Here is a 226,415-nt window from a genome sequence, read left to right on the forward strand (position 1 = left end):
GTTGCCCGCGACCGCGTTCAGACCCCAGTTCGCCGCCGTGCGGAAGCGCGCGGTGAGGGTGCGCAGCGCGCCCAGGTGGTAGCCGCGCGCCACGATCTGCGCGGGCAGGCCCGTCAACTGCACGCCCAGCGGCTTCGACACGGCCTGGGTGCCGCCGAGGTCGACGACCAGGCCCATGTCCTTGTGCCGGTAGTCGGTCAGCGGGTCGCCGTGCAGCGCCGCGGTGATGTTCTTCGCGGCGGCCCACCCCTGCCGCATGGCGTGCTGCGCGGTCGGCGGGCAGATCGCGTCGCCGCCCTTGGCGAGGTCCGGCACGGCCGCCGCGTCGCCGAGCGCGAACACCCCGTCCAGGCCGGGCACTGTCAGATCCGGGCGCACCACCAGGCGGCCCCGGTCGGTCTCGGCGCCCAGCGTGGCGATGAGCGGGCTCGGCGCGACGCCCGCGGTCCAGATCAGCGTGCGGCACGGCAGCACGCGCCCGTCGGTGAGCGTGACGGAGTCCTCGGTCGCCTTGGCCACCGAGACCCCGAGGGACACGTTCAGGCCGCGCCGCCGCAGGATGGCGAGCGCCTTCTCGCCGAGCCGGTCGCCCAGTTCGGGCATCAACTTCGGTGCGATGTCCACCAGATGCCACTTGATCAGCGACGCGTCGAGCCCCGGATACCGCTTCACGGCGGCACTGGTGAGCCGCTGCAGACAGGCCGCCGTCTCCGTCCCCGCGTACCCGCCGCCGACGACCACGAACTGCAGCCGTGACGCGCGCTCCGCCCGGTCCGATGTCGTCGCCGCCAGGTCGAGCTGCGCGATCACGTGGTCGCGGATCCACGCGGCCTCGGCCAGCGTCTTGACGCCCACGGCGTGGGTGTCGACACCGGGGATGTCGAACTGCCGCGTCACACTGCCCGGCGTGAGCACCAGGTAGTCGTAACGCTCCACGACCTCCTCGCCGTTGATCTTCCGTACGATCACGGCCTTCGCGTGCGGGTCCACGCCGATCGCCCCGCCCGGCACGATCACCGTGCGCCGCAGCATCCGGCGCAGCGGCACCGCCACCGCCTGCGGGGTGAGCACGCCCGCCGCGACATGCGGAAGCAGCGGCAGATACAGCTGGCTGTCCTGCGGGCTGATGAGCCGCAGCTGGGCGTCGCTCGCCCTGAGCGTCCGCTCCAGCTTGTGCGCGCACTCCATACCGGCGAATCCGCCGCCGACGATCAGAATCCGGGGAGGTTGCATTCGAGGTCCCTCCAGGGGTGTGGGCTCAGGACGGCGTCGGCACCGTCGGCGGGGACATACGGGTCTCCTCGGAGAGGCGTCCGGTTCATCCTCCGCCGGGGCGCCCGGCGCCGCATGTCGGGTGCACCGGGCGGGTTCCCCCTACCCGGAAGTCAGCCGCCGGACCCACTGAGACGCAGGAAAGGCGCCTCAGATCCCCGGCCGGAAACGCATCGGATGGTCGCCCGGGACCTCGACGACGACGATCTTGACGCCGTCCGGGTCCGCGATCCACATCTCGATCAGACCCCAGGGCTCCTTCAGCGGCGGTCGTGTCACCTCCACGCCGCGCTCCACGAGCTCCGCGTGGGCCGCCTGCGCGTCCGGAACCTGGAGCCACAGCTGCAGGCCGGGCGATGGCGGGCTCTCGGAGCGGCCGGAGACTTCGATGAAGCCGCCGCCCAGGAAGTAGACCGTGCCGCGCTCGGGGCCCGTGCCGAACTCGCGGTAGACGGCCAGGCCGAGCGCCTCGCCGTAGAAAGCGCGCGAGCGCTCGGGGTCGGTGGGGTGGAGCAGGATCCTGCTGCTCAGTACGTGCACCATGCAGCCGCACCTTAGCGGCGGGTTACCCTCGGCGGTGCGCGGCCCGCGCCGCGCCCAGAGCCGCGTCCGAGAACGGAGCACCCGACCCATGGACACCGCACCGCGCCCCAGCACCAGTGACCTCGTCTTCCGGGACGCCACCGACGCGGATGTCGACACGCTCGTCGCGCTGATCGAATCGGCGTACCGCGGTGACACCAGCCGGACCGGCTGGACCACGGAGGCGGACATCCTGGAGGGGCAGCGGACCGACCCCCAGGGCGTCGTCGATGTCATCAAGTCGCCCACGAGCAAGCTGCTCACGGTGGAGCGCGACGGGCGGGTCGTCGCCTGCTGCCAGCTCGAACACCGCGGTACGCACGCCTACTTCGGGATGTTCGCGGTGAGCCCGGACCTCCAGGGCGCGGGCCTCGGCAAAGTCATCATCGCGGAGGCCGAGCGGACCGTCCGCGAGACGTGGGGCGCCCGTGAGATGCACATGACCGTGATCTCCGTACGCGACGACCTCATCGCCTGGTACGAGCGGCGCGGCTACCGCCGTACGGGAGAGATGACGCCCTTCCCGTACGGCGATGAGCGCTTCGGCATTCCGCAACGTGCCGACCTGCAGTTCGAGCTGCTGGTCAAGCCGCTGGCCTGAGGGTCAGGCCGTGAAGCGGCCCGTCCGCTTGATCTCCGGATAGTCCGTCGTCGCGCCGTCCAGCTGCAGCGCGCGCACCAGGCGCAGATCGTCCTGGGTGTTCACGACCCAGCCGATGATCCGCAGGTCGGCCTTCTTGGCACGCTCGACGATCTCCAGCGTCAGGCGCCGGATGTTCAGCACGAGGGTGGTGGCGCCGACCGCCGTGGCGCGCTCCACGACGTCGGTGCCGTAGCGGCTCGCGACGAGCGCGGTGCGTACGCCGGGGACCAGGCGCGCGATCTCGGCGATCGCGTCGTCGTGGAAGGAGATCACCTCCACCCGCGACACCAGATCGCGGCGGTGCATGACCTCGGCGAGGGCGCGCGCGGCCGCCACGTCCTTGATCTCGGCCTGCAGCGGGGCCTTCACGGCGTCCAGGACCTCTTCGAAGACGGGGATGCGCTCGCCGCGCCCCGCGTCGAGCTCCCGCAGCTCGGCCAGGGTCTTCTCGGCGATCGGTCCCTTGCCGTCGGTCGTACGGGCCACGTCGGCGTCGTGCATGACGACGAGGGCGCCGTCCTTGCTCAGATGCAGATCGAGCTCGATGAGATCGAGGCCCGCGGCTTGCGCGGCGATGAAGGAGCGGAGGGTGTTCTCGGGTTCGACACCCATGACCCCGCGATGACCGATGGTGAGGAAGTTCAAGGTTCACTCGCTTCCGTCGACGGCGGCTCGGCGGCCGCGGGGCTGAGGACGGAGGAAAGCCACGCGGCAAGGTCGCAGCCTAATGGCCCGCCTCCGCGATTGAACCGCCCGTACGCGGCCTGCCGGAAGAATCGGAGTCGTTCGCTCGGCTTCCCATGATGCCGAGGATGAGGCCGGTGATGACGGCGGCGACAAGGACTGCGCGGGTGCTCACAGGTGCACTGCTCCGTACGGCGGGGTCGGCTGACCCGCCCCGTCCTACCGGCCGGCGGCCCGTCGCCGCGAGCCGCTTCACCCGTGGGTGGGCGAGTCCTCCAGGGGTTGACCGGGCGCCGCGGGAGCGGTGTTCTCCGTGGGGCCAGCGAGGCCAGCGAGGCCTGCGAGGTCGTCGAGCATCGCCTCGGCCAGGCCGATCTCCGCCTCCAGGCGCCGCGCGCTCCAGCGCAGCGCGATCTGCGGATGCGACCAGGCCTCGACGCCATCGGCGCGGGCGAGCGCCTCGCGCACCTGCGCCAGCTCGCCCCTCGTACGGGCGATGTGCTCGCGCACCCGTGCCCGCAGCTCGTCCGGCTCTGCGAGATGCCCGAGCCAGACCCTCAGGAGCAGCGGATGCTTGAGCACCGGCGGCCCCACGTCCTCGGCGCCGCCCGCCCACCCGGCGAGCGCGGCACGGCCCGCATCGGTGATGGCGTACGTGCGCTTGGTGCGCGGTTCCTCGGGTCCCGAGCGCCGCGACGTGGCGTAGCCGAGGCCTTCGAGGCGGCGCAGCTCGGCGTAGATCTGACTGATGGCGGGCGACCAGTAGAAGAAACGGAGCGAGGCGTCCGCCCACTTCTTGAGCTCGTAGCCGGTGCGCTCGCCGGGGAAGGAGAGCAGGCCGAGCACGGCCCATGCGGTCGGCGGCAGCTCATCGGGCCGCTGGGGCGAGGGGGAACGAGGGACTGCCATATGACTGATTGAAGGGAACGCGGGGTCGTCGGCGCAAGACATGTGCGGTGCGGACCGCCCGCGGGGGTAGGAGAGGAGCATGAACGATCCATCGGGGCGGCGCGCCCGCCGGCTGCTGAGCGCCACCGACCACTTCGCGTTCCATCACGTGGCCGCCCGCTCCTGGCCGGCCGCGGAGCCCGTGCTGCCCCGGCTGAGCCGGAGCGCCGACCGCGGGCTGCTGTGGTGCGGGATCGCCGCCGGGATGTGGGCGTTCGGCGGCGCACGGGGCAGGCGTGCCGCGGTGCGCGGCATCACCTCGCTTGCGCTCGCCTCGGTCACGGTCAACACGCTGGGCAAGCGCGCGGTGCGCCGCAGCCGGCCCGTCCTCGACGCGGTGCCGGTGATACGGCATCTGGCCCGGCAGCCGGTCACCAGCTCCTTCCCGTCCGGGCACGCGGCATCGGCGGCGGCCTTCGCCACCGGCGTCGCGCTGGAGTCGCGGACCCTGGGCGCGGCCGTGGCGCCGGTCGCCTGGTCGGTGGCGTTCTCCCGCGTCTACACCGGCGTGCACTACCCCGGCGACGTCCTGGTCGGCGCCGCCCTCGGCGCGGGTGCCGCCTTCGCGGTGCGCGGCCTTGTGCCCTCCCGTGCGCAGCTGCCGCCGCCCGCGCGGCCCCGGACGGACGCGCCCGCGCTGCCGGACGGCGAGGGTCTGGTGGTCGTGGTCAACCCGTCGTCCGGCAGCCAGCCGCAACTCGTCGATCCCGTACGGCAGTTGAGGATCGCACTGCCCCGCGCCGATGTGGTCCTCTACGAGGACGAGGCCGGACCGCTCCCCAGCGTGATCGAGGAGGCCGCCAAAGACGCGGCCGGGCGCGGCGGCGTGCTCGGCGTGTGCGGGGGCGACGGCACGGTGAACGCCGCCGTCGCACCGGCGCTCCGGTACAAGGTGCCGCTGATGGTGCTGCCCGGCGGGACCTTCAACCACTTCGCGGCGGACCTGGGCGTCGACACCGTCGCGGACGCTTGCGCGGCCGTCGCCGAAGGCAGCGCCGTGCGGGCCGACGTCGGCCGGATCAGGCCGCAGGCCGGGGCGGAGCCGGACGACGGGACGTACTCCGACCCGGTGTACTTCCTCAACACGTTCAGCCTCGGCGCCTACCCCGATCTCGTACGCATCAGAGAGCGCTGGTCACCCAGGATCGGCGGCCCGCCCGCGACCCTGCTGGGCGTCGCCCGGATCGTGCGCGACGGCCGTCCGCTGCGCGCGGTGGTGAACGGACGGGGCCGCTCCCTGTGGCTGCTCTTCGCGGGCAACGGCGCCTACCGCAGCGCCGGCATCGCCCCTGTGCGCCGGCACGACCTGGCCGACGGCCTGCTCGACGTCCGCATCGCGCACGGCGGGCACTTCGCGCGCAGCCGCCTCCTTGTCGCCGCGCTGGCCGGACAGCTGGCGAGGACCCGCTTGTACGCCTCCGCACGGCCCCAGCGCCTTGTCGTCTCCGGCCTGCCGGCCGACACACCGATGGCGTACGACGGTGAAGTCGCCCCCGCTCCCAAGGCGCTGCTTGTCGACAAACTCCCCGAGGCGCTCACCGTGTACCGGCCGACGCCCGGCTGACACGGCGCGGCCGTTACGCCATGCGGCGCAGTCGGCGTGCGCGCGCGGCCCGCCGCCGTTGTGCTGTCGGGCATGGGTTACGACATAGAGAGCCCGCGTGAAGCGGGCACGACACGACGTGACGTACTGAGCGTCGCCGCGGTCCTCCTGGCCGGCGGCGCCCTCACGGTGGCGGGACCCGCGCCGCACGCGGCCGCGGAGTCCGACGGCGGCTGCGGCGCCGGCTACGACGAGGAGTTCGAGGAGGCCCTGGCCGAGGCGGACGAGGCGATCCCGGAGGCCCGCCCCCTCGCCCCGCAGGGCCCACCCGGACGATTCGCCCTGCCGCTGCGCAGACGGTTCCGCGTCAGCGCCCGCTACGGAGCGCGCGGCAACTGGATCGCGGGACACCACACCGGCATCGACCTCGCCGTGCCCCGGGGCACCCCGGTGCACGCGGTCGGCGCGGGCACCGTGGTCCTGGCGCGCTGGTCGGGTGCGTACGGCAAGGCGGTGACGGTGCGTCTGCGGGACGGCCACTACGCGGTGTACGCGCATCTCTCGCGCATCGCGGTCCGCCCAGGGGCCCGCATCGGCACCGGCGACCGCCTGGGCAGCAGCGGCGCCACCGGCCGCGCCACCGGACCACACCTCCACCTGGAGATCCGGGCCAGGCGCGGCTACGGCTCGGACGTCAACCCGGTCAGATATCTGGCGAGACGGGGCGCCCGGCTGCTGTGAGGCCGGGGCCGGAAGCCCGCCTTCCGGGGGTGCGGTCACAGGCCCGGTGACGTCGGAGTTACTGTCGAGTAAGGTCTGCCTCCTGTCACTTGAGGAGGCCGTATGTCGCTCGTGCCGCGTTCCCCTTTGCTCCTGGCCGGTCTGCTGGCCGGGTCCGGGGTCGCCCACTTCGCCGCACCGAAGCCGTTCGACGCGACCATTCCGCGCGCCCTGCCCGGCTCGCCGCGGGCCTGGACGTACGCGAGCGGCGCGGTCGAGTTGGCGCTCGCGGCCGGAGTGGCGCTGCCCCGCACCCGGCGCACCGCGGCGCTGGCCACGGCGGCCTTCTTCGTGGGCGTGTTCCCCGCCAACGTCCAGATGGCGGCCGACTGGCGCCACCGCCCCGCCCCGCTCAGGGCCGCCGCACTCGGCCGCCTCCCGCTCCAGGTCCCGCTCGTGCTCTGGGCCAGGAACGTGGCAGGGGCGGCGCGGGGCGACAGGGCCGCGTGACGGGGTCAGGCCGCCCGCTCCGAACCAGGCCGCTGCGCAAGTGACTTGAGCACAGCCGCGGCCCACGGGGCAGGCCCTACCGCACGCCGGTCAGACCCGCGGCCGCGGCGGAGGTCGCCGTGGTGTGGGCCAGGTGCGCGGTGCGGCTGGCGACGTCGACCGTGTAGACGTCCACGGTCATGGCCCGCTCGGAGACCTTGAGGATCATGAAGCCCACGTCGGAGAAGTTCTGCCAGGCGGCGGGGTGGTCGAAATGGGCCCTGCCGTCACCGGACTTGGCCGCCGCCCCGCAGACGATCTGGCGGGTGCCGGCCGTGCGGGTCGTGGGCTCAAGGACCTGGAGCGTGTGGTCGTGCCCGGACAGGATCAGATCGGCCCGGCCGCACACCACCTGCTCGTACAGCTCCTTGAGGTGGATGCCGCTCGTGTAGTTGCCGATGACGAATCCGTCGTACGAACCGGCGCTGCCGTGCTTGCCGTTGTTGAGGTAGGGGTGGTGGCCGAGCACCACCTTCCAGCGGGCCCGCGATGAGGTAAGCGCTGAGTCCAGCCACTGCCGCTGGGCGCGCATGTACGGGCCGTCCCACTTGTAGTGCGGGTCGGTCTGGGCGACGGTCGATGCGACGGGGTTGGTGTCGAGGGCGAAGAACTCCACCACCGGGTCGCCCCGGCCCTCGGGGGTCGGCAGGGTGACGTTGTAGTAGCGGCTCGGCATGTACCAGCGCGGTGAGGAGGCCGCGTAGGAGACCTCGCGGTCGCCGCGCGAAGGGTCGCCGCCGCTGCCCGGGATCAGGCCCGAGCAGTCGTGGTTGCCGAGCACCATCATCCAGGGGACGTCGATGCCGGCGTTGGGCGTCTCGAACTTGTCCCGGAACTCGGAGTCGTGGTCGGACTCGGGCCCGTTCTCGTAGATGTTGTCGCCCAGACCGACGGCCACCGAGACGCCCTCGTCACGGCAGACCCGCCGGGCGGCCTCGGTCACGGCCAGCTGCTCGTCGCCACCGGTGCCGGAGTCTCCGGTCACCAGGACGGCGAACTCCCCGTTCCTGTTCGGCCCGTCGGGGAAGGGGAACTTCGCGGCGCCCTCCGCCGCCGTGGCCTGTCGCCCGCCGAACGGCAGCACGGCGAGCGCGGCTCCGGCGGCGGCACCGCCGAGCAGCGTACGGCGGTGCAGCGTGAGGGCCCCCGGCCCCCACTTCTCGGCAAGGTCCCGGGCGAGCGGCGCGTCGGCACGCAGCCACTGCTTCTCGGTCAAGTCCGCCCGGGGTGGTATCAGTTCGTCATCGCACATCAGAGCGTTCTCTCATATCGGGGCGGACAGCGGAAGACGATCAGGCGAATTGCCGGTGTCGGTGTCCGCGCCGGTGTCCGGCTTCGGGTTTTTGGTGCTTTCGGCCGTGGGTCCGGACGGGGTGCGCCTCGGGCCCGGCCGGGTCAGCGTCGGTGCGCGCTGCTCAAGCCGCGCGGCGTGCCCGTCGCCCCCATCCGCACCCTCGACGAGGTCTACGACTGCCCGCAGACCGAGGCGCTCGGCATGGTCCAGAAGGTCGACCACCCGGACGTGGGCCCGCTCCAGCAGGTCGCCTTCCCCGTCAGCTTCGGCGGCGAGCGACCCGCCGTACGCACCGCACCGCCCACCCTCGGCCTGCACAGCAGGGACGTACTCGCCGAACTCGGCTATGACGACGCGGACATCGACCGGCTGCTCTCCGGGTCACTCGATCCGCCGTCCCGAGGGGCACCCCGGGCGGCTGAATGGTACGAATCGTGACCAGAAGGAGCGTGGTCACCGTGTCCCGGAACCGCCGCCTGATCCTCAGCTCGCCGTCCGAGGTCTGGAGTCTGCTGGCCGACGGCCGTCGGTACGGGGAGTGGGTGACAGGAACCCAGGAGGTCCTCGCCGCGGACCCGCACTGGCCGGAGGTGGGCGCCCGCCTGCGCGTCCGGGTCGGTGTGGGTCCGCTGGCCTTGGAGGACACCTGCGTCGTCCGCATCTGTGAGCCTCGGCGCCGCCTGGAACTGGAGGCGAAGGCCGAGCCCTTCGGCGCGGCCCGTATCGCCATGCACTTGGTCCCCTGGGCCGAGCACACCCTCTTCATCCTCGAATGGCACCCGCTCAGGGGCCCCGGCACGCGGATGCACGGTCTTCCCGTCGACTACGTGGTCGCGGTGCGCAACGGAATGATGCTGACGAAACTGGCTCGGATCGCGATGCGCGAGCACGGCGAGAGCACTTGATGCCAGTTTCAAGTTATAGCTGGTGGGGGCCCTTGCGGCAAGGCCCCGGTCATGACGCAGAATCATCGTCCTGGGCCGGAACCGGCCTGAATGCAACGTGCTGGATGGGGCTTTGATGATTGATGTGATCGTGGTCGGGGGCGGACCGACCGGCTTGATGCTGGCCTGTGAGCTGCGGTTGCACGACGTGCACGTGGTCGTACTGGAGAAGCTGGACAAGCAGACCGAGCAGTCCCGGGGGCAGGGCCTGCACGCGCGCAGCGTGGAGGTGATGGACCAGCGCGGGCTGCTCGACCGGTTCCTCGCGGTCAGCGAGAAGTTCCAGGTCGGTGGCCTCTTCGGCGGCATTGCGAAGCCGTGGCCCGACCGTCTTGACACGGCCCACCCGTTCGGCGTCGCCACCCCGCAGCCGGAGACCGAGCGGCTGCTCAACCAGCGTGCCATCGAACTCGGTGTCGAGATGCGGCGCGGCTGCGAAGTGGTCTCGGTGAGCCAGTCCGCGGACGGGGACGCGGACGGGGACGAGGCCGGGGTGAGCGTCGAGCTCGCGGACGGCACGCAGCTGAACTCGCGCTACCTCGTCGGAGCCGACGGCGGCCGCAGCACGGTGCGCAAGCTGATCGGCGTCGATTTCCCCGGCGAGGCGGCCACGGTCGAGACGCTGCTCGCCGAAATGGAGGTGACCGAGGACGCGGAGACGATCGCCGCCGCCGTCAAGGAAGTCAACAAGACCCAGCTGCGGTTCGGCATCACTCCTCCCGTGAACGGTCTTTGCCGCATTGTCGTGCCCGCCGACGGGGTCCTCGAGGACCGCGCGACCGAGCCGACCATCGAGGACTTCAAGAAGCAGCTGCGGGCGTTCGCGGGCACCGACTTCGGCGTGCACTCGCCGCGCTGGATGTCCCGGTTCGGCGATGCCACCCGGCAGGCCGAGCGCTACCGGGTCGGCCGGGTGTTCCTGGCCGGCGACTCGGCGCACATCCACCCGCCGACCGGCGGGCAGGGGCTCAACCTCGGCGTGCAGGACGCGTTCAACCTCGGCTGGAAGCTGGCCGCGGCGGTCAACGGCTGGGCCCCGGAAGGGCTGTTGGACAGCTACGAGACCGAACGGCACCCGGTGGCCGCCCGGGTCATCGACAACACCCGCGCGCAGATCACGCTGCTCGGGACCGAGCCGGGTCCGACCGCGCTGCGCGAACTGTTCGCGAAGCTGATGGACTTCGAGGAGGTGAACCGGTACGTGACCGGGATGATCACCGCGGTCGACGTCCGCTACGACTTCGGCGAGGGCCATGACCTGCTGGGCGGGCGGATGCGGGACCTGGAGCTGAAGCGGGGCCGGCTGTACGCGCAGATGCACGAGGGCCGCGGGCTGCTGCTCGACCAGACCGGCCGCCTTTCGGTGGGGGGCTGGGCGGACCGGGTCGACCACATCGTCGACGTGAGCGAGGAACTGGACGTGCCCGCGGTGCTGCTGCGGCCGGACGGGCACGTGGCGTGGGCCGGCGAGGACCAGCAGGACCTGCTCGACCGGCTGCCGAAGTGGTTCGGAACCGCCGCGGGCTGATACGGGCACGAACGAGGAGGGTCCTCGACCACGATCGTGGTCGAGGACCGTTCCCGGTCTCAGGAAGGCACTCAGATGGCCACGGACGCGGGCTCCAGCACGAAGACGGGGATCACGCGGCCGGCCTTCTCCTGGTACTCGGCGTACGGCGGATACGCGGCGACCGCGCGCTCCCACCACTCGGCCTTCTCGTCCCCGGTGATCTCACGGGCCGTCATGTCCTGGCGTACGGCGCCGTCCTGGAGCACCACGTGCGGCTCGGACTTGAGGTTGAAGTACCAGACCGGGTGACGCGGGAAGCCGCCGTTCGAGGCCACGGCCGCGTACCGGCCCGCGTGCTCCACGCGCATCAGCGGGCTCTTGCGGATCTTGCCGGTCTTCGCGCCGCGCGTCGTGAGAATGACGACAGGGAGGCCCGTGTCCCAGAGCGTCGCTCCCTGTACGCCGTCCGAACTCTCGTACAACTCGACCTGTTCACGCACCCATTGCACCGGATTCGGCACGTAGTCGCCCTCAAGAGGCATTGCCTTCACCCCGTCGTCGCGTACGGATTGTGTTGCTCAGTCCAGCACAAGCGCCGCGCGGAGTCATCATCGCCGTACCGGTGGTCAGGGTCGAGATGGGCGGGCGCTACGAGTCTGCGGCGGGTGGTGGGTCGAGCATCGGTACGAGGAACTGCCGGGCCACCGCGCGTACTTGCTCCTCGTCGTCGAGGTCGATGACGTGGCTGGGGATGACCAGGAAGGACGCCGAGACCCGGACCATCATCTCGGCCACGACGTCCACGTCTACGTCGCGGGAGACCTTGCCCGCCCGCTGCTCGCGGCGCAGCCGGCCCGCGACGAACTGCTGCACGACGGCCAGCGTGCGGCCCCCGTCGCTGGTCATGGACGGCACGACGGCGTCCGGCTCCACGTCCATCAGGCCGCCGATGAGGGGATTGCGGCGGATGGCCTGCAGTGAGCTCACGAAGCCGAGCACCACGCGGTCGGCGACGGTTTCTGCGCCCTGGACGTCGACGATGAACTGGTCGAAGTACCGCCGGAATTCACGCCTTACGACCTGTTCGACCAGCGCGTCCTTGGTGGCGAACCGGCGGTAGACGGTGATCCGGGAGACCCCCGCGCGGCGCGCCACATCCTCCATCGTGGACCGGCGAATGCCCATGCGGCGGAACTGCTCGAAGGCGGCGTCGAGCACGCGCGTGGTGACCTCGTCGTTCTCGTCGACCCGCTCGGCCGCCTCGGTGAACGCGCGGTCCAGTACGGAATCCGAGTCCTGGGGCGTGGCAAGGAAGGGAAATGCAGGTCGTTCCACGGTCGCCTTTCTGAGGGGGCGTTCCTCAACTCCCCATGCACTGAAGGCGAGTTGCAGAAGTCGTCCCCGGAGTCTGGTGCTCCGATCCGGGTTGTGCTTCTCTCGATGAAACGCCGATGAAACGCAGCTACGCAATCTGTATCAGGGTATCAGTCAGCGCTGAGGCGACTCAAGGAGGAGTTCCGGGCCATGGATGAACTCAGCAGACGCAAGATGCTGCTCACGGGCGGAGCCCTTGGCGCGGTCGGTGCGCTCGGTGTGGCGTCGCCGGCGAGCGCGCGGTCCGTCTGGTCCTGGGCGGCGAGCGGCTCGGTGGCCGGGTCGGGCGCCGGCACCGACCCTCAGTGGGTCTGGGACGACGAGGCCGACCAGCTCCTTGGTGCCGTCCTCGACCGCGGCGACGTACCCAAGGTCAACGAGCTGCTGCGCACCTGGACCCGCAATGACCAGCCGCTCCCGGCCGGACTGCCTCCGGATCTGCGGCAGTTCATGGACAAGGCCCGCCAACTGCCCTCCTGGGCCGACCGGAAGAAGCTCGAGACCGCCGCGCAGTTCAACGAGGCCAGGGGGCTCTACCTCAACATCCTCAACGGCATCGGCGGCGGCATGCTGAGCACCGCCATCCCCCGCGAGGCACGCGCCGTGTACTACTCCAAGGGCGGCGCGGACATGGAGGACCGGGTCGCCAAGACCAGCAAGCTGGGCTTCGCCGTGGGCGCTCTCGATGCGTACCGGCCCGACGGCACCTGCATCGTGGAAGCGGTCAAGACGCGGATGGTGCACGCGGCGGTACGCAACCTGCTGCCGAAGTCCCCGAGTTGGTCCGACACCAGCGGCGGCCAGAAGATCCCGATCAGCCTCGCGGACATGCTGGTCACCTGGCACACCCTGCCCACCTACGCGATGCGCAAGATGCGCGAGTGGAAGGTCCCGATCAGCTCCGCCGAGTCCGACGCCCATCTGCACGTGTGGCAGGTGACCGCGCACATGCTCGGCATCCGCGACGAATACATCCCCGCGAGCTGGGAGGCGGCCGAGGCCCAGTCCAAGCAGCTCCTCGACCCCGTACTCGGCCCCACGCGCGAAGGCGTCGAGCTGACCGACATCCTGCTGGGCCAGCTCGCCGAACAGACCAGCCCCGGAAGCGTCGACCGCCCGCTCGTCAACGCCTTCGCCCGGTACCTCGTGGGCGACAGGATCGCCGACTGGGACGGCATCCCCCGCGAGCCGTTCTGGGAATCGGCGGTCAAGACCGCATGGCCGCCGCTGGTGGCGTTCCGCGAGGGGCTGATCAAGCTGCCCCTGGTGCCGAAGATCGCCTGGACGATCGACGAAGCGGCCCGCAAGTACATCCTGTTCTACCTCTCCAAGGGACGCGTGATCCACCTCGACATCCCCGACGCCAACCGGCCCGCCTGACCCCCTGACTCAAGGAGGAGTTCCGAGCATGGATGAACTCAGCAGGCGCAAGATGCTGCTCACGGGCGGAGCCCTGGGCGCGGTCGGTGCGCTCGGCATGGCATCGCCGGCGAGCGCGCGGTCCGCGTGGACCTGGGCGGCGAGCGGCTCGGTGGCGAGGGCGGGCGAAGGCACCGACCCTCAGTGGGTGTGGGACGAGGAGGCCGACCAGATCCTTGGTGCCGTCCTCGACCGGGGCGACGTACCCAAGGTCAACGAACTGCTGCGGACCTGGACCCGCAATGACCAGCCGCTCCCGGCCGGGCTGCCTCCGGATCTACGGCAGTTCATGGACAAGGCCCGCCAACTGCCCTCCTGGGCCGACCGGAAGAAGCTCGACACCGCCGCGCGATTCAGCACGACGAAAGGGATCTACGTCGGTGCCCTGTACGGGCTCGGCAGTGGTCTGATGAGCACCGCCATCCCCAGGGAGGCCCGCGCCGTCTACTACTCCAAGGGCGGCGCGGACATGAAGGACCGCATCGCCAAGACCGCGAAGCTCGGGTACGACATCGGGGACCTGGACGCCTATCAGCCCCAGGGCTCCATGATCGTGACAGCGGTGCGGACCCGGCTCGTGCACGCGGCGGTGCGCAACCTGCTGCCGAAGTCTCCGGGTTGGTCCCAGACCAGCGAAGGACAGAAGATCCCCATCAGCCAGGCGGACCTGATGGTCACCTGGCACAGCCTGGCCACTCTCGTCATGCGCAAGCTGCTTGAGTGGAAGGTTCCGGTCTCCCGCGCCGAGTCCGAGGCCTATCTGCACGTCTGGCAGGTGACCGCGCACATGCTCGGCGTCCGCGACGAGTACATCCCGGCCACCTGGGACGCGGCGAACGCCCAGTCCGAGCAGCTCCTCGACCCCGTACTCGCCCGCTCGGACGAGGGCGTCAAGTTGACCGAGATGCTCCTCGACATCGTCGCCGAGCTCGACGCCGGTGTGTCACGGCCCCTGGTCAGCGCGTTCTCCCGGTACACGCTCGGCGACCGGATCGGCGACCTGATCGGTCTGTCCGAGGAACCGTTCTGGCAGCCGCTGATCTCGAAGTCCTGGCCGCTCCTTGTGGCCTACCGGGAAAAGCTGATCCCGTTGCCCCTGGTCCCGGAGGCCGCCTGGGCCATGGAGGAAGCCCTCCGCAAGTTCGTCCTGCTCTTCTTGTCGGAGGGCAGGCCCATCCACCTGGAGATCCCTGACGCGAACCGATCGCACTGATGGAGCCGGAGTCGGTGCCGGAGTCCGGTACCTCCGGGATCGGGCGGCGCCGCTTCCTCGGTTACGTGCTTGCCGCGCCGACCCTGCTGACCGCTGCCCAACTCGGGCCTGCACCAGGAGCCGTGGCCGGGATTCCGTCACCGGAGGTCACCGAACTTGTCGACCTCAACGACGTGATGACCGCGGCCGCCCTGCCGACGTCGAACCTGATCACGGTCGAGGTCGGCAGGGACGGCACCGTGTCGTTCGCACTGCCGCGGGCCGAGGTCGGCCAGGGCATCACGACGTCGACGGCCATGCTGATCGCCGAGGAGATGGACGTGCCGCTCGACCGGGTACGGGTGACGCTGGCCGACGCACGGCCGGAGCTGGTCTTCAACCAGCTCACCGGCGCGTCGAACACGACCGTCTCGACCTACACCCCGATCCGGGTCGCCGCAGCAGTCGCCCGCGGCCGGCTGCTGCGAGCCGCGGCCGTCGAACTCGGCGCGGCAGTCGGCGACCTCACTCTGAAGGGCGGAGTCATCACCGGCGGCGCGGGCGGAAACTGCGTCGGCATCGGCGCGCTCTCCGAGAAGGCCGCGAGCAGCGAGCCGCAGCGGGTGTCCGTGGAGCTCAAGGAGCGCCGCGAGTTCACCGTCATCGGCACGCCACAGAACCGCGTCGACGCGCTCGCCGCGGTCACCGGGCGCAAGAAGTTCGCGATGGACCTCGACGTACCAGGCGCCAGGCCGACGATGGTGTGCCGTCCGCCGACCATCAACGGCAAGGTCCGCTCCGTGGCCAACCTCGGAGAGGTCCGGGCCCTGCCCGGCGTCACCGATGTCGTGGCGGTCTCCACCGGTGTCGCGGTGCGCGCGGAGACCTTCGGCCAGTGCATCGACGCCGTACGCGCCCTGCGTGTGTCGTGGAAGCCCGGCAGCGCGGAAGGCAAGTCCGACGAGACGGTGCTCAGGGAGCTGCGAGCCGCCGAACTGCCGCTGGGGCTTCCGCCGGTGACACCGTCCGTGGAGGCCACCTTCACCTTCCACTTCCGCAGCAACAGCGCGCTGGAGCCCAACTGCGCGATAGCCGACGTGCGTTCGGACCGAGCCGAGATCTGGTCGGGCCTGAAGGCGCCGATCGTCGCCAAGCAGGCCATCGCCGCCCGGCTCGGCCTGCCGCAGAGCGCGGTCACCGTCCACGTCACCGAAGGCGGCGGCTCCTTCGGGCGGAAACTCTTCTTCGACGCCGCGCTGGAAGCCGCCGAGATCTCCAAGGAGTTCGGCAAGCCCGTCAAGCTCATGTGGCACCGCGCCGACGACGCCCGCCAAGGGCGCACCCACCCGATGGCCATCTCACGCGTACGCGCCGCCTACCTCGGCAAGACGGTGCTCAGCTACCGGCAGCGGCACACCAGCATCGCCACGGACCTCGGGCACGGCCTCGGCGAGGTTTTCACCGCCCTGGCCGCGAAGCTGCCCGTGGGCGACATCGGCTTCTCCGAGACGTTCTTCCAGCTCTCCCAGTCGATGCCCTACGACTTCGGCGTCAACAGCCGGCTGCTCAGCGAGACCGACAAGGGCTTCAACACCGGCAGCATGCGCAATGTCTACTCGCCCGACGTCACTTGCGCCCGCGAGCTCGTCGTCGACCGGCTCGCCGCGAAGATGGGCAAGGACCCCTTCGCGTTCCGCCGCGACCTCCTGCGCGACGACCGTGCCCGGGCGGCGCTCGACAAGGCCGCCGAGGTGGGGAAGTGGGGCCGGGCGATGCCTGACGGCACCGCGCAGGGCATTGCCCTGCACTCCGAATACCACTCCGTCAACGCGGTGTTGGTGGAGATCGACTGCCGGCCCGAGACCGTCGACCGCCCGATCCGTGACGGCGTGACAGGCCCGCGCGTCACCAAAGCCGTGATCGCTGTGGACGTCGGGCTCGCCGTCAACCCACGGGGCCTGGAAGCCCAGATGATGGGCTGCCTCATGGACGGCATCGCGCTGACCCTGACCTCCAGCCTGCACCTGCGCGACGGCCACTTCCTCGAAGCGAGCTGGGACAACTACTTCTACACCCGGCAGTGGAACACACCCCCCGAGCTGGAGATCATCGTCATGCCGACCACCACCGGGAAGCCGGGCGGCGCAGGGGAGTTGGGCGTCGCCGCGTCGATGGCGGCGGTCGCCTGCGCGTACGGCCGGGCGACCGGCACGATGCCGACCAGGTTCCCCATCAACCACGGCACGCTCTCCTTCGAGCCCAAGCCGACCGTCCCGCCGATCCCTCAGTCCCCGTCCGACGGCCGGAACCACGCCCGCTGAAACATCCGCCGAAGCAACACCGAACCGAAACAAGGAGATCCTGTGCCGGAGCACACCTTCCGCCTCAACGGCGAGCAGGTCACCGTCGACGTCGCCGACGACGTACGGCTGCTGTGGGTGCTGCGCGACATCCTCGGCGTGACCGGCCCGAAGTACGGCTGCGGCATCAACGTCTGCAAGGCCTGCACGAGCCACCTCAACGGCAAGGCCGCCAACCCCTGCGCGATCCCCATCAAGGAGCTACGGCCGACCGACGAGGTCACCACCATCGAAGGGCTCCCGGCCACGGTGGGCGCGGACCTGCACCCGATGCAGCAGGCCTGGCTCGACCAGGACGTGGCCCAGTGCGGCTACTGCCAGCCCGGCCAGATCATGGCAGCGGTCGCCCTGGTCAAACGTGTCGCAGAGGAAGGCCGCCAGATCACCGACGCCGACCTCGACGGCATCCGCAACATCTGCCGCTGCGGCACGTACGTCCGTATCCGCGACGCGGTCAAGGCCGGCGCCGAGAACATGTGAGGGTCAGCCGCCGGTGACGGTGGCGTGGGGGGATTCGTCGACGTGGAGGGTGAAGACGTCGGGCCGGGCGTAGTGGCCGGTGGGGTCGAAATCGAAACGGGCGCGGACGAGGTCGTCGAGGTCGAGTTCGGCGGTCAGGATGCCCTGGCCGTCCCGCAGCGGCCCGGCCAGGACCTCGCCGAGCGGGGAGACGATGACGGAGCCGCCACCGATCAGGACCGTGCCGGGCTCGTCGCTCTGAGTGGGGTGGAGGTCGTCCGGCAGGTCGTCGCGGCGCAGGTACTGGCAGGCGCCGAGGACGAAGCAGCGGCCCTCCAGGGCGATGTGCCGCATGGTGGCCTGCCAGGCGTCGCGGTCGTCGACGGTCGGTGCGCACCACAGGTCGACGCCCTTGGCGTACATCGCCGTACGGAACAGCGGCATGTAGTTCTCCCAGCAGATGGCCGCGCCGATGCGTGCGGTGCCGGTGTCGACGACGGGGAGCGTGGAGCCGTCGCCCTGGCCCCACAGGTAGCGCTCGGCGGCGGTCGGCATCAGCCTGCGGTGCAGGCCCAGGTACCCGTCGGGGCCGAAGAACAGCGCCACGCAGTACAGGGTGCCGCCCTGCCGCTCGACCGCGCCGACCACGGCGTGGCAGCCGAGTTCCCGCGTGACGGCGGCGAGGGCGACGACCTCGGGGCCGGGGACGTCGATGGCGGCGGCGTGATAGCGGCGGAACAGCTCGCGTCCTGCCGGGGTGCGGCCGCCCACCGTGATGCCGAAGTCAAGGCCCTTGGGGTAGCCGCCGAGAAACGCCTCGGGGAGGACGACGACCTCGGCGCCGTGGCCGGCGGCGGCCTCGCGGATCAGCTCCTCGGCGCGGGCCAGCGCGGTCGGCGTATCGAACAGCGGGGCGGACGCCTGAACGACGGCGGCGGTCACGGTGCGGCGGGGCGTGGCGGTCTCGGGGTTCATGGGTCGAAGCCTGGCAGGTCGCCCATCTGGGGTGCCGTGGACGTCCACAGGCGACGCTCGACCATGTCGACAGTAATGCCTGTCGCACACGCACCTCGACAGTTAAAGTTGTCGCATGGATGAAGCGGTAGAGATCCCGACCCCCGACAAGAACGACGAGAACTTCTGGGCCACCGTCATGACTCTGATGGAGCCCGCCTGGAGCGAGCCCACCGAGGACGACACGTTCACCATGGACGACCGGGTCCTCGACGCGGTCCGTGCGCTGGCCGAACGGATTTCGACGCGTGCGCTGGCCTATCGCGCCGCCGGCAAGCACTTCGACCCCGCGCTCATGGCCTCGCCCGATGTGCAACTGGCGCTGCTGCGGGCGCTGTACGAAGCAAAGCAGTCCGTCGACCGGCTGGCGGAGAGTGCCGCCACCGTCGCCGGTCGCAGCGGGGCGAGCTATGCCCAGCTGGGCGCGGCCTGGGGTGGCATCAAACGCCAGTCCGCCCGCCTCAAGTGGCCCCACGCGGTGGTCAAGAAGGCCGCCAGCGGGTCCATCCCGCTCCGCTACGCGGGCGGTTCCGCCGTGGTTCACCACGACCCGGACGCCGACTCCTGGTGGTACAGCGCCACCGCCGCGGACCAGCGGGAAGAGGAGTCCGAGGCCGTCCACGGCACCTATGCCGAGGCCATCGCGGCGGCGACCGAGTTCCTGTTGGCGCACGCCTTGCCTGCCGGGCAGGACCCCGCGTGACGACCTGAACGGTCGTCCCAGGGCTTTCCCGTGTGTACGGGGCCCTTGCTTCCTCGCTATCTGACGACTAGTCATATAGCTAATCGAAACAAGGGCTCCGCCACCACGGCGCTCAACTCCCTGGAGGGCAAGTGAAGTTCTCCGTCATATTCGAAGCGCAGCTCGCCGACCCCACCGTCGAGCGCGAGCACCAACTCTTCCGTGACAGCGTCGAACAGGCCGTGCTGGCCGAGCAGATGGGGTTCGACCGCATCTGGGCCGTCGAGCACCACTCCCTCAAGTGGTACGCGCACATGAGCGCCCCGGAGGTCTTCCTGGCCTGGGTCGCCGCGCGCACCAGCACCATCCGGATCGGGCACGGCGTGGTCTGCATGCCGTTCAACTTCAACCACCCGGCGCGGGTCGCCGAGCGTGCCGCGATGCTCGATCTGCTCTCCGGCGGCCGGCTCGACCTCGGGGCGGGGCGCGGTGGCACGCTGCAGGAGACCTCGCTGTGCGGCGTCGACAAGGAACGTACGGCGCAAGAGGTCGAGGAGGCGCTGCGGATCATCGGGAAGGCTTGGGCGAGTGAGGAGTTGGAGCATCACGGTGAGCTGCTCGACATCGATCCGCACCCGATCCTGCCCCGGCCGAAGCAGACCCCGCACCCGCCGCTCTTCCTCGCCTGCAGCAGGACAGAAACCCTGAAGCAGGCGGCCGAACTCGGCATCGGCGCCCTGGTGATGGGCTTCGCCGGGCCCGACTCGATCGCCGAAATGCGGGCCGCCTACGACGCGGCGATCGCGGACCGTACCGACGCGCGCTTCGTGTCGAGCGTCGTCAACGACCACTTCTCCGTGCTCTGTCCGACGATCGTGCTCGACGACCGGGACACCGCGCGGAGCGTCGGCATCCGGGGTCAGCGGTTCTTCGCGCAGTCCATCGGGCACTGGTACGGCGGCGCGGGCATCCCCGACGAGGCCGTGGTCGAAGGGGCCGACGAGGCGGCCGCGATGCGGGAGGCCGCCGAGCAGGTCGTCGCGCGGCTGCATGAGCACAACATCCCGGTGCGGCCCACCTCCACGGCCACCTTCAACGCCGATCACGCCTACGGGACGGCCGACGACGCCATCGCCTACGTGGAGCGGCTGCGCGACGCGGGCGCCGACGAGATCATGTGCCTCGTCCAGATGGGCACCGTCCCGCAGGAGGCCTGCATGGAGACGCTGCGGCAGTGGGGCGAGAAGGTCATCCCGTACTTCCGGGCCCAGGAAGTCTGAGCGTGGGCGCGGAGGGCGCACGCCCAGGAAGTCTGAGCATGCGAGCGGACAGCGATCGCCTCACCCCCGAGGCACGGCCCCTCGTCGACGCGCTGAGCGCGGCCTTCCCCGACCTCGGCGGCACCGTCACCGACGCGGCCGAGGCCCGCCGCATCCTCGCCGCGACACCGTCCACGGGCAAGGCCCCGCCGCCCGTGGGCGCCGTGGAGGACCGGACCGTCCCGGGGCCTGCCGGCGCCCCCGACCTGCCCGTGCGCGTCTACCGACCCGAGGGGGCCGGCCGCCACCGGCCCACCGTCGTCTTCTTCCACGGCGGGGGCTACACGATCTGCGGGCTCGACACCCACGACGCGACGGCCCGCCGACTGTGCGCGGAGTCCGATGCCGTCGTGGTCTCCGTCGCGTACCGCCTCGCCCCCGAGGACCGCTTCCCGGCGGCCGCCGAAGATGCGTACGCCGCCCTGTGCTGGGCCGCGGCCGAGGCCGGGGCGGGCGGGCTCGGCGGTGATCCCGGCGCGGTCGTGATGGCGGGGGACAGCAGCGGCGGCGGCCTCGCCACCGTCGCTGCCCTGATGGCGCGCGACCGCTCGGGCCCGGGCGTGGCGCTCCAGGTGCTGATCTACCCGGTCCTCGACGCGGGGCAGGACAGCGCCTCGTACACGTCGAACGCGAGCGGCTACTTCCTCACGGCCGCGCACATGCGCTGGTTCTGGGAGCAGTACCTCGGCCCGGACGGCGACGGTACGCATCCCTACGCATCGCCCCTGCGGGCCGGCCTCGCCGCGCTGCCGCCCGCGCACATCGTCACCGCGGGCTGCGATCCGCTGTGCGACGAGGGCCGGGCGTACGCGGCCCGGCTGCGCTCGGCGGGGGTGGCGGTGACCGAGGGGCACCATCCGGGGATGTTCCACGGATTCCTGGGCTTCCCGCAGCTCCTGGGAGAGGCGCGGTCGGCGCTGGCGGATGTGGCAGAAGCGGTCGCCCTGACGGTGTCGGACAGGAAAAACAGCGGTGATGTCGGGGGTAACACAGGATAATTTCCCGAGCCTCCCCTTGTGGTGGAGAACCTCGCCCGCATACGGTGTCCATACGCGAGGTTCTCCCGTGGAGGTTGACAAGTGACGGAAATTCTTGTGCAGAAGGCGACGGAAGGGGCTGTTCCTTCCGCGAGTGGGGGTGGCCCCACGGGAAGGGTTGTGGAGCACCCGGCTTGGCCGATGCTCAAGGACTCCGTGGAGGAGATCCGGCCGTGGCAGTCCGCCGACGGCTCGATCGACTTCGACGCGGAGGGCGCACCGGCGAAGTCCGTGGCCGAGTTCGCCGTCGACCGCGCGATATCCGCGATCGACCAGCTCGCCCCGCTGCTTCCGCACGACGCCGCGTACCACCAGGCGCTGGTCAAGGACCTGCGGCGCTGGGCGGACGACGGCTTCAAGGTGCCGGACTTCCTCGACTCGCTGCTGGCCTTCCAGCCCGCGGCGCACCGCGAGGACGGCCTGCAGCACCTCGTGGTCTTCCCCATGTACACGCAGAACGGCAACCCGGACCGCAATCTCGAAGCGGTCGTGCTGCGCATGGTCTGGCCCGACTGGCTGGCCGAGCTCGAGCGCACGCGCTACGACAACCCGCTGTTCTGCGGCATCACCTTCGAGGACTTCACCGCCGGGTACGACACGAACTCGGCCGTGCTCTTCCCGGAGACCATCGCGGTGCGCGAGGCCCCCGAGCGCTTCAGCTGGGGCGGCATCTTCTGTGACCGAGAGGCGGCCCGCTTCCGCCGCGTCACCGAGGCCTCCGTCGACATCCTCGGGATCGAACTGCCGGACGACATCCGCGAGATGATCGGCGACCAGGACCGCTGCGAGCAGGCATTCGTCCTGTGGGACATGGTCCACGACCGCACCCACAGCCACGGCGACCTGCCATTCGACCCCTTTATGATCAAGCAGCGCCAGCCGTTCTGGATGTACGGCCTCGAGGAGCTGCGCTGTGACCTCACCGCCTTCAAGGAGGCCGTGAAGCTGGAGGCCGAGGGCGTCCCGCAGGCCCGTGATGTGCAGTATGCCGTCCTCTTCGACCGGATGTTCCGCTTCCCGGTCACCGGCGACCGCGTCAAGAATTACGACGGGCTCGGCGGCCAGCTGCTCTTCGCGTACCTGCACAAGCACGACGTCGTCCGCTGGACGGACAACAAGCTCAAGATCGACTGGGAGCGTGCGCCGCAGGTCACCAATCAGCTGTGCGCCGAGATCGAGGAGCTTTACCGCGCGGGCATCGACCGCCCCAAGCTGGTGCACTGGTTCGCCGCGTACGACCTGGTGTCCCAGTACCTCGCCCCGCACCCGGGATCGCGCTGGGCCAAGGGCCCGGACGCCCTGGACACGCAGCTGCCGCCCCGGAAACTCGTCGACGACGTGCTTCCCGACGAGTTTCCGCTCAGCATGTTCTATGAGGCGCTCTCCAAGAAGCTCAAGCATGTGATCGCCTCCACCAAGGGGATCACCGCGGCGGGCGCCGAGCAGGTCGCCGCGTGAGCGGCCGCACCAAGGAGGCGAGGACGATGTCCGCACTCGATGGAGCCGTGGTCGCGGTCGCGGGGGCAGCAGGGCCTGCGGGCCGTGCCACGCTGCTGAGGCTGGCCGAGGCCGGAGCCACGGTCGTGGCGTCCGACGCCGACGCGGCGCGCCTGGCGGAGGCCGTGGACGCCGCGCGGTACGCGCACGGCGGGGCCACCGTCGTCGGTGACACGGTCGACCTCCTGGATCTGGACGCGACCCGCGAGTGGGCCGCGCGCACGGAGAAGGAGTTCGGGCGGATCGACGGCCTGGTGCATCTCGTCGGCGGCTGGCGCGGCAGCGCCACCTTCGCCGAGACCGACCTCGCCGACTGGGACCTGCTCGAAAAGCTCCTGATCCGTACGGTGCAGCACACCTCCCTGGCTTTCCAGGACGGCCTGCAGCGCAGCGACCGCGGCCGCTACCTCTTGATCAGCGCGGCCGGCGCCTCCAAGCCGACGGCCGGCAACGCGGCGTACGCGGCGTCGAAGGCCGCGGCCGAGGCCTGGACGCTCGCCCTCGGCGACGCCTTCCGCAAGGCGGGGGCCGAGCAGGGCCTGACGTCGGCGGCTGCCATCCTGGTGGTCAAGGCGCTGGTGCACGACGCGATGCGCGCGGAGCGGCCCAACGCGAAGTTCGCGGGCTTCACGGACGTCAAGGAGCTGGCCGAGGCCATCGCCGGCGTCTGGGAGCGGCCCGCCGGGGAAGTGAACGGAAACCGCCTGTGGCTGACCGAGAAGCCGTGACCGCTCGCGACACGCGTGAAGCTGTGAACCCTCCGAAGACCGACGCACGCCGTCATCACGACCCGGACGTAAGGGGTTTCGCGAGCGACAACTACGCGGGCGCCCACCCGGAGGTTCTCGCCGCCATCGCCCTTGCCAACGGCGGTCACCAGATCGCGTACGGCGAGGACGACTACACGGCCAACCTCCAGCAGGTGATCCGCGGCCACTTCGGCCCCACCGCCGAGGCGTTCCCGGTCTTCAACGGCACGGGTGCCAACATCGTCGCGCTCCAGGCGATCACCGACCGCTGGGGCGCGGTGATCTGCGCCGAGTCCGCGCACATCAACGTGGACGAGGGCGGCGCTCCCGAGCGCATGGGCGGTCTGAAGCTGCTCACGGTGCCCACGCCCGACGGCAAGCTCACCCCCGAGCTGATCGACAAGCAGGCGTTCGGCTGGGACGACGAGCACCGTGCGATGCCGCAGGTCGTCTCGATCGCGCAGAACACCGAACTGGGCACGCTCTACACGGTGGACGAGATCCGCGCCATCTGCGACCACGCGCACAAGCTCGGCATGAAGGTGCACCTCGACGGCTCGCGGATAGCCAACGCGGCGGCCGCGTTGGACGTCCCCATGCGGACGTTCACGAACGCGGTCGGCGTGGACATCCTGTCCCTGGGCGGCACGAAGAACGGCGCTCTGTTCGGCGAGGCCGTCGTGGTCATCAACCAGGACGCCGTCAGCCACATGAAGCATCTGCGCAAGATGTCCATGCAGCTCGCCTCCAAGATGCGCTTCGTTTCAGTGCAGTTGGAGGCCCTGCTCGCCAAGGACCTGTGGCTGCGCAACGCCCGGCACGCGAACGAGATGGCGCAGCGCCTGGCCGAGGGCGTGCGCGCCGTGCACGGCGTGGAGATTCTCTACCCGGTGCAGGCCAACGCGGTCTTCGCACGGCTGCCGCACGACGTGAGCGAGCGGCTGCAGAAGCAGTACCGCTTCTACTTCTGGGACGAGGCGGCCGGCGACGTCCGCTGGATGTGTGCCTTCGACACCCGCGAGGAGGACGTCGACGGCTTCGTCGCGGCGCTCAAGGAGGAGATGGCGAGGTAGTACCTCGCAGACTCTGGACCGTTGCATAGGTATGCGATCGACCGTAAAAGCATTGACTCACGGTCGGTCGCATTTCTATGCTCCCGGGTCATGCAGATGATCCAGGAAATCCCTGACCTGTCCGCCTACTTGGCCGCCGACGAGGTCATCGACCATCACCATCCGGTCGTACGCGAGACCGCCGCACGCCTCGCCGGGCAGGCCGCCGATTCATACGCATACGCCCAGGCGGCCTTCGAGTTCGTGCGCGACACCATCCCGCACTCCGCCGACAGCGGCGATCTGCGCGTGACCTGGCGCGCCTCCGACGTCATGGAGCAGGGCACGGGCATCTGCCATGCCAAGGCGCACGCGCTGGCCGCGCTGCTGCGCGCCGAGGACATCCCCACCGCGCTCTGCTATCAGCGCCTCGCGTACGACGCGGGCACGGGGTACTGCGTGCACGGCCTGGTCGCCGTCCGCTTCCAGGGCGCCTGGCATCGGCAGGACTGCCGGGGGAACAAGCCCGGCGTCGACGCCCAGTTCTCGCTCGGCGCCGAGAGGCTCGCCTTTGTGCCGGAAGCGGAGTCCACTGAGATGGACTATCCAGTACTCTATGCTGCACCGCATGCGACGGTCCTGCGCATCCTGCAGAGCGCCCCGGACCGTCCGTACCTGTGGGAGAACCTTCCCGACGCACTCTGAACAGCCGCACAGCCGCACAGCCGCACTCCGAACGCAAGGCAGCCGATGACCTTCCAGATCACCGTGACCGACGAAGTCCGCGCCCTCGCCCCCGACTTCACCCACGTCGCCATCGAGGCGTACGGACTCACCAACGGGCCGAGCACCGACGAGGCCTCGGCACTCCTCGACGAGGCCGCACGTCGGCTCACCGAGCGGCTCGGCGGCCGTGCCCCGCACGAGGACCCGCACATGGCGGCCTGGCGCGCGGCGTACACGGCCTTCGGCGCGAAGCCGTCCCGGACCCGCAACTCCGCCGAGGCGCTGGCCAAGCGGGCCCTCGCCGATGGCGGGCTGCCGCGGATCAACACCTTGGTGGACGTTTACAACGCGATCAGCGTCGCCCATCTCATCCCGGTCGGCGGCGAGGACCTGGACCACATCAAGGGCGGCATGCGACTGGTGCTGGCCACCGGCGCGGAGGACTTCGTGACCATGGCCGCGGGGGAGCAGGCGGTCGAGCATCCCGACGCGGGCGAGGTCGTCTGGTGCGACGACGAGGGCGTCACCTGCCGCCGCTGGAACTGGCGCCAGGGCCCGCGCACCCGCCTCACGGAGGAGTCGGTCAACGCCATCTTCCTGCTGGAGGGGATGGGGCCGGACTCCGGAGTCGAGGCGGCCGGTGCCGAACTGGCCGAGCTGCTCGAGAAGTTCAGCCCCGGCGCGCGGCTGACCGTCCACGCGCCGGAGTAATCGATTCAGCTCGCCTCGGCGGCCTTCACCTCGGCGGGAGTCGGCGCGGTGCCGCCGAGGTGCGCCGGCATCCACCAGGTGTCGTCCGGGCCCTTGGGGCGTACGGGATAGGCGCGCTGCGCGGCTTCGAGGAGCTCCTGGCAGCGCTCGCGCAGGCGCCGCGTGATCGCACCCGCGAACTGGTCCTTGGGCGCCTCGACCGGCTCGCCGACGCGGATCGTGATCGGGATGTGGCTGCGCTTGAAGTTGCGCGGGTGGCCCTTGGTCCACAGCCGCTGGGTGCCCCACAGGGCCATCGGGATCAGCGGGACCCCGGCCTCCTGTGCCATGCGTGCCGCACCCGACTTGAACGACTTCAGCGTGAACGACTGCGAGATCGTCGCCTCGGGGAAGACCCCGACGATCTCCCCGGCGCGCAGCGAGTCGAGCGCGTGCTGGTAGGCCGCCTCACCCTGCTTGCGGTCGACAGGGATGTGCTTCATGCCGCGCATCAGCGGACCGGAGATCTTGTGCCGGAACACCGACTCCTTGGCCATGAAGCGCACGAGCCGCTTCTGCGGCAGGGCGGCGAGACCGTCGAAGATGAAGTCCAGGTAGCTGATGTGGTTGCTGACAAGGACCGCACCGCCGGTCCGAGGGATGTTCTCCGACCCTTTGCAGTCGATCTTCAGGTCCCATGCCTTGAAAAGCGTTTTCGCGGCACCGACGACCGGACGGTAGACAAGCTCTGCCATGGGTGGGGAGGGCCCTTCGTTTCTGCCTTTGGGAGGGGGCTCCCGGCGGGAAGTTACGCAGCCGTAGGTTTTTCGGCGTTGCGCAGATCGTGCCCCATGAACGGACGGCTGGCCACCCATCGTGCCCCGCAGGCGCGAGATTCTCGTCACGTTCGCAAGCTTTCGGAATCTTTTCGGGCGTGCGGACGCTGAAGTCCGCGACAGTCGGATCATGGCGAAATGGCGGGAGAGCGAAGTGCGCGAGCTGGTCGGTCGGCTGGGGGAGCGGGCCACGCTCGTGCAGTTCTCCAGCGCCTTCTGCCAGCCCTGCAGGGCAACGCGCCGCGTCCTCGCGGAGGTGGCCGAAATGGTCCCCGGTGTCCGCCATGTGGAGATCGACGCCGAGGCGGAACTGGATCTCGTACGAGAACTGCGCATCCTCAAGACGCCGACGGTCCTGGTGCTCGACGCGCACGGGGACATCGTGCTGCGCAGGTCCGGGCAGCCGCGCAAGGCCGATGTGATCGCCGCGCTGGGCAAGGCCCTGTGAGGCGATGTGCGGGGGAGGGGAGTCGCGATGATGCACGGTCAGGGCGTCACAAGGGGTCTTTCACATCGCGGAACGGACTTGACTGCACCCGGCACCTATCGTCAGCCTGCTTCCATGCCTCCGGAGCTCCTTCTCTACGAGCGCGTCCACCTGGACCTCGCACGTCATGCGAGTGCGCGCTGTCCGGGCTGCTGAGCAGCCACGGAACCGCTCGTACCTCCGGCAGAAGGACAACTCCATGACGGCCACGCCCGATCTCCGTACGCCCCAACTCGCCTCGCCCGACCTGCTGCGCTCCGTCTTCCGGCAGCACGCGGCGGGCGTCGCGGTGATCACTGCCCAGGGCCCCGCGGGCCCCGTCGGCTTCACCGCCACCTCGCTCGTCTCGGTCTCCGCCGAACCTCCGATGCTCTCGTTCGGCATCGGTACAGGCGCCTCCAGCTGGCCCGCGATCTCCGAGGCCGAACACGTCGGCGTCCACATACTCGGCGAGCACCAGCTGGAGCTCGCCACGACGTTCGCACGCAGCGGCGCCGACCGCTTCGGCGCGCCCACGCGCTGGTACGAGGGGCCCGAGGGGGTCCCCGTGCTCGACGGCACGCTGGCCTGGCTCGTCTGCCGCGTCGCCGCGCGGGTGCCCGCGGGTGACCACCGCATCGTCCTCGCGGAGGCGGTCGTGGGGGACCCCGCGGGCGTGGGGCGGCCGCTGCTTTACCACCAGGGTCGCTTCAACGTGCTGCGCGACTGAGAGTTCCCGAATGCCCCGCTGTGTGCCTGATTACAGAGCGTTGGGAAGGTCACAGTTCAGAGCGCTTGCTTAGTGGGAATGTTCTGGGTGTACTGACGAGTAATATTCCGGTCGGAGCGCGGGCCGCCCCGACCGGGATCCGCCGCTCCAGGCGCCTATGCTGCCTGCAAGAAGGCAGTGGCCAGAGCAAGGCAGCAGCCCAGTAAAGACGATGCAGTAGGAGAGCCGGCGTGAGCTTGAGGATCGTTGTCACCGTGAAGTACGTGCCCGACGCCACTGGCGACCGGCACTTCGCCGATGACTTGACCGTGGACCGGGACGATGTCGATGGTCTGCTGTCGGAGCTCGATGAGTACGCGGTGGAGCAGGCGCTGCAGATCGCGGACGAGGCGGACGACGCGGAGATCACCGTGCTGACGGTGGGTCCGGAGGACGCGAAGGACGCGCTGCGCAAGGCGTTGTCGATGGGTGCGGACAAGGCCATCCACGTGGAGGATGACGACCTGCACGGCAGCGACATCATCGGTACGTCGCTGGTCCTTGCCAAGGCGATCGAGAAGGCCGGCTACGACCTGGTGATCTCCGGCATGGCCTCCACCGACGGCACGGCCGGTGTCATTCCCGCGCTGCTGGCCGAGCGGCTGGGTGTCCCGCAGGTGACGCTGCTCTCCGAGGTCAAGGTCGAGGACGGTGTGGTGACGGGCCGCCGGGACGGCGACTCCGCATCCGAGCAGCTGGAGGCGTCGTTGCCGGCGGTGGTGTCGGTGACCGACCAGTCGGGCGAGGCGCGTTACCCCTCGTTCAAGGGGATCATGGCGGCGAAGAAGAAGCCGGTCGAGTCCTGGGATCTGTCGGATCTGGACCTGGAGGCCGATCAGGTCGGTCTGGAGGGTGCGTTCACGACGGTGGACTCCGCGACCGAGCGTCCGGCCCGTACGGCGGGCACGATCGTCAAGGACGAGGGCGAGGGCGGCAAGCAGCTGGCCGAGTTCCTCGCGGGCCAGAAGTTCATCTAAGGCCCGCCAGGCCCTCTCACCCGCCCCCCTACTTCTTCGTAATCGCAGGAGATTGAAGTCCCATGGCTGAAGTTCTCGTCTATGTCGACCACGTGGACGGTGCCGTCCGCAAGCCCACCCTGGAGCTGCTGACGCTGGCCCGCCGCATCGGCGAGCCCGTCGCCCTCGCCCTCGGCGCGGGTGCCGCCGACACGGCCGCGGTGCTGGCCGAGCATGGCGCGGTGAAGGTCCTGACGGCCGATGTGCCGGAGTTCGCCGACTACCTCGTGGTGCCGAAGGTCGACGCGCTGCAGGCCGCCTACACGGCCGTGTCCCCGGCCGCGGTACTGGTTCCCTCCTCCGCGGAGGGCAAGGAGATCGCCGCGCGTCTGGCGGTCCGCATCAAGTCCGGCATCATCACCGACGCCGTCGACCTCGAGGCGGGCGATGAGGGGCCGGTGGCCACGCAGGCCGCGTTCGCCGCCTCCTACTCCACCAAGTCCCGCATCACCACCGGTACTCCGGTCATCACGGTCAAGCCCAACAGTGCGGCCGTGGAGGCCGCCCCGGCCGCGGGCGCGGTCGAGGCGCTTGCCGTGTCGTTCTCCGAGCAGGCCACGGGCACGAAGGTTGTCGCGCGGACGCCGCGTGAGTCGACGGGGCGTCCGGAGCTGACCGAGGCCGCGATCGTGGTCTCCGGTGGCCGTGGCGTCAACGGCGCCGAGAACTTCCACATCATCGAGGCGCTTGCCGACTCGCTGGGTGCGGCGGTGGGTGCCTCGCGTGCCGCGGTGGACGCCGGCTGGTACCCGCACTCCAACCAGGTCGGCCAGACCGGCAAGAGTGTCTCGCCGCAGCTGTACATCGCCTCGGGTATTTCCGGTGCGATCCAGCACCGGGCGGGCATGCAGACCTCGAAGACGATCGTGGCGATCAACAAGGACGCCGAGGCCCCGATCTTCGACCTCGTCGACTACGGCGTGGTCGGCGACCTCTTCGACGTCGTCCCCGCCCTCACCGAAGAGGTCAAGACCCGCAAGGGCTGACCTCGATCGACCGAAACACGAGGCCCCCGCTCCGCGCCCCGCGCGGTGGCGGGGGCCTCGTGCGTCACAGCGTCAGACTCGCCTGCACCGGCAGGTGATCGCTCGGGAACTGTCCGTCGAGGGCGAACGTGTTGATCGTCGCCGAGTGGACCCGGATCCCCGGTGTCGCCAGGATCCAGTCGATGCGGTCGCCGTCCGGGGTGAGCGGCTTGTAGCCGTGGAACGTGGCGTACGCCTTGCTGCGCTCGTCCGCCGCGTCCCAGGTGTCGACGAGACCGGCGCCCAGCATCGTGTCGTAAACCGGATTCTTGTGGGCGGCCACATTGAAGTCGCCCGTCACGAGGATCGGCAGGGACCGGTCGAGGCGGGCGATGCGTTCGGAAATCAAACTCGCGGCACGCGTGCGCGCGTACTGACTGGCGTTGTCGAGGTGGGTGTTGAGCACGTACAGCTCTGAGTCGGTGCGCAGGTCGTGGAAGCGGACCCAGGTGACCATGCGGATGGAACCGCCGCCCCAGGTGTTGGAGCCGATGACGTCCGGGGTGTCCGAGAGCCAATAGTGGTCGTACTCGACCGGGGCGAGCCTGCGGGTGTCGTAGTAGACGGTCATGAACTCGTTGCGGCTGCCGCCCGCACGGCCGGTGCCGATCCAGTCGTAGTGCGGGCCCAGGTCGGCGGCGATGTCGCGCACCTGCTGGTAGAGGCCTTCCTGGGTGCCGATGACATGCGGGCGCGCGCGGCGCAGCAGCTCCCGGGTCACCGGGCGGCGGTCGGCCCAGGTGTTGGGCGGCGTGGTGCTCGCGTAGCGGAGGTTGAACGACATGACCTCCAGACGGCGCCCGGCACGCTCCACCGCGTGCGCGGGGGACGCGGCAAGCGCCGTGGTGAACAGGGGGACCGCCGCGGCGGCGAGTACGGTCTGCAGGCCGAGGCGGCGGGTCACTCGGGAGTCGTGCGGCACGCGGTCTCCTTCGGTGGGTGGCGGTCAGCATGGGGTGCGCGCAGGGAAGTGCGGAAGCAGGATCTGAGACAGGAGTGAACGGCGGCGGTCCGGCAGACGAGAGGGTGTTGACCAGCGGGAAGGTCGACGGATAACTTCGCCATACGGATTGTTGATTCCGTGGAGCGGAAATGCCGGGCGCGGCACCGAGCGTGTGGAGGATGCAGGAATGGGTCAGCAAGAGCAGGTGGCAACGAGCCTCGCCGGTGCAGTCAGCGAGGGCATCAGCGCTTCCCTCGCCCCGGTGGACGCGGAGCTCGAGCGCGCCTATCCCGGAGACCCAGGCACCCGCCAGCCCGTCCACACCGTGTACGTCCCGGGCGAGGCCTTCGCCGCCGACACCATCCGCAGCTGGGGCGACCAGGCCTTGGCGGCGCTCGACGAGCACGCCCCGGACGCGGCCTCCTTCGCCGCCGTACTCGGCCTGACCGACGATCTCGCCGAGCCGGTCTACAGCCGCGTGCGTGCCAAGCTGGAGCGCGAGCCCATCGAGGACCTGCGCATCGACTTCGAGGACGGCTACAAGGGCAAGGACGAGGACCAGGACGCGGCCCGCGCCGCCCGCCTGGTGGCCGAGGCCTACAAGAACGGCACGGCGGCCCCGTACATGGGCATCCGTATGAAGTGCATGGAAGCGGCGGTCCGCGACCGTGGCATTCGCACCCTCGACATCTTCCTCTCCGGTCTCATGGAGGCCGGCGGTCTCCCCGACGGTCTCGTCCTGACCCTGCCCAAGGTGACGTACCCCGAGCAGGTCACCGCCATGGTGCGCCTTCTGGAGGAGTTCGAGAAGGCACGCGGCCTGGAGTCGGGCCGGATCGGCTTCGAGATCCAGATCGAGACCAGCCAGTCCATCCTCGCCACCGACGGCACCGCCGCCGTCGCCCGGATGATCCAGGCCGCCGAGGGCCGCGCCACCGGCCTGCACTACGGCACGTTCGACTACAGCGCCTGCCTCGGCGTCAGCGCCGCCTACCAGGCCAGCGACCACCCGGCCGCCGACCACGCCAAGGCGGTCATGCAGGTCGCCGCGGCAGGCACCGGCGTACGCGTCTCCGACGGCTCCACCAACGTGCTGCCGGTCGGCTCGACCGCGAACGTGCACGAGGCCTGGCGGCTGCACTTCGGCCTCACCCGGCGCGCCCTGGCCCGCGCCTACTACCAGGGCTGGGACATGCACCCCGGCCACATCCCGACGCGGTACGCGGCCGTGATCGCGTTCTACCGCGAGGGCTTCGAGCGGGCCGCCGCGCGCCTGTCCGCCTACGCGGGGCATCACGAGGGTGGCGCGGTCGCGGACGAGCCCGCCACCGCGAAGGCGCTCGCCGGATATCTGCTCCGCGGCCTGGACTGCGGCGCCCTCGACGCCGGCGAGGTCACCCGTGGCACCGGCCTCACGCTGGCAGGGCTGCAGTCCTTCGCGGGCCCCCGCCGCGGGGACCTCACGGCCAACGCCAAGTAACTCCGGCACGCGCTGTCACCCCTGCCCCGTACTCTGTAGCCCACGGAAGTGGTGTCGCAGGAACGGGGCAGCGGTGTCTTCGGGGGATCAGGAACAGACGGGCGGGGTCGGCAGACTCCTGGCCGGGCGCTATCGCGTCCTGGCGCAGCTCGGGCGCGGCGGCATGGGTGTCGTCTGGCGTGCCATGGACGAGGTGCTTCACCGTGAGGTCGCGGTCAAGGAGCTGCGCACGTACTCGGACGCGGCCGGGCCCGAGCTGGCCGACCTGCGCGTGCGGATGCAGCGCGAGGCCCGCGCGGCCGCCCGCGTGCGGCATCCCGGAGTCGTCGCCGTGCACGACGTGGCGGAGGTCGACGGCCGGCCCCTCATCGTCATGGAGCTCATCGAAGGGCCCTCCCTGGACGATGTCCTGCGCGAGCGCGGCACCCTCGACCCCCGCGAGGCTGCAGCCATCGGCGCCAAGGTCATGGAGGCGCTCGCCGCCGCCCACCGCGCCGGCGTCCTGCACCGCGACGTGAAGCCCGGCAACATCCTCCTGGAGTCCGGCGGCCGCGTCGTCCTCACCGACTTCGGCATCGCCACGATGGACGACCCCGCCGACGGCTCGTCCACCCACCTCACCCGCATCGGCGAGCTCGTCGGCTCCCTGGACTATCTGGCCCCCGAGCGCGCCCAGGGCCAGGACCCGGGCCCCGCATCCGACGTCTGGGCCCTCGGAGCCACCCTGTACGCGGCGGTCGAGGGATCGTCGCCCTTCCGCCGTACGTCGACGTGGTCCACGCTCACCGCGATCGTCACCGACCCGCTGCCCGAGCCGCAGCGCGCGGGCCCCCTGGCGCCCGTACTGCAGCAGCTGATGCACAAAGACCCGCAGGCGCGGCCGGACGCCGACCAGGCGGTGCTGCTGCTCGCCGACGCGGCCGGCAGCGGAGCCGCCACGACCGCGCTGCGCGAGCCCGCGCCGCAGCCGAGGCAGACCACCGAGCGGAGCATCCCGAGCGGTCCGCCGCCGGGCTTTGGGCCACCGCTCGCGGCATCGGCCGCCGCGCCGCACCCCGCGGCCCCGGTCCCGCAGCCGTCCCCCGCGTCTCCGCAGCAGCCCAAGCGCCCGCGCCGCGGCCGCGCCCTGCTCGCCGCGGCGGCCGTCACCGTCGTACTGGCCGCGACCGGCGTCACCGTCGCCCTCCTCAACAACGGGGGAGAGGACGGAAACCGGGCACAGAGTCCCGCGTCCTCCGGCGGCAACACTGCCGAGCCGGATGCGGACAACAGCCGTGGCTCGCTGGACGGCACGCGCGCCCCGAAGCCGTCGAAGCAGGGCGACGAGAAGTCCCGTGAGCCGGACGCGAAGCCGTCGGACAAGGACGACCCGAAGTCCACCGTCAAGCCGACGAGCCGCCCCAAGCCCTCGACCGAGCCGACCGAGGACGAGGGCACGACCGGCGGCGGCTCCGGCAGCTCAGGCAGCTCCGACGGCGGCACATCGGGCGGCGGCGACCCGGCCCCCGAGCCCGTCTGCCACGCCACGGGCGGCGGCAAGTACGACTGCTCGGTGTGGCGCACCGCCAAGTCGTACACCGCGTCGGGCACCGAGGCGGGCGTACTGAACGCGGGTACCAACTACTTCTACTGTCAGCAGAACCTCGGCCGCCGCGAGACGTACGGCGAGTGGACGAACGTCTGGTGGGCCAAGACGGACGACGACAGCGGCAATACGAACGTGTTCGTCAGCGACGTCTACATCAAGGGCGGCGACAACGACAAGCCGCTGCCGGGCCTCCCCGTCTGCTGACGAGCCGCTGCCCGGCCTCCCCGTCTGCTGACCGGAAGGCGCGGCAACGCTCAGCCCGCGGGCGGCAGTTCGCCCGACCCGCGGGTGATCAGCCGGGTGGGCAGCTCGATGCGCTCCGGAGCGTCGGACGCGCCGTCCAGCTGCCGGAACAGACGCTCCGCCGCGGTCCTGCCCAACTGCGCCGCGTCCTGGGCGACGACGGTCACGCCCGGCTGCAGCAGATCCGCCAGCTCGATGTCGTCGAAGCCGACGAGCGCCACCGGACGGGAGAGCCCGGCGAGGACACGGACGACCGTCACCGTCACACGGTTGTTGCCCGCGAAGATCGCCGTCACGGGGTCCGGGCCGCTCAGCATCGCCTCAGTGGCCGGTCCGACGCGCTCCGGGGCGGTCGCGCCGAGGGACACCCACTCCTCGTCGACGGGGATGCCCGCGTCCTCCATGGCGGCGCGATAGCCCCGCAGGCGTTCTATGGCCGTATGGATCCGCGGCTGGTCACCGATGAAGCCGATACGCCGGTGACCATGGGCGATGAGATGGGCGACGCCGTCCCGCGCGCCGCCGAAGCTGTCGGAGAGCACGACATCGGCGTCGATCTTCCCGGCGGGACGGTCGACGAAGACGGTGGCGACACCGGCGGCGATCTCCGGCTCCAGATAGCGGTGGTCGTCACCGGCCGGGATGACGACGAGCCCGTCGACCCGGCGCGCACACAGCGCGAGCACCAACTCCTGCTCCCGGTCCGGGTCCTCGGCGCTCGAACCGTTGATCAGGAGCGCGCCGTGGGCGCGGGCGACCTCCTCCACGGCGCGGCTGAGCGGGCCGTAGAAAGGGTCGGCGAGATCCTCCAGGACGAGGCCGATGCTGGCGGTGCGGCCCTTGCGCAGGACCCGTGCACTGTCGTTGCGGCGAAAGCCGAGGGCCTCGATGGCCTCCTGGACGCGGCGTTCGGTGTCCGGAGTGACGCCCGGTTCGCCGTTCACGACCCGGGAGACCGTCTTGAGGCCCACACCGGCGCGCGCGGCGACGTCCTTCATCGTCGGACGGGAGCCGTATCGGTTCTCGGGGCGGCGAGCGGTCTCGGCCACGGTGCGCTGTCCTGTCGTCGGCGTAAATGATGTGGCGTCGAGCATAGAACCTGGACAACGTTGTCAGATGCAAGAGAGACTGTCCATCGCACTCTCCGGCCTGCCCTTTCACCAGGAGATCTGACACTGATGCACACGGACCTCGTCGTCGCACTCGACATCGGCGGCACCAAGATCGCCGGCGCCCTGGTGGACGAGCACGGCCGGATCCTGCTGCGCGCCCAGCGGCCGACGCCCGCGCGCGAGGACGGCGACACCGTGATGCGGGCGGTCGAAGAGGTCGTCGCCGAGCTCAGAATCTCCCCGCTGTGGGGCCGCGCCCGTGCCGTGGGCATCGGCAGCGCGGGCCCCGTGGACGCGTCGGCGGGCACGGTCAGTCCCGTCAACGTCCCCGGCTGGCGCGGCTATCCCCTGGTCGAGCGGGTGCGGGCGGCGACCGATGGGCTGCCCGTCGAACTCGTCGGCGACGGCGTCGCGATGACGGCGGCCGAGCACTGGCAGGGCGCGGCCCGCGGCCACGACAACGCCCTGTGCATGGTGGTCTCCACCGGCGTCGGCGGCGGCCTCATCCTCGGCGGGCAACTGCACCCCGGCCCCACCGGCAACGCGGGCCACATCGGCCACATCAGCGTGGACCTCGACGGCGACCCCTGCCCCTGCGGTGCGCGCGGCTGCGTCGAGCGCATAGCGAGCGGCCCGAACATCGCGCGCCGCGCCCTGGACGGCGGCTGGCGTCCGGGCCCGGACGGCGACACCTCCGCCGCGGCGGTCGCCATCGCCGCCCGGGCCGGCGACCCGGTGGCCCTCGCCTCCTTCGCCCGAGCGGCCAGGGCGCTGGCCGCCGGGATCGCCGCGACGGCGACGCTCGTCGAGATCGACATCGCCGTCATCGGCGGCGGCGTGGCGAAGGCGGGCGACGTCCTCTTCACGCCCCTGCGCCGCGCGCTGCGGGACTACGCCACGTTGTCTTTTGTACGCCAACTGACCGTGGCCCCAGCGTTGATGAGTACGGATGCGGGGCTGGTGGGGGCGGCGGCGGCCGTGCTCGGCGGTAAGCGGCTGAGCGCGGCGCCGACGCAGCCCACGGCTTTGGAGAGCCGGACGGGCTGACGATTTCAGCCCGGCCGGAGACATCTCCAGCCCGTCCGGCGTTTGAGGACGAACTCGGCGGAGCCGGTGACAGACGGCAACCAAAGCGGCCCGCGGCTCAGCAGCTGAGCATTGGCTCCGCCCAGTCCGCGTGGTCGGAGTCGGTCCCGTCACCGCCGTCGGTGACGACGAGCCGTACCGTCTGCGCACCGCTCACGTCGGCCGACAGGCCCTGCGCGGCATGGACGTTGGTCAGGACGCCCGTCGACGCGGCCTTCTTGCCGTCGGCCCAGATCTCGAAGGCGACCGAACCCTTGAGGCCCTTCTCGTCGTCGACGCCCACCTTGGCCGTGACCTTCTCGCAGGCACCGCCGGTGTAGTACTCGATGCTGCTCGACGCGTGCGCGCCGAGCCCCTTGGCGAACACCACCCCGTTGATCGTCATCGGATTGCCGTCGCCGGCCGCGCTCTCGCCGTTGCTCGTGTCCTTCTCGACCGGGCCCCAGCCGTTGGCCGTGGAGAGCCATGGCAGATCACTCATCGCCGAGCTGCCCGCGGGCGGGGCCACGACGACATGTGCCGTCAGCGGCAGCGTGCTCTGGGCGCGGGCGCCGGAGGGGGAGCGATAGGCCGTCTTGACGGTCAGGTCGTACGCACCCGGGGACGCGCCCTGAGGCGCGGTCACCGACCACGACGTACTGAGGGACTTGCCGGTGCCCAGGGAGCTCGCGGTCGACGGCGACGTCGCCTTGATCTGCCAGCCGGACGGTCCGCTGATGGTGGCCGACACCTTCTGCGCGGGGGTGCGGCCGAGGTTGGTGACCTTCGACCTCAGCTTGGTCGGCTTGCCGGGCTCCATGAACGGGGCGCCGCCCAGGCCGAGTTCGACGGCGGGCGGCTGCTGTGCCCACTTGCCGTCCGCCGACACGCGCAGCAGTACGGTGCCGTGCGCGGGGACGGTCGCCGAGATCGTGCCCGCCGTGTTGTAGCTCTTGTGCTGCCACAGGTCGCGCAGCGTGTAGCCGTCCGCGTCCGGGAGGCCGACGGCCTTCGCCGTTGTGGCGATCGACTGGGCGCTGCCCGTCTCGTTGAAGAGCGCGACGGCCCGGCTGCCGTCCTTCATCTCCTTGGCGACGACCCACCGGCCGCCCTCGGAGGAGAGCACCTCGCCCTGCTTGCCCAGCGGATCCTGGTCGACGGCGATGACTTCCTTGTTGCCGATGATCTCGAAGGTCTCGGGCGTGGCCTTGCGCAGGTCCGAGCCGATGAGCAGCGGCGCGGCCATGACGGACCACATGGAGAAGTGCGTGCGGTACTCGGTGTCCGTCATCCCGCCGTTGCCGACCTCCAGCATGTCCGGGTCGTTCCAGTGCCCCGGACCCGCGTGCTCGGCGAGCGGCAGGTTCTGCTTCATGATCGACAGCATCGAGCTCCAGTTGTCGCTGATGTCGCCGGTGGTGCGCCAGAGATGGCCGACGTCGGAGGCCCACTCCCAGGGCTTGTTCTCGCCCCACTCGCAGATGCTGTAGACGATGGGGCGGCCGGTGGCCTTCAGCGCGTCGCGCATCGCGATGTAGCGCTTCTTGGCGTCGACGCCCTGGTTGTTGCAGTTGTCGTACTTGAGGTAGTCGACGCCCCAGTCGGCGAACTGCTGTGCGTCGCTGACCTCATGGCCGAGCGCTCCGGGGAAGCCGATGTCGCTGCAGGTCTTGGTGCCGGCGCTGGTGTAGATGCCGAGCTTCAGGCCCTTGGCGTGTACGTAGTCGGCAACTGCCTTGATCCCATTGGGGAATCGCTTGGGGTCGGGGACCAACTTGCCGTTCGCGTCCCGTTCGGGCAGCGCCCAGCAGTCGTCGAGGTTGACGTACTGATAGCCGGCGTCCTTGAGTCCCTTCTCGAGGAAGATGTCCGCGATCCCCTTGACCATCGACTCGTCGAACTCGGCCCTGCAGTGGGTGGAGTTCCAGTTGTTGAAGCCCATGGGCGGGGTGAGGGCGAGATCGCCGGGGAGCTTCGACTCGGCACCGGACGCAGGGGCTGCTCCGCCCCGGGCGTCCAGGTCCTGTGCCGCGGCCGGTACGGGTGCCGCGAGGCCCGCGCCGCACAGCAGCGCGGCGGCGATCGACCCGACGACTCTTCGGCGGATGGTGCGGGAGATGAGATGACGCATCGTTACATTCCTCCGTACTCGCAGGAGTTGGGGGCTGCATGTACGTGTCAGAGGTGCGCGCTTACGGTAGAGCGTGTTGGACTCTGTTGGAAGGGGAGTGGTAACGGTTCGGACAGTCGAACGCCGAAACCCTTGACTGTGGTGGCACTTGGGAGTGGTATCCCAACCCTCGCGTTCGGTTGTGTTCGGTTGCACCCCGAGGAGGGGGACATGGCACAGTCATCGTTCAGTGATCCTGCTGCGCGTCGAAGCATGTCAGGACATCGGATGTCCCGGCGGAATCTGCTACGGGGTGCCGCCGTCGGCACCGGAGCGGTCACCCTTCCGGCCCTGCTCACGGCCTGCGGCGAAGGCCCCGGCGGCAACAAGGACGAAGTCACGATGGGCTCCAATTCGTCGGACGCGGTGCCCAAGAAGGCGTTCGCCGCCGCCTTCGACGCGTACGAGAAGAAGTCCGGGAAGACCGTCAAGGTCAACACGACAGAGCACAACGAGTTCCAGCAGAACATCACGCGCTATCTGCAGGGATCACCCGACGACGTCTTCATGTGGTTCGCCGGATACCGCATGCAGTACTTCGCGGAGAAGGGCCTGCTGATCGATGTCAGCGATGTGTGGAAGGGATTCAGCGGCTTCTCGGACGCACTGAAGGCGCAGTCCACGCACGACGGCAAGCAGTACTTCGTGCCGTACTACTACTACCCATGGGCCGTGTTCCACCGGAAGAGCCTCTTCGAGAAGCAGGGCTACGAACAGGCCAAGACCTGGGACGACTTCATCGCGCTTGCCAAGAAGATGAGCAAGGACGGGATTCCGGTCGCCTTCTGCGACAAGGACGGCTGGCCCGCGATGGGCACCTTCGACTACATCAACATGCGCCTCAACGGATACGAGTTCCACAAGAACCTGATGGCCGGCGAGGAAGCCTGGACGGACACCAAGGTCAAGAAGGTCTTCGACCTGTGGCGCGAACTCATGCCGTACTACCAGAAGGGCGCGCTCGGCCGCACCTGGGAAGAGGCCGGACAAGGCCTTCAGCAGCGCAAGACGGGCATGGCCGTCTTCGGAATGCCGCACCCCGGCCAGCAGTTCCCGGCGAAGGAGCGCGACGACATCGACTTCTTCGCCTTCCCCGAGATCGACCCCGCGTACGGACAGGACGCCGTCGAGGCACCCATCGACGGATTCCTGGTCGCCAAGAAGTCGAAGAACGTCGACGGCGCCAAGGAGCTCCTGAAGTGGCTCGGGACGCCGAAGGCCGAGGACATCTATCTGTCCGGTGACCCCAACAACGTCGCGGTCAACGACGGGGCCGACACCAGCAAGTACAGCCCGCTGCAGAAGAAATCGGCCGAACTCGTCGCCGGCGCCAAGCAGATATCGCAGTTCCTCGACCGGGACACCCGGCCCGACTTCGCGCAGACCGTCATGATCAAGGCCCTCCAGGACTTCATCGACGATCCGAACGACGTCGACGGACTGGTCAAGAGCATCGAGCGGCAGAAGAACGACATCTTCTCGTCGGACGTCAGCTGAGTAGCGGGGATTGCGTTCCGTGCCGCAGAAGACCATCGCGCGGCGCGCCGGACGACGGGGACCACGGCGCTTCACACGCCGTGACATCGTCGTCCTCGGCGTGCTCCTGGGAATTCCCGTCCTGCTGGACATCGTCATCATCTGGGGCCCGACCCTGGCCTCCATCGGCCTGTCCTTCACCTCCTGGGACGGCATAGGCGACATCCAGTGGGTCGGCGGAAAAAACTACGAGAACCTCGTCGACAACTACCCGGCCTTCTGGCCGGCCGTCCGCCACAACCTGCTGTGGATAGCGTTCCTCGGCCTGGTGGCGACGCCGTTCGGCCTCCTCCTCGCGGTCGTCATCGACCGCGGAGTCCGCTTCAGCCGCTTCTACCAGTCCGTTTTCTATATGCCGGTGGTGCTCTCGCTCGCCGTCGTCGGATTCATGGCCCAGCTGATCCTCGGCACCGACCAGGGCGTGGTCAACACCCTCCTCAACGACCGCAACGACCCGGTCGACTGGCTCGGAAACTCCGACATCAACATCTGGATGATGATGCTCGCCGCGAGCTGGCGGCATACGGGCTACGTGATGATCCTCTATCTTGCAGGCCTGAAATCCGTCGATCCCGCCTTGAAGGAGGCGGCGCAGATCGACGGCGCCAACGCCCGCCAGACGTTCTTCCGCGTCGTCTTCCCGACCCTGCGCCCGGTGAATGTCATCGTCGGCGTCATCACGGTCATCGAGGCTTTGCGTGCCTTCGACATCGTGTACGCGGTGAACAAGGGCCGCAATGGCCTGGAACTGCTCTCCGTGCTCATCACCGACAACATCATCGGCGAGGCCAGCCGTATCGGATTCGGCTCGGCCATCGCGGTCGTCCTGCTGTCCGTCTCCCTGGGATTCATCGTGACGTTCCTGGTCCAAGAGCTGCGAGGTGCGCGCGACCGATGACCGCCGACATCCACACCACGGCTCCCGCCGCCGCGCCGGCGCCGCCCGTCCGGAAATCCCCCGGACGCGGGCGACGTCCGGGCCGGTTCGGCGTGCACATCTTCCTCGCGGCCGTCTCCCTGGCGTTCCTCGCGCCGCTCCTCCTCGCCGTCTACGCCTCCCTTCGTCCGTACGAAGAGACGGCTCAGCACGGCTACTTCTCCTTCCCCGACCGCCTCTCCTTCGACTACTACCGCCAGGCCTACAGTGATTCCGGCATGGGCAAGTACTTCACCAACACCTTGCTCATCGCGGTGCCCGCGGTCGTCATCACGCTCTTCCTCGCGGCGTTCGTCGCCTTCGCCGTGTCCCGGCTGCGCATTCGCGGCGGAATGCTCCTGCTGATGTTCTTCACCGCGGGCAATCTGCTGCCTCCGCAGGTCCTCGTCACCCCGCTGTACGTCCTTTTCCTGAAGATTCCGCTTCCCTGGTGGATGTCCGATTCCCTCACCCTGTACGACTCGTACTGGGCGATCATCATCGTCAACATCGGCTTCCAGGTTGGCTTCTGCGTCTTCGTCCTCTCGAATTTCATGCGGACGCTGCCGCAGGAGATCCTGGAGGCGGCGATCGTGGACGGCGCGGGCGTATGGACCCAGTTCTGGCGCATCACGCTGCCGCTGTGCCGCCCCGCGCTGGCGGCCCTCGGAACGCTCGAATTCACCTGGATCTACAACGACTTCCTCTGGGCCCTGATCTTCATCTCCGACCCCGACAAACTCCCGATCACGTCATCCCTGAACAACTTGCGCGGCCAATTCTTCACGGACTACAACCTGCTGGCCGCAGGCTCGGTCCTGGTGGCCCTCCCCACGGTCCTCGTCTTCCTGCTGCTGCAGCGGCACTTCATCGCGGGGCTGACGCTGGGGTCGAGCAAGGGGTGAGGGCGACCGGCGGCTGACGGGCCCCCGGCGTCATCGAAGATCATCGGGTGTGCAGAATGACCCGTATGCCTATGACGAACACCCCGAAAACGGCAACGGTCGATGACGCTCAGTTGGTGAGCCGGACCCTGGCCCGTGCCTTCGGAGACGACCCGATGATGCGCTGGTTCTTCCCGGAAGACGCCTCTCGCGAGGCGGGACTTGGCCGGTACTTCACCACGCTGTTCACCCGGCAGTACGCGCGGCACGGCGTCTGCGAGCGGACCGACGCGGCGGCCGCCTTCTGGGTGGCGCCGGAGGGGCAGGAGAAGGCCGTCCCCGACGCGGAGACCATCCAGGAGCTCCAGGACATCCTGGGCGACCGGGCAGGCCTGTTCCGTGACGCGGTCGAGGCAGCTGCCGAGCACGGCCCGAAGGAAGCCCACTGGTACCTGGCGGTCATCGGCGCCGACCCGGCAGCCCGGGGCCAGGGGCACGGGTCGGTGCTGCTGCGCTCAGGACTCGCCCAGGCCGACGCGTCAGGCCTGCCGGTCTACTTGGAGTCCTCCAAGCCGTCCAACATCCCCGTGTACGAACACTTCGGCTTCACGGTCCTCGGGGAGGCACAACTGCCGGGCGGTGGGCCTGTGTTGTGGTCGATGCGCCGCGAGCCGCGTTCCGGCGCGGGCGCCTGACGGGCAGCGGGCGGCGGGGAGCCGGACGCTCGGTCGGCCGGGAGTCCGAGAGGTTTCGCCTCGTCCCGAGAAGGCGCAACTGCCGGGCGGTGGGCTGGTGTTGTGTTCCATGCGTCGCGGGCCGCGTCCCGGCACGGGCGCCTGACGGACGTCGGGCGGCGGGGAGCGGGCCTCTCGGTCGGCCGGGGGTGATCTCTCGGTCGGCACGGGGCCGGCCTCTTGGTCGGCCGGGATTCCGCGAGGCTTCACCCCGTCCCCAAGGGGCGCAACTGTCGGGCGGTGGGCTGGTGTTGTGTTCCATGCGTCGCGAGCTGGGTCCTGGCGCGGGCGCCAGACGGACGTCGGGCGGCAGGGAGTCGGCCTCTCGGTCGGCCGGGATTCCGCGAGGCTTCACCCCGTCCCCAGGAGGTGCAACTGCCGGGCGGTGGGCTGGTGTTGTGGTCGATGCGTCGCGGGCCGCGTTCCGGCGCGGGCGGCTGACGGACGTCGGGCGGCCGGGGGTCGGCCGCTCGGTCAGTCGTAGGTGGTCAGCGGACTCGGGCTGCGATGGTCTGGGCGCACGCCAGGGACTCGGAGTGCGTCGTGTCCACCTCCAGGTCGTAGGTCACGCCCTTGTGCACCGCGTCCGCCTGCAACGCGGCCATGCCCTGGGCCCGGTCGCCGCGTGCGATCTCGCGTCCCGCGGCGACCCCGCTGTCGCAGCGCACGCCGACCCACAGCACGTCCAGCTCGCCCAGAGCTTGCTGCCAGCGTTCCTGTGAGGAGACTCCGCCGAGAAAGACGTCGTCGACGATGATCCTGGCGCCGGCGCGGGCCATCGCCACGATGCCCTCCGTCCAGGCCGCCTCAAGGGCACGGAACTCCGCCCCGACGCTCACCCCGCCGTCCGCCGCGATCTCGATCCCCTCGTCCGACGCCTGCATCCTCGCGGGCATCGCCTCGACGAAGGAATCGCAGCCGAACGCCAGCCACGGATCAGGAAGAACGGCCTGCAGGCACCGTACGATCCCGGACTTCCCCGAGCTGGACCCGCCGTTGACAATGATCATCTGAGTCGCCACGCCGCCAGGGTAGGAGTTCTCCCGAGCCGTACGAAACGGATTTCCGTGGACTGCGGCTACTGTGACGGCGGAATGAGGGGGGCGGCATGCTCGACGACTGGGACGACGACACCGACTACCACCGTGCAGTGGGCTGCACTTGGGTCACGGTCGCGGTTGCCGTGATCTGCTCGCTGGCGGTCGTGGGCCTCGGTGTTGTCGCCGTCTTCGGTACGGACTTCTTCCTTGACATGACCGAAGCGCTCGGCCAGTAGGCTTACCCCGCCGCGTCCAGCGCCGCCTGCAGCGTAGGCGCGGGAGACAGCATCGCCGTGAGGCCGGCGATGCTGAGGATGCGCAGCGTCAGGGCGTGGGTGCAGACCACGGACAGGTGGCCGCCTCTGGCCGTCGTATGGCGGTGTGCGCGGACCAGCAGCGAGATGCCGGAGCAGTCGAAGAAGGTGATCTCGCGCAGGTCGATGATCACGGTCTTGGCGGGGCCCGCGGTGATGGGGTCGATGAGCGGGTTGACCCGCTGATAGGCCAACAGGTCGATGTCGCCGTGGAGTTCGATCACGACCGCGCCATTGAGTCCGTATACGCGAGGCGGCGGATCGGAGTCCTCGAAGGCGAATTCGTCCAGTGCGTCGAGCTGCATGGGTCCCCCCAGTGCCGATGACGATCGGACCCTCGCGGGGGAACCGGACCGTGTCGGAGAAGCCGGAATCAAGAGGTCACCAGGGGCTGGGGCGCCTTGCGGATCACGCTAGCGGTGCAGGGCGCACCCTGGAGTGCGGGAACGATTCATGCAGTCTCACTGCCACCCAATAGAGTGAAATGGAAGCGAATCGCTTGACAATCCAAGTCGGCTTTCCGCCTGGGCATTGGCCGCCTCAACAGGGCCTGGTTTCCGTGGCAGGGTGTTGCGGGCAAGCCACAGGGGGCCAAGAGAAGAGGGGGAACCGTGATCGTCTGGATCAACGGCGCGTCCGGTGCGGGCAAGACCAGCGCCGCACGGGAACTGATCGAGCTGATCCCGAACAGCACACTCTTCGACCCCGAGGTCATCGGCGGCGGACTGCCCGATCTGCTGCCGCCCAAGCACCTCGCCGAGGTGGGCGACTTCCAGGATCTGCCCATCTGGCGCAGACTCGTCGTGGACACCGCCGCGGCGCTGCTCGCCGAGGTCGGCGGAGTACTCGTGGTGCCGATGACCCTGCTGCGCCAGGACCACCGCGACGAGATCTTCGGCGGCCTGGCCTCGCGCAGGATCGCCGTACGGCATGTCGTCCTGGCCCCGGACGAAACGATCCTGCGCGAGCGAATAGCCAAGGGAATGGCCATCGAGCCCTACCGTGCGGCCCTCGCGGGCTGGCTGGGTGTGGATGCCCTGCGCGTCGACACCAGCGGGCTCACCCCCTACGAGACCGCCGAGCGCGTCGCCGACGCCGTACGCACCGGTGCCGCGTCCGTCTGCGACATCGTGCAGACCCCGGAGCCCACCGCGGAGACGCTCGCCGCCGGAGTGCTGCTCTTCGACGAGCACGACCGGGTGCTGCTCGTCGACCCGACGTACAAGGCCGGTTGGGAGTTCCCCGGCGGCGTCGTCGAAACGGGCGAGGCTCCCGCGCGCGCGGGCGTGCGCGAAGTCGCCGAGGAGACGGGCATCCACCTCACCGAAGCCCCGCGGCTCCTCGTCGTCGACTGGGAGCCGCCCGTGCCGCCCGGCTATGGAGGGATGCGCTTCCTCTTCGACGGCGGGCACCTCGACGGCGATGAGGCACGGCGGATGCTGCTGCCGGGACCGGAGCTGCGCGACTGCCGGTTCGTCACCGAGGAGGAGGCGGCCCGGCTGCTGCCTCCTGTGCGCTACGAACGGCTGCGCTGGGCACTGCGGGCACGCGAGCGCGGGGTCCCGCTGTACCTGGAGGCGAGCGTTCCGGTCGGCCGGCGGGAAGTCCCCGGCGGTTCGGGGCCGGAGAGCCCCTAGCTTTGGGTCGGCCCGAGATACGTCGCCGTTACGCAGCAGATCGCGCGCGGTGTCGGCGTACCGCGTCGCGGTTGGCGCACCGCTGGGAGCAGTAGCGCTGGCGCCCGGTGCGGGAGGTGTCGGCGAAGATCGTGGTGCACTCCGTCACGTCGCACCGCCGCAGCCGGTGCATGCCACGCCCCGCCAGGTGCAGCGCCGTACCCACGGAGAACAGCGAGAACAGCACGGAGCCGAGCGGCTTGCGGTCGTCGCGGTAGTGCAGGTGCCAGCCGGTGTCCGCGTGGTCGGTCAGGCGTGGGTAGGCGGCGGCCTCCGCCAGCATCCGGTTGACCAGCTCGGCGCGCTCGTTCTCGTCGGAGGCGTCGACGACCTTCTCCCACGCCTCCAGTGCTGCCAGGGTCCGGTCCAGGTCCCGCGGCGTGACCGGGCGCTCCAGTGTCAGCCCGGCGGCCCGGCAGCGGTCCGCGAGTTCCTCGGGGCCGGCCGGGCGGCGGTTGGCCAGGTCCGCGGCCAGGTTCACGGCATCCTCGCCGTAAGGGTTGAGGTGCATAAGACCATTACACCACTGTGGGCGGCATGAGTCAGCAGACGGGACACCCTCACCGCCCGACCCGCTCCAGAGAGCACACCGGCGTACGGCAGGCGGCCGATGACGACATCGCGGAGCTCGTACGCCTGCGGGCGTCGCTCTTCGACGACCTCGGCGGCGACTTCTTCAACCCCGCTTCAGCGGGCGACGATTGGCGGGTAGTCCTGGTCGCCGTACTGAAGGAGAAGCTGGCATCGGAGGACACGCGGATCCTCGTCGTGGACGGCGACGGCGACGGCGACGGCGACGGCGGCAGCGGCGGCCGGCTCGCCGCCTGTGGCATCGGCACCGTCGACCAGTGGTTTCCCGGCCCGCACTCGCGCAACGGCCGGGTCGGCCATGTGATCGGCGTGGTCACCGACCCGGCGCACCGGCGGCGCGGCCACAGCCGCGCGATCATGCGAGGGCTGCTCGGCTGGTTCCGCGAGCGGGACGTCTCCCGTGTGGACCTGTCCGCGTCGGCCGAAGGAGAGCCGCTCTATCGCGAACTCGGCTTCGTCGACCACCCCGACCCGTCGCTGTACTGGCGCCCATGACTGCCCATCAGGCAACGGCAGTTGGCAGCGCATCGCGGTACCGGTGGACCGTCCTCGGCATCGCCACCTTCACCCAGGCCGCCGCGGCCTTCTTCGTCCAGGGCATCGGGGCGCTCGGCATCCACCTGCAGCGTGATCTGGGCCTGAGCACGGCCCAGTTGGGCCTGCTGCTCTCGGCGGCCCAACTGGTGCCGCTGGTAGGGCTGTTGGTGGCCGGGGAGCTGCTTGACCGCATCGGCGAGCGATGGGTCGTCGGGGCCGGCGCCTGTGTCGTCGGCGTGGGCCTGCTGCTCGGCAGTGCGGTGCCCGGATACGTACCCCTGCTCTGTGTCCTGATCGTCGTCGGCGCTGGATACAGCACGATCCAGCCCGGCGGGAGCAAATCGGTCGCGGCCTGGTTCGACGCCTCTCAGCGCGGCATGGCGATGGGCATCCGCCAGGCGGGCCTGCCGCTGGGCGCCGCCATCGCATCGGCCGTACTGCCCCTGGTCGCCGAGGAGTTCGGCTGGCGGGCGACGCTCGTGGCCGGTGGGCTGATCGCGCTCCTCGGGGCCGGCGTGTTCATGGGGTTCTACCGCCGGCCGCCCACCGGTGGCGGTCAGCATCAGCAGGACGATGGCGGCTCGCCTACCTCGCTCAGGGAGCAACTCGACGCCCGCCTCGGGATGCTCCGCGAACCGGCCATGGTGAAGATCATGCTGTCCGGCACCAGCCTGATCACGGTGCAGTACGCCGTCGGGGTCCTGTCCGTTCTGCACCTGCACCGGACCACGTCGTTGGCGGCGGGCACGGCGGCCCTCGTCCTCGTGGTGGCCCAGGGGGTCGGCGTCGCCGGTCGTGTGTGCCTGGCGGCCTGGAGCGACCGCAGCGGCTCCGGGCGCTACGCCTCCGTCATGTTCTGCATGATCGCCGTCATCGCGGGGATGGTCGCGCTCATGACGCCCGCGGGCAGGTCACCCGCCGTGGCGTGCGCCGTCTTCGTCTGGCTCGGGTTCTTCGGCTACGGCTGGTACGGCCCGTGGGTCGCCTACGTCGCCGAATCTGCGCCCCCGGGCAAGACGGGATTCGCCCTGGGCCTTGCCATGTCCGTCAACCAGATCGCCATCGTGCTCGCGCCGCCCGCCCTCGGCCTGCTCATCGACGTCACGGGCAGCTTCACACCGGCGTGGGGCGTTCTCGCCGCGATGACCGCCGTGGCCCTGACGGCCATGACGGTCGCGGCTCACGGGGAACGCCCACGCGCCGGTGCCTGACTCAGCTCGCCGCGTACTTCTGGAGGAACAGCGCCTCGGCGACCGACAGCCGCTCCAACTCCTCCGGCGACACGCTCTCGTTGACCGCGTGGATCTGCGCCTCGGGCTCGCTGAGGCCGATCAGCAGGATCTCCGCCTGCGGGTAGAGCGCGGCGAGGGTGTTGCACAGCGGGATCGATCCGCCCTGCCCCGCGTACTGCATCTCCTCGCCCGGGTACGCCTCGCCCATCGCCTCAGCCATCGCCGCGTACGCCGGGCTCGTGGTGTCCGCGCGGAACGCCTGGCCCTGCCCGATCTGCTCGGTGGTCACCTGCGCGCCCCACGGCGTGTGCGTCTCCACGTGCGCCTGCAGCAGCTTGGTGGCCTCGGCGGCGTCGACGCCCGGCGGCACCCGCAGGCTGATCAGCGCCCGCGCGCCCGCCTGCACGGACGGCGTCGCGCCGACCACCGGCGGGCAGTCGATGCCGAGCACGGTGACGGCCGGGCGGGCCCAGATGCGGTCGGCGACCGTGCCCGCGCCGATCAGCTGGACGCCGTCGAGGACCTTGGCGTCCTTGCGGAAGGCGTCCTCTTCGTACTGAAGGCCGTCCCACACCTCGTCACCGGTGAGCCCGTCGACCGTCGTCGAACCGTCCTCGGCGCGCAGCGAGTCGAGCACCCGCACCAGCGCCGCGAGCGCGTCCGGGGCCGCGCCGCCGAACTGCCCCGAGTGCAGATTGCCCCCCAGGGTGTCGACGCGGACGCGTACGAGAGTCATGCCGCGCAGGGTCGCGGTGACCGTAGGCAGACCGACCCGGAAGTTGCCGGCGTCGCCGATGACGATCGTGTCGGCCGTGAGCAGCTCCGGGTGCTGCTCGGCGTACCGCTCGAGACCGCCCGTGCCCATCTCCTCCGAACCCTCCGCGATCACCTTGACGGTCACCGGGACGCCGCCGTTCGCCTTCAGGGCGCGCAGCGCGAGCAGGTTCATGACCACGCCGCCCTTGCAGTCGGCGGTGCCGCGGCCGTACCAGCGTCCTTCGCGCTCCGTCAGCTCGAACGGCGGGGTCGTCCACGCCGCCTCGTCGAGCGGCGGCTGCACGTCGTAGTGCGCGTAGAGCAGGACGGTGGGCGCGCCCTCCGGGCCGGGCAGCACGCCGTACACGGACTGGGTGCCGTCGGGGGTGTCGAGCAGCGCCACGTCCTGGAACCCCTCGGCGCGCAGCGCGTCCGCCACCCAGTTCGCGGCGGCCTCGCTCTCGCTCCTGGGGAACTGGTCGAAGTCCGCCACCGACTTGAAGGCCACCAGTTCAGTGAGCTCCGCCTTCGCCTTCGGCATCAGTGAGGCGACGGTCTCGGCGATCGGATTCGGCGACATGGGCACGCTCCTCGTAGGTGCGACGTTGTACGTGTGTGGGTGCTGTGATCCTCCCACAGGAGGGGGTCAGGGGTGCCCGCCGTAGGATGCTTTGGAAAGCGCGGCCAACAGCTGGATCGGGAGCGGTAGACCAACGTGAGCAGCGAGAACTCAGCGGACGACGCGCAGTACGTGTGGGACGTCGTCGTGGTGGGAGCAGGGCCCGCGGGGGCGTCGGCGGCCTACGCGGCGGCGGTCGCGGGACGCAGCGTCCTCGTCCTGGAGAAGGCCGAACTGCCCCGCTACAAAACGTGTGGCGGCGGCATCATCGGCCCGTCGCGCGACGCACTGCCGCCCGGTTTCGAACTGCCCTTCAGGGACCGGGTGCACGCCGTGACGTTCTCCCTCGACGGCAAGTTCGCCCGCACCCGACGCTCGAAGCAGATGCTCTTCGGGCTCATCAACCGCGCCGAGTTCGACCAGCAACTGGTCGAGCACGCGCAGAAGGCGGGTGCCGAGGTGCGTACGGGGGTCACCGTCGCGCGCGTGGAGCAGCACGGCTCCGCGGTGCCCGACCGGCGCACCGTCGCGGTCGTGCTGCAGGACGGCGAGACGGTCCTCGCCCGCGCGGTCGTCGGCGCAGACGGCAGCGCGAGCCGCATAGGAGCGCATGTCGGGGTGAAGCTCGACCAGGTGGACCTCGGTCTTGAGGCCGAGATCCCCGTGCCGCCGAGCGTCGCCGAGGACTGGGCGGGCCGGGTGCTCATCGACTGGGGCCCCATGCCCGGCAGTTACGGATGGGTGTTCCCCAAGGGGGACACGCTCACCGTCGGCGTGATCTCCGCGCGCGGGGAAGGCGCCGCCACCAAGCGGTACTTGGAAGACTTCATCGCCCGCCTCGGCCTCGCGGGCTTCGAGCCGAGCATCTCCTCGGGCCATCTGACGCGCTGCCGCAGCGACGACTCGCCGCTCTCGCGCGGCCGGGTCGTGGTGTGCGGTGACGCGGCGGGGCTCCTGGAGCCGTGGACCCGCGAAGGCATCTCCTTCGCCCTGCGCTCGGGGCGTCTTGCGGGGGAGTGGGCGGTGCGGATCGGCGAGGCGCACGACGCGGTCGACGCCCGCCGCCAGGCCCTGAACTACGCCTTCGCCGTCAAGGCCGGCCTCGGCGTCGAGATGAGCGTCGGGCGGCGCATGCTGACCATCTTCGAGCGCCGCCCCGGCGTGCTGCACGCGGCGATCACCGGCTTCCGGCCCGCGTGGAACGCGTTCGCGAGGATCACCCGTGGCTCGACGACGCTCGGCGAGCTGGTGCGGAACCATCCGCTGGCGGGGCGGGCGCTTTCCGCCATAGACCGGTAGCGGGGGGCTCGTAGGGGGCTCGTAACCTCCGGACTTGGCAGGACTTGGGGCTCGGCCGCCTGTGGGTGGCCGGGCCTCATTTCGTGACGGTGATCCGGAAGACGGGGTGGTCCGCCGCGGCCGCCTCGATCTCCGCGTCCGTCGACTTGGCGGTGACGCCCTTGAAGTACTGGTTGACCTCCCAGCCCCACTTCTCCAGATAGCCGCGGAGCACCGGCAGCTTCTCGGCGTCGGGGATCTCCACGGCGGTGAACGCACGCACCTTGCGCCCGACCCGCAGCTCCCCGCCGCCCGCCGCCCGCATATTGCGCACCCACTGGGAGTGCCCGCGGGCCGAGACCAGGTACTGCCCGTCTTCGTACGTGAACGGGTTGACCGGTACGCGCTGCATCTGGCCGCTCTTGCGGCCGCGTACGGAGAGCTCGGCGGACCCCATCAGGCTGATGCCGCGCCGCGCCAGCCACCCGATCACGCCGTTGAGCCGGACGTTGAGGGGGCTGCCCTTGAGGTAGTAGGGGGAGGGCGAGGGGGAGGCGGGGGAGGGCGAAGACATGGTGACCACCTTGGTTGGTTGGAAGCGATTCCGAGAGCAGTGCTCTCGCTTTAGAGCAGTGTGCACGAGATCGGTGATCCAAAGCAAGAGCAGTGCTCTCGAAAGTGTTAAGTGCTCTTGTTTCGGCGCACTGCTCTGGATGCGTGGCACACTGCCTGCATGAGTAGTGCCACCAGCGGAGCCAGGGCCCGCGCCCGAGTCGAAGTCACCGCAGCCATCAAGGACGAGGCGCGCAGACAGCTGGCGGGCGATGGCGCGGCCAAACTGTCACTGCGGGCGGTGGCCCGCGAGCTCGGCATGGTGTCCTCCGCGCTCTACCGCTACTTCCCCAGCCGCGACGAGCTCCTGACCGCCCTCATCATCGATGCCTACGACTCCCTCGGCGCTGCCGCGGAGGCCGCGCACGCCGAGGTGGCGACAGCCGCGCCCGTGCGGCGGTGGACGGTGACCTGCGAGGCTGTCCGCACCTGGGCCCTGGCGCACCCCCACGAGTACGCCCTCATCTATGGCTCGCCCGTGCCGGGCTACAGCGCGCCCCAGTCCACCGTCGAAGCCGCCGCGCGCGTGGGTCTTCTGCTGATCGGGATTGTGCGCGACGCCCACCGGGCGCGTGGTGTCGCGGTGCGGAAGCTGCCCGCCGGGCTGCGCTCCGAGGCCGAGCGGATGGCCGCGGATCTCGCCCCCGATCTGCCGCCGGCGGTGATCGCGGCGATGGTCGCGGCGTGGGCGCAGCTCTTCGGGCTCGTGGGCTTCGAGGTGTTCGGGCAGTTCAACCGCGTCGTCGAGGACCGCTCGGAGTTCTTCTCGTATGCGGCCACGCAACTCGCCCATGGTGTGGGGCTGTTGGAGTAGGAGCAGGAGGAGCCCCGGCCAGGATGCGGGTCTCATTCCGCAGGCAGGGCGCGGGCAGCCGCGTCGCAGGCAGCTCCGGGTCCTGGCGCAGCATCCGCTCGTGCAGGGGCCGCAGTGTGGTCACCGGGCCGTTCCCATGGTCTCCGAGATCTGGTGCGGCGCGTCCTCGCAGTCGAGCAGCGAGTCCGTGGCCAACCTCGTACTCGGCCTGGTGCTCGGCATCGATTACAGCGTCTCTGGTCAGCTGAGTGTTCCCATGTCAGATGCTGGGTCTGGTAACGGGATTGCCCACCGTGGAGGGGTGGCGTGGGCGTGCAGGCGGAAGCCCGCGCCCAGTGCCGCTCCTCGTGGTTGGTGACCGGCTGCGGTGGGTGTGCTGATCGTCGTCACGTCCTGGTGCCGGTGGGCTGCGCGGGGCAGCCGGGGCCGGTCCGTGTGAGCGTGTCCCTCCGGACGCTTGCCCGCTGGGCCTTGTGGCCCGGTGGGGGAGGGCGCCCTGCGTCGCCTGGGCGCGGGGCGTGTTGTCTGTCGCCGGGTGGGGCGGGTCTTGGACCGGTCCGGGCTGGTCTTCGGTGTGGCCGGGGTGATGACCGCGCCCTCTTCAAGCTGGTCCACGACCGCGCGGATCACCATGCTGCCGGTGGTGCGGTCGGTGACGGTCTTGGCCTGGTGGGTCAGGCCACGGGCGGCGATGCGCCGCCACGCTCCGTTGTCGCGGTCTCCCTGCCAGCGGCAGGACGGGCACAGGGCCCATTTCCAGCCGGGTGTGGCGGGCCGGTCCGGGGCTTTGCGGTGCCACAGTGGCGTGAGGCACTGCGGGCAGTGCCGGGAGGTGTTGCGGGCAGGCACCATGACGACAGCGATCCCCACTTCGGCGGCAAGGTGTCGCATATGGTCCACGATCTGCCCGCGCACCTGCTGAGACATGCGCGCGTTAAGTCTGCGGCCCTTGTCCCGCGCTTCCATGGAGCGGAGGTCTTCGACGTAGATCACCGTGGCTCCGGCGGCGATGGCCTGGTCGACGGCCCAGCGGGCGGCAGCCCACGCCAGGGCGTCGTTGAGGTTCGAACGTCGGTCGGACACGCAGCGGATCTCATCGGCCAGAACGGTGCCCCTGGCCGTCAGGGGATGGCTTGTATCGCCGTCGGCAAGCCGCCGGTAGTGGTCGGCTTTGGCGTGCAGGTATTCGCTCTCGCGGCGCAGGCGGTGCTGCTTGGCCAGGACGCCGGCGGCCCGGAACATGCCTCCGGCTCCGAGGGCTGTGATCCGCCCGTCATCGTGCAGCCGGGCGGCCCCGGCGGACAGTAGGGTGTTCAGGCCCCAGTCCACACCGAGCGCGACCCTGTGACCGATGCGGGCGGCCCTCGGAACCGGGTGGCTGTACGCGAGATCGGCGTGGACGTGCCCCTGCCGGATATGCAGGGTGGGCAGGTGCAGCACGGCGCATGGGGGAATCGTCGGGGGCAGCCTGATGGGGCAGGCTACCCAGGTCCAGTCCCGGTACGAGCGCGGGTCGTGGCGGGTCGGGAGCTGAAGGCGCAGCAGTGCGCGGTCCGGCTCATCCGACCGTTCGATGGTGGCCTGCTGCCCGTCACATGCCGCAAGTAGCAGCATGCGTGCCGTGCGCGGCGCGGCCTCCACCTCGAACAGGTTGACCGGCATCCGGTGATGCTTCCTGACGAACGCGGTGATCTGCCGGGTCCGTGAGGCGATGACGCTGGAAGGCAAATACCGCCCGCCGGGCACCGCGTCACGCACCGCATCCCACTCGCCCGCAGTCCGCCTGGCCGGATCGGCGGGCCATGTGCCGAGGACTCCAGCGGTCAGGTCGGCACGCCACTTCGCCGCTCGCAAGGTCCGCCCGGCCTGTTCCTGTGCTATGCGCACGATCCGGTCATTGACCTTGACGCCCTGATCCGGAGCGGCGGTCCAGCCCAGGCGGCGCAGCGCCATCCACGCATTCGACGGCAACGTCCGCCCGCCCGCGTCCTCGCCCGAGGCCAGCAGATCCACATCAGTGGCGTTCCAATGTCCGGCCAGCAGGTCGGCGCTCATATCGGCCACCAGAGCGGCACACCAGCCGACCCGCTCCGCCAGCACACCAGCGGGCAGCAGTTCACCAGTCTCTTCGTCCACGCCGGTACGCAGCAGGCCACGGGCACAAGCGGTCCGGGCGATCTCGCCCGCGGCGAGCGGCACCTTACGACTCATTGGTCCCCTCCCCGCTCCGCCGATGCTGTCATCCGATCAACGACACCCCGCATGAAAGGTCACGTATTCGATCCACGAACTCAGATCCGTCACCACGGAGGCCTACCGGAGGCCGTCCCGCTCGTGGACCGCAAAGTCACAGAGGGAGCAAGTGCACCGGCCTACGCCGCCGAACTCTCCCGTATCCAGGGCGTGTTCCAGGTCGACGCGCCCACCGGCCGCTACCAGGACGGCCGTCGCACCGCCCCATCGGGCATCGCGCACCGCGACGGCGGCGCACGCCTGGCCGTCGTCCCGGCCCAAGCGGCGATGTACGGCGACGTCCCCGCGTTCGTCGAGCGGATCCGCGACACCCGGGCACCCGCTCCCGCCCTGGTCGGCGGCTATCCGGCGGAGACGACCGACTTCCGCGCCACCCTCCTGGAGCGGCTGCCGTACGCCGTCGCCCTGATCCTCCTGGCCACCTTCGGTGTCCTCTTCCTGATGACCGGAAGCGTGCTCCTGCCGGCCAAGGCGACCGTGCTCAATCTGCTCAGCCTGTCGGTGATGTTCGGCTGCCTGGTGTGGGTGTTCCAGGAGGGCCATCTGTCGGGGCTGCTCGGCTTCACGCCCACCGGGTCGATCGAGCCGAGCATCCCGGTGCTGATGTTCTGCGTGGCTTACGGCCTGTCGATGGACTACGAGGTGTTCATGCTGGCCCGCATCAAGGAGGAGTACGAGCGGGTCGGCGACACCGAGGCGGCGGTCGCCGCCGGGATCCGGCGCAGCGCTCCGCTGATCACCGCGGCGGCCGGGATCCTCGCGCTCTCCTTCCTTGCGTACGCGACCGGGGGCGTCGTCTTCCTCAAGGAACTCGGCGTGGGCACGGCCCTGACGATCCTCGTGGACGCCACGCTCATCCGCGTCGTGCTGCTGCCCGTCGCCATGCGGCTCGCGGGCCGCGCCAACTGGTGGGCGCCGGCCCCGCTGCGCAGACTGCACCGCCGCTTCGGCCCGCGGGAAGAGGCCCCCGCCCCCGAGGTACTCCAGCGGGAGTACGCGTGATCGCCACGCACGGCTGATGCCCGGCGGCCACCGTGCGGTCTAGCGTGGCCGACATGGATGAGCAGCGCGAACACAGGCGCGGCGGTCCGCCCCTGCCCTGGGGCGGACCGCCGATGTGGCGGCATGGCCCGCCCTGGTGGAACCAACGGGACGAGGCGGCGGAGGGCGGCAGGCTGCCGTGGCTGACGACGCTCTTCCTCACGGTGTTCGTGCAGGTCGGTTCGAAGTTCGCCGCGGAGGGCCAACTCGACCGTGAACCACTCGACTTCATCGCCCGGCTGATCCTGCTCGCCGGCACGGCCTCGCTCCTGCTGCGCCACCGCCACCCCGTCCCCGTGGCGCACTTCACGGCCGGGACCGCGCTGCTCTACCTGGGGGCCGGATACGCGTACGGCCCGGTCCTGATCACGGTGGCGGTCGGCTGCTTCGCGGCGGTGGTCTCGGGACACCGGCGGGCGGCATGGGGGGCCGTCGGCATGCTGTGGGCGGGGCATCTGCTGGTGGCGCACTGGCTGTACCGGTGGCTGCCACCGGACGGCGACAACGCGCGGACCTGGGGGGAAGAGACCGTCGTCGCCGTCTGGGTCGTCGCGATCATCGCGGTGTCCGAGCTGGCCCGCGTACGCCGTGAGCAGTGGATGAAGGAGCGCGCCGAGCGGGCGCAGGCCGCCAAGCGGCGGGCCGACGAGGAGCGTCTGCGCATGGCGCGCGAACTGCACGACGTCCTCGCGCACAGCATCTCCGTCATCAACGTCCAGGCGGGCATGGGTCTTGCCCTGCTCGACTCCGACCCCGAGCAGGCGCGCACCGCGCTGACCACCATCAAGGCCGCGAGCAAGGAGGCGCTCGGGGAGGTGCGCCAGGTCCTCGACACCTTGCGTGCGCCCGGTGACGCGCCGCGCGCCCCTGCGCCCGGCCTCGACCGGCTGCCCGAGCTGGTGCAGCAGGCGGCGAGTACGGGCCTCACGGTCGACGTCGACACCCGGGGGCGGGCGGTGAAGCTGCCGCCCGGTGCCGATCTGGCCGCCTTCCGGATCGTCCAGGAAGCCCTGACGAACGTCGTACGGCACTCCGGATCGCGGCACGCGCGCGTGCTTGTGCGCTACGAGAAGGCGGCGCTCACCCTGCGGGTGGACGACGACGGGCCCGCCACCGGCGCGGACGCGGGCGGCAGCGGCAACGGTCTTGCCGGGATGCGGGAGCGTGCCGCCGCCCTGGGTGGCACGATCGAGGCGGGCCCGCGCCCCGACGGAGGCTTCCGGGTCACCGCGGTACTGCCCACCCGCACGGAACCTCAGGAGAACGAGTGACGATCCGCGTACTGCTCGCCGACGACCAGTCCCTTGTCCGGGCCGGTTTCAAGGCGCTGCTCGATGCCCAGCGTGACATCGAGGTCGCGGGAGAGGCGGCGGACGGCGAGGAAGCGATCCGCATGGTGCGCGAACTGCGCCCCGACGTCGTCCTGATGGACATCCGCATGCCGCTGCTCGACGGGCTCGCCGCGACCCGCAGGATCACCGACGAGCCGGACCTGAACGGCGTCAAGGTGGTCATGCTGACCACCTTCGAGCTCGACGAGTACGTCTTCGAGGCGATCCGCGCGGGAGCCTCGGGCTTCCTGGTCAAGGACACCGAACCCGAGGAACTGCTGCGTGCCGTACGCGCGGTGGTCGACGGCGACGCGCTGCTCTCGCCGGGGGTGACGCGCCGCCTCATCGCCGAGTTCGCGGCGCGCTCCAAGGAGCCGGCGGCCGCCGAGCCGCTCGGCGAACTCACCGAGCGGGAGAGGGAGGTGATGGCGCTGGTCGGCATCGGCCTCTCGAACGAGGAGATCGCCCGCCGCCTGGTCGTCAGCCCGCTCACCGCCAAGACCCATGTGAGCCGCACGATGGTGAAGCTCGGCGCCCGTGACCGCGCCCAACTGGTGGTCCTGGCCTACGAGTCGGGCTTGGTACGGCCCGGCTGGCTGGGCTGAGCGGCTCTGGACTGGTCCATCCTGAGCTGCTCCGCCCTGCGCCGACCCGCCCGCCGGTGCCGCACGAGGATCGTCACCACGGACGCCACGAAGACCGTGGCCGCGACGACCGCGCCGACGCGGTTGAGGGTGTGCTCCGAGGGTGACGTCACACCGAAGAAGTGGACGGGCGCCGTCACCGCGATGAACGCGGCACCCGCGAGGCTCGTGGCGACGAACAGCGCGAAACCGATCTCGACGGTGGCCTCGTCCCGCTCGGCCTGTGTGCGTCGCCCCATACCCCGAGTGTCAGGGGTGTGCCTCCGGCGGGCAAGGAACTGCCCGCCGGAGGCCGGGAGTTGATGTCCCGCACGGTCAGTCGCGGGCGGCCACCGGCTCCCGCTCGTCCTCCTGGGAGGCTTCCTGGGTCGGCGACTTGGCGACGACGACCGACTCCGGCGTACGACGCGTCCGCAGCCCGGTGAGGGTGATCAGGAGTCCGGCGACCGCGATCGCGGTGACCACGATCAGGCCGGGCCGGTAGCTGTCGAGGACGGCCTGCGGCGAGGAGCCCGCCCCGTCGCCGGCCGCGGTGATCACGGCGGTCACGACGGCGAGGAAGATCGCGCCGCCCACCTGGATCGAGGTGTTCAGAAGCCCCGACACCATGCCCTGCTCGTCGTCGTCCACGCCGTTGGTGGCCTGGATGTTGAGCGACGGGAAGACCAGGGCGCAGGCGAAGCCGAGCAGGATCATCGACGGCAGGACCATGGACGCGTACGACGGGGTCAGGGTGACCCGCAGGAAGAGCACGTACGAGGCGACGAGCAGCGCGAAGCCCGCCACGATGACCCGCGGGGTGCCGAACCGGTCGATGACCGAGCCGACCTTCGTCGAGGAGAGGGCGACGAGCGCGCCGGCCGGCAGGAAGGCGAGCGCCGTCTCCAGGGCCGACCAGCCGAGCAGCGACTGGAAGTACTGCGTGGCGAGGAACTGGAAGGAGACATAGCCGCCGAAGAACGTCATCGCGCCGATCTGCGCCCGGAGTTGAGGTCCCGAGCGCAGCACGCCGAGGCGGATCAGCGGGCTCGGGGTGCGCAGTTCGATGCGTACGAAGACGGCGAGCAGCACGGCGGCGACGAGGAACGACAGGAGCGTGCGGGCCGAAGCCCAGCCGGCTTCCGGGGCCTCGACCACGGTGAAGACGAGCAGCAGCATCGTCGCCGTGCCGGTGACGGCGCCCGGCACGTCGTATCCGCCGGTGTTCTTCTCGCGGGCGCTGCGCGGGATCAGCTTGAGGCCGGCGACCAGCGCGATGACGGCGATGGGCGCGGGCAGCAGCATGGTCAGGCGCCAGCTGGCCTCGGTGAGCAGGCCGGAGAGGACAAGGCCCATGGAGAAGCCGGTGGCCGCGCAGGTGGTGTAGATGGTGAGCGCGCGGTTGCGGACCGGGCCCTCGGCGAAGGTCGTCGTGATGATGGAGAGGCCGGCGGGCGCGGTGAACGCGGCGCTCAGTCCCTTGATGAAGCGGCTCGCGATCAGCAGCGGGCCCGAGTCGACGAATCCGCCGAGCAGCGAGGCGAGCGCGAAGACGGCGAGCGCGATCAGGAAGACCCGGCGCCGTCCCAGCAGGTCGGCGGCGCGGCCGCCGAGCAGAAGCAGTCCTCCGTAGCCAAGGATGTAGCCGCTGACGACCCACTGCAGGGTCGAGGTGGAGAGGTTCAGTTCGGAGCCGATGGAGGGCAGGGCGACGCCGACCATCGATACGTCGAGTGCGTCGAGGAACATCGCGGCGCAGAGCACGAGGAGAGTGCCCCACAGGCGCGGGGACCAGCGCTCCGGGGACGCGGAGTCAGCTGTGAGCGGAGAAGTCATGCGCAGCACAGTACATGCGCATGCATTGACTGCAAGTGCATTTAATTCCGATGCAACAATGGGGGCCTTTTCTGCTACCGTGCGATGTCATGGCGGCGAAAACGGCCGAGCAGGCGCTCGTGGACCAATGGCGCGACATCCTCGCGGTGCACGCACGCACTCTGTGCGAACTCGACCGCGCCCTGCATGAGCACGGCCTCGGGGCGAGCGACTTCGAAGTCCTCGACGTGCTGTCCGAGAGCGCCGCGGAGGACGGCGGCGGCGCCTACCGCGTCCAGGAGATCGCGGGCCGGGTGCATCTGAGCCAGAGCGCGCTGTCCCGCCTCGTCGGCCGCCTGGAGAAGGACGGCCTGGTGGAGCGCGGGATGTGCAGCGAGGACCGGCGCGGAGTGCGGGTGTGCCTCACGGAGAAGGGGCGCGCGCTGCATACGCAGGTGCGGCCGCTGCAGCGCGAGGTTCTGGGCAGGATGCTGACGGAGCCCGGCTCCCAGTAGCCCTCCGGGGGGCTTTATACGCCGGACGTTTCCTGCCACAGCGCGGCGAGCGCGGAGTCACCGTCGATGTGCGGGAAGTTCGCGCGGTTCCACAGCGCCAGGTACAGCTGATCGGCGGCCCCGGACAGCTCGCAGTCGACGTCCTCGGTGCCGCCGCGCTCGGTGACGGGCGGCTCCGCAGAGAGCCGCACGGTCCATGAGGCGTCCGCGTCCGTGGCCCGTACGCGCAGTCGGCAGGGCTTCTCGACCCGCACCTGGCTGCGCGAGCGGGCGTGAAACCCGCGGAGCAACTCATCGATCCCGTCCACGGCGAACTCCGTACCGATCGGCGACGGTGTGCCCCCGAGCGCGGACTCGGCGTCCACGCGATGAACCGTCGTCTCGTTCGCCTGCCGCCGCGCCCAGAACGCGAGCGGCGATGGCGCGGGCAGAAACGCCCAGCACTGTACGTCGGGCGATGCGGCCCGGAGCGTGCCGACCAGGTCGGCGTGCGCCTGCCGGTACCAGTCGACCAGGGCGGGGCCGTCAAGGCCGGGCGGGTCGCCCATCGGCCGGGGCGAGCCGCACTCCTCGGCGACGAACGCCGCGGCCCAGCGGTGCACGACCCCCGTGTGCCGCAGCAGATCACGCACCTGCCAGCCGGGGCAGGTGGCCACCTCGGCATCCGTGCCCGCCGTTTCGGCGGCGCCTGCCAGCAACTTGCCCTCGGCGTCCAGAATCTGAAGGTGCTGGGAGATCTCCATGGGGGGATTGTGCCGGATGGAGTGCGCTCGACGGGTCAGGTCTTGCGGACGGCGCTGGTGAATCCGGCGACCCTCGCTCGTCCCCGGCACGGACGGCGGTTGGACCGCGCGGGGCGAGGCGCTGCACAGCGGGCACGGCTATGCGGACGAGGGCAGCTACTACTCGCAGAAGCGCACGACGGTGCGGGTGAGCGCGTACGTGGTCTCGCCCGACCGCCGCGTGCGCGCCGCGACGCTCAGGGTCGCGGGGGAGGCCGACCCGGACACGCGATACCGCGTCACGGTCGGCGTCCGCTCCCGCACCGTCTCCGGGGCCGACCTGATGAGCGAGGAACTCGGGCCCTTCCCGGTGGCGCGCGGCGAGGTCACCCCGATCACGCTCACACCGGCCGAACCCGCCCACGACGGCGAGGACCTGAAGGCGAAGGTGACGTCCCTGACCCTCACCCCACAGAACGACGGCCGCGCGGGTGTTGCCGTTCGGTGACATGAGGGACAGGGCTGTGACACGGGAGAGGGCAACGCACTTGGGGGGTAGCGGGTCGTATGGGGCAAAGGCGGCGCGGGCCGCCGCTGCCCTCAACGGGCAGGCCGACCAAGTGATCCGGGGAACCCCATGAGGATGAGTGTGCGCAGGAACAAGGGACTGATCGCCGCGGCCGCGGCGCTGGCCGCGTCAGGGGTCGCCATGGCGGCGGTGCCGGCCACCGCGGCCGACATGCCGCGCTTCCTGGCGCCCTCCGAGCTGCCGCCGCACGCGGCGTCGGAGTGGTTCGCGGGCCCGGTGACGGCCGGCCAGCCCGACCCGCTGCCGATGTGCGTCGGCGAGGCACTTCCGTCGACGTCCGTGCACCGCGCCTACCGCACCGACTACGACACCGGAGCGCTGCAGGTGACGGTCGTCGAGCGCAGCGAGCAGCGGGCGAAGGAGTTCGCTGCGCTCCTGCGCGGGAAGCTCGACGGGTGCGCGAAGAAGGTGATGAAGGAGGACCCCGGTACCACCGCGAAGCAGAAGTACTACGGCAAGGTGAACGCCGAAGAGGGAGCCCACGTCTACGGCGTCCACACCGTGACGTCATGGGGTGCCTCCGACATCAACCTGTTCTCGGTGGGCCGGGACGGCGCGACGGTGACACTCGTCACCTGGGGTCAGATGGGCGGCTTCGCGGACGCCCAGGTGGCCGACTTCAAATCCACGACGGCCACGGCCGTCAACAAGCTCTACTGACCTGTTCCGGCGGGACGCGCCGGCGTCCCGCTCTGGAACGGGGCAGCATTCCGGCCACGCATGGTTCGGCTGACCGCCTCCACCGACCGTAAGGGGAGACGCAAGCGCCCCGTCATAGGGTGCTGGCACTCCACCCGGCAGCGTGGCCGGGCTTTCGGAACGGGAAGGCCATATGACCATGGATACAAAGGCGTACATAGAGGATGTCTACGGCCAGATCTGCCGGCGCAGCGCGGGGGAGGGGGAGTTCCATCAGGCGGTGGACGAGGTGCTGCGCTCCCTCGAGCCGGTGCTCGAGCGGCATCCGGAGTACGTGGACGCGGGGATCGTGGAGAGGATGTCCGAGCCGGAGCGGCAGGTGATGTTCCGGGTTCCGTGGGTCGACGACCAGGGCGTTGTGCGCGTCAATCGCGGCTTCCGGGTGGAGTTCAACAGTGCGCTCGGGCCCTACAAGGGCGGCCTGCGGTTTCATCCGAGCGTCAATCTCGGCATCGTCAAGTTCCTTGGGTTCGAGCAGATCTTCAAGAACGCGCTGACGGGGATGGCGATCGGCGGCGGCAAGGGCGGAGCCGACTTCGATCCCAAGGGCCGCTCGGACGGCGAGGTGATGCGGTTCTGCCAGGCCTTCATGACCGAGCTGTACCGGCACCTGGGCGAGCACACCGACGTGCCCGCCGGGGACATAGGCGTCGGGGCCCGTGAGATCGGCTACCTCTTCGGCCAGTACAAGCGGATCACCAACCGTTACGAGTCAGGAGTCCTGACCGGCAAGCCGGTGGCCTGGGGCGGTTCGCACGCCCGTACCGAAGCCACCGGTTACGGCACCGTCTACTTCGCCCAGGAGATGCTCGCCACCCGCGGCCAGAGCTTCGAGGGGCGCCGGGTCGTGGTCTCGGGCTCCGGCAATGTCGCCGTCTACGCCATCGAGAAGGTGCACGCCCTCGGCGGCCGCGTGGTCGCCTGCTCCGACTCCTCCGGCTACCTCGTCGACGAGGAGGGCATCGACCTTGACCTTCTCAAGGAGATCAAGGAGGTGCGCCGGGAACGCATCTCCGCGTACGCCGATGCGAAGCCGACCGCACGCTTCTCCGCCCGCGGCACGGTGTACGACGTCCCCTGCGATCTCGCGCTGCCGTGCGCGACCCAGAACGAACTGCGGCGCGACGACGCCGCGGCTCTGGTCAAGAACGGTGTGATCGCCGTCGCAGAGGGAGCCAACATGCCCTGCACGCCCGAGGCCGTCGAGGTGTTCCGGGAGGGCGGGGTGCTCTTCGGCCCCGGCAAGGCGGCGAACGCGGGCGGCGTGGCCACCTCCGCCCTGGAGATGCAGCAGAACGCCGCCCGCGACACCTGGAGCTTCCAGCAGACCGAGTCCCGGCTCGCCGCGATCATGCGGGATGTCCACGCCCAGTGCCGCGAGACCGCCGAGACATACGGCGCCAACGCGGACGACTACGTCCTCGGCGCCAACATCACCGGCTTCCTCCGGGTCGCGGACGCGATGACCGCGCAGGGAGTGGTCTAGGTCGGCGCCTGGTCCTGCCGCTATCGGCCAGGACCTGAGGTGACGGGGGCACCTCGTGCGTGTCCCAGGCGGCCAGGTCGTCGACTTGGCCGCCCGGGAGCATTCATCGTCGGGTCGTATAGCCGATCACCGCGGTGAGCCCCGCATGCACCGCCATGCTGGTGCATGCCGACGGCGGCCAAGGTGCCGCCGGCCACGAGTCACCGCGGACACCACCCTGTTGCGCCAGGTGACCACCGAATCGCTGGTCGGTGGGGTCACCGGCGCTCTCACCCTGGCGGCGACCCTGGTGATGATGGGGCTGCTGGACGCCGTGCGCTCGCTCGGGGCGCTGCGCACCGTCAAGGCGTCGGGAGCCGAAGACCGCGAGGAGGAGCGCATCCACCAAGCCGCCGCCCAGGCGTGGCGGGCCGGCGTGCGGGCCGCGAAATGGACGGCGCCGGCCGGAAACACCGCCGGGCTCGCCGCACAGACGGCCTTCCTGCCGGTCCGACGTGCACCACGGCGTCAGCTTCACCATCCCCCCGCGCGGCATGACCGCTTTCGTCGGCCCCTCCGGCGCGGGCAAGACCACCGTGTTCTCCCTCATCGAAAGGTTCTACGAGGCCGACTCCGGCCGCATCCTCCTGGACGGCATGGACGTCAAGAGCTGGCCGATCGCGCAACTGCGCGCCGCGATGGGTTACGTAGAACAGGACGCGCCCGTGCTGTCCGGCACCCTGCGCGAGACCGTCGCCGAGGCGGCTCACGCCACCACGGTCCTCGTGGTGGCGCACAGACTGTCCACCGTGACCATGGCCGACCGCATCGTGGTGATGGACACCGGCCGCGTCAGGGCCGTGGGCACGCACGCCGAACTCCTCGTCGCCGACCCGTTGTACGGGGAGCTGGCCGCCACCCAGTTTTTGGCCACCGACTGAGCGCCGCACCAGGACGGCCGGCGGCCTGCCCTGTCCCAGGACCGCGGGACGGATGCCGGTCCGGGCAGGCCCCCACTGCACCGCCTGCCAGAGATGTGTGCCTCCAGGTGCTTGCGCAGGGCCGGATACGGCCTTCCGCGCGCCTTGCCGGGGCGGGACGGTGGAGGCCGAACACCCCCACTTGCGACGAGCAAGGAGATGGCCATGGAACATGACACGGGCAAGGAATCGATCACAAAACGGCCCTATGTGGAGCCTGAGGTCGAGGAGCTGGGCACGGTCGAGGAGCTGACGGCCATGGGTGGCCTGCTCGTGCACGACAACCCGGCCCACCGTGTGCTGCTGTGAGTCCATTTCCCTCCCCGGGCAGGCATGCCCGGGGAGGGAGCCGTAGCGACGGACAATGCTTCGCGCGTGCGGAGGGGAGCGTCCGGTGACGGGCACGGGGTCTGTTCTGGTCGGGGACTACACGGGTTGCCGCGGGCAGGTTCATTTCGGTGATCCCGACTCCCGCATCACCTACGTGGCCGCCCCCTTCGGACAACGCCCGGCACCTCCCGAGACGGGCCGCCTCGCCGTGCAGTGGCATGCAGCACCGGACGCTCCTCGGGTTCCGGCCCCTGCGGACCGGGAGCGGCTGCTGCTGTCCGGACCTGTCATGGGGCCGGTGACGCCTGACCGGGTACGGCAGATAGCCTCCGCCCTCAAGAACGCCCGCTACGCCGAACTTGCGCGGCTGCCCGGAGACCTGGCCGGCTGCCTGGTGACCGAGCACAGAGTCTTTCTCTTCCGGAGCGCCACCAGCCGGGAAGGTCTCCTCCATCGCAGGGACGGCGCACTGCTGCGGTGGTCAACCGATCCCACCGATCTGCTCGACGGCCCGGAGGAGTTCGACCACGAGGCGATCTGGCGCTCGTGCCGCGGCGACGAGGTGTTCATCTATGACAACCTCACGCCGGTCCTGCCCGGACAGGTGGTGGTCGTCGACCGCGACCGCGTAGACGTCGTGGAGTACGACCCCATCGTCCCGCTGGAACTGCCCCGGCACACCACGATGCCGGAATACGCCGAGATCGCCTACGACTTGATTCTGCAGGCGGTGCGCCCGTACACCGGCCGCGGCCGGATCGGCATCCTGCTCAGCGGCGGTCTTGACTCCGGGGCGGTGCTCACGGCCCTGGTGGACTCCGGAGCCGACGTGGTCGCCTACCACCAGGCCACCGATGACCCTCTCGCCGATGAGTCAGGCTACGCACGGGAGGTCTGTGACCACCTGGGCGTACCTTTCGTGCCGGTCATGATGGACCACGACGAGGGCTATCTGTCCGAGAAATGGGAGCTCCCGCATCCCTACAACAACATCGCCTTCCGGTGGCAGGAGCAGATCGCCGACCGCATCGAGCGCGACGGAATCACCTTCCTGACCTGGGGCCGCGATGGTGACATGGTCTTCGGCCCGACGCGCTACGGGCTGTACGAGGTACTGCACGGTGATCTCCGCCTGCGAGAGAAGGCGGCGCTGTGCCGGGGGCTGCTGTGCTCACGCTTCGAGTCCTCCCGCATCCTCCGAAGCGCCAGCGCGTCCTCATCCGTTCTGGGCGATCTGGTGCCGACCGGGGACAACGCACGAGCCACCGATTTCCTCACCCCGCTTCCCGGCGTGCCCGACGACCGGTTCAGCGACGCGTACTCGGCCCGGGACCACTGCGTGGACCTCAGTGTCTGGCGACCGCGGGGAATCCAACTGTGCAGTCCATTGGGCGACAAGGGCATCCGCCGCCTCGCGGCCCGTATGCCGGACGCCTACCGGCTCCTGCCCTACCAGGGGAGGCTGATCACCAAGCCGGTGCTCCGGCTGCTCCTGTCCACCCGGCTCCCGGAGAGGATCTGGCGCCGCTACGGACGGCTGTGGCTGGATTCGCCGCACAAGAACTATGCCCTCAACCACGGCCAGGTACTGGCAGACCTGATCGGGCGCCCGGACGCGCACCTCATTCGGATGGGCATCGTGGATCCGCGGCAGCTCGCCCGTGTGCTGGCCGAGCCGGCGAGCCTGCGCCGCAATGCCGAACAGCTGATCTGCGCCGCCATGACCGAGCTGTTCCTGCGCGGCGACGCGCGGCGGGCCTCCGTTACGCAGAAGGGTGTTCGCGATGCCTCTCGTACGGCTGGCTGAGCACGCAGTCTTCGACGACACCGACGGCGCGGGGGTCATTCTCGACACCGGCCGGGGTGTCTACCTGACTCTGAACTCGACGGCCACCCTCATGCTGCGGGCGGCCCTGCACGGCGACACCGTGGACGATGTGGTCGGCCGCCTCCGCGAGCAGATCGACGCCACGGACCAGACCCTCCAAGCCGGTCTCGCCAAGCTCACCGGCCAGCTCCGCGACCGTGCGTTGCTGGCCGCCACGCAAGAGGGCCCGCGATGAACAGAGCCGTCACCACACCGGACGGGGAGTTCTTCCTGTCCGACCTCGACCCGGCCACCACCCCGCCACGCATCCCTCTCCCGCTCCGCGCGTACGCCGTGGGGCGCACCTTCCGCGCGCTGTGGATCTACCGTCGGCACGGCTGGTCGGTGGCGCACCTGTATCTGCGGCGTCTACGCCCCGGCCCCGGATCGGCGGCACTGGCCGCCCTCCCGGCCGGCACCGCGCTCCGGCTGGCCCGCCGGGAGGTCTTCGCCTCCCAACTGGTCCATCGCACGGTGCTCCCTGACGGTCTCTGCCTGCCGCGCTCCCTCGCGCTGGCCACGTATCTGTCAGCTCTCGGACTGCCCGCTCAAGTGACCATCGCCCGCCTGCGCACCGTGGCCATGCCGAAGAACAGCTTCCACTCCTGGACCGAGCTGTACGGCGCCGTGCTCAACGACAATCCAGACGTCCAACTCGGCTACACCGTTCTGCAGCGCGTCGCCGCGTCCGAGGCACCCGCGGCGCCCCGCGCGCGGCTCCGTCCATGACCAAGGGGAGCCCGTGACCGAGGCGAACAACCACGTGCGGTGGTTCGAGGACCACGCGGGCCATTACGAGGAGTTGGCCATGTACGCGGCCGACTTCGGCCGGCGGCTGATCGACTTCGCGGATCCGGAACCGGCGACCCGGCTGCTGGACGTGGGAGCCGGGCGCGGCGCGGCCGCCAGGGCCGCCGTGGCCCGCGGCTGCGTCGTCACCGCGATCGATGTGACACCCGCAATGGTGCGTCGGCTCGCCGCGGACGTACCGGAGATCACCGTCCGGCAGATGGACGTGACACGACTCGATTTTCCCCGCGGCTCCTTCGACACGGTTGTCGCTGCCGACGTGCTGGAGATTCTTGAGGACCCCGCGGCAGCGGTGGCCGAAATGCGCCGGGTCCTGGCACCGGGCGGGACGGTCGCCTTGTCGGTAAACGGAGCCCGCGGCCGGTGGGAGTGGCTCACCCGGCTGGCCCAGGAGTTCTGGCCCGCCCCCGGCCCTGCCGCAGACGCCGCGACACCCGCGGATCCGGCCGCCCTGCTGGCCGAGGCAGGATTCATCGAGCTGACGCAACGACCGGTCGCGGCAGCCGTACAGGTGCCCAGGCCATCGGCGCTCTGGGAGCTGCTGGAGTCCCAGATGTCCATGGCCGTGGTCGAGACATTGCCGGCCCGACGCGCCGCCGAGTTCCGTCGCCGCTTCTGGGCCGGCGCCGAACACATGCACGCGCACGGCGGCATCATCCTCGACCACAACGCGATGCTTCACCGCGCGATCACCCCGGCATGAGCCGGGCAGGTTTCGGCGCGCAAGGAGACCGGCATGGAACTGATCCTGTTCCCCGGAGACGGAGATACCAGCAGCCCGGATGCCTGCTGGTCCTGCACCGGATTCAGCGCGTTCCGGCACCGACTGGCCCAGGCCGAGGGCTTCACACTCGATGCGATGGCAACGCGACGCAGCGCCGTCCTCGTGGCCCTGCGATCGGCCAAGCTCGCCGCCCCCGTTCCGTCATCGGCGGGCGGTGAGTCCGATGAGAGCGGCGAGGCCTGCCAGTGCCGCGACGCTGGTGAGGGCGATGGGCAGGGTGAACCAGTCGGCCATGAATCCGATGGCGGGCGGTCCCAGGAGCATGCCGCCGTAGCCGAGTGTGGAGGCGGTGGCTACGCCGCTGGGACCGGCCAGGGCGCCGGCGCGTTCGACGGCGACCGGGAAGATGTTGGCGAGTCCGAGTCCGGTGATGGCGAAGCCGATGAGCGCCACCCACACGGACGGGGCGAGTGCGCCCAGGAGCATGCCGAAGGCGGCCAAGGTGCCGCCGGCCACGAGTATCGGGGTCTGGCCGAGCCGTTCGAGCAGGGTCGTTCCGCTGAGTCGGCCTATCGTCATGGCGAGGGCGAAGCAGGAGTAGCCGGCGGCTGCGATGCCCGGGTGGGCGCTGAGGTCCTGTTCGAGGTGGAGTGCTCCCCAGTCGGCGAGTGCTCCCTCGCCGTAGGCCGTGCACAGGGCGATGAGGCCGAAGACGATCACCAGGCCGCGGGTCCGGCTGTCGAGCCGGCGAGGGGCGCTGTCCTCGCGGTGGACGCCGCTCGGCGGAGCGGGTGGTTCGAGGCGCAGCAGCGTACGTCCTGCCACGGCGGTGACGATCAGGCCGATCACGGTGAGGCCGAGCAAGTGGCGCGTGGGGGACAGGGAGCCGGCGATCAGCCCGCCGAGGCCCGCGCCGACCATGCCGCCCAGGCTGAAGGCGGCATGGAAGCTGGGCATGACCGGGCGGCGCAGAGCGGCCACCAGGTCTACGGCCGCGCTGTTCATCGCCACGTTGATCCCGCCGTACGCCGCCCCGAAGATCAGCAGTACCAGGCCGAGCGCCAGTGCCGAGTGTGTCAGCGGCGGCAGCGCGACGCTGAGCGGCATCAGCACTCCGCAGGCCACCGTCACCGGATGGCTGCCGAAGCGGCGGCAGAGGCGTCCGGTCAGGGTCATCGTGACGACGGCGCCCGCGGAGACGCCGAGCAGCGCGAGCCCGAGGTCGCTGGCCGAAGCGCCGGTCTGGTCCTTGATGGCGGGGATGCGGACGACCCATCCGGCGAAGATGAAGCCGTCGAGCGCGAAGAAGACGGTGAGGGCGACACGGAGCCTGCGAAGGCCCGGGGGAGTGGCCCGCGACGCTGCGGACGTGGTTTTGTTTAGTAGCGGCACAAAGTCAGAGTAGGGGTGCACCCCGGTCGCGTACAAGGCGGTTCTTTTTGTCGACTCGGTGTCCGCCGCCTCCTGTCGGAGATGCCGGCGAGGGCAGCGGAGATGTCAGGCGAGGGCGGCGGAGATGTCAGGGAATGGCGGTGGACGCGTCATGCAATGCCGGCGAAGGCGTCAGGGAATGGCAGGGGAAGGGCAGATGGCGACTGAACGGCGAGGCCGCGTACGGATCATGGGAGACTCGCCCTCATGAACGGCAAGGCTGCCCCCCGTGCCGAGGGGGATCTGTCCACGCGTACGCGCCTCGAGCGAGGGCGCGGCGCGCTCGGTCCCGCCCTTGAGCTCGTCCACACCGGACGGGCCCCGACGCGTGCCGTGCTCACCGCCGAGCTGGGCGTCACCCGCGCCACCGCGGGGGCCGTCGCCGCCGAGCTGGAGGCGCTCGGCCTGATCAGGATCGACGCACGGCCGAGCGCGCCCGCGGGCTCGCAGGGCCGGCCGTCGCACGGCCTTTCCATCGCGGACGACGGGCCGGTGGCGCTCGCCGCGCAGGTGCACTCCGACGGCTTCCGGGCGGCGCTCGTCGGGCTCGGCGGCCGGATCGTCGCCACCGCACCCGGCTGCGAGACGATCGACGCCGACCCGGCGCAGGTCCTCGGGTCCGTCATCGACGCGGGTGCCCAACTGCTGCGGGAGACCGGGCGGCGGTGCGTCGGCGCGGGCCTCGCGGTGCCGTCCGCCGTCGCCGAGCCGGAGGGCACCGCGCTCAACCCGCTGCACCTGGCATGGCCTGCGGGTTCGCAGGTCCGCCAGATCTTCGCCGACTGCGTACGCGACGCCGGGATCGCGGGACCGGCGTTCGCCGCCAACGATGTCAACCTCGCCGCACTCGCCGAGCACCGGCACGGCGCCGGGCGCGGCGCCCGCGACCTGCTGTGCGTGGCGACCGGCCACCGGGGCGTCGGCGGCGCGCTCGTTCTCGACGGCCGTCTGCACACCGGCAGTTCGGGTCTGGCCCTGGAGGTCGGCCACGTCACGGTCAACCCCGAGGGCCGTCCCTGCCACTGCGGAAGCCGCGGCTGCCTGGACGTCGAGACGGACCCGCTGGCCTTCCTGACGGCCGCCGGCCGCGAACCCGGGCCGGAGGGGCTGCTCCTGCAGGCCCGCGGTCTGCTCCGCGACGCGGCCGCGGATCCCTCGGTCCGCGCGGCGGCCGAAGAGCTGATCGACCGTCTGGGCCTGGGCCTCGCGGGCCTGGTGAACATCCTCAACCCGGACCGGATCATCCTCGGCGGCCTGCACCGCGCCCTCCTGGAGGCCGACCCCGAGCGGCTGCGCGCCGTCGTGGCCGACCGCAGCCTGTGGGGACGCAGCGGTGGCGTGCCGATCCTGGCCTGCACCCTGGACCACAACAGCCTGGTGGGGGCCGCCGAACTGGCCTGGCAGCCGGTGCTCGACGACCCCCTCGGGGCGCTCGGCTAGACCTTCACGGGTTCCGCCGCCTCAACTGCGGTCGTGGCAGCGGCGGTTGGCGCTTCTCGCCGCCGCCGCTTCAGGTCGGGCAGCAGGCTGACCAGGCCGAGTGCGGCGAGGGCGGCGCCGATCCACAGGGGCGCCCGCAGTCCGAACGTATCGATGGCGGGCCCGCCCACGGACGTCGCGATGATGATGCCCAGCGTGATGAACGAGGAGTGGACGGTGTTGACCAGCGGCCGGGCGTTGCCGACGCGCTGGACGCGGGTCACAAGGGCGGGGTTCATGGTGACTCCGACCAGACCGATGCCCATCATGAACACCACGGCGGGGACGGTGAGTTGGGCGAAGGCGGCGAAGCCGACGAGGAACGCCAGATTGAGTATCAGCCCGATGAGCAGGACCGGGATCGTGTGCTTGTCGGCGAACCGGCCCACGACGGTGTTGCCGATGACGGTGGCCGCGCCGTACGCGATGAGCAGCAGCGGAACGGTCCCCGTGGCGAAGCCGGTGACCTCCGTGAGGATCGGGTTGAGGTAGCTGAAGGCGGAGAACGTCGCGCCGATGATGAAGGTGCTGGTGGTGAGCGTCAGCCACAGCCGGGGATTCCGGAAGGCGCCCAGCTCCTGGCGGAGGTCGCCGCCGTCGTCGGCGCGTTCCATGTGCGGCACACCGACGAGGGTGGCGAGCGCGGCGAGGACGGTCAGCCCCGTGATCGCCCAGAACGCGGCGCGCCAGCCCAGGTGTTCACCGATCACGGTGGAGAGCGGGAGGCCGAGAAGGGTGCCGAGCATCAGCCCGTTGAGGGCCACCGCGATGGCCCTGCCCCGCACTTCGGGGCGGGTGAGCCGCGCGGCGAGGGAGATGGAGACGCCGAAGAAGGCCTGTGAGGCGATCCCTGTGATCACGCGGGCCACCAGCATGGTGCGGTAGTCCGGGGCGAGGGCGGCGAGCACGTTGCCCGCCAGGAAGACCACGAACAGGACGGCAAGCGCCGACTTCTGACGCATCTTCAGTACGGCAACGGTGAGGAAGGGCCCGCCGATGGCCATCGCGGCGGCGAAGGCGGTGATGAGGTAGCCGATCTCCGGAATCGTGGCGTCGAGGCCTTCGGCCATCTGCGGCATCAGTCCGGCGACCACGAACTCGCTGGTCACCATGGCGAAGATGCCGAGGGCCAGTACGTATACGGCGCGGGGCATGGGTCTGCTCCTGTCGGAGTTCGGTTATGGATAGATCAGTACAAAACAAAGGTGCGCGAAGGTGCGCGAAAGCGTGCGAGGGCGTGCGAGGGCGTACAGAGAATGAATGCGAGGCAGCCCAAGTCGGGCCGAGAGAAAGCCGGTTGGCGCTAGCGGGTCAGCGCGTCAGCGCGTCGAGCGCCGTCTCCGTGATGGCCTCCAGGGTGGCCCGGTCGGCGCCGCCCTGTGCGGCGACCCGCATGCCGCCGATGACGGCGTTCAGGAAGCGGGCCAGGTCGGCCGCGTCCCGCGGGGAGGTGATGTCGCCGCTGCTCTGTCCGGCGCGGATGGTGTCCTGGAAGGCGGCCAGGCGTACCGCGAGGTCGCGTGCGAGCAGTTCGGCGGCCGCGGGGTCGCGCCCCGCGAGTTCCACGGTCGTGTTGACGGTCAGGCAGCCGATGCTGTGCCCGTCCTCGCGGCACTCGAACTCGGAGTCGACGATCCGCGCGAACAGGGCGCGGATGCGCTCCATCGGTGAGCGTTCCGTGTCCGTCATGATCTCGATCTGGGTGGCGGTCATGGCGTCCATGTAGCGGGCCAGGGCCCGTTGGAACAGGTCGTGCTTGCTGCTGAAGGTGTTGTAGATGCTGCTGCGGCCCAGGCCGGTGGCGTCGCACAGATCCTGGGTCGAGGTGGCCTCGTAGCCGTTCGCCCAGAAGGCGCGCATCGCCGCGTCCAGGGCCCGTTCCTCGTCGAAGGTTCTCGGTCGGGCCATGTCGGTACCGTACAGGTTTTGGAATGGTCAGTGCAATATGGGCAATCGGAATCGCGTTACCAGTTAAATAGGAGTACTGGTAACGTCAGAATCCGGGACGAGGCAGTGCGGCACGAACCCCTACGCGCGGGAGGTACCGGTGACCTGGCAACTGGCCGAGAAGTTCGAGGAGTTCGAGACCTTCGAGAAATTCGAGACGTCCGACGGATACGTGAGGTGGGCGTCGTTCGGTGAAGGGGACCCGGTCGTCCTGCTGCACGGCTCGCCCTTCTCGTCGTACATCTGGCGCGAGATCGCCCCCGCCCTGGCCCGCACACGCAAGGTCTACGTCTGGGACCTGCTGGGCTTCGGCCGGTCGGAGCAGCGGGACGGCCAGGACGTCGGCCTGGCCGCGCAGGGCAGGCACTTCGCCCGGCTCCTCGCGCACTGGGGCTTGGAGCGGCCCAGTGTGGTCGCGCACGACGTGGGCGGGGCGGTCGCGCTGCGGGCCCTGCTCCTGGAGGGCGCCGCGTACCGGGACTTGACGCTGGTCGACGCGGTCGGCGGCGGCGCGTGGGGGACGGGCTATTTCAAGCTCATCCGCGACAACGCGCACGTCTTTGAGCGGTTGCCGGGGTACGCCCATGAGGCCCTGGTGGCCAGCCACCTGCGCCACGCCACGCACACCGGATACGGTCCCGGAGTCCTGGACGCCTACCTCGCCCCATGGCGCGGCGCCCGGGGCCAGGCCGCCTTCTACCGACAGTACCGCCAGTTCGCCCAGTCCCAGACGGACGAGATCGAACCCCTGCTCGGCGAGGTGTCCGTGCCGACCCGGATCATCTGGGGCCGTGAAGACCGCCTGCTGCCGGGGGAGTTCGCCGCGTTCCTGCGGGCGCGAATCCCACACGCCGAGCTGATCTGGCTGGACGGCGCGGGCCACACCGTCCAGGAGGACGCGCCGGCGCGGCTCCTTGCGCATCTGGAGGAGGACTTCGGGCGGGCGGTCGGCTGAGTGAGAGCAGCGGAGGGTCACATGCCGGAGGCATTCCCGTACCGATTCGCGCACGATGTACGCACGGGGTCCTCCCCATCCTCCGGTGCGGGTTCACGATGAGCCTCCTCCCACTGGCACTTCCGAGGAGGCCTCGATGCGTCGTCTCATCGCAGCCACCGTCCTCTCCGTACTGGCTCTCGGCGCCGCGACGGCCTGCGGTGGTGGCGATGTCGTCACCGAGCCAAAGTCCAAGTCGAAGTCGCCCGATGTCACGTCCGGTTCGAAGTCCAAAAAGCCGGCCGCGGACGAGCCGGAGGATTCCTCGGAGCGCTCGGGCAGGGCCGAGGTCGGTGACACCCTCACGCTCAAGGGGCTGAAGGGCGGGTCGCGGCTCGACGTGACCGTCGAGAAGTTCGTCGATCCGGCGAAATCCTCCAGCCAGTTCCTCGAACCGGCCACGGGCAAGAAGTGGGTCGCAGCGCTGTTCAAGCTGGACAACAAGGGCGGCAAGGTTTACGAGGACAGCCCCATCAATGGAGCGCAGGTCGCCGACAAGACGGGGCAGCGCTTCCAGGCCACCATCGCGGATGTGACGGCCGGACCGGCCATGGCCGCGGCCGTCAAACTCCCGCCCGGCGAGACCGCCCGCGGCTGGCTGGTCTTCGAGGTCCCCGAGGACTCCGCGATCACCAGCGCGCAGTGGACACCCGACTCGGGATTCGCCGACGACACCGGGCAGTGGCAGATCGGGTGACGCGGTCGGCGGTGTGGATGCCGCCTGCGGGTGCCGAGGTGCGCCCGCAGGCGGCATCAGTCCTGCGGCGACTCGAGGTAGAGGGTGCTCCGGCCAGGGGGCGGCGCCAGATCGCGTGCGGCACCAGACGGGCACACCGGCCGGGCAGGTCCAGGGGCAAGCAGACCGGGTTCGAGGAATATGCGGACATCCGTCGTAGCTGGTAATGATCACGAACCCTGCCCCAATAGAGGCTGTGCACCGGCACCAGCCCATGAAAGGGAAGAACTTGCCCACCAAGACCCTGCGCATACCCACCACCGACGGCCAGGCCGACGCCTTCGCCGCCTTCCCCGACGACGGCGAGCCGCACCCGGGGGTGCTGCTGTACATGGACGCCTTCGGCCTGCGGCCCGAGCTGGAGGAGAAGGCCCGTGAGCTGGCCGGGCACGGGTACTACGTACTCGTTCCCAATCTCTACTACCGGCACGGCACGACACCGGTGGTCGAACTTCCCGAGCACATCGGAGACGACGACCGCCCGGCGATCTTCGCCCAGTTGATGCCCTTGGTCGAGGCGCACACCACCGAACGTGCCCTGAGTGACGCCGACGCCTACCTCAGGTTCCTCACCGCCCAGCCAGAGGTCAGTGCCGGACCGGTCGCCACGATCGGCTACTGCATGGGCGCCGGCCTGGCGATGCGCACCGCTGCGGCGCACCCCGACCAGGTGGCCGCCGTCGCCGGATTCCACCCCGGCTTCCTGGTCACCGACGCGCCCGACAGCCCGCACCGCCTGCTCTCCGAGCTCACCGCGGAAGTCCACATCGGCCTCGCCGTGAACGACTTGTCGCCCGAGGCCCTCAGCGACCTCAATCAGGCCCTGGACGCCGCAGGTGTCGACTACACCACCGAGACATACCCCGACACCCTCCACGGCTTCACCATGTCCGACACCGACGCCTTCAGCGCAGCCGCACTGCAGCGCCACTGGGAGCGCCTGCTCCCCCTCCTTGAGCGCACCTTGGTCAAGCCGGTCAGCTAGTCCCACTCCGCTAGGCCCACTCCGCCGCGAACGCCCGCGCCGGGTTCGTCGTCAGGATCTGTTCCACCACGCCTTCTCCTGCCGCGAGTTGGAGGCGTGGACGTACCCGGCGCAGCAGATGCGGCATCCCCGGTCCGCCGTTGACCGACCGCGCCCCGGCCGTCGTCGTGTCGCCGCCCAGGAGCAGCTGATCGGCGAACCCGGCATCGGCCAGGGCGCGTACGGCGTCCGGCATCCGCCAGTCCGTGGCGTGGTGGGCGCGGGAGGGGCCGTCGAAGGCGAGATGCGCGCCGGCCTTCGCGGCCTCCTGGTGGAGGGTGAGGTCGGGGGAGCGGTTCAGATGGCCGAGGATCACCCGGGCGGGCGGGACGCCCAACTCCCCGCACAGGACGTCGAGTACGTCCAGGGCGCCGGTGCCGAGTTCCAGGTGGACGGCGATGGGCGCACCCGTCGCCCGGTGGGCCTCGGCCGCGGCTTCCATGGTCCAGCGGGCGTGCGCGTCCAGGCCGTGGAAGCCGCCCGCGACCTTGATCAGCCCGGCGCGCACGCCCGTGTCGCCGATGCCCTGCGTCAGCTCCCGTATGAACAGGGCGCCCAGGTCACCGGCGCGCAGTAGGGCGAGCAACTCCGGTGCGTAGTGCGCCGCTTGGTGCAGTCCCGTCGCGGCGACGGCGTGTACGCCCGTCGTGCGGGACAGCTCGGGCAGGTCTCCGGCGTGCCGCCCCATGCCGTACGGAGTCCACTGGACGAGGCTCCCGCCGCCCGCCGCACGGAACGCCGCAAGTTCGCGCGCCGCTCCAGCGGTCGAGTCGAGCTCCTGGTCCGGAAGTTGAGGGCTGGTCAGGTAGAGGTGGTCATGGGCGTCGCAGATGCCGAGCGACTCGGGGGCGACGTCCCCGAGGACCGTGCGGACCGCGCTCACCACTGCCGGCCCCGGGGAAGCAGGTCCCGCTCCGGTGCCGACAGGTGCAGCACCTGGAACACATCGCCCACCCCTTGGGGAGATGCGTGGTCCCAGACGGAGAAGTGCAGTGCCTCCCAGGTGCGTGGATCGATGGACACGGCCGCGTAGATGTTTCCGTCCTGGCGCGCCAACCGCTCGGCCTCGTGGGCGAGTTCGGCGGCCAGGGGGCCCAGGGGAGTGCGGTCGGGGATCCGCATCCGGCGGCGTATCGCGGCGCGGGCGGGAGCGGCGGACGCGATCCCCTCCGCGAAGGCCAGACCCGTCCAGTGCTGCACCTCGGGGCGGCCGAAGTCATCGACGATGCCCTGGAATCCGGGGCCCCAGAGGAAGGAGTTCATGCCCGCGGGGGTGTTCCATAGGTAGAACGGCGCGTACTGGTTCACGGGGGAGTCGTCGACACCGCGCTCGCGGACCAGGTACGCCTTGGCGCCGAGCCCCGGGTAGTCGTCCAGCAGGTGCCCCTTGGCGGCCACGCGGTGGCGGATGATCCCCATGTCGTAGTCGGCCGGCAGCGTGATCTCGTACTGCATCGCGTGCATGGTCATCGGCTCCCTGTCTGCAGGAGCAGGAGGGAGAGCAAGCCCCGAACGCCCGTGTCGAAGGCCGCGGGCGAGCCGTCGGCGCGGGCCAGCACATAGCCGCCCTGGACCGTCGCGACGACCGCCGCCGCGACCTCCCGCGGATCGAGCGCGGCCGCGAACTCGCCCTGCTCCTGGCCCTCTTCGACGATTCCGGCCAGCCGCCCCCGCAGCCAGTCGAGCGTCTCGGTGACCGGCGCGCGCAGCTCGTCGCTCGCGATGACGTCCGGATCCATCGTGAGGCGGCCGACCGGGCACCCGCGGAGCACGTCGCGCTCGCGCAGCAGATATGCCTCGATGCGCTCGTACGCCGATCCCTCGCCGCCCAGGACCGCGTCGGCGGCAGCGCGCAACTCCTCGGCCGTACGCCGGATCGCGGCGAGCGCGAGGTCGGGCTTCCCGGCGAAGTGGTGGTACATGCTGCCCTGCCCGGCCCCGGCGTGCTGCTGGATGGCTTTGGGGCTCGTGCCGACGTAGCCGCGCTCCCACAGCAGCTCGCGGGTGGACTCGATCAGACGCTCCGGAGTGCTCATGAACGTACTGTACATACTAGTAGGTACAGAGGTCCAGGCTTCCTCCGGGAGCAGCGCCGACGGCCGCTCGTACTCCCCGCGTGGTACGCGAGCTGCCGCTGGCCGTACGACGACTCGGACCCCCTCGGAGAGCGAACCTCGATACATCGCACAGACACCGCACAGACACCGCGAACCGCATCGCGCGGACATCGCGAACTCGCTTCCGAGGAGATGGACACCATGCAGACCCTGGCTCACTTCGACGGCGGGCCCGGCCCGTGGATCCTGTTCTTCCCGCTCATCTGGGCGGCCGTCGTCATCGGCGGCATCACCCTGCTGCGCCGCACCGTGTGGCGCGGCCGCCGCGCACCGTGGCAGCGTGACGGCCGCGACGCGAACGTACGCATCGACGAGCAGTCGCCCATCGCCGTGCTCGGCCGGCGCTTCGCGTCCGGTGAGATCGACGAGGACGAGTACTGGCGGCGGCTCTCCGTCCTGAACGAGGAGTTCGGCCGCACCTCCAAGGGCGGTGCGGCATGAGCACCGCCACCGGACAGCGCACCGCCACGCTCGACGCGGCCCGAGTCACCGAGGCCGTCAAGGTCTACGGCAGCGGTGACACCGCCGTACGGGCCCTGGACGGGGTGAGCGTCGGCTTCCCGGCAGGACGCTTCACCGCGATCATGGGCCCGTCGGGCTCCGGCAAGTCCACCCTGATGCACTGCGCCGCGGGCCTCGACACCCTCACGTCGGGCACCGCCCACATCGGCGACACCGATCTCGGCGCCCTGGACGACCGGCGTCTCACGCTGCTGCGCCGCGACCGCATCGGCTTCGTCTTCCAGGCCTTCAACCTGGTGCCGACGCTGACGGTCGCCGAGAACATCACGCTCCCGATGGACCTGGCGGGACGGCGCGGCGGACAGGAGTGGACCGACGCCCTCATCGACGTCGTCGGCCTGCGCGACCGCCTGCACCACCGGCCCGCCGAACTCTCCGGCGGACAGCAGCAACGCGTCGCCGTGGCGCGGGCGTTCGCCGGGCAGCCCGATGTCGTCTTCGCCGACGAACCGACCGGCAACCTCGACTCGCGCTCCGGCGAGGAGGTCCTGCGCCTGCTCGGCCGCGCCGTACGGCAGATGGAGCGCACCGTCGTCATGGTCACCCATGACCCGGTGGCCGCGGCCCACGCCGACGAGGTCGTCTTCCTGGCCGACGGCCGGCTCGTGGACCGGATGGCGGCCCCGACCGCCGACAAGGTCCTCGACCGGCTCAAGGCCTTCGACACGAAGACCACGAAGACCACGAAGACCTCGTCCGCACCCGGTACCGAGGGGGCACCGTCATGAGTTCCCTGAGCGCGTCCGCGCGCATCAGCCTGTCCTCGCTGCGCGGCCACAAGCGGCGCTTCGCGGGTACGTTCCTCGCGGTCATGCTCGGTGTCGCCTTCCTGGCGGGCACGCTCGTCATGGGCGACACCCTGCGCGGCAGCTTCGACACCATGTTCGGCAACGCGACGAGCGGCACCGACGCCGTGGTCCGCAGCGCCGACACCATCACCACCCCCGACGACAGCCAGGGCACCCGGCAGCCCGTCAAGACCTCGCTCGTCGAGAAGATCGAGCGGACCGACGGGGTCGCTGCCGCCGCGCCCAGCATTCAGGGCGCGGGCCAGCTCCTGGGCAAGGACCGCGAGCCCATCGGCGGCGAAGGCCCGCCGACCCTCGCCGGCAACTGGATCGCCGACGGCAAGCTGAACGCCTACCAGCTGGCCGACGGCCGCGCCCCCGCCAAGTCCGGCGAGGTCGTCGTCAACCGCGGCGCCGCCGAGTCCGGCGACCTGAAGATCGGCGACACGACCACGCTGCGCACCCCCGACCCCGTCAAGGTGACGATCGTGGGCCTCGCGACCTTCGGTGGCGAGGACGGCATGGCGCAGACCACCTTCACCGGCATGACACAGGCCGACGCCGAGAAGTACCTCACGCCGAAGCCCGGCGAGGCCGCGTCCATCCAGGTGCGGGCCGGACCCGGCGTGAGCGAGCAGGAACTCGTCGACGCGCTGAGTCCCGTACTTCCCAAGGGAGTTGAGGCGATCACCGGCGAGGCGTCGGCGGCGGAGAACACCGACAACATCTCCGGTCAGTTCCTGACGCTCTTCACCAGCTTCCTGCTCGTCTTCTCCGGTGTCGCCCTGCTTGTCGCCACCTTCAGCATCCACAACACCTTCGCGATCGTCGTCGCCCAGCGCACCCGCGAGAACGCGCTGCTTCGCGCGCTCGGCGCCTCGCGCCGCCAGGTCACCGCGTCCACCCTCGTGGAGGCGAGCGCGGTCGCCGTCGTGGCGTCGGTGGCGGGCCTCGCGGGCGGCATCGGCATCGCGGCCGGCCTCCAGGCGCTCTTCCCGGCCATCGGATTCCCCTTCCCCGAGGGCGACCTGGTGATCAGCGGCCTGTCGATGCTGCTGCCCCTGGCCGTCGGCATCGTGGTCTGCCTGGGCTCCGCCCTGCTGCCCGCCGTCCGCGCCGGGCGCACCGCACCCCTGGCCGCGCTGCGCGAGACGGCCGTCGACCACTCCGGGGCGTCGCGGGGTCGTGCCGTCGCGGGCACGGTCCTCGCCCTCACCGCCGTCGGCCTTTCGCTCTTCGGCGTCCTCGTCAGCCCGTCCGTGTGGCTGGCAGGGGCAGGGGCGGTCCTCGCGCTCGCCGCGTTCGTGGTCCTCGGACCCGTCGCCTCCTCGCGGGCGGTACGCATTCTCGGCGGGCCCCTGGACCGGCTGCGCGGCGTCACCGGCGGGCTCGCCCGGCGCAACGCCCTGCGCAGTCCCAAGCGGACCGCCGCCACCGCGAGCGCGCTGATGATCGGCGTCGCCGTCGTCTCGCTCTTCACGGTCTTCGGCGCCTCGCTGAAGGCGACCATGGACCAGACGGTGAACCGCTCCTTCGCCGGCGATCTCGCCATCAGCACCCCCGGCTTCGGAGCGGGCGGCAGCGGACTCAGCCCCAAGCTGGCCCCCGCGCTCGCGGAGCTGCCGGAGGTGGAGACCGCCGTCGGTCTGGGCAAGGGCGCGGCGGAGGTCGACGGGGAAGGGCGCGCCCTGACCGTCACGGACCCCGGCCCCTTCGCCAAGTCCTTCGACCTCGGCAAGATCGAGGGCTCCCTCGACGGCCTCGGCACCAACGGCATCGCGATCACCCGCGCCGAGGCGGAGAAGCAGGACCTGAAGGTCGGATCCAAGACGGAACTCGCCTTCGCCGACGGCAAGAAGGCCACCTTCACCGTCCGCGCGCTGTTCGGCCAGTCCGAGCTCGCGGGGGACTACGTCATCACCCGTGAGGCCTGGGCGCCGCACCGCATGCAGGACGCCGACAGTCTTGTGTCCGTCACCTTCAAGGACGGTGTGAGCGCGAGCGACGGCGAGGCCGCGGTCTCCAAGACCGCCCAGGAGTACGGCAATCCGGACGTGCAGACCCGGGGCGAGTACGCGCAGTCCGCGGCGGGCGGCATCGACATGATGCTCACGCTGGTCTACGCCCTGCTCGCGCTCGCGGTCCTGATCGCCCTGCTGGGCATCGCCAACACGCTGACCCTCGCGATCCATGAACGTACCCGCGAGCTCGGTCTGTTGCGTGCCGTGGGGCAGACGAGGGCGCAGCTGCGGGCCATGGTCCGCTGGGAGTCGGTGCTCGTCGCCGCCTTCGGCACGGCCGGCGGCCTGGCGCTCGGCGGCTTCCTCGGCTGGGTCCTGGTCAAGGCCTCGGACGGCGCGACCGACAGTGCCTTCGCGTTCGCGGTGCCGCCGGTGCAGCTCGTGGTGGTCGCCCTGGTGGGCCTGGCGGCGGGGGCCCTTGCGGGCCTGCGTCCGGCGCGGCGGGCCGCACGCCTGGACGTGCTGCGTGCCATCGCCACCGAGTGACGTACGCCGTCACGGACGCGGGGCCTGTCACCGCCCGGTCAGCCGACAACGGCCGACCGGGCGGGAGCATGTCCGGGCGCGTCGGCCAGGGCGTCCGGCGCGCCGGTGTCCAGGTCCGCGAACGGGCCCGCCGTGGCCGCCCCGTACACCGGGTACGTGGGCAGCGCGGCAGCATGGGATGGGGCCGGAAGGGTGAACCAGACGACCTTGCCCGTCTCGCCGTGCGGGCGTACGCCCCAGCTCTCGCTGACCGCGGCGACCATGGCGAGGCCACGTCCGCAGGTCTCGAACGGCTCGGCGTCGTTCACCTCGGGGAGGCGGGGGTCGTGGTCGTGGACGGAGACCGTGAGGCGGTCGAGCAGCAGCTCGATCTCCACGGTGCACACCTTGTCCGGCTGTGCGTGCCGGTGCACGTTGGTCAGCAGCTCGGTCACACCGAGCGCGGCCTGGTCTATCAAGGGATCGAGATGCCAGTAGCGCAACTGCGCCGATACGATTCTGCGGACCTGGCCGATCCGCGCGGGCAGAGCCTGGAGCTCCACCGTGCAATACCTGCTTGGCTGGCTGATCACGGCTGCGACTCCCCGAATTACGGTCCGGAAGAAGACGACGATCGGATCCAGCAGCGGCCGCGTGGTCTGCCGCCTGCTGTGTGGCCGGCGGGCTGGTTCGCAGCGTCATCGCCGGTAAACCCAGAGTGATGTGTGACCAGAGTGACTCAGGGGGTGCGGGCGTGCAACTCGCACCCTGTCCTGCGTGCGCTCCGGCCCCGCTCAGTCCCGGGGCTGACGGCCTGAGGCCCTGCGCACCGCGTCGATGAACTTGCGCACCGTGGGCGGACCCGCCGTGCCGGGCGCCGGATCGTGGTCGGCGAGCGTGAGCCGGTAGCGCGTGCCGTTCAGTTCGGCCAGTGCCCGGTCGTCCGCGGCGAACCACGGCTTGCCCGCGCGCACCGTCTGCACGGGGGCGCTGTCGATCTCCCTGCCGTAACTGGTCAGCAGCTCGAACCTGCCGTCGCTGATGCGGACTTGGCCGGCCCGGGTGAGGGAGCGCAGCCGCCGCCCGATCCGTACGCCCGTGGCCGTGAACTCCGGCTCCGCCATGACGTTCCGCCCCCTTGCGCCTCGGTGTGTCGCTCCGTACGGGACCGCCGTCCCGTGCGGTGCAGTCTGCACGCACCCGGCGTCGAGCACCAGTGCGTATGAAGACGCCGGCACAGGACGGAGCATCCTGCCTCCAGTGTGCCCCGCATGCGCGACCAGTAACTGCGCCAGGTGTGCCTTTGAGCTGCTCAAAGGTGTGTTTATGCAGGTGAGAAGCGTGCGGAAGGTGCTTATGATCGAGGTGTCCGGCCGGCTGTGAGCGTGGCCGGCCCGACCCGGAGGAGCCACGCGGTGAGCACCACACAGCAGGATCGAGCCGACGAGCCGATGGCCACGCTCGACGTCGACCGCAGCGACGCGGAGTACCGCGCCTGGCTCAAAGAAGCCGTGCGCAAGGTCCAGGCCGACGCCAACCGCTCGGCCGACACCCATCTGTTGCGCTTCCCGCTGCCGGAACAGTGGGGCATCGACCTGTACTTGAAGGACGAGTCGACCCACCCGACCGGCAGCCTCAAGCACCGCCTGGCCCGCTCCCTCTTCCTGTACGGCCTCTGCAACGGCTGGATCAGGCCAGGGCGCCCGGTCATCGAGGCGTCCAGCGGCTCGACGGCCGTCTCCGAGGCGTACTTCGCGAAGCTGATCGGGGTGCCCTTCATCGCGGTGATGCCGCGCACGACCAGCGCCGAGAAGTGCCGACTGATCGAATTCCACGGCGGCCAGTGCCACTTCGTGGACGACTCGCGCACGATGTACGCCGAGTCGGCCGCCCTCGCCGTCGAGACCGGCGGCCACTACATGGACCAGTTCACCTACGCCGAGCGGGCCACCGACTGGCGCGGCAACAACAACATCGCCGAGTCGATCTACCAGCAGATGAGGCTGGAGCGCTATCCGGAGCCCGCGTGGATCGTCGCCACGGCGGGCACCGGCGGCACCTCGGCGACCATCGCCCGCTACGTCCACTACATGCAGCACGACACCCGGCTGTGCGTCGCCGACCCCGAGAACTCCTGTTTCTTCGACGGCTGGACCCACCACGACCCGGACGCCACCAGCGACTGCGGCTCCCGCATCGAGGGCATCGGCAGGCCGCGCATGGAGCCGAGCTTCGTGCCCGGCGCGATCGACCGCATGATGAAGGTGCCGGACGCGGCGAGCGTCGCCGCCGTGCGCGCCCTGGAGCAGGCGATCGGCCGCAAGGCGGGCGGCTCGACCGGCACCGGCCTGTGGAGCTCCCTGAAGATCGTCGCCGAGATGGTGGCGGCGGGACGCACGGGCAGTGTCGTCACGCTCATCTGCGACCCGGGCGACCGCTATCTGGACAAGTACTACTCGGACGCGTGGCTGGCCGAACAGGGGCTGGACATCGCGCCGTACGCTGCCGCCATCAAGTCGCTGCTTGCTACTGGGACTTGGGCGTAGCGCTCCGCGGGAAAGCCGGTGTTTTATCTGCGGGCCGTATGTGGCTGGTCGCGCAGTTCCCCGCGCCCCCTTCGGGGGCTCAGGCGTTCGCCGCCGCCAGGCGTCGGTCCAGGGCCCTCGCGGCGTCGCGGAAGGCGCGGCCCATGCCCGCCCTGCCCAGCTTCATGGCGAAGCGGAAGGGAGCCGCGCCGTCCGCGGCGAAGGTCCACTGCACGCGGGTGCCGGTGCCTGCCGGGGTGAGGTGCCACTCCTCCAGGAGGGCGCGCAGCCCCGGTGCGTTCGTCTCGTCGACCCGGTAGGCGTACCGCTGCGCAGGCTCGGTCGCCACGATCGTCTCCCGGAAGCGCGTGCCGCCCTTGAGCCGGACCTCGCGGCCCGCCCCGCCGTCGGTGGGGCGGCACAGGGTGACCGCGGTGAACCACTCGGGCCAGCCCGTCACGTCGTCGGCGAGGGCGCTGTACACCGCATCGGGGGCGGCGGCCACCTCACGGGCGAAGACCAGACGCAGCGGTGCGGACTCGGCGAACTCGAGCCCCACGGGCCTCAGTCGGCGTGCCATCGAACTCAGCCCCCAAGTGGAATCGGGTGGTTGACCGGCCAACGGCACCATAGCTGATGAGCCGTCAGATGTCTGCGGCGTACCCGCCGCCCTCCTCGGGCTCCTCGGCCTCGCCCGTGATCACCAGGCGCCGCAGATGTTCGGAGATCTCCGCCCGCGCCTCCGCGGGCAGCCCGGCGTCCGTCACCAGCGTGTCGACCTGCGCCAGCGTCGCGAACGAACTGAGGCCCACCGTGCCCCACTTGGTGTGGTCGGCGACCACGATGACGCGCCGCGCCGACTGCACCAGACGCCGGTTGGTCTCCGCCTCCGCGAGGTTCGGCGTGGACAGACCGGCCTCGGCCGATATGCCGTGCACACCCAGGAAGAGCACATCGAAGTGCAGCGCCCCGATGGCCTGGTCGGCGACCGGACCCACCAGCGAGTCCGACGGGGTGCGCACGCCGCCCGTGAGGACCACGGTGGCCGCGCCCTGGCGCTGGCCCGAGGTGCGCTGCGCGGAGTGGAAGACGTCCGCGACCCGCACCGAGTTCGTCACCACCGTCAGGTCCGGCACGTCCAGGAGATGGTGCGCCAGCGCGTACGTCGTCGTGCCCCCGGAGAGCGCGATCGCCGTGCCCGGGGCCACCAGGGACGCCGCGGTGCGCGCGATGTCCTCCTTGGCGGTCAGCTCAAGGCCCGACTTGGCCTCGAACCCCGGCTCGTGCGTGCTCGCCTCGGCCACCGGGACCGCGCCGCCGTGCACCTTCTCCAGGACGCCCTGGCGGGCCAGCGCGTCGAGATCGCGGCGGACCGTCATGTCCGACACGCCGAGCTTCCGCGTCAGTTCATTGACCCGGACCCCGCCCCGGCGTCGTACCTCGTCGAGGATCAGGGCGCGGCGCTGCTCCGCGAGGAGGTTCTGATTCTCACTCACGTCAGGTCCGGCCCTTCTGCCTCGTCACATCTGTCGCGCCCGTCGAATGTGCTGTTCTCATCCTCCGCGCCGCCTCATCCTCGCATGTGCCGACGACAGCCTGCCCACCGCCCGACCGGCCGCGCTCACCCGGAACGGGGAGATTACGTGACGGGGGGTGCGCACGGGGCGACGAGCCGAGATCCTGGTGTCCTGACCACGCGCATCGACACTGACCACGCGCAACGGGGGATGCAGAACAGTGGAGCGCTCGACAACAGAAGACTCTGCGGCAGAAGACTCGACAACAGAAGTCCCGGCGACAGCAGACATGGCTCTCGAACTCCTCGTCCACGGAGTCGGGGGCACCACACCGGAAGAGATGCTGGGCGACCCCAGGACCGTGCGGGTCTCCGGCGACGCGACCGCGGCGGTCTTCCGCCGCACCGAGGACGAGGACGCCGAGCGACGCCCGGACGACTACCGGGGCAAGCCGGTCCCCGAGGCGTACGTATGGTGCAACCTGACCTCGGGCAACGGATCACGGGCCCTGTGGCTCCTGCTGCTGCCCTTCATGGTGGTCAACCTCGCGCACTGGATGCGCCCCACCTCGCGGCGCAGGAAGAAGACCGTCCGCACCTACGGCCTCCTGGTGCGCCTGACCGGACTCACCCTCACCGTGCTCCTCGTCGCCGCCGCCTGCGAGGTCGCCATCGACCTGACGGCCTGGCAGTGCGCGGGCACGCCCGAGTGCGCCGAAGGCCGCTCCTGGCTCGGCTTCCTCGCGACCGACGCCTCGGGGCACGGCGGCTGGTGGTCCCAGCCGGGGCGGCGCCTCGCGCTCGCCGCCCTCGTGCCGACCGCCCTGACCGCCCTGCTCTGGTACCTCTCGCACCGCACCTGGAGCGCGTACGAGTCCCAGACGCCGCTGCCCCACCAGAGCGACCCGGAGGAAGACCCCGGCCGGACCGCGCTCGGCAGGCCCGGCTTCTGGTACGGGCGCCGCCTCGTGGCCCGGCTGCGCGCCGCGCACACGGCCGCGGGCTTCCTCACGGTGGCCGCCGCCGTGGGCACTTCGGCCGCGCGCCACGACCGGCGGGGCGGCGGCCCCGCGCTGCTGGACGTACTCGGCTGGATCCTCGACGGCACGCTCGTCCTGGGGGCGGGCCTCGTGGTGTGGGTGGTGTGCCGCAGGGGCCGCAGCGAGAACAAGCTCGACCGGCACCTCGACGAGAAGCTGATCCGCCGCCTGCCGCTCGGCGCGCTCAGCCTGCTCGCCCTGACCCTTCTGTACGCAGGCTGGTCACGCCCCGAGTGGACGTCCCAGGGCCGGTTGCCCGGCGACGCGACCTTCGGCGGCATCGCCCTGGTCCAGGGGATCCTCGTCGTCGCCCTCGCCGTGGTCGCCCGCATCCTGTACGGCACGGCCCCCGACACCCGTACCGCGATCCGCGGCTTCGGCGGCCCCGCCGTCGCCATGCTGGCCTGCGCGCTCGGCGGAGTGATGTCCGGTGGCGGCGCCCAGCGCGTCGCCGACTGGCTCGACGGATCGGGGCAGCCCGGCGCCGGCGGCACGATCGACGGCCCGCCCGTCCTGCTGACCTGGCAGGCATCCGTGATCCCGCCTCTTCTGGTGGTCGTCGCGGTGCTCTGCGGCTGGCTGGGGGCGCGCACCGTACGGCTCAAGCGCCGCGAGACGGCGAAGGTGACCGACGACTACGCGGGCGAACCGGAGGACGCGGCACGCACCCGTCGCATCGCGAGCACGCGCGCGCGTGCCTCCCTCACCGACCGGGCGCCGCGAATCGTCGGCATCACATCGGCCGTGACCCTGTTCCTCGGCGCCGCGGCGCTCGTCGGAGCCTGGCTGACGGAAGAGGTACCGGGGGAGGCCGCCCAGGGTCTTCCGGCCTTCTTCGAAGGGGCCGCGCAGACCTCCCAGTCGCTCGGCTCCTGGCTGATCGGCTTCGGCTTCATACTGTTCGTGACCTGGGGCCGCCGCGCCTACCGCGACCCGTCTGCCCGCCGGACCATCGGCATCCTCTGGGACGTCGGTACGTTCTGGCCGCGCGCCGCCCACCCCTTCGCGCCCCCCTGCTACGCCGAGCGCGCCGTGCCCGACCTCACCTGGCGGATGCACACCTGGACCCGCCAGACGCGCGCCGAGGGCGGCAGGCTCGTCATCTCCGGGCACTCGCAGGGCAGCGTCCTGGCCGCGGCCGCCGCCTGGCAGCTGTGGCCATCCGTACGCAAGCGGGTCGCCCTGCTGACGTACGGCTCGCCCCTGGAGCGCCTCTACGGCCGGTGGTTCCCGGCCCACTTCGGTCCCGCTGCGCTGAGCTCCCTGCACCGCGAGGTCGACTGCTGGCGCAATCTGCACCGCACCACCGATCCGATCGGCGGCCCCGTGCGGGTGCCCCCCGAGGACGAAGGACCGCAGGTCGACCGCGACGCCCTCAAGGACCCCCTGGCCTACGGACGCACCGAGGAACACCCGCTGCCCGCGCCGATCCTGGGCCACTCCGACTACCAGGCCGACCCGGCGTTCGCCGAGGAGCGGGCCCGCCTCCTTGCCCGGCTCAAGCCGGGCGTCCCCGGCCAGCGACCGGGGACGCAGGTCACGGCAGCTCCGGCAGATCCTCCGGATACAGCAGGGTGAGGTCGTCCGTGCTCGGCTCCTCGAACTGGGCGACGCGCCCCGCGTGCCGCTCCACCATCGCCTCGAACGTCTGGCGCGCGGTGCGACCGTTGCCGAAGGCGGGGCCCTTGGGGAGGGCGGTGAAGTACTTCAGGAGGGCCTCGCCGGTGCCCGAGTCGAGGCGGTACTCGTGCTCGTCGGCCTGCTGCTCGACGATCCGAAGGAGTTCCTCGGGGGCGTAGTCGCTGAAGGTGATGGTCCGTGAGAAGCGGGACGCCACACCGGGGTTGACGGAAAGGAAACGCTGCATCTCCGCCGTGTAGCCCGCGACGATCACCACCACCGCCTCCCGGTGGTCCTCCATCAGCTTCACGAGCGTGTCGATGGCCTCGCGGCCGAAGTCGCGCCCGGAGTCCTCCGGCGAGAGCGCGTACGCCTCGTCGATGAACAGCACGCCCCCGCGCGCCCGGTCGAAGGCCTCCTGGGTGCGGATCGCCGTCGAGCCGATGTGCTCACCGACCAGGTCGACGCGCGACACCTCGACGAGATGCCCGCTCTGCAGGACGCCGAGCGAGGCCAGGATCTCGCCGTACAGCCGCGCCACCGTCGTCTTGCCGGTGCCGGGCGAGCCGGTGAAGACCAGGTGTCGGCGGACGGACGCGGCCTTGAGCCCCGCCTGCTGCCTGCGCCGCCCGACCTCGATCATGTCCGTGAGGGCGCGCACCTCGCGCTTGACGCTGTCCAGGCCCACCAGCGCGTCCAGTTCACCGAGCACGGCCTTGGAGCTGCGGGACGACTGCTCGGGGACGGCGCTCTTCTCGGGCTCCTGCTCCGTGGTGCGCTGTACGGGGATCGCGCCGAGCAGACCCACCGACTGCGTGGCCGTCTGGACGGCCGGCGCGGAATCCCGCGCGGCGGTCCGCGGGCCGCCGCTCTCGTCGCTGGTGCAGTCCTCGACGAGCGGCCCGTCCTCGGCGAATTCGAAGCCGCCGCGTCCGCACCGCTCCGTACGGCACTTCTTCAGTGTCGTACGGCAGCCGTCGATCACATGGAAGCCGTAGCCGCCGCTGTCGGTGACCCGGCAGCCGTAGAGGCTGCCGCGGGCGCCCGCCGACACGTAGAAGCCGGCCTCGGCGGGCGAAGTGACCGTGCAGCGCTCGATGGTGGGGTCGGCGCCCTTGGTGACGATGACGCCCGTCTGGACACCGTCGATGGTGCAGTTGGCCAGCGTGCCGCCGCTGCCGTGGTCGCGGAACCACGCGCCGGTTGCGGCCTCGCGGATGCGGCAGTCGTCCAGCTGCGCGGTGGCGCCGTCGCTCACCGACACGGCCGTGTTGCGCACTTGGGAGAGATCGCTGTCGACGACGTCGGCGCGCGAACCGCGGTCCAGGACGAACAGCGCGTCCGGCACGTCGTGCACCCGGCAGGACTCCAGGACGGCGGTCGCGCCGTCACTGACCCAGACCGCCGGATAGTCGCCCGTACTGTCGTGGATCTCGCACTGGTTGGCGTCCACGCGCGTGCCCGGGTCCCACACCGAAAGGCCGTTGCGCCCGAACCGCCGCACCGTGGACCGCGTCAGGGTCAGCACCGAGCGGGAGCGCAGATCGATCGCGTTCTCGGGGATGTCGTGGATCCGGCAGTCGGCGAGCGTCAGGACGGCGTCCGTGTCGAGCGTGACGCCGTCCGATGTCGTGCGGTGCACATCGCAGTCCGTGAGGTGCGCCGTGGCCCGACCGGTGATCTGCACGCCGGCGCCCTTGACCTCGTACACCTCGCAGCCGATCGCCTCAAGTCCGGTGTGCTCGCCGGTCGCCGAGAGACCGGCGCCCGATGCGTGATGCACCCGGCAGCGCTCCAGACGGGGGTGCGCGCCGCCGCGCACGGCGATGCCCGACTGGCCGGCCGATACGACCTCGCACTCCTCGAAGACACCGCCTCCGCCGTCGAGTACGGCTATGCCGATGCCGCCGGGGTTGTCGACCGTGCAGCGGCGCACCGTCGGGCGCGCGCCGCCGCGCACCTCTATCCCGGAGGCCGAGCGCGTCACCACGCGTACGTCGACGAGTTCAGGCGCTCCGTCCTCGATCAGCAGCGCGGGCGCCGCCGAGTCCTGGCCCTCGATGTGCAGGTCCTGCACCAGGGCGGACGAACGGACCGTGAGCGGCACGCCGTCGGAGGGTGCGATGCGGACGGATCCCGGGGAGTTCTCGGGGCCGCGCAGCGTCACCGCGCGCTGGACGACGAGGTTCTCGCGGTAGGTGCCGGGTGCGACGGTGAGGACGTCCCCGTCGGTCGCGGCCTCCAAGGCGGCGGCGAGCGATGCGTACTCGCCCGTGCGGCGCCGCCACCGCGACGTGCCGGTGTGCGTCACCTGGACCGTGCCCTGTGCCATGGAGTTGCTCTGCCCCCACCTCGTCGTACGCGGGACCTCACGACCTCGCGCAAGGAGCCGAAGAGTTCGGCCGGTCCACCGTAGCGCGCGCGGCGGGGGCGAGTTGACCCGATGGCCAGGCTCTCACCTGGTCATCGCCGGTCTCTCACCGGCTCAGGAGCCGGTGCCGGTGCGCCCCCAGTCCGGGCCCGCCTTGTCCCAGGCCTGGTCCCAGCGGTCGTGACGCCGCCGCACCATCCGCCAGACGACGATCCGCCGGGCGCCCTCGACGATGCCGACGACCGCCGCGGCGGCACCGAATCCGGCCAACGCGGCGTGCGTGGCCGCGGTCGCGCCGTCCAACGGCCGGCCGACGACCTGGCCGTGCTCGTCCGTCCAGATCCGGAACCGGTCGCCGGGGTCCGGGGATTCGAGGGCGGCGACCACGGTGCCGGAGCGCGCGGTGCCGTCGGGAGCCGTCCAGTCGGCGAGCACGCGGCTGTGTCTGTCGCGGGCGGACGAGGTCTCGGGATCGGGGTCGACCGGGGGTCTGGAGACCTTCTCGACCACGGTGGCGGAGATCGCGTGCCGGGCCTCGCGCTGTTCCCTGACCGACTGCAGCAGGGCTTCGCGCGCGAGGCCGCCGACGACGGTGCCGGTCACCGGCGCGGCGACGGCGATGAGCAGGAGGGCGGCGAGGGCCACCCACGCCTCCACGAGGTCGGTCTTCCGGCGCAGCGGATTGTGCCGCCAGCGCCAGAGTCCGACGAGTGCTCGCACAGTCCTGCACCCCCTTCCGCGTCCGTCTTAACCGCGAACGGCACGGCCCACGCGTCGGTGGGCAGAAGAGAGAGCGAAATCACCCTTCTCATCGACGCTCAACGTCCGCGCCTCGCCTCCGAGTTCCCCTCACCGGGGACGTTCACCCTAGGACCGTGAAAGGGTCGCCGATCCGGACGGTGCCGGTGCACTCGGGCACCAGATTCTGTCCGAATACCAGCTGGTCGCCGAAGCGGCGGTGCTTGGCGAGGGTGCGCAGCGGCTCCTTGCCGCGCTCCGAGGTCCGCTGGTCGGTGGTGGTCACGACGCAGCGCCCGCACTTCTTGGCGACCCGGAAGGTGACATCGCCGATCGCGACGCGCGACCATTCGTCCTCCGCCCAGGGGGCGGTCCCGTCCACGACCACATTCGGCCGGAAGCGGTTCATGGGAAGCGGCCCCTCGTCGGAGTGATCGCCCTGGGCGATCAGCGAGTTCAGGGCGTCGAGCGAGGAGAGCGTGGTCAGGAGCAGCGGATAGCCGTCGGCGAACGTGACGGTCTCGCCGTCCTTGGCGTACTCCGGATCGATGGGGCGCCGCGTCGCGGGGTCGTCGAGATGGACGAGCCGCACGTCCACGTCCAGATAGGCGCTGAACCAGGCGTGCGCCGCCGCGTCGGCGGGAACTCCCTCGACCTTGTCGCCCCAGATCTCCACCGTGACGGTCGCGCCGGCCGGCGGCACGGCGACCGTCAACGGCTCCTGGCCGGGCGCGGACATGCGTATGCCGCCGCCGGGCCGGAGCTCGGCGGCGGCCAACGCCAGGCGCGGATGCGGCCGTTGCGTGACGATCCGTCCGGCGCTGTCCACCAGGACCCACCGCCGGTCACCCGCGAGCCCCCAGGGCTCGACGACGGCCTCACGCGGAGCGTGTCCCCCGACCGCCTTGAGCGGGTAGAAGTGGATCGAGTGCAGCGCTGGATTCGACATGCGGCCATCCTGCCAGCAGCCACTGACAGGGACGCATGCGGGCGATTCAGTAGCCGCGGTAGGGGCGGTTGTACGGATCCTCGTACGTCGCGGGCGCGGGGCGGGGCGCCGCCGGGCGCATCGCCTCGTAGCCCGTCCCGGCCGGGGGGCGCTGGTATTGCTGGGGTCCCGGGTAGCCGCGCGGCGCCGAAGGCTGCTGCGGGATGTACGGGGCGGGGGCCTGCTGCAGCGGAGCGGGCTGCGGGGCCGCCGCGTAGCCGTACGCGGGGTTGTGATGGGAAGGGGCGGCCGGCAGCGCGGGCAGCGGGGCGGCCGGCAGCGCGGGCAGGTGACTGCCCGTGTCGTACGCAGGGGAAACCCGGATCGGGGCGATCTGCGGAGTGCCCCGCTCGGCGACAAGCGAGTCGTAGATCGGAGTGTCCGGGAAGGACGGCGCGGAGTAGTAACCGCCGCCATAGGTGGAGCGGGGGGAGGTCATGAGACATAAGTTAAGCCCTTGATGTGCTGGTTGGGGAGACCGATAAGAGGGTTGTTTTACGTGTCGGTAGTGACTGGGCATCCCCAATGCGAGCGAACTTAGGAAAAATCGGTCGCGCAGCGCCGTAGGGATCGTGTAAAAGCCAAGCTCCGAACGGGTTACCTGCGGTTGACGCATGGTTGACGGAAGGGTCGCGGGAAGGGGTATCCGCGGCAGACATGGGCCTCTTCGAGGTCCGGGTAATAGGTTGGTCATGAACGAATCGGCGGCCCGGCCGGATGTGGCGACTTGCGATGGGGGCGGACATGACAATGCCAAAAGGATCGAATGTTCCGGTGCCGGCACCTGCCGTGCGGATCGAGTTGGGGTGGTCCTCGGGGCCGGGGGTGCCGGACGCCGACGCGTCGGCGCTGTTGCTGGCCTCTTCGGGAAAGGTCCGCTCGGACGACGACTTCATCTTTTACAACCAGGCGGTCCACTCCTCCGGGGCGGTGCGCCACGAGGGCAAGAAGACCGAGGGCGGCCGGGTGACCGACGCGCTCGCCGTCGACCTCGCGCGCGTGGAGCCCGCGATCGAGACCGTGGTGCTCGCCGCTTCGACGGACGGCGGAACGTTCGGGCAGGTCCCCGGACTCTTCATCCGCGTCGTCGACGCGGCGAACGGCGTCGAGATCGCGCGCTACGACAGCGAGGACGCGACCGTCGAGACGGCGTTCGTCCTCGGCGAGCTCTACCGCCGCCAGGGCGCGTGGAAGTTCCGCGCCGTCGGACAGGGTTACGGCAGCGGCCTCGAGGGCCTCGCCACGGACTACGGCATCTCGGTGGACGAGCCCCAGCAGGCGGCCCCGCCCGTCGCCGCCCCGGCCCCGGTGCAGCCTCCCGCGGCCCCCGCCGCTCCGGTCCAGGCCCCGCCGCCGCCCGCCCAGGCGCCCGCCGCGCCCGCTGCCCAGCCCGTACGCCTGTCGAAGGTCACGCTCACCAAGGAGGCGCCGTCCGTCTCGCTGAAGAAGCAGGGCGGCACATCCGGCGCGATGCGCGTGAACCTCAACTGGGAGGTGCGCAAGCAGTTCAAGGGCTGGGGCGCCAAGCTCGGCCGGGCCGTGGCGATGCACGCCGACCTCGACCTGGACCTGTGCGCCCTGTACGAACTGGCCGACGGCCGCAAGGGAGTCGTCCAGGCGCTCGGCAACGCCTTCGGGGCGCTGGACCAGCCCCCGTACCTGCTGCTCGACGGCGACGACCGCACCGGAGCGGTCGCCACCGGTGAGAACCTCACCGTCAACCTCGACCACATCAACGACTTCAAGCGCATCGTCATCTTCGTGACGATCTACGAAGGCGCGCGCAGCTTCGCCGACCTGAACGCCACCGTGACGCTGCAGCCGCAGCACGGCGCCTCCATCGACTTCTCGCTCGACGAGTGCACGGTGCCCTCCACGGTGTGCGCGCTCGCGCTGATCACGAACAACAACGGCGACCTCTTCGTGAAGCGAGAGGCCCGCTACCTGGTCCCCGAGCGCGGCGTGAGCCCCCAGCGCACCATCGACTACGCCTACGGGTGGGGCATGAACTGGACGCCCGGCAGGAAGTGACCCTCAGCGCTGTTCCGGAGTGGGATCGGGGCGGGCGTACGTCCGCCCCTTCCACGCCGCACCGCGCCCCCTGTAGTGCTGCACCGCCGAGTCGACCGTCATCAGGAGGTAGAGGAAGGCGGTGAACGGCAGCAGGGGAGCCAGCCACGGCGGCTGCCGGTAGTAGCGCAGCATCGGGAGGTACGTGGCCGTCATCAGGAGCCAGGCGAGCCCGCCGGGCACGGCCGTGGCCGCGTTCCCGGCCGCCAGGCCGGCCAACAGCGCGACGGGCGGCACCAGATAGACCAGGGCGAGCCCGAGGACCGTGCCGAGCAGCACCAGCGGGTTGTGCCGCAATTGGGCATAGGCGCTGCGCGAGACCATCCGCCACAGGTCCCCGAGCCGGGGATAGGGCCGCACGCTGTCGACGCGCTCCGCGAGCCCCAGCCAGATGTGGCCGCCCGTGCGCTTCACCGCCCGCGCCAGCGACACATCGTCGATCACCGCATGCCGGATGGAGTCGGGAATCCCCGCGCGCTCGGCGGCCGCCGAGCTCAACAGGACGCACCCGCCCGCCGCGGCGGCCGTGCGCGAGCCCTTCCGCGCGATCCAGCGGAAGGGGTACAGCTGCGCGAAGAAGTACACGAAGGCCGGGACGACGAGCCGCTCCCACACGCTCACGACCCGCAGCCGCGCCATCTGCGACACGAGGTCGAAGCCGCCCGACTCCGCCGCCGCCACCAACTGCCGCAGGCTGTCCGGCTCATGGGCGATGTCCGCGTCGGTGAGCAGCAGATAACGGGATGCACGCGCGCGTGCCAGGGCGATTCCATGACGTACGGCCCAGAGCTTGCCCGTCCAGCCGGGCGGCGGCTCACCGGGCGAGCCGACGGTCAGCGGCAGGCCGCCGTGCCGGTCCGCGAGCGCGCGGGCGAGCTCGCCGGTGCCGTCCGAACTCCCGTCGTCGACAAGGAAGACCTCGGCCCGCCCCGGATAGTCCTGGGCCAGGAGCGAGGGCAGGCTCTCGGGCAGTACCTCGGCCTCGTCGCGTGCGGGGACGACGACGCAGACCGACGGCCAGGCGTCCGGGTCGCGACGTGGCGGCAGCCGAAGGTCCGTACGCCAGAAGAAGCCCTGCCCCAACAGCAGCCACAGCCAAGCGGCAAGCGATCCGGCGGCGGTCCACACAACGGCGCTCATCCGCCGCAGTCTGCCCCACGGCGCAGGGCCTGTGAGGCCGATCGACTATGGTGACCGGGTGAAGATCGCGCTCATGGACTCCGGTATCGGACTGCTCGCCGCCGCGGCCGCGGTACGTCGCCTGCGGCCGGACGCCGATCTCGTCCTCTCGTCGGACCCCGACGGACTTCCCTGGGGGCCGCGCACCACCGAGGACATCGTCCAGCGCTCGCTCGCGGTCGCCGAAGCCGCCGCCGAGCACCAACCTGACGCACTGATCGTGGCGTGCAACACCTCCACCGTGCACGCCCTGCCCGCCCTGCGGGCCCGGTTCGAACCCGGCCTGCCCGTCATCGGGACCGTGCCGGCGATCAAGCCCGCGACGGCGAGCGGTGGTTCGGTCGCCATCTGGGCCACGCCCGCCACCACGGGAAGCCCCTACCAGCGTGGCCTCATCGAGGAGTTCGCGGGCGGCGCCCGCGTCACCGAGGTCCCCTGCCCCGGCCTCGCGGACGCCGTGCAGTACGCGGACGAGGCGGCCATCGACCGGGCGATCGCTGCCGCGGCAGCCCTCACTCCGCGGGATGTAAGCACCGTCGTCCTGGGCTGCACCCATTACGAGCTGGTTGCGGAGCGTATCCGTGCGGCCGTGCAGCAGCCGCAGCTGCCGCCCCTGGTCCTGCACGGCTCCGCCGGAGCGGTCGCCGGCCAGGCGCTGCGCAGGATCGGAATGCTTCCCGGCCCGGGCACCGGTACGGACGGTGGTCTGACCGTGATCCTGAGTGGCCGTGTCGCCGAGCTGCCCGCCGCCGCCCGCACCTATGCGGAAGGCCGGCTGCTCGCGGCGGTCAGCCAGACGAGCTGAGGCCCGCCAGGCCTGCCGAGGCCCGCACAGCGCTCTGACGCCCGCACGGAGCAGTAACGCTCCGCGACGCGGTGCCTTCGGGCCGGAACCTGAGTAGTCTCATTCGCATGAGGGACCACACCCACGGCGAGTCGGACGGCGCGGCCGGCGCCCCGCCGGAAGTCTGGACCGGCAGCGCGACCAATCGTTTCCAGTGGCTGCTGGCGCTGGTAGGTGCCGCCTGCCTCGCGCTCGGCATCGAGCTGGCCGTCGACAGCATGTGGACGTCCGGGATCGCGGCCCTCGCCATGTCCGTCGTGGGGTGCATCGCGGCCGGGCTCCTGATCCTGTTCGGCACCCTCGCCTTCGTCCATGTCGCCGTGAAGGTCGACAAGGAGTGCCTCGAAGTGCGCTGCGGCCACATCGGCCTGCCGCGCCGCCGCATCCCCCTCTCCCACGTGGTGGGCGCCGAATTCGCGCAGGCCGTCAGCCCCCGGCAGTGGGGCGGCTGGGGCTACCGCTCGCGGCCCGACGTCGGCACCGCGGTCGTGGTCCGGCGCGGCGAGGGCCTGGTGCTCAGCCTGTGGGACGGCCTTACGTTCACGGTCACCGTCGACAACGCCGAAGCGGCCGTCCGGATCATCCGGGACCGGCTGCCCATGGCGGGGAGCCCGGCGGCCTGACCTGCGACAGTTCGTCGCTCAGCGGCCGCGCGGTCGCGATGCCCGCCAGATAGCCCGCACCCGTGGTCACCGCCGTGACGCTCAGCGCGTTGCCGACCGAGGCCACGGCGGCGAGCGCCGTCAGGGCCGCCCCCGCCGAAAGGACGACCTGGGTCGAGCGTGGCGAGCGGTACAGCGCGTACAGAAGCCAGCAGAACACCGCCGCCAGCAGGGCCACGCCCGCGAAACCCTGCTCGGCCGCCTGCTGCAGCGGCGCCGAGTGCGGCTTGCCGTCCGAGAGGAGATTCTCGGCCACGGTCGGGCTGGCGTCCCCGAACCGTCCCGGGCCCACGCCGAGCGCCGGCTCCCGGCCCGCCAGGTCGAGGGCGTCCTGCCACAGCTGTACGCGGTGCCCGTCGAGCTGGCCCTCCAGGGATGCGGAGAGCCCGTCAGGGAGTACGTCGTCCGCGATCGCCCAGGTCAGGCCGGTGACCACCACGGTGGCCAGGGCCAGGCCGAGCAGACCGAGGGCCCGGCGCCGCATCAGGGCTGCCGCCAGCGAGCAGAGCAGGATCCCTGTGCAGGCGGCGACCCCGGCCATCGAGCCGAGCGCCGCGGCGGCGACCACCGTGCCCGCGGCCAGCAGCCGCAGCACGAGGCGCAGCGCAGGCTTCCGGGCCGCCCAGGCGGCGCAGCAGGCCGCGCCCGATGCCAGGATCAGGAGCGCGGCGGTGGCGCCGGTGTGGCCGAGCGGCGCCGTGCTCACGGGCCCCGGCGAGAGCCGCGGTGCGGCGGCCGCCAGGCCGATTCCGGCCAGCGCCCCGGCACAGGGCGCGGCCACCGGCAGCAGCGTCCCGCAGATCCGGCCGCCCGCGTATCCCGCGGCCACGGCGAGGACCGCGAGCAGAACGCCCTCCGGCTGGCCGCCGTGCACACCCGCGGTGATCAAGGTCCAGGCGGCGCAGACACCGAGCAGGGCGATGCCCGTCGCGTCGGACGCGCTGCGTCGCTCGTACGCCCCTGGTGGACCGGCCGTCGCGGCCATCCCCGTTGCCCCCACCCCGTCGCCCCCCGTTGCGTGACGGGCCCCGATCGCGGTGGCTGGATCTGGCCGCACGTCGGGGACTCGGGCACACGGTAGTCGCTGCGGCCCCGCATTGGGGATGCCTTGCGCAGGAACGATCCGGCAAGCGGTGCCGGGACCGCCCGCCACCAGCGCATCCCGCGAGAGCGGCCGATGCCGACCGAGCTGTCCGTGCCCAAGTCAGGCGCCGTACACTCCCCGATGTGACCGCCACCACCACCCCCGTAGACGAGTCGGAGCAGCTCGGACCGCAGCCCGCGCCCGCCTCGCGCAAGGCCCGCGTCCTGCGCGCGCTCGTCCCGGCCGCCGCGGCCGCACTCTCCGGAGTGCTGCTGTACGTCAGCTTTCCGCCCCGCACCCTGTGGTGGCTGGCCCTGCCGGCCTTCGCGGTGTTCGCCTGGTGCCTGCACGGCCGGACCTGGAAGGCGGGCCTCGGGCTCGGCTACCTCTTCGGGCTCGGTTTCCTGCTGCCGCTCCTGGTGTGGACCGGGGTGGAGGTCGGCCCGGGACCCTGGCTGGCGCTGGCCGCGATCGAGGCGATGTTCGTGGCCCTGGTGGGAGCGGGCATCGCCGTCGTCTCACGGCTGCCGGGCTTCCCGCTGTGGGCGGCGGCTCTCTGGATCGCCGGTGAGGCGGCACGCGCGCGTGTGCCCTTCAGCGGATTCCCCTGGGGAAAGATCGCCTTCGGGCAGGCGGACGGGGTCTTCCTGCCGCTGGCCGCGCTCGGCGGGACCCCGGTCCTCGGGTTCGCGGTGGTCCTGTGCGGCTTCGGCCTGTACGAGATCGTCCGCCAGGTGCGCGACGCAGGCGGCACGCGGGGCCTGCGCCGTGGTGCCACCGCCGTGGCCGTCCTGAGCGTGCTCGTCCCGCTCGTCGGCGCCTTCGCCGCGAAGCCCCTGGTCAGCGATGACGCCGAGGACGGCACCGCGACCGTCGCGGCCATCCAGGGCAACGTGCCGCAGGCCGGGCTCGACTTCAACGCCCAGCGCCGTGCCGTACTCGACCATCACGTACGCGAGACGGAGCGGCTCGCGGACCGGGTGAAGGCGGGCAAGGCGAAGCAGCCGGACTTCGTGCTGTGGCCGGAGAACTCCTCCGACATCGACCCGTTCACCAACCCCGACGCGCGCGAGGCGATCGAGCGCGCGGTCAAGGCGATCGGCGCCCCCATCTCCGTGGGCGGCGTCGTCGAGACCAAGGACGGCAAGCTCTTCAACGAGCAGATCCTGTGGGACCCGAAGAAGGGCCCCACGGACACCTACGACAAGCGGCAGATCCAGCCGTTCGGCGAGTACATCCCGCTGCGCTCCGTCGTCGGCTTCTTCAGCAGCGACGTCGGCATGGTGCGCCAGGACTTCAGCCGCGGCACCGAGCCCGGCGTCTTCACCATGGCGGGCACCAAGGTCGGCCTCGCCACCTGCTACGAAGCCGCCTTCGACTGGGCCGTGCGGGACACCGTCACACACGGCGCCCAGCTGATCTCCGTACCCAGCAACAACGCGACGTTCGACCGCAGCGAGATGACCTACCAGCAGCTGGCCATGTCGCGGATCCGCGCCGTCGAGCACAGCCGCACCGTCACCGTCCCGGTCACCAGCGGCGTCAGCGCGATCATCCTGCCCGACGGCGAGGTCTCCCAGAAGACCACGTGGTTCACGGCCGACTCGCTCGTCCAGGAGGTGCCGCTGCGCTCCTCACAGACCCCGGCCACGCGGTACGGCGTCCTGCCCGAAGGCATCCTGGTGCTGATCGCGGCGGGCGGCATCGGCTGGGCGGTCACGGTGTCCGTTCGGGCCAAGCGCGCCCGTTAGGGTCGACGGCATGGCTACTCCTGACTTCATCCGTACGATCCGGGCCGACGCCGGCCAGCAGCTGTTGTGGCTTCCCGGGGTCACCGCCATCGTCTTCGATGACGAGGGCAGAGTGCTCCTCGGGCGGCGCTCCGACAACGGCAAGTGGTCGGTCATCGGCGGGATTCCGGACCCGGGGGAGCAGCCCGCCGAGTGCGCCGTGCGCGAGGTGTTCGAGGAGACCGCGGTGCACTGTGTGGCCGAGCGGGTGGTGCTTGTCGAGGCGCTGGAGCCGGTGACGTACCCGAACGGCGACACCTGCCAGTTCATGGACATCACGCTGCGCTGCCGGGCCGTCGGCGGCGAGGCGCGGGTCAACGACGACGAGTCCCTCGAAGTGGGCTGGTTCGCCACGGACGCGCTGCCCGACCTGCATGAGTTCGGGGTCTTCCGGATCAAGCAGGCGATGGCGGAGGAACAGCCCACCTGGTTCGACCGCTCCTGAGGGCACCGCAACAGGGGATGCCGGTCAGTTCCCCCTTGATCATGTCCCCTTGATCATGTCCGCGCACTTTTCGCCGATCATCATCGTGGTGATGCACGGGTTGACCGCGGGCAGGAACGGCATCACCGACGCGTCGGCCACCCGAAGGCCTGTGACGCCCTTGACGCGCAGCTCGGGGTCGAGCGGTGAGTCCGCGTCGTCCACCGCGCCCATCCGTACGGTGCCCGCCGGGTGGTAGACGGTGTTGTGGGTCTCGCGGATGTACGCGAACAGATCGTCGTCGGTGGTGACTTCGGGGCCCGGCGCGAGTTCGGCGCCCGTCCAGTCCGCCATCGCGGGCTGCGCGGCGATCTCCCGGGCGAGCCGGATGCCGTACGTCATCACGCGGATGTCGTGCTCATCGGTGAAGTAGCGCGGGTCGACCTTCGGCTTGTCCCGGAAGTCGCGGGTGCGCAGCCGCACCGTGCCCATGGAGCGGGCCCGCGTGACGTTCGGGGTGAGGCAGAAGGCGTTGTCGGTGGTCGGGTAGCCGCGCCGGTAGGTGTTCATGTCGAAGGGCACCGAGCCGTAGTGGAACATCAGATCCGGGCGGTCGAGCCCCGGCTCGGTGTTCGCGAAGATGCCGATCTCCCACCACTGGGTGGACGAGGTGACCATGGGCTGCTTCGCCTCCCACATGATCACGCCCTCGGGGTGGTCCTGGAGGTGGGAGCCGACCCCGGGGGAGTCCACCCTGACCTCCACGCCGACCTCCCGCAGCTCCGCGGCCGGGCCGATCCCCGAGAGCATCAGGAGCTTCGGCGAGTCGATGGCCCCGCAGGAGACGATGACCTCGCGGCGCGCGTGGACCGTACCGGAGTGGATGGTGTCCGGCTCCAGGTACTCCACGCCCGTGCAGCGCTGGTTCTCGTCGAACAGGAGCCGCTTGGCCTGCAGCCCCGTCCGTACTTCGAGGTTCGGCCGCTTGCCCAGGACCGGGTGCAGATACGAGACCGAGGCGGACGAACGGGTGCCGTCCGGCCGGGAGTTGATCTGGAACCAGTGGGCGCCGCGCACCACCGTCTTGCCGGTGTTGAACGGGGTGGTGGGGATGCCCGCCTCGGCGCACGCGGACAACAGGGCCGCGCCACAAGGGTCCTTGGGCGGCACGGAGAGGATGTTCACCGGGCCCGAGCGGCCGTGGTGGTCGCCCGGCGCGTCGTTGGTCTCCAGGCGCCGGTAGAGCGGGAAGCAGTCCGCGGAGCTCCAGCCGGTGCAGCCGAGTGCGCCCCACTCGTCGAGGTCCTCGGCGGGTGCCCAGAAGGCGATGCAGGAGTTGTGCGACGAGCAGCCGCCGAGCACCTTGGCGCGCGCGTGCCGCATGAAGCTGTTGCCGTTCTCCTGCGGCTCGACCGGGTAGTCCCAGTCGTAGCCGGACTCCAACAGCGCCATCCACTTGTCCAGTTGGAGGATGTTGTCGTCGCCGACGTCGGAGGGACCTGCCTCCAGCACGCAGACGCGTACGTCCGGGTCCTCGGTCAGCCGGGCGGCGACGACGGCGCCTGCCGTACCGCCGCCGACCACCACGTAGTCGAACTCGGACACAAAAGTCTCTGCGGGCATCACGTCTCCAGGATCTGCGGATTCAGGGGGCGGCGGCCGGGGGCGGCGGTGTGGGGGTGGCGGGCTTGACGCGGTGCTCCTCGAGTACGCCCGTCTTGTGCCGCTGCACGAACCAGTAGTAGGCGAAGCCGCCGAGCGCGACGATGCCGATGAAGACGAAGGCACCCCAGCGCAGGTACCAGTGCTGCGGGCCCGTCGCGTTGTACACCTCGGCGCGAGGCCAGGCGAGGTTGATCGACATGGCGGCGCCCCACAGCACCGCGACGACGTTGATCGGAAGGCCCCACCGGCCGAGCGAGAACTTCCCCTCGATCGGCGTCCATTGACCGCGCAGCCGCTTGAGCAGCATCGGTACGGTGACCAGCAGATAGGCCACGTAGATCATGATGATCGCGATGCTCGTGATCACCGAGAAGATCTGCGGCTGGTTGATGTTGATCACCAGGATGACGACACCCACCACACCGATCAGGACGGCGGGCACCACGGGCGTCTGGAACCGCGGGCTGACCCGGGCCAGCGCCGAGCCCGCGGGCAGGTTGTTGTCCCGCGCCATGGCGAACATCAGCCGGATGCCGGCGGCCTGCACGGCCAGCACGCAGACGGTGATGGCGATGACCACGCACCACAGGAAGATCTCGCCGATGGTCGAACCGAGCGTCTCCAGGACCACGTACTGCAGCCCGCCCGTCGACAGTTCCTCGGCGTGCAGGTCCGGCACCGCCATCAGGGCGAAGAGCAGGATCAGTCCGCCGATGATGAAGGACGCGATGAGCGCCCGCAGGATGGCACGCGGCGCGTTGCGGCCAGGGTTGTGCGACTCCTCGCCGAGCGACGACGCCGTGTCGAAGCCGTACATCACGTACGCCGACGCCAGGGACGCGGTCAGGAACGCGCCGAAGTACCCGAGGCTCTGGCCGCTGCCGAGTCCGTACGTCTCGGTCAGGACGGTGCTGGGGCCGCGGGTGATGTGCGCCGCGAGGAAGACGATCAGGGCGACGGCGGCGATCAGCTCGATGAAGACGCCTGCGGAGTTGATCCGGGCCATGAGCTGTACGCCGAAGGCGTTGACCACGGTGGAGAAGAGGATCAGCACGGTGCCCAGGAGCACGGCGTTGGCGGCCGCGTCGTTCTTGCCCGTGCCGTCACCGACGAACTGGAACCAGTCGTCGATCTGCGGCAGCGTGATCTGGTAGGCGAGCGCCACGGCCGAGAGCGTCACCATCGTGGCCGTCATCATCATCCAGCCGCCGAGCCAGCCCACGTGCGGGCCGCCCATCGTCTTGGCCCAGTTGTAGATCGAACCGGCGACCGGATAGTGGGCGGCGAGCTCGCAGAAGCACAGCGCCACCATCAGCTGTCCGGCGAAGACCATCGGCCAGGACCACCAGTAGGCGGGACCGCCGAAGCTGACGCCGAAGTAGAAGAGCTGGAAGGTGCCGGTGAGGATCGAGATGTAGCTGATGCCGGCCGCGAAGGTGTGGAAGTTGCCCAGGGTCCGCTTGAGTTCCGGCCGGTAGCCGAGCTCGCCGAGCGCGTCGTCGTCGTGCTCTCCCTGGGTCTTCTCCGGGACGGCGGGACCAGGGCCCGCTCCGGGTTCCGTACTCATTCGAACCACCTCTGCGGGGTCGCTGCGAGATTGCGCCAGATGTGTTTGGCCTCCTGGTACTCGGCGAGTCCCGCCGGTCCCAGTTCGCGGCCGAAGCCGGACTGCTTCATGCCGCCCCACTCCGCCTGCGGCACATACGGATGGAAGTCGTTGATCCATACGGTTCCGGCGCGCAGCCGGGACGCCACGCGCTGGGCCTTGCCGGTGTCCTGCGACCAGACGGCCCCCGCGAGGCCGTAGACCGTGTCGTTGGCCAGCGCGAGCGCCTCCTCCTCGTCCCGGAACCGCTCGACGGTGAGCACAGGCCCGAAGGACTCGTCGGCGACCACGGACATGCCGGGCGTGCACTCGTCGAGCACGGTCGGCAGGTAGTAGTAGCCGTCCTGCAGCGCCGGGTCGTCCGGGCGGGCGCCGCCGCAGCGCAGCACCGCACCCTCGGCGATACCGGCCGCCACGTACGCCTCGACCTTGGCGCGGTGTGCGGCGGAGATCAGCGGGCCCGTGCGGGCGTTGTCGTCGAAGGGGCCGCCGAGCGGGATCCGCCGGGCACGCGCGACCACCTCGTCTACGAACGCGTCGTGCAGTTCGTCCTGGACGAGGAGTCGGGCCCCGGCCGAGCAGACCTGTCCGGAGTGCAGGAAGATCGCCATCAGGGCGTAGTCGACGGCCGCCTCGAAGTCGGCGTCGGCGAAGACGATGTTGGGGTTCTTGCCGCCGAGTTCCAGGGCGACCTTCTTCACCGTGGGCGCCGCGGCGGCCATGATCCGGCGCCCGGTCACGAGCCCGCCGGTGAACGACACCAGGTCGACCCGCGGGTCCTCACTGAGCGGTGCGCCCGCGGTGGGGCCCGCGCCGAGGATCAGGTTGGCGGCACCGGCCGGAAGGCCGGCCTCGGTGAGCAGCCGCATCAGGATGATGGCGGTGTGCGGGGTCAGCTCGCTGGGCTTGAGGACGAAGGTGTTGCCCGCGCCGATCGCCGGGGCGACCTTCCACGCGGTCTGCAGCAGCGGATAGTTCCACGGAGTGATCAGGGCGCACACCCCGACCGGCTCGTGCACCACCCGGCTGTCCACCTCCGGATTCCCGGCGTCGACGATCCGGTCGGTGCCGCCCGCCGCCGTCAGGTTGCCGAAGTAGCGGAAGCAGTTGGCGATGTCGTCCATGTCGTACTCGCTCTCCACGAGCCGCTTCCCGGTGTCCAGGGATTCGGCGCGGGCGAGTGCGTCCTTGTCGCGTTCGAGCAGGTCGGCGACGCGCAGCAGCAGCCGGCCGCGTTCGGCGGCCGGGGTGTGCGGCCACGGGCCACTGTCGAAGGCCTCGCGCGCGGCGGCGATCGCCGCGGCGGCGTCCTTCGGCCCGGCCTCGTCGACGGCCGCGATGTGGGTGTTGTCGGCGGGGCAGCGGATCTCCCGAACCTGCCCGTCCACGGCGGCGGTCCACTTACCGCCGATGAACAGCTCCGGCATGACGGCTCCTCCGGTCGGATACGCGGAGACGACCCGACCGAGGCCCGGCCGGTCACGCTCCGTCATCCTCGATCGGCGGAACGTGCTCCACCCCTAGACGGTAAGGAGCACACGCCGTACGCGCACTATGGACGCCGCTGTCCGGCGGGCGCGCTCGTCCGGAAACGCCGAGGATCAGGGCGGGCGGTCGCCGGCGGTCGTGGCCGGCAGCAGGGTCACATGACGCCGCGTGACGGCCGACCCCGAGCTCCTTCGCGGCCTTGCGCGGCAGGGCGGGGAAGCGGGCGTCGAGCACTCGCCGAGCGGGCCCCCTGCGTACGGGCCGAAGATCGCACGGTCGTCACTCCGTTAGCCTGAAGGCACGATGAATCGGCTGACCACGTCATGGGGCGCGTACGACCTCACACGATTTCCCGAGGACCCTCGCGACCAGCTGCGGGCCTGGTCCGCGGCCGACGCCTATCTGCTGCGGCATCTCGCGGGCGAGACGGAGGAGGGGGCGCAGCCCGTCGACCTCTCCGGCACGGTGGCCGTCGTCGGCGACCGCTGGGGTGCGCTGACCACCGCGCTCGCCGGGCGCGGGCACGCGCCCACGCTGATCACCGACTCGTTCCTCGCGCACGAGGCGACGCGGGCCAACGTGGCGCGCGCCGGGCTCGCGCCGGAAGCGGTGCGGCTCTCGACGACCCGGGACACTCCGCCCGACCGCGTCGACGTCCTCCTGGTCCGCGTGCCGAAGAGCCTCGCGCTTCTCGAGGACCAGTTGCACCGGCTCGCCCCCGCCCTGCACGCGGGCACGGTCGTCGTCGGCGCGGGCATGGTGACCGAGATCCACACCTCCACCCTGGAGCTGTTCGAGCGGATCATCGGCCCCACGCGGACCTCCCTCGCCCGGCAGAAGGCGCGTCTCATCTTCTGTACGCCGGAGCAGCGGACCGGCGCCGGCTCCAGCCCCTGGCCGCGCAGTCATGTGTTGGACGGCGACTCCGGGGCGGGCTCGGGACTCACCGTGGTCAATCACGCGGGCGTCTTCTGCGCCGAACGCCTCGACATCGGCACCCGCTTCTTCCTGCGCCATCTGCCGACCGGCAAGGGTGGCGCGCACATCGTGGACCTGGGCTGCGGAAACGGCGTGCTCGGCACGGCCGCCACCGTCGCCGACCCTGAGGCCACGGTCACCTTCATCGACGAGTCCTACCAGGCCGTCGCGTCGGCGGAGGCCACCTTCCGGGCCAACGCCGAGGTGTCCACCAAGGCGGACTTCGTCGCGGGCGACGCGCTGGCGGCCGTGCCCGCCGGGTCGGTGGACTTCGTCCTCAACAACCCGCCCTTCCACAGCCACCAGGCGACCACCGGCGCGACCGCCTGGCGGATGTTCAGCGGGGCGCGCGCCGCGCTGCGCCCCGGCGGTGAACTGTGGGTCGTCGGCAACCGCCACCTCGGGTACCACGTGAAGCTGCGCAAGCTCTTCGGCAACTCCCAAGTCGTCGCCAGTGACCCGAAGTTCGTCGTCCTGCGCGCCGTGAAGGGTAACTCGGCACGGTGAGTGGCGAGTTGTTTCCCCGGACGCGGTCGGAGATCGCGCCCGGTGCCGTGCACGTGCCCGACTGGCTGTCGCTCGACGAGCAGCGGAACCTGGTCGCGTCGTGCCGGGAGTGGGCACGGCCACCGGCCGGTCTCAGGACGGTGAAGACGCCGGGCGGCGGCGTGATGACTGCCCGTCAGGTGGGGCTCGGCTGGCACTGGTTCCCTTACGGGTACGCGCGCACCGCGGTGGACGGCGACGGCGCCCCGGTGAAGCCGATGCCGTCGTGGGTCGCCTCGCTGGGGCGGGCGGCCGTGGCGGCCGCCTACGGCGATGGGGGCGGACTCGATGAGACGGCCGATGAGTACGACATCGCACTCATCAACTTCTACGACGCCGAGGCCCGCATGGGCATGCACCGAGACGCCGACGAGAAGTCGGCATCGCCGGTGGTCTCGCTCTCCCTCGGCGACTCCTGCGTCTTCCGCTTCGGCAACACGGAGACGCGGACGAAGCCGTACACGGACATCGAGCTGCGCAGCGGCGACCTGGTCGTCTTCGGGGGGCCTTCGCGGCTCGCCTATCACGGTGTGCCGCGGGTGTACGCCGAAACCGCCCCACCGGAGCTCGGTCTGACGGGGCGGCTGAACATCACGCTGCGGGTGAGCGGCCTGGAATGAATCAGGCTCGGGAATGACTCAGGCTCTGGAATGACTCAGGCGTCGAAGGCCGTCGCCCGCGTCACCGGCTCCCACGCGGCGATCTCCGCGCGCACCGCGTCGAGATGCCCGACGACCGCGTCCACCGCGTCGTCGCCCAGCGGAAGCCGCAGCGGCGTCGCGTCGGCGTCGAGTGCGGCGATGATCGCGGCGGCGGCCTTCGCCGGGTCGCCCGGCTGGTCACCGTCGCCGCCCGCGACCATCTTGCGGGTGGCGCCCGCCGTCTCAACGTAGTCCGGTATCTCGACGGCGCCCGCGCTGGTGTTGCCGAACAGGCTGGTGCGGAACGCGCCGGGCTCCACGATCAGGACCTTGATGCCCAGCGGCCCCACTTCCTGGGCCAGCGCCTCGGAGATCCCCTCCAGGGCGAACTTGGTGCCGCTGTACGCCGAGAACCCGGCGAACGACATCTGCCCGCCCATGCTGCTCATCTGCACGATCGCCCCGGAGCGGCGGGCCCGCATGTGCGGAAGGACGGCGCGGGCCAGCGCCGCGGGGCCGAAGACGTGCACATCGAACAGGGCCCGCAGCTCGGCGTCCGAGTCCTCCTCCAGGGCGCCGACATGGCTGCGGCCCGCGTTGTTCACCAGGACGTCGATCCGTCCGTGGCGGTCGATGACGTCCCGCACCGCGGCCTCGATGCCCGCCGTGTCGGTCACGTCGAGGGTGAGCGCCTCGACCTGGTCGGGGTGGGCGGCGACCAGGTCGTCCAGGGGCGCCACATTGCGGGCGGTCGCCACGACGACGCCGCCGGCGGCGACGGCCGCCTCGGTGATCGCCCGGCCGAAGCCGCTGTTCGCACCCGTCACGAGCCATACCTTCGTCATCACGAACTCCCTGGAAATGTAACGGACTTGGCTGCTCTTCTCGGTACGCGGATCAGCTTGCCGCCGGGGCGAGTGGCCCGTCCAAGACCTGACGTGATAGCTGATGGTTATGGACGTACACAGCAGGAACCTCCGCTACTTCGCCGCGGTGGCACAGGAGTTGCACTTCACGCGGGCCGCCGAGCGGCTCTTCGTCTCGCAGCCCGCGCTGAGCAAGCAGATACGCATGCTGGAACGGCAGCTGGGCGCGGACCTGTTCGTGCGGGACCGCCGAGGGGTGCGGCTCACGGCGGTGGGTTCCGCGCTCCTTCCGCACGCCCAACAGGTCCTGGAAGTCTGGGAGTCGGGCATGGCGGCGGTGGAACGCGCCAAGACGCAGGAGCGGGCCACGCTCGTGGTCGGCATGAGCACGCGGCCGGGCCGCGGCGGTCTCCTTCCGGCCGTCCGGTCCCGCTTCACCGAGGCGCATCCGGCGGCCACCATCCGGCTGCGGCAGGTGAGTTGGGAGGATCCGAGCGCGGGCCTCGCGGGCGGCCGGGCGGATGCCGCGTTCATCTGGCTGCCGCTGTCCGACATGGAGCGCTACGCATGGCTCGTGGTCGCCGAGGAGCCGCGCCACGTCGCCCTGCCGGAGGATCACCGCCTCGCGGCCCGCGACGAGATCGACTTCGCCGACCTCCTGGACGAACCGTTCCTCGCGCTGCCCGAGAGCGCGGGAGCGCTGCGCGACTACTGGCTCGCCCTGGACGCCCGCGAGGGCAGGCCGCCGCGGATCGGCGCCGAGATCGCCGGCACCGACGAGACGTACGAGGCGCTGGTGGACGGCCGCGGCGTCTGTCTGGTCGCCACCGGCAACGCGCCCCTGATCACCCTCGGCGGCGTCGTCACCCGCCCGGTCCGCGGCATCACCCCCAGCCGCTTCGCCCTGGCCTGGCGCGCGGACGACCGGCGTCCGCTGGTGCGGGCGTACGTCACGGCCTGCAAGGGAGCGCTCGGCCCGGCGGCCCCCGGGGGAGCGCGGAGCTGAAGTTCCCACGGAGCTGAAGTCTCCCGCCGATTTCCTCTTTCCTCGTCAGCACCGTTGACCCCGCCGTAACACGCCCTTACCGTTTCGGCGTTCGAGATTACAGATGACGTACGAAATATCGAACGTCGCGTGTGGGGAGGCCCGTTGATGGAGAGCAGGGTGCTGCGCAAGGCGGCATGGCGGCTGTTGCCGTTTCTCGGCCTGCTGTATGTGATCGCCTACATCGACCGCTCGAACGTGGGCTTCGCGAAACTGGAGCTCCAGGCCGAACTGGGCGTCAGCGCAACGGCGTTCACCCTCGGGCAGGTCTTCTTCTTCACCGCGTACGCCCTGTTTGAGGTGCCCAGTAATCTGCTGCTCCACCGCGTCGGTGCGCACCGCTGGATCGCGCGGATCCTGCTGACCTGGGGCCTGGTCACGATCGCCACGACCCTCGTGCACAGCACCTGGCAGTTCTATCTCGCCCGGTTCGCGCTCGGCGCCGCCGAGGCCGGGTTCTTCCCCGGAGTGCTCTATTACCTCTCCCGCTGGTTCCCCGGCAGTCATCGCGGCCGCGCCATCGGCGCGTTCATGCTCGCCGCGCCGGTGTCCTTCATCGTCGGCAATCCGCTGATGGGCGTCCTCATGGACCTCGACGGGACGTGGGGGCTGACCGGCTGGCAGTGGGTGTTCCTCGCCACCGGCATCCCGGCCGTGCTGGTCGCCCCCGTCGTCCTGCTGCGCCTTCCCGCCGGGCCCGAGGACGCGGGCTGGCTGGCGCCGGACGAGCGGCGGTGGCTCACCGACGCCCTGGCCGCCGACCGCGCCGACGCGGGCGAGCAGCCGCGGCACACCCTCGGGGTCCTGCGCGACCGCCGCGTCCTGACCGCGGCCGTCTTCTTCCTGGCCTTCCCGCTCTCCACCTACGGCCTGTCCTTCTGGCTGCCCACGATCATCGACGGCTTCGGCGACCTGACGAGCACCGAGGTCGGCTTCGTCTCCGCGATTCCGTACGTGTGCGTCGCCGCGGGCCTGGTGATCGTGCCGCGCCTGGTGGCCCGCCGGGACACCCCCTACCTCTGGACCGCGGCGATGCTCGCCCTGACCGTCGCGGGGTTCACCGTCACCGCGCTCTTCGGCTCGCCCGTCGTGCAGATGCTCGGGCTGTGCGCGGCCGCCGTTGGCGGATACGCGGCACAGCCCGCCTTCTGGGCGCTGATCCCGCGCTTCCTTACGGGCGCCGCAGCGGCGGCCGGCATCGCAGCCGTCAACGCGGTCGGCAACCTCGGCGGCGGCTTCGGGCCGCTCGGCATCGCGGCGGTCGTCGACTCCACGGGCAGCGCCCTGACCGGCCTGCTCTTCCTCCTCGCGGTGGCGGTGCTCGGCCTGCTCGCCGTGCCGTTGCTGCGACGCGCCCTGAGCACGCCGCCGCCCGCCACGGCCTCGGCGGGCGTGCCGGCGGCCACCGAGAAGCTCACCTCGTAGAGCCCGATCCGCGATCCGTCCACCTCCCCAAGGAGTCGCATGAGCCGCAGTGATCTGCCCAGCCGCAGGGGTGTGCTGCGAGGGACCCTCGCCACCGGCGCCGTCATCGCCGCGCAGGGCATCGCCCAGGGCCCGGCCCACGCCGCGTCGGGGCCGCGTGCCCACCGCAATCCGCTCGTCGAACAGCGCGCCGACCCGCACATCCACCGGCACACCGACGGCCACTACTACTTCACGGCCACCGCACCCGAGTACGACCGCATCGTGCTGCGCCGCTCGCGCACCCTGCGGGGCCTCACGCAGGCCGACGAGTCCGTCATCTGGCGGCGGCACAGCAGCGGCGACATGGCCGCGCACATCTGGGCCCCGGAGCTCCACCGCGTCGACGGCGCCTGGTACGTCTACTTCGCCGCGGCCCCCGCCGACGACGTGTGGAAGATCCGCATCTGGGTCCTGGAGAACACCAACGCCGATCCCTTCAAGGGCAGTTGGACCGAGAAGGGGCAGATCGCCACCGCCTGGGACACCTTCTCCCTGGACGCCACCACCTTCACACACCGGGGCAGCCGCTACCTCGCCTGGGCGCAGCACGAGCCCGGACAGGACAACAACACTGGCGTCTTCCTGTCCCGGATGGCCAACCCCTGGACCCTGACGGGCCCTCAGATCCGGCTGACCACACCGGAGTACGACTGGGAGTGCGTCGGCTTCAAGGTGAACGAGGGGCCCTACGTCATCCAGCGCAACGGCCGGGTCTTCCTCACCTACTCGGCCTCCGCCACCGACTTCAACTACTGCGTCGGTCTGCTCACCGCCGACGACACGAGCGACCTCATGGACCCCGCCTCCTGGTCCAAGTCGCCCGCCCCGGTCTTCACCAGCAATGACACGACCGGCCAGTACGGTCCCGGCCACAACTGCTTCACGGTCGCCGAGGACGGCCGCACCGACGTCCTCGTCTACCACGCACGCCAGTACAAGGAGATCGAGGGCGACCCCCTGAACGACCCCAACCGCCACACCCGCATCCAGAAGCTCGGCTGGAAGGCCGACGGCACACCGGACTTCGGGGTCCCCGTGCCCGACGCCGGGTAGGGGCGCGGAGGCGGTGGCCGGGGTCGGGCCGAGCAGCCGTCGCACGCGGGCTCACACGACGATGACCCGGCGCCCGCGCGTGTGACCGGCTCGGCTGTCGACGTGCGCGGCGGCGGCCTCGGCGAGCGAATACGTCTTCTCGACCGGGATGTGGAGCTTTCCCCGCGAGATGAGGGCGGTGGCCTCGGTAAGGGCTTGGGGCACGCTCCCGGCCATGCCGGAGAATCGGACGCCGAACCGCGGCGCACCGAGATCGGCGATGGAGATCACCTTCTGCGGATCCCCGGTCAGCTCGACCAGCTCACGGATCACGCCCGAGCCGGCCAGATCGAGAGCCGCGTCGACCCGACCGCCGGCCACCAGCCGCCGCACCCGCTCGACCCAGCCCTCGCCGTACGTCGTGGCAAGGGCGCCCAGTCCGCGCAGGTAGTCCTGGTTCGCGGACCCGGCGGTGCCGATCACCGTGATGCCGCGATCGCGGGCGATCTGCAGCACCGCAGAGCCGACTCCCCCGGACGCGCCACTGACCAGCAGTGCCTGCCCGGACCGCACACCGACCTGGCGGATGACGCGCAGCGCGGTCTCCACCACGGAGGCGTATCCGGCCGCTTCCTCGAACGTCAGGCCCTCGGGCATACGGGCCCAGGCCGACAGCACCGCGAACTCGGCGTAGGTGCTCGATCCTTCGCCGAAGACATGGTCGCCGGCCTCGACCCCGTCGACGCCCGCGCCGACCTCGTCCACCACCCCGGCGGCGTCCAGGCCGACCCCGGCGGGCAACTCGATCGGACGGGACTCCTGGAACTGGCCCTCGCGGACCCTCCAGTCGTGGGCGTTCACGCCCGCCGCCCGCACGGCGATGCGTATCTGACCGGGGCCCGCGTGGGGCTCATCGGCGTCCACGAGTCGCAGAACCTCCGGACCGCCGAACTCGGCGAAGCTCACTTTCTTCATTTAGGGCTCCTTGTGGTTGCTGTGGCGGCAGTTGTCGCTGTCGTTGCTCATGCGTCGCCGAGCGACCATAACCCTAACGGTTAGTCTTTAACAACGGTTGCACTATTGCACCTGGTAGCCTGAGCAGGTGACCGTGCAGACCGGACGCCGTGAGCGCAAGAAGGCCGCGACCCGCCAGAAGATCGCCGACACCGCCCTGCGGCTTTTCCTGGAACGCGGGTACGACGTGGTGGGCATCCGTGACGTGGCCGCCGAGGCCGACGTGGCCGTCACCACGGTCTTCTCGCACTTCGCCTCGAAAGAGGCCCTGGTGTTCGAGCGGGACGACGACTTCGAGCAGCGCCTCACGCAGGCGGTCACCGACCGGGAACCGGGCGAGCCGCTCATCCCCGCGCTGCGCCACGAGATCCACGCCCTGGTGCGCCATTGCACGGCGGACAGCGCCGCCCCGATCTGGCGCATGATCGACGCGTCCCCCGCCCTGCGCGCGTACGAGGAATCGATGAGGCTGCGTCACGCGGAGTCGCTGGCAGCGGCCATGGCCGCCGATCCCGAACTGCCACTGACGGCAACGGCCGGTCGGGCGATCGCGAGGTTCGTGATCGACGCCCATGCGGTGGCCCGTGAGGCGGCCGATCCGCAGGGCGCGGTGGACGAGATCTTCCAGATGATCGAGGCGGCCTGGGAGGCCGGCCACCCCACGACGACTCAGGCCCGCATCACCAAGCGGTCCACGGCGGCGGTCCCGGAGGTGTAAGTCCCAGAGGTGTAGGGGACGGGCAGTCCGCCCGCCGCGCCCGACGGCAGCGTCTGTTCGAGAGCGCCTAGCAGCCGCTGCACATCGGCGGACGGGCGGACCACCAGGCGCAGAAAGCGACTTGAGCTGCCGATCTTGTTGCCGCACTCGCGGATCAGGATGCCGTGTTCCTCCAGGAGCCGGTCCCGCAGCTCGGCCCCGTCGACGCCGTCGGGGAGCCGGACGTACACGAAATTGCCGTGCGAGGGATAGGTGACGAGGCCGGGCAGGCGGGCCAGGTGCCAGATCATCTCCTGACGGTCGCGGCGTACCTGATGCAGGCTCAGGTCGTAGGCGTGGCGGTGCTGCTTCAGCATGAACACCACGGTCTCCGCGAAGGAGTTGAGGTTCCACTTCGGCAGCGCGGCGCGCACCTTGCCGGCCAGGCCCGGGTTGGCGACGAGATAGCCGAAGCGCACGCCGTGCAGCCCGAAGTTCTTGCCGAGGCTGCGCAGCACGATCACATTGGGGCGCAGCACCGCCTCGTCCACCACGGTCGGCTGCGGTTCGGCGTCGGCGAACTCCAGGAACGACTCGTCCACGACCACCAGGTCCAGGTCCTGCAGCGCGTCGAGCAGCGCGAGCACCGAGTGGCGCGGCAGCAGGCCGCCGTCCGGGTTGTTGGGGTTGCAGATGACGGCCGTGCGGGAGCCGCGGGCGCGTACGAAGTCGACGAAGGCCGCCGGGTCCAGGGCGAATCCGGCAGCCTGCGGCAGCGGGAACATGTCGACCCGCTTGCCGGTCTCCATCGGCTGATCGGTCCACCGCCCGAACGTCGGCACCGGGACGGCCAGCGCGTCACGGACCAGCAAGTGGTCGATCCAGGTGATGAGTTCGGTGGATCCGTTGCCCATCGCGACGGTCTGCGGATTGAGCCCGAGCACCGCGCTCAGCTCGGCGGTCACGGTGTCCGCGCTGCTCGGGTAGTACGTGAGGATGTCCCGAAGGCGGCCGCCGAGCTCGTCGAACATCTCGGGCGTGGGGAAGTACGGATTGCACGGGATGCAGAAGTCGATGAGCGGCCGCCCGCCCTCCGCCGCCCGGCTCAGCGTGGAGTACGAGGGGCTGTGCGCGCTGGACGCGCGAAAGAGGGCGGTGACGGTGCCCGCGTCTGCCATGGAGGTTGCCTCCGGGTGCTCCGGATGCTCCGGATGGGGGAAGTGCTGTCTCCCCTACATACGGACACGGGCCGGGGCTTGCTCAACCGGTGGGGCTGGAGGGGTGGTTGAGGTGTGCGGCCACGGCGGCTGGGGCCGTCGCCTCCTTCACCGGGAAGGTCAGCTTCATCGACAGATGGGCGAACGTTGGTGGACATGGGTGAGCCCCCGCCTCGTGAGGCGGGGGCTCATGCCAGGTGCTTAGAGGGCGCCGGAGGCCGAGATGGTGATCTTGGCCTTGGTGGCGCCGGACTGCGAGCCGAGGGCCTCGATCTTCTTGACGAGGGCCATGCTCTCCTCGTCGGCGACCTCACCGAACACGACGTGCTTGTTGTCCAGCCAGCTCGTGACGATCGTGGTGATGAAGAACTGCGAGCCGTTGGTGTTCGGGCCCGCGTTGGCCATCGAGAGCTGACCCGGCTTGGTGTGCTTGAGCGTGAAGTTCTCGTCGGCGAACTTCTCGCCGTAGATGCTCTTGCCGCCCGTGCCGTCGCCCCGGGTGAAGTCGCCGCCCTGGAGCATGAACTCCGGGATGACGCGGTGGAAGCTCGAGCCGGCGTAGCCGAAGCCCTTCTCGCCGGTGCAGAGCGCGCGGAAGTTCTCCGCGGTCTTCGGCACGACGTCGTCGAACAGGTTGAACGTGATCCGGCCCTCGGGCTGGTCATTGATGGTGATGTCGAAATAAGCCTGGATGGTCATGCGCCTCATCCTGTCATTGCCCTGTCCCCACCCGCCAACCGAACCCCCCGAAGAGCCCTCAGCGACCCCGGTGACCAGGCATGATGTCGTCGATCTTGATCCTCATGAAGGTGATCGAGTTCGCCGGGAAGGTGTACGAGAAGGCGTCCGACACCCCTTCGAGCGTCGATTCCACCGGTCTCACGGGGGTCGCGTCCTTGGTGTTCTCGGCGGCCGGGTCGGCGGCTAGGGTCGTCACCTTCGCGCTTGGCGCGACCCGTGCGCCCGTGCCGAGATCGATCTTGGTGCGGGCATCTGAGCCCTGAGCATTGACGACCTTGAGGATCACGTCACCCCTGGCCTTGTCGCGGGTGACGACCTGGCGGAACGGCTCGGCGGGCCTGTCGTCGGTGAAGGAGCCCCACTTCTTGCCGTCGAGGTAGAGCGTCACCTGGCGGCCGCGCACCTCCACGCGGAGGTCGTAGCTGCGGCCCGTCTCGATGGTCGTGGTGTCCTTGACCATGGTCTGCTTCGCGCCGTCGACGGTCTTCTCGACGGCCGACCGCGTGTTGTTCCAGCCGCCCAGGTTCCACCAGTAGTGGTTGCCGGTGTCCTTGACGCCGAAGGCGACCATGAAGCCCTCCTTGCCGGACTTCTTGGTGGCCTTCACGTTCAGGTCGTAGTTCCGCCAGCCCTTGTCGCCCGCCGTGACCAGGGTGTTCTCGGCGGCCTCGTCGGACTGGACGTACGCACCGTCCCGGACCGCCCAGCTGCCCTTGTCCGCCGCCCGGGTCCACCGGCCGTCACCGGCGGAGAAGTCGTCGGAGAGGAGTGTGCCGCCGTCCTCACCGGTGACCGACACATCGTCGTACGCCGCGCTGGTCGCCCAGGTGGACAGGCCGACGGCGCCGGTGATGGGCCCGGACGTGGCGGGGGTCGCGGAGGCCTTGGACGGCACCACCTCGTCGCCGACGTTGCGCATGAAGAGCTTCTGCGTCTCGTAGTTGGCCGAGCCCCAGGACTGGTCGTTGTCGAACCAGATCATGTTCGGCTGCCACTGCACGTAGTCCTCGTTGGCGAGCAGCGGGGCGTACGAGGCGAGCCTGACGATGTCGGCGTTGCGTTCAAGGCCGGTCATGTACGCCGCTTCGGAGAGGGCGTTGGAGAACTTGTTGCCCTGCGACGCGTACTCGCCGAGGAACACCTTCGGGCCCTGGCGGTCGTAGGAGTCGTAGCGGTCGTTGTTCTCCAGGAACCACTGCGGGCTGTTGTAGTAGTGCTCGTCGACCATCGCGACGTCCGCGTCGCGGTTGAGCTGCCAGGCCTTGTCGAAGGTCGAACCGCTGTCGTCGGGGCCGGAGTTGGAGATGACCGTGACGTCCGGGTACTTCGCCTCGATGGCCGCGCGGAACTCCTTGAAGCGGGCGAAGAACTCCTCCGGGAGGTTCTCCTCGTTGCCGACTTCGAGGTGGGTCAGGCGGAAGGGCTTCGGGTGGCCCATCGCCGCCCGCTTCTTGCCCCACTCGCTGGTCGCCGGGCCGTTGGCGAACTCGATGAGGTCCAGGGTGTCCTGGATGTGCCGCTCGAGCAGCGCCGGGTCGTCGGTGGCCTTGTTCTGGCCGCAGCCGGTCACCAGGGCGGGCACCACGGGCAGCGGCATGGCGCCGGTGTCCTCGGCGAACCGGAAGTACTCGTAGTAGCCGAGGCCATAACTCTGGTTGTAGCCCCAGAAGTTGGCGTTCGTGGCGCGCTGCTCGACCGGGCCGATGGTGTCCTTCCACTGGTAGGAGCGCTTGCGCTGCCAGCCGGACCGCTCGTCGTACGCCTCATGGGAGCCGGTGTTGACCAGGCAGCCGCCGGGGAAGCGCAGGAAGCCGGGCTGCAGATCGGCGATCTTCTGGGCGAGGTCCTTGCGCAGGCCGTTCGGGCGGCCCTTGTAGGTGTCGCGCGGGAAGAGGGAGATCTCGTCGAGGGCGACGGGTGCGCCCGACGCGACGGTGAGGCGCCCGGTGGCGGAGGTGCGGCCGGCGGTGAACACGGCCTCGTACTTCGCCCAGCCGCCGCGCGCGGTGACCCGGCGGGCCGGGGCGAGGTCGCCGGAGGCGTCGCGCAGGGTGAGGGTGAGCGGCGCGCTGTCCGCCGCGCCGGTGCGGGCCCAGACGGAGAAGCCGTAGCGCTTGCCCTTGGTGACCGCGATGCCGGTGTTGTAGCCGGAGTTGGTGACGGCCGAACCGCCCTCCAGGGAGAGGTAGTTGCGGTTACGGGCGTTGAGGCGGCCGTCGTCGTTCACCACCTCGGCGGAACCGGAACCGGATGTGTCCCACGAAGTCAGCGGCTTGTAGGACGTGTTGTCGGCGGTGCCGTACTCGAAAGAGCGGTTCTGGACCAGCTCGGCGTAGAGGCCGCCGTCCGCCGCGCGGTTGATGTCCTCGTAGAAGACGCCGTACATCGAGTCGTCGATCTTCGCGCCGGTGCGGGCCGGGTCGACGTCGATCGTGTAGTCGGTGGGTTCGGCCGCGGTGGTGGGTCCCGCGGCGAGCGTTCCGGCGAGCAGGGCTCCCAGGGTGAGCCCGAGTCTCCATCGTCTGCGTGCCATGCGTACCCCAGTCTCTGTGCGGTATGTCGAACACTGATCAATGGGTCGAACGGCAACTTAAGGAGCGGAGAGCGGTGCGTCAACGCATTGCGCAGGAAGTGGCCGAGGCGCGTCCCGGGGTTCGTGATGTCGAACAACTTCCGTGAAATTGACGGGACTTCGGAGGCCGTCGCGTCCGAACCGTCGACCGGTCCGGCCGGGCAGCAGCGGGCCGGGAAACGGCGGGACCTCATCGCTCCGGCGGGCGCCGGGCAGTGGTCTCCCGGGGGACGAGCCGATGGCTGAGCGTGGTGGCGGCAGCGCCATCGGTGGCGGTGCCCGGCGCGGACTCGATGATGTGGCGGGCGGCCAGGGAGCCCATCTCGTACAGCGGGAGGCTCACCGTGGTCAGGCCGACGTGCTGGGCGACCCTGAGGTCGTTGATGCCGGCGACGGAGATCTCGCCCGGTACGTCGATGCCCGCCTGACGCAGGGCGCCGAGCGCACCGACCGCGACCTCGTCGTTGGCCGCGAGTACGGCATCGGGCAGCGGCCGGCGTGCGATGAGGCGCAGGGTCGCGGTGTGACCGGCCTCGTAGTCGAAACCGCCCGGCACGCAGTGCGCGCCGCTGCCGAGTCCTGCCTCGCGCATACGGGCGATGAAGCCCTCCCTGCGCTGCCGGGTGACGGTCATGCCGGCCGGACCCTCGATGAACGCGATCCGGCGGTGACCGAGCGCGACGAGGTGGTCCGTGATGTCGTGGGCGGCGGCGTGGTTGTCGACGGTGACGGTCGGGCAGCCGAGGTCGCGGTCGGCGAGTGACACGGCCCGGATGCCCTGCTCCTGCGCCTGGCGGACCGCCTTGAGCAGGGCCGGTCGCTGCGGGTCGTCGACGTAACCGCTGCCCGCGAAGATCACTCCCGCGGCGCGGTAGTCCCGCATCGCCTGCAGCCGGCTGATCTCCGTGGCGGTGCTCCGGTCGACGTTGGACAGCATGGTCACGTAGCCGGCCCGGGTCGCCACGTCGTCCACGCCACGGGCGATCACGGCGAAGTACGGGTTGACGATGTCGCTCACCAGAACGCCCATGAGGCGGCTGTTGGGCGAGACCATGGCCCGCGCCAGGGCGCTGGGCGAGTAGTCCAGCTTCTCGGCGGCCGCGACGACCTTGGCGCGTGTCTTCGCCGAGACGGGATGGTCGGACCCGCTCAGCACCCGCGATGCGGTGGCCACGGCCACCCCCGCCGCCCGGGCGACATCCACCAGTGACGTCATGGCCCACCTCCACGGGAAACGTTTGCCTCAACATGGCACAGGACGCCGCAGGTTGGCAACGGTGTCCGGCAACTCCCAGGCCAATGACCTGAGTTGACCTCTTGACGATTGCCCGTTCCGGCTCGCTACCATCCGAGGAAGGAAGACGTTTTCCTAGGCGATGACCTTGGAGAACGTACGAGAACAAGCAGGCGACCGAAGCAAGTACGGAAGCAAGTGGAGGAGAACGAAGGGGGAGATCATGCACGTCTGGACTCGCGCGAAACGGCTCGCCGCTGTCGCGCTCCTGTCCGTCGTCACCGCGACCGCCTGTGGCGGCCCGGGCACCCACATCCGCGCGGACGGGAAGCTCTCGTTCACCGTGGCGCTCATCGAACCGGACCTCACGACCGTGCCGCTCCTGGCGGCCGTCGACACCCTCCGCGACCAGGGCCACGAGGTCGATGTCGTGGAACTGGCAGAACCGGAACTGGCCGTCGAGGGGCTGGCCAAGGGCGACTACGCGATCTCCGCCGAGGCGACGGGCCCGGCGCTGAGCGCCATCGAACAGGACGCCCCCATCAAGATCATCGCCGATGTCGTCGGCAACCAGTGGGCGCTGTACGGCAGGTCCGCCGTCTCGTCCTGCGACGACCTGAACGGACGCCCGTTCGGGATCTTCAGCGAGGGCGCGGTGGCGACCGCCATCGCCAAGGACTGGGTGGCCGCCGAGTGCGGTGCGGGCAAGCGCCCCGACTACCTCACGATCGGCGGCTCGGACGTGCGCGCACAGGCCCTCGCCTCGGGGGAGATCGACGCGACGCCGCTGGAGATCTCCGACGCGGTCGCCCTGGAGTCGTCGGGCGCCTCCGGGCTCACCAAGGTCGTCGACTTCGCCGAGAGCCTGCCGGACCTGCATCCGCAGACCGTGTACGCGAACGCCGCGTTCCTGACCCGACACCGCGAGGTGGCCCAGGAGTTCGTCACCGCCTTGGTGCGGGAGCACGGCAGGATCAACGCCGATCCGCGGCACCTGGTGGCCCTGGTGAAGAAGTACCTGCCGGAGGAGGACCAGGAGGACGTGGCCACGACCGCACGGCGCTACCGCGACGCGAAGCTCTTCGACGCGGCGGCGCTGACGCGGCGCAACGTCCAGGGCACCATCGACTTCTTCGCCCGCGCCGGCGTGATCGAACGGGGGATGACCACGCGGGACGCGGCCGACCTCAGCTTCATCGAGGGGGCGTCATGACGGTTCATCAGGGAGGCATCGCGACGGCAGCCGTGGCGGCACGCCGGCGGATCCTGGACGCCAACTGGCCCTACCAGCTCCTCACGTTCGCGCTCTTCGCCGCGGCCTGGGAGCTCTACGCCCGCGAACGGGGCGGCCTGCTGCTTCCGGGCTTCGCCGAGACGGTCCGGGCCACGGTCGGGCTTCTCGCCGACGCGGAGCTGTGGCGTGCCCTGTACGTCAGCAACCAGGCGCTCGTGCTGGGCTTCGGCCTCGCCCTCGTCGTCGGTGTCCCGGCGGGCATCCTCCTCGGCCGGTTCCGGCTGCTGGAGCGGTACACGGACGTCTACCTCAACATCCTCCTCGTCACGCCGATGGCCGCGATCATTCCGCTGCTCGTGATGTCGGTGGGCGTGGGTCTGGCCTCGCGGGTCCTTCTGGTCACGGTCTTCTCGGTCGTGATGGTGGTCGTGAACTGCCGGACCGGCGTACGGCAGGTGGACCCCTCGCTGATCGAGATGGCCCGCTCCTTCGGCGCCGGAGAGAGGCGGATCTGGACCCGGATCCTGCTGCCGGGTGCCCTCCCCGCGATCATGACCGGCGCCCGGCTCGGCATCGGCCGCGCGGTCACCGGCATGGTCATCGTCGAACTGCTCATGGTCTCCGACGGGTTGGGCGGGCTGATCCTGAGGTACCGCGGCCTGCTCAAGGCGCCGCAGCTCTACGGCACCGTCGTGATCATCCTGGCGGAGGCGCTGCTCCTGATCTCCCTCGCCCGGTGGGGCGAACGCAAGCTGACCCGATGGGCACGGACACAGACGGCAGGAGGCGCTCGATGATCACGATCCGAGGACTGGGCAAGAGCTTCGTCGGACAGGACGGCACCACTGTCCAGGCGCTGCGGGGCGTCGACCTGGAGGTGGCCGCCAATGAGTTCCTGACCGTGCTCGGTCCCAGCGGCTGTGGCAAGACCACCCTGCTGAAGGCCGTCGCCGGGCTCACCCCCTGGGACACCGGCGACATCCTCATCGACGGCGCACCGGTGCGCGGCCCCGGCCCCGACCGCAGCGTGGTCTTCCAGAACTTCGCGCTGCTGCCGTGGGCGACCGTCCTCGACAACGTCGCCTTCGGTCTGCGGATGCGCGGTGTCGGCCGGGCAGAACGCGAGGAACGCGCCCGCTCGTTGATCGGGACGGTGGGCCTCGCGGGCTTCGAGAGCAAGTTGCCCGGCGAGTTGTCCGGCGGCATGCAGCAACGCGTGGGCATCGCACGGGCCTTGGCGGTGGAGCCCCAAGTCCTGCTCATGGACGAGCCGTTCGGAGCGGTGGACGAGCAGACCCGGCGCCTGCTGCAGGAGGAGCTCCTGTCGCTCTGGGAGGAACACCGGCTGACCGTCGTGTTCATCACCCACAGCATGGCGGAGGCCGTGCTCCTCGGCGACCGCGTCGTCCTGATGAGCGCCCGGCCCGGGCGGATAGCGGACATCGTGCCCGTGGACCTGCCCCGGCCGCGCTCCGGCGACGTCGGCTCCCTGGAACGGTCCGGCAGGTACATCGAGATCACGGCGTACCTCTGGGACCGGCTCCGCGAGATGCACACGGAGCACCGCCCGTCGAAGGCGGTCCGGTGAAGGCGCCGGCCGCACCGATCAGCCTCGCCGTCGGCGCCGCCGCCTGGGAGCTGACCGGGCGCCTTGCGGGTGCCTCGTTCTTCCCGCCGCTGAGCACGGTCCTTGCCCGGCTGCGTGAGCTTGCGGCGGACGGACTGATCTACGCCGGCTTGCGCGACAGCCTGGTCAACCTAGCCCTGGGGTTCGCCGTTTCCCTCGTCGCGGGGCTCGGCATCGGCATGGCCATGGGCCGCTCACGAAAGGTCGAGGCGGCGCTCGGTGTGTATGTGTACGCGCTGCTCACGGCCCCGTCGCTGGTCTTCGCGCCGGTCTTCTTCGCCCTACTTGGCGCGGGCCGCGCCTCGATCGTCGCGGTGGTGGTCATGTACGCGATGTTCGTCATCATCGTGAACACGGCGTCGGCCGTGCAGTCCGCCCCCGCGCACCTGGTGGAGATGGCGCGCTCCTACGGCGCGGGCGAGGGGCAGGTGCTGCTGCGCGTCGTGCTGCCGGCCGCCGCTCCCATGATCCTGGCCGGGGTGCGGCTCGGTGTCGGCCGCGCCGTCACCGGGATGATCAACGGCGAGATGTTCATCGCCGTCGTCGGCCTGGGGCACGTCGTCACCGAGGCGGGCGGGCGCTTCGACAGCGCGGGCGTCCTCGCCGTGCTCCTGGTCGTGATCGCGGTCGCGCTCACGGCCACCGCACTGGTCCAGGCCGTCGACCGCAGGGTCACCCGTTGGGTTCCGAAGACGTCGAGGGGATTGCGATGACCGCCCGCAAGCTGGATGCGTACAGCCACATCCTGCCCGCGCCGTACTTCGCGCGCATGCGTGAGCTCGCCGTCGACACGGGCGCCCTCAAGCGGTGGCTCGACCTGCCCGCGCTGCACGATCTCGACGCGCGACTGCGGATGATGGACGAGTTCGGCGACGGCTACCAGCAGGTGCTCACCCTGTCGTCGCCGCCGGTCGAACTGCTCGCGGGACCGTCTCAGTCCCCGGCTCTGGCGCGGCTCGCCAACACGTCGATGGAGCAGCTGTGCGAGCGCCACCCTGACAGATTCCCGGCGTTCGTGGCCGCCCTGCCGATGAACGATCCCGATGCCGCGCTCGTCGAACTCGCCTTCGCCATAGACGACTTGGGTGCACGCGGAGTGCAGGTGTTCACCAACGTCAACGGCAGGCCGCTGGACGACCCGGACTTCCGGGCCGTGTTCGCCGAGATGGCGGCGCGTGACCTGCCGGTCTGGATGCACCCGACCCGCGGCGCCGCCTTCGCCGACTACGCCACCGAGGACACCTCCGCGTACGAGATCTGGTGGGCGCTCGGCTGGCCCTACGAGACCAGCGTCGCCATGGCCCGGCTCGTCTTCTCCGGCCTCCTCGAGCGGCACCCGGACATCAAGATCATCACCCACCATCTGGGAGCGATGATCCCCTACCTGGAAGGCAGGATCGGCCTGGGCTGGAGCGACCAGCTCGGCAGCCGCACGGCCGGCGAGGAGTACGAACGGCTGCGCCGCGAGCGGTTGCCGAAGCGGCCGCTGGACTACTTCCGTCGCTTCTACGCCGACACGGCGTTGTCGGGCTCCGCCATCGGCACCCGGTGCGGCCTGGACTTCTTCGGCGCCGAGCACGTCCTGTTCGGCACCGACTGCCCGTTCGACCCTGAGGGGGGACCCCTGTACATCCGCGAGACGATCCGCGTCATCGACGCGCTTGACCTCACGGACGCCGCACGCGACCAGATCTACCACCGCAACATCCGGCGTCTGATGCGGCTGCCTGACGGAGGGGCGTGACGAAGGAGGGCTGACGGAGAGGGCCTGACGAAGGGGCGTGACGACACATCGTCTCGGGGTGCTAGTGGGAGGACTCCGTCGGCCCCGCCGACGAGTACGCCAACCACCCCTCCGGGACCGCCCTGTCGGACCTCCGTGCCACGCACGGCGACAAGAACCCCTTCGGAATCCGCCTGTGGTGCCTGGGCAGTGAGATGGACGGGCCGTGGCAGACGGGCCGCAAGACCCCCGAGGAGTACGGGCGTCTGGCCGCCGAGACCGTCCGCGCATGGAACGTGATCAGGCTGGCCTGAGCAGTCCTCAACTCCCATGCTGTGAAGGGCAGTCGAAGCGATTCGACGCAACTATGGACAGCTCAAGGGCGTCCTTCTAGGGTCGACGCGCCTGCACATCGAAGCGCTTCGCCATCGCGCCCGCGCTCACGACTGCCTTGGAGAGCTGAATGGTCACCCTCGCCGAGGTCGCCCAGCATGCCGGAGTCTCGGCCAGCACGGTGAGCTACGTCCTCAGCGGCAAGCGGTCCATATCCGCCTCCACCAAGGACCGCGTCCAACAGTCCATCCGCGAGCTCGGCTACCACCCGAACGCCGGCGCCCGCGCCCTGGCCAGCAGCCGGTCCAACATCATCGCGCTGATGGTGCCGCTGCGCACCGACATGTACGTACCGGTGATGATGGAGATCGCCGTCGCCGTCGCCACCACCGCGCGCACCCACGGGTACGACGTACTGCTCCTGACCGGTGAGGAGGGCCCCGAGGCGGTCCGCCGCATCGAGGGCAGTGCGCTCGCCGACGCAATGATCCTGATGGATGTGGAACTGCACGACGAGCGCCTTCCGCTGATCCGCGAGGCCGACCGGCCCGCAGTGCTCATCGGCCTCCCCGCCGACCCGACCGGCCTGACCTGCGTAGACCTGGACTTCGTGGCGACGGGCGCACAGTGCGTGGAGCACCTCTCCGGTCTTGGACACCGGGAGATCGCCGTGATCGGCGAGGCGCCCGCGGTGTACGAGCGGCACACCGGCTTCGCCGAGCGGACCCTGGACGGGCTGCGCACGCGGGCCCGGGAGCTCGGCGTGCGGGTGCTGCACCGGCCCTGCGAGGGGACGTACGGCGCACTGGCCGCGACCCTGGCCAGGATCTTCGACGAACGCCCCGGCACCACGGGCTTCGTCGTGCAGAACGAGTCGGCGGTGGAACCCCTCCTGAGCCTCCTGCGCCGGCAGGGTCGCGCCATCCCCGAAGACGTCTCCGTCATCGCCATCTGCCCCGACCAGGTCGCCACCCAGGCCTCGGTGCGCCTCACCTCCGTCGGTATCCCCGCGCAGGAGATGGGGCGAGAGGCGGTGGAGCGTGTCGTCGCCAAACTGCGGGGCCAGGGCGTCGACGAAGTCTCCCTGCTCACCCCGGAGTTGACGGTCCGCGCGAGCTCGGGCCCCGCAAAGGGCTGAAGGGGCTGAAGTGGCTGACTGGGATTACGGACGTTGTTCGACCTCTCGTACAAGCGTTGCTATGCTCGCGCACCGCGCGCAAGGACAGAGAGAGGTCACCCGTGGGGACAGCCGTCGACGACGCAGCCGCCGCGGAGTTCCATGACTTCTTCGAGCGGCACTACGCCGAACTCGCCCGCCTCGCCCACCTGTTGACCGGCGAGAAGGACGCCGCGGACGATCTGGCGGCGGACGCCCTGGTCGCGCTCTGGAACCGCTGGGGCCGGGTGCGGGCCGCCGACCACCCGGCCGCGTACGCCCGCGGTGTCGTCGCCAGCATGGCGCGCAGCCGCATCCGCAGCGCCGTCCGGGAGCGCCGCAGAGTGGCCCTCTTCTGGGGGCAGCGCTCGGAGGGCGTGGACGACCCCGACGTACCGGCGGTCGTCGACGTCCAGGAGGCGCTGCGTACGCTGCCGTTCCGCAAGCGGGCCTGTGTGGTCCTGCGGCACGCCTTCGACCTTTCGGAGAAGGACACCGCCCTCACCCTCGGCATATCGGTCGGTACGGTGAAGAGCCAGACGTCCAAGGGAATGGCGGAGCTGCAACGGCTACTGGGCGACCGTGCCGCGGCGCAACTCGTGGGAGGGAGGCAGTGATGGACGACGTACGCAAACAGCTGCGCGATGCCGCGGCCGAGCACCGCCCCGACCGGGAGCGGATGCTCGCCCGGGTCGAGCGCGGCATGGAACGCGACGCCGCCCCGGGTGCCCCGTCCCGCGGCGGCCTGCCGCGCCCCGCTCCCTGGCTGCGCATCGCCGGCGCGACGGCCGCCGTGGCCGGAGTCCTCGCGCTCGGCGGTTACGCCGTCGCCTCCGTGGTCCACGGCGATGAGCCGTCCCGCACCGTCGGCACACCTGCCACCCCCGAACTCCCGGCCGCCACAAAGCCGTTGGCCCCCGACGCCAAGGGTGTCGAGGACGGCTACCTGTGGAGCGACGGCTCCATCGACCCGCAGAGCAACGACTTCTGGGCGCAGAGCACCCTCACCTTCAAGACTGGGAAACCGCTCACCGCGCTCACCGTCGAACTGCGGGTCGCGCAGACCGGCGGCGTCGCCGACACGGGCAACTGGCGTTCCCTGCCCGCCGACGACTTCACCGTCTCCGTACGCGAGGCGGGCGGTGAGGCGGGCGGCGACCTGGTCTACCGCTGGACGCTGAAGGCGGGCCGGACGGTCCCGGCGGGGAAGCATGTCTTCGCGGGGCAGTACAACCACGCCGAGGGCGGCAGGGACGCGGGCGACGACGCCTACGCCGCGGAGGCGACCGCGTCGGGTCTGAAGGCCGCGGTGCGGGGCGACTTCGCCCGCACCTCGTAGGCCACGTGGGCCATGGCGGACATTCCGCGCACGGCGGCTGTCACGCCGTCGGCGTGACCTCCGCGAGCAGCCCGTCGACGAACGCGCGGAGCCCCTGGGGGTAGATGTCCCGTGCGGCAAGCGCGGCCCATCGCACGCCGATGGCGGCCAGGTGGGGCACCTGGGACGGGTCCAGGTCGTCGCGGTAGGCGAACGGATGGCCGGCGGCATGCCGGCGGGCGGAGTGGGCGCGGACGAGCACCTCGCCGACGGTGTAGTACCAGAGGCTGCGGAAGACGTCGACGCTCTGCTCGGGTGTGCATCCGTGGTCCTCGGCTCCGGCCACGATGGCTTCGACCATCCACATCGCCGATTCGTCGAGCAGACCGACGAAACCGTCGGCCGACAGGACTTCCGCGGCCCATGGCCAGGCGGCGAGCGCGTCGTGCAGCGCGGTGGCGGCCACGACGATGCGCTCCCGTGGGGCGCCGGGCAGTTGGGGGCGCTCGATCCGGGCGACGTGGTGATTGAGCAGCAGGATCAGTAGATCGTCCTTGCTCTGGATGTGGTGGTACAGGGTCGTCGCCCCGATGCCCAGCTCGGCGGCGAGCCGGCGGATGGTCAGCTTCTCCCAGCCGTCCCGGTCGATCAGCTCCCGGGCCGCCGTCAGGATCTGCGCACGGGACGTCACGGGCGGGCGGCCGGTGCGGCCCTGTGGTGCGGGAGAGCGCGGCGATACGGGCGATGCGGGCATGGCCCCATCATGCCGTCCCGCCGCCTTCCGTCGCGCGGCCGGTGCGGGTCCCACCCCTTGCGAGAGCCCTTCGAGCCCTTCGAGCCCTTCCGAGGTCGACAGAGGGAACCCTCGATGCTACTTTCGGAACGCGTTCGGAAAGTCTTGGAACAGTGTCGACAGCAGTGCCGAGAAACGGGGTCCGTGATGACGAACAGAGCGAGAACAACAGGGAGTTCAGGTGCCGGACCAGGGCTGACGCTCACCGCCGTGGCCGTCGTGCAGTTCATGGTGTCCCTCGACCTGTCGGTCGTGAACCTGGGACTCCCGCAGATCGCCGCAGGCCTCGGCTTCAGCGCGACGGGCCTGACCTGGGTGATCCACGCCTACGCCCTCACCTTCGGCGGGCTGCTCCTGCTGGGCGGCAAGGCCGCCGACCGGTACGGCAACAAGCGGGTCCTGCTGCTCGGGCTAGGCCTCTTCGGCCTCGCCTCGCTCGCCGGGGGCTTCGCGCAGGAGCCCGGCCAGCTCGTCGCCGCCCGGGCCGCGCAGGGCATCGGGGCCGCCGCGCTGGCTCCGGCCGCGCTGTCCCTGCTGACCTCGACGTTCCCCGCGGGCCGGGCCCGCGTCCGGGCCTTCGGGGTATGGAGTGCGATGAACGCCGCCGGAGCCGCCCTCGGTGTCCTGATCGGCGGCCTGCTCACCGAGTACGCCGACTGGCGCTGGGTGATGTTCGTGAACGTACCGATGGCCGCGGGCGCGCTGGCCGTGGCCTGGCGGGGCGTCGCCGCGGGAGAGCCGGCAGCGCGCGGAGGGCGTCCGGACGTGCTCGGCGGCGTCCTGGTCACGGCGGGCATGACGCTGCTGGTGTTCGGCGTCGTCCGCACCGATCGATACGCGTGGACCTCGTCGGTCACCCTGACCACACTGGCGGCCGCCGCCGCACTGCTCGCCGCGTTCCTCCACGTCGAGCGGACCACCACCCGCGAACCGCTCGTCCGCCTCGGCCTGTTCGCCAACCGCTCGGTCGCCGGCGCGAACGCCTGCACCCTGCTGATCGGCGCGACCATGGCCTCGTCCTTCTACTTCTTGTCCCTCTACGTCCAGCAAGTCCTCGGCAAGGGCCCGGCGACGACCGGCGTCATGTTCCTGCCGCTGGCCCTCGGAGTGATCGCCGGATCCGTGCTCGCCGTGAAACTCGGCTACCGTCTCGCTCCCCGCACCCTGCTCGTCGGCGGCGGCCTGCTGACCGCGAGCGGGCTCGCCTGGTTCGGCCTGATCAGCCCTGACGGTGCCTTCCTCACCGATGTCCTGGGGCCCTCGATCGTCTCCGGCGTGGGCTTCGGGCTCTGCCTCGGACCGGCCGTCTCCCTCGCCACCGCCGGTGTCGCGCCCCACGAGGCCGGAACCGCGTCGGGGCTGCTCAACAGCTCACGCCAGATCGGCGCTTCGCTCGGACTCGCCGCCCTCGGCGCCGCGGCGCACGACCGCACCGGCTCGACCATCACACCCGAAACGCTCAACGACGGATACGCGCTCGGCCTGACCCTCGGTGCCGCGCTCCTGGCCGGAGCCGTGCTCGTGGCCCTGGCCGTCCTGCCCCGCACCGTCGCACCGGCACCGGCACGGGTCGCCGAGACCGACGACCGCCTGACCAAGACGGGAGGACGATGAGCACCATCGGAGAGGGACAGAACCTGTCGGGGCTCCTTCGCCCGCACGCCCGGAGTTTCGCCGCCGTGGTGATCCTCCAGGTCATCGGCGCCGTCGCGGGCCTGGCGCCGCTCCTCGCGGTCGTCGAACTGGGGCGCACCCTGCTGTCGCCGGGACCGGTCGACCGCGGTCATGTCTGGACCGTCGTCGTCGCGGGTGCGGCCGGACTGTTCGTCCGGCTGGTCTTCACGGCCGCTTCGTCCGGGATCGGGCATGTCGTCGACGGCCAGGTGCAACTGACGTTCCGTCGCCAACTGGCCGAGCGCCTGGGACGCGTACCGATCGGCTGGTTCTCGCGGCGCCGCACCGGCGAGCTCGCCAAGGTGGTGGGGGAGGACGTCAGCGCCGTGCACCCGTTCATCGCCCACACCCCCGGCGAGCTCGTCTCCGCGTTCGTGGTGCCGCTGGTGTCGTTGGTCTATCTGTTCACCGTCGACTGGCGGCTCACCCTGATCACGCTGATACCGGTGGTGCTCGCCGTGGCGCTGGTTCCCCTGATGATGACGCCGAGGCGGCTGCGCGAGCAGGAGGAGTTCGACGCGGCCATGGGGCGGATCTCCAGCTCCGTCGTCGAGTTCGTGCGGGGCATCTCGGTGGTCAAGGCGTTCGGCGGATCGGGGCGTGCCCACCGCACGTTCCGCACGGCCACGGACGATTTCGTCGGTACGTTCAACCGCTGGGTGCACGGCATCTCGCGGATCGCCGCGGGGATGCAGCTGGTGCTCTCGCCGCCGTTCGTCCTGCTCGTCGTCCTGATCGGCGGCGCGACGCTGATCACCGACGGGGACCTGCCCCCGGCCGACCTGCTGCCCTTCCTGCTGCTCGGCCTCGGCCTGACCGCCCCGGTGGCGGCCCTCGGCCACGGCTTCGACGAGATCCAGGCCGCCCGGCGCGCCGTGGGCCGGATCAAGGACGTCCTCGCGGTGCCTTCACTGCCGGAGCCCGCGCGGCCGGTCGCACCGCAGGGGCACCGCGTGGAGCTGCGTGACGTCCGGTTCGGCTATGAACCCGACCGCGAGGTGCTGCACGGGATCGACCTGGTCCTTGAACCCGGGACGGTCACCGCGGTCGTCGGCCCGTCGGGCAGCGGGAAGTCCACGCTGGTCCAGCTGTTGCCGCGGTTCTTCGACCCGACCCACGGCTCGGTCGCCGTCGGCGGCGTCGATCTGCGCGAGCTCGGCAGCCGGGAGCTCTACCGGACGGTCTCCTTCGTCTTCCAGGACGTACGCCTGCTGCGCGCGTCGGTCGCCGACAACATCGCCCTCGCCGTACCGCACGCCGACCGCGACGACGTGGTGCGCGCCGCCCGCCTCGCCAACATCCACGACCGGATTCTCGAACTGCCCCGCGGATACGAGTCGGTGATCGGCGAGGACGCCGGCCTTTCGGGCGGCGAGGCACAGCGGATCTCGCTCGCACGTGCCCTGCTCGCCGACACGCCCGTCCTCGTGCTCGACGAGGCGACCGCCTTCGCCGACCCGCAGACCGAACGCGCGGTGCGCCAGGCCCTGGCGGCCCTTGAGGGCGAGCGGACCATCCTGGTCATCGCCCACCGCCTGGAGACCATCAGGGACGCCGACACCGTCGTGATGCTGGCCGACGGGCAGATCGTCGAGCGCGGCATGCCGGCCGAACTCCTTGCACGCGGCGGGCAGTTCGCCGACTTCTGGCAGACCCACCGATCGGCCGTCGCCGACGGGACCGAAACCCTCGCCGACGGGACCGAAGCCCACGGTGGCGTACTCGTACCGCAAGGAGACGAACCCCGATGATCCGCATGCTCCTGCGCGTCCTGGGACGCGAGTACGCCCGGCCGGTCCGGCGCACCGTGGCCCTGATGACCGCGACCGCCGTCGCCGAGGGCCTGTCGTACGCACTGCTGGTCCCCGTGCTGCGGGCCCTGTTCGGCAGCACGCCCGACGACGCCTGGCCCTGGCTGACCGCGTTCGGGGTCGCGATCGCCCTCTACGGCGCGCTGCGCTACCTCAGCGATCTGTCCGGCTTCCATGTCGGGACCACGCTGCTGCGCGGCATGTACCACCGGCTCGGCGACCATCTGGCCCGACTGCCCATCGGTTGGTACGGCGCGGGCCGCCTCGGGGAGGTGTCGGTCCTGGCCAGTCGCGGCGTGCTGCAGGCGATGGCTGTGATCGCGCATCTGCTCGCACCGTTCATCTCCGCAAGCGTGACCCCTCTGACGATCGTCGTCGTGATGCTGGCCTTCAACTGGCAGATGGGCCTTGCCGCGTTGGCCGCCGTGCCGGTCGTGGCGGCGATCCAGCTCTGGACGGGACGCTCGACGGCCGCGGGGGACGCCGAGCGCGCCCAACGCGATGAGGAGGCCACCGGGCGGGTCATCGAGTATCTCCAGGTCCAGCCGGTGCTGCGGGCCGGGGGCCGCACGGCCGAACGCTTCCGTCTCCTCGACGACTCCCTCCAGGACGTCGAGCGTGCCTCCCGCCGCTCCACACTGGCGGCGCTGCCCGGCGCGGTGGGCCTGACCCTCACGGTGCAGGCGATGTTCACCGGCCTGCTGGTCCTTGCCGCCTACCTCGCGCTCGACGGGCAGACCGGCGTGCCGGAGATCCTGACGATCCTGGTCCTCGCCGCCCGCTGCGCGGATCCGCTCCTCTCCCTGACGGACATCGGCGGCAAACTCCGCGGCGCGCGTTCCGTACTGGTGAAACTCGACACGGTCTTCGGAACCGAGCCGCTGCCGGAGCCCGCCGAACCGGTCCAACCGGCGGACCACAGCCTGGAGTTCGTGACCGTCAGCTTCCGGCACGGTGAGCGCACGGTCTTCGACGGGGCGTCCCTGTCCGTGCCCCAGGGACAGCGACTTGCCGTGGTCGGACCCTCGGGCGCGGGCAAGAGCACCCTGCTGCACCTGCTCGCGCGGTTCTACGACGTGGACGCGGGCGCGGTGCGCGTGGGAGGCGCGGACGTGCGCACCATCGACACGGCGGTGCTGATGGCGCAGTTCGCCGTCGTCTTCCAGGACGTCTATCTCTTCGACGGCACGATCGAGGAGAACGTACGCCTGGGCCGTCCCGACGCCGAGGCGTCCGAGGTCCGTGCCGCCGCCACCGCCGCGCGCCTCGACGAGGTGATCGAGCGCCTGCCCGGCGGCTGGGCGGCGAACGTCGGCGAGGGCGGCGCACTGCTCTCGGGCGGTGAACGCCAGCGTGTCTCGATCGCACGAGCCCTGTTGAAGAACGCGCCCATCGTGCTCCTCGACGAGGTGACCTCCGCACTGGACCCGGTCAACGAAGCGGCCGTCCACGACGGCATCGAACGCCTGATGGCGGGCCGGACGGTGGTGATGGTCGCGCACCGGATGCGGACCGTCCAACGCGCCGACCGCGTCGTCTTTCTGGACGACGGGCGCGTCGTGGAGGCAGGCACCCACGACGAACTGCTCGGCCGCGGCGGCCGTTACGCCGACTTCTGGAACATCTCCCTGGCGCCGGCGGCGATGGAATGAGGCGTCGTGCTCGCCGTCAGTTGCTCTGTTCCTTCCACTCGGCCTGAGCCTCGTTGAGCTGCTCGGCGAGCGTGTCGAGGAAGTCCTTCGCGGACATCTTGCCGAGCAGGACCTTCTGGTAGTTCGGCTCGTTGTCAGCCTTGCTGATGGTGTTCCAGTCGGGCAGGTAGTACGGCAGTTGCACGATCTTCAGGGAGCCGTCGTTGAGCGCGGCCGCGGCCAGCTTCGTGGGCTCGGCCTCGTTCACCCAGGCGTCCTTGGAGGCCGCGGTGTTGGCGGGGATGGCGCCCGCCGACCTGTTCCACTTGCTGTTGGCCTCGTGCGAGGCCGCGAACTCGATGAACTTCCAGGCGGCCGCCTTCTTCTTGCTGGACCTGAACAGGCCGAGCCCGTCGACCGGGTTGGACACCTGGACGCGTACGCCCGCGTCGGTCGTCGGGTTGGGCAGACCGCGGAACTTGCCCTCACCAAGGGCCTTCACGTGGTCCGTGTAGGAGCCGAGGTTGTGGCTGAGCATGCCGATCCGGCCCGTGTCCCACTGGGCGTTCATCTTCTTGAAGTCGTTGTTGACGTCGGCCGCGGGGGTGTTCTTCTTGTAGAGGGCGACGTACTTCTTCAACGCCGCCACGTTCTTGGGGTCGTTGACGGTGGTCTTGTCGCCGTCCCAGAACGAGCCGATGCCGGACTGGCCGTAGGCCGCGTCGAGCGCCTGCGCGATGGAACCCTCACCGCCGCGAATGGTGTACCCGAACTTGTTCTCGCCCTTGGCGGTGAGCTTCTTGGCCGCCTCGTAAAACTTGCCCCAGGTGGTGGGGGCTTCCAGACCGGCCGCCTTGAAGAGGTCGGTGCGGTAGTACAGCACGCCGTTGCTCGCCGACGCCGGCACCGTGAAGAGCCGGTTGCCGCCGCCCGCCGCGCGGACGCTGTCGACCATGCCCGGATTCAGCCTGCCGTCCAGGGAACTGCCGCTGAGCCGCTCGTCCAGCGGCTCCAGTGCGTCCTGTGCGGAGATCCCGGCGAGCATCGCGGCACCGACGCCGCCGACGTCGGGCAGGCCGCCGCCCTGGATGGCGGTGTCGTACTTGGACTGGACGCTCTCGGCGGGGATCGGCACGTACTTGACGTGGATGTCGGGGTTCTTCGCCTCGAAGTCCTTGATGATCTCCTTCCAGACGTCGGTGCGGACGCCGCCGTTGTTGTCCCAGAAGGTGATCTCGCCCTTCCCCGAGCCTTCTTGGCCGTTGTCACCGCCGGCCCCGCTGCCGTCGTCACCGCAGGCGGTGGCGGTCAGCGCGAGCGCGGCGGTGAGGGCGACGGCGGCGACCGCGCGACGGCTTCTGCTTCTGCGGCTTCTGTTTCTGTTGCTGCTTCTGTTGCTGTTTCTGGGGATGCTGATGTCCATGTCGGCTCTCTTCATTGAGGTGAGGTGATCCGGAAGCGGGTGAACAAGGCGGTCCCGGCCCCGCCGCGGCCGGCCGGGGCCGTGGCGAACAGGCCGAGCAGTGCGCCGACCCACCGCCACGGCGTCGCGGCGAAGACCTGGCCGGACGGTCGAAAGCCGTCGCCGGTGTCGGCGGAGAAGCGGCAGCGTGCGCCGTCGGCGATGGAGATGCGCAGCCGCGCGGTGCCGTCGGGGGCAGGGCGCGGACGCTCGGCGTCGCGCTCCCGCTCGGCGACGGACTCGGCGAACCGGTGGACGAGGCGGACGGTCCCGTCGCCGCCGCGTTCGAGGCCGATCCAGCTGAACGCGTCGCCAAGGACGGCGAGACCGGCCCCGGCGTCGGCCGCCGTGCCGTCGATCCGCAGCCCGACCTCGACGGTGCACGGCGCGAGCGGAATGCGCTGCGTCAGGACGTGGGGCAGGCGGCGCAGGTCGTGGGCGTCCGCGGACCGTACGCAGGCCAGCCGCAGACCGTCCGCGGCATGCGAAGTCGCCCAGCCGTCAAGGGGGTTGGCCGACCACTGCCACTGGCGGCCGTGGCGTCCGCCGGGGAAGTCGTCGTCGGTGGCGGGCGCGGACACCGGCTGCGGGGGCAGGTCGGGCTTCTTGTGTACGTCGACGGGGGCGCCGTCGGCCCCGATCACCGGCCAGCCGTCCACGCCCCAGTGCAGCGGCTGCAGGTGGACGACCCGGCCGTACGCGCCGCGCTGCTGGAAGTGCAGAAACCAGTCGTCGCCGGACGGCGTGCTCACCCAGCCGCCCTGGTGGGGGCCGTTGACGGGGGTGTCGCCCTGCTCCAGGACGACCCGCTCCTCGTACGGGCCGTGGAAGGTCCGTGAACGGAAGGCGCCCTGCCAGCCGGTCGCCACCCCGCCGGCCGGGGCGAGGATCCAGAACCAGCCGTCGTGGCGGTACAGCTTGGGCCCCTCCAGCGTGAACCAGCCGGGGATGTGGTCCGCGTCGACCAACACCCGCCCCTCGTCGAGGAGTTCGCGGCCGTCGGGGCTCATACGGTGACCGGTGAGGCGATTCTTGACGCCGGAGCGCGACTTGGCCCAGGCGTGCACGAGATACGCCTCGCCGCGCTCCTCGTCCCACAGCGGGCAGGCGTCGATGAGTCCCTTGCCGGCCTTGACGAGATGCGGGGCGCTCCAAGGGCCGCGTATATCAGGGGAGTTGACCTGGAACACGCCGTGGTCGGGGTCGCCCCAGAAGATCCAGAACCGGCCGTCGTGGTGCCGGATCGACGGCGCCCATACCCCGCAGTCGTGCCGCGGCGCGGCGAACGCCTCCGCCGGTTCAAGGCGCTCAAGGGCGTGCCCGATCAGGGTCCAGTTCACCAGGTCGCGGGAGTGAAGCAACGGCAGCCCAGGGGCGCGCCCGAAGCTGGACGCGGTGAGGTAGAAGTCGTCGCCGACCCGGACGACGTCGGGGTCGGACCAGTCGGCGGCAAGGACGGGATTGCGATAGGTCCCGTCGCCAAGGTCACCGAGCCCGGCTGCCCCCGCCGCGTTCACGCGGTCACCGCCTTGCGGATGAGCCCCGCGGCCTCGGCCCGGCTCGGGCGGCCGTCCGCGACGACGGTGACGACACGGCGTACGACGGTCTCGCCCGGCCCGATCGGCAGGCGCCGCTCGGGCGCGAGCGAGGAGCCGACGCCCGGATACTCGGCGGTCCGTACGAACCACGGGTCGCCCCGCGTCTCGGGAGTCGCCCCGGCGAAGACGAGGGTCCAGCCGTGGCCCGCGAGGGCCAGCCAGTCGGCCGGGGCGCCGTGCACGGCGGCCTCGCCCTCGGCGTCCGCGGTGAACACCTCGGGGGCCCGCGCCTCCTTGGGGGCGCGCCAGAAGAATCCCCCGTAGGCGGCGCCGGGGCGGCCGTTGGTGGCGGGGCTGCCGATCGAGATCTCCGCGGCGGACGGGTTGGTGAGGGAGAACGTGAAGTCCAGCGCCCAGGCGGATGTGGTGAGCGGCGTGACGGCGACGGTGCGCCGCTCGCGCAGCAGCTCGCGCTCCCCGTCGAGCCAGCCGATCTCCTCGACGAAGCCGTCGGGGTCGCGCAGCTTGTACTCCAGGTGGCGCTGTTCACCGTGGTTGTCGAGCTCGGTCGGCCCCTGATCGCGTACGTAGGTGCGCCCGCCCCAGAAGTTGCGGCCCGCCGCGTCGGCCACGGCGACGCCCACCCCGAGGTGGTGCGGGTGGTCGACGGGACCGAACTCGGTGACGGGAAGGCCGCCGAAGGTGCGGACGGGATGGAGACAGGGGCGCGGGGCGAGCCGCGGGCCGACCGAGGGGTGGATGACGTAACGGGCGACGGGACGGCCCGAGCAGCGGAGCATGAGCGAGGTCTCGATCGAGGTCCGGTCCATGGGGGTCTCACCTCGGTGGGTTCTCGGCGGGGGTGGGCTCGGGGGTGGGGGTGTGTGGGGCGGGGTTCCCGTCGGGGGCGGGCTCTTTGGTGCGGGTCTGTGGGGTGCGGTCCTCATCGGCGGTGGCTTGTGGGGCGGGTGGTCCCGATGCGGGGTCTGCAAAGGCAGGGGTCTCGGAGGCGGCGGACTCAGCTGCGGAGATCTGACCGGCAGGGATCCCAGGGGCAGGGGCCGAGGCCGGGAAGGCAGGCTCCTGAGGGGCGGCGGCGGGCTCAGCGGCAGAGGGCCCCGCAGCCGGGAGCCGAGCTGCGGGGTTCCCGCCGGGGGCGGGTGCTTTGGTGGGGGTCTGCGGGGTGCGGTCCTCATCGGCGGTGGGCTCTGCGGTGGCGGCTTGTGGGGCGGGTGGTCCCGATGCGGGGTCTGCTTGGGCAGGGGTCTCGGCGGCGGCGTTCTGACCGGCAGGGGTCCCAGGGGCCGGGGTCGGGGCCGGGGAGGCAGGGGCCTGAGGGGCGGCGGGCTTAGTGGTGGAGGGTCCGGCAGCCGGGAGCCGGGCTGCGGGGTTGCCGTTCGGCAGCGCCCAGAACGTGCCCAGCTCCGCGTAGCCGCACAGCGTGTCGGCGCTCGCTGCGACGAGGCCGTCGATACCGTGCACGATCCGGCGCCGCACGCCCTCGTACGCACCGGGCACGGAGCGCCACGCCTCGACCGGCAGCGGGCGCGGATCGGGCGCCCGGCGGATCGACTCGACGACCTTCATGAAGGCGCCCGTCGACGCCGGCGGAACCAGCAGCTCGGCGCGGCCCGCGAGATGGTCGACGAGGTTCTCGAGGAGGTCCGTCCGCCCGTGCAGGACCTCATCGGATCCGTGCCCGGCGCGCTGTACGAGCACCCGGTCCTGCTTGTACCAGAGGGTGATGCGGCCCTCCGTGCCGTGGACGATGACGTACGGCTCGGCGGGACGCTCGGCGCAGAGGGTCGCGGCGACACCGACGCGGCCGCCACGCGCGGTGGTGATCCCCACGAACGACGTGTCGTCGGACTCGATGGCGTTGGCGCGGAACAGCTCGGGGTCCACCCGCGCGACGTCCTCCGCCCGCGTGGACCCGTCGACCGCAAGGGCGGTGGCGACGGCATGGGCGAGTGGATTGGTCAGGACCCCGTCCACGACGTCCTTGCCGTCCAGGCGGCGCCGCCCGGCCCAGGGCGCGCGCCGGTAGTACGCCTCGTCCCGTACCCAGGCACCCGCCGCACCGACCCCCATCGGCTCACCGATCGCCCCGTCGGCGACCAGCGCGCGCACGGCGGGCACGGCATGCGAACCGAGCGACTGGAACCCGATCTGGCAGGCCACGCCCGCCGCGGTCACCGCGTCGCCGATCCGCAGGAAATCGGCGTACGAAGGAGCGGGCGGCTTCTCCAGGAGCAGGTGCACGCCGCGCGATGCCGCGGTGACGGCCAGGCCGGCGTGGGTGGGGATCGGGGTGCAGATGACGGCGACCGCGGCTCCGGTGGCGTCGAGCAGGCTCCCGAAGTCGGTGGACTGCGCGGGATCGCCGAGGCCGTCGAGCTCGGCGGGGCTCAGCGGTTCGACCTCGCAGATGCCCACGAGCCGTACCAGACCCGCCTGTTGGAGTCGGCGGATGTTCTCCAGGTGCCATCGGCCGTGCCCGCGCGCACCGGCGATGACGAGAGGCAGGGGAGTGCTGCTCATCCCTTCACCGCCCCGGCGCTGAACCCCGTGATCAGCCACTTCTGGATGAAGGCGAAGACGATCACGACGGGCAGGGCGGCGATGACGCCGCCCGCGGCGAGCGCCCCGAGGTCGACGCTGTCGGCGCCCATCAGGGTGGCGAGGCCGACCGGGATCGTCTGCTTGTCCTGGTCGGAGAGGAACATCAGGGCGAACAGGAAGTGGTTCCAGCTGTGGACGAAGGCGAAGGAGCCGACTGCGATCAGACCAGGCCGAAGCAGCGGCAGGACGACGGCGCAGAAGGAGCGGAAGCGTCCGCAGCCGTCGACCCAGGCGGCCTCCTCCAGGGAGTACGGCACGTTTCTTATGAACCCGCTGATGAGGATCATCGAGAGCGGCAGCTGGAAGACGGCCTCGGCGATGATGACGCTGCCGAGCGAGTTGATCATCTGGAGGTTGGCGAAGATCTGGAAGAGCGGCACCAGCATCAGCGCGCCCGGGATGAACTGCGAGCACAGCAGCGCCAGCAGGAAGCCGCGCTTGATCTTGAAGTCGAAGCGGGCCAGGGCATAACCGCCCGCGAGCGCGACGACCGTCGTCATCAGCATCGAAAGGACGCCGACGACGAGGCTGTTCTGGAAGAACAGCCCGAAGCTCCGCTCGGTCCACACCTTGTCGAAGTGCTCGAACGTGATCGGCCACGGGAGCAGCGAGGTCGAGCCCGCAGGGCGGAACGCGAAGAGGAGCATCCAGTAGAAGGGGATGAGGGTGAAGAGGAGATAGAGGCCGAGCGGCAGGTAGATCTGCCGGCGCGGGGCCTCGTCCCAGGCGCGCCGTTGCTGAGTGATCGTCATCTCTCCTGACCTCCCCCGAACTTGCTCAGCCGCAGATAGACCATCGAGCAGAAGAGGAGGATCACGAACGCGATGGACGTCAGCGCGGAGGCGTAACCGAAGTCGTGCGAGTCGACGGCGATGGACGCGATGCGCAGCGGCAGCGTCGTCGTCTCACCGGCGGGACCGCCGCCGGTGAGGGTGTAGAGCAGGTCGACGTTGTTGAACTCCCAGACCGCGCGCAGCAGCGTGGAGAGGATGATCGCGTCCTTGAGGTGCGGCAGCGTGATGTGGAAGAACTGCCGGAAGCGGCTCGCGCCGTCGACCTCGGCCGCCTCGTACAGATCCTTCGAAACGGACTGCAGATCGGCGAGGATGAGGATCGCGAAGAAGGGCACGCCGCGCCAGAGTTCGGCGACGACGACGGCCGGGAAGACGGTGCCGGTGTCCGAGAGCCAGGACGTGCCGTACGAGCCGATCCCCAGGTCCGCGAGGTAACGCGTGATGCCCGTCTGGGAGTTGAAGATCAGCAGCCAGATCGTCGAGGTGAGCACCCCGGACACGGCCCACGGCGAGAAGACCAGGGCGCGGGCCATCGCACGGCCGATGAAGGTCTGGTTGACGATCAGCGCGAGCCCCAAGCCGAGCAGCAGTTGCAGGACGACCTCGACGGCCACCCACTGCAGGCTGAAGCCGAGGGTCTGCCAGAACTGCGGGTCGTCGGTGAACGCGGTGACGAAGTTGTCGAAGCCCGCGAAGCCGTCGCGCCAGGGCTTGGTGGGGTTGTGGTGGCGCAGGCTGTAGTAGAAGACGCTGACGACCGGGTAGGCGATGAAGCCCAGCATCAGGAGTGCGGCCGGCGCGATCAGCAGATACGGGAGGCGGCGCGGGGTCGCTCCCGTCCGGCGCCGGGGCGCATCCGGCGTGCGGCGCCGGGGCGGCGGTGGGTGCGGTGGCGCTTTCGCCACAGCTTGGGCCATGACTGCTTCTCCGTTCTCAGGGTCTGCATGAGGCGAAGCGCTTCGCAGACGTCGTTCGAGATCTCGTACAAAAAAGAAGTCGACGGAAACAAGTAAAAGGAAGTCGACGGAGGAGCGGCGGATCAGCCCGCGTACGGGTCGGGGACCTCGCCGTCGCGGGCCAGGAACGCGAAGTCGCAGCCGGTGTCGGCCTGCGTGATCTGCTCGCTGTAGAGCGCGCCGTAACCGCGCCCGTAGCGAGCGGGCGGCGGCGTCCACGCGGCGCGCCGCCGCGCCAACTCCTCGTCGGACACGTCGAGATGGAGCGACCGCGCCTCGACGTCCAGGGTGATCAGATCTCCCGTACGGACCAGGGCGAGCGGCCCGCCGACGTACGACTCGGGCGCGATGTGCAGCACACATGCGCCGTACGACGTGCCGCTCATCCGCGCGTCGGAGATCCGCACCATGTCGCGCACCCCCTGCTTCAGCAGGTGGTCGGGGATCGGGAGCATCCCGTACTCGGGCATGCCGGGACCGCCGATGGGGCCGGAGCCGCGCAGCACCAGGACGTGGTCGGCGGTGATGCCGAGCGCGGCGTCGTTGATGGTGCGCTGCATCGTGCGGTAGTCGTCGAAGACCACCGCCGGGCCGGTGTGCCGCAGCAGCTGCGGCTCGGCGGCGATGTGCTTGATCACGGCACCGTCCGGGCAGAGGTTGCCGCGAAGCACCGCCACCCCGCCCTCGTCGGCCAGCGGCCTGTCGCGCGGGCGGATGACCTCGGGGTTGTGCACGGTGGCGCCCGCGAGCTGCTCGCGCAGGGTGTCGTGCGCGACGGTGGGCCGGTCCAGATGGAGTACGTCGGTCAACCGGGCCAGAAACGCCGGGAGTCCGCCCGCGAAGTGGAAGTCCTCCATGAGGTACTGACCGCCGGGGCGCAGATTGGCGAGCACCGGCACGGTCCGCGCGATCCGGTCGAAGTCGTCGAGCGTCAGGCGTACGCCGCTGCGGCCCGCCATCGCGATCAGGTGGATCACGGCGTTGGTGGAGCCGCCGAGCGCGAGCACGGTGGCGACCGCGTCCTCGTACGCCTCGCGCGTGAGCAGCCTCGACAACTTCACGTCCTGGTGGACGAGTTCGACGATCCGGATCCCGGACGCGGCCGCCATCCGGTCGTGCCCAGAGTCCACGGCCGGGATCGAGGAGGCGCCGGGCACCGTCACGCCGAGCGCCTCGGCGGCTGCGGTCAGCGTGGAGGCCGTACCCATGGTCATGCAATGGCCGGGGGAGCGGGCCAACCCGCTCTCCAGCTCGGCCAGTTCGCAGTCGCCGATGAGCCCGGCACGCTTGTCGTCCCAGTACTTCCACATGTCGGTGCCCGAACCGAGCACCTCGTTGCGCCAGTGCCCCGGCAGCATCGGCCCGGCCGGCACGAAGACGCTCGGCAGATCGGCGCTCGCGGCCCCCATGAGCAGGGCGGGCGTCGTCTTGTCGCAGCCGCCGAGCAGCACGGCGCCGTCCACCGGATAGGACCGCAGCAGCTCCTCGGTCTCCATGGCCAGGAGGTTCCGGTAGAGCATCGGGGTCGGCTTCTGGAAGGTCTCCGAGAGTGTGGAGACGGGGAATTCGAGCGGGAAGCCGCCCGCCTGCCACACCCCGCGCTTGACCGCCTGGGCGCGGTCGCGCAGATGGACGTGGCAGGGGTTGATGTCGGACCAGGTGTTGAGGACGGCGATGACGGGCTTGCCCAGATGTTCCTCTGGCAGATACCCCAGCTGGCGGGTGCGCGCCCGATGGCTGAAGGACCGCAGGCCGTCCGTGCCGTACCACTGATGGCTGCGCAGCTCGTCCGGTCTCATGACGACCACGCCTTCACCAGCGCCGCTATCTCCTCGCGCCGCTCGACGGGCAGCACCCGGCTCGGCGGGCGCACCTCGCGGCGGCACAGGCCGAGCGCGGCGAGTGCCTCCTTGACGACGGTGACGTTGTCCGCGGACTGGTCGGCGGCGCGCAGCTCCTCGAAGCGCCGGATCCGCTCCCACACCTCCATGGCCGCCGGATAGTCACAGGACCGCAGCGCGTCGCGCATCCGCAGCGACACCTCGGGTGCGACATTCACCAGACCCGACGTGAAGCCGGTGGCGCCGACGGCCCAGTACGCGGGCGCGTACAGCTCGGCGAGCCCCGCCACCCACACGAAGCGGCCGAGCCCCGCGTCCCGCGCGAACGCGGCGAAGGCCGCGGCGTCCGGCGTCGCGTACTTCGCGCCGATCACATTGGGACACAACTCACCGAGCTCCGCGAGGCGTTGACCGGCAAGACGGGAATTGCGGATGTAGGGGACGACACCGAGCTCGGGCACGGCGTCCGCGACGGCACGGTGGTAGTCGACCCAGCCCTCCTGGGACACGTACGGATGCACCGGCTGATGGACCATCACCATGTGCGCCCCGGCGTCCCGCGCGTGCCGGGCGGCGGCGACCGCGGTCGGCAGATCATGGCCGACGCCGGCCAGGACGGTGGCGCCGCTCCCGCCCGCCTCCTCCAGGGTCAACTCGGTGACCAGGCACCGCTCTTCGGGGTCCAGGGCATAGAACTCGCCCGTGTTGCCGTTCGGCGTAAGAGTGCGCACGCCGCCGTCGGTGAGCCGCCGTATCAGCGCGCGATAGGTGTCCCGGTCCACGGAACCGTCATCGGCGAACGGCGTCACGGGGATCGCGACGACATCGGCGAGCGCCGAACGCAGCGCTTCGAAACGGGAGTTGTCGCTCGGTCCGGTCATGAAGGCTCCCCCTCCGGGAACGCCCGCCGCACGAACGAGGCGATGTGGTCGTGGAGTCCGCGCGCCGCGGCGTCGGCCTCTCCCGCGAGCGCGAGCCGCAGGATCTCCCGGTGCTCGGCCGCCTCCTGCTCCCAGGAGTGCAGGGTCGCCCAGGCGACGGCGGAGACCAGGGCCGCCTGGTCGCGTACTTCGTCGAGCATCCGGGCGAGCAGCGGATTGCCGCACGATACGTAGAGCGCGCGGTGGAACTCCCGGTTGGCGAGGGAGCGTTCGGCCGCGTCCGCCGCGTCGTCCGCCCGCTCAAGCGCGTCGCGCGCCTCGTCCAGTCGGGCCGCGCCGCCCCGGACGGTGCGCCGCAGCGCCTCCGGTTCGAGCAGCAGACGTACGTCGTAGACCTCCCGCGCCATGGCCGCGTCCACCGTGCGCACGGTGGCGCCCTTGTACTGGCTCATCACCACGAGCCCGGTACCGGCGAGCGTCTTCAGCGCTTCCCGTACGGGCGTCTTGGACACCCCGAACTGGGCGGCGAGCTCGGTCTCGACGAGGGCCTGTCCGGGCGCCAACTGCCCGGTGAGGATGCGGTGCTTGACCGCTTCGAGTACGTACTGCGTGCGCGAGGGGATGGGGTGGGGCGCAAGGTTCATCGATGCTCTCAGTCGTCGTGCAGCCATCGCGTACAGCCGTCATGCACAGCCGTCATCCACAGCCGTCATGTATCGCGTCTCATATATGACGTACGAAGTACGACGCGATGAAGCTAGGGCGCCGACCGGTCCGCGTCAATGCCTCGCGCGGGAAAGCCCTTTAGGGAGAGCGGAGTTGGGGCGCAAATTGATCGTCTCCGGGCGGCAACCCTTCGCCGGGCGGCGGCGACAAGGACATGCAAGCCGTCCACTACTGACTGAAGGAATGAACCGAAGCAATGAACCGGGACATGACTCCACGAGCCAGCCGGCGCGTCACCCATCGCCGGCGCCTCACCAAGCGCCGCGCCGTCGTCGGCGGCATCGCCGCGCTCGGCGTGACCGCCGCCGCCCTCGTCACCACTTCCATGATGTCCACGGCGGGTGCGTGAAGAAGGCCGACGACCGGGTCACAAAGTTCCAAGTCTCCGACTTCGGCAACCTGGTGCGTTCCTGCGGCAACTGCTCCAAGCAGCACCAGCGGAACATCATCTTGAATCCTCCCCCACCTGAAGCAGGGGATTCCTGGCTCACGCCGCCTGGAGGTCAACGACCCGACAGGTCTTCCACGATCAGCACCAGCCGGGTTGAGACCAGCCCGGGTTTGTGCAACAAGCTTGGAGGTGCATGTGCTGTCTTGGCTCTCGATCAGCACGGCGTACGCGCTTGGCTCTCGCAGCGTACGGCGGTCAGCTTACCCGACCGGCAGACGGTCTTTCGCCCTGAGGGCGAAACCCCGTTCCCCGCCCTGCTCCGCAGGAATCGGAGGTATCCGGTGAACGACGTCGACATCATCGCCCCCGGCAAGTCGATCGTCGGCATCAACACCAACTACGGTGACACGGCCGCGCTGCGCAACATCCGCATCCACGGCGACAGCGGCAAGAAGATCGCCACCTGTGACCGCTTCACCGGCAACAACACGGGCGCCGAGCCGCCCAAGACGGGCTCGGGCCCCGACGGCAAGTACTGCCGGTTCACCGCCGGGGACATCAGCTACAAGTAGGTGTCGTTTTTCGTCGGTCCGGCTCAGCGCGCCGAGAAGCTGTGCACCGTCCTTGACCGGTAGGTCTCGCCGGGGCGAAGGACCGTCGAGGGGAACGAGGGCTGGTTGGGGGCGTCGGGGAAGTGCTGGGTCTCCAGGCACATCCCGTCGCCCTGCCGGTAGGTGCGCCCCGCAGGCCCGGTGAGCGTGCCGTCCAGGAAGTTCCCGGAGTAGAACTGCACGCCCGGCTCGGTGGTGGCGATCTTCAGGGTGCGGCCCGACTCAGGGTCCCGCAGCGTCGCGAAGTGCTCGGGGCGCTGCGTGATCCCCTTGTCGAGGACCCAGTTGTGGTCGAAGCCCTTGGCGGTCACCAGCTGCTCGTGCGCGGCGCGGATGTCCCGGCCGACGGTCTTCGCGCGCCGGAAGTCGAAGGGCGTGCCCGCCACCCTCGCCAGCTCGCCCGTCGGGATGAGACCGGCGTCGGTGGGCGTGAACCGGCTGGCGGCCAGGACCAGTTCGTGCCCGTAGATGTCGCCGCTGCCCTCGCCCGCGAGGTTGTAGTACGTGTGGTTGGTCAGGTTCACCACGGTGGCCTTGTCCGTGGTCGCCGCGTAGTCGATCCGCCAGTCGCCACGGGCATCGAGGGTGTACGTCACGGTCACCCGCAGCGTTCCGGGATAGCCCATCTCGCCGTCGGTGCTTGTGTAGTGCAGGCGCAGGCCGACGCCCGAGGGGTCCGCGAACGGCTCGACGTCCCACACCCGCTTGTCGAAGCCCTTGGCCCCGCCGTGCAGGCTGTTCTCCCCGTCATTGACGGAGAGCTGGTGGTCCTTCCCGTCCAGGGTGAAGCGGCCCTTGGCTATGCGGTTGCCATAGCGGCCGATGAGGGCGCCGAAGAAGGTGGTGGCGGTGAGGTAGCCGTCCAGGTTGTCGAAGCCAAGGGAGACGTTGGTGTATCTGCCGTGCCGGTCCGGGAGTTCGAGGGACTGCACGATGCCGCCGTACGAAAGCACCTTCATGCGGGTGCCACCGTTCGCCAACGACCAGCGGTACACCTTGGTGCCGTCGGCGAGCTTCCCGAAGAGCTCCTTGGTGGGAGTACGGCCGTGCGCGGCCGCCTGCGAAGTGCCGGTCGCTGCCACGGAGAGTCCCGCGGCGGCGGCCGCGGCGAGAACGGTGCGTCTGCTCGTTTCCATGTGCGGCTCCTATGAGGGGAAGGGCGCGCCCCGAAGGGGCGCGGGGAACTGCGCGACCAGCCAAAGGCGGCCCGCAGGTTTCTCAGAGCGCTCAGCGCCCCACCTTGCGCTTGTTCCACACGTCGAACCCGACCGCCGCCAGCAGCACAAGCCCCTTGATCACCTGCTGGTAGTCGGTCCCGATGCCGACCAGCGACATCCCGTTGTTGAGAACGCCAAGCACCAGACCGCCGATCACGGCACCCATCACCGTGCCGACACCGCCGCTCATCGACGCGCCGCCGATGAACGAGGCCGCGATCGCCTCCAGCTCGAAGTTCAGACCGGCCTGCGGGGTACCCGCGTTCAGCCGTGCCGCGTACACACAGCCCGCCAGCGCGGCCAGGACGCCCATGTTGACGAAGACGAGGAAGGTGACGCGCTTGTCCTTGACGCCGGACAGCTTCGCGGCCGCCTTGTTGCCGCCGAGCGCGTACACATGCCGCCCGACGACCGCGTTGCGCATGACATAGCCGAGGCCGATCAGCAGCGCGCACATCACGAGCATCACGACGGGTACGCCGTGGAAGCTGGCCAGGGTGAGCGTGAACGCGACGACGGCCGCGGCGATCGCCACACACTTGGTGACCCACAGGCCGGTGGGCAGGACCTCCAGCTCGTACGCCAACTGCCGCCTGCGGTCCCGCCATTCGCGAAGGAGCAGGAAGAGGACGGTGGCGAGGCCGATGACGAGCGTCGGGTTGTGGTACTGCGTGTACGGGCCCATCTCCGGGATGAAACCCTTGGCCAGATCCTGGAATCCGCCGGGGAACGGCGACAGGGACTGGCCCTCGAGGACGATCTGGGTGAGCCCCCGGAAGAGCAGCATCCCGGCCAGCGTCACGATGAACGACGGGATCCCGACGTACGCGATGAAGAAGCCCTGCCACGCCCCGGCGACCGCGCCGATCAGGAGTGAGAGGACGAGGGCGAGCACCCAGGGCATGTCGTGCTTGACCATCATCACCGCCGACATGGCGCCGACGAAGGCCACCAGCGAGCCGACGGACAGATCGATGTGGCCCGCGATGATGACGATCATCATGCCCATGGCCAGGATGAGGATGTAGCCGTTCTGCTGGATCAGGTTGGAGACGTTGTTCGGAAGCAGCAGCGTGCCGTCGGTCCATATCTGGAACAGGACGACGATGAACGCGAGCGCGATCAGCATGCCGTACTGGCGCATGTTGGTCCGCATGCTCCGCAGGAGCAGCGCCCCCGTGGACCGCTGGTCGGTCGGCGCGGGGGACGAGTCCCGCGGGGGAGTGGTCGTGGTGGTCATGGCGGGCCTCAGCTTCTGGTCATGGTCATCTGGCGCATCAGTACTTCCTGGGTGGCGTCGGCGCGGGCGACCTCACCGGTCAGCCGGCCCTCGGCCATCGTGTAGATCCGGTCGCACATCCCGAGCAGCTCCGGCAGTTCCGAGGAGATGAAGAGCACCGCCTTGCCCTGCGCCGCGAGCCGGTCGATGACCGTGTAGATCTCGTACTTGGCGCCGACGTCGATGCCGCGCGTCGGCTCGTCGAGGATCAGCACCTCGGGGTCGGCGTGGATCCACTTGCTGAGGACGACCTTCTGCTGATTGCCGCCGGAGAGCCGTCCCACCTGCTCCTGCACGGTCGGCGCCTTGATGTTCATCGAAGTGCGGTAGCGCTCGGCGACGGACCGTTCATGGTGCTCGTCGACGACGCCGCGGCGCCGCATGCCCGGCAGCGAGGCAAGGGAGATGTTGCGGTTGATGTTGTCGATGAGGTTGAGGCCGTAGGTCTTGCGGTCCTCGGTGACGTACGCGATGCCGGCCGCGATCGCGGCCGGTACGGTCCGCGTCTGCACCGCACGCCCGTTGACCGCCACCGTGCCGCCCTCGTACAGCCCGTAGGAGCGGCCGAAGAGGGACATCGCGAGCTCGGTGCGGCCCGCGCCCATCAGCCCCGCGATGCCGACGATCTCGCCGCGCCGCACGGTCAGCGTGGCGTCGTCGACGACCTTGCGCTGGTGGTCGATGGGGTGCCGGACTGTCCACCCCTCGACGGCGAGCGCGACGTCTCCCGCGTCCGTGCCCTCGTACGTGGTGCGCTCGGGGAAGCGGTGGTCGAGATCGCGGCCGACCATGCCCCGGATGATGCGGTCCTCGGACAGCTCCGGTGCTGTGTCCGGGGATTCACGGACCGTCAGTGTCTCGATGGTCCTGCCGTCGCGCAGGATGGTCACCGAGTCGGCGATGGCGCGGATCTCGCCCAGCTTGTGGGAGATGATGATGCTGGCGATGCCCTGCTCGCGCAGCTCCAGGATCAGATCGAGCAGCCCCGCGCTGTCCTCGTCGTTGAGGGCGGCGGTCGGCTCGTCGAGGATGAGCAGCTTCACCTCCTTCGACAGGGCCTTGGCGATCTCCACCAGCTGCTGCTTGCCCACGCCGATGTCGGCGACGGCGGTCTGCGGGTTCTCCCGCAGGCCGACCCGCTTCAGGAGGCGGCCGGCCCGCCGCAGGGTGTCGTTCCAGTCGATGACGCCGCGCGCGGAGGTCTGCTCGTTGCCGAGGAAGATGTTCTCCGCGATCGACAAGTAGGGGACGAGCGCGAGTTCCTGATGGATGATCACGATGCCGTGCTTCTCGCTGGCACGGATGTTCTTGAAGGCCACGGGCTCGCCGTCGAAGTGGATCTCACCCTCGTACGAACCGTGCGGATGGACGCCGCTGAGGACCTTCATCAGCGTCGACTTGCCCGCGCCGTTCTCGCCGCAGATCGCGTGGATCTCGCCGGGGCGCACCGCGAGCTCCACCTCGGAGAGCGCCTTCACGCCGGGGAAGGTCTTGGTGATGCCCGCCATCCGCAGGATCGGCCCGTTCCCGGCCGCCGCCCCGCTCATGAGAGCTGCCTTGCCGTGAAGTAGCCCTCTTCGACCAGGAGTTGGGTGTTCTTCTTGTCGATCGACACGGGCTTGAGCAGATACGACGGCACGGTCTTCTTGCCGTTGTTGTAGTCCTTGGTGTTGTTGACCTCGGGCGTCTTGCCGGTGAGGACCGCGTCACCCATCTGCACGGCCTGCTTGGCCAGCTTGCGGGTGTCCTTGAAGACCGTCTGCGTCTGATCGCCTGCGATGATCGACTTCACCGACGCCAGCTCCGCGTCCTGCCCGGTGACGACGGGCAGCGGCTGGTCCTTGCTGCCGTAACCGGCGCTCTTCAGCGCCGAGATGATGCCGATGGAGATCCCGTCGTACGGCGAGAGGACCGCGTCGACCTGCCGGTCGCCGTAGTTCTTGCTGATCAGGTCGTCCATGCGCTTCTGCGCGGTGCCGCCGTCCCAGCGCAGCGTGGTCGCCTGGCTCATCTTCGTCTGCTTGCTGCCCACGACGAGCTGGCCGCTCTTGAAGTACGGCTGGAGCACCTTCATGGCGCCGTTCCAGAAGTACTTGGTGTTGTTGTCGTCGGGCGAGCCCGCGAACAGCTCGACGGTGAACTTGTCGTCGGACTTGCTGTCGGGCCTGTCGAGCTTCAACCGGTCCAGGATGTACTGGCCTTGGAGCTCGCCGACCCGCTCGTTGTCGAACGACGCGTAGTAGTCGACGTTCTTCGTGCCCATGATGAGGCGGTCGTACGAGATCACGGGGATGCCCGCGTCGTGCGCCTGGGCAAGAACGTCGGTGAGCGCCGAGCCGTCGATCGCCGCGACCACCAGGAGCCGGTGCCCCTTGGTGATCATGTTCTCCAGCTGGGCGACCTGGTTCTCGACCTTGTCGTCGCCGTACTGCAGATCGGTCTCGTATCCGGCCTTCTGGAACTGCTCGGCCATGTTCTTGCCGTCGGCGATCCACCGCTCGGAGGCCTTGGTGGGCATTGCGAGTCCGACGGTTCCGCCCTTGCCGTCGTCGGCCTGGTAACGGCTGCCGCCCCTGGCCTCCTGGCCGCAGGCGGTGAGCGAGCCGAGCAGGACGACGGTCGCGAGGGCGGCCGTGAGCCTTGTTTTTGTGGCTTCTCTGGATATGCGGGTGGTCATGGGTCAGTCCCCTTCCGGGACGGGGAAGCGTTGGAGCTCGCCGGGCAGGCGTGCGCCGAGCGGCGACATTCCGCCGTCCGCGCGGTGCCGGGCGAGCAGATCGAGGACGAGGCGTCCGCGCCGGACGCGCTCGCGGGCGGTGGCCAGGGTGTGGTCGCGCAGCTGGGCGCCGTAGGGGTAGATGCCGGGCGACCTGCTCAGGCCGAACTTGAGGTAGAGCGGGGCGCCGCGCCGGATCAGCTCCGCCGCCTCGTACATCCGGACGTAGCCGCCGAGGTCGTCCGGCGCCTCGACGTACAGGTCCATCGGGGCGCTGCTGACCCGGCGGATCTCCGTGAGGTGGTCGAGCGTGAGATCGGACGGGATGTTGAGCGAGTCGGCGCCGAGCCGCTCGAAGACCGTGTACGAGGCCGGGTTGACCGGGCCGATGAGGGCCGACACCTTGAACGTGGTGTCGGCGGGCAGCACCCCGGCGGCGCGCAGCCGGTGCAGGGTCCACAGCACGCCCTCGTCGGCGACGAGCAGGCAGCGCACCCCCAACTCCGTTGCGCGCACGGCGTCTTCGACACATCCGGCGAGCGCGTCATGGCCGCGCGAGCGCAGTCCCGCGCCACCGGAGTCGGTGCGGCTCGCGGCGCCGATGTCCCAGGTGCCGCGCGGCCCGGTGAACAGGCAGAGCTCGATGTCCCGTTCCGCGCAGGCCTCGACCATCTCGGTGATCTCGTCGTCGGTGAGCATCCAGACGCCGCTGCCCTGACTGATCCGGTGGATCGGCACATCGAGCCGCGAGCTCTCCTTGAGCACCACGGCGAGCGCCTCGGGTCCCTCCACCGAGGGGATCTCGGTGCGCCAGGTGCCGCCGTCGGGGAAGCTGTGCGGCGACGCGTCGGCGGGGTCGAGAGCGGGCACGGTGTGTCCGATGCGGGCGAGGGCGCCGGCGCCGGGGCGACGAGGTGCTGACGGGCTGGTCACGGGACTCCCATATGCAGTGTTCGATATTTCGTACGTTGGTCGGGCCGATGGGCGTGCGGCGGCGCGAGGGCCGTCAGAGGCGCGGATCAGGGTCGGAGCAGCACCTTCCCGGTCTTCGGGTCACCGCCGCCGACCAGCGCGACGGCCTCGCCGAACTGCTCCAGTGGGAACTCGTGGGTGATCAGCGGGGCCGGGTCGAGCAGCCCGAGCCCGAAGGCCCGCACCGCCTCCGACCAGGCGGCGGATGGCGCGCCGAAGATGCTGCGCACCTCCAGCTGGCTCAGCGACAGATGCACCGGGTCGATGCCGGTGGCGCCGGGCGTGAACATGCCGGTGAGCACCACCCGGCCGCCCCGGCGCGCGAGCAGACAGGATGAGGCCGCCGTGGTCGGCGCCCCCGCGGTCTCCACGACCAGGTCGTAGCGGCCGTGGTGGCCCTGCGCATCGGCGGGTGTCAGGCTCTCGCTCGCCCCGAACTCCAGCGCCTGCGCGCCGCGTTCGGACCGCGGGTCGATCACGGTCAGCTCGGCGGGCGAGGATGCGGCGAGCAGCTGCACCGCGAGCAGCCCCAGGGTTCCCGCGCCGACCACCGCGATCCGCTCACCGGGCCGCGGCCGCCCCGCCCGCACCGCGCCCGCGATCACCGCGGCGGGTTCCAGGAGGGCGGCGGCGCTCAGGTCGGCGTCGTCGCGCAGGAAGTGCAACAGCCGGGCGGGGACGGCCACATGGTCGGCGAAGGCGCCGGGCTCCGTGAAGCCCGTCTCCGCGTAGCCGCCAGTGCACAGGCTCGTCTCGCCGCACCGGCACCGCTCGCACGTCCCGCAGGCCCGGAACCCCTCGGCGACGACCTTCCGTGCCACGAGCGCCGGGTCGACGCCGGGGCCCGCGGCCTCGACCGTGCCGGACCACTCGTGCCCGGGGGTTACGGGATAGCGCACATACGCGGCGTCCCGGTGCCCGTCGTAGACCTCCCGGTCGCTCATGCAGATCCCCGCGGCGGCCACCCGCACCAGGACCTCGCCGGGGCCGGGCTCGGGCGTCGCCCCCACGACGAGCCGGTGCGAGCCCGGCCTGTCGATGACGATCGCGCGCGAGGATCCGGAGCTCACTTCCCCGCTCCCTTGGGCTTCCCCGCCTTGGGGTCCCGCTTCTCCCAGCCCTCGGCCCACAGGTCGAACCGGGCCTGCTGCTGGGGGAACTCGGCTGCCGCGTCCGTGTCGAGCTCGACGCCGAGGCCGGGGGCGTGGGACACCTCGAAGCAGCCCGTCTCGGGATCCACCTGGGGCGCCCCGCGCACCACCTTCTTGATCTCCGCGTCCGCGAAGTCGTTGAAGTGCTCCAGGATCTTGAAGTTCGGTGTGCAGGCGCCGACTTGGAGGGAGGCGGCCGTCAGCACCGAGCCGCCGACATTGTGCGGGGCGATCAGCGTGTAGTGCGTCTCGGCGGTCGCCGCCAGTTTCCGCGTCTCCAGGATGCCGCCGATGTGGCCGACGTCCGGCTGGATGATGTCGGCGGCCTGCGACTCGAACAGCTCGCGGAACTCGATCCGGTCGTGGATCCGTTCACCGGTGGCGATCGGCATGTCCACCTTGGCGGCGACCTTCTCCAGGGCCTTGAGATTCTCCGGTGGCACCGGTTCCTCCAGCCAGGCGGGCCGGAACGGCGCGAGTTCCTTGGCGAGCCGCACCGCCGTGGACGGGCTGAACCGCCCGTGCATCTCCAGCATCAGCTCGGCGTCAGGGCCGATCGCGTCCCGGACCGCCTCGATCAGCGACACCGCGTACGACGTGCCCGCCTGGTCCAGCTCGAAGTGCCCGGTGCCGAACGGGTCGATCTTCAGGGCGCGGTAGCCCCGCTCGATCACCGCGCTCGCGGCCTTGTGGTACGCCTCCGGGGTGCGCTCGGTGGTGTACCAGCCGTTCGCGTACGCCTTGACCTTGTCGGTGAGCTTGCCGCCGAGCAGCTGCCAGACAGGAACGCCGAGCGCCTTGCCCTTGATGTCCCAACAGGCCATCTCCACACAGGCGATGCCCGACATCACGATCTCGCCGGCCCGGCCGTAGTCGCCGTACTTCATGCGCCGCACGAGATCCTCGATCGCGAACGGGTCGGACCCCACGATGTGGTTGGCCGCCGCCTCGCGGAGATAGCCGAGCAGGGCGTCGGTGCGACCGAGCATGCGGGTCTCGCCGACACCGGTGAGCCCCTCGTCGGTGTGGACCTGGACGTAGGTGAGATTGCGCCAGGGCGTCCCCACCACGTGCGTGCTGATTCCCGTAATACGCAAGGCAGTTGCCCCTTGGTTGTTCGGTATTTCGTCACACGTTCGAAATGTTGGCGTGACGGTATTCACGCAGTCGGTGGGGTGTCAATGGGTCGTACGAAACGGTCTTGGACCGCCCGACGTACCCTCTGGTGACCGCCAGGCCGTTGCGCGCCGAACGTGGCTGTGTCTAGCCTGTGTTCGTCATATCGATCGTTGGCCGAAGTTTCGGACGCAACGTCACACGCGACTTCGGACGCACGGGGTGGGAGGCCGACCATGGGACGACTGGTGCCAGCGGTGACCAGGGCGCTGGACATACTGGAGCTGTTCCTGGAGGGCGACGGGACCCTGTCCGCCCCCGAGGTGACCCGCAGGCTCCAGTTGCCCCGCACCACCGTGCACGAACTGCTCACCACCCTTGCGGCCCGCTCCTACCTTGTCCAGATCCCGGACCAGACGGGCCGCTACCGCCTCGGCGTACGCGCCTATCAGCTCGGCAGCCGGTACGCCGAGCAGCTCGACCTGGCCGCCGAAGGCCAGCAGGTGGCGCGCGAGGTCGCCGAGACCTGCGACGAGACGGTGCACGTCGCGGTCCTGGAGGACACCGACGTCATCTACATCGCCAAGGTGGACTCCACGCACGCCGTCCGGATGGTCTCCGCGGCGGGCCGCAAGCTGCCCGCCCACTGCACGTCGGTCGGCAAGATGCTGCTCGCCTCGCTGCCGCCGGCCGAGCTTGAGGCGCGCGTCGCGGGCCGCGAGCTGACGGCGATGACCCCGAACAGCATCACGGAGCCTCAGGCGCTGCTCGCCGCGCTCGCCGAGATCCGCGAGCGCGGCATCGCGGCCGAACATCGCGAGTCCAACCCGGACGTGAGCTGTGTGGCCGCCCCGGTCCGCGACAGCGCGGGACGGGTCGTCGCGGCGCTCTCCATCTCCGTACCGATGATCCGCTGGAGCGAGGACCGCGAGCGCGAACTCGCCGGGCTCGCCGCCAAGGGCGCGGACGACCTGTCGGTGCGCCTGGGCCATCGCGGCGGACGGTGAAGTAACGGTGCGGCTGGCGCCCCGTAAGGGGCGCGGGGCTGTATCGATCTGCGGCTCCGCCGCGAAGGGGGTCCCCCCTGTTCGAGCGAAGCCGAGAACTTGGGGGAGCGACCAGCCCCCACCGGCCCGCGGGTCCATCACCGCACTTCCAGCGGAGCGCAGGCGGACTCCAGGTCCAGGAGCCGCTGCTTGCGCTCCAGACCGCCCGCGTAGCCGGTGAGCGAGCCGTCGGCGCCGATGACGCGGTGGCAGGGGCGGACGACGAGCAGCGGGTTGCGCCCGATGGCCGTGCCGAGCGCGCGGACGGCGGCACGCGAGAGGCCCATCCGTTCGGCGAGCTTTCCGTACGTCGTGGTCGTGCCGTACGGAAGGGTGTCGAGGGCGTGCCAGACCCGCTGCTGGAAGTCGGTGCCGACGCCGCTCACGTACTCGATGTCGAAGCGCGTCAGGCTTCCCTCGAAGTACGAGCGCAGTTGCGCGGCGATCTCGGCGAAGGCCGCGTCGTCGCGCACCCACCCGTCCTGGACGACGGCCCCGCCCTTCTGCCCCGGCATGGACAGCGAGGCCAGTGCGGTGCCGCCCTTCGCGGTGGCCGACGCCTCGCCGACCAGCAGCAGCTCGCCCAGCGGGCTTTCGACGGTCGTGTAGAGGGCCTTGGCGGTGGTCATCGGATGCTCCCTGCTCTGTGGTGACAGGGGCAAGTCTGCGGGGTGCGGGCGCGAGCGGCTGGCGGGATTCGGACGTGGTCCCCGTCACGCCTTTATGCAACTAGTTGCACAACGCTCGGGCGTCCTCTAGAACTGTGCTGACGACACACCGCGTACGGAGGCCCCGCATGAGCCGCTACCCGAACCTGCTGAACCCGCTCGACCTGGGCTTCACCACCCTGCCCAACCGGGTCCTGATGGGCTCGATGCACGTGGGCCTCGAAGAGGCCCCGAACGGTTTCGAGCGGATGGCGGAGTTCTACGCGACCCGTGCGCGCGGCGGCGTCGGCCTCATCGTCACCGGCGGCATCGCCCCGAACGAGCTCGGCAGGCCCTGGGACGGCGGTGCCAAGCTGACCACGGAGGCGGAGGCCGAGGAGCACGCGGCCATCACCGCGGCCGTGCACGCCGAGGGCGGCAAGATCGCGATGCAGATCCTGCACTTCGGGCGGTACGCGTACCACGAGGGCCTCGTCGCGCCGAGCGCGATCAAGGCGCCGATCAGCCCCTTCGTGCCGCGCGCTCTGGAGGACGACGAGGTCGAGCAGACCATCGAGGACTTCGTGCGCGCCGCCGAGCTGGCCAAGTCGGCGGGCTACGACGGCGTCGAAGTCATGGGCTCCGAGGGCTACTTGATCAACGAGTTCATCGCGGCCCCCACCAATCAGCGCACCGACCGCTGGGGCGGCTCCTACGAGAACCGCATCCGCTTCCCCGTCGAGATCGTCCGCCGCGTCCGCGAGCGCGTCGGCGCGGACTTCATCATCATCTACCGCCTGTCCATGCTGGACCTGATCCCCGGCGGCTCGACCCTCGAAGAGGTCGTCCACCTGGCCAAGGAGATCGAGGCCGCGGGCGCCACCATCATCAACACCGGCATCGGCTGGCACGAGGCGCGCATCCCCACCATCGCGACGTCCGTGCCGCGCGGCGCGTACACCTTCGTCACCAAGAAGGTGATGGGCGAGGTCTCCGTGCCGCTCGTCACCACCAACCGCATCAACACCCCGGAGATCGCCGAGCAGTTGCTCGCCGACGGCGCCGCCGACATGGTCTCGCTGGCCCGCCCGCTGCTCGCCGACCCCGACTTCGTCGCCAAGGCGCGGGCCGAGAAGGCCGAGGCCATCAACACCTGCATCGGCTGCAACCAGGCCTGCCTCGACCACACCTTCAATCTGCAGATCACCTCCTGCCTGGTGAACCCGCGCGCCTGCCACGAGACGGAACTGATCCTGTCCCCGACGCGCACCAAGAAGCGCGTCGCCGTCGTCGGCGCGGGCCCGGCCGGACTCGCCTTCGCCGTCTCGGCCGCCGAGCGCGGCCACGACGTCACGCTCTTCGACGCGGCCCCCGAGATCGGCGGGCAGCTCAACGTGGCCCGCAGGGTCCCCGGCAAGGAGGAGTTCGACGAGACCCTGCGCTACTTCCGCACCCAGCTCGAACTGCACGGCGTGGACGTCAAGTTGAACACTCGCGCCACCGCTCAGGACCTCGCCGACGCGGCGTACGACGAAGTGGTCGTCGCCACCGGGGTCAGCCCGCGCACGCCCGAGATCCCCGGCGTCGACCACCCCAGCGTGGTCGGCTACCTCGATGTGCTGCGCGACAACGTGCACGTGGGGGAGCGGGTCGCGATCATCGGCGCGGGCGGCATCGGTTTCGACGTCGCCGAGTTCCTCACCGACGGCGGCGAGAAGGCCAGCCTGGACCCCGCGACGTACTTCCGGCAGTGGGGCGTCGACATGGACTACAAGGACCGCGGGGGCCTGACGAAGCCCGAGCGGCCCACCCCGCCGCGCTCCGTCCACCTCCTGCAGCGCAAGACGTCCAAGGTCGGCCAGGGCCTCGGCAAGACGACCGGCTGGATCCACCGCACGGAGCTGCGCCACCGCGGCGTCACGATGGTCGCGGGCGCCGCCTACGACCTCATCGACGACGCGGGCCTGCACATCACCGTCGACGGCCACTCCACGGTCATCCCCGTCGACACGGTCGTCCTCTGCTCCGGCCAGGACCCGCGCCGCGACCTGTACGAGGAGCTCGTCGCCGCGGGCGTCGACGCGCACCTCATCGGGGGCGCGGACGTGGCCGCCGAGCTGGACGCCAAGCGCGCCATCAAGCAGGGCACGGAGCTGGCCGCCGCTCTGTGACGCGGCCGCACCGCTCCGAACGCCGTACCTAGGATGGCCGCCATGTCACTCCCGCACGCGATCCTCACCGCCCTGCTCGAGAAGCCGTCGTCCGGGCTCGAGCTGACCCGCAGGTTCGACAAGTCGATCGGCTACTTCTGGTCGGCCACGCACCAGCAGATCTACCGCGAGCTGGGGAAACTGGAGCGGGACGGCGCCATCCGCGCGCTGCCGCAGGAGCAGGCGACGCGCGGGCAGAAGAGGGAGTACGAGGTGCTGCCGGCGGGCCGCGCAGAGCTGGCCCGCTGGACGGCGGCGAGCCAGGACCCCAAGCCGCTGCGGGACACCCTCCTGCTGCGGCTGCGGGCGGCGGCGGTCGTCGGCACGGACGGCATCGAGGCCGACCTGCGCCGCCATCTCACCCTGCACCAGAGGCAGTTGGCCGAGTACGAGGAGATCGAGAAGCGGGACTTCCCGCCGGGCAAGGACGCGGTGGAGGACCGGCTGCGGCATGTGGTCCTCCGGGCCGGGATCGATCTGGAGACGTTCTGGACCCAGTGGCTGGAGCGGACGCTGGAGGAGCTGGACGCGCCGGCGTTGCCCGAGTGACGCAGAAGACGGCCGGCGCCGGCCCGACGTGAGTCGGTCCGGCGGCAGCCGCTTCCTTCCACGGCCCGGTTCAGGGTCGGGGTGGTGCTCCGCGGCGGCGCAGGTACCAGGCGCCGCCGCCGACCGCGGCCGCGGCCACCAGGACCCCGCCCCCGACGAGGGTCAGCGTGCTGTAGTCCTCGCTGCCACCGCCGATGCCGCCTCGGACGCCGAGTGCGGGCGCCGTCGACGAGATGGTCGGCGTGGAGCCGACCCTGACCGTCGAGGGACCGACCACCGACCCGTCGTCGCACCGCACGAGCACCGAATGGGTGCCGGTGGTGACGTTCGTCCAGGAAGCGCTGCCGTTGATCAGCGACGTCTGTCGCCCCGCGGCGAAGCTGGCCGCGGAGGGGCTCATCAGGGAGGCGATGCCGCCGTTGGCGCACTCTGTCGTGGTGGCCCGGACCGTTGTGCCGGTGGCGGTCACGGTGAGCCCCGGACCCGCCGCCGCCGGAGCGGCCAGTGCCAGCGGAAGAGCTGCGGCTGCGGCGGCGATGGTCAGTCCGGAGCGGACCAATATCTGAGTAGAACGCATGTGTCTGCCCTCCGGTGGCACGGGAGGCGGTACGTCCCATGCGCCGCCGGAGGTAGGGAAGCGCCCGTGCTACCTGCGGATGAGCCAACGTGCCATCGGCCAGGACCGCATGCGGACGGCCACCGGGCAGGTGACGGAATCCTTCGTACGGCCGACAGCCGACCCGACGTCACGACGGCCGGCCCGTGGTGACCGCCCGCTCGGCGGAGTAGCCGCCCCATGCCCCGTCGGGAAGCCTGGCCCTGAGCTTCACGCGATGGCGCTCGCCGGGCTCCTTTCCCAGGTAGAAGCTGTGCGTGGCCTTGGTCCGGGGAGCCGTGCCGCCGAAGACCAGCGAGGTGGCGGCCTTGCCGTCCAGGTGGATCTGATACTCGGACACGGCGCCGCCCGTGCGGGGCGGCGTCCACGACAGATCGATGTAGTACGCCCCGCCCGCGCGGTGCGTCGTCGCGCGGAAGCCGGTCGGTGCCGTACCCCGCCCGTCGTCCCGGCCGGGCGCGGTGGTGAGGCGCACGGCCCGGCTCGCGGACGAGAAGTTGTCCGCCGCGTCGCGCGCCTTGACGGTGAAGGTGTACGTGGTGCCCGGACGCAAGCCGGTGATCAGCGTGGTCCGCTCGCCGCGCTCCACGCTGTGGATCTTCGCCGTGCCCTGGTAGATCTCGTACGAGGCGACACCCTGGTCGTCCGAGGATGCGCCCCACGACAGGGTCACCGCCCTGCTGCCCTCGGCCGCGCCGCGCGGCGTGCCGGGACGGGACGGCGGCTCGTGGTCCGCGGCGGCCGCGCCGGGCGTGGTCACGGACAGCTTCTTGCTCGCCGGGCCGACGTTCCCCTCGGCGTCGCGCGCCCGGACGGTGAAGGCGTACGTCGTGGACGGCTGCAGGCCCGTGACATCCACCATGTGCTTGCCGCCCGGCACGCGCTCGACCCGGGTGGCGCCGCGGTACACGTCGTAGCCGGTGACCCCGGTGTCGTCCGTGGCCCGGTTCCACATGACGTGGGCGGTGGTGGCGCTGCCCGCCTGGACGGTGACGCCGCGCGGGGCGGCAGGGGGCGCCACGTCCTTCGAGTCGCTCGGGTCGTCCTGCCAGGCGCAGGAGCTGAGGGCGCAGACGGCGGTGACGGCGAGGAGCGCGGTCAGGTGGGGGGTCCGTCGCATGGGTGTGCCTTCCACTGAGACTGGGACGGCATTGGTCCGGACCTATTGGACACAGTTGGCGGGGGTACATCAAGAGGCCCGCGTGCTCCGTCCGGACCCCGAGCGGTGGCCGGGACGTACGAGTCGGGACAGATTGGGACTTCCGCGTCCACTCAGGGAAGGTCTTTTCTCGTGCGTACCAGAACGGCGGCGCTCGCCGTCGCCGCCGGAGCCGCTCTGCTGGCCACCCCCGCTTCACTGCCCGCGACGGCGCAGGAGCAGGGCGAGCCGAACCCCAAGTCGGCGAATGTCAGGGAGAGTTCACCGGGAGGGGACGCGCCACGCCAGACCTTGGCGCGCGAAGGCTCCGCGAGCGCCGCCGCCCTGCTCGCCAGGGCCGGATCGTGCCGGCAGGTCTCCCGCGGCAAGTACCGCAGCGACGACGGCGCCCCGGCGAACATCCCCGTCTGCGGCAAACGCGGCGCCGTGTTCTGGAAGGCCGACATGGACGTCGACTGCGACGGACGGCCCGGCAAGGCGTGCAACCGCCGCAGCGACCCCCTCTTCTTCCACGCCACCGCCTTCCAGCAGTCCGACGGCCGCCAGCTGGACGCCGAGCGCCTGCCGTACGTCGTCGTGCCGGGCGCGAGCCGCCGCTGGAACCACGCGGCGCACGGCGTCGACGGCGGTTCCGTCGCCGCCGTGATCCACCGGGGCAAGGTTCTGTACGCGGTGGTCGGCGACACCGGTCCCACCGACCTGATCGGCGAGGCGTCCTACGCGGCGGCCAGGGCGCTCGGCATCCGCGCCGACCCCAAGTCCGGCGGCGCGAGCGGCGACGTCACCTACATCGTCTTCAAGGGGCGCGGCGCGTCCCCGATCGAGAGCCACCGGGCCGCGGTCGCCCGTGGCGACGCGCTGGCCCGGCAGTTCCTCCGCCAGAACTGAGGCGGCGAGAGCAGAGGCTCACACCTTCCGATACGCGTACGCCTCCGCTGCCGCCGCCTCCACGGCGGCGAGGTCGGCGCCCGCCGACGCGGTCACCACGGCCGCGACCGCGCCCTCCACGAACGGGGCGTCCACCAGGCGGGCGCCGTCCGGGAGCTCATCGCCCTCCGCGAGCAGCGCCTTCACGGTGAGGACCGCACTGCCCAGGTCGGTGAGGATCGCGACGCCCGCGCCGCGGTCGACCCGCGCGGCGGCCGCGGAGATCAGCTCGGCGCTGGTGCCGAGGCCGCCGTCCTCGGTGCCGCCCGCACCCGCCACGGGGGCGGTCGTCCCGCCGCCCGCGAGCCCGGCGGCCAGCTCGGCGACCGCGTCGGCGACGGGCCCGCTGTGCGAGACGAGGACGATGCCGACCAGCTTGTCGTCACTCATCGCCGGCCCCCTCGCCGCCCGCGGCCTCGGCGAGCGCGTCGAAGAGCAGCGCCGACGATGTCGCGCCGGGATCCTGATGCCCTATGCTGCGCTCGCCCAGATAGCTCGCCCGGCCCTTGCGCGCCTGCAGCGGCGTGGTGGCGAGCGCGCCCTCGTTCGCGGCGGCCCGCGCCGCCGAGAAGGACTCCCCGAGCGCGTCGACCGCCGGGACCAGGGCGTCCAGCATCGTCTTGTCGCCGGGCGCCGCGCCGCCGAGCGCGCCGACGGCGTCGACACCCGTACGGAACGCGTCGGCGAACTGCTGCTCGCTGACCTCGGCGGCGTCGCCGAGCGCCTTGCCGGTACGCCGGAGCAGCGTGCCGTACAGCGGCCCCGACGCGCCGCCCACGGTCGAGATCAGCGTCCGCCCGGCCAGCATCAGGACGGCCCCCGGCGTGGCGGGCTCCTCCTTCTCCAGGGCGGTCACCACGGAGGCGAAACCCCGCTGCATGTTGCTGCCGTGGTCGGCGTCACCGATCGGCGAGTCAAGTTCGGTGAGCCGCTCCGCCTCCCGGTCGACGAGAGCGGCGGCCGAGATCAGCCAGCGGCGGAAGAATGCGGCGTCGAGCACGGAATCTCCTTGCACGGTAGGGCGATTGACTACAAGACGTACGAGTGACTTGCGAGGCGTACGAGCCGATCACCGGGGTCAGACACCCCAGCGCAGCCCGGCGGTGCGCACCGGCGCGTTCCACAGCCGCAGCAGCTCCTCGTCGACCTGACACAGGGTCACGGACGCCCCGGCCATGTCCAGCGAGGTCACGTAGTTGCCGACCAGGGTGTGCGCCACGACGACATCCCGCTCGGCAAGGACCCGCTGCACCTCGGCGTTGAACCCGTACAACTCAAGGAGGGGTGTGGCACCCATCCCGTTCACGAGCACCAGCACGGGATTGCGCGGACGGAGATCCTCCAGCACGGCGTCCACGGAGAAATCCGCGATCTCGCGCGACGTCATCATCGGCCGCCGCTCACGCCCCGGCTCACCATGGATCCCGACCCCCAACTCCAGCTCGCCGGTCGGCAGATCAAAGGTGGGACTCCCCTTGGCAGGCGTGGAACAAGCGCTCAGGGCGACCCCGAAGCTCCGGGAGTTCTCATTCACCTGACGGGCGATCGCCTCGACGCGCTCCAGGGGCATGCCCTCGTCGGCCGCGGCGCCGGCGATCTTCTCCACATACAGCGTCGCGCCGGTACCGCGCCGCCCCGCCGTGTACAGGCTGTCGGTGACGGCCACGTCGTCATTGACGAGCACCTTGGCGACCTGGATGCCCTCGTCCTCGGCGAGCTCGGCCGCCATGTCGAAGTTGAGGACGTCCCCCGTGTAGTTCTTCACGATGAACAGCACACCCGCCCCGCTGTCCACGGCGGCCGCCGCGCGCACCATCTGGTCCGGCACGGGCGAGGTGAACACCTCACCGGGACACGCGGCCGACAGCATGCCAGGACCCACGAACCCACCGTGCAGCGGCTCGTGCCCGGATCCCCCGCCGGAGACGAGGGCGACCTTCCCGGCGACGGGAGCGTCCCTGCGCACGACGACGCGGTTCTCCACGTCGACGGTCAGCTCCGGATGTGCGGCGGCCATCCCCCGCAACGCGTCCGCGACGACTGTCTCCGCAACGTTGATCAGCATCTTCACTGGTACCTCCGGGGTGCGGTTGGCGATCCAACGCCAGTATCGACGCACAGGTTGAGTCGGGCACCCATTGCGGCATTACCCACCGCCGCGCGCCGCTCGGTCCCGCCCCGCACTTGAGACGCGGGCCCCGGCCGCGCGCGGCCGCTGGCGCGTTCGCGTCATGGCGTGCCCGTGCCATGGCGCATGCACGTCACGGCGTGAACGCGCAGGCTCCGTCCGTGGATCGGGGCACGGCCGCCGGGCCACCCTGAGGTGGCGCCGCCGTGGGCGGTGCGTGAATTCCCTGAACGCGTGTATCCCCTGAAGGAGACACCTCCGTGAGCATGTCGCCGAGCAGACCCGTGGACCGGATCACCAGGACACCCGTCCGCCGCGAGCCCGCCCGCCGCACGACCCCGCGGCCGCGCCCGCAGCGAGCACCGAATGCCCGCGGGGACGGCGGCGCGTCCGTCGGCCCCGCGCTGTTCCGGATCACCACGGCCCCGCTGGAGCCCGCCGGTGAGCTGCGGGTCGGGCAGTTGTCAGGGCCGTACGTGGCCGCCGATGTGCTGGCCCGGTTCCTGCGCGCCGACGGGCGGCACGTCCTGTTCACCGGCGCCACCGCTGACCACGCCACCGCCGTGGAGGCACGGGCGCTGCGCCGCGGCCGGAGCGCCGCCGAGGTGGCCGCCGGGTTCCGGGCCGCCGTCGACGCGGACTGGCAGCGGGCGGGCATCACCTTCGACCGGGTCGTGCGGGCCCGCCGCGACCGGGGATACGGCCGCTGGCTCGGCACCCTCGTGGCACGGCTGCACTCCGATGGCATGCTCACCCCGCGGGAGGGCCCCTTGCCGTACTGCGCCCCGTGCGCGCGATGGCTGCACGGCGCGCATGTGACCGGTGGCTGCCCGCACTGCGGCGCGGCCGCGGACGGCACGGGCTGCCACGCCTGTGCCCGGCCGTACGACGCTGCCGAACTGGCCCGCCCCGTCTGCGCGTTGTGCTCCACGCCCGCCGCACCGCGCCCGTGCCGTCGGCTGCTTCTTCCCCTGGAGGGCTTCCGGGATCCGCTCGCCGCGTACTGGGCGGCGCTCGACGCGCCGGAGCGGCTCGCCGGTCTCTTCGCGGCGCTCCTGGCGGACCGGCTGCCCGAGCTGCCGGTGGGGCAGCCGGGGGAGTGGGGGGTGCCCTTGCCGGTGGCCGGTCACGAGGATCAGCGCGTCGACGGCCGCTTCGAGGCGGCCGCGCTTGAGCTGTACGGCAGGGGCCCGGACAGCGGCCGCCCGGCTCCGGGCGAGACGCTGCACTTCGGCGGCCTGCGCGACGCCGTCGACCACACGGTCGTGCTGCCCGCACTCCTGCTCGCCTGCCGAGTCCCGCCGGAGGTCCACCCCCGGCCGCGCTTCCGCCTGAGCGCGGCCAACGGACCCGGCGCGGACCGCACCTGGGCGCTCGACGTCCTGAACGAGTTCGGCTCGGACGCCGTACGCCGCCATGCCGTGCACGGCGAAGGCCCCGCACAGGCGCTCGCGGTGCTCCACGGGACGTGGAACCGCTGGCTCGACGAACTCTTCGCGTCCGTACGGCAGTTGAGTGGGGGACGGGTGCCGCTGGAACCGCCGGGCGGCCCCGGCTGGCCCGAGCACCGCCGCCGACTGGCGCACACGGTACGGCTGTTGCGTGCGGCGTACGGAGACGGGGGCGCGGACACCTTCGACCCGCGCCGCGCCGTACGGCTGCTCGACGCGACGGTCCGCATGACGCAGGCGCTGCCCAGGGCGGAACTCCCGCAGCTGACAGGCCAGTTGAGCGTCGCGGCGGCGCTCACGGCATGGGCCCACCCGGTCATGCCGGAAGGCGCCCGGCGGCTCGCGGCCGCCCTCGGGGTCCCGGCGGGCGGACCCGTCACCCTCGACGCGCTCGCCGTGCTGCGGCCCGGGACGCAGGTCGGTCCAGCGTCGGCCCCGGTCTTCGGGTTCTGAACGGCCGGAGTCAGTCCAGCCAGCCGAGGCGCATCGCCTGCACGCCCGCCTCGAAGCGGCTGGACGCCCCCAGCTCCTGCATGAGTTCGGAGAGGATACGGCTCACGGTGCGCAGCGAGACGCCGAGGCCACGGGCGATCTTCTCGTCCTTCATGCCGGTGGCCAGCATGCGCAGGGCGGCGCGCTGCTGCTCGGTGAGCCCGGAGCTGTCCCGGGCGCACTCGCCCTGCTCGCCGTACGGCGTCGCGGTGCGCCAGAGGTGTTCGTACAGCGCGCTGTACGAGCGCACCAGCGCGGGGCCACGGGCCAGAATCGCCCCGGCCGCGTGCCGCTCCGGGTCCACCGGAAGCAGCGCGAACCGCCGGTCCGCGATGATCATGTTCATCGGGATGTCCGCGGAGATCCGCAGCTCGGCGCCGACCGCGGCCTTGCGTGCGAGATGCTCCATGCCCTGCGGGGTGTTGGCCCCCGATGCGCTGAAGACATAGCGCACCCGCACGCCCTTGGCGATCTGCCGGCGGTCACGCGACAGGGCGCGCTCCGGGATCTCCCGGCCCTGGTCGATCAGCGGCTGCAGCGCGGAGAGTTCGTGCTCGACCGTCTCGGTGATGTCCTCGAGGGCCTGCTGGATGCGCCGGTAGTCGGTGATCACCTCGACCTCGACCTCGGCGGACGGTGCGAGGACCTCGGAGCGCAGAAAGCGGGTGGCAAGGGACTCCAGGCGGCCGTTGACCTGCTCGGCGCGGCGCAGGTCCTCGCGCAGCCGCCCCCGTTCGCCCTCCAGGAGCTTGATCAGGGCCATCTCGGGGCTGACCACGGCGACCGAGTCCGTCTCGCTCTCGGACGGTTCGCCCGCGGCGAGGGCGAGCCGGTTGTCGTGCTGGGCGCCGGTCGGCACGACGAGGCCCAGGTCGAGCAGTTCGCGGCGGCACCGCTCCCGTTCCTCCGGGCCGAGCCCGAGTTCGGCGACGGCCTCCTCGAAGTCGGAGGCGCCGCGCCTGCGCAACTCCGCGTAGAGGGCGAGCGCCAGATCCTCGGCGCGCGCCCCGGTTCTCTCCACGGCCCTGACGACTGTCACCGCACCGCCCCCTCGCTGTCGGTTCCCCTTCCCTGCGCGCGATCCTACGTGAATCAAGATCACGGGCTCCGGGAGACCGAACGGCGGTCAAACGGCGGTCAATCGGAGGTCAGGGGAACGAGACCACTGTGGACGGCACGGTGTCGCTGCCCGAAGTGGGCGCGCCGGTGGCGTTGATGACGTGGGCGTACTGGCCCTTGCCGCCGAGCGAGACGACCAGGAGGTGGTGGAACTTCACGCCCGGCGTGTTCGGGGCGGCGAAGCCGTGCTCCTGGACGATGGTCGGGTCGACGTTGTAGTAGCAGTAACTGCCGAGGCCCCAGCCCTCGTGGGTGGTGACGGAGTCGGCGACCTTGTAGGCGGCGAAGCCGCGGAGGTCGCCGTTCTGGATGGCGGCCTGGTTCGGGGCGTCGTACGCCTTCTCGTTCTGGTAGAAGATCGTGCGGCCGCGTTCGCCCTTCCACTGCACGTCGTACTTGTTGAAGTGCTCCACGAACAGGCCGGTGGCCAGGACGTCGTCGCCGTTGACGACGATGCCGTAGTCGGCCCGGTTGGTCTCCCAGCCGACGCCCTCGCCGTGGTCGGCGCGCCAGACCCAGGTGTGGTCGACGACGGTGTGCCGGCTGTTGATCACCATGCTGGTGGTGGCCTTGCCCGCGCCCGCACCGCCGATGCGGATGAACACGTCCTGGACGGTGGTCGGGTTGCCGGCGTGGGCGGCGCTCGCGCCCTGCGGCCCTATCTCCACCAGCGTCTCGGAGTTGGCCGTTCCGGCGTCGACGAGGAAGCCCGCGAGCCGCACCCCGTCCACGTCGGCGGTCTTCACGGCGGTCACCCCGCCGTCGGGGACGAGCGTGGCGTAACCGATGCCGAGGACCACGGTGTTGGCCCGCTTGACCTCGATCGGCCGGTCGAGGTGGTAGATGCCGGGGGTGAGCAGCAGGTGCAGTCCCTGGTCGAGCGCGGCGTTGAGGGTGGCCGCGGTGTCGCCTTCCTTGGCGACGTAGAAGGCGGAGAGCGAGAGGGATTCGCCGTGCGGGGTGCCGTTGCCCCAGCTGGTGCCCCGGGCGTTGGTGCGCGGGGCGGGCAGGAAGACCTTGTACTCCCCGCCGGCGAGGTGGAGGAAGGGCTTCTCCCGGGAGTACGGGGTGGTGCCGAGGGTGGTGTACGGCGGGTTGGGGAAGGCGTTGGCGGGCGCGCCCTCGACGCCGGAGAAGACCATGTTCCAGACGCCGTTGAGCCAGCCGCCGACCGAGCTGTCGCGGGTGTACCACTGCTGCTGGGAGTAGGGCTGGACGGTGCCGTCGATGCGGCTGTCGGCGATGTAGCCGCCGCTGGCCCAGCCGTACCCGTTGGGCGCCAGGTTCAGGTCGCCGCGCACATGCATCCGGCGGAACGGGGCGGCCTGGGAGACCGCCCAGCGGTTGGCGCCGCTGACCGGGGAGAGGGAGAGGTTCTCCGCCGAACGCCAGAAGTTCTGCGTGGCGTTGCCGTTGAACCAGCCCGCGTCGACGGTGACGTCGCCGTTGATGTGGGTGTCGTCGGGGGAGAGGCCAAGGCCCATGATCGAGGTGTAGAAGCCGATCTGGGCGTTGAGCCCGCTGTAGGTGCCGGGCTTGAAAAGGAGCGCGTAGCGGTTGGTGCCGAACTGTGCCGACTCCTGCCGCTTGAACACCTCGTCGAGTTTCGCCTGGATGCCGGCGGTGGACGGGTCGAAGACGATGACGTTCGGCCCGAAGTCCGGATCGGCGGCGGACGCGGCAGGCGTCGCGGGCGTCTCACCGGCGGTGGCCACGCGCGAGCCGAGCAATCCGGTGGCCGGAACGGCCAAGGCGGCGGCCAGGGCGCCGCGGCGGGAGAGAGGAAGGTGCGCTGACATGGGCAACTCGCTTCACTGGTGGGGGAATGCTGTGCCGTTCTGCGTTCGGAACGTGAACGGAGAGAAGTCTGAGAGCGCTCTCTCGCGTTGGATAGTTGTGTCTGAGTCAGGGCGCGTCAAGGGGGTGCGCGTGATGTCGTGCCGACTTCAGTGCAGGAAGTCAACTAAGTGATGGTGTAGGCGAGTTGGGAAGACCGGTCCCTCAGGAAGCCGAAGCCGAAGCCGAAGCCGGAGCCGGAGCCGGAGCCGGATTAGTCGGAGTCGGAGCCGGCCGGTCCGCGCGGACCACGCCGAACGCGTCCGCCATCCGCAGCGCCGCCTCCAGGTCGCCGTCGACGGAGATGAGCTCGGCGCTCACCGCGTCCTCAAGCGGCAAGGCGCCCATGCCCATCTGCAGCAGCGTTCCCAGGTCGGTGACCAGGGTCGCGGCCGCGTCCGCGGCGGGGCCGACGGCCGTCTCGACGGTGCCGTCGTCGACGCGGGCGTGGAAGACGAGCCCGTCGATCACGAACTCATAGGCCTCGCGCACCCCACGCGCGTGCTCGGGGCGGAAGGTCGCCCCGACCGCGCCCACCATGCCGTGACGGCCGCCGGTGGCCTCGGGATGCGCGCCGAGGATCGCGATCACCCGTGCGGCGGCCGGGAGTTCGCCGTCGAGCCGGGCGAGCCCGCGTGCTGTCGCTTCCTCGATGTCCATGAGCCGGGCGCCGATGGCGAGGAACGTCCCGAGGTCGGTGGTGATCGCGCAGACGGCGTCCGGCGCCGCGCCGTGCCGGATGTCGAGTACGCCGTCGTCGACACGGAGATGGAACACGTCCTCGTTCACCGAGAACTGGTACGTCTCCCGTATGCCCCGCGCCTCATCCGGCCGGAAGCTCGCGCGCAGGCACCCGAGCACCCAGCTGAGCCGGAAGGCGTCGCCGGGGCGGGGGCTGACCGGAAGGCGCATGCCCCAGCGGGTCAGCTCGTCGATCAACGGGCGCATGGTGGCGCCGAGTTCGGTCAGCTCGTAGACCGTGGAAGCCGCCGGGGCGGGCAGTTTGGTCTGGCTGAGAATGCCCGCGTCGCGCAGCGCGCGCAGCCGCTCCGCCAGGACGTTGGGGCCGATGCCGGGCAGTCCCGCGACGAGGTCGGTGTAGCGCCGGGGGCCGAGCAGCAGCTCGCGCACGATCAGCAGTGACCAGCGGCCGCCGACGACATCCAGGGCCCGTGCCGCGGGACAGTCCTGGTCATAGCTGCGTGTCATACGAGAGAGCTGCCTTTCTCAATTGATAGCGGCTACTTAGATTTTCTAGAGTAGCGGTGAACTCGGGGGCACCAGTGGCCTGTTGGGTCGCGCTGGGGCCGACCACCCCGCGCCGAGCACTCGACCAAGTCGTGCCGCACGCACCGTGACGGCCGCTGGCCTGCTGTCGGCGCTATTGGTGGGCGGCGTACAGGCCTCGGAGGCGGCGCGGAAGGCCCCGGCGCCGTGTGCGGGGGCGTCGTGCGCTTCGACCCCACCGCGCCCAGCCGAAGCCCGAGCGGCTTCCGCAGCGGCGAGCTCATCAGGGTGGACCCGGCCACCGGCCGCTCCTGCGTGCCGGCGTCGGGACTGCACCTGCCGAGCAGTGTCCGCGTACCGCGCCCAGCAGTACGCGCCAAGCAGCACGCAGCAAGAAACGACGCATCCCTGATGTCAGCGCGAGAGCTCTCCGACATGCCCGCCGAGATGAAGGCGGTCCAGTGCCGCAGCGTCGGCGCCGACCCCGAGGTCGTCACCGTGCCGCGCCCCGAGCCCGGCCCGGGGCAGGTGCTCCTGAAGGTCACCGCCGCCGGTGTCTGCCACTCCGACATCGCGGTGATGAGCTGGCCGGCCGAGGCGCTGAACTTCCCGCTGCCCCTCACTCTCGGTCACGAGGGCGCGGGGACGGCCGCCGCGCTCGGCGAAGGCGTCACCGGGTTCGAGCTCGGCGACCCGGTGACCGCCGTGCCGCTCACCGACGCGGGCCTGACCCCGTACCACGCCATCAAGACCTCGCTGCCGAAGCTGCTGCGTGCGCTGACCCCGGTGCGGCGGAGCGGCGTCCGTGGGCTTCGGCACGGTCCCGTACGACACCGTGGTCCGCGCCCCCTACTGGGGCAGCAGGTCCGAGCTGATCGAGGTACTCGACCTGGCCCGTTCCGGGGCGATCGACGTCCACGTGGAGCGGTACGCCATCGACGACGCCCCCAAGGCGTACGAGCACCTGCACGAGGGCCGGATCAACGGCCGCGCGGTGATCCTCCCCACCGGCTGACCGCCCGGCGCCACGGGGCGTGCAGGCCACCGGATGCGAAGTGCGCCGGATGCCGGGAACCTGGATGTGGGGGCGACGCACACAGGAAGGTTCCCCATGTCAGTCATGGACAAGCTCAAGAGCATGCTCAAGGGCCACGAGGACAAGGCCGGGCAGGGCATCGACAAGGCGGGCGACTTCGTCGACGAGAAGACCCAGGGCAAGTACAGCAGCCAGGTCGACACCGCCCAGGACAAGATGAAGGACCAGCTCGGCAGGGACCAGGACCAACCTCCGCAGGCATAGGGGCGCGAAGGGTCACACCCGGAACACGGGGGATCCTCCGTCGACGGCCAGAACGGCGCCGGTGACGAACCCGGCGCCGTCGCCGTCCGGCCGACAAGCCCGGCGGCGGAGCTACCGGGTGAGCTGCCCCTCCTCCGCGAGGCCCGGGATCAGGGGGCGCGACGCCGCGATGTAGTCGTAGATCAACGTACGTGAGGTGTTCCGTACGCCGTGGAGTTCGTCGCGGGTCTCCGCGCCCGGTATCGCCTCCACGGCCTTGAGCGCGTCCCGGCCCAGCGCGGCAAGGTCCGGCGCGTCGGTGAGCAGTTCGGCACGGAACATGGCCTCCATCGCCACCGCCCTCAACCGCTGTGCCTCGCGGCGCAGTTCGTGGAGCTCGACCTCTTCCCTGATCCGGCCGTCGTCGTGCCGGGCGAACCAGTAGTCCATCTGTCCCCGGCGGTAGTTGGCCAGCGTGCCGCCGAAGGAGCAGTAGGCGTCGATGCGTTCCTGCCGCAGGCGCTCTTCGCGCGTGAACTGCTCGGCCCGCAGCGCCGTTCGGTGCTGGAGGAGATGAGTCAGCCCGGCGCCCAGGAGGGTACCGAGTACGGCGACGACACTGGTGGCTACGACATCCATGGGGTCAGGGAAGCACGCGTGGCCGCCGCACCGGGCGTACGGGGGCGAGTGTGGCCGGATAGGTGCTCTTGCGCTCGGTCCCGGAGGAAGTCGCAGCCGGAGAGTCCCGCCCGCTCGATTGCCGGACGACTGAGTGTCGCCTGATGTTCGCCTCTGCTTCACCGGCCCGCATCCATGATCAGTGAGCATCTGGGTTCCATGTGCAGTAGCTCCAGGGGGACAACGGTGCAGCGCCCACGCCCGACACGTACCAACTCATCGATCGTCGCGGTCGCTTCGGCCTCCATGGCGGTGGTGGTGTCACTGGCGGGATGCGGGGTCATCGGTCTCGGCGAGGGCGACGACAAGGCGAGCGCGTCCGCACGCCCCTCCGCGCTGCCCCACATCGACTGTGCCAAGAAGGCGCAGGTCGCGGGGTCGGGATCGAGCGCCCAGCAGAACGTGATGAAGTACTGGATGAAGCAGTACCAGCAGGCGTGCCCCGGTGTTCAGCTCGCCTACAACCCGCTGGGCTCGGGAGCGGGCGCCGCGCAGTTCCTGCGGGGCGCGACCGCGTTCGGCGGCTCCGACAGTGCGCTGAAGCCGTCGGAGGCTCACAAGGCGCCGGGTGTCTGCCCGGGCGGCAGGGTGATCAATCTGCCGATGGTGGGCGGCCCCATCGCGATCGGCTACAACCTGCCGGGCGTGGACGACCTGGTGCTCGACGCGCCGACCCTCGCCAAGATCTTCGACTCGCGCATCAGCAGTTGGGACGACCCCGAGATCCAGGAGCTGAACCCCGGCACCGAGCTGCCGTCGATTCCGGTCCGGCCGCTGCACCGGTCGGACGACTCGGGCACCACCCAGAACCTTCAGGCGTATCTCGCCGGTGCCGCGCCCGAGGTCTGGCCGTACGAGGCGGAGAAGTCCTGGCAGGGCAGGGGCGGCGGTTCGGCGAGCGGCACCAGCGGGGTCGCCTCCGAGGTGAACTCCGCCTTCGGCACGATCGGTTACGTCGAGCTGTCCTTCGCGGAGAGCAAGGACATCAGGACGGTCCGCATCGACACGGGGGCCGCGGAGCCCGTCGCCCCGACCCCGGAGACGGCTTCCGCCGGTATCGCCGCGGCCCAAGTCATCGGCAAGGGCAAGGACTTGACGCTGAAGTTCCGCCATGACCTGTCGGCCGACGGCGCCTACCCGATCTCTCTCGTCACGTACGAGCTCGTCTGCGACAAGGGAAATCAGCCCGCGACGCTGCCCGCCCTGAAGTCCTTTCTGACCTACACGGCGGGCGACGAAGGGCAGCGGCTGCTTTCCGAGATCCACTATGCGCCGCTGCCGAAGTCGGTCGCGGTGCAGGTGCGGCAGGTGGTCCGGGAACTGTCCTGACGGCCGGACCGGCGCCTGCCGGGTCAGGGACGCGCGGCAGGGGCGAACTTCTTGCGCCAGGCCAGCGACACGTACACGAGGCCGATCAGGACCGGCACTTCGATGAGCGGGCCTACGACGCCCGACAGGGCCTGGCCGGATGTGACGCCGAAGGTGGCGATGGCGACCGCGATGGCCAGCTCGAAGTTGTTGCCGGCGGCCGTGAAGGCGAGCGTGGCCGTGCGGTCGTAGGCGAGGCCGAGTCCCTTGCCCAGCAGGAACGTTCCGAAGAACATCACGGCGAAGTAGACAAGCAGCGGCAGCGCGATGCGGATGACGTCCACCGGCTGTGAAGTGATCGTCTTTCCCTGCAGGGCGAAGAGGATGACGATGGTGAAGAGCAGCCCGTAGAGCGCCCAAGGGCCGATCCGGGGAAGGAAGTTGGACTCGTAGCGTTCGCGTCCCAGCTTCTTCTCTCCGATACGCCGGGTCAGGAAGCCTGCGAGCAGAGGCACGCCCAGGAAGATGACGACGTTCAGCGCGATCTTCCCCATCGAGATGTCGAGCTGCTCGCCGTCGCCGAGGCCGAGCCAACCCGGCAGCAGATCGAGGTAGAACCAGCCGAGCAGGCCGAACGCGATGACCTGGAACACGGAGTTGAGGGCCACGAGTACGGCGGCGGCCTCGCGGTCGCCGCAGGCCAGGTCGTTCCAGATGATGACCATCGCGATGCAGCGGGCGAGCCCGACGATGATCAGGCCGGTGCGGTACTCGGGCAGGTCCGGCAGGAAGATCCACGCGAGGGCGAACATGACGGCTGGGCCGACGATCCAGTTGACGACCAGCGAGGACGCCATGAGCCTGCGGTCGCCGGTCACGGCGTCGAGCTTGTCGTAGCGGACCTTTGCCAGGACCGGATACATCATGATCAGCAAGCCGATCGCGATGGGCAGCGAGATGCCGCCGATCTCGACCTCGGCGAGGGTGTCGTTCAGGCCCGGGATCAGGCGGCCGAGGCCGATTCCCACGGCCATGGCGAGCAGGATCCACACCGCGAGGTAGCGGTCGAGCGTGGAGAGCTTGGCGACGATCGAGGTGTCGTCGTCACCGCGGGGCGGCGTGCTGGTGACGGGGTCGGTCGCGGTCATCAGCAGGCGCGCTTTCGGTTGGACTCGACCGTCGTACGGGCGGTGGCCGCGAGCTCGCTGAACGAACCGGCGAGCGCTTCGATGACCTCGGGCTTCACCTTGTAGTACGTGAAGCGCCCGCAGGGCTCGGTCTCCACGACCCCGGCCTCGCGCAGCACCTTCAGGTGATTGGAGAGGTTGGTCTGCTTGGCGCCGGTCTCCTCGACCAGGTGCGTCGTGCAGAGCGTCTCGTGGGCGAGCAGGGTCACGATCTGGAGCCTGAGCGGGTCGGCGAGCACCCGGATCAGGTCAGTGTCGACTGACGTCATCATGGGCTGATACTTTCACATCAGTGGCCGGTGATGCCATCCCCGTCGTGAGAGAGAGCCCCTGATGCCCGAGAAGCCCTCCGTCCTGTTCGTGTGCGTCCACAACGCGGGCCGCTCGCAGATGGCGGCCGCGTGGCTGACCCACCTCGCCGGGGACCGTGTCGAGGTCCGGTCCGCGGGCTCCGCCCCGGGCAAGGAGGTGAACCCCGCCGCGGTCGAGGCCATGCGCGAGGTCGGCATCGACATCTCCGCGGAGACCCCGAAGATCCTCACCGTGGACGCGGTCAAGGAGTCGGACGTCTGCATCACCATGGGCTGCGGCGACACCTGCCCGGTCTTCCCCGGCAAGCGCTACCTCGACTGGACGCTCGAGGATCCGGCGGGCCAGGGCGTCGAGGCCGTACGCCCGATCCGTGACGAGATCAAGGACCTGGTGGAAGGGCTGATCGCGGAGATCGCTCCGAAGCGGACGCCTTGAGCAACAGACGCCTTGAGCAGCAGACGCCTTGAGCAGTAGCCGCCGTGAGCCGGCTGTTCCGTATGAGTAATGGGGCAGTTGGTGTTCTTCGGCGTGTTTTCCGTGCGGACTTCTGGTATTCACGCCTGGGATCAACTGCCGCCCGCGAACTCGCGTTCGCTGCGCAGGACATCGCGTACTCGACCGAGGAGTTCTCGTGGCCCCAGCACGCCGTCCGCTCGGAACCACCGTCAAGGCGTCGGTGATCGCCCTCGCCGCCGCGGGGTTCATCGCCCCCGGTGTCGTCGCCGCCCCGTTCACGGACACCGCGGCCGCCGTATCCCCTGCCGCGGTGCCGCCGCCCCTCGCGGGCTGGCAGCACGACCGGCTCGCCTCCGGGGTCGACCTCTACCAGGGGACTATCGCCGGCCGTCCGGGCGCCGACCACTGGACGGTCACGGTGCGCGCGAACGGCGCCCAACTCGGCGCCGAGCAGGACGCTCAGGCGCTGGCGGAGCGGCTGCGAGGGGTCGGCTTCGGCGCGCGCACCGAGCGGGTCGACTGGCCCGCGGGGGCTGATCGCAGCGGGCTGATCGGCGTGCGGATCCGGGTGGGCGAGTTCGCGGCCCGCGCCGATGCCGACGCCCAGCGGCAGGCGCTCGCCGCCGCGGGCTTCGACGCGGTCAGCGAGTGGACCGGCGCCGACGGCACCCCCGGCACGGGAACCGCCCGGGTCAAGGTGGCACTCGTCGACCCGAAGCGGTACGGCGGCGCACTGAAGGCGACCTACGGCACGGCGGTCGCAGGCCGGGAGAAGGTGTCCGACATGGCGGCGGGCGAGGACGCCCTGCTCGGCATCAACGCGGGCTTCTTCGTCATGGAGGGCAAGGACGGCGTGCCGGGAGCGTCGGCCGGGATCGCCGCGTACGACGGTGAGTTGCAGAGCGCGGCCACCGGCGGCCGGGTCGCCGCCGTGCTGCGCGGCGACGGCCTGCGCCCGGAATTCAAGAAGCTCAGCACCGTGCTCCGGGTCCGGTCGGGCAAGGCGTCCGCGGTCGTGGACGGGGTCAACCGCGTGCCCGGCCTGGTGCGCAACTGCGGTGGCGTGGGCGGGGACGCGCCGACCCAGCGGCCGCAGCACGACGTGACCTGCACCGACCCCGACGAGATCGTCGAGTTCACCGACGAGCTCGGCACCGCGACCCCGGCAGGTGCAGGCCTGGAGGCGGTCATCGACGCGAAAGGCCGGGTGCGGGAACTGCGCCCGCGCGGCGGGGACGTACCGGAGGGCGGCAGCGTACTCGCGGGCATCGGCGACGGTGCCTCCTGGCTGCGTACGCACGCGAAGCCGGGCGGCGTCCTGACCGTGCAGCGGCAGATCAGGGACGAGCGCGGCCGCGCGGTCGAGCTGGGCCCGCACGACGACATCGTCAACGGCGGCCCCGAGCTGGTGCGCGACGGCAAGGTGGCCGTGAACTACGGCGCCGACGGCATCGAGCGGGTCGGCGACCGTTCGTTCGCGTACGCCTGGGGCCTCAAGCGCAATCCGCGCGCGCTCCTGGGCGTCGACCGGCAGGGCCGCATGATCGTCGTCGCCGTGGACGGCCGGCAGCCCGGCAGCAGCGACGGGTTCGGGCTCAACGAAGGCGCGGAGCTGATGAAGTCGCTCGGCGCGGTGCGTGCCATGGCGCTGGACGGCGGCGGCTCTGTCGCCATGACGGTGAACGGCAAGGTGATCAACTCGCCGTCGGACGGCACCGAGCGCGCGGTGGGCGACGCGCTGCTGCTCTCGCGCTGACCGATCTGACGCGCTACCGGACGGGGACGTGGCGCGGCCCGCGCACCAACAGGCCGGGCCGGTAAGGGAGTTGCTCCGGATCGACGGTCAGCTGAAGCTCGGGGAACGCGTCGAAGAGCCGGGGCAGGGCGATGGCGGCTTCTAGGCGGGCGAGGCGTGACCCGACGCAGAAGTGGGGGCCGTGGCCGAATGCGGTGTGTGGGGCGGCACGGGGGCTTGCGGGACACGTGGGGGTCGCCGCATCGGCCCTCGGGTTGGGGAGGGGGGTGGTCGAGCTTGTCGCCGTACCGGGCCTCGCGCCCGGCAGGGCGGTCGCCGAACCGGCCCCCGCCTGAGCGGCCCCCGCCCCCGCCCCCGCATCGGCCCCCGGAGCGGCAGCCGCACCTGTCACTGCCCCCGCCCCCGCCAGGTACCGCTCCGGCCGGAAGGCGTCCGGATCCGGGAAGTGGCGGGGATCGCGGCTGGCCGCGGCGAGCACGGCGAGGACGGACGCGCCCGCGGGTATGACCGTGCCCCCGCCGAGGTCCACCTCCTCGGTGGTCCGCCGCCAGGTCGTGCCCTCCAGCGGGCTTGCGTGCCGCAGCGTCTCCTCGACGACGGCCGGCCAGCGCGCGGGGGCATGGCGTGCGGCGGCCAGTTCCTCGGGGTGGGTGAGCAGCAGCAGGGACGCCGAAGCGAGCAGGTTCATGGTCGTCTCGTAACCCGCGAACAGGAGCAGGAACGCCATGGCGAGCAGCTCGCCGTCGTCGAGCCCGCCCTCCGTCGCGTCGTGCGTCAGGGCGCTGAACAGGTCAGGCCCCGGCGCACGTCGCTTACGGGCGATCAGCTCGGTGAAGTAGGCGTGCAGGGAGGTCCACGCCGCGTCCACCGCGCCGGGCGTCAGCGCGTCGGCGGGCGAGCCGACCCGGTAGGTCCAGTCCCGCAGGTCCGCCCGGTCGGCCTCCGGCACCCCGAGCACCTCGCCGATCACCAGGACGGGCAGCGGGAAGGCGAACGCGTCCACGAGGTCCACGCTGCCGTCGCGCCGCAGCCGCTCCGCGACGTCGGCCAGCAGACCGGAGGTCAGCTCCTCGATCCGCGGCCGCAGCGCGTCGACGCGGCGCGGCGTGAACGCGGCGGCGGTCAGCCTGCGCAGCCGGGTGTGATCAGGGGCGTCGGAGTTGAGCATGTGGCGGGCCAGGCACGCGCGGGCCTGCCGCGCGGGGGATTCGGCCTTCGGCCTGCCGGCGTCCGGCGCCGGCACGTTCGAGAAGCGCGGGTCGGCGAGGACGGCCCGCGCCTCCTCGTACCCGGTGACGAGCCAGGCGTACGTACCGTTGGCCAGCGGCACGCGCGCTGCGGGCCCTCGGCCGCGCAGCCGCGCATAGTACGGATACGGGTCGCGCGCGAAGGCGGGATCCGCCGGGTCCAAAGGGGCCAGGACGTCTGTGCCGTCCACACCGTCCATGCCGTCTACACCGTCTATGCCGTCTACACCGTCTGCAACGATCACCCGCTCATCCTCGCCGGACCGGGCCCGCCGCAGGGGGGCTGCCCATGGCCAGGAACCGGGCGCCGTACCTGTCGGGTCCGGACAACAACCCGGCAGGTGCGGACGACAAGGGCAGGGCGGAACCCTCCTGCACGGGGCCCCATTGGGCTACAAAGAGACGGTGAACCAGTCGTCCAATGATCTGAGCGGAACCGTTAGCGGTCCGGTCGTCCAGGCGGGCCACGTAGGGCAGTTGCACATCGCGCCCGCCGCGCCCGCCGTGCCGACCGCGCTCGCGGGCCTGCCCCCGGACGTGCCCGAGTTCACGGGCCGGGACACGGCCCTGGAGACAGTCACCGCCGCGCTGCGCCCCGACTCCGCCTCCTCCCCGCTCGTGGTGTCCACGCTGGCCGGCACGGCGGGCATCGGAAAGACCGCCCTCGCGGTGCGCGCCGCACACGGCGCCGTGGCGGCGGGCTGGTTCCCCGGCGGCGTGCTCTTCATCAACCTTCAGGGGTACGACACCGACCGCGCCGTGGGGCCCGACATCGCGCTGTCCGTGTTCCTGAGCGCCCTCGGCGTCCCCGACGAACTCTTCCCGCCCACCTTCGACGGCCGCCTCTCCCTCTACCGCTCGAAACTCGCGGAGATCGCAGCGCGGCACGGCGCGGTCCTGGTGTTCCTCGACAACGCCTCGTCGACCGAGCAGATCGGCCCGCTGCTGCCCGCCGCGTCGACGCACCGGGTCCTCGTCACCAGCCGCCACACCCTCGGCGATCTGCCGGGTTCGCGCATCGTGGACGTCGGCGTGCTGGAACCGGCCGAGGCCGCCGCGCTGATCAGCCGCACGCTCCGCACCCGCCGCCCCGGCGACACCCGGGCCCAGGACGAACCCGACGCAGTGCGCGATCTCGCCGCGCTCTGCGGGCACCTCCCGCTTGCGCTCGCCGTCGTCGCCTCGATCCTGGCGGGCGACCCGGACCAGTCGGTCGGCGAACTCACCGCGGCACTGCACGACCGTGCGACCCGTCTGGAAGAGCTGACGTACGGGCAACGCCGTTCCGTCGCCGCCGCCTTCGAGCTTTCGTACGCGCGCCTCGCCCCCGACGAGGCGAGGACGTTCCGGCTGCTCTCGCTCAACCTCGGGCAGCAGGTGAGCGTGGCGGCCGCCGCCGCGCTCACCGGCGGGTCCGTGCCCCGCGCGCGGAAACAGCTGCGCGCCCTGCGCGACGCCCACATGATCGAGCCGGGCGAACCGCACGGCTGGGTGCGCTTCCACGACCTGCTGCGTCTGTTCGCCGAGTGGCGCCGTCAGGAGGAGGACGACGAGGCGAGCGTCGAGAGCGCCGTCGACGGGCTGCTCGTCCACTACCGGGACAGCGCGCGCGACGCCGTCGAGCGGCTGGTCATGGCGGCGCGGGCGGGAGAGAGCGACGAGGCCACGGAGGACTGGCTGGACACGGAGCGGCTCAACCTGCGCTCGGCGCTGCACCTCGCCCAGCTGCACGGCCGGTCCGCGGTGGTCCTGCCGCTGGCTCACAACGTCAGCTGGCTCCTGCGCCGCCGGCAGGACTGGCGCGCAGGCCTTGAGGTGTGCGAGATGGCGGTGGGGTTCGCCCGCGCGGGCAAGGACCGCGCGCAACTGGCGCTCGCCCTCTACAACAAGGGTGACTTCCTCAAGCACAAGCAGGACTATGGCCGGGCGTCGACCGTCTTCGCCGAGGCGCTTGACGGCTACCGGCAGCTCGGCGACCGGACCGGCGAGGCGAGGACCCTGCACAGCATGGGCACGGTGGCCCGGCGCGACCACCGGTACGCGGAAGCGGTGCGGCACTACTCCGCGGCCCTGCCGCTGTTCCGCGCGACAGATGACCAACAGGCCACTGCCCACACGCTGTTCAACATCGGACACGCGGCCAGGGGGCAGGGCGACCAGGAGCTGGCGGAGGACCGCTACCGGCAGGCGCTCGACGCGTACCAGCAGGCCGGCCATCTGATCGGCCGGGCCCGCACCCTGCACCGGCTCGGTCTGCTCGCCGCCGCCACGGGCCGGCCGGACCTGGCCCGCGACTACTGGGAGCAGGCAGGGACGGCGTACGAAGCGGCAGGACATGGCGACTGCTGCGGCCAGAAGGTGCGTGCCCTGCTCCCCGGCTGACCGACTCCCTCACCTGCGAGGACGGCTAGGATCGCGGGAAATCGGCACGAATGACAGGGAAAAAGAGAACAGTGCGCGCAATGGGGAGGGGCATCGTGACGGCGGCCGTGGGGGCGGCGCTCACGATGATGGCCGCGGGATGCGGCGGCGACGGCGGATCCGACCGCGGTGACGACGCAGCCCACGGCAAGGGCAGGGAGAACAAGAGCGACGCGCGGACCGACGCGCGGGCCGTGCTGCTCGCGGCGGCGAAGAAGACCGGTGCGCAGGCCTCGTACAAGACGGTCCAGACGGGACAGGGCGGCTCGGACCGGTCCGAGATGCTCTACCAGCGCAAGCCCGCCGCCACGGTCATCAAGGCCGAGGTGACGAAGTCCGCGGCCAACCCGGACGGCATCAGCCACATGCTGTCGCTCGGCGGCACCACGTATGTGAAGACGGACAAGGTGCCCGGCAAGAGCTGGTACAGCATGGACGTCGGCGGCGGTGGCGGCGCCCCGCGCGCGGCCGGTTACGTCCCCGAGTTCGCCGGTGCGCTCGCCGCGACGAAGTCCACGAAGTGGATCGCCGAGGAGAAGATCGCCGGGCGCCCCGCCGACCACTACCGCGGCACGGTCGTGCTCAGGGAACTCGCCGAGTACACCGGCGCCGCCCTCGACAAGGACCTCCGCGAGGCCTATGTCGAGGGCGCGGAGAAGCAGGGGATGAAGTCCGTCGTCATCGACATGTGGGTCGGCAAGGACGATCTCGTCCTCAAGTCCCGCGAGACCGGCGAGGGTTCCAAGGGCCGCGAGGTCATCAACGAGGAGTACTCGCAGTTCGGGGCCGTACCGAAGATCGCCGCACCGGCGGCCGGAACGGTCGCCACCTGGGACGAGTTCATCTCGGCGCAGGCGACGCCGTGACGGGTCGGCCCGGTCGCGCGGGTGGTATTGAGGAGCCATGACGGTCCCTCACCGGCCGGCGGCCTCGCGGGAGATCCCCGAGGTCGCCTTCGCCGCCCCGGCCGGCACCCCCGCTCCGGTGGAGGTGCTCTCGCTCGCCGCCCTGCGCGAGCGGGCCCGCGGCAGGCCCTTGCAGCTCATGCGGCAGCCGCAGCGACCGGACTTCCACCATCTGCTCACCGTGAGCGCGGGCTCGCTTGAGCACATGGTCGACTTCACCGGATACGTCCTCGAACCGGGCGCCTGGCTGTGGGTGCGGCCCGGGCAGGTCCACCAGTGGGGCGACCTCGACGGGGCCGAGGGCACCGTCGTCTTTTTCGAGCGGGGGTTCCTCGACCCCGCGACCGTCGTCGCCGCCGGGGCCGACGACGCGTACGCCCCGGCCGTGCGGCTGCCGGCCGGTGACGACGCCGAGGGGCTGCGGGTCGCCATCGCCCACCTGGAGCGCGAGTTCCGCGCGCTGCGCCAACTGCCCCTCGAGATCCATGTCGCGGTGCTCCGGCATCTGCTCGGCGTACTCGTGCTGCGCGTCGCCCATGTGTCCGTGCCCGGCAGCGCGGCCCCGGAGCCGGGGGAGACCTTCCTGCGCTTCCGGGACGCGGTGGAGCGCGACTTCACCCGCAGCAGACGGCTCGACGACTACGCCCATGCCCTCGGCTACTCCCCGCGCACCCTCTCGCGCGCCACCCTCGCCGGCGCCGGGATCGGGGCGAAGGAGTTCATCGACCGCCGGGTGATCCTGGAGGCCAAGCGGCTGCTCGCGCACAGCGATCAGTCGGCGGCACGGATCGCCGACCGGCTCGGCTTCTCCAGCGCCACCAACTTCAGCAAGTTCTTCCACAAGCGCACCGGCCAGACGCCGATCGACTTCCGCGGAGCCATGCGGGGGCGCGGGCCGCGTCATCCGTAGCGTTCGGACTCCGGCCTGTCGGATTTTGACCATACGGCGTCCGTAGTACACCTCGCTCACCTGCGTAAACGCCCGTAGCGTCGTAGGTGCAGACGGAAACAGGAACTCCGAGAAAAGCGAGAAGAACTCATGCGCATCCTCCTCTTCGGCGCCACCGGCATGGTCGGCTCCCGCATCGCGGCCGAGGCCCTGTCCCGCGGCCACGAAGTCACCGCCGTCAGCCGCTCCGGCAAGCCGGTCGGCGACGCCACCTCCGTCACCGGCGACGCATCCGACGCGGCCAAGGTCGCCGAACTGGCCGCCGGTCACGACGCCGTGGCGTCGGCGCTCGCCCCGCCGCGCGACGGCTCCGCGCCGGCCGCGCCCTTCCTCGCCGCCAACGCGGCGGTCGTCGACGGCGTACGCACCAGCGGGGTCAACCGCCTGGTCGTCGTCGGCGGCGCCGGCAGCCTGGAGGTCGCCCCCGGCAAGGACCTCGTCGACGAGCCGGACTTCCCGGACCTGTACAAGGCGGAGAGCCTGGCCCAGCGCGATGCCCTCGGGTACTACCGCACCGTGAACGACATCGACTGGACCTACATCTCCCCGGCCGCCCTCATCGAGCCCGGCGAGCGCACCGGCACCTTCCGCATCGGCGGCGACCGGCTCCTGGCCGACGCCGAGGGGAACAGCCGGATCACTGCCGAGGACTACGCGATCGCCTTCGTCGACGAGCTGGAGAAGACGGCCCACCCGCGCGCCCGCATCGGCGTCGCGTACTGAACGAGCGGGTCAGGTCCGTGCGGTGGGCCTGACCCGCACATGCACGCGCTCGCCCTGGGCGCCGTACAGGGCGAGGAACTCGACGGGGTGGTCGCCCGCGTTGGCGAAGCCGTGCGGGGTCCGCGTGTCGAACTCCGCCGCCTCGCCCGCCGTGAGGACCAGATCGTGCTCGCCCAGGGCGAGCAGCAGCCGGCCGGAGAGTACGTACAGCCACTCGTACCCCTCGTGCGAGCCCTGCTCGGGGCGGGTGCCGCTCCGCGCGTCCTTGTCGACGGGCATGACCTGCTTGTAGGCGTGCATGCCGCCCAGATGCCGGGTCAGCGGCACCCATGTCTTGCCCTGGCGGGTGAACGGGCGCGGGTGGATGCGCGGGTCGCCGGTGGCGGGTGCGCCGACCAGTTCGTCGAGCGGCACGCCGTGCGCCCTGGCCAGCGGCAGCAGGTGCTTGAGGGTCGGCTCGCGCTGCCCGCTTTCCAGCCGGGAGAGCGTGCTCAGGGAGATCCCGGTCTCCTCGCTGAGCCGGGCCAGCGTGGTCCCGCGTGCGGTGCGCAGCGCCCGCAGCCGTGGCCCGACGGCGGTCAGGACCTGCGAGAGATCGTCGTCGCTCATCTCTCCATTTGCCGCCTCGGCAAAGAACTTTGTCAAGGCGCTCCGGGCGCGCGCACGGTGGGCACCGGCGGTGAACGGCACCGTCCACCGCCCACCGAAGGAGCGCAGCGATGACCGACCTCACCACCGCATCGGCCGAAGAGTTCTGGGACGACCGCTACCGCGACAGCGACCGGATGTGGAGCGGCGAGCCCAACGCGTCCCTGGTCCGCGAGACCGCGGGCCTGACGCCCGGCAGCGCCCTCGATCTGGGCTGTGGCGAGGGCGGCGACGCGATCTGGCTGGCCCGGCAGGGCTGGCGCGTCACCGCGACCGACGTCTCCCGCGTCGCCCTCGACCGCGCGGCCGGCCACGCGGGACGGGCCGGTGTCGCCGAGCGGATCGACTGGCAGCGCCACGATCTCGCCGCTTCCTTCCCTGCGGGCTCCTTCGACCTGGTCTCCGCGCACTTCCTGCACTCCCTCGTCGAGATGCCCCGCGAGCAGATCCTGCGCAACGCCGCCGGAGCGGTCGCGCCGGGCGGCGTCCTGCTGGTCGTCGGCCACGAGGGGTTCCCCTCCTGGGAGCCGGGCCCGCACCCCGAGGTGCACTTCCCCACGCCGTGGGAGGTCCTCGCCTCCCTCGCCCTGGTGGCCGGGGCGTGGGACGTGCTCGTCAGCGACACCTACGAGCACCACCTCACCGCGCCCGACGGGCAGCCGTCCGTCCGGACGAACAACACCCTCGCGGTGCGCCGCCGAGCAGTCTGATCCGGCCCTTCCCGCCAGGTCCGCGCGGCGTCGGCCGGTCCCACTGACCGCCTCCTGTCGCACCCGGTCTCCCGGCCTGGCTCGTGCGGGTGGAACCTGCCCCCGTCGTATTGCTCCGGCTCCCGGCTCTCCCCATACTGCTGGCATCGGGGGAGGGCGGGTCGTGCTGGCCGCCCAGTGATGACGCCCGCTCCCGGGTGGGGGTGGGACATGAGCGTCCACAGTGGCAGCCCGGAAAGGGCACCGTCGGGGGACCGGCGGACCGGCGCGCGAGAGGCCCTGAGCATGCTCGCCCGTACGGCGACGGCGGGCGGTGCGGAGGAACTCGGCGGGACCCTGGACACCGCGGCACGGCGCCTCGCGGAGCCGATGCGGCTCGCGGTCGCGGGTCAGCTCAAACGCGGAAAGTCGACCCTGGTCAACGCGCTGCTCGGCGAAGAGGTCGTGGCGGTGGGGCAGTTGGAGACGACGTTCAACGTCACCGAGTTCCACCACGCGGCGCGCCCCCGGTTGACCGTGCACTACAAGGGGGACCGCCCGCCCCGCGAGGTCTCGCCCGACGAACTGGCACGTCTGTCCGTGCGGGACGCCGCATCGCTCGACACCCTGCGGGGCATCCGCAAGCTGGCGGCCGGGTGGCCCAATGAGCTGCTCAAGGCCTTCCACCTGGTGGACACCCCCGGTCTGGCCAGCGTGCACCGCACCGACGCGGCCAACGCCGCCGCCTTCCTCGGCATCCAGGACCCCGCCGCTCAGGAGGAGAGCCAGGAGGTGCTCGACGCCATCGGGCGGGACGCGCAGGAGGTGCACGACGACAGCGTGGCCGAACTCGACCGTGCGGACGCCGTGTTGTTCCTGTTCACCCGGGCCCTCGGCAGGGCCGACATCCAGGTCGTCGAGGAGTTCGTCGGTGCGCATCAGAGCGCGGTCAACGGCCTGCGGGCGTTCGGCGTGCTCACCCGCTGCGACCAGTTCTGGCCGCCGTCGGCGGACCTGCCGGGACAGCCCGACCCTTTGGAGTACGACCCGCTGGATGCCGGACGCGAGATCCTGGCCGGCTATCTGGGGCGCCCCGCGCTGCGTGCCGCCTTCCACACGGTGCTCCCGGTCGCGGGACTGACCGGCCTCGGCGCGCAGACCCTGACCGACGACGAGTACGTGTCCCTGGTGAAGCTCGCCGACAGCGACGCCCAGGTCCTGGTGAACCGGTTGCGCAGCGAGCGCAGGTTCGCCCGGCAGCCGTACGAGGATCTGCCCGTCCCGCCGGAGGAGCGTGCCCGGCTGCTGCACCGGCTCGGCGCATGGGGTGTGCACCGCGCGTGCGTCCTGATCCGCCGGGGCACGGACCTCGACGACGTACGCGGGACCCTGCTCGCGGACAGCGGCGTGGCGGCGCTGCGTGACCTGATCGTCGAGCACTTCGGCAACCGCTCCGGGCTGATCAAACTCGACTCCGCGCTGCGCCTGGCCACCGCTTCCGTCCACCGGTCGCGTGCCCTGCCCCGCGACCGGGCCCACGGCTTCGCGTTCGCCGAGACGGTGAACACCGTCGGCGCCGCCCTGGAACGCTTCCGGCTCAGCGATCCGGGCCCCGCCGAGATCGCCCTGCTCACCGGCCTGTACCGGGGCGACTTCGACTTCACGGACGCCGAGCGCGACGAGGTGCTGCTGGTCACGGGGGAGCGGGGACGGTCGGCCCGGGCCCGGCTCGGCCTTGCCCCGGACGCACCCCTGTCCGCGTTCCGCACCGCCCTCGCGGAGCTGCGGGCGGCCTGGCGGGTGCGCGTCGACGACCCGTTCCACGCGCCGCCCACCGTTCTCGCCGCGCGCACCGTGCTGCGTACGTACGACCGGATCGCCGACCGCGTGGCGTCGGCGGAGCGGCTGCTGTTCCACGACACCGACTGAACGTCTGCGTTCCAACGGCCCATGAAGAACGGCCCATGAAGGAGGCCGAGATGACACGGCGACACCCCTGGTGGGACCCGCGCTCGTGGTGGAACCGATGGCGAGGTCTCATGCCTCGGAGGCGGGGTGCGGAACCGGACGCCGCGCGGGAGGCGGCGTCCGAGCCGCAGTCGGAACGGGCCCCCGAGCCGCAGGCGGTGCGGGCCCCCGCGCAGGCTCCCCAACAGGTTCCCGAGCCCGCTCACGCGACGCAGGCCGCCATGAAGGTCGAGCCCGCTCACGCCCAGGCCGTCATGAAAGCCGAGACGGCTCCCGAACCGCCGCCCCCCGGCCCGGTGTTGACCGCCGCTCCGGTCGCCGAGGCCGACGGGGAGGGGCCGCTGCCCGTCGTGTCCGGCCTGATCGACGTCCTGGACCGCGTCGCGGTCCTGCGCGGGCGGCCCGCAGGCGTGCCGCTCGACGCCTCCGTGCTCGACTGGCTGGAGCAGTCCGTCCTGCGGATGCTCGCCGACTGCGACGTGCGGCCGTACGAAGGGGAGGGCGAACTCGACCCGCAGCGCCACGAGTCGGTGCTCTCCGAGCCCGCACCCAGGCCCGAACTGATCAACCACGTCGCGACCAATCTGCGCCCCGGCTATCTCTGGCGCACCGAACCGGTGCGTCCTGCCCAGGTCACCGTCTACGTGGCCGCGAAGCGAGGAGCCGGCGATGACTGACCCCCAGCCGCTGCGGGCCCGCGCCAAGACCCTGTTCACGGACGCCGAACAGACCCTGCGCGCCGACCCGGAGGTGGGGCGGGAGCCGCTGCGCCGCCTCGAAGAGCACCGCGCCACGCTGGAGGGCCTGCAGTACCACGTGGTCGTCTGCGGCGAGTACAAGCGCGGCAAGTCGAGCCTGCTCAACGCACTGATCGGCCGGCCGGGCCTGTTCCCCGTCGACGTGCACGTGGCGACCAACACCGTCTCCACCCTGGAGTACGGCCACGAAGAGCGGGCCACCGCCTATCTCGCACCGGAAGGGGAGGGCGAGGAACTCACCGCGGTGGACGTGCCGTTGGCCGAACTGCGCGACTACGTCACCGAGCAGAAGAACGAGCAGAACGTACGCAACGTCCACCTCGTCCGCATCCAGCTGCCGCTCGACCCGCTGCGCACCGGCCTCGTCATGGTCGACACGCCGGGCGTCGGCAGCATGAACCTCGCCCATGACGCGGCAACGCACGCGTTCCTCGGGCAGGCCGACGCGCTGATCTTCGTCGGTGATCTGGTGGTCACCTTCAGCACCGACGAACTCGCCTTCCTGGAACGGGCGTTGGCCAAGTGCCCGACCGTGATCACGGTGCTCACCCGCAGCGACCAGGTGGTCGACCCCGACCCCTCGCTGCGGGCCGCACGCCGCAAGATCGCCGATGTGACCGGGCGCGCCGAAGCCGACCTCGTCGTGCTGCCCGTGTCATCGCCGCTGCGCGCCTCCGCCTGGCAGTCGGGCGACGTCGAGATGCTCGCCGACTCCGGCTTTCCCGACCTGGAGAAGGAGCTGTGGGACGGCCTGGTGACGCGGGTGGGCCGGCAGCGGGTCGCGCGCTGCGCCGTGGGTCTGGCCGACGCCCTGACCGCCGCCCGCGCGCCCATCGACCTGGCCCTGGAGAGCCGCTCCGACGCGGAGATCGAGCGGTTCGACCAGGAGCTGGCCCGCCGCGCCGAGCTTGCGGCGGACCTCCAGGCGCGCAGCGCGCACTGGCGCACGGAGCTGCCCCGGGTGTTCCACGACGAGACCCGGCGGATCAAACGGGGGCTCCAGGGCATCTTCGAGGCCGCCTGCCAGGACTTCTCCGCGGCCGCCGCGATGGTGACCGATCCGGGTCAACTCGACGGCACCGTACGGGAGATCGGGCGGCTCTTGGTGGACGGGGTCGAGGTGGCGATGGACCAGCTGCGCAGCGCCGCACGCCAGGTGCAGCAGGCCTTCGCCGCCCAGACCCAAGTCCCCTACCAGCCCGCCAGTTTCAGCGTGGGCGGGTTCACTCCGGCGCTGCACGGCGTCAGCGCGTCCCCGCCGGAACTCGACGCGGGATCGGGGCAGCCGGCCCACCATCTGAGCAACACCTGGCGGTCGGCCATCGCCGGTGCCGGGCTCGGCGGAGTGATCGGCGGCATGATCGGCGCGGTCGGCGGGCCGCCGGGCATCGCCGTCGGCGCGGCGCTCGGCGGGCTCCTCGGCAAGGTCGTGGGCGCCATCACCGGCTGGTCCGACTCGCGGCGCGCGGAGCGCGAGCGCGCCGAGCAGCAGCGCAAGGAGTGGTCCAGGGAGGCGGTCCGCGCCCTCACCTCCGGGACGCTGGCGCAGATCAGGGCCAACGAGGCACGCGCGCTCGCCGCGTTCGACGACGCGGCGCGGGAGATCTCACGGCTCCTCGTCGCCGACATCGAGCGCGGCATCGAAGAGGCAAGGGAGTCCCTGGAACGCTCCCGCAGGGAAGTGGAGGAGCAGCGCAGGCGCAGCGAGGCCGAACAGCGCGCACGGCGGGCGGAGCTGACGGAGCGCAGGGACGGCTACACCCGACTCATCGAATCGGCACAGGAGTTGGCGGACCTGGCGGGTGGGCCATGAGCGGCGCGGCACCCGGGCCCGTGCACGGGATCGACTTCGGTACGTCCACGTCCGCGCTCCTCATCGGACGCCCTGACGGCACGGTGACAGGGGTCAAGGACCCCGCCGCACCGCACGCCGGTCTGTCCATCAGGACCGCCGTGTGCCCCACACCGCGCGGTGAACTGGCCGTCGGACAGGCCGCGTTCGCGATCCGCATGGCCAACCCGGTCGAGTACCACGCCGAGTTCAAGCGGCACTTCGGCGAGTCGGTGCCGCTCCTCGTGGCGGGCCGCGCACGGCAGCCGCACGAGCTGACCGGCGAGATGCTCTCGTTCCTGCGCTCCTGCGGGCTCAAACAGGTCCCCGAGGAACCGCGGGCCGTGGTGATCACCGTCCCGGCGAGCTGGGAGGCGGGCAACCGCGAGCTGATGCTGGAGGTCGCCGAGGCCGCCGGATATCAGCGGTCGACCGTACGCCTGGTCACCGAACCGGTGGCGGCGCTCGCGCACGCCTTCGCGGAACACCGCCCCGAGGACCGGCACTGCTTCCTCGTGTACGACCTGGGCGGTGGCACCTTCGACGTGGCGGTCGCGCGCAGCGCCGGCGCGGAGTTCGAGCTGGCCGGGGCGCCCGGCGGCCTCGCGGACGTCGGCGGCGGCGCCTTCGACCGGGAGATCCTGCGCTGGCTCTCCACGCGCTTCCCCGAAGTGGTGCGCACCGCCCTGGAGGCCCCCGCGCAGAACGGATACGCCCTCCTGGAGCGGCTGCAGATGCTCTCCCAGTGCCAGACGCTCAAGCACCAGCTCTCCGTGGTGAACGACCACACCGAGTACTTCGCGGCCGACGGCGGATTCGTGCCGGTGACCATGGACAGCGGTGAGCTCGCGGAGCTGCTCGGCCCCTTCCTCGAACGCACCCTCACGGAGTGCGAGCGCACGCTCGCCGCCGCGGGGCTCGGCTGGGCGGACGTCGACGCGGTCGTGCCCGTCGGCGGCAGCAGCCGGCTGCGCGCGGTGGGCGGGGCCCTGTCGGACCGGTCGCGGCGGACCGTGCGGCTGCTGCCCGACCCGGACCTCGCGGTGGCCGGCGGCGCGGTGCTGCTCGCCCGGCGGGTCCTCGCCGAGGGGGAGCTGCCGCCGGGGCTCGCGCCCGGCGACCCGGTGGCGCGGCAGCTGCGCGCCGGACTGAACCACGACCTCATCGCGCTCGTACGCAGGCAAGCGCGCTAGCGAACCAACATCCCGACCGACCCGGAAGCGAACATCCCGACCGACCCGGAAGGAGTGGTCCCCATGGCCACCTTCAGCGACACCTGGCGTCAGCTGCTGCACGACTACGCGCGCGAGAAGGACTACCGCTATCAGGTCAGCGGTGACACGCGCCTGCTGCAGTTCTCCGTGGACAACCCCGGCCGCGACAGCGTCACGCTCCTCGTGGCGGACATCGGCGAGATGGTGCACTTCTCGATGACCGACAGCGGCTTCATCCCCAAGGACAAGGTGCCGCTGGCCGTGGCGGCGGTGAACCAGTACAACCAGGAGCACCTGCTGCCCAAGGCGTATGTGTACGAGAACGACAGCGGGCAGAGCGACCTGCACGGCGGCTGGACGCTGCCGGGCATGCTGACGGTCACCCCCGCGCAGTTCTCCGAGATCATGGACTGGGCGCTGAGCGTGTGTCTGGAGCTCTTCGACTGGCTGCACGAGCACTACGGACTGTGATCGAGCCAGTACAACAGGGCCGCTTCGTGGAAGAGGGCGATCAGGAGATATCTTGATGTCGAGCAATGTTGCAGACGTGGAGCGGAGCACCGGTGACTGACTCGACCATCATCTACACCCACACTGACGAGGCCCCGGCCCTGGCGACGTATTCGTTCTTGCCGGTGATCGAGGCCTACGCCTCGACGGCCGGGGTCAATGTGGAGAGCCGTGACATCTCCCTGGCGGGGCGCATCATCGCCCTCTTCCCCGAGTTCCTCGAGGAGAGCCAGCGCATCGACGACGCCCTGGCCGAGCTCGGCGAGCTGGCCAAGACGCCCGGCGCGAACATCATCAAGCTGCCGAACGTCTCGGCCTCGATCCCGCAGCTGAAGGCGGCCGTCGCCGAGCTGCAGTCGCAGGGCTACGCGCTGCCGAACTACCCGGACGACCCGAAGACCGACGCGGAGAAGGACATCCGCGCCCGGTACGACAAGGTCAAGGGCAGCGCCGTGAACCCGGTCCTGCGCGAGGGCAACTCCGACCGCCGCGCCCCCGCGTCGGTCAAGAACTACGCCAAGGCGCACCCGCACCGCATGGGCGCCTGGACGGCCGAATCGAAGACGAACGTCGCCACCATGGGCGCCGACGACTTCCGCTCCACCGAGAAGTCCACGACGATCACCGACGCCGGTTCGCTGCGCATCGAGTTCACGGGTGAGGACGGCGCGACCACCGTCCTGCGCGAGTCCGTACCGGTCCTCGCGGGCGAGGTCGTCGACGCGTCCGTGCTGCGCGTGGCCGCGCTGCGCGAGTTCCTCAGCGCGCAGATCGCCAAGGCCAAGGCCGACGGCGTGCTGTTCTCCGTGCACCTCAAGGCCACGATGATGAAGGTCTCCGACCCGATCATCTTCGGTCACGTCGTGCGCGCCTTCTTCCCGAAGACCTTCGCCGCGTACGGCGAGACGCTCGCGGCCGCGGGCCTGAGCCCGAACGACGGCCTCGGCGGCATCCTCAACGGCCTCGACGCCCTGCCCGACGGCGCGAAGATCAAGGCGTCCTTCGAGGCCGAGATCGCCGAGGGCCCCGAGCTCGCGATGGTCGACTCCGACAAGGGCATCACCAACCTGCACGTGCCGTCCGACGTCATCGTCGACGCCTCGATGCCCGCGATGATCCGTACGTCCGGCCACATGTGGGGCCCGGACGGCGGCGAGGCCGACACCCTGGCCGTGCTGCCCGACAGCAGCTACTCCGGCGTGTACCAGGTCGTCATCGACGACTGCCGCGCCCACGGCGCCTTCGACCCGGCCACCATGGGCTCGGTGCCCAACGTCGGCCTGATGGCGCAGAAGGCCGAGGAGTACGGCAGCCACGACAAGACCTTCGAGATCGCCGCCGCCGGTACGGTGCGCGCGCTCGACGAGGCCGGCAACGTCGTCCTGGAGCAGACCGTCGCCCCCGGTGACATCTTCCGCATGTGCCAGGCCAAGGACGCGCCGATCCGCGACTGGGTCAAGCTCGCCGTCTCCCGCGCCCGCGCGACCGGTGACCCGGCCGTGTTCTGGCTCGACGAGAACCGCGCGCACGACGCGCAGCTCATCGAGAAGGTCAAGGCGTACCTCCCGGAGCACGACACCGAGGGCCTGCAGATCGAGATCATGTCGCCGGTCGAGGCGACCAAGTTCTCCCTGGAGCGCATCCGCCGCGGCGAGAACACCATCTCGGTCACCGGCAACGTACTGCGCGACTACCTGACGGACCTGTTCCCGATCCTCGAGCTCGGCACCAGCGCCAAGATGCTCTCGATCGTCCCGCTGATGAACGGCGGCGGCCTCTTCGAGACGGGCGCCGGCGGCTCCGCGCCGAAGCACGTCCAGCAGCTGGTCAAGGAGAACTACCTGCGCTGGGACAGTCTTGGTGAGTTCCTCGCCCTTGCGTCCAGCTTCGAGCACCTGGCGCAGACGACGGACAACGCGCGTGCCCAGATCCTGGCCGACACGCTCGACCGCGCGACCGCCTCGTTCCTGGAGAACGACAAGTCGCCGAGCCGTCGCCTCGGTGGCATCGACAACCGCGGCAGCCACTTCTACCTGGCCCTGTACTGGGCCCAGGAGCTGGCCAAGCAGACCGCCGACGCGCAGCTCGCCGAGGCGTTCGGCCCGCTGGCCAAGACGCTGGCCGAGCAGGAGCAGACGATCGTCGACGAGCTGATCGCGGTCCAGGGCTCGCCGGCCGACATCGGCGGCTACTACCAGCCCGACCCGGCCAAGGCGGCGTCCGTGATGCGCCCGTCGGCCACGCTGAACAAGGCCCTCGCCATCCTCGGCTGAGCGCCTTCCGCCTGAACCGACGCCGCCCCGGCCGCACTTGTGCGGCCGGGGCGGCGTCGTATGTCACTGCTGCGAGGTCTAACCGAAGGCCACCGAGCGGATCTTGTTGTCGAAGCCGATGGAAGACAGATCGGCCACGTCGCCGTTGATCACCTTGGACGTGCCCTTGCAGTCGGCGCCGGTCCAGAGCTTCATCGAACCGCTCACCGAGATGGACGACGTCACCTCGGGGCGTGCCACGTTCTGGCAGCCCGCACCGGCGACGCCCTGCGCGGGCCCGTTGTCCGAGAAGTTGGCGTCGTCGAAGAGGATCGCGCTGCTCGCGGGCGCCGCCTGCGCGGCGTCCGGCGTCTCGGCGGGCGCGGCATCGGCGGGCACGCCGGACTTCTGGCCGCCTGGCTGGACGCCGAACCAAGTGCCGCCCACGCCCTGCCCGTTGGTGTCGCCGGGCTTGAGGTCCTTGCTGAAGCGGTACACCGGCCAGCCGCCGACGGTGACCTGACGGGTGCCGTCGTCACGCTTGACCACACCGACGTCCGACGGCCGTACGCCGTCGACGAAGATCTTGCTCCCGGGGTCGACGAGGACCGGCGGCCAGGTGGTCGCGCAGGCGCCGTTACAGGTGGACTTGGAGGGCGACGCGGTGTCCTTGTCGAAGCGGTAGAGGGTGAAGCCGGAGCCGTTGACGACGACCGGGTCGAGCGCGCCGGCCTTGGCCGCCGACAGCTGGACCCACTTGCGCTGCACCGGCTTCGTCGCGGGCTTGCCGGGCGGGTTCGCCCAGTCGCCGGTCTTCTTGGGCGCGTCGTTCTGCGCGGCCGTACCGGACTTGAGCGCGAGGTCCATGGAACCGTCGGCCGCGGGTGCGGAGTTGGAGGACTTCGCGTCCGGGGCCTTCGCGGCGTCTGATCCGTCATCGCCGCCGCCACAGGCGGAGAGCAGCAGGGCTCCTGCCGCGGCGAAGGAGGCGAAGAAGGCGGTGTTCTTGCTGAGCATCGGAGTTCTCCTCGAGTCGTTGCCTTGGTTGCTCCGCGCTGTTCGGCGCGTTCGTAGCGTGAGTACGGGCGTCTGACTCCTCCGCACTCATCGAATTTCCGACCGAGACCAAACCGAGACAATGTCCAGACTGGGATCCATTCGAGGAACACCACGCGCCACACGCGCCACCGTCCTGTACCGCTGCCATTCCCTATTTCTGAAACGAGTTCTACTGTGTGCGCCGTCAGTCCGAGGCCGTCCGAGGCCACCGGAGCAAGCGAACGCAGGAGGGGCCGTGCACCTCGAATACACGCCTGAACAGCGGCAGTTGCGCACCGAACTGCGCGCCTACTTCGCCGAGCTTGTGCCCGACAACGCCTATGCCAGGTACGCCGACCCCGCGGCGCAGAAGCGGTTCTACCGGGAGACCGTCCGCCGTCTCGGCACCGACGGCTGGCTCGGCGTCGGCTGGCCCAAGGAGTACGGCGGCCGCGGGCTCACGCCCATGGAGCAGTTCATCTTCTTCGACGAGGCCGCCCAGGCCGGGGTCCCGCTGCCGCTGATGGCCCTCAACACCGTCGGGCCGACGATCATGCAGTTCGGCACGGAGGAGCAGAAGACGTACTTCCTGCCGAGGATCCTCTCCGGGGAACTGGACTTCGCGATCGGCTACAGCGAGCCCGACGCGGGCACCGACCTGGCAGCCCTGAAGACCAAGGCGGTCAGGGACGGCGACGAGGCCACCGGCCACTACACGGTGAACGGCCAGAAGATCTGGACCACCAACGGCGACACCGCCGACTGGGTCTGGCTCGCCGTCCGCACCGACCCGGACGCCCCGCCGCACAAGGGCATCACCATGCTCCTCGTACCGACGTCCGACCCCGGCTACTCCTGCACCATCATCAACACCCTTGCCTCGCACGACACCACGGCCAGCTACTACGAGAACATCCGCGTCCCCGTCTCGCGCCGCGTCGGCGACGAGAACAAGGGCTGGCGGCTCATCACCAACCAGCTCAACCACGAACGCGTCACCCTCGCCGCCCACGGCACCATGGCCATCCGCGCCTTCCACAACGTGCAGCGCTGGGCCGCCGACACCAAGCTCGCCGACGGCCGCCGCGTCATCGACCTGGGCTGGGTCCGCCAGCGCCTGGCCAGGACCCACACCAAGCTGGACGCGATGAAACTCCTCAACTGGCAGATGGTGAACGCCGTCCAGGAAGGCACCCTCACCCCCCAGGACGCCTCCGCCGTCAAGGTGTACGGCTCAGAGGCCCGCCGCGACGCGTACGCCTGGCTCATGGAGATCGTCGGCGCGGCCGGCGCCCTGAAGGAGGGCTCCGCGGGCGCGGTGCTCCACGGCGAACTGGAGCGCGGCTACCGCAGCGCCGTCATCTTCACCTTCGGCGGCGGCAACAACGAGATCCAGCGGGAGATCATCTCCTGGATCGGGCTCGGCATGCCGCGGGTGCGTCGCTGACGCTGCCCGGCCCCGACCCTTCACTGATCGCGGCCCGGCACCACCATCACCTCGGTGCCGGCCGCGCGGATCGCGCGCACCTGCTCCGCCGCCAGGCCGTCGTCCACGATCAGCAGATCGAAGTCGGTCAGTGGTGCAAGGGCGTACAGCCCGTCCTTGCAGAACTTGGTGTGGTCCGCGACCAGTACCCGGCGCGCGGCGCACTCCATCATCGCCCGCTTGACCTGCACCGTTTCCGGCGAGGTGTGATAGCAGCGGCCGTTGGTGACGGCCGTCGTGGACATGAACAGGACGTCGGCGCGAAAGGCGCGGACCGCGTCCGCGGTGTGCAGGCCCATGAACGCGTCGTACGCCGGGAAGTACGCGCCGCCCAGCGTGATCAGCGAGATGCCGGGTTCCTTCGCGAGCGTGGTGACGGCGGGCAGCGAGTTGGTGATCACGGTCAGCGGGGTGTGCTCGGTGGCCTGGTGCGCAAGGAGCAGACAGGTCGTGCTGTCGTCGAGCAGTACCGTCTGGCCCGGCACGAGCAGTGTCGCGGCGGCCCGCGCGAGCAGCTGCTTGGTCTGCGCCATGGTGGCCATCCGCTCCGCGACGCTGCCGTGGAACTGCGCCGAAGGCAGCCCGGTCGCACCGCCCCGCACCTTGCGCAGCCAGCCCTGTGACTGAAGGGCGTCCAGATCGCGGTGCGCGGTCATCAGACTGACGCCGAACTCCTCGGCGAGGTCCGCCGTCCGCACGAAGCCACGACCGACGACGGCCTCCCGCATCTGCCGTCGCCGGTCTTCCTGGGCCTCGACCCGGTCCATCGCAGGGCTCCCTCCGGCGTCCGTGCCGTGTGCTGTGCGCGGCACGCGTGTGAACTCGCCGCGTTATGTTCGCACGGATTTAACGTACCTCTGCCGAGGAGAGCGGCGTCGACGAGCGACTCCGGTACGACGCAACACGGCAGGTCGCCGCCCTGATGGGAAGATTCCGGCCGCCATTGACTCGCCTTTCAGGCCAGCTGTTCCATCAGCTCGTCCCTCCCTCCTGCCCCCGCCGCAGAAAGGGGAAGAGTCGATGCCGACATCTTCGCCCCCTCCTCCGCGTCCGCTGATCACACGCCTGGGCATTCCACCGACCCTCGCCTGGGGCTACCTCGGGCTGCTCCTCTTCATGATCGGAGACGGGGTCGAGTCCGGCTATCTCTCGCCGTACCTGATCGACGAGGGCATCTCGCAGCCCCGGGTCGCGCTCCTGTTCACCGTCTACGGCGCCGCCGCCGCCATCGCCGCCTGGCTCTCCGGAGTGCTGTCGGACCTGTGGGGCCCGCGCCGCGTCATGTGGACCGGTCTGGGCATCTGGGGCGTCTTCCAGCTCCTCTTCCTCGTCCTGGCCATCCCCATGACGAGCTATCCGCTGATGATGCTCGGGTACGGCCTGCGGGGCCTGGGCTACCCGCTGTTCGCCTACGGATTCCTGGTCTGGATCGCCTCGGTGGCGCCGCGCGCCCGTCTCGGCACGGCCATGGGCTGGTTCTGGTTCGCCTTCACCGGCGGTCTGCCCACCCTCGGCTCGTTGGTCGCCAGCGGACTCATTCCGACGATCGGCGCGTACGCCACGCTGTGGTCCGCGCTGGCTCTGGTGGCCGCGGGCGGTCTCATCGCCCTGCTGCTCGTCCGTGACGACCGGGGCGGGAAGCAGCCGCGCGGCGAGGGCGAGGGGCCGCTCGCCACGCTCCTCGGCAGCGTCACGGTCCTGTGGCGCAATCCGCGGGTCGGCGCGGGATCGCTCGCCCGGGTCATCAACACGGCCTCGCAGTTCGGCTTCTTCGTGATCATGCCGATCCACTTCACGAAGACGGTCGGCTTCAGCCTCACCGAGTGGCTGCATCTGCTCAGCGCGATGTTCGCGACCAACATCTTCGCCAATTTGCTCTTCGGCGTGATCGGCGACCGGTTCGGCTGGCGCCGGACCATCGCCTGGTTCGGCGGAGCCGGCTGCACGGTCAGCACGCTGCTGCTCTTCTACGTCCCGAACGCCGCGGGCGACAACTTCCCCCTCGCCCTGCTGGTCGCCGCCTTCTACGGCGCTACGCTGGCCGGATATGTACCGCTTTCTGCGCTTGTGCCCTCGCTGGAGCCGCGGCACAAGGGGCAGGCGCTCGCCGCGCTCAACCTGGGCGCCGGAGCCAGCACCTTCGTCGGCCCCGCGATCGTCACGGTCTTCGTCGGGCCGCTCGGCGTCACAGGGGTGGTCTGGATATTCGCGGGGATGCATGCGGTGAGCAGCGTGCTCGCACACTTCCTGAAGCTGCCGGACGAGGCGGGTGCGGCGGAGGCGGCCGGTGCCTCGCCGGACGCCGAGCCCGCCGCCGCATCGACCCCGGCGTGAAAGGTCCCACTGATGTCCGTACTGACCATTGACGTCGGCACCACGATGATCAAGTCGGTCGTCTTCGACGACCAGGGCAAGGAGATCGCGGTCTCCCGGCTCGCCACCGAAGTGCTTCGGCCCCACCCCGGCTGGGCGGAACAGGACATGGACGCCGTCTGGAACGCCGTCGTCCACACCGTCCGCGGTGTGCTGTCAGGTCTCGCCGACCCCGTCTGGCTGGTGTCCTTCACCGCCCAGGGCGACGGCGCCTGGCTCGTCGACGAGCGCGGCCGCCCCACCGGACCCGCCATCCTGTGGTCCGACGGCCGGGCCGGGGACCAGCTCACCGCCTGGCAGCGCGAGGGTGTCCTCGAAGCGGCCTTCCGCCGCAACGGCTCGCTGACCTGCGCCGGCATGCCCAACGCCCTCTTCAGCTGGCTCGCCGCCCACGACCCGGACCGCCTCGCGCGCTCAAGCACCTCGCTCACCGCCGCGGGCTGGCTCTTCCTGCGCCTCACCGGTGTCAGCGCCTGCGACGAATCCGACGCGTCCGCCCCGTTCCTCGACCACGCAACCGGCCAGTACGACCCGCGGATCCTCGACCTGTTCGGCCTGGGCGCCTACCACCGCCTCCTGCCAACCGTCCTCGGGGAGTCGGAGCGGATCGCCGAGATCACCGGCGAGGCGGCAGGCCAACTGGGGCTGCCCGCCGGTCTTCCGGTCGTGATGTCCCCGTACGACATCGCCGCCACCGCCCGCGGCGTCGGCGTGGTCAACCCCGGCCAGGCGTGCAGCATCCTCGGCACCACCCTGTGCACGGAGATCGTCCGCACGGACGTGGACACCAGCGGCGAACCGTCCGGCATCAACATCGCCTACCGCGGCCGCGAGCGGGTGCTGCGCGCATTCCCGACCCTCAACGGCGCCGAGGTGCTCGGCTGGGCGGCACAGATGCTGGGTCTTGCCGGACCGCCGGAACTGGCGCGGCTCGCCTTCGCATCGGAACCCGGCGCCCGCGGACTGCTGTTCCTGCCCTACCTCTCCCCGGCCGGCGAACGCGCGCCGTTCCTCGACCCGCGGGCCCGCGGCTCCTTCTGGGGCCTGTCCCTGGAGCACTCGCGCGCCGACCTGGCCCGCGCCGTGTTCGACGGGCTCTCACTGGTCCTGCGCGACTCGCTGGCCGCGGCCCGTACGCACGTGAGCGAGTTGCGGCTGTGCGGCGGCGGCGCCAACAGCGACGCGTGGTGCGCGCTGATCGCCGACGCGACGGGTGTGCCGACCGCCCGCTCCGGCGACACCGAACTGGGCGCCAAGGGCGCCTTCCTCACCGGCCTCGTCCGCACCGGCGCCGAGAGCAGCATGCATACCGCCGCCGCCAAGTACGTCCGGATGCAGAGCAGTTGGGAACCCGACCCGGAACGTGCGCAGTTCTACGCCGCCCTGTACGAAGACTTCATCGGCCGGCGGACGATCGCTCGCGAGGCCGGCTGGCGGGGCGGTGCGGTATGGCGGGGGAGCGGTGCCACAGGGCCGGGCGGCACCCCGCATGACGGCGACAGCATCCCCACCACCCCAGGAGGCCTCCGTGCCTGACGTCCCTTCCGCCGGCCACGCGCCCCTCGACGGCATCTGGCTGGGCCTCGACCTCGGCACCCAAAGTGCCCGCTGTGTGGCCGTCGACGGCACCGGCCGGCTCCTAGCCGCCGCCTCCCGTCCGCTGGCCGGCCACCGCGACGGCGTACGCCACGAGCAGGACCCCGAACAGTGGTGGACCGCACTGTCCGCCGCCTGCCGCGAAGCCCTGGGCGGACTCGACGCCCGACGGATCCGCGGGCTCGCGATCGACGGCACCTCCGGGACGATCCTGCTCGCCGACACCGCAGGCAGGCCGCTCACCCCCGGCCTGATGTACGACGACGGGCGCGCCGCCGACCAGGCGGCGACCGTCAACGAGGCCGGCGGGGCGGTCTGGCGGGAGCTCGGCTACCGCAGCATGCAGCCGTCCTGGGCGCTGCCGAAGCTGCGCTGGCTCCTGGACCATGAGGCCGCGGCGTCCGGCGCGGGCGTCCGGCTGCTGCACCAGGTCGACCTGATCACCTGGCGGCTTGCCGGACGTCAGGTCGCCTCCGACGCCAGTCATGCCCTCAAGACCGGCTACCACCTGGTCGAGGAGGGCTGGCCGCACAAGGTCATGGCCGAACTGGGCGTCCCCGACGGCCTGTTGCCGGACGTCGTACGCCCCGGCAGCATCCTGGGAACCGTGTGCGCCGAGGCGGCGGCAGCCACCGGCATCCCCGAGGGCACCGCACTCGTCGCCGGAATGACCGACGGCTGCGCCGCCCAGATCGGCGCCGGAGCCCTGGAGCCCGGCTCCTGGAACTCGGTCCTCGGCACCACCCTCGTCCTCAAGGGCAGCAGCCCGCACCTGATCCGCGACCCGGCGGGCGTCGTGTACTGCCACCGCGGACCGGGCGAGAGCTGGCTTCCGGGCGGCGCGTCCAGCAGCGGCGCCGGTGTCCTCTCCCAGCACTTCCACGGCGAGAACCTGGACCTGCTCACCGAGCAGGCCGCCGCGCTCGACCCGGACGCGGTCGCCTACCCCCTGGTCTCCACCGGCGGTGAACGCTTCCCCTTCCGCGCCCCCGAAGCCGAACCCTTCATCCTCGGGCAAGTCCCCACCCGCGCGGCCGAGTTCCACGCCTATCTGCTCGGCGTGGCCTGCCTGGAACGGCTCTGCCTCGACTACCTCGACCACCTCGGCGCGCCCGTCGACGGACCGCTCACCCTCACCGGCGGCGGCGCCCGCAACCGCTACTGGTGCCGCCTGCGCGCCGAGGTCCTCGGGCGTCCCGTACGCCTGCCGGAACAGGCCGAGGGCGCCATCGGCATGGCGGTGCTCGCCGCCACCTCCTCCGGAGCCGGCCTCCAGGAGGCGGCCGCCGCCATGGTCGGGATCGGCGCGGAGATCCGCCCATCGCCGGACCGCACCGCCCGCTACCTCCCCGTCTACCTCCGCTTCATCGACGAACTCACCCGCCGTGGCTGGCTCGACCAGACCGTGGCCGACCACGCCCGCAGGAGGGCAGCGCAGTGACCGACTTCATCCTCGTACGCCATGGCGAAACCGTCTGGCACGCGGAGAACCGCTACGCGGGACGCACCGATGTGCCCCTCACCCCGCACGGACGCGAGCAGGCCGGCGCGCTCGCCGAGTGGGCCGTCACCGCAGGGCTCACGGCCGTCTGGAGCTCCCCGCTCTCCCGCGCCCGGCTCACCGCGGCCCCCGCCGCCGAGGCCTGCGGCCTCACCCCGCGCGTGGACGAGCGTCTCTACGAACTCGACTTCGGCCAAGGCGACGGTCTGACCAGGGAAGAGATGCGACAGCGCTTCCCCGAGCGGCTGGCGGCCTTCCTCGACGACCCGGTCGGCAACCATCTGCCCGGCGGCGAGGACCCGCGCAAGGCCGCCGCACGTGCCGCCGAGTGCCTGGCCGACATCGCCCGCGAAGAGCCGAACGGCAGGGTCCTCCTCGTCGCCCACTCCACCCTCGTCCGCGTCATGCTCTGCCACCTCCTCGGCATCCCGCTCGCCGACTACCGCAGGGTCTTCCCCCACTTGCTCAACGGCGCGCTCACGGAGATCCGCGTCGAGGACGGGCAGACCGCACTGCTGCGTCTCAACGCCCCCGCGACGGACCAGACCCCCGACTTCCACTGATCCACGGACCGGCCACCCACCCGCACCGCTCTTCAGGAGACACCCGCCCAATGAGCACCACCGTCCTCGCCGCAGGCAACCACTTCATCCGCCCGAGCCTGTTCACCCAGGCCGTGCGGGACGCCGCCGGGGAGCTGCCGCTGGACGTCCGCGAGCTCCAGTTCCCCTGGCCGCACACCCCGTTCGGCCCGGTCGCCGAGGTCATCGAGGCATCCGGCAGCGAGGACGAGATGATCGAGGCGCTCCAGGGCGTACAGATCTGCGTCACCGAGCACGGCCCGCTCACCGAGCGCATCCTCGCCAACTGCCCTGACCTGAAGCTGTTCTGCACCAGCCGCGGCGGCCCGGTCAACGCCAACCTCGACGCCGCGACCCGGCATGGCGTGGCGGTCTGCTACGCCCCAGGACGCAACGCCACCGCCACCGCGGAACACACCCTCACCCTGCTGCTCGCCGCCGCCCGCGGCGTCGGCGACACCCACACCGACCTGCGCAAGGGCACCTGGCGCGGCGACTACTACGACTACGACAACTGCGGCATCGAGATCGACGGCGCCACCGTCGGCCTGATCGGCTACGGCGCCATCGGCAGCCGGGTCGCCAAGGTCCTGCGTGCCATGGGCGCCGAAGTCCTGGTGCACGACCCCTACGTACGGCCCGATGCGCTGGCCGGTGTCGCGGAGCAGGTCTCCCTGGACGAGCTGCTCCGCCGCTCGCGCATGGTCTCCCTGCACGCCCGCGTCACCGACGAGACCAAGGGCATGATCGGCCGCGCGCAGATCGCCGCGATGCCCCGCGGGTCGGTCCTGGTCAACTGCGCCCGCGGCGCGTTGCTCGACTACGACGCCGTCTGCGACGCGCTCGACTCGGGTCACCTCGCCGGAGCGGGCTTCGACGTCTTCCCCGAGGAGCCGCTGCCCGCCGACTCCCGTCTCCTTACCGCCCCCGGTGTCGTCCTCACCCCGCACATCGCGGGCGGCAGCCAGCAGGTCGCGCACAAGGCGGCACACATCGTGGCCGCGGAGGTCGGCCGCCACCTGCGGGGTGAGCCGTTGGTGCACTGCGCCAACCCGGAGGTGTTCAAGGCGGGTTGATGCCGACCTCGGCGGCGTAGCCTGCGAGAGGAGGTGGTTGTATGCGCGAGGCATCCTCATCGCCGGGACGGGGTCCAGGCGATGGCCCGGGGGACCCGGGACTCTTCGGGCCCACATCGGTGACCTGGCAGATGCACGGCGACCCGATGATGTGGGTCGCCGGGGTGCGCGCCCTGTATCTGCAGGCCCTGCATCCGCGCGCGGTCCGTGGCGTCATGCAGAACTCGGACTTCCGCAAGGACGCCTGGGGCCGCCTCATGCGTACCGCGAACTTCGTCGGCACCATCACGTACGGCACCACCGAGGCGGCCGAGCATGCGGGCGCGCGGGTCCGCAAGATCCATACGATGCTCAAGGTCACCGACCCGGACACGGGGGAGCGGTACCGCGTCGACGAGCCCGAGCTGCTGCTCTGGGTGCACTGCGCGGAGATCGACTCCTATCTGCACGTCGCACGCCGGTCGGGGTTCCGGCTGACCGACGAGCTGGCCGACCGCTATGTTGCCGAGCACCGGGAGAGCGCGCGGCTCGTCGGGCTCGACCCCGCCGACGTCCCCGCGACGACCGCCGAACTCGCCGCGTACTTCGAGCGCGTCAGGCCCGAGCTCGCCGCAGGACCCGAGGCGCGCGACGTCGACGACTTCCTCCAACGACCGCCGACCCACCCGCTGTTGGTCCCGGCGCGCGCCCTGCTGTGGCGGCGGGTGGCGAACCTGGCGTACGCCTCGCTGCCTCCGTACGCCCACGAGCTGTACGGCAGAACGGCCCCGCCGCCGGCGACGGTGACCCGGCGACTCGTCACCACCGGCACCATCCTGCGCACCGTCCCCGCACGTCTACGCTGGCAACTTCCCCCCAAGCACATTCTGCGCGCCATGGCCCGGCTCGGGCCCGGCAGCCGCCCTGCCCCGTACAAACTCGACAGCCGGGCAGCCATACTGGACGGGCCGGGGAGGGCGCAGCGAGGCAACGGGGGCGACGGCACGAGATGGCGGACACCAGGCTGATCCAGGGCCGGTACCGGCTGCTCGATCTCATCGGGCGCGGCGGCATGGGCGAGGTGTGGCAGGCGCGCGACGAGTCGTTGGGGCGCAGAGTCGCCGTCAAGTGCCTCAAGCCCCTCGGGCCCCAGCACGACCAGTCCTTCACCCGGGTGCTGCGCGAGCGGTTCCGGCGCGAGGCCCGTGTCGCTGCGGCGCTGCAGCACAGAGGCGTCACCGTCGTCCATGACTTCGGGGAGCACGACGGCGTCCTCTATCTGGTCATGGAACTCCTGGAGGGGCGCAACCTCAGCCAGCTCCTGGAGGACAACAAACAGCATCCGCTGCCCGTCGCGGACGTCGTGGAGATCGCCGACCAGGTCGCCGCCGCGCTCGCGTACACCCATGAACAGGGCATCGTGCACCGCGACCTGAAGCCCGCCAACATCATGCGCCTCACCGACGGCACGGTGAAGATCTGCGACTTCGGGATCGCCAGGCTCGGCGCCGACATCGGCTTCACCTCGCGCCTGACCGGCACGGGCATCGCGATGGGCACCCCGCACTACATGTCGCCCGAGCAGATCAGCGGCGCCCAGGTCGACCAGCGCAGCGACCTCTACTCTTTCGGATGCGTCCTGTACGAGATCGCCACCGGCGCCCCGCCGTTCGACCTGGAGGACGCCTGGGCGGTCCTCGTCGGGCACCGGGACACTCAGCCCGAGCCGCCGCGCAGCCACCGCGACGAACTTCCCGAGTACTTCGACAAGATCGTCCTCGACCTGCTCGCCAAGGAGCCCGACGGACGCCCGCGGGACGCACGGGAGCTGGGCCGCCGCATCACCGCGGGCCGCACCGTCCCCACGTACGTACCGACGGTCGTCACCCCGCCCGTGCACCGGCCCGAGCAGCCGCCCTCGCGCGAGCCGCGGCTGCCGTCCTGGACGCGCGGCATGACGACGGGCCACAAGGCGAACGGCGCATCCGAGCTGCGCACCACGCCGCCCGACGCGGCGGCCGGCCTGACCGGCGAGTGGATCCCGCGCGCCGACGCGCGCCGGGCCGCCGCGCCGCACCGGCCCGAACGGCCCACGCCGCCCCCGGAGTTGGTGGCCACCCTCACCAGCAGGCACAACGCGGGCCTGAGCCTGGGGCGGCTCGGCCGCTGGGCCGAGGCCGGCGAGGTCCACCGCGCGGTCGCGGCCGAGCGGGAGCACGCCCTTGGCCCCGACCACCCCGACACGCTCGCCAGCCGCTACGAAGTCGGCTTCACGCTCAGCCGCACCGGGCGGGCCGCCGACGCCCTGCGCGAGTACGGCCGCGTCGCGCAGGGCCGGGAGCGCACCCTCGGCCCCGACCATCCGGACACGCTCGCCGCACGGCAGGAAATGGCGTACGTGATGGGGCAGTTGGGGCGGCACTTCGAGGCGCACCAGCTGTACACATCCGTGCTTGCCGTACGGGAGCGGACCGCGGGCCCCGACCATCCCGACACCCTGCGCTGCCGGCACAACCTGGCGTACAACCTCAGCAGACTCGGCCGCCTGGAGGACTCCTACCGTCTTGCCCGGCAGGTCGCGACGGCCCGCGCGCGCGTCCTCGGCGAGACACACCCCGACACGCTCGTCACCCGCTACGAAGTCGCTTACGCCCTCGGCCAGTTGGGCCGCTGGCCCGAGGCCCTCCAGACGTACCGCGAGGTCGCCGACGTGCGGGTGCGGGCTCTTGGCGCCGACCACCCCGACACGCTCGCCGCCCGCTACGAGGTGGGGATCAGCCTCGGCCGCCTCGGTCGCAGCGGGGAGGCCCTCGAGCTGTACCGCGACCTGATCGACGACCGCACCCGGGTGAACGGCCCCTCCGACCCGGAGACCCTGCGCGCCCGGCACGGCCTCGGCGTGAACCTGGGCCGGCAGGGCCGCTGGGAGGAGGCCCTGGCCGAGGCGCGCGACGTCTGCGCGATCCGTGAGCGGATCCTCGGCGGCGACCACCCGGACACCCTGGTCAGCCGCCGCGAGGTCGCCGTGGGCCTGGGCTGGCTCGGCCGCTGGGCCGACGCGCTGACCGAGTACCGCAGGGTCGCTGCCGCGCGGGAGCAGGTGCTTGGCGGTGACCATCCTGATGCGCTGGCCAGTCGTAATGACGAGGCGCACTGTCTTGAGCAGTTGGGGCGTGGGACGGAGGCGGTGGAGTTGTACCGCAGGGTCGCTGCTTTGCGGCAGCAGCGGGCTTCTGGGGGGCATTGACTCGCGGGTCGGCTGCGGGTGCTTTGTGGCTGGGCGCGCCCACGCGGCGGAGCCGCAAATGTCACAGCCCCGCGCCCCTATGGGGCGCTCCAGCGCTCCCTCTCGTGTTACCAATGGCTATGCCTCCTCGCGATCGATACGACGCCGTCATCGTCGGCGGTGGTCACAACGGACTCGTCGCCGCCGCCTATCTCGCCCGCGCCGGACGCACCGTCCTGCTCCTGGAGCGGCTCTCCACGACCGGCGGTGCCGCCGTGTCCAGCAGGCCCTTCGCCGGTGTGGACGCGCGGCTCTCCCGCTACTCGTATCTGGTCAGCCTGCTGCCGCGGAAGATCGTCCGGGAGCTCGACCTGGACTTCCGGGTGCGCACCCGCACCGTCTCCTCGTACACCCCGACCGAGCGCGACGGCGTACCGACGGGGCTGCTCGTCGGCGGCGGCGAGGCGCGGACGAAGGAGGCCTTCGCGCGGCTCACCGGAGGGCCGCGGGAGTACGAGGCGTGGCGGGAGTTCTACGGGATGACGGGCCGGGTGGCCCAGCGGGTCTTCCCCACGCTCACCGAACCGCTGCCCACCCGCGAGGCGCTGCGCGAGCAGGTCGGGGACGAGGAGGCCTGGCGGGTTCTCTTCGAGGAGCCGATCGGTGTCGCCGTCGAGGAGCGCTTCGCCGACGACCTCGTACGCGGTGTCGTCCTCACCGACGCCCTCATCGGGACCTTCGCCGACGCCCACGACCCGTCCCTGCGCCAGAACCGCTGCTTCCTCTACCACGTCATCGGCGGCGGCACCGGCGACTGGAACGTGCCCGTCGGCGGCATGGGCGCGCTCACCGGCGCGCTCGCGGCGGCGGCACGTGCGGCCGGAGCCGAGCTCGCCACCGACCACGAGGCCACCCGCATCGCCACGGACGGCACGACCGCCGAGGTCACCTACCGGGCGGCCGACCGCGAAGCCACCGTCGCCGCCCGGCACGTCCTGGTCAACGCCTCGCCGCAGGAACTCGCCGCCCTGCTCGGTGACACACCGCCCGCCCCGGCCGAAGGCGCCCAGCTCAAGGTCAACATGCTCCTCGAAAGGCTGCCGCGGCTGCGCGACACCTCGGTCGACCCGTACGAGGCCTTCGCCGGGACCTTCCACATCGCGGAGGGCTATGGGGAGTTGGCGGCCGCGTACGCCCAGGCAGCGGCCGGTGAGCTGCCCGCCGCGCCGCCGTCGGAGATCTACTGCCACTCCCTGACGGACCCCAGCATCCTCGCCCCCGACCTCGTGGAGCGCGGCTGCCAGACCCTCACCCTGTTCGGGCTGCACACCCCCGCCCGGCTGTTCGGGCAGGACAACGACGCGGTGCGGGACGAGCTGCTGAAGTCGACGCTGGCCCAGCTGGACGCCCACCTGGCCGAGCCGATCGCCGACTGTCTGGCCACCGACGCCGAAGGGCGCCCGTGCATCGAGGCGAAGACCCCGCTCGACCTGGAACGGGATCTTCGCCTGCCCGGCGGCAACATCTTCCACCGGGACCTCGCCTTCCCCTACGCCCAGGACGGCACCGGCCCCTGGGGCGTGGAGACGCGGCACGCGAACGTCCTGCTGTGCGGCGCGGGCGCGGTGCGCGGCGGCGGGGTCAGCGGTGTCCCCGGGCACAACGCAGCCATGGCCGCGATGGGCGAATAGCCGCTGGTGGACTGGTGTACGGTCATGTGTCGTTGTCGTCAGGGGTGCGAGGCAGGAGAGGGGTGGCGTCACGATGGCCGCTCGCCGCGCGCAGGGTGCGCCGACCTTCACCGAGCAGGCACGGCGCAGCCAGCTCATCGAGTGCACGATCGACCTGATCTCCACCAAGGGCCATCCGGCGACGTCCCTCGCGGCGATCGCGGAGCGGGCGGGCCTGTCCAAGGCCGCCGTCCTCTACCACTTCTCGTCCAAGGACAACCTCACCCGGGCGGCGCTGGAGCACGTCCTCGCGGAGTTCACGGCGTACGTCAATGAGCGCGTGGCCGCCGAGCCCGACCCGCGCGCGGCCGTCGTCGCCTACGTACGCGCGATGATCGGCTACCAGCAGGCGAACCGCCGCCACGTGCGCGTGATCACCGAGATGCTCCTCGACGACGAGGGCGGCACCCGGCTCAAGACGCCGGGCGGCCACGACACGGCGGGCCGCTGGAACGCCCTGGCCGACCTCCTCGCCGCAGGGCAGCAGGCCGGACAGTTCAGGGAGTTCGACCCCGCCACCGTGGCCCTCGCCATCGGCGGCTCGATCGACGGCGTGGTCGCGCACTGGCTCGCCCACCCCGAACTCGACCTGGACGCGGCAGCGAACGAGCTGGAGACGTTCACGCTGTACGCGATCGAGCGACGCGGCTGAGCGCTGGGCCCTACCGCCGGGCGAACTCCGGCGCGTGCTCGGGACGTACGCCCACACCGCCCAGATATCCCGTCACGGTGCGCAGCGCGGGAACCCTCCGCAGCATCCGCAGCGGCACCGGAAGGCGGTCACCCCGGAGCGTGCCGTCCGGGTCGGTGTAGTGGACGCCGGTCACCCGGCCGCCCTCGTCGGTGCGCAGGCCGGTGACCTCGGTCCGCATGCGCAGCGTGAACGACGGCTCCTGCGCCGCGGCGCCCGCGAGCAGATCGAGGAAGTCCCACTGCGGGACCATCGCGATGTACTTGTGCCGGCCGGGGATGTGCCGCAGATCGCCCGCGACGACGGTGGTCCCGTCGATGCGCATCCGCATCTCCCGCAGCTTGCGGGCGGGCAGCCGGGCGAACCGTTCGCCGAGGCCGAGCTCGTCGAGCAGCCGGAGCGTCGACGGGTGGACGGTGTCCCCCCGGAAGTCACGCAGGAAGTCCCCGTGCTTCTCCAGGACGGTGACCTCGACACCGGCCCTTGCGAGCAGCAATCCGAGCATCATTCCGGCCGGCCCGCCGCCCACCACACAGCACGTCGTGCGTTCCATGCTTGCGCCCTCCCTCGTCGCGTGCGGCCACTCTAACCGATCGGTCAGATATTTGACCGATCGGTTAGAAGTCGCGTCGCGTCCGGGAGTTGGGGCTGTTCCTCGGTTTCGCTTCCTCAGTCGGCCGATGCGGCCCAGCCCACCGCCTCGATGCGCGCGGCGTCGGCCGGCCGCGCCTCGTCGAAGGCCGTGCGGTCGCCGTCCTCGACCCGCAGCCCGTCGGCATACGCGCCGCGCCCCACGTACAGCTGGTCCGTCGTGTACCGCCAGCGCAGCCGCACCTGCTCGCCCTGCCAGCCGGCGAGGTCCGCGGTGAGGCGGTGCCAGACGCGGCCGGACCAGCCGGTGGCCGTGCCGTAGGGGTGCGGGAGCGGGTCCGCGCCTTCGTGCGCGGTGGTGAAGGGCACCGCCTGCCAGGTGCTGCCGTCGTCGCGCGACGCCTCAAGGCGCAGCAGGTCGGAGCCGGGCTCGGTGTCCCACCACAGCGCGCAGCGCAGCCGCGCCCGGTCGGTGGTGAGCCTGAGCGGCGGCAGGGAGAGCGTGGCCGATGTCGCGTTCGCCATGCCGGAGAACCAGGCGGTGCGGCCGCGCGCGGGGCGTACCGGGACGGCGCGTGCCATGCGGTTCGCGGCGGCCACTCTGGGGGCCGAGCCCGAGCGCCAACTGCGTACCGGGTGAACGGAGTTGCCGAGTACGACGAGGAAGGAGTCGGTCGTCGGGTCGAGGACGAGCGAGGTGCCCGTGAATCCGGTGTGGCCCGCGGTGCGCGGGGTTGCCATCGCGCCCATGTACCAGTGCTGGTAGAGCTCGAAGCCGAGGCCGTGCTCGTCGCCGGGGAAGGTGGTGTTGAAGTCGGTGAACATCAGCTTCACGGACTCGGCGGTGAGGATGCGGGAGCGGCCGTAGGCCCCGCCGTTGAGCAGCGTACGGCCGAGAATCGCGAGGTCCCAGGCGCAGGAGAAGACGCCCGCGTGTCCGGCGACGCCGCCGAAGCCGAAGGCGTTCTCGTCGTGCACCTCGCCCCAGACGAGCCCGCGGTCGAGGCCCGACCAGGGCAGTCGGGCGTCCTCGGTGGCGGCGATCTTCGGCTGCCAGGAGGCGGGCGGGTTGTAGCGAGTGCGGTGCATCCCGAGTGGAGCAGTGATCTCGTCGTGGAGCAGTGCATCCAGCTGACGACCCGTGATCTCTTCCAGGACCAGCTGCAGCGAGATCAGATTCAGGTCCGAGTAGAGGTACTTGGTGCCCGGCGGGTTCAGCGGTGCCTCGTTCCAGATGAGGCGCAGCTGTCCCTCGCGGGTGGGCTCCTTGTAGAGGGGGATCCAGGCGCGGAACCCCGAGGTGTGCGTGAGCAGTTGGCGGACGGTGATGTCCTGCTTGCCCGCGCCCCCGAAGTCGGGGAGGTACGAGGCGACCTTCGCCTCCAGTTCAAGACGGCCCCGCTCGATCTGCTGCACCGCCAGCAGTGAGGTGAACAGCTTGGAGACGGAGGCGAGATCGAAGACCGTGTCCTTCGCCATGGCGATCTGCCGGTCGGCGGGGAGCTCGACGCCGGTGTCGGTCTTCTCGTCGTACGCCGAGTAGCGCACCGCCTTGCCGATGGGCTGGTGCAGGGCGACGGTGCCGCCGCGGCCCGCGAGCAGGACGGCGCCCGCGTACCACGGGTGCTTGGGGGAGGGGTCGAGGAACCGCTCGGCGTCGACGGCCAGTTGCCGCAGATGCCCGGCGAGCAGCCCGGCCCGCTCGGGGGTGCCGGGGCGCAGCGTCGGATGCCCGCTGCTGCCGCTGGTTGCCGCCGCCGCGGGCCCCGCCGGGAACGGCACCAGGGCGAGGGCCCCGCCCAAGGCCAGGGCCCTCGTGCCCAGTTGGCGCCGGCTCAGCCCGCCGCCCGTTCTGTCCGCCGACCCGCCGACCTCGGCCATGTCCGTGCCCCCTCCTGAATCGCTCTAGAGCTGAGCTCCTGTACTGAAACTATCTTTCGAGATCGCCAGAGACTGCTGAAACTTTCATGTCAGGGTCGAGCCCTGTCAACCATGGGTGCAGAGCAAGAATCTGACACTGCATCAGAAAATCTCTTCCGTCGTCCGCACCGCTGCGGCATCCTGCGCCCATGCAGACAGAGCTGAGCAGGAAACTGGGAGTCGAGCACGCCATCTTCGGCTTCACGCCCTTCCCGGCGGTGGCGGCCGCCATCAGCAGGGCGGGCGGATTCGGTGTGCTCGGCGCGGTCCGCTACACGGCACCCGACGAGCTGGCCCGCGACCTCGACTGGATGCAGGAGCACGTCGGCGACCGGCCCTACGGCCTCGATGTCGTGATGCCCGCGAAGAAGGTCGAGGGGGTGACGGAGGCCGACGTGGAGGCGATGATCCCCGAAGGCCACCGGCAGTTCGTCAAGGACACCCTCGGCAAGTACGGCGTACCCGAACTCGCGGAAGGCGAGGCGTCCGGCTGGCGCATCACCGGCTGGATGGAGCAGGTCGCACGCAACCAGCTCGACGTCGCCTTCGACTATCCGATCAAGCTGCTCGCCAACGCGCTCGGCTCACCGCCCGCCGACGTGATCCGGCGCGCCCACGACCACGACGTACTCGTCGCGGCGCTCGCCGGCAGCGCCCGGCACGCGCGCAAGCACGCGGACGCGGGCATCGACATCGTCGTCGCGCAGGGCTACGAGGCGGGCGGCCACACCGGCGAGATCGCCTCGATGGTGCTCACCCCGGAGGCCGTCGATGCCGTGGCGCCGCTGCCGGTGCTCGCGGCGGGCGGCATCGGCAGCGGGGAGCAGATCGCCGCCGCGTTCGCGCTCGGCGCGCAAGGGGTGTGGCTCGGCTCCCTCTGGCTCACCACGACCGAGGCCGACCTGCACTCCACGGCGCTCACCCAGAAACTCCTGGCGGCCGGTTCGGGCGACACGGTCCGCTCACGTGCACTGACCGGCAAGCCCGCACGCCAGCTGCGCACTGACTGGACCGACGCCTGGGACGACCCGGAGGGACCCGGCACCCTGCCCATGCCGCTGCAGGGCCTGCTTGTCGCCGAGGCCGTCTCGCGCATTCAGAAGTACGAGGTCCAACCGCTGCTCGGCACGCCCGTCGGGCAGATCGTCGGCCGGATGAACAGCGAACGCAGCGTCCAGGCCGTCTTCGACGATCTGACCCGCGGCTTCGAGCAGGCCATCGACCGCGTGAACCGCATCGCCGGACGCGAGTAGGCGCTTCGCTGGATCAACCGTGCAGAACCTGCGGGCCGTCCGTGGCTGGTCGCTCCCCCAAGTTCTCGACTTCGCTCGAACAGGGGGGACCCCCTTCGCGGCGGAGCCGCATATGTCACTGCCCCGCGCCCCTTCCGGGGCGCGGTACCGCACCGCACTTCACCGAGTCCGCTTGGACACGAGACGGAGGAGAGGCCCCCATGACCAGCACGCCCCCCAACGGCTTCTGGGCGCAGGCCGCGGCGGACCCGGACCGCATCATGCTGATCGCACCCGACGGAGCGGAGTGGACAGCCCGCCGCCTGCACACGGCGGTCAACCAGCTCGTCCACGGACTGCGCGCCGCGGGACTCGAGCGCGGTGACGCGTTCGCCGTCGTCCTTCCCAACGGCGTCGAGTTCCTCACCGCGTACCTGGCGGCCTCCCAGGCCGGCCTCTATCTCGTCCCCGTCAACCACCATCTCGTCGGCCCCGAGATCGCCTGGATCGTCGCCGACTCGGGCGCGAAGGTGCTCATCGCCCACGAGCGGTTCGCTGACGCGGCGACCGCGGCCGCCGACGAGGCGAAGCTCCCGGCCGCCCATCGCTACGCGGTGGGCGAGGTGCCCGGCTTCCGCCCGTACGCCGAACTCCTCGAAGGACAGCCCGAGTCGGCGCCCGACGACCGCACCCTCGGCTGGGTCATGAACTACACGTCCGGTACGACGGGACGCCCGCGCGGCATCCGCCGCCCGCTGTCCGGGAAGCTCCCCGAGGAGTCGTACCTCGGCGGCTTCCTCGGCATCTTCGGGGTGAAGCCCTTCGACGGCAATGTGCACCTGGTCTGCTCGCCGCTCTACCACACGGCGGTCCTCCAATTCGCGGGCGCCGCCCTGCACATCGGCCACCCGCTGGTCCTGATGGACAAGTGGACGCCCGAGGAGATGCTCCGCCTCATCGACACGCACAAGTGCACGCACACCCACATGGTGCCGACCCAGTTCCACCGGCTCCTGGCGCTGCCGGACGCCACGAAGGCGGCGTACGACGTGTCGTCGATGCGGCACGCCATCCACGGCGCCGCGCCCTGCCCCGACCACGTCAAACGGGCGATGATCGAGTGGTGGGGCGAGTGCGTCGAGGAGTACTACGCGGCCAGCGAGGGCGGCGGCGCCTTCGCCACCGCCCAGGACTGGCTGAAGCGGCCCGGCACGGTCGGCAAGGCCTGGCCGATCAGCGAACTGGCGGTCTTCGACGACGACGGCAACCGGTTGCCGCCCGGTGAACTCGGCACCGTCTACATGAAGATGAGCACCGGCGGCTTCTCGTACCACAAGGACGAGTCGAAGACGAAGAAGAACCGCATCGGCGACTTCTTCACCGTGGGCGACCTCGGCCTCCTGGACGAGGACGGCTATCTCTACCTCCGCGACCGCAAGATCGACATGATCATCTCGGGCGGCGTCAACATCTACCCCGCCGAGATCGAGTCCGCACTGCTCACCCACCCCGCCGTCGCGGACGCCGCGGCATTCGGCATCCCGCACGACGAGTGGGGCGAGCAGGTGAAGGCGGTCGTGGAAGTCGCAGAGGGCCACACTGCGGGCGACACACTGGCGGCCGAGATCCTCGCCCACTGCGAACGCCAACTGGCGGGCTACAAGCGCCCGAAGAGCGTCGACTTCATCGAAGCGATGCCACGCGACCCGAACGGCAAGCTGTACAAGCGGCGATTGCGGGAGCCGTACTGGGAGGGGCGGGAACGCGCGCTCTGAGGCGCGCCCCGAAGGGGCGCGGGGAACTGCGCGACAAGCCACGGCACACCCGCAGCCGAGCGACGGCACCTCGCGGAGCGCCTAGCCGCGACGGCCGTACAGCGCTGGCAGGAGCTGTTCCTCCTCATAGGCGAAGTGCTCCTCAAGCCCCGCCGCGAGCCGGTCGAGTTCGCCGACCAAGTCGGGGGCCGCTTCCGGATCGGCGATGAGCGCCTCCAGTTCGGTCAGCGCCCGCGCGACCGCCTCGTGCTCATCGCGGAGCCTGGCGATCCCCGGGGCCAACTCCGGGAACTGCCGCTCCAGGTCGGTGAAGGCGCCGTCCTCGTTGGTGTGGTGTTCGTGGAGCGCGCCGCAGAGGGTGAGGCAGTGCCGGGCGAGCTGCTGCCCGAGGGAGAGCGCGGGGCGTGCCGTCGCGTCCTGCTCGGCAGCTTCCTTGCGCAACGCGGCGAGCTCGCCGCGCAGCTCGCCGTGGACGCGGACCAGGTGGTCGGCGATCGCCCGGTGCCGCGTGGGGTCGGCCGCGCTGAGGCGGTGCAGCGCGACGACGGGGATGGTGCGGTCCGTGCCCTCCTGGTAGGCGGCGAACGCCGGGTCGCGCTCGCACTGCGCCGCGAACTGGCGGTCGCGCTCCGCCCCTTGGAGAATTTCGGCCGTGGCAGGGTAGCCGTCGATGCCGCCGTCGCCGTCGCCGATCTCCACGGTGAGCAGAGGGTTGGCGAGGAGGTTGTGGTACCAGTCGGGATTCTTGTCGCCGCCGCCGTTGGAGGCGAAGACGAGGAGCCGGTCGCCGTCACGCGCGTACACGGCGGGATTGCTCCGGGGCTGCCCGCTGCGGGCGCCGGTGGTGGTCAGGAGGACGAGCGGGGCGCCGGCGAACATGCCGCCGACCTGGCCGCCGTTGGCCCGGAACTCGGCCATGAGCTGTCGGTTGAACTCGGCGGGGGAGGGGAGCTGCGCGGGCTGTTCAGGCTCTTCGGGCATGGCTGTGTACCCCTTCGATAGCATCGGCATCGCAGGTGCGTTTGCTTTGAAAGCGAAGTAGCTTTGACATCAAAGCTATTGAGGAGGGTGACGAGTGTCAACCGGCGACCAGACCGGTCCGGAGGTCGACGACGCCGTCCGGACCCTGCTCCTGCTGATGCCGCGCATGGTCGGACGCGTGAAGCGGATCAAGATCCCCGAAGAGCTGCAGTCGCTGGCGCTCGCGCCCCGCCATCTCTCGCTCCTCGCCTATCTGCTCTTCGACGGCCCGATGAGCGTCAATGAACTGGCCGCCCGCCTGGAGGTCGCACCGACGACCGTGAGCCTGATGGTCGGCGAGCTGAGCCGTAAGGGAGTCCTGGAGCGGCAGGAGGACCCGGCCGACCGCAGGCGCAAGATCGTCGACATCGCCGATGCGCACCGCCCCTCGATCGATGGCTGGCTGGGCCGGGGTGCGGTCGCCTGGCGCAAGGCGCTCGCACCGCTGACGGCGGCCGAGCGGAAGCTGTTCATCGACACGCTCACGGCGTACGAGGACGGCCTCGCCGACGGCTGAGCCTGTCTCTTGACCTCTGGTGACCTTCTGGTGACCTCTGGCCTCGAACGGGGTGTCTGCCTCCAGGTCGACCACCTGCCCGGCGGCCAGGATCCGCTGCCCTCAACACCCGGACCAGGGAGGCCAGTCGGGCCGAGGAACGGCCATCTCACCACCGGCGTGCCGCCAGGGCTCGGACGGTTGTCAGTGCCCGTTGCTACGTTCAAGGCTTTCGGGTCACTCACGCCAAGGAGCATCAGATGGGATCTCAACTCAACCCGTGCCTCGCCTTCAACGGGAACGCACGGCAGGCGATCGAGTTCTATCAGGACGTCCTCGGCGGCCGGCTGGATATGGGCACCTACGCCGAATACGGCTCGCCGGACGTGCCTCACCCCGACAAGATCATGCACGCCACGCTCCGCACCCCGGACGGCTACACGCTGATGGCGTGGGACGTCAGGGAAGAGATGCCCCACACCCCAGGCAACAACGTCGCGGTCTTCCTCGACGGCGACGACGCCAAACTCCGCGGCTACTTCGAGAGGCTGTCCGCCGGCGGTACCGTGACGCTGCCCCTGGAGAAGCAGTCATGGGGTGACGAGGCCGGCTCGCTCGTCGACCGGTTCGGGATCACCTGGATGGTCAACATCACCCAGCAGCCCCGATAGACCACGGGGCGGAAAGGCCGCTCGCGCGGTGCTAAACGCTTTTGCCGTGGCCGGGGATGTACGGGCATGGACGTCTTCACATTCCCGTTGCGTGGATGGGCAGTTGAGTGGGTCGGCCTCGGCCTGCACATGTTGCCCTGGCCGGCCTGCGGTGTCTTGCTCGTCACCGCGGCGGCCCGGATCCTTGCCGAGAGGTCACGCCGCAAGAGATGGGAGCCCATCGTCGCGCGGGGCGTCTCGGGCGCCGCCTGGTCCTTCAGGACGTGCCTCGGGACCTGGAGAGGCTCCTCGTGGCGACCCGCCTCAACCGCGTTCTGCAGATGGAGAGTTCCGTCACCGAAGGCGACGGGTCACCTCATCCCGCGCTCGGCCTTTGCGAAGACACGGCCGGCCGCTACCGCTGAGCACGACAGAGCCGGGCCGCACCACGCCGCAGACGCGATGTGACCCGGCTCCGGTCGGCGAGGCGGTCTCAGCGGCGCTCGCGCACCTTCACCACCTTCAGCTTCGGGTCGCTCAGGATGTCCTTCTCGCAGAAGCGCGAGGTGACCCAGCGCTCATCCGCGTACAGCCGCGTCTGATCGCTGTAATGCGGCGAGTTGGGGTTCGACGACTGCGCGTACGTCAGGAGCGTGCGGGCCTCGGGGCAGCGGCCCTTGTTCCAGCCCACCGCCTGGATGTGGCTCGATCCGTGCGCGACCTCGGTGTAGCCGCCGGACTCCGCGTCCCAGACCGGCTCGACCTTGTTCCATACGCCGATGGATTCCGTGCCGCCGTGGATCGGGATGCGCTGTCCGCCGCGTACGACGAACTGGTTCTGCCCCAGCGGCGCGTCGACCGCGATCCCCGCCTCATTCAGCTCGGTCACCGCGTCGGCGAGCGCGGTCGCGAAGCCCGGCGCGGCCGTGTTGAGGGTGTTCGGGGTGCGCACCGGGTCGGCGGCCGAGAACGGCACCTTCCACAGCTGGGCGTTCGGCACGGTGGCCGTCAGCTTGCGCCAGAACCGGTCGAAGAGCAGCGCGCCCCTGCTGTCCGTGTTCATGGTGCGGTCCCAGGCCTTGAGGGCGTCGCAGGCCTTGCGTACGTCGACTGCCGCGCCGTCACCGTCCGTTGCTGTGCCTCCGGGCAGTGCCGCGCAGGCGCGTGCCGCGTCGCCGGCCGCCAGGTCACCGGCGGGCGCGCGGTTGGCGAACTGCTGCTCCTGGAGATCCTTGACCGTCAGGCCGCCCTTCGCGGCCATCGCCGAGACATCTTCGATCGCGCCGCGCGTGCGCAGGGAGCGCTGCGTGCCGATCGTCCCGAAGACCCGCTCGTAGCCGGTGATCGGCCGGTCCGCGTTGGTCAACCAGGCGCTGTCGTTGGAGTTCTCGGCGTACGGGGCGTCCTTGATGGTCGGCATCTTCGACGGGCCGAAGACACCCGGCTGGAGCGCGTCCTTGTCCGAGCCGAGCGCGCAGTCGCCGCGCGAGCCGTCGAGCACGGCCACACCCGACGCCGGATACGTCACCTTGCCCAGATCGGTTGAGCAGCGCTGGGCCAGGTCGTCGGTGATGCGGGGCAGCAACTGCGACTGGGTGAGCAGCGAGTGTCCCGCGCGGTCCGCGGCCACCGTGTTCACCCACGGGAGCCCCTGGGTCTCGCGCAGGGACTTCAGGATGCCGTCGGTGGAGCGGGCCTTGCCGAAGCCGAGGTCGGTGTCGTTGCCGCGCAGATTCACCGCGTTGGGGTCGTTCAGCGCGTACGCGGTCTTCGCCGTCCAGGGCAGCGGGAGCTGAGAGCCGAGCGCGGTGGTGACCGGGCCGTACCGGGTCCACCACTGGGTACGGGTCACCGGAGCGCCGTCCTTGACCGGCACCTCGACCGTCCGCTTCGTCATCTTCTCCGGCTTGCCGTCCACCAGATAGCTGGTCGGGTCGGCCGGATCGAGGGTCAGCTGGTGCAGATTGAGGGTCACGCCGGTCGCCACCGTGTGGCTCCACGCCACATCGCCGTTGAAGCCGATGTTGACCACGCTCGTGCCGAGCAGCGAGCCGCCCGAGACGTTCAGCTCGCCGGGGATGGTCTGCTGCGACTGCCAGAAGCGGCGGCCGCCCTGCCAGGGGTAGTGCGGATTGCCGAGCAGCAGGCCCTTGCCGTTCGCGGTGGTCTTCCCGCTGAACGCCACGGCGTTGGAGCCCATGTCGGCGTCGTCCGCCGAGAACATCTCGCGTGCGGCCTTCGCCGTGCGCTGCGGGTCGGGCGCGCCCCGGTCCGCGGTCTTCGTGGCCTTCGCTGTCTTCGCGGTCGGCGGCTGCGCGGCGGTGATGCCGTCGATGCCGCGCCCCTGGCCGCCGAGGACCTGGACCGCGAAGCCCTGCCGGGCCACGTCGAGGGAGGTGATCGGGCGCAGCCACTTGGCGCCCTTGCAGGCCGGGTCGGTGACGCGGTTCTGCCTCAGCCAGGCGTTGTAGCCCGCCGCGAAGCCGCGCATCAGCTTCTTCGACGCGGCGCTCGGCCCGGCGGGGGCGGGCTGCTTGAGGAGCTTCTCGACCGTGCGCGTGTCGCGGACACCGCCGAAGTAGAGGTCGCTGGAGAGGTTCGTGGTCGCCGAGGACAGCGAGCCGTCGGGCTTGCCGTCAGGGCCGAAGTGACGTGACCGTTCCCCGCGTACGGTCACATATCCCTCGGCGAGGGTGCACACCTGATCGGCGGCCTGCGCCCAGCCGGTGCCGAAGCCGAGGTTCTCGTAGTCCTTGGCGAGGATGTGCGGGATGCCGTACTGGGTGTAGCGGACGGTGGCGGAAAGGCCGCCGCCCGACGGGCGGGCGCCGCGCTCGTCGGCCACGCCGGCGGACGAGGGCAGGAGGGCCGTGGCGGTCAACAGGCTGATGCCGAGGGCCGTCAGGCGTCTGGTGCGGGTACGCATGGTGCCTCCCAACTGGTGTGGCGGGAAGGGGCGGTTGAGCGTACCAACCGGTATGTCGCTTGATCGAGCAGTCGAACCGGCCTTGTTCGCGACCCGCCCGGAGCCTTGACGTTCACGACCCGTCCGGAGCCTTGACCGCCGTGACGGGCGGGGCACAGGATCACGCCATGACGGGTGTACGCGGAAACACGGTCGACGGGGTCCTCCGGCGGAGCGCGCGGCGCGTGCCGGGGCGGGTGGCGCTGCGCTACGGCGAGCGCTCCTGGACGTACGCGGAACTGGACGACGCCGTATCCCGCGCGGCGCAGGTGCTGCGCGACGCGGGACTCGGCCACGGGGACCGCGTAGGCGCCTACGCCCACAACTCCGACGCCTATCTCATCGGCTTCCTCGCCTGCTCGCGGGCGGGCCTGGTCCATGTGCCGGTCAACCAGAACCTCGTCGGCGACGACCTGGCGTACATCGTGGGCCAGTCGGGCAGCTCCCTCGTCCTCGCCGACCCGGACATCGCGCCGCGCCTTCCCGGCGACGTCCGCGTCATCGCCCTGCGCGACGCGGACGACTCCCTGCTCGCACGGCTCGCGTCAGCACCGGCGTACGACGGGGACGAGCCCGGGACGGACGACTTGGCGCAGCTGCTCTATACGTCCGGCACAACGGCCCTCCCCAAGGGCGCGATGATGACCCACCGCGCCTTGGTGCACGAATACGTCAGCGCCATCACCGCCCTTGACCTCAAGGAGACGGACAAGCCCGTCCACTCGCTGCCGCTGTACCACTCGGCGCAGATGCACGTCTTCCTGCTGCCCTACCTCGCGGTGGGCGCCGAGAACACCGTCCTCGACGCACCCGCCGCCGAGCCGATCTTCGACCTGGTCGAGGCGGGCCGCGCCGACAGCCTCTTCGCGCCGCCCACGGTGTGGATCGGCCTGTCGAACCACCCCGGCTTCGCGACGCGCGACCTCGGCGGCCTGCGCAAGGCCTACTACGGGGCGTCGATCATGCCCGTACCCGTCCTCGAACGGCTGCGCGAACGGCTCCCGTCGCTCGGCTTCTACAACTGCTTCGGGCAGAGCGAGATCGGCCCGCTGGCCACGGTCCTCGGGCCCGACGAGCACGAGGGGCGGATGGACTCCTGCGGGCGGCCCGTCCTCTTCGTCGAGGCACGCGTCGTGGACGAGCGCGGCCAGGAGGTGCCCGACGGCACACAGGGCGAAGTCGTCTACCGCTCCCCGCAGTTGTGCGAGGGCTACTGGGACAAGCCCGAGGAGACCAAGGAGGCGTTCCGCGACGGATGGTTCCACTCCGGGGACCTGGCCGTGCGGGACGAGGAGGGCTACTTCACGGTCGTCGACCGGGTGAAGGACGTCATCAACTCAGGCGGTGTCCTCGTCGCTTCCCGCCAGGTCGAGGACGCGCTCTACACCCACGAACGGGTCGCCGAGACCGCCGTGATCGGCCTGCCGGACGAGCGCTGGATCGAGGCGGTCACCGCCGTCGTCGTACGCAGTGGTGAGGTCACCGAGGCCGAACTCATCGCCCACGCACGCGAGAAGCTCGCCCACTTCAAGGCACCCAAGCGGATCCTGTTCGTGGACGAGCTGCCGCGCAACGCGAGCGGAAAGATCCTCAAGCGGGAGCTGCGGGACCGGTTCAGCGACGCGTCCTAGGCGCTAAGCGCTCCGCGGGAAGTGAACGAGGTGCCGTCGCTGGTCTGCGGCTGTGTTGTGGCTGGTCGCGCCCACGCGGCGGAGCCGCACATGTCACAGCCCCGCGCCCCTTCGGGGCGCTGCCGATCCGCAGCGGACTTCGACAAGACCGCTTAGTTGTCCCGCAGATCCACGATCCGCTTGAACTTGCCCACCGACCGCTCCACCGTCTCCGGGTCGACGATCTCTACCGTCACCGAGACGCCGATGCCGTCCTTCACCGCCGTCGCGATCTCCCGGGCCGCCTCGTCGCGGCGCTCGGGCGTCGTGTCCGCGCGGGACTCGGCGCGGACCGTCAGGGCGTCCATCCGGCCCTCGCGGGTCAGGCGCAGCTGGAAGTACGGGGCGACGCCCGGTGTGCGCAGGACGATCTCCTCGATCTGGGTGGGGAAGAGGTTCACGCCGCGCAGGATCACCATGTCGTCCGTGCGGCCCGTGACCTTCTCCATCCGGCGGAAGTTCCGCGCCGTACCGGGCAGGAGACGGGTCAGGTCGCGGGTGCGGTAGCGGATGACGGGCATGGCCTCCTTGGTGAGGGACGTGAAGACCAACTCGCCGCGCTCGCCGTCCGGGAGGACCTCGCCGGTGATCGGATCCACCACCTCCGGATAGAAGTGGTCCTCCCAGATGTGCAGGCCGTCCTTGGTCTCCACGCACTCCTGGGCGACGCCGGGGCCGATGACCTCGGAGAGGCCGTATATGTCGACCGCGTCGATCGCGAACCGCTCCTCGATCTCGCGGCGCATCTCCTCTGTCCACGGCTCGGCGCCGAAGATGCCGACCTTGAGGGACGTCGTGCGCGGGTCGACGCCCTGGCGCTCGAACTCCTCAAGGAGCGTCAGCATGTACGACGGGGTCACCATGATGATCTCGGGGCGGAAGTCCTGGATCAGCTGGACCTGACGTGCCGTCATGCCGCCGGAGGCGGGAATCACCGTACAGCCGAGCCGCTCCGCGCCGTAGTGCGCGCCGAGCCCGCCGGTGAACAGGCCGTAGCCGTACGCCACATGGACCTTGTGACCGGGGCGGCCGCCCGCCGCGCGGATCGAGCGGGCCACCACGTCCGCCCACATCGACAGGTCCTGCTCGGTGTAGCCGACGACCGTCGGCCGGCCCGTGGTGCCGCTCGACGCGTGCAGGCGGCGGACCTCGGACTGCTCCACCGCGAACATCCCGAACGGGTAGTTGTCGCGCAGGTCGGTCTTGGCCGTGAACGGGAAGCGGGCCAGGTCGGCGAGCGTACGGCAGTCGTCGGGGCGGAGCCCCGCCTTGTCGAACGCCGCCCGGTAGAAGGGCACGTTCTCGTACGCGTGCAGCAAGGTGTCCTGCAGGCGCTCCAGCTGCAGCGCCTCGAGCTCCTCGCGCCCGAGGCGCTCCGCCGCGTCCAGCATGGCCGTCATATGGAGTTTCTCCCGTCCCAAACGGGCGACCGATCATTCGGTCGTGGATCTTCTGTCGTGGTCAGTAATCCAGTCGCGGGGGCGGCCGTCAAGAGATCGCACACGACGGCTTCCCGCGTCGCCCTTCCCGCGGTGTGAGCTGCGTGGACGGCTTTTGCCGGGGGCAGCTGCACCCGGGGGCCGCGGGCCCTGCCGCGCGCGCCGCGGGGACGTACGATTGCGGCCACCCGGCACGATCAACACGGCCGTTTCCAGGGGGACATCCCGTGCAGCGCAGCACCTCGTCCGCAGTCCGCTTCCTGACCGCCGGCGCTCTCGCGGCCGTACTGCTTGGAGGAGCCGGTGCCGGGCAGGCCGCCGCCACTCCCACCGCCGTCCCCGCTCAGCGGACCGCCCTCGCGCACGGCACGCCGTACGACCTGCTCCGTCCGCTCGCCGACCTCTCCGCCCAGCGGCTTGCCACCGCTGACCTCGTCGCGGCCGCGAAGTACGGCACGGACAGCCCCATCGACGACCCGGCCCGCGAGAAGCAGGTCCTCGACGACGTCGCACGGCAGGCGCGGGAGGTGGGTGCCGACCCCAAGGTGACGGTGCGGATCTTCCGCGATCAGATCGAGGCGAACAAGGTGGTGCAGCGCGCGCTGCACCACCGGTGGGACGCCGACCCGTCCCAGGCGCCGACCGAGCGGCCGGACCTCGCGGAGGTCCGCAAGGAGATCAACCGCGTGAACGGCGAACTCGTCCGCGCCGTCGCCGCATCGCCGTCCGCGCGCACGGCCCCCTACTGCGGCGGACTGCTGACCGCGGCGGCCGTGCACGTACGGCACGACCGACAGCTCGACGCGCTGCACACCATCGCCTTGGAGCGGGCGCTTCGGTCCGTCTGCGGGGCTTAGACGGCGGTCGGTGCGACACCTGAATGAGTGTCAGCGCGGGGCATTGCCTGCATGTGCAGCCTGCCGGGCCGCAAGGCCAACCCCAGGGCGGGGCGGACCTGTTGTTGTCCTGGCAGGTGTGCCAGGCGCCATCGGGCGGTGATGGTCGCGAGGGCAAGGACGGCCTCGGTCACCGCGAAGTCGTCGCCGATGCATTTGCGGGCTCCGGCGGCGAAGGGGAGGAGGGCGTGGCGGGGTGGTTGAGGGCGCTTGGGGTCCCAGCGGTCGGGGTCGAAGGTTTCGGAGTTGTCGTAGAGGTCCGGCCGGTGGTGGATGAGGTAGGGGCTGTAGGCGACGCAGCTCCCGGCGGGCAGCAGGTGCCCGCCCAGGCGGGTGTCGGCGGTGACGGTGCGAGTGAAGATCCAGCCCGGCGGTCGGAGCCGGAGGGTTTCGGTGACGATGCGGTGCGTCAGTTCCAGGCGCGGCAGATCGGCGTGGGTGGCCCTGGCTCCGTCCAGGACGGCATCGACCTCGGCGTGCAGCCGCTGCGCCATCTGGGGGTGCCGGGCCAGCAGGTCGAGGGCCCAGGCCAGGAGGGCGGCCGTGGTCTCCGTACCGGCGAGGAAGAAGGTGACGATCGTGTCGCTGATCTCCGCGTCGGTCATGCGGGGACTGTCGTCTTCGGGGTCATGGGCCGCGATCAGGGCCGACAGCAAGTCGTCGTGGTCGACGCCCTCGGCGCGGCGCTGGGCGATGATCTGGTCGAAGGCGTCACGCAGGCGGGTGCGCGCGTGCACGTGGGAGCGGTTGCCCGAGGTGGGGAGCCGGTCCAGCGGGGGGACCATGAACATGCGCTGGTAGAAGCCGTCGAAGAAGGTCTTTACGTCGTTGAGGACCGGGCCGAGTTCGCCGGGGGGCAGCGCACCGGAGAACAGGGTGGCGGCCGTGATCTTGGATGTGATCGTCATCATCTCGGTGGGCACGTCCAGGACCTGTCCGGCACGCCAGGAGCCGGTCACCTCCTCGACGCAGGCGCTCATGGCCTTTGTGTAGCCGGGGAACCGTTCCGGGCGGAAGGCGGGCTGGGCCAGCCGGCGCAGCCGCCGGTGCGCGCCGTGCGGACAGCTGGCAAGACCGTCATCACCCACAACTTCCCGTACGCGGTCGAAGACCGGGCCGCCCTTGTCGAAGACGCGGTCGTCGACCAAGGCCTGCCGGGTCAGTTCTGGATCGCAGATCACCACCAGGGTGAAGGGGCCGAGGCGGATGCGGACGAGTTCTCCGTGGGTGGGCAGGGAGTTGATGAACTCCAGCGGGTTCCGCAGCAGCGGAATCAGATGGCCGACGAGGGGCAGCGCCTTGGGCGCGATGGGGACCGAACGTAGGCTCGCCATTTCCACTCCGTGGTCTAGTGACCGGCTTCGGTGCTCTGCAGCCCGTAGCGGGGCGTATCCAATGACCATGTGTAGACGGGGTCGACCCAGTAGAAGATCGCCTGGGCGTGCTTCCTGACTTCCTCCGGCAGGGAGGCGTCCGAGCAGATCGAGGCAGCGGCGTTGGCGTTCTCGTAGCGCATGGCCGCGTTGAGGGTGAGCGAGCAGGAGAAGGCCATGTCCACGGGAATTCCGTATTCCTGGCAGATGACGCCGATGAGGCTGAGCCTTTCTCCCGATTCGGCCCCCACGTGGCAACTGTGCAGGTCGTTGTCGAGACCGACGAGGAGACTTCCCTGCTTCATGAGGTGAAGCAGTGGTTCGGGAAGCTCCTTCCCCGGCCCGACGAGGCCCGGCTGAAGCCTCTGTACCCACATGCCGAGGACGATCCCCGCCGTGCGCGTCCGGTGCCTCAAGTACCGGTCCAGGCTCGGGAGGGGTTCCCCGTTCTCCCACGCCTGCCGAGCCGTGTACTCGTGCAGGAAACCCAGCAGCAGGTCCGTGAAGCCGGGGAGCAGCGCGGCTCCGTCCGCCGCGACGATGTCGTCGCGCAGACTGGCCAGCGGCCTCAGGATGTCAGGCCCGTCGGACGGCACATGCCCCGTCTCCAGGGTTTCCCTCACGGGTTCCATGAGATGACCGACCGGCTGATCACTGCCGAGGTCGACGGTGTTCAGCCAGAACAGGATCATCTGCAGCTTCGCCAGCGGGAGCAGCACATTCCAGGGGGCTTGTGGGGCGAAAAGGCCCACCAGGTGCCCGGGGGTTGCCTGGGCCGCTATGTCGACATGAACCTTGCTCAATCCAAGGTTCGACGCCCAGGCGAGAATCGCGGACTCCAGTTGCTCGGTCTGCGGGTGGGCGGGGTATGTCTCACGTCCCTTTCCCAGGTGGGAGAGAATCCAGGGTTTCAGGGGACGATAGAAACCGGGGATGTCATCCTTCGTGTTGGAGTCAGGGAACAGAAGAGGCATCTGAGGGGGCATGCTGCAGTTCCTTCCTGCTCTACTTTCCGAAACGTCGCTGACGGGCGCCGTAGAAGGCCAGCGCGCAGTGCAGATCGGACTGGGTGAAGTCGGGCCACAGGACAGGGCAGAAATAGAGTTCCGAGAGGGCTGCCTGCCAGAGCATGAACCCGGAAAGACGTTGCTCGCCGGAGGTGCGGATCACCAGGTCCGGGTCGGGCAGCCCGCTGGTGGACAAGGCCTGGGCGAACGACCTCTCGGACACGGTGAAGCCGGCGGACTTGACCGCCTGGTGGGCCACCATGCGCGCTGCCGCGAGGATGTCCTCCCGGCCGCTGTAGCCGACTGCGAAGTTGATCTGAGGGCCCTGATTGCGACAGGTCCTGGTCTCCGCCTCGCGCAGCGAGGTTGCCAGAGAGCTGGGGAGCAGCCGGGGATCCCCGAGGTGACGCATTCTCCAGTGCCCGGCCGCCGCCAGCCGGTCGGTCAGGTCGGAGATGATGTCCAGGAGTTCGTGGAGCTCGGACGCGGCGCGATTGAGGTTGTCCGTCGAGAGCAGCCACCATGTGGTGGTCTCGATGCCTACGGCCTCACACCAGCGAACGGCCCGGAATACGTTGTCCGCGCCCTCCCGGTGGCCCTGCTCGACGGGGTGGCCATGGGCCTGCGCCCAACGGCGGTTCCCGTCCACTATGAAGGCGACGTGACGTGGCCCCCTGCCCGGGCCGAGGTTGCGGCGGTCGTCCCGTTGATGGGGGAGGTCGCGCGGGGGAGTACTCATCGGGCACTTCCTTATCGCCTGGGACCGGTGCATACACGGCCGATACGAATCCAGCGGGCTCAACGAGCAAGGAAATGGACGGGTCGATGGATGCGACGCAAGGACGGCTGCCGCCGCCCGGCCTGCCCTGAAGATCCTGGTCCGCTCCGCCGGGGTTGCCAAGGCGTGATCAGGGGCGCCTGAAAGTGCGCACGCCTCAATCGGAGGCCGCAGCGGCTTCCGCCGAGGGCGCTCAAGTCGCTCCTCAAAGCGCAGTGTTCTCTCCGCAAGACGCACGCGCCGACCCCGCCGGCCGGCGGGACCGGCCCGGCAGACCGCTCAGTGGTCGAGCGAGCCGATGAAGCGGTGCAACCGTGCGACGACCTGCCGCAGTACGTCGACGGAGCCCACGGTGTCCTCCGCGAGCTCCAGGGCGTGGTCCGCCGAGGGGAGATCCAGGACGTCGTGGTGCAGCGACTCGGCGACCTGGGCGTCCCACAGCGCGTCGGCGCTCCCGCCGACGAGGAGAGTCGGCGCCTTGGCCCGCCGGAGCGAGCGGGCCACCTGGTCGTACGTCAGGAGCGGGGTGAGCCAGGCGGCCGCGAGGTTCCGGTCCGCCGCGACGCCACAGGCGAGCGAGCCGAGGGACTTGCCGACGACGAGACGACAGGCCCCCTCCTCGGCGTCGACGGCCTCGGTGACCTGCCGCTCCACCCACGCGATCCGCTCGTCCAGGGTGAACTGCCGGAAGCTGTCGGGGATCTGCCACCACAGCTCCTGAACCGTCCAGCCGTGCTGGAGCAGCACGCCACGGGCGAAGTGCAGCAGCGGCCTCGCGGGCGAGTAGCCGACGCCCGGAACGATGACGGCGACGCGGTCACGGGCGCCGTCGAAGCGGGTGGGGACGGCGAAGGGCGAGGGATCGGGCATGGCCGAAGGCTACTGGGCGGGCGATACCGCGCGGGCGTTCAGGTGGCTCAGCCGCCCGCCGCCACCGCCTTCGCCCACCGGTAGTCCGCCTTGCCGCTGGGGGAGCGCTGGATGTGGTCGGCGAAGACCACGGCCCGGGGAATCTTGTAGCCGGCGAGTCGGGTGCGGCAGTGGGTCTGGACGGCTTCGAGGTCCAACGGGCCCGCGCCGTCGCGGAGTTGGACGACCGCGGCGACACGGTTGCCCCAGCGCTCGTCGGGCACCCCGGCGACCAGCGCGTCGTACACGTCCGGATGGGACTTCAGCGCCTGCTCGACCTCCTCCGGATACACCTTCTCGCCACCGGTGTTGATGCACTGCGAGCCCCGGCCGAGGACGGTGACGATGCCCTCGTCGTCCACGGTCGCCATGTCGCCGAGCAGCACCCACCGCTCGTCGCCCCGCTGGAAGAAGGTCTCGGCGGTTTTCTTGGGGTCGTTGTAGTAGCCGAGCGGCACATGGCCGCGCTGCGCGATGCGCCCCGGCTCGCCGACCGACACAGGGTCGTACGTCGCCGGATCCACCACCTGCGTACGGGCGTTGACCCGCAGCCGGAACCCCTTGTCGGGGCCCGAGTCGTCCGTCGCCGTGCCGTTGAAGCCGGACTCGGACGAGCCGAAGTTGTTCAGGAGCATCACGTTCGGGGCCAGGGCGGCGAACTGTGCCCGCACCGTCTCCGACATGATCGCGCCGGACGACGACACACTGAACATGGCCGAGAGATCCGTGCCCTTGCAGGGGCCGTTCAGCGCGTCTATCAGCGGCCGCAGCATCGCGTCGCCGACCAGCGACATGCTGGTGACCTTCTCCCGTTCGATCGTGCGCAGCACTTCCTCGGGAGCGAACTTGCGGTGGATGACCAGGCGTTGGCCGAAGTTGAAGCAGAT

204 protein-coding genes and 7 pseudogenes (2 of these 211 only partly in view) are annotated in these 226,415 nt (G+C 70.8%); 121 read left to right on the top strand and 90 right to left on the bottom strand.

Going from position 1 to position 226,415, the window contains the following annotated elements; translation table 11 throughout:
* Nucleotides 1–1,233, bottom strand: partial view of an NAD(P)/FAD-dependent oxidoreductase gene (locus OG453_RS20415; protein ID WP_266869399.1) — the 5' portion only. It extends 156 nt beyond the left edge of the window; the window shows 1,233 of its 1,389 coding nt (coding positions 1–1,233); the start codon lies at nt 1,231–1,233; the stop codon falls past the left edge of the window.
* Nucleotides 1,234–1,422: 189 nt separating this feature from the next.
* Nucleotides 1,423–1,815, bottom strand: a complete 393-nt coding sequence (locus tag OG453_RS20420) for a VOC family protein (protein WP_266869400.1) — start codon at nt 1,813–1,815, stop codon at nt 1,423–1,425.
* Nucleotides 1,816–1,903: 88 nt separating this feature from the next.
* On the opposite strand from OG453_RS20420, the gene OG453_RS20425 reads away from it, so the two are divergent.
* Nucleotides 1,904–2,455, top strand: coding sequence for a GNAT family N-acetyltransferase (locus OG453_RS20425; protein ID WP_266869401.1), 552 nt, complete (start codon nt 1,904–1,906; stop codon nt 2,453–2,455).
* A 3-nt stretch (nt 2,456–2,458) separates the two neighbouring features.
* On the opposite strand, the gene OG453_RS20430 is transcribed toward OG453_RS20425, so the two are convergent.
* The 3 genes from OG453_RS20430 to OG453_RS20440 form a co-directional block, all read right to left on the bottom strand.
* Nucleotides 2,459–3,142 (bottom strand): glycerophosphodiester phosphodiesterase family protein, encoded by a 684-nt coding sequence (locus OG453_RS20430; RefSeq protein WP_266869402.1) that lies wholly within the window; start codon nt 3,140–3,142, stop codon nt 2,459–2,461.
* A gap of 79 nt (nt 3,143–3,221) precedes the next feature.
* Nucleotides 3,222–3,356, bottom strand: coding sequence for a hypothetical protein (locus OG453_RS20435; protein ID WP_266869403.1), 135 nt, complete (start codon nt 3,354–3,356; stop codon nt 3,222–3,224).
* 77 nt (nt 3,357–3,433) lie between these two features.
* Nucleotides 3,434–4,090: a PadR family transcriptional regulator gene (locus tag OG453_RS20440; protein WP_266869404.1), complete on the bottom strand. Its 657-nt coding sequence runs from the start codon at nt 4,088–4,090 to the stop codon at nt 3,434–3,436.
* 79 nt (nt 4,091–4,169) lie between these two features.
* On the opposite strand from OG453_RS20440, the gene OG453_RS20445 reads away from it, so the two are divergent.
* From OG453_RS20445 to OG453_RS20455, 3 genes are all read left to right on the top strand, one after another.
* On the top strand, nt 4,170–5,693 hold the full coding sequence (locus OG453_RS20445) for a bifunctional phosphatase PAP2/diacylglycerol kinase family protein (RefSeq protein ID WP_266869405.1): 1,524 nt from the start codon (nt 4,170–4,172) through the stop codon (nt 5,691–5,693).
* 72 nt (nt 5,694–5,765) lie between these two features.
* The gene (locus OG453_RS20450) at nt 5,766–6,413 is read left to right on the top strand and encodes a M23 family metallopeptidase (protein ID WP_266869407.1); all 648 of its coding nucleotides are present in this window, start codon (nt 5,766–5,768) and stop codon (nt 6,411–6,413) included.
* A gap of 102 nt (nt 6,414–6,515) precedes the next feature.
* A complete protein-coding gene (locus tag OG453_RS20455) occupies nt 6,516–6,902 on the top strand; it encodes a DoxX family protein (protein ID WP_266869408.1) in 387 nt (128 codons plus the stop codon).
* Nucleotides 6,903–6,978: 76 nt separating this feature from the next.
* Here OG453_RS20455 and OG453_RS20460 read toward each other — a convergent pair whose 3' ends face one another.
* On the bottom strand, nt 6,979–8,157 hold the full coding sequence (locus tag OG453_RS20460; protein ID WP_266869409.1) for a metallophosphoesterase: 1,179 nt from the start codon (nt 8,155–8,157) through the stop codon (nt 6,979–6,981).
* Between OG453_RS20460 and OG453_RS20465 the strand changes: the two genes are divergently transcribed.
* The 3 genes from OG453_RS20465 to rox all read left to right on the top strand — a co-directional run bounded on the left by OG453_RS20465 (nt 8,071) and on the right by rox (nt 10,707).
* Complete coding sequence (locus OG453_RS20465; RefSeq protein WP_266869410.1) at nt 8,071–8,673, top strand: CoA transferase; 603 nt, start codon at nt 8,071–8,073, stop codon at nt 8,671–8,673. The two genes, OG453_RS20460 and OG453_RS20465, sit on opposite strands and share 87 nt — an antisense overlap.
* A gap of 20 nt (nt 8,674–8,693) precedes the next feature.
* Nucleotides 8,694–9,140 carry an SRPBCC family protein gene (locus OG453_RS20470; RefSeq protein WP_266869949.1) on the top strand — a complete coding sequence of 149 codons (447 nt, stop codon included), beginning with the start codon at nt 8,694–8,696 and terminating at the stop codon, nt 9,138–9,140.
* Nucleotides 9,141–9,255: 115 nt separating this feature from the next.
* Complete coding sequence (rox, locus tag OG453_RS20475; RefSeq protein ID WP_266869411.1) at nt 9,256–10,707, top strand: rifampin monooxygenase; 1,452 nt, start codon at nt 9,256–9,258, stop codon at nt 10,705–10,707.
* Nucleotides 10,708–10,778: 71 nt separating this feature from the next.
* Here rox and OG453_RS20480 read toward each other — a convergent pair whose 3' ends face one another.
* Together OG453_RS20480 and OG453_RS20485 are read right to left on the bottom strand one after the other, a co-directional pair.
* Nucleotides 10,779–11,231, bottom strand: coding sequence for a nitroreductase family deazaflavin-dependent oxidoreductase (locus tag OG453_RS20480; protein ID WP_266869412.1), 453 nt, complete (start codon nt 11,229–11,231; stop codon nt 10,779–10,781).
* Nucleotides 11,232–11,337: 106 nt separating this feature from the next.
* Nucleotides 11,338–12,024: a TetR/AcrR family transcriptional regulator gene (locus tag OG453_RS20485; RefSeq protein WP_266869413.1), complete on the bottom strand. Its 687-nt coding sequence runs from the start codon at nt 12,022–12,024 to the stop codon at nt 11,338–11,340.
* A 189-nt stretch (nt 12,025–12,213) separates the two neighbouring features.
* Between OG453_RS20485 and OG453_RS20490 the strand changes: the two genes are divergently transcribed.
* The 4 genes from OG453_RS20490 to OG453_RS20505 are packed head-to-tail and all read left to right on the top strand — an operon-like array spanning nt 12,214 to nt 17,514.
* Nucleotides 12,214–13,443: an oxygenase MpaB family protein gene (locus OG453_RS20490; protein ID WP_266869415.1), complete on the top strand. Its 1,230-nt coding sequence runs from the start codon at nt 12,214–12,216 to the stop codon at nt 13,441–13,443.
* A gap of 28 nt (nt 13,444–13,471) precedes the next feature.
* Nucleotides 13,472–14,695 (top strand): oxygenase MpaB family protein, encoded by a 1,224-nt coding sequence (locus OG453_RS20495; RefSeq protein WP_266869416.1) that lies wholly within the window; start codon nt 13,472–13,474, stop codon nt 14,693–14,695.
* Complete coding sequence (locus OG453_RS20500) at nt 14,695–16,995, top strand: molybdopterin cofactor-binding domain-containing protein (RefSeq protein WP_266869417.1); 2,301 nt, start codon at nt 14,695–14,697, stop codon at nt 16,993–16,995. The genes OG453_RS20495 and OG453_RS20500 overlap by 1 nt, the downstream gene beginning before the upstream one ends.
* Nucleotides 16,996–17,037: 42 nt before the next feature.
* Complete coding sequence (locus OG453_RS20505) at nt 17,038–17,514, top strand: (2Fe-2S)-binding protein (protein ID WP_266869418.1); 477 nt, start codon at nt 17,038–17,040, stop codon at nt 17,512–17,514.
* 3 nt (nt 17,515–17,517) lie between these two features.
* Here OG453_RS20505 and OG453_RS20510 read toward each other — a convergent pair whose 3' ends face one another.
* Nucleotides 17,518–18,468, bottom strand: a complete 951-nt coding sequence (locus OG453_RS20510; protein WP_266869419.1) for a nitrilase-related carbon-nitrogen hydrolase — start codon at nt 18,466–18,468, stop codon at nt 17,518–17,520.
* A 115-nt stretch (nt 18,469–18,583) separates the two neighbouring features.
* On the opposite strand from OG453_RS20510, the gene OG453_RS20515 reads away from it, so the two are divergent.
* From OG453_RS20515 to OG453_RS20550, 8 genes are all read left to right on the top strand, one after another.
* A complete protein-coding gene (locus OG453_RS20515; RefSeq protein ID WP_266869420.1) occupies nt 18,584–19,210 on the top strand; it encodes a hypothetical protein in 627 nt (208 codons plus the stop codon).
* A gap of 131 nt (nt 19,211–19,341) precedes the next feature.
* The gene (locus tag OG453_RS20520) at nt 19,342–20,469 is read left to right on the top strand and encodes an LLM class flavin-dependent oxidoreductase (protein WP_266869421.1); all 1,128 of its coding nucleotides are present in this window, start codon (nt 19,342–19,344) and stop codon (nt 20,467–20,469) included.
* 38 nt (nt 20,470–20,507) lie between these two features.
* On the top strand, nt 20,508–21,506 hold the full coding sequence (locus tag OG453_RS20525) for an alpha/beta hydrolase (protein WP_266869422.1): 999 nt from the start codon (nt 20,508–20,510) through the stop codon (nt 21,504–21,506).
* A gap of 81 nt (nt 21,507–21,587) precedes the next feature.
* Nucleotides 21,588–23,003: a DUF6421 family protein gene (locus OG453_RS20530; RefSeq protein ID WP_266869424.1), complete on the top strand. Its 1,416-nt coding sequence runs from the start codon at nt 21,588–21,590 to the stop codon at nt 23,001–23,003.
* 26 nt (nt 23,004–23,029) lie between these two features.
* Nucleotides 23,030–23,770 carry an SDR family NAD(P)-dependent oxidoreductase gene (locus OG453_RS20535; RefSeq protein WP_266869425.1) on the top strand — a complete coding sequence of 247 codons (741 nt, stop codon included), beginning with the start codon at nt 23,030–23,032 and terminating at the stop codon, nt 23,768–23,770.
* 23 nt (nt 23,771–23,793) lie between these two features.
* On the top strand, nt 23,794–24,864 hold the full coding sequence (locus tag OG453_RS20540; RefSeq protein ID WP_266869426.1) for a low specificity L-threonine aldolase: 1,071 nt from the start codon (nt 23,794–23,796) through the stop codon (nt 24,862–24,864).
* Between the two features lie 90 nt (nt 24,865–24,954).
* Nucleotides 24,955–25,548 carry a transglutaminase domain-containing protein gene (locus OG453_RS20545; protein ID WP_266869427.1) on the top strand — a complete coding sequence of 198 codons (594 nt, stop codon included), beginning with the start codon at nt 24,955–24,957 and terminating at the stop codon, nt 25,546–25,548.
* A 45-nt stretch (nt 25,549–25,593) separates the two neighbouring features.
* Nucleotides 25,594–26,280 carry a B3/4 domain-containing protein gene (locus OG453_RS20550; RefSeq protein WP_266869428.1) on the top strand — a complete coding sequence of 229 codons (687 nt, stop codon included), beginning with the start codon at nt 25,594–25,596 and terminating at the stop codon, nt 26,278–26,280.
* Between the two features lie 5 nt (nt 26,281–26,285).
* On the opposite strand, the gene OG453_RS20555 is transcribed toward OG453_RS20550, so the two are convergent.
* On the bottom strand, nt 26,286–27,014 hold the full coding sequence (locus OG453_RS20555; RefSeq protein ID WP_266869429.1) for a lysophospholipid acyltransferase family protein: 729 nt from the start codon (nt 27,012–27,014) through the stop codon (nt 26,286–26,288).
* A 211-nt stretch (nt 27,015–27,225) separates the two neighbouring features.
* Between OG453_RS20555 and OG453_RS20560 the strand changes: the two genes are divergently transcribed.
* The 4 genes from OG453_RS20560 (at nt 27,226) to OG453_RS20575 (ending at nt 30,332) form a co-directional block, all read left to right on the top strand.
* Nucleotides 27,226–27,543: a thioredoxin family protein gene (locus OG453_RS20560; protein ID WP_266869431.1), complete on the top strand. Its 318-nt coding sequence runs from the start codon at nt 27,226–27,228 to the stop codon at nt 27,541–27,543.
* 238 nt (nt 27,544–27,781) lie between these two features.
* Nucleotides 27,782–28,291, top strand: coding sequence for a flavin reductase family protein (locus OG453_RS20565; RefSeq protein WP_266869432.1), 510 nt, complete (start codon nt 27,782–27,784; stop codon nt 28,289–28,291).
* Between the two features lie 230 nt (nt 28,292–28,521).
* Nucleotides 28,522–29,307 carry an electron transfer flavoprotein subunit beta/FixA family protein gene (locus OG453_RS20570; protein ID WP_266869433.1) on the top strand — a complete coding sequence of 262 codons (786 nt, stop codon included), beginning with the start codon at nt 28,522–28,524 and terminating at the stop codon, nt 29,305–29,307.
* 62 nt (nt 29,308–29,369) lie between these two features.
* Nucleotides 29,370–30,332 (top strand): electron transfer flavoprotein subunit alpha/FixB family protein, encoded by a 963-nt coding sequence (locus OG453_RS20575; protein ID WP_266869434.1) that lies wholly within the window; start codon nt 29,370–29,372, stop codon nt 30,330–30,332.
* A gap of 64 nt (nt 30,333–30,396) precedes the next feature.
* Here the strand turns inward: OG453_RS20575 and OG453_RS20580 are convergent, their stop codons facing one another.
* Entirely contained in the window at nt 30,397–31,293 is an 897-nt protein-coding gene (locus OG453_RS20580) for an endonuclease/exonuclease/phosphatase family protein (protein WP_266869435.1), read from the bottom strand.
* 208 nt (nt 31,294–31,501) lie between these two features.
* On the opposite strand from OG453_RS20580, the gene OG453_RS20585 reads away from it, so the two are divergent.
* Nucleotides 31,502–32,794 carry an aldolase/citrate lyase family protein gene (locus OG453_RS20585; protein ID WP_266869436.1) on the top strand — a complete coding sequence of 431 codons (1,293 nt, stop codon included), beginning with the start codon at nt 31,502–31,504 and terminating at the stop codon, nt 32,792–32,794.
* 73 nt (nt 32,795–32,867) lie between these two features.
* Nucleotides 32,868–34,586 (top strand): serine/threonine-protein kinase, encoded by a 1,719-nt coding sequence (locus OG453_RS20590; protein WP_266869437.1) that lies wholly within the window; start codon nt 32,868–32,870, stop codon nt 34,584–34,586.
* 50 nt (nt 34,587–34,636) lie between these two features.
* Here the strand turns inward: OG453_RS20590 and OG453_RS20595 are convergent, their stop codons facing one another.
* On the bottom strand, nt 34,637–35,674 hold the full coding sequence (locus OG453_RS20595; protein ID WP_135335772.1) for a LacI family DNA-binding transcriptional regulator: 1,038 nt from the start codon (nt 35,672–35,674) through the stop codon (nt 34,637–34,639).
* A 129-nt stretch (nt 35,675–35,803) separates the two neighbouring features.
* Here OG453_RS20595 and OG453_RS20600 point away from each other — a divergent pair, with 129 nt between their 5' ends.
* Nucleotides 35,804–36,784 (top strand): ROK family protein, encoded by a 981-nt coding sequence (locus OG453_RS20600; RefSeq protein ID WP_266869439.1) that lies wholly within the window; start codon nt 35,804–35,806, stop codon nt 36,782–36,784.
* Nucleotides 36,785–36,881: 97 nt separating this feature from the next.
* Here the strand turns inward: OG453_RS20600 and OG453_RS20605 are convergent, their stop codons facing one another.
* Nucleotides 36,882–38,933: an NPCBM/NEW2 domain-containing protein gene (locus OG453_RS20605; RefSeq protein WP_266869440.1), complete on the bottom strand. Its 2,052-nt coding sequence runs from the start codon at nt 38,931–38,933 to the stop codon at nt 36,882–36,884.
* A 267-nt stretch (nt 38,934–39,200) separates the two neighbouring features.
* Here OG453_RS20605 and OG453_RS20610 point away from each other — a divergent pair, with 267 nt between their 5' ends.
* The 4 genes from OG453_RS20610 to OG453_RS20625 are packed head-to-tail and all read left to right on the top strand — an operon-like array spanning nt 39,201 to nt 43,003.
* Nucleotides 39,201–40,469: an ABC transporter substrate-binding protein gene (locus tag OG453_RS20610; RefSeq protein ID WP_266869441.1), complete on the top strand. Its 1,269-nt coding sequence runs from the start codon at nt 39,201–39,203 to the stop codon at nt 40,467–40,469.
* Between the two features lie 19 nt (nt 40,470–40,488).
* The gene (locus tag OG453_RS20615; RefSeq protein ID WP_266869442.1) at nt 40,489–41,406 is read left to right on the top strand and encodes a carbohydrate ABC transporter permease; all 918 of its coding nucleotides are present in this window, start codon (nt 40,489–40,491) and stop codon (nt 41,404–41,406) included.
* Entirely contained in the window at nt 41,403–42,329 is a 927-nt protein-coding gene (locus OG453_RS20620) for a carbohydrate ABC transporter permease (protein ID WP_266869443.1), read from the top strand. Before OG453_RS20615 ends, OG453_RS20620 begins: the two co-directional genes overlap by 4 nt.
* A gap of 56 nt (nt 42,330–42,385) precedes the next feature.
* On the top strand, nt 42,386–43,003 hold the full coding sequence (locus tag OG453_RS20625; RefSeq protein WP_266869445.1) for an N-acetyltransferase: 618 nt from the start codon (nt 42,386–42,388) through the stop codon (nt 43,001–43,003).
* Nucleotides 43,004–43,530: 527 nt separating this feature from the next.
* Here the strand turns inward: OG453_RS20625 and cpt are convergent.
* Entirely contained in the window at nt 43,531–44,064 is a 534-nt protein-coding gene (cpt, locus tag OG453_RS20630) for a chloramphenicol phosphotransferase CPT (RefSeq protein WP_266869446.1), read from the bottom strand.
* Between the two features lie 86 nt (nt 44,065–44,150).
* Between cpt and OG453_RS20635 the strand changes: the two genes are divergently transcribed.
* Nucleotides 44,151–44,318: a hypothetical protein gene (locus OG453_RS20635; protein WP_266869447.1), complete on the top strand. Its 168-nt coding sequence runs from the start codon at nt 44,151–44,153 to the stop codon at nt 44,316–44,318.
* A 2-nt stretch (nt 44,319–44,320) separates the two neighbouring features.
* On the opposite strand, the gene OG453_RS20640 is transcribed toward OG453_RS20635, so the two are convergent.
* Nucleotides 44,321–44,701: an STAS domain-containing protein gene (locus OG453_RS20640; protein WP_266869448.1), complete on the bottom strand. Its 381-nt coding sequence runs from the start codon at nt 44,699–44,701 to the stop codon at nt 44,321–44,323.
* Between the two features lie 306 nt (nt 44,702–45,007).
* Here OG453_RS20640 and OG453_RS45155 point away from each other — a divergent pair, with 306 nt between their 5' ends.
* Complete coding sequence (locus OG453_RS45155) at nt 45,008–46,033, top strand: NUDIX domain-containing protein (RefSeq protein ID WP_323178644.1); 1,026 nt, start codon at nt 45,008–45,010, stop codon at nt 46,031–46,033.
* Between the two features lie 28 nt (nt 46,034–46,061).
* Here OG453_RS45155 and OG453_RS20655 read toward each other — a convergent pair whose 3' ends face one another.
* The gene (locus OG453_RS20655) at nt 46,062–46,583 is read right to left on the bottom strand and encodes a CGNR zinc finger domain-containing protein (RefSeq protein ID WP_266869449.1); all 522 of its coding nucleotides are present in this window, start codon (nt 46,581–46,583) and stop codon (nt 46,062–46,064) included.
* Between the two features lie 26 nt (nt 46,584–46,609).
* Between OG453_RS20655 and OG453_RS20660 the strand changes: the two genes are divergently transcribed.
* Together OG453_RS20660 and OG453_RS20665 are read left to right on the top strand one after the other, a co-directional pair.
* Nucleotides 46,610–47,158: a GNAT family N-acetyltransferase gene (locus OG453_RS20660; RefSeq protein ID WP_266869450.1), complete on the top strand. Its 549-nt coding sequence runs from the start codon at nt 46,610–46,612 to the stop codon at nt 47,156–47,158.
* On the top strand, nt 47,155–48,411 hold the full coding sequence (locus tag OG453_RS20665) for an MFS transporter (protein WP_266869451.1): 1,257 nt from the start codon (nt 47,155–47,157) through the stop codon (nt 48,409–48,411). Before OG453_RS20660 ends, OG453_RS20665 begins: the two co-directional genes overlap by 4 nt.
* Before the next feature lies 1 nt (nt 48,412).
* Here the strand turns inward: OG453_RS20665 and OG453_RS20670 are convergent, their stop codons facing one another.
* Entirely contained in the window at nt 48,413–49,768 is a 1,356-nt protein-coding gene (locus OG453_RS20670; RefSeq protein ID WP_266869453.1) for a dipeptidase, read from the bottom strand.
* Between the two features lie 135 nt (nt 49,769–49,903).
* Between OG453_RS20670 and OG453_RS20675 the strand changes: the two genes are divergently transcribed.
* Nucleotides 49,904–51,106: a geranylgeranyl reductase family protein gene (locus OG453_RS20675; protein ID WP_266869454.1), complete on the top strand. Its 1,203-nt coding sequence runs from the start codon at nt 49,904–49,906 to the stop codon at nt 51,104–51,106.
* A 76-nt stretch (nt 51,107–51,182) separates the two neighbouring features.
* On the opposite strand, the gene OG453_RS20680 is transcribed toward OG453_RS20675, so the two are convergent.
* The gene (locus OG453_RS20680) at nt 51,183–51,659 is read right to left on the bottom strand and encodes a nitroreductase family deazaflavin-dependent oxidoreductase (RefSeq protein WP_266869455.1); all 477 of its coding nucleotides are present in this window, start codon (nt 51,657–51,659) and stop codon (nt 51,183–51,185) included.
* 159 nt (nt 51,660–51,818) lie between these two features.
* On the opposite strand from OG453_RS20680, the gene OG453_RS20685 reads away from it, so the two are divergent.
* The gene (locus OG453_RS20685; protein ID WP_266869456.1) at nt 51,819–52,511 is read left to right on the top strand and encodes a TetR/AcrR family transcriptional regulator; all 693 of its coding nucleotides are present in this window, start codon (nt 51,819–51,821) and stop codon (nt 52,509–52,511) included.
* 240 nt (nt 52,512–52,751) lie between these two features.
* On the opposite strand, the gene OG453_RS20690 is transcribed toward OG453_RS20685, so the two are convergent.
* Nucleotides 52,752–54,722, bottom strand: a complete 1,971-nt coding sequence (locus OG453_RS20690; RefSeq protein WP_266869457.1) for a zinc ribbon domain-containing protein — start codon at nt 54,720–54,722, stop codon at nt 52,752–52,754.
* A 123-nt stretch (nt 54,723–54,845) separates the two neighbouring features.
* Between OG453_RS20690 and OG453_RS20695 the strand changes: the two genes are divergently transcribed.
* The 3 genes from OG453_RS20695 to OG453_RS20705 are packed head-to-tail and all read left to right on the top strand — an operon-like array spanning nt 54,846 to nt 57,741.
* Nucleotides 54,846–55,766, top strand: coding sequence for an MMPL family transporter (locus tag OG453_RS20695; RefSeq protein WP_266869458.1), 921 nt, complete (start codon nt 54,846–54,848; stop codon nt 55,764–55,766).
* A 53-nt stretch (nt 55,767–55,819) separates the two neighbouring features.
* Nucleotides 55,820–57,076, top strand: coding sequence for a sensor histidine kinase (locus OG453_RS20700; protein WP_266869459.1), 1,257 nt, complete (start codon nt 55,820–55,822; stop codon nt 57,074–57,076).
* A gap of 2 nt (nt 57,077–57,078) precedes the next feature.
* Complete coding sequence (locus OG453_RS20705; RefSeq protein ID WP_266869951.1) at nt 57,079–57,741, top strand: response regulator transcription factor; 663 nt, start codon at nt 57,079–57,081, stop codon at nt 57,739–57,741.
* Here the strand turns inward: OG453_RS20705 and OG453_RS20710 are convergent.
* Nucleotides 57,702–58,019 (bottom strand): DUF6332 family protein, encoded by a 318-nt coding sequence (locus OG453_RS20710; protein WP_266869460.1) that lies wholly within the window; start codon nt 58,017–58,019, stop codon nt 57,702–57,704. The genes OG453_RS20705 and OG453_RS20710 overlap by 40 nt on opposite strands.
* Nucleotides 58,020–58,095: 76 nt before the next feature.
* Entirely contained in the window at nt 58,096–59,595 is a 1,500-nt protein-coding gene (locus OG453_RS20715; RefSeq protein ID WP_266869462.1) for an MFS transporter, read from the bottom strand.
* 89 nt (nt 59,596–59,684) lie between these two features.
* Here OG453_RS20715 and OG453_RS20720 point away from each other — a divergent pair, with 89 nt between their 5' ends.
* Nucleotides 59,685–60,089: a MarR family winged helix-turn-helix transcriptional regulator gene (locus tag OG453_RS20720; RefSeq protein WP_266869463.1), complete on the top strand. Its 405-nt coding sequence runs from the start codon at nt 59,685–59,687 to the stop codon at nt 60,087–60,089.
* Between the two features lie 14 nt (nt 60,090–60,103).
* Here OG453_RS20720 and OG453_RS20725 read toward each other — a convergent pair whose 3' ends face one another.
* Nucleotides 60,104–60,832 carry a maleylpyruvate isomerase family mycothiol-dependent enzyme gene (locus OG453_RS20725; RefSeq protein ID WP_266869464.1) on the bottom strand — a complete coding sequence of 243 codons (729 nt, stop codon included), beginning with the start codon at nt 60,830–60,832 and terminating at the stop codon, nt 60,104–60,106.
* 187 nt (nt 60,833–61,019) lie between these two features.
* Between OG453_RS20725 and OG453_RS20730 the strand changes: the two genes are divergently transcribed.
* From OG453_RS20730 to OG453_RS20770, 9 genes and pseudogenes are all read left to right on the top strand, one after another.
* Nucleotides 61,020–61,319 carry a hypothetical protein gene (locus OG453_RS20730; protein ID WP_266869465.1) on the top strand — a complete coding sequence of 100 codons (300 nt, stop codon included), beginning with the start codon at nt 61,020–61,022 and terminating at the stop codon, nt 61,317–61,319.
* A 135-nt stretch (nt 61,320–61,454) separates the two neighbouring features.
* Nucleotides 61,455–62,060, top strand: a complete 606-nt coding sequence (locus tag OG453_RS20735) for a hypothetical protein (protein WP_266869466.1) — start codon at nt 61,455–61,457, stop codon at nt 62,058–62,060.
* 178 nt (nt 62,061–62,238) lie between these two features.
* Nucleotides 62,239–63,585 (top strand): NADP-specific glutamate dehydrogenase, encoded by a 1,347-nt coding sequence (gene gdhA, locus OG453_RS20740; protein ID WP_266869952.1) that lies wholly within the window; start codon nt 62,239–62,241, stop codon nt 63,583–63,585.
* Between the two features lie 196 nt (nt 63,586–63,781).
* A pseudogene (locus tag OG453_RS20745) lies at nt 63,782–64,505 on the top strand (ATP-binding cassette domain-containing protein); the annotation flags it as partial.
* Nucleotides 64,506–64,709: 204 nt separating this feature from the next.
* Nucleotides 64,710–64,853 carry a hypothetical protein gene (locus OG453_RS20750; protein ID WP_266869467.1) on the top strand — a complete coding sequence of 48 codons (144 nt, stop codon included), beginning with the start codon at nt 64,710–64,712 and terminating at the stop codon, nt 64,851–64,853.
* 85 nt (nt 64,854–64,938) lie between these two features.
* Nucleotides 64,939–66,681: an asparagine synthase-related protein gene (locus tag OG453_RS20755; protein ID WP_266869468.1), complete on the top strand. Its 1,743-nt coding sequence runs from the start codon at nt 64,939–64,941 to the stop codon at nt 66,679–66,681.
* On the top strand, nt 66,659–66,937 hold the full coding sequence (locus tag OG453_RS20760) for a PqqD family protein (protein WP_266869469.1): 279 nt from the start codon (nt 66,659–66,661) through the stop codon (nt 66,935–66,937). The genes OG453_RS20755 and OG453_RS20760 overlap by 23 nt, the downstream gene beginning before the upstream one ends.
* Nucleotides 66,934–67,470, top strand: coding sequence for a lasso peptide biosynthesis protein (locus tag OG453_RS20765; protein WP_266869470.1), 537 nt, complete (start codon nt 66,934–66,936; stop codon nt 67,468–67,470). The genes OG453_RS20760 and OG453_RS20765 overlap by 4 nt, the downstream gene beginning before the upstream one ends.
* A 13-nt stretch (nt 67,471–67,483) precedes the next feature.
* Entirely contained in the window at nt 67,484–68,254 is a 771-nt protein-coding gene (locus OG453_RS20770; RefSeq protein WP_266869471.1) for a class I SAM-dependent methyltransferase, read from the top strand.
* Between the two features lie 222 nt (nt 68,255–68,476).
* Here the strand turns inward: OG453_RS20770 and OG453_RS20775 are convergent, their stop codons facing one another.
* The gene (locus tag OG453_RS20775; protein ID WP_266869472.1) at nt 68,477–69,667 is read right to left on the bottom strand and encodes an MFS transporter; all 1,191 of its coding nucleotides are present in this window, start codon (nt 69,665–69,667) and stop codon (nt 68,477–68,479) included.
* Between the two features lie 246 nt (nt 69,668–69,913).
* On the opposite strand from OG453_RS20775, the gene OG453_RS20780 reads away from it, so the two are divergent.
* Complete coding sequence (locus OG453_RS20780; RefSeq protein ID WP_266869473.1) at nt 69,914–71,146, top strand: ROK family protein; 1,233 nt, start codon at nt 69,914–69,916, stop codon at nt 71,144–71,146.
* Here OG453_RS20780 and OG453_RS20785 read toward each other — a convergent pair.
* Both OG453_RS20785 and OG453_RS20790 read right to left on the bottom strand, forming a co-directional pair.
* The gene (locus tag OG453_RS20785) at nt 71,143–72,339 is read right to left on the bottom strand and encodes an MFS transporter (RefSeq protein ID WP_266869474.1); all 1,197 of its coding nucleotides are present in this window, start codon (nt 72,337–72,339) and stop codon (nt 71,143–71,145) included. The two genes, OG453_RS20780 and OG453_RS20785, sit on opposite strands and share 4 nt — an antisense overlap.
* 157 nt (nt 72,340–72,496) lie before the next feature.
* Nucleotides 72,497–73,093: a TetR/AcrR family transcriptional regulator gene (locus OG453_RS20790; RefSeq protein WP_266869475.1), complete on the bottom strand. Its 597-nt coding sequence runs from the start codon at nt 73,091–73,093 to the stop codon at nt 72,497–72,499.
* 139 nt (nt 73,094–73,232) lie between these two features.
* Between OG453_RS20790 and OG453_RS20795 the strand changes: the two genes are divergently transcribed.
* The 3 genes from OG453_RS20795 to OG453_RS20805 all read left to right on the top strand — a co-directional run bounded on the left by OG453_RS20795 (nt 73,233) and on the right by OG453_RS20805 (nt 75,847).
* The gene (locus OG453_RS20795) at nt 73,233–74,087 is read left to right on the top strand and encodes an alpha/beta fold hydrolase (RefSeq protein WP_266869476.1); all 855 of its coding nucleotides are present in this window, start codon (nt 73,233–73,235) and stop codon (nt 74,085–74,087) included.
* A gap of 136 nt (nt 74,088–74,223) precedes the next feature.
* Nucleotides 74,224–74,823, top strand: coding sequence for a DUF4352 domain-containing protein (locus OG453_RS20800; RefSeq protein ID WP_266869477.1), 600 nt, complete (start codon nt 74,224–74,226; stop codon nt 74,821–74,823).
* A 268-nt stretch (nt 74,824–75,091) separates the two neighbouring features.
* Nucleotides 75,092–75,847: a dienelactone hydrolase family protein gene (locus OG453_RS20805; protein ID WP_266869478.1), complete on the top strand. Its 756-nt coding sequence runs from the start codon at nt 75,092–75,094 to the stop codon at nt 75,845–75,847.
* Nucleotides 75,848–75,857: 10 nt separating this feature from the next.
* Here OG453_RS20805 and OG453_RS20810 read toward each other — a convergent pair whose 3' ends face one another.
* From OG453_RS20810 to OG453_RS20820, 3 genes are read right to left on the bottom strand one after another with little or no spacing between them, the layout of a single operon-like run.
* Nucleotides 75,858–76,769, bottom strand: coding sequence for a phosphotriesterase (locus tag OG453_RS20810; protein ID WP_266869479.1), 912 nt, complete (start codon nt 76,767–76,769; stop codon nt 75,858–75,860).
* Nucleotides 76,766–77,350 (bottom strand): DUF4865 family protein, encoded by a 585-nt coding sequence (locus OG453_RS20815; RefSeq protein WP_266869480.1) that lies wholly within the window; start codon nt 77,348–77,350, stop codon nt 76,766–76,768. Before OG453_RS20815 ends, OG453_RS20810 begins: the two co-directional genes overlap by 4 nt.
* Before the next feature lie 2 nt (nt 77,351–77,352).
* Nucleotides 77,353–77,937, bottom strand: a complete 585-nt coding sequence (locus tag OG453_RS20820; RefSeq protein WP_266869481.1) for a TetR/AcrR family transcriptional regulator — start codon at nt 77,935–77,937, stop codon at nt 77,353–77,355.
* 207 nt (nt 77,938–78,144) lie between these two features.
* Here OG453_RS20820 and OG453_RS20825 point away from each other — a divergent pair, with 207 nt between their 5' ends.
* From OG453_RS20825 to OG453_RS20835, 3 genes are read left to right on the top strand one after another with little or no spacing between them, the layout of a single operon-like run.
* Nucleotides 78,145–78,444: an SHOCT domain-containing protein gene (locus OG453_RS20825; protein WP_266869482.1), complete on the top strand. Its 300-nt coding sequence runs from the start codon at nt 78,145–78,147 to the stop codon at nt 78,442–78,444.
* Nucleotides 78,441–79,253, top strand: coding sequence for an ABC transporter ATP-binding protein (locus tag OG453_RS20830; RefSeq protein WP_266869483.1), 813 nt, complete (start codon nt 78,441–78,443; stop codon nt 79,251–79,253). Before OG453_RS20825 ends, OG453_RS20830 begins: the two co-directional genes overlap by 4 nt.
* A 5-nt stretch (nt 79,254–79,258) precedes the next feature.
* Nucleotides 79,259–81,820, top strand: coding sequence for an ABC transporter permease (locus tag OG453_RS20835; protein WP_266869953.1), 2,562 nt, complete (start codon nt 79,259–79,261; stop codon nt 81,818–81,820).
* Nucleotides 81,821–81,858: 38 nt separating this feature from the next.
* Here OG453_RS20835 and OG453_RS20840 read toward each other — a convergent pair whose 3' ends face one another.
* Together OG453_RS20840 and OG453_RS20845 are read right to left on the bottom strand one after the other, a co-directional pair.
* Nucleotides 81,859–82,392, bottom strand: coding sequence for an ATP-binding protein (locus tag OG453_RS20840; protein ID WP_266869484.1), 534 nt, complete (start codon nt 82,390–82,392; stop codon nt 81,859–81,861).
* Nucleotides 82,393–82,593: 201 nt separating this feature from the next.
* Entirely contained in the window at nt 82,594–82,923 is a 330-nt protein-coding gene (locus OG453_RS20845) for a hypothetical protein (protein ID WP_266869486.1), read from the bottom strand.
* A gap of 327 nt (nt 82,924–83,250) precedes the next feature.
* On the opposite strand from OG453_RS20845, the gene OG453_RS20850 reads away from it, so the two are divergent.
* Nucleotides 83,251–84,345, top strand: a complete 1,095-nt coding sequence (locus OG453_RS20850; RefSeq protein WP_266869954.1) for a PLP-dependent cysteine synthase family protein — start codon at nt 83,251–83,253, stop codon at nt 84,343–84,345.
* Nucleotides 84,346–84,424: 79 nt separating this feature from the next.
* Here the strand turns inward: OG453_RS20850 and OG453_RS20855 are convergent, their stop codons facing one another.
* Together OG453_RS20855 and OG453_RS20860 are read right to left on the bottom strand one after the other, a co-directional pair.
* Complete coding sequence (locus tag OG453_RS20855; protein WP_266869487.1) at nt 84,425–84,904, bottom strand: SRPBCC family protein; 480 nt, start codon at nt 84,902–84,904, stop codon at nt 84,425–84,427.
* Nucleotides 84,905–84,968: 64 nt separating this feature from the next.
* Nucleotides 84,969–85,820: a DeoR/GlpR family DNA-binding transcription regulator gene (locus OG453_RS20860; protein ID WP_266869488.1), complete on the bottom strand. Its 852-nt coding sequence runs from the start codon at nt 85,818–85,820 to the stop codon at nt 84,969–84,971.
* Between the two features lie 310 nt (nt 85,821–86,130).
* Between OG453_RS20860 and OG453_RS20865 the strand changes: the two genes are divergently transcribed.
* On the top strand, nt 86,131–88,458 hold the full coding sequence (locus OG453_RS20865; protein WP_266869489.1) for a hypothetical protein: 2,328 nt from the start codon (nt 86,131–86,133) through the stop codon (nt 88,456–88,458).
* Here the strand turns inward: OG453_RS20865 and OG453_RS20870 are convergent.
* The 4 genes from OG453_RS20870 to OG453_RS20885 form a co-directional block, all read right to left on the bottom strand.
* Nucleotides 88,418–90,832, bottom strand: a complete 2,415-nt coding sequence (locus tag OG453_RS20870; RefSeq protein WP_266869490.1) for a right-handed parallel beta-helix repeat-containing protein — start codon at nt 90,830–90,832, stop codon at nt 88,418–88,420. The two genes, OG453_RS20865 and OG453_RS20870, sit on opposite strands and share 41 nt — an antisense overlap.
* 153 nt (nt 90,833–90,985) lie before the next feature.
* Nucleotides 90,986–91,591, bottom strand: coding sequence for a hypothetical protein (locus OG453_RS20875; protein ID WP_266869491.1), 606 nt, complete (start codon nt 91,589–91,591; stop codon nt 90,986–90,988).
* Nucleotides 91,592–91,733: 142 nt separating this feature from the next.
* The gene (locus tag OG453_RS20880; RefSeq protein ID WP_266869492.1) at nt 91,734–92,558 is read right to left on the bottom strand and encodes an MOSC domain-containing protein; all 825 of its coding nucleotides are present in this window, start codon (nt 92,556–92,558) and stop codon (nt 91,734–91,736) included.
* A gap of 46 nt (nt 92,559–92,604) precedes the next feature.
* Nucleotides 92,605–93,036, bottom strand: a complete 432-nt coding sequence (locus tag OG453_RS20885; protein ID WP_266869493.1) for a DUF6643 family protein — start codon at nt 93,034–93,036, stop codon at nt 92,605–92,607.
* A gap of 293 nt (nt 93,037–93,329) precedes the next feature.
* Between OG453_RS20885 and OG453_RS20890 the strand changes: the two genes are divergently transcribed.
* Nucleotides 93,330–94,628, top strand: coding sequence for a TerD family protein (locus tag OG453_RS20890; RefSeq protein WP_266869494.1), 1,299 nt, complete (start codon nt 93,330–93,332; stop codon nt 94,626–94,628).
* A gap of 3 nt (nt 94,629–94,631) precedes the next feature.
* Here the strand turns inward: OG453_RS20890 and OG453_RS20895 are convergent, their stop codons facing one another.
* Nucleotides 94,632–95,807 (bottom strand): glycosyltransferase, encoded by a 1,176-nt coding sequence (locus tag OG453_RS20895; RefSeq protein ID WP_266869495.1) that lies wholly within the window; start codon nt 95,805–95,807, stop codon nt 94,632–94,634.
* Between the two features lie 58 nt (nt 95,808–95,865).
* Between OG453_RS20895 and OG453_RS20900 the strand changes: the two genes are divergently transcribed.
* Nucleotides 95,866–96,651 carry a glutamate racemase gene (locus OG453_RS20900; RefSeq protein WP_266869496.1) on the top strand — a complete coding sequence of 262 codons (786 nt, stop codon included), beginning with the start codon at nt 95,866–95,868 and terminating at the stop codon, nt 96,649–96,651.
* A 107-nt stretch (nt 96,652–96,758) separates the two neighbouring features.
* On the top strand, nt 96,759–97,313 hold the full coding sequence (locus OG453_RS20905) for a hypothetical protein (protein WP_266869497.1): 555 nt from the start codon (nt 96,759–96,761) through the stop codon (nt 97,311–97,313).
* Here OG453_RS20905 and OG453_RS20910 read toward each other — a convergent pair.
* Nucleotides 97,270–98,337 (bottom strand): O-antigen ligase, encoded by a 1,068-nt coding sequence (locus OG453_RS20910; RefSeq protein ID WP_266869498.1) that lies wholly within the window; start codon nt 98,335–98,337, stop codon nt 97,270–97,272. The two genes, OG453_RS20905 and OG453_RS20910, sit on opposite strands and share 44 nt — an antisense overlap.
* Nucleotides 98,338–98,579: 242 nt before the next feature.
* Here OG453_RS20910 and lnt point away from each other — a divergent pair, with 242 nt between their 5' ends.
* Together lnt and OG453_RS20920 are read left to right on the top strand one after the other, a co-directional pair.
* Entirely contained in the window at nt 98,580–100,187 is a 1,608-nt protein-coding gene (gene lnt, locus OG453_RS20915; RefSeq protein ID WP_266869500.1) for an apolipoprotein N-acyltransferase, read from the top strand.
* A 10-nt stretch (nt 100,188–100,197) separates the two neighbouring features.
* Nucleotides 100,198–100,671: an NUDIX domain-containing protein gene (locus OG453_RS20920; RefSeq protein ID WP_266869501.1), complete on the top strand. Its 474-nt coding sequence runs from the start codon at nt 100,198–100,200 to the stop codon at nt 100,669–100,671.
* A 39-nt stretch (nt 100,672–100,710) separates the two neighbouring features.
* On the opposite strand, the gene OG453_RS20925 is transcribed toward OG453_RS20920, so the two are convergent.
* The 3 genes from OG453_RS20925 to OG453_RS20935 are packed head-to-tail and all read right to left on the bottom strand — an operon-like array spanning nt 100,711 to nt 105,348.
* Nucleotides 100,711–102,273: a GMC family oxidoreductase gene (locus OG453_RS20925; protein WP_266869502.1), complete on the bottom strand. Its 1,563-nt coding sequence runs from the start codon at nt 102,271–102,273 to the stop codon at nt 100,711–100,713.
* A gap of 22 nt (nt 102,274–102,295) precedes the next feature.
* Complete coding sequence (locus tag OG453_RS20930) at nt 102,296–103,882, bottom strand: APC family permease (protein WP_266869503.1); 1,587 nt, start codon at nt 103,880–103,882, stop codon at nt 102,296–102,298.
* Nucleotides 103,879–105,348: an aldehyde dehydrogenase family protein gene (locus OG453_RS20935; RefSeq protein WP_266869504.1), complete on the bottom strand. Its 1,470-nt coding sequence runs from the start codon at nt 105,346–105,348 to the stop codon at nt 103,879–103,881. Before OG453_RS20935 ends, OG453_RS20930 begins: the two co-directional genes overlap by 4 nt.
* A gap of 364 nt (nt 105,349–105,712) precedes the next feature.
* Here OG453_RS20935 and OG453_RS20940 point away from each other — a divergent pair, with 364 nt between their 5' ends.
* Together OG453_RS20940 and OG453_RS20945 are read left to right on the top strand one after the other, a co-directional pair.
* Entirely contained in the window at nt 105,713–106,894 is a 1,182-nt protein-coding gene (locus OG453_RS20940; RefSeq protein ID WP_266869505.1) for a methyltransferase, read from the top strand.
* Nucleotides 106,891–107,553, top strand: coding sequence for an alpha-ketoglutarate-dependent dioxygenase AlkB (locus OG453_RS20945; protein ID WP_266869506.1), 663 nt, complete (start codon nt 106,891–106,893; stop codon nt 107,551–107,553). The genes OG453_RS20940 and OG453_RS20945 overlap by 4 nt, the downstream gene beginning before the upstream one ends.
* Nucleotides 107,554–107,588: 35 nt before the next feature.
* Here the strand turns inward: OG453_RS20945 and OG453_RS20950 are convergent, their stop codons facing one another.
* Nucleotides 107,589–108,419, bottom strand: coding sequence for an oxidoreductase (locus OG453_RS20950; RefSeq protein ID WP_266869508.1), 831 nt, complete (start codon nt 108,417–108,419; stop codon nt 107,589–107,591).
* Nucleotides 108,420–108,522: 103 nt separating this feature from the next.
* On the opposite strand from OG453_RS20950, the gene OG453_RS20955 reads away from it, so the two are divergent.
* The 3 genes from OG453_RS20955 (at nt 108,523) to OG453_RS20965 (ending at nt 112,005) form a co-directional block, all read left to right on the top strand.
* Nucleotides 108,523–109,446, top strand: a complete 924-nt coding sequence (locus OG453_RS20955; RefSeq protein WP_266869509.1) for a LysR family transcriptional regulator — start codon at nt 108,523–108,525, stop codon at nt 109,444–109,446.
* A 147-nt stretch (nt 109,447–109,593) separates the two neighbouring features.
* Nucleotides 109,594–110,910, top strand: coding sequence for an MFS transporter (locus OG453_RS20960; RefSeq protein WP_266869510.1), 1,317 nt, complete (start codon nt 109,594–109,596; stop codon nt 110,908–110,910).
* 39 nt (nt 110,911–110,949) lie between these two features.
* A complete protein-coding gene (locus OG453_RS20965) occupies nt 110,950–112,005 on the top strand; it encodes a glycoside hydrolase family 43 protein (protein WP_266869511.1) in 1,056 nt (351 codons plus the stop codon).
* A gap of 51 nt (nt 112,006–112,056) precedes the next feature.
* On the opposite strand, the gene OG453_RS20970 is transcribed toward OG453_RS20965, so the two are convergent.
* On the bottom strand, nt 112,057–112,959 hold the full coding sequence (locus OG453_RS20970; RefSeq protein WP_266869512.1) for an NADP-dependent oxidoreductase: 903 nt from the start codon (nt 112,957–112,959) through the stop codon (nt 112,057–112,059).
* Nucleotides 112,960–113,086: 127 nt separating this feature from the next.
* On the opposite strand from OG453_RS20970, the gene OG453_RS20975 reads away from it, so the two are divergent.
* Nucleotides 113,087–113,716, top strand: coding sequence for a TetR/AcrR family transcriptional regulator (locus OG453_RS20975; protein ID WP_266869513.1), 630 nt, complete (start codon nt 113,087–113,089; stop codon nt 113,714–113,716).
* Here OG453_RS20975 and OG453_RS20980 read toward each other — a convergent pair.
* From OG453_RS20980 to OG453_RS20995, 4 genes are all read right to left on the bottom strand, one after another.
* A complete protein-coding gene (locus OG453_RS20980; protein ID WP_323178645.1) occupies nt 113,668–114,873 on the bottom strand; it encodes a histidinol-phosphate transaminase in 1,206 nt (401 codons plus the stop codon). The genes OG453_RS20975 and OG453_RS20980 overlap by 49 nt on opposite strands.
* Before the next feature lie 240 nt (nt 114,874–115,113).
* On the bottom strand, nt 115,114–115,611 hold the full coding sequence (locus OG453_RS20985) for a peptidylprolyl isomerase (RefSeq protein ID WP_266869514.1): 498 nt from the start codon (nt 115,609–115,611) through the stop codon (nt 115,114–115,116).
* 58 nt (nt 115,612–115,669) lie between these two features.
* Entirely contained in the window at nt 115,670–118,186 is a 2,517-nt protein-coding gene (locus tag OG453_RS20990; protein WP_266869516.1) for an alpha-L-arabinofuranosidase C-terminal domain-containing protein, read from the bottom strand.
* A gap of 229 nt (nt 118,187–118,415) precedes the next feature.
* Nucleotides 118,416–119,441, bottom strand: a complete 1,026-nt coding sequence (locus OG453_RS20995) for a LacI family DNA-binding transcriptional regulator (protein WP_266869517.1) — start codon at nt 119,439–119,441, stop codon at nt 118,416–118,418.
* A 241-nt stretch (nt 119,442–119,682) separates the two neighbouring features.
* Here OG453_RS20995 and OG453_RS21000 point away from each other — a divergent pair, with 241 nt between their 5' ends.
* From OG453_RS21000 to OG453_RS21040, 9 genes and pseudogenes are all read left to right on the top strand, one after another.
* On the top strand, nt 119,683–120,672 hold the full coding sequence (locus OG453_RS21000; RefSeq protein WP_266869518.1) for an ABC transporter substrate-binding protein: 990 nt from the start codon (nt 119,683–119,685) through the stop codon (nt 120,670–120,672).
* Nucleotides 120,669–121,490 (top strand): ABC transporter permease, encoded by an 822-nt coding sequence (locus tag OG453_RS21005; protein WP_266869519.1) that lies wholly within the window; start codon nt 120,669–120,671, stop codon nt 121,488–121,490. Before OG453_RS21000 ends, OG453_RS21005 begins: the two co-directional genes overlap by 4 nt.
* On the top strand, nt 121,487–122,281 hold the full coding sequence (locus OG453_RS21010) for an ABC transporter ATP-binding protein (protein WP_266869520.1): 795 nt from the start codon (nt 121,487–121,489) through the stop codon (nt 122,279–122,281). The genes OG453_RS21005 and OG453_RS21010 overlap by 4 nt, the downstream gene beginning before the upstream one ends.
* Nucleotides 122,278–123,033: an ABC transporter permease gene (locus OG453_RS21015; protein WP_266869521.1), complete on the top strand. Its 756-nt coding sequence runs from the start codon at nt 122,278–122,280 to the stop codon at nt 123,031–123,033. Before OG453_RS21010 ends, OG453_RS21015 begins: the two co-directional genes overlap by 4 nt.
* Nucleotides 123,030–124,064: an amidohydrolase family protein gene (locus OG453_RS21020; protein WP_266869523.1), complete on the top strand. Its 1,035-nt coding sequence runs from the start codon at nt 123,030–123,032 to the stop codon at nt 124,062–124,064. The genes OG453_RS21015 and OG453_RS21020 overlap by 4 nt, the downstream gene beginning before the upstream one ends.
* 44 nt (nt 124,065–124,108) lie before the next feature.
* Nucleotides 124,109–124,333 (top strand): annotated as a pseudogene (locus OG453_RS21025) (hypothetical protein); the annotation flags it as partial.
* A gap of 173 nt (nt 124,334–124,506) precedes the next feature.
* Entirely contained in the window at nt 124,507–125,514 is a 1,008-nt protein-coding gene (locus tag OG453_RS21030; RefSeq protein ID WP_266869524.1) for a LacI family DNA-binding transcriptional regulator, read from the top strand.
* Nucleotides 125,515–125,615: 101 nt separating this feature from the next.
* Nucleotides 125,616–126,149 carry a SigE family RNA polymerase sigma factor gene (locus OG453_RS21035; RefSeq protein WP_266869525.1) on the top strand — a complete coding sequence of 178 codons (534 nt, stop codon included), beginning with the start codon at nt 125,616–125,618 and terminating at the stop codon, nt 126,147–126,149.
* On the top strand, nt 126,149–126,871 hold the full coding sequence (locus OG453_RS21040) for a hypothetical protein (protein ID WP_266869526.1): 723 nt from the start codon (nt 126,149–126,151) through the stop codon (nt 126,869–126,871). Before OG453_RS21035 ends, OG453_RS21040 begins: the two co-directional genes overlap by 1 nt.
* A gap of 40 nt (nt 126,872–126,911) precedes the next feature.
* On the opposite strand, the gene OG453_RS21045 is transcribed toward OG453_RS21040, so the two are convergent.
* Nucleotides 126,912–127,604 carry a TetR/AcrR family transcriptional regulator gene (locus OG453_RS21045; RefSeq protein ID WP_266869527.1) on the bottom strand — a complete coding sequence of 231 codons (693 nt, stop codon included), beginning with the start codon at nt 127,602–127,604 and terminating at the stop codon, nt 126,912–126,914.
* Between the two features lie 249 nt (nt 127,605–127,853).
* Between OG453_RS21045 and OG453_RS21050 the strand changes: the two genes are divergently transcribed.
* From OG453_RS21050 to OG453_RS21060, 3 genes are read left to right on the top strand one after another with little or no spacing between them, the layout of a single operon-like run.
* Nucleotides 127,854–129,257, top strand: a complete 1,404-nt coding sequence (locus OG453_RS21050; RefSeq protein WP_266869528.1) for an MFS transporter — start codon at nt 127,854–127,856, stop codon at nt 129,255–129,257.
* Complete coding sequence (locus tag OG453_RS21055; protein ID WP_266869529.1) at nt 129,254–131,068, top strand: ABC transporter ATP-binding protein; 1,815 nt, start codon at nt 129,254–129,256, stop codon at nt 131,066–131,068. Before OG453_RS21050 ends, OG453_RS21055 begins: the two co-directional genes overlap by 4 nt.
* Nucleotides 131,065–132,780, top strand: a complete 1,716-nt coding sequence (locus tag OG453_RS21060) for an ABC transporter ATP-binding protein (protein ID WP_266869531.1) — start codon at nt 131,065–131,067, stop codon at nt 132,778–132,780. Before OG453_RS21055 ends, OG453_RS21060 begins: the two co-directional genes overlap by 4 nt.
* Nucleotides 132,781–132,796: 16 nt before the next feature.
* Here OG453_RS21060 and OG453_RS21065 read toward each other — a convergent pair whose 3' ends face one another.
* From OG453_RS21065 to OG453_RS21105, 9 genes and pseudogenes are all read right to left on the bottom strand, one after another.
* The gene (locus tag OG453_RS21065; RefSeq protein WP_266869532.1) at nt 132,797–134,182 is read right to left on the bottom strand and encodes a sugar ABC transporter substrate-binding protein; all 1,386 of its coding nucleotides are present in this window, start codon (nt 134,180–134,182) and stop codon (nt 132,797–132,799) included.
* Between the two features lie 11 nt (nt 134,183–134,193).
* Nucleotides 134,194–135,738: a glycoside hydrolase 43 family protein gene (locus OG453_RS21070; protein ID WP_266869533.1), complete on the bottom strand. Its 1,545-nt coding sequence runs from the start codon at nt 135,736–135,738 to the stop codon at nt 134,194–134,196.
* The gene (locus OG453_RS21075) at nt 135,735–136,589 is read right to left on the bottom strand and encodes a PmoA family protein (RefSeq protein WP_266869534.1); all 855 of its coding nucleotides are present in this window, start codon (nt 136,587–136,589) and stop codon (nt 135,735–135,737) included. Before OG453_RS21075 ends, OG453_RS21070 begins: the two co-directional genes overlap by 4 nt.
* A 574-nt stretch (nt 136,590–137,163) precedes the next feature.
* A pseudogene (locus tag OG453_RS21080) lies at nt 137,164–138,300 on the bottom strand (Gfo/Idh/MocA family protein); the annotation flags it as partial.
* Nucleotides 138,297–139,133 carry a carbohydrate ABC transporter permease gene (locus OG453_RS21085; protein ID WP_266869535.1) on the bottom strand — a complete coding sequence of 279 codons (837 nt, stop codon included), beginning with the start codon at nt 139,131–139,133 and terminating at the stop codon, nt 138,297–138,299. The gene OG453_RS21085 and the pseudogene OG453_RS21080, both read right to left, overlap by 4 nt.
* Nucleotides 139,130–140,092, bottom strand: coding sequence for a carbohydrate ABC transporter permease (locus OG453_RS21090; protein WP_266869536.1), 963 nt, complete (start codon nt 140,090–140,092; stop codon nt 139,130–139,132). The genes OG453_RS21085 and OG453_RS21090 overlap by 4 nt, the downstream gene beginning before the upstream one ends.
* Before the next feature lie 122 nt (nt 140,093–140,214).
* Entirely contained in the window at nt 140,215–141,930 is a 1,716-nt protein-coding gene (araD, locus tag OG453_RS21095; RefSeq protein ID WP_266869537.1) for an L-arabinonate dehydratase, read from the bottom strand.
* The gene (locus tag OG453_RS21100) at nt 141,927–142,853 is read right to left on the bottom strand and encodes a dihydrodipicolinate synthase family protein (protein ID WP_266869538.1); all 927 of its coding nucleotides are present in this window, start codon (nt 142,851–142,853) and stop codon (nt 141,927–141,929) included. Before OG453_RS21100 ends, araD begins: the two co-directional genes overlap by 4 nt.
* Nucleotides 142,850–143,497, bottom strand: coding sequence for a GntR family transcriptional regulator (locus OG453_RS21105; protein WP_266869539.1), 648 nt, complete (start codon nt 143,495–143,497; stop codon nt 142,850–142,852). The genes OG453_RS21100 and OG453_RS21105 overlap by 4 nt, the downstream gene beginning before the upstream one ends.
* A 290-nt stretch (nt 143,498–143,787) precedes the next feature.
* Here OG453_RS21105 and OG453_RS21110 point away from each other — a divergent pair, with 290 nt between their 5' ends.
* Both OG453_RS21110 and OG453_RS21115 read left to right on the top strand, forming a co-directional pair.
* Entirely contained in the window at nt 143,788–143,928 is a 141-nt protein-coding gene (locus OG453_RS21110) for a hypothetical protein (RefSeq protein ID WP_266869540.1), read from the top strand.
* Between the two features lie 383 nt (nt 143,929–144,311).
* A pseudogene (locus OG453_RS21115) lies at nt 144,312–144,542 on the top strand (pectate lyase); the annotation flags it as partial.
* A 23-nt stretch (nt 144,543–144,565) separates the two neighbouring features.
* On the opposite strand, the gene OG453_RS21120 reads toward OG453_RS21115, so the two are convergent.
* The 7 genes from OG453_RS21120 to OG453_RS21150 form a co-directional block, all read right to left on the bottom strand.
* Nucleotides 144,566–145,717 (bottom strand): aldose epimerase family protein, encoded by a 1,152-nt coding sequence (locus tag OG453_RS21120; RefSeq protein WP_266869541.1) that lies wholly within the window; start codon nt 145,715–145,717, stop codon nt 144,566–144,568.
* Between the two features lie 91 nt (nt 145,718–145,808).
* Nucleotides 145,809–147,038 (bottom strand): multiple monosaccharide ABC transporter permease, encoded by a 1,230-nt coding sequence (gene mmsB, locus OG453_RS21125; RefSeq protein ID WP_266869542.1) that lies wholly within the window; start codon nt 147,036–147,038, stop codon nt 145,809–145,811.
* Nucleotides 147,039–147,046: 8 nt separating this feature from the next.
* Nucleotides 147,047–148,624: a multiple monosaccharide ABC transporter ATP-binding protein gene (mmsA, locus tag OG453_RS21130; RefSeq protein ID WP_266869543.1), complete on the bottom strand. Its 1,578-nt coding sequence runs from the start codon at nt 148,622–148,624 to the stop codon at nt 147,047–147,049.
* Nucleotides 148,621–149,754 (bottom strand): multiple monosaccharide ABC transporter substrate-binding protein, encoded by a 1,134-nt coding sequence (chvE, locus tag OG453_RS21135; protein ID WP_266869545.1) that lies wholly within the window; start codon nt 149,752–149,754, stop codon nt 148,621–148,623. Before chvE ends, mmsA begins: the two co-directional genes overlap by 4 nt.
* Nucleotides 149,755–149,757: 3 nt before the next feature.
* Nucleotides 149,758–150,726, bottom strand: a complete 969-nt coding sequence (locus OG453_RS21140) for a hypothetical protein (RefSeq protein ID WP_266869546.1) — start codon at nt 150,724–150,726, stop codon at nt 149,758–149,760.
* Nucleotides 150,727–150,812: 86 nt separating this feature from the next.
* Entirely contained in the window at nt 150,813–151,835 is a 1,023-nt protein-coding gene (locus OG453_RS21145) for a zinc-binding dehydrogenase (RefSeq protein ID WP_266869547.1), read from the bottom strand.
* Nucleotides 151,832–153,013 (bottom strand): mandelate racemase/muconate lactonizing enzyme family protein, encoded by a 1,182-nt coding sequence (locus OG453_RS21150; protein WP_266869548.1) that lies wholly within the window; start codon nt 153,011–153,013, stop codon nt 151,832–151,834. Before OG453_RS21150 ends, OG453_RS21145 begins: the two co-directional genes overlap by 4 nt.
* A 255-nt stretch (nt 153,014–153,268) precedes the next feature.
* Between OG453_RS21150 and OG453_RS21155 the strand changes: the two genes are divergently transcribed.
* On the top strand, nt 153,269–154,039 hold the full coding sequence (locus tag OG453_RS21155) for an IclR family transcriptional regulator (protein ID WP_266869549.1): 771 nt from the start codon (nt 153,269–153,271) through the stop codon (nt 154,037–154,039).
* A 137-nt stretch (nt 154,040–154,176) separates the two neighbouring features.
* On the opposite strand, the gene OG453_RS21160 is transcribed toward OG453_RS21155, so the two are convergent.
* A complete protein-coding gene (locus tag OG453_RS21160) occupies nt 154,177–154,707 on the bottom strand; it encodes a methylated-DNA--[protein]-cysteine S-methyltransferase (protein WP_266869550.1) in 531 nt (176 codons plus the stop codon).
* Between the two features lie 167 nt (nt 154,708–154,874).
* Between OG453_RS21160 and OG453_RS21165 the strand changes: the two genes are divergently transcribed.
* Nucleotides 154,875–156,896, top strand: coding sequence for an NADPH-dependent 2,4-dienoyl-CoA reductase (locus OG453_RS21165; protein WP_266869551.1), 2,022 nt, complete (start codon nt 154,875–154,877; stop codon nt 156,894–156,896).
* A 42-nt stretch (nt 156,897–156,938) separates the two neighbouring features.
* On the top strand, nt 156,939–157,484 hold the full coding sequence (locus OG453_RS21170) for a PadR family transcriptional regulator (RefSeq protein ID WP_266869552.1): 546 nt from the start codon (nt 156,939–156,941) through the stop codon (nt 157,482–157,484).
* Nucleotides 157,485–157,554: 70 nt separating this feature from the next.
* On the opposite strand, the gene OG453_RS21175 is transcribed toward OG453_RS21170, so the two are convergent.
* Together OG453_RS21175 and OG453_RS21180 are read right to left on the bottom strand one after the other, a co-directional pair.
* A complete protein-coding gene (locus OG453_RS21175; protein WP_266869553.1) occupies nt 157,555–158,061 on the bottom strand; it encodes a hypothetical protein in 507 nt (168 codons plus the stop codon).
* A gap of 169 nt (nt 158,062–158,230) precedes the next feature.
* Nucleotides 158,231–159,220 carry a fibronectin type III domain-containing protein gene (locus tag OG453_RS21180; RefSeq protein WP_266869554.1) on the bottom strand — a complete coding sequence of 330 codons (990 nt, stop codon included), beginning with the start codon at nt 159,218–159,220 and terminating at the stop codon, nt 158,231–158,233.
* 171 nt (nt 159,221–159,391) lie between these two features.
* Between OG453_RS21180 and OG453_RS21185 the strand changes: the two genes are divergently transcribed.
* Nucleotides 159,392–160,147, top strand: coding sequence for a glycoside hydrolase family 75 protein (locus OG453_RS21185; protein WP_266869555.1), 756 nt, complete (start codon nt 159,392–159,394; stop codon nt 160,145–160,147).
* 18 nt (nt 160,148–160,165) lie between these two features.
* On the opposite strand, the gene OG453_RS21190 is transcribed toward OG453_RS21185, so the two are convergent.
* From OG453_RS21190 to dhaK, 3 genes are all read right to left on the bottom strand, one after another.
* Nucleotides 160,166–160,576: a PTS-dependent dihydroxyacetone kinase phosphotransferase subunit DhaM gene (locus OG453_RS21190; RefSeq protein ID WP_135333713.1), complete on the bottom strand. Its 411-nt coding sequence runs from the start codon at nt 160,574–160,576 to the stop codon at nt 160,166–160,168.
* The gene (gene dhaL, locus OG453_RS21195; protein ID WP_266869556.1) at nt 160,569–161,186 is read right to left on the bottom strand and encodes a dihydroxyacetone kinase subunit DhaL; all 618 of its coding nucleotides are present in this window, start codon (nt 161,184–161,186) and stop codon (nt 160,569–160,571) included. The genes OG453_RS21190 and dhaL overlap by 8 nt, the downstream gene beginning before the upstream one ends.
* A gap of 78 nt (nt 161,187–161,264) precedes the next feature.
* Entirely contained in the window at nt 161,265–162,257 is a 993-nt protein-coding gene (gene dhaK, locus OG453_RS21200) for a dihydroxyacetone kinase subunit DhaK (protein ID WP_266869557.1), read from the bottom strand.
* Nucleotides 162,258–162,580: 323 nt separating this feature from the next.
* Between dhaK and OG453_RS21205 the strand changes: the two genes are divergently transcribed.
* Nucleotides 162,581–164,218: a class I tRNA ligase family protein gene (locus OG453_RS21205; protein ID WP_266869955.1), complete on the top strand. Its 1,638-nt coding sequence runs from the start codon at nt 162,581–162,583 to the stop codon at nt 164,216–164,218.
* Between the two features lie 10 nt (nt 164,219–164,228).
* On the opposite strand, the gene OG453_RS21210 is transcribed toward OG453_RS21205, so the two are convergent.
* The 3 genes from OG453_RS21210 to OG453_RS21220 all read right to left on the bottom strand — a co-directional run bounded on the left by OG453_RS21210 (nt 164,229) and on the right by OG453_RS21220 (nt 168,421).
* Complete coding sequence (locus OG453_RS21210) at nt 164,229–165,296, bottom strand: LuxR C-terminal-related transcriptional regulator (protein ID WP_266869559.1); 1,068 nt, start codon at nt 165,294–165,296, stop codon at nt 164,229–164,231.
* A gap of 109 nt (nt 165,297–165,405) precedes the next feature.
* Nucleotides 165,406–167,175, bottom strand: a complete 1,770-nt coding sequence (locus OG453_RS21215; protein ID WP_266869560.1) for a coagulation factor 5/8 type domain-containing protein — start codon at nt 167,173–167,175, stop codon at nt 165,406–165,408.
* A 202-nt stretch (nt 167,176–167,377) separates the two neighbouring features.
* Nucleotides 167,378–168,421 (bottom strand): helix-turn-helix domain-containing protein, encoded by a 1,044-nt coding sequence (locus tag OG453_RS21220; RefSeq protein WP_266869561.1) that lies wholly within the window; start codon nt 168,419–168,421, stop codon nt 167,378–167,380.
* A 465-nt stretch (nt 168,422–168,886) separates the two neighbouring features.
* Here OG453_RS21220 and OG453_RS21225 point away from each other — a divergent pair.
* Nucleotides 168,887–169,454 (top strand): annotated as a pseudogene (locus tag OG453_RS21225) (alcohol dehydrogenase catalytic domain-containing protein).
* A 96-nt stretch (nt 169,455–169,550) separates the two neighbouring features.
* Complete coding sequence (locus tag OG453_RS21230) at nt 169,551–169,739, top strand: antitoxin (protein WP_266869562.1); 189 nt, start codon at nt 169,551–169,553, stop codon at nt 169,737–169,739.
* A 111-nt stretch (nt 169,740–169,850) separates the two neighbouring features.
* Here OG453_RS21230 and OG453_RS21235 read toward each other — a convergent pair whose 3' ends face one another.
* Nucleotides 169,851–170,357: a hypothetical protein gene (locus OG453_RS21235; protein WP_266869563.1), complete on the bottom strand. Its 507-nt coding sequence runs from the start codon at nt 170,355–170,357 to the stop codon at nt 169,851–169,853.
* A gap of 225 nt (nt 170,358–170,582) precedes the next feature.
* Between OG453_RS21235 and pstS the strand changes: the two genes are divergently transcribed.
* The gene (gene pstS, locus OG453_RS21240; RefSeq protein WP_266869564.1) at nt 170,583–171,725 is read left to right on the top strand and encodes a phosphate ABC transporter substrate-binding protein PstS; all 1,143 of its coding nucleotides are present in this window, start codon (nt 170,583–170,585) and stop codon (nt 171,723–171,725) included.
* Between the two features lie 23 nt (nt 171,726–171,748).
* Here pstS and arsB read toward each other — a convergent pair whose 3' ends face one another.
* Together arsB and OG453_RS21250 are read right to left on the bottom strand one after the other, a co-directional pair.
* On the bottom strand, nt 171,749–172,852 hold the full coding sequence (gene arsB, locus OG453_RS21245) for an ACR3 family arsenite efflux transporter (protein WP_266869565.1): 1,104 nt from the start codon (nt 172,850–172,852) through the stop codon (nt 171,749–171,751).
* Nucleotides 172,852–173,163, bottom strand: a complete 312-nt coding sequence (locus OG453_RS21250) for a helix-turn-helix transcriptional regulator (RefSeq protein ID WP_266869567.1) — start codon at nt 173,161–173,163, stop codon at nt 172,852–172,854. Before OG453_RS21250 ends, arsB begins: the two co-directional genes overlap by 1 nt.
* Before the next feature lie 61 nt (nt 173,164–173,224).
* Between OG453_RS21250 and OG453_RS21255 the strand changes: the two genes are divergently transcribed.
* The gene (locus OG453_RS21255) at nt 173,225–173,638 is read left to right on the top strand and encodes an arsenate reductase ArsC (protein ID WP_266869568.1); all 414 of its coding nucleotides are present in this window, start codon (nt 173,225–173,227) and stop codon (nt 173,636–173,638) included.
* Between the two features lie 196 nt (nt 173,639–173,834).
* Nucleotides 173,835–175,415, top strand: coding sequence for a phosphodiester glycosidase family protein (locus OG453_RS21260; RefSeq protein WP_266869569.1), 1,581 nt, complete (start codon nt 173,835–173,837; stop codon nt 175,413–175,415).
* Between the two features lie 13 nt (nt 175,416–175,428).
* Here the strand turns inward: OG453_RS21260 and OG453_RS21265 are convergent, their stop codons facing one another.
* Nucleotides 175,429–176,907 (bottom strand): cytochrome P450, encoded by a 1,479-nt coding sequence (locus OG453_RS21265; protein ID WP_266869570.1) that lies wholly within the window; start codon nt 176,905–176,907, stop codon nt 175,429–175,431.
* A 160-nt stretch (nt 176,908–177,067) separates the two neighbouring features.
* Here OG453_RS21265 and OG453_RS21270 point away from each other — a divergent pair, with 160 nt between their 5' ends.
* The 4 genes from OG453_RS21270 to OG453_RS21285 all read left to right on the top strand — a co-directional run bounded on the left by OG453_RS21270 (nt 177,068) and on the right by OG453_RS21285 (nt 181,660).
* The gene (locus tag OG453_RS21270) at nt 177,068–179,044 is read left to right on the top strand and encodes a tetratricopeptide repeat protein (RefSeq protein ID WP_266869571.1); all 1,977 of its coding nucleotides are present in this window, start codon (nt 177,068–177,070) and stop codon (nt 179,042–179,044) included.
* A gap of 80 nt (nt 179,045–179,124) precedes the next feature.
* The gene (locus tag OG453_RS21275) at nt 179,125–179,949 is read left to right on the top strand and encodes a hypothetical protein (protein WP_266869572.1); all 825 of its coding nucleotides are present in this window, start codon (nt 179,125–179,127) and stop codon (nt 179,947–179,949) included.
* Nucleotides 179,950–179,986: 37 nt separating this feature from the next.
* Entirely contained in the window at nt 179,987–180,898 is a 912-nt protein-coding gene (locus OG453_RS21280) for an AraC family transcriptional regulator (protein ID WP_266869573.1), read from the top strand.
* Between the two features lie 129 nt (nt 180,899–181,027).
* Complete coding sequence (locus OG453_RS21285) at nt 181,028–181,660, top strand: NAD(P)-dependent oxidoreductase (RefSeq protein ID WP_266869575.1); 633 nt, start codon at nt 181,028–181,030, stop codon at nt 181,658–181,660.
* Nucleotides 181,661–181,669: 9 nt separating this feature from the next.
* Here the strand turns inward: OG453_RS21285 and OG453_RS21290 are convergent, their stop codons facing one another.
* Nucleotides 181,670–182,269 (bottom strand): helix-turn-helix domain-containing protein, encoded by a 600-nt coding sequence (locus OG453_RS21290; RefSeq protein ID WP_266869576.1) that lies wholly within the window; start codon nt 182,267–182,269, stop codon nt 181,670–181,672.
* A 110-nt stretch (nt 182,270–182,379) separates the two neighbouring features.
* On the opposite strand from OG453_RS21290, the gene OG453_RS21295 reads away from it, so the two are divergent.
* From OG453_RS21295 to OG453_RS21325, 7 genes are all read left to right on the top strand, one after another.
* Nucleotides 182,380–183,018: a bifunctional 2-polyprenyl-6-hydroxyphenol methylase/3-demethylubiquinol 3-O-methyltransferase UbiG gene (locus OG453_RS21295; protein WP_266869577.1), complete on the top strand. Its 639-nt coding sequence runs from the start codon at nt 182,380–182,382 to the stop codon at nt 183,016–183,018.
* 210 nt (nt 183,019–183,228) lie between these two features.
* Nucleotides 183,229–184,926: a dynamin family protein gene (locus OG453_RS21300; protein ID WP_266869578.1), complete on the top strand. Its 1,698-nt coding sequence runs from the start codon at nt 183,229–183,231 to the stop codon at nt 184,924–184,926.
* 110 nt (nt 184,927–185,036) lie between these two features.
* On the top strand, nt 185,037–185,642 hold the full coding sequence (locus OG453_RS21305; RefSeq protein WP_266869579.1) for a hypothetical protein: 606 nt from the start codon (nt 185,037–185,039) through the stop codon (nt 185,640–185,642).
* Nucleotides 185,635–187,536 carry a dynamin family protein gene (locus OG453_RS21310; RefSeq protein ID WP_266869580.1) on the top strand — a complete coding sequence of 634 codons (1,902 nt, stop codon included), beginning with the start codon at nt 185,635–185,637 and terminating at the stop codon, nt 187,534–187,536. Before OG453_RS21305 ends, OG453_RS21310 begins: the two co-directional genes overlap by 8 nt.
* Complete coding sequence (locus OG453_RS21315) at nt 187,533–188,747, top strand: Hsp70 family protein (protein WP_266869582.1); 1,215 nt, start codon at nt 187,533–187,535, stop codon at nt 188,745–188,747. The genes OG453_RS21310 and OG453_RS21315 overlap by 4 nt, the downstream gene beginning before the upstream one ends.
* A gap of 63 nt (nt 188,748–188,810) precedes the next feature.
* Nucleotides 188,811–189,239, top strand: a complete 429-nt coding sequence (locus OG453_RS21320; protein ID WP_266869583.1) for a YbjN domain-containing protein — start codon at nt 188,811–188,813, stop codon at nt 189,237–189,239.
* Between the two features lie 92 nt (nt 189,240–189,331).
* The gene (locus tag OG453_RS21325; protein ID WP_266869584.1) at nt 189,332–191,551 is read left to right on the top strand and encodes an NADP-dependent isocitrate dehydrogenase; all 2,220 of its coding nucleotides are present in this window, start codon (nt 189,332–189,334) and stop codon (nt 191,549–191,551) included.
* Nucleotides 191,552–191,629: 78 nt separating this feature from the next.
* Here OG453_RS21325 and OG453_RS21330 read toward each other — a convergent pair whose 3' ends face one another.
* Nucleotides 191,630–192,547: a hypothetical protein gene (locus OG453_RS21330; protein ID WP_266869585.1), complete on the bottom strand. Its 918-nt coding sequence runs from the start codon at nt 192,545–192,547 to the stop codon at nt 191,630–191,632.
* Nucleotides 192,548–192,824: 277 nt separating this feature from the next.
* Here OG453_RS21330 and OG453_RS21335 point away from each other — a divergent pair, with 277 nt between their 5' ends.
* The gene (locus OG453_RS21335) at nt 192,825–194,015 is read left to right on the top strand and encodes an acyl-CoA dehydrogenase family protein (protein WP_266869586.1); all 1,191 of its coding nucleotides are present in this window, start codon (nt 192,825–192,827) and stop codon (nt 194,013–194,015) included.
* 20 nt (nt 194,016–194,035) lie between these two features.
* On the opposite strand, the gene OG453_RS21340 is transcribed toward OG453_RS21335, so the two are convergent.
* A complete protein-coding gene (locus tag OG453_RS21340) occupies nt 194,036–194,821 on the bottom strand; it encodes a DeoR/GlpR family DNA-binding transcription regulator (RefSeq protein WP_266869587.1) in 786 nt (261 codons plus the stop codon).
* Between the two features lie 253 nt (nt 194,822–195,074).
* Between OG453_RS21340 and OG453_RS21345 the strand changes: the two genes are divergently transcribed.
* The 9 genes from OG453_RS21345 to OG453_RS21385 all read left to right on the top strand — a co-directional run bounded on the left by OG453_RS21345 (nt 195,075) and on the right by OG453_RS21385 (nt 206,768).
* On the top strand, nt 195,075–196,388 hold the full coding sequence (locus OG453_RS21345) for an MFS transporter (protein ID WP_266869588.1): 1,314 nt from the start codon (nt 195,075–195,077) through the stop codon (nt 196,386–196,388).
* Between the two features lie 12 nt (nt 196,389–196,400).
* Nucleotides 196,401–197,963, top strand: a complete 1,563-nt coding sequence (locus OG453_RS21350) for an FGGY-family carbohydrate kinase (RefSeq protein ID WP_266869589.1) — start codon at nt 196,401–196,403, stop codon at nt 197,961–197,963.
* The gene (locus OG453_RS21355) at nt 197,956–199,464 is read left to right on the top strand and encodes an FGGY-family carbohydrate kinase (RefSeq protein WP_266869590.1); all 1,509 of its coding nucleotides are present in this window, start codon (nt 197,956–197,958) and stop codon (nt 199,462–199,464) included. Before OG453_RS21350 ends, OG453_RS21355 begins: the two co-directional genes overlap by 8 nt.
* Nucleotides 199,461–200,087, top strand: coding sequence for a histidine phosphatase family protein (locus OG453_RS21360; RefSeq protein WP_266869591.1), 627 nt, complete (start codon nt 199,461–199,463; stop codon nt 200,085–200,087). Before OG453_RS21355 ends, OG453_RS21360 begins: the two co-directional genes overlap by 4 nt.
* 50 nt (nt 200,088–200,137) lie before the next feature.
* On the top strand, nt 200,138–201,181 hold the full coding sequence (locus OG453_RS21365; RefSeq protein ID WP_266869592.1) for a 2-hydroxyacid dehydrogenase: 1,044 nt from the start codon (nt 200,138–200,140) through the stop codon (nt 201,179–201,181).
* 41 nt (nt 201,182–201,222) lie between these two features.
* Entirely contained in the window at nt 201,223–202,188 is a 966-nt protein-coding gene (locus OG453_RS21370; RefSeq protein ID WP_266869593.1) for an oxygenase MpaB family protein, read from the top strand.
* A complete protein-coding gene (locus OG453_RS21375; protein ID WP_266869594.1) occupies nt 202,170–204,407 on the top strand; it encodes a serine/threonine-protein kinase in 2,238 nt (745 codons plus the stop codon). Before OG453_RS21370 ends, OG453_RS21375 begins: the two co-directional genes overlap by 19 nt.
* Nucleotides 204,408–204,520: 113 nt before the next feature.
* Nucleotides 204,521–206,077 carry an NAD(P)/FAD-dependent oxidoreductase gene (locus OG453_RS21380; RefSeq protein ID WP_266869595.1) on the top strand — a complete coding sequence of 519 codons (1,557 nt, stop codon included), beginning with the start codon at nt 204,521–204,523 and terminating at the stop codon, nt 206,075–206,077.
* 73 nt (nt 206,078–206,150) lie between these two features.
* A complete protein-coding gene (locus tag OG453_RS21385) occupies nt 206,151–206,768 on the top strand; it encodes a TetR/AcrR family transcriptional regulator (protein ID WP_266869596.1) in 618 nt (205 codons plus the stop codon).
* A 157-nt stretch (nt 206,769–206,925) separates the two neighbouring features.
* Here OG453_RS21385 and OG453_RS21390 read toward each other — a convergent pair.
* Together OG453_RS21390 and OG453_RS21395 are read right to left on the bottom strand one after the other, a co-directional pair.
* Nucleotides 206,926–207,360: pseudogene (locus OG453_RS21390) on the bottom strand (FAD-dependent monooxygenase); the annotation flags it as partial.
* Nucleotides 207,361–207,476: 116 nt separating this feature from the next.
* Nucleotides 207,477–209,279, bottom strand: coding sequence for a serine hydrolase (locus OG453_RS21395; protein WP_266869598.1), 1,803 nt, complete (start codon nt 209,277–209,279; stop codon nt 207,477–207,479).
* Nucleotides 209,280–209,467: 188 nt separating this feature from the next.
* Between OG453_RS21395 and OG453_RS21400 the strand changes: the two genes are divergently transcribed.
* The gene (locus tag OG453_RS21400) at nt 209,468–210,571 is read left to right on the top strand and encodes a nitronate monooxygenase family protein (RefSeq protein ID WP_266869599.1); all 1,104 of its coding nucleotides are present in this window, start codon (nt 209,468–209,470) and stop codon (nt 210,569–210,571) included.
* A gap of 200 nt (nt 210,572–210,771) precedes the next feature.
* Complete coding sequence (locus OG453_RS21405) at nt 210,772–212,325, top strand: acyl-CoA synthetase (protein WP_266869600.1); 1,554 nt, start codon at nt 210,772–210,774, stop codon at nt 212,323–212,325.
* 81 nt (nt 212,326–212,406) lie between these two features.
* Here the strand turns inward: OG453_RS21405 and OG453_RS21410 are convergent, their stop codons facing one another.
* A complete protein-coding gene (locus tag OG453_RS21410) occupies nt 212,407–213,306 on the bottom strand; it encodes a nitroreductase/quinone reductase family protein (protein ID WP_266869601.1) in 900 nt (299 codons plus the stop codon).
* 157 nt (nt 213,307–213,463) lie between these two features.
* Here OG453_RS21410 and OG453_RS21415 point away from each other — a divergent pair, with 157 nt between their 5' ends.
* The 3 genes and pseudogenes from OG453_RS21415 to OG453_RS21425 form a co-directional block, all read left to right on the top strand.
* Nucleotides 213,464–213,862, top strand: coding sequence for a MarR family winged helix-turn-helix transcriptional regulator (locus OG453_RS21415; RefSeq protein ID WP_266869957.1), 399 nt, complete (start codon nt 213,464–213,466; stop codon nt 213,860–213,862).
* A gap of 239 nt (nt 213,863–214,101) precedes the next feature.
* Nucleotides 214,102–214,512, top strand: a complete 411-nt coding sequence (locus OG453_RS21420) for a VOC family protein (RefSeq protein WP_266869602.1) — start codon at nt 214,102–214,104, stop codon at nt 214,510–214,512.
* A gap of 209 nt (nt 214,513–214,721) precedes the next feature.
* Nucleotides 214,722–214,916, top strand: a pseudogene (locus tag OG453_RS21425) (hypothetical protein); the annotation flags it as partial.
* A gap of 68 nt (nt 214,917–214,984) precedes the next feature.
* Here OG453_RS21425 and OG453_RS21430 read toward each other — a convergent pair.
* Nucleotides 214,985–217,417 (bottom strand): penicillin acylase family protein, encoded by a 2,433-nt coding sequence (locus tag OG453_RS21430; RefSeq protein WP_266869603.1) that lies wholly within the window; start codon nt 217,415–217,417, stop codon nt 214,985–214,987.
* 167 nt (nt 217,418–217,584) lie between these two features.
* Between OG453_RS21430 and OG453_RS21435 the strand changes: the two genes are divergently transcribed.
* Nucleotides 217,585–219,087, top strand: a complete 1,503-nt coding sequence (locus OG453_RS21435) for an acyl-CoA synthetase (protein ID WP_266869604.1) — start codon at nt 217,585–217,587, stop codon at nt 219,085–219,087.
* A gap of 152 nt (nt 219,088–219,239) precedes the next feature.
* Here the strand turns inward: OG453_RS21435 and paaK are convergent, their stop codons facing one another.
* Complete coding sequence (paaK, locus tag OG453_RS21440) at nt 219,240–220,526, bottom strand: phenylacetate--CoA ligase PaaK (protein WP_266869605.1); 1,287 nt, start codon at nt 220,524–220,526, stop codon at nt 219,240–219,242.
* 266 nt (nt 220,527–220,792) lie between these two features.
* Between paaK and OG453_RS21445 the strand changes: the two genes are divergently transcribed.
* Nucleotides 220,793–221,422 carry a chorismate mutase gene (locus tag OG453_RS21445; protein WP_266869607.1) on the top strand — a complete coding sequence of 210 codons (630 nt, stop codon included), beginning with the start codon at nt 220,793–220,795 and terminating at the stop codon, nt 221,420–221,422.
* Here the strand turns inward: OG453_RS21445 and OG453_RS21450 are convergent.
* From OG453_RS21450 to OG453_RS21470, 5 genes are all read right to left on the bottom strand, one after another.
* A complete protein-coding gene (locus OG453_RS21450; protein ID WP_266869608.1) occupies nt 221,419–222,795 on the bottom strand; it encodes a cytochrome P450 in 1,377 nt (458 codons plus the stop codon). The genes OG453_RS21445 and OG453_RS21450 overlap by 4 nt on opposite strands.
* A 14-nt stretch (nt 222,796–222,809) precedes the next feature.
* Nucleotides 222,810–223,637 carry a terpene synthase family protein gene (locus OG453_RS21455; RefSeq protein WP_266869609.1) on the bottom strand — a complete coding sequence of 276 codons (828 nt, stop codon included), beginning with the start codon at nt 223,635–223,637 and terminating at the stop codon, nt 222,810–222,812.
* 202 nt (nt 223,638–223,839) lie between these two features.
* The gene (gene uppS, locus OG453_RS21460) at nt 223,840–224,580 is read right to left on the bottom strand and encodes a polyprenyl diphosphate synthase (RefSeq protein ID WP_266869610.1); all 741 of its coding nucleotides are present in this window, start codon (nt 224,578–224,580) and stop codon (nt 223,840–223,842) included.
* A gap of 318 nt (nt 224,581–224,898) precedes the next feature.
* The gene (locus OG453_RS21465) at nt 224,899–225,489 is read right to left on the bottom strand and encodes an alpha/beta hydrolase (RefSeq protein ID WP_266869611.1); all 591 of its coding nucleotides are present in this window, start codon (nt 225,487–225,489) and stop codon (nt 224,899–224,901) included.
* A gap of 47 nt (nt 225,490–225,536) precedes the next feature.
* Nucleotides 225,537–226,415: the 3' portion of an acyl-CoA synthetase gene (locus OG453_RS21470; protein WP_266869612.1), read on the bottom strand. Its footprint extends 738 nt past the window's final position; 879 of the gene's 1,617 nt are visible here — the last part of the coding sequence; its start codon lies beyond the right edge, outside the window; its stop codon occupies nt 225,537–225,539.

Source organism: Streptomyces sp. NBC_01381, assembly GCF_026340305.1.
In the GTDB taxonomy this organism is placed as follows: Bacteria; Actinomycetota; Actinomycetes; order Streptomycetales; family Streptomycetaceae; genus Streptomyces.

Excerpts from the sequence above, each read along its gene's own strand:
- OG453_RS20420 (WP_266869400.1), bottom strand. The coding sequence starts at position 1,815 with ATGGTGCACGTACTGAGCAGCAGGATCCTGCTCCACCCCACCGACCCC.
- OG453_RS20425 (WP_266869401.1), top strand. The coding sequence starts at position 1,904 with ATGGACACCGCACCGCGCCCCAGCACCAGTGACCTCGTCTTCCGGGAC.
- OG453_RS20440 (WP_266869404.1), bottom strand. The coding sequence starts at position 4,090 with ATGGCAGTCCCTCGTTCCCCCTCGCCCCAGCGGCCCGATGAGCTGCCG.
- OG453_RS20445 (WP_266869405.1), top strand. The coding sequence starts at position 4,170 with ATGAACGATCCATCGGGGCGGCGCGCCCGCCGGCTGCTGAGCGCCACC.
- OG453_RS20450 (WP_266869407.1), top strand. The coding sequence starts at position 5,766 with ATGGGTTACGACATAGAGAGCCCGCGTGAAGCGGGCACGACACGACGT.
- OG453_RS20455 (WP_266869408.1), top strand. The coding sequence starts at position 6,516 with ATGTCGCTCGTGCCGCGTTCCCCTTTGCTCCTGGCCGGTCTGCTGGCC.
- rox (WP_266869411.1), top strand. The coding sequence starts at position 9,256 with ATGATTGATGTGATCGTGGTCGGGGGCGGACCGACCGGCTTGATGCTG.
- OG453_RS20480 (WP_266869412.1), bottom strand. The coding sequence starts at position 11,231 with ATGCCTCTTGAGGGCGACTACGTGCCGAATCCGGTGCAATGGGTGCGT.
- OG453_RS20490 (WP_266869415.1), top strand. The coding sequence starts at position 12,214 with ATGGATGAACTCAGCAGACGCAAGATGCTGCTCACGGGCGGAGCCCTT.
- OG453_RS20495 (WP_266869416.1), top strand. The coding sequence starts at position 13,472 with ATGGATGAACTCAGCAGGCGCAAGATGCTGCTCACGGGCGGAGCCCTG.
- OG453_RS20500 (WP_266869417.1), top strand. The coding sequence starts at position 14,695 with ATGGAGCCGGAGTCGGTGCCGGAGTCCGGTACCTCCGGGATCGGGCGG.
- OG453_RS20510 (WP_266869419.1), bottom strand. The coding sequence starts at position 18,468 with ATGAACCCCGAGACCGCCACGCCCCGCCGCACCGTGACCGCCGCCGTC.
- OG453_RS20515 (WP_266869420.1), top strand. The coding sequence starts at position 18,584 with ATGGATGAAGCGGTAGAGATCCCGACCCCCGACAAGAACGACGAGAAC.
- OG453_RS20525 (WP_266869422.1), top strand. The coding sequence starts at position 20,508 with ATGCGAGCGGACAGCGATCGCCTCACCCCCGAGGCACGGCCCCTCGTC.
- OG453_RS20535 (WP_266869425.1), top strand. The coding sequence starts at position 23,030 with ATGTCCGCACTCGATGGAGCCGTGGTCGCGGTCGCGGGGGCAGCAGGG.
- OG453_RS20545 (WP_266869427.1), top strand. The coding sequence starts at position 24,955 with ATGCAGATGATCCAGGAAATCCCTGACCTGTCCGCCTACTTGGCCGCC.
- OG453_RS20550 (WP_266869428.1), top strand. The coding sequence starts at position 25,594 with ATGACCTTCCAGATCACCGTGACCGACGAAGTCCGCGCCCTCGCCCCC.
- OG453_RS20555 (WP_266869429.1), bottom strand. The coding sequence starts at position 27,014 with ATGGCAGAGCTTGTCTACCGTCCGGTCGTCGGTGCCGCGAAAACGCTT.
- OG453_RS20560 (WP_266869431.1), top strand. The coding sequence starts at position 27,226 with ATGGCGAAATGGCGGGAGAGCGAAGTGCGCGAGCTGGTCGGTCGGCTG.
- OG453_RS20565 (WP_266869432.1), top strand. The coding sequence starts at position 27,782 with ATGACGGCCACGCCCGATCTCCGTACGCCCCAACTCGCCTCGCCCGAC.
- OG453_RS20575 (WP_266869434.1), top strand. The coding sequence starts at position 29,370 with ATGGCTGAAGTTCTCGTCTATGTCGACCACGTGGACGGTGCCGTCCGC.
- OG453_RS20585 (WP_266869436.1), top strand. The coding sequence starts at position 31,502 with ATGGGTCAGCAAGAGCAGGTGGCAACGAGCCTCGCCGGTGCAGTCAGC.
- OG453_RS20600 (WP_266869439.1), top strand. The coding sequence starts at position 35,804 with ATGCACACGGACCTCGTCGTCGCACTCGACATCGGCGGCACCAAGATC.
- OG453_RS20605 (WP_266869440.1), bottom strand. The coding sequence starts at position 38,933 with ATGCGTCATCTCATCTCCCGCACCATCCGCCGAAGAGTCGTCGGGTCG.
- OG453_RS20610 (WP_266869441.1), top strand. The coding sequence starts at position 39,201 with ATGTCCCGGCGGAATCTGCTACGGGGTGCCGCCGTCGGCACCGGAGCG.
- OG453_RS20620 (WP_266869443.1), top strand. The coding sequence starts at position 41,403 with ATGACCGCCGACATCCACACCACGGCTCCCGCCGCCGCGCCGGCGCCG.
- OG453_RS20625 (WP_266869445.1), top strand. The coding sequence starts at position 42,386 with ATGACCCGTATGCCTATGACGAACACCCCGAAAACGGCAACGGTCGAT.
- OG453_RS20635 (WP_266869447.1), top strand. The coding sequence starts at position 44,151 with ATGCTCGACGACTGGGACGACGACACCGACTACCACCGTGCAGTGGGC.
- OG453_RS20640 (WP_266869448.1), bottom strand. The coding sequence starts at position 44,701 with ATGCAGCTCGACGCACTGGACGAATTCGCCTTCGAGGACTCCGATCCG.
- OG453_RS20655 (WP_266869449.1), bottom strand. The coding sequence starts at position 46,583 with ATGCACCTCAACCCTTACGGCGAGGATGCCGTGAACCTGGCCGCGGAC.
- OG453_RS20660 (WP_266869450.1), top strand. The coding sequence starts at position 46,610 with ATGAGTCAGCAGACGGGACACCCTCACCGCCCGACCCGCTCCAGAGAG.
- OG453_RS20665 (WP_266869451.1), top strand. The coding sequence starts at position 47,155 with ATGACTGCCCATCAGGCAACGGCAGTTGGCAGCGCATCGCGGTACCGG.
- OG453_RS20670 (WP_266869453.1), bottom strand. The coding sequence starts at position 49,768 with ATGTCGCCGAATCCGATCGCCGAGACCGTCGCCTCACTGATGCCGAAG.
- OG453_RS20680 (WP_266869455.1), bottom strand. The coding sequence starts at position 51,659 with ATGTCTTCGCCCTCCCCCGCCTCCCCCTCGCCCTCCCCCTACTACCTC.
- OG453_RS20685 (WP_266869456.1), top strand. The coding sequence starts at position 51,819 with ATGAGTAGTGCCACCAGCGGAGCCAGGGCCCGCGCCCGAGTCGAAGTC.
- OG453_RS20690 (WP_266869457.1), bottom strand. The coding sequence starts at position 54,722 with ATGAGTCGTAAGGTGCCGCTCGCCGCGGGCGAGATCGCCCGGACCGCT.
- OG453_RS20700 (WP_266869459.1), top strand. The coding sequence starts at position 55,820 with ATGGATGAGCAGCGCGAACACAGGCGCGGCGGTCCGCCCCTGCCCTGG.
- OG453_RS20710 (WP_266869460.1), bottom strand. The coding sequence starts at position 58,019 with ATGGGGCGACGCACACAGGCCGAGCGGGACGAGGCCACCGTCGAGATC.
- OG453_RS20715 (WP_266869462.1), bottom strand. The coding sequence starts at position 59,595 with ATGACTTCTCCGCTCACAGCTGACTCCGCGTCCCCGGAGCGCTGGTCC.
- OG453_RS20720 (WP_266869463.1), top strand. The coding sequence starts at position 59,685 with ATGGCGGCGAAAACGGCCGAGCAGGCGCTCGTGGACCAATGGCGCGAC.
- OG453_RS20725 (WP_266869464.1), bottom strand. The coding sequence starts at position 60,832 with ATGGAGATCTCCCAGCACCTTCAGATTCTGGACGCCGAGGGCAAGTTG.
- OG453_RS20735 (WP_266869466.1), top strand. The coding sequence starts at position 61,455 with ATGAGTGTGCGCAGGAACAAGGGACTGATCGCCGCGGCCGCGGCGCTG.
- gdhA (WP_266869952.1), top strand. The coding sequence starts at position 62,239 with ATGGATACAAAGGCGTACATAGAGGATGTCTACGGCCAGATCTGCCGG.
- OG453_RS20750 (WP_266869467.1), top strand. The coding sequence starts at position 64,710 with ATGGAACATGACACGGGCAAGGAATCGATCACAAAACGGCCCTATGTG.
- OG453_RS20760 (WP_266869469.1), top strand. The coding sequence starts at position 66,659 with ATGCCTCTCGTACGGCTGGCTGAGCACGCAGTCTTCGACGACACCGAC.
- OG453_RS20765 (WP_266869470.1), top strand. The coding sequence starts at position 66,934 with ATGAACAGAGCCGTCACCACACCGGACGGGGAGTTCTTCCTGTCCGAC.
- OG453_RS20780 (WP_266869473.1), top strand. The coding sequence starts at position 69,914 with ATGAACGGCAAGGCTGCCCCCCGTGCCGAGGGGGATCTGTCCACGCGT.
- OG453_RS20785 (WP_266869474.1), bottom strand. The coding sequence starts at position 72,339 with ATGCCCCGCGCCGTATACGTACTGGCCCTCGGCATCTTCGCCATGGTG.
- OG453_RS20790 (WP_266869475.1), bottom strand. The coding sequence starts at position 73,093 with ATGGCCCGACCGAGAACCTTCGACGAGGAACGGGCCCTGGACGCGGCG.
- OG453_RS20800 (WP_266869477.1), top strand. The coding sequence starts at position 74,224 with ATGCGTCGTCTCATCGCAGCCACCGTCCTCTCCGTACTGGCTCTCGGC.
- OG453_RS20815 (WP_266869480.1), bottom strand. The coding sequence starts at position 77,350 with ATGCACGCGATGCAGTACGAGATCACGCTGCCGGCCGACTACGACATG.
- OG453_RS20820 (WP_266869481.1), bottom strand. The coding sequence starts at position 77,937 with ATGTACAGTACGTTCATGAGCACTCCGGAGCGTCTGATCGAGTCCACC.
- OG453_RS20825 (WP_266869482.1), top strand. The coding sequence starts at position 78,145 with ATGCAGACCCTGGCTCACTTCGACGGCGGGCCCGGCCCGTGGATCCTG.
- OG453_RS20830 (WP_266869483.1), top strand. The coding sequence starts at position 78,441 with ATGAGCACCGCCACCGGACAGCGCACCGCCACGCTCGACGCGGCCCGA.
- OG453_RS20845 (WP_266869486.1), bottom strand. The coding sequence starts at position 82,923 with ATGGCGGAGCCGGAGTTCACGGCCACGGGCGTACGGATCGGGCGGCGG.
- OG453_RS20850 (WP_266869954.1), top strand. The coding sequence starts at position 83,251 with ATGGCCACGCTCGACGTCGACCGCAGCGACGCGGAGTACCGCGCCTGG.
- OG453_RS20855 (WP_266869487.1), bottom strand. The coding sequence starts at position 84,904 with ATGGCACGCCGACTGAGGCCCGTGGGGCTCGAGTTCGCCGAGTCCGCA.
- OG453_RS20865 (WP_266869489.1), top strand. The coding sequence starts at position 86,131 with ATGGCTCTCGAACTCCTCGTCCACGGAGTCGGGGGCACCACACCGGAA.
- OG453_RS20870 (WP_266869490.1), bottom strand. The coding sequence starts at position 90,832 with ATGGCACAGGGCACGGTCCAGGTGACGCACACCGGCACGTCGCGGTGG.
- OG453_RS20880 (WP_266869492.1), bottom strand. The coding sequence starts at position 92,558 with ATGTCGAATCCAGCGCTGCACTCGATCCACTTCTACCCGCTCAAGGCG.
- OG453_RS20885 (WP_266869493.1), bottom strand. The coding sequence starts at position 93,036 with ATGACCTCCCCCCGCTCCACCTATGGCGGCGGTTACTACTCCGCGCCG.
- OG453_RS20890 (WP_266869494.1), top strand. The coding sequence starts at position 93,330 with ATGGGGGCGGACATGACAATGCCAAAAGGATCGAATGTTCCGGTGCCG.
- OG453_RS20895 (WP_266869495.1), bottom strand. The coding sequence starts at position 95,807 with ATGAGCGCCGTTGTGTGGACCGCCGCCGGATCGCTTGCCGCTTGGCTG.
- OG453_RS20905 (WP_266869497.1), top strand. The coding sequence starts at position 96,759 with ATGAGGGACCACACCCACGGCGAGTCGGACGGCGCGGCCGGCGCCCCG.
- OG453_RS20910 (WP_266869498.1), bottom strand. The coding sequence starts at position 98,337 with ATGGCCGCGACGGCCGGTCCACCAGGGGCGTACGAGCGACGCAGCGCG.
- OG453_RS20920 (WP_266869501.1), top strand. The coding sequence starts at position 100,198 with ATGGCTACTCCTGACTTCATCCGTACGATCCGGGCCGACGCCGGCCAG.
- OG453_RS20925 (WP_266869502.1), bottom strand. The coding sequence starts at position 102,273 with ATGCCCGCAGAGACTTTTGTGTCCGAGTTCGACTACGTGGTGGTCGGC.
- OG453_RS20930 (WP_266869503.1), bottom strand. The coding sequence starts at position 103,882 with ATGAGTACGGAACCCGGAGCGGGCCCTGGTCCCGCCGTCCCGGAGAAG.
- OG453_RS20935 (WP_266869504.1), bottom strand. The coding sequence starts at position 105,348 with ATGCCGGAGCTGTTCATCGGCGGTAAGTGGACCGCCGCCGTGGACGGG.
- OG453_RS20940 (WP_266869505.1), top strand. The coding sequence starts at position 105,713 with ATGAATCGGCTGACCACGTCATGGGGCGCGTACGACCTCACACGATTT.
- OG453_RS20950 (WP_266869508.1), bottom strand. The coding sequence starts at position 108,419 with ATGACGAAGGTATGGCTCGTGACGGGTGCGAACAGCGGCTTCGGCCGG.
- OG453_RS20955 (WP_266869509.1), top strand. The coding sequence starts at position 108,523 with ATGGTTATGGACGTACACAGCAGGAACCTCCGCTACTTCGCCGCGGTG.
- OG453_RS20960 (WP_266869510.1), top strand. The coding sequence starts at position 109,594 with ATGGAGAGCAGGGTGCTGCGCAAGGCGGCATGGCGGCTGTTGCCGTTT.
- OG453_RS20965 (WP_266869511.1), top strand. The coding sequence starts at position 110,950 with ATGAGCCGCAGTGATCTGCCCAGCCGCAGGGGTGTGCTGCGAGGGACC.
- OG453_RS20970 (WP_266869512.1), bottom strand. The coding sequence starts at position 112,959 with ATGAAGAAAGTGAGCTTCGCCGAGTTCGGCGGTCCGGAGGTTCTGCGA.
- OG453_RS20980 (WP_323178645.1), bottom strand. The coding sequence starts at position 114,873 with ATGGCAGACGCGGGCACCGTCACCGCCCTCTTTCGCGCGTCCAGCGCG.
- OG453_RS20985 (WP_266869514.1), bottom strand. The coding sequence starts at position 115,611 with ATGACCATCCAGGCTTATTTCGACATCACCATCAATGACCAGCCCGAG.
- OG453_RS20990 (WP_266869516.1), bottom strand. The coding sequence starts at position 118,186 with ATGGCACGCAGACGATGGAGACTCGGGCTCACCCTGGGAGCCCTGCTC.
- OG453_RS20995 (WP_266869517.1), bottom strand. The coding sequence starts at position 119,441 with ATGACGTCACTGGTGGATGTCGCCCGGGCGGCGGGGGTGGCCGTGGCC.
- OG453_RS21000 (WP_266869518.1), top strand. The coding sequence starts at position 119,683 with ATGCACGTCTGGACTCGCGCGAAACGGCTCGCCGCTGTCGCGCTCCTG.
- OG453_RS21005 (WP_266869519.1), top strand. The coding sequence starts at position 120,669 with ATGACGGTTCATCAGGGAGGCATCGCGACGGCAGCCGTGGCGGCACGC.
- OG453_RS21010 (WP_266869520.1), top strand. The coding sequence starts at position 121,487 with ATGATCACGATCCGAGGACTGGGCAAGAGCTTCGTCGGACAGGACGGC.
- OG453_RS21020 (WP_266869523.1), top strand. The coding sequence starts at position 123,030 with ATGACCGCCCGCAAGCTGGATGCGTACAGCCACATCCTGCCCGCGCCG.
- OG453_RS21030 (WP_266869524.1), top strand. The coding sequence starts at position 124,507 with ATGGTCACCCTCGCCGAGGTCGCCCAGCATGCCGGAGTCTCGGCCAGC.
- OG453_RS21040 (WP_266869526.1), top strand. The coding sequence starts at position 126,149 with ATGGACGACGTACGCAAACAGCTGCGCGATGCCGCGGCCGAGCACCGC.
- OG453_RS21045 (WP_266869527.1), bottom strand. The coding sequence starts at position 127,604 with ATGCCCGCATCGCCCGTATCGCCGCGCTCTCCCGCACCACAGGGCCGC.
- OG453_RS21055 (WP_266869529.1), top strand. The coding sequence starts at position 129,254 with ATGAGCACCATCGGAGAGGGACAGAACCTGTCGGGGCTCCTTCGCCCG.
- OG453_RS21060 (WP_266869531.1), top strand. The coding sequence starts at position 131,065 with ATGATCCGCATGCTCCTGCGCGTCCTGGGACGCGAGTACGCCCGGCCG.
- OG453_RS21065 (WP_266869532.1), bottom strand. The coding sequence starts at position 134,182 with ATGGACATCAGCATCCCCAGAAACAGCAACAGAAGCAGCAACAGAAAC.
- OG453_RS21075 (WP_266869534.1), bottom strand. The coding sequence starts at position 136,589 with ATGGACCGGACCTCGATCGAGACCTCGCTCATGCTCCGCTGCTCGGGC.
- OG453_RS21085 (WP_266869535.1), bottom strand. The coding sequence starts at position 139,133 with ATGACGATCACTCAGCAACGGCGCGCCTGGGACGAGGCCCCGCGCCGG.
- OG453_RS21090 (WP_266869536.1), bottom strand. The coding sequence starts at position 140,092 with ATGGCCCAAGCTGTGGCGAAAGCGCCACCGCACCCACCGCCGCCCCGG.
- araD (WP_266869537.1), bottom strand. The coding sequence starts at position 141,930 with ATGAGACCGGACGAGCTGCGCAGCCATCAGTGGTACGGCACGGACGGC.
- OG453_RS21100 (WP_266869538.1), bottom strand. The coding sequence starts at position 142,853 with ATGACCGGACCGAGCGACAACTCCCGTTTCGAAGCGCTGCGTTCGGCG.
- OG453_RS21105 (WP_266869539.1), bottom strand. The coding sequence starts at position 143,497 with ATGAACCTTGCGCCCCACCCCATCCCCTCGCGCACGCAGTACGTACTC.
- OG453_RS21110 (WP_266869540.1), top strand. The coding sequence starts at position 143,788 with ATGACTCCACGAGCCAGCCGGCGCGTCACCCATCGCCGGCGCCTCACC.
- OG453_RS21120 (WP_266869541.1), bottom strand. The coding sequence starts at position 145,717 with ATGGAAACGAGCAGACGCACCGTTCTCGCCGCGGCCGCCGCCGCGGGA.
- mmsB (WP_266869542.1), bottom strand. The coding sequence starts at position 147,038 with ATGACCACCACGACCACTCCCCCGCGGGACTCGTCCCCCGCGCCGACC.
- mmsA (WP_266869543.1), bottom strand. The coding sequence starts at position 148,624 with ATGAGCGGGGCGGCGGCCGGGAACGGGCCGATCCTGCGGATGGCGGGC.
- chvE (WP_266869545.1), bottom strand. The coding sequence starts at position 149,754 with ATGACCACCCGCATATCCAGAGAAGCCACAAAAACAAGGCTCACGGCC.
- OG453_RS21155 (WP_266869549.1), top strand. The coding sequence starts at position 153,269 with ATGGGACGACTGGTGCCAGCGGTGACCAGGGCGCTGGACATACTGGAG.
- OG453_RS21160 (WP_266869550.1), bottom strand. The coding sequence starts at position 154,707 with ATGACCACCGCCAAGGCCCTCTACACGACCGTCGAAAGCCCGCTGGGC.
- OG453_RS21165 (WP_266869551.1), top strand. The coding sequence starts at position 154,875 with ATGAGCCGCTACCCGAACCTGCTGAACCCGCTCGACCTGGGCTTCACC.
- OG453_RS21170 (WP_266869552.1), top strand. The coding sequence starts at position 156,939 with ATGTCACTCCCGCACGCGATCCTCACCGCCCTGCTCGAGAAGCCGTCG.
- OG453_RS21175 (WP_266869553.1), bottom strand. The coding sequence starts at position 158,061 with ATGCGTTCTACTCAGATATTGGTCCGCTCCGGACTGACCATCGCCGCC.
- OG453_RS21180 (WP_266869554.1), bottom strand. The coding sequence starts at position 159,220 with ATGCGACGGACCCCCCACCTGACCGCGCTCCTCGCCGTCACCGCCGTC.
- OG453_RS21190 (WP_135333713.1), bottom strand. The coding sequence starts at position 160,576 with ATGAGTGACGACAAGCTGGTCGGCATCGTCCTCGTCTCGCACAGCGGG.
- OG453_RS21205 (WP_266869955.1), top strand. The coding sequence starts at position 162,581 with ATGTCGCCGAGCAGACCCGTGGACCGGATCACCAGGACACCCGTCCGC.
- OG453_RS21215 (WP_266869560.1), bottom strand. The coding sequence starts at position 167,175 with ATGTCAGCGCACCTTCCTCTCTCCCGCCGCGGCGCCCTGGCCGCCGCC.
- OG453_RS21220 (WP_266869561.1), bottom strand. The coding sequence starts at position 168,421 with ATGACACGCAGCTATGACCAGGACTGTCCCGCGGCACGGGCCCTGGAT.
- OG453_RS21230 (WP_266869562.1), top strand. The coding sequence starts at position 169,551 with ATGTCAGTCATGGACAAGCTCAAGAGCATGCTCAAGGGCCACGAGGAC.
- OG453_RS21235 (WP_266869563.1), bottom strand. The coding sequence starts at position 170,357 with ATGGATGTCGTAGCCACCAGTGTCGTCGCCGTACTCGGTACCCTCCTG.
- arsB (WP_266869565.1), bottom strand. The coding sequence starts at position 172,852 with ATGACCGCGACCGACCCCGTCACCAGCACGCCGCCCCGCGGTGACGAC.
- OG453_RS21250 (WP_266869567.1), bottom strand. The coding sequence starts at position 173,163 with ATGATGACGTCAGTCGACACTGACCTGATCCGGGTGCTCGCCGACCCG.
- OG453_RS21255 (WP_266869568.1), top strand. The coding sequence starts at position 173,225 with ATGCCCGAGAAGCCCTCCGTCCTGTTCGTGTGCGTCCACAACGCGGGC.
- OG453_RS21275 (WP_266869572.1), top strand. The coding sequence starts at position 179,125 with ATGGGGAGGGGCATCGTGACGGCGGCCGTGGGGGCGGCGCTCACGATG.
- OG453_RS21280 (WP_266869573.1), top strand. The coding sequence starts at position 179,987 with ATGACGGTCCCTCACCGGCCGGCGGCCTCGCGGGAGATCCCCGAGGTC.
- OG453_RS21285 (WP_266869575.1), top strand. The coding sequence starts at position 181,028 with ATGCGCATCCTCCTCTTCGGCGCCACCGGCATGGTCGGCTCCCGCATC.
- OG453_RS21290 (WP_266869576.1), bottom strand. The coding sequence starts at position 182,269 with ATGAGCGACGACGATCTCTCGCAGGTCCTGACCGCCGTCGGGCCACGG.
- OG453_RS21295 (WP_266869577.1), top strand. The coding sequence starts at position 182,380 with ATGACCGACCTCACCACCGCATCGGCCGAAGAGTTCTGGGACGACCGC.
- OG453_RS21300 (WP_266869578.1), top strand. The coding sequence starts at position 183,229 with ATGAGCGTCCACAGTGGCAGCCCGGAAAGGGCACCGTCGGGGGACCGG.
- OG453_RS21305 (WP_266869579.1), top strand. The coding sequence starts at position 185,037 with ATGCCTCGGAGGCGGGGTGCGGAACCGGACGCCGCGCGGGAGGCGGCG.
- OG453_RS21310 (WP_266869580.1), top strand. The coding sequence starts at position 185,635 with ATGACTGACCCCCAGCCGCTGCGGGCCCGCGCCAAGACCCTGTTCACG.
- OG453_RS21315 (WP_266869582.1), top strand. The coding sequence starts at position 187,533 with ATGAGCGGCGCGGCACCCGGGCCCGTGCACGGGATCGACTTCGGTACG.
- OG453_RS21320 (WP_266869583.1), top strand. The coding sequence starts at position 188,811 with ATGGCCACCTTCAGCGACACCTGGCGTCAGCTGCTGCACGACTACGCG.
- OG453_RS21330 (WP_266869585.1), bottom strand. The coding sequence starts at position 192,547 with ATGCTCAGCAAGAACACCGCCTTCTTCGCCTCCTTCGCCGCGGCAGGA.
- OG453_RS21340 (WP_266869587.1), bottom strand. The coding sequence starts at position 194,821 with ATGGACCGGGTCGAGGCCCAGGAAGACCGGCGACGGCAGATGCGGGAG.
- OG453_RS21345 (WP_266869588.1), top strand. The coding sequence starts at position 195,075 with ATGCCGACATCTTCGCCCCCTCCTCCGCGTCCGCTGATCACACGCCTG.
- OG453_RS21350 (WP_266869589.1), top strand. The coding sequence starts at position 196,401 with ATGTCCGTACTGACCATTGACGTCGGCACCACGATGATCAAGTCGGTC.
- OG453_RS21365 (WP_266869592.1), top strand. The coding sequence starts at position 200,138 with ATGAGCACCACCGTCCTCGCCGCAGGCAACCACTTCATCCGCCCGAGC.
- OG453_RS21370 (WP_266869593.1), top strand. The coding sequence starts at position 201,223 with ATGCGCGAGGCATCCTCATCGCCGGGACGGGGTCCAGGCGATGGCCCG.
- OG453_RS21375 (WP_266869594.1), top strand. The coding sequence starts at position 202,170 with ATGGCGGACACCAGGCTGATCCAGGGCCGGTACCGGCTGCTCGATCTC.
- OG453_RS21380 (WP_266869595.1), top strand. The coding sequence starts at position 204,521 with ATGGCTATGCCTCCTCGCGATCGATACGACGCCGTCATCGTCGGCGGT.
- OG453_RS21385 (WP_266869596.1), top strand. The coding sequence starts at position 206,151 with ATGGCCGCTCGCCGCGCGCAGGGTGCGCCGACCTTCACCGAGCAGGCA.
- OG453_RS21395 (WP_266869598.1), bottom strand. The coding sequence starts at position 209,279 with ATGGCCGAGGTCGGCGGGTCGGCGGACAGAACGGGCGGCGGGCTGAGC.
- OG453_RS21400 (WP_266869599.1), top strand. The coding sequence starts at position 209,468 with ATGCAGACAGAGCTGAGCAGGAAACTGGGAGTCGAGCACGCCATCTTC.
- OG453_RS21405 (WP_266869600.1), top strand. The coding sequence starts at position 210,772 with ATGACCAGCACGCCCCCCAACGGCTTCTGGGCGCAGGCCGCGGCGGAC.
- OG453_RS21410 (WP_266869601.1), bottom strand. The coding sequence starts at position 213,306 with ATGCCCGAAGAGCCTGAACAGCCCGCGCAGCTCCCCTCCCCCGCCGAG.
- OG453_RS21415 (WP_266869957.1), top strand. The coding sequence starts at position 213,464 with ATGCCGCGCATGGTCGGACGCGTGAAGCGGATCAAGATCCCCGAAGAG.
- OG453_RS21420 (WP_266869602.1), top strand. The coding sequence starts at position 214,102 with ATGGGATCTCAACTCAACCCGTGCCTCGCCTTCAACGGGAACGCACGG.
- OG453_RS21430 (WP_266869603.1), bottom strand. The coding sequence starts at position 217,417 with ATGCGTACCCGCACCAGACGCCTGACGGCCCTCGGCATCAGCCTGTTG.
- OG453_RS21435 (WP_266869604.1), top strand. The coding sequence starts at position 217,585 with ATGACGGGTGTACGCGGAAACACGGTCGACGGGGTCCTCCGGCGGAGC.
- paaK (WP_266869605.1), bottom strand. The coding sequence starts at position 220,526 with ATGACGGCCATGCTGGACGCGGCGGAGCGCCTCGGGCGCGAGGAGCTC.
- OG453_RS21450 (WP_266869608.1), bottom strand. The coding sequence starts at position 222,795 with ATGGCGAGCCTACGTTCGGTCCCCATCGCGCCCAAGGCGCTGCCCCTC.
- uppS (WP_266869610.1), bottom strand. The coding sequence starts at position 224,580 with ATGAGTACTCCCCCGCGCGACCTCCCCCATCAACGGGACGACCGCCGC.
- OG453_RS21465 (WP_266869611.1), bottom strand. The coding sequence starts at position 225,489 with ATGCCCGATCCCTCGCCCTTCGCCGTCCCCACCCGCTTCGACGGCGCC.